This window comes from Streptomyces sp. NPDC091279, assembly GCF_044757465.1.
GTDB lineage: Bacteria > Actinomycetota > Actinomycetes > Streptomycetales > Streptomycetaceae > Streptomyces.
This window is the reverse complement of record NZ_JBIVVA010000003.1, coordinates 287,215-462,392: the sequence shown is the minus strand read 5'-3', so window position 1 is coordinate 462,392 and position 175,178 is coordinate 287,215. Positions and strand designations below refer to the sequence as shown.

Sequence of the window (175,178 nt, the reverse complement as noted above, 5' to 3'; positions counted from 1 at the left end):
CCCTGCGGGAACTGCCCTGCGGGTTGCCTCTCCACGCACCCCCAGCCGCTGGGGGTGCGTGATCCCTAGGGGGCGTTCCCTGCGGGGTAGCCCCTCCGGGTGCCCCCTCCAGGCGTCCCAGATGTCTCCCCCCTCTCCCCCTCTCCCCCTCGGCCCCTCGCCCTCTCCCCCCCCTCCCCCTCGGCCCCTCCCCCTTCTTCCTCCTCATCTCGCTCCCAGTATTTGCTGGACGGACACAGGATGTTCTTTTTAACTCTCAAGTTGTGATGACATACTCGCCGACGTGAAGCTCAGCGCGGCCGTGGACGGTGTAAGTGGGTGGCGTCGTGGGGCGGCCTGAGCGGCCGATCGATCCGGAGGCCGGGCCCGTTCAGCGGCTCGCCTGCGAGTTGCGGGCATTGCGCCGGTCGGCGGGCTCCCCCTCCTACCGGGCCATGTCGCAGCTCGCCGACGTCTCCGTGACCGCCCTCTCGCAGGCTGCTGCGGGCGAACGCCTCCCGTCGGCCGCCGTGGTCCGTGCCTACGCGCGGGCCTGCGGTGCCGAACCGGACGACTGGGAACGCCGGTTGAAGGCGGTGGCCGAGGAAGCCGCGCCGTATCGCGGGGCGGACAGTGAGTCGCCGTACCGGGGGACGGAACCGTTCCAGCCGGGTGACCGGGACCTGTTCTTCGGCCGGGACCGGGCCGCCGAGGACGCGATGCGGCTGGTGCGGGAGCACCGGTTCGCGGTGCTGCTCGGCGCGACCGGCAGCGGCACCTCCTCGCTGGTGCGGGCCGGTCTCATCCCCCGACTCGAAGACCTCGTACGGGAGTTGGACTGCGGGGCGCGGCTGCGGCTGATCACCCCGGGCGCGCGGCCCGCGACCACGCACGGCGCGCTGCTCGCGCCGCCCCGGACGGGGCCCGAACGGATCGTCGTGGTCGACCAGTTCGACGAGATCTTCACCAAGTGCCGTGACCGCGCCGACCGTTGGCTGTTCGTGGACCAACTCCTCGCCGCCCGGGAACCCGGCAGCCGACTGCGCGTGATCCTCGCGGCGGGCAGCCGTTTCGCCGACCGGTGCGCCGAACACCCCGGCCTCGCCGAGGCGTTGCGCTCCAGCACGCTGCGCATCGAGCCGCCGACCCGCACCGAACTGCGGGAGGTCATCGTCGGCCCGGCCACCGCGGCCGGCCTGCGGATCGAACGGGAGCTGACCGCCCGCCTCATCGAGGAGACCGTCGACGAACCCGGCGCCCTGCCGCTGCTCTCGCAGACCCTGCGCGAGACCTGGCGGCGTCGGCGCAGCGGCGTGCTGACGACGGCCGCGTACGAGGAGGCGGGCGGCGTGCGCGGCACCGTCGTCGCGGCGGCCGAAGAGGTGTACGCCCAGTTCGACCCGGCCCAGGCGCAGGCCGCCCGACGGCTGCTGCTCGCGCTGATCACCCCAGGTGACGGCACCCTCGACACCCGTCGCCCGCTGCCCCGCGCCGATCTGCGGGAGTGGCCCGACCCTGAGATACCCCTCGTACTCGAACGGCTGGCGCGGGCCCGCCTCGTCACCGTCGACGACACCCACGTCGAGGTCGCGCACTCGGTGCTGATCACCGGCTGGCCCCGGTTGCGCGGCTGGCGCGAGGAGAACTGCGAGCGGATGCGGCAGCACCGTCGCCTCGCTGAGGCCGCCCGGGTCTGGGAGGCGCACGGCCACGCCACCTGCACCCTGTACCGGGGCGCCCGACTCGCCACCGCCGACGCCCTGTTCGGGCGGGACCGGCACGACGACGACCTCTCCGGACTGCAACGGGCCTTCCTCAGCGCCTCCCGGGTGGCCGCGTCGATGGAGCACTGGCGGGCCGACCGCGCCAAGGAACGGCACCGCACCCTGCTCCTCGCGCTCTCCTTCGTCGTCCTCGGCGCCCTCGCCGTCGGCCAGATCGCCTGGGACGCCAACGACACCGCCGAGCGCGAACGCGACCGGACCGGCGCCCACCGGGCCGCCGTTCTCGCGGCGCAGGAACGCTTCACCGACCCGCGTCGCAGCGCCCTGCTCAGCGTCGCCGCCTGGCGGCTCGACCCGGAGCTGCCCGACAGCCGCGCCGCCCTCTTCGACTCCCTCGCCGGGCCCGAACGGGACGTCTTCAGCCACCCGCCGCAGGCCGCCGGCGCCCGCGCCTTCCTCGTCGACTCCGGCCGCACCCTCCTCGACGTGGGCGGCGGCACCTGGTCGAGCTGGGACGTGCGCAGCCATCGCCGCCTCGGCTCCGGGCGGCTGCCCGACGCGCCGGTCACCGCGGTCGCCCCCGACGGCCGCACCGTCGCCCTGACCGACACCAACGGCACCCGGCTGTGGCGCCTGCCCGGCGCGGGGCGGGACGGCGGCGCCGGGTTCGCCCGGTCGACGGCCGGTCCGGTGCTCGGGTTCGGCGCCGACGGGCGCAGTTACGCGGTGCGCGCGTCGACGTCGCAGCTGCGGTCGGTGGCGGACGGGCGGGTGCTGTTCGAAACGGCCGCCGGTGGCGCCGTCGTACCGAGCGCCGACGGCCGCCTCGTCGCCGTCTGTCCTCCGGGTCGTCCCCTAGGGGTCAGGACCACGGGACGTCCCCTAGGGGACGACCCGGAGCGGGGCCGGGTGGTGCACGGCGGCTGGGAGAGCACGGACTGCGCCCCCTCCGGCACCGTCCTGTTCAGCCCCGACGGGCGACGGCTCGCCGCGACCACCCCGACCGGCATCAGGGTCTGGGACACCCGCTCGGGGCACCGCCTCGCCGACCTCACCCATCCCGGCGACCGGCACCTCGCGTTCACGCCGGACGGGGCGTTCCTCGCGGCGGCCGGACAGGACGGCGTGACGGTGTGGCGGGTGCCCGGGTCCGAGGTGCCCAGCGTGCCGGTCTTCCGGCACACCGTGGCCGACGGCCCCGTCACCGCCCTCGCCTTCAACTCCGGCCGCCCGAGCCTGCGTTACCTCGCCGGGAACACCGTGCACACCCTCGACCTCACCACCCCGCTCACCTCGCCGTGGCTCGGCCGGGCCGCCGACCACGTCGTCCTCAGTCCCGACGGCGGCCTCGTCGCCGTTGCCCAACTGAGCGGAAACGGCTATGAGTTCGCCCTGCGTGCCACGGCGGACGGGCGTCTTGTCGCCCGGCTGCCCGCACCGGACGTCGCCCCGGGCGGGCGGCCCCTGATGGCCTTCAGCCCCGACGGCCAGCACGTCGCCTACGGCACCGGCGCCCCGGCCGGACGGAGCACCGGTGCCCGGTTCGACGTCTGGGACCTGCCCGCGCACCGCCGTTCGGCCGCCCTCGCGCCCACCGGAACCGCCGCCTACGCCGTCCGCGCCATCGCCCTCACCCCGGGCGGCGAGGGCCTGTTGCTCTGCTGGACCACCGCCGACGGGTCGGTCGCCGAGGAACTGTGGGACACCGCGATCGGCACCCGCGTCGAGGTGCCCGAGGTCGGCGCCGGTATCCAGGACGCCGTGTCGGTCGCCGGTTTCCGCGGCCCGACCGGCCTGGTCCCCTACGACCTGGAACCCAACCGCCCCGAGGACACGCAGGTCGTCGCGTTCAGCCGGGACGGCAGCCACCTCGCGACCGGCGGCGCCTTCGGCAGCGTCGACGTGTGGGACGGCATGAGCACCCGGCACCGCGCCGCCGTCATCCCGCCCACCGCCGCCACCCCCGGCTGTACCGCCTGCTCCGAGGTCACCGCCCTCGGCTTCAGCCCCGACGGCCTCACCCTCGCCGTCGGCTACGGCTCGGGCGCCCTGCGGCTGTGGGACGTCGGCGCCCAACAACCCCTAGGGGACAGCCTCAGCACCCCCGGCGACGCGATCCGTTCCGTCGCGTTCAGCAACGACGGCGCCTCCCTCTACGCGGGCAGTGGCCATGTCCCCATCCAGCACTACGGGATCGCCCCGGCCGGGATCGTCGACCGGCTCTGCGCCCGCGCGGGCGGCGATCTGACCCGCGCCGAGTGGCGGACCTACCTCCCGGACGTGCCCTACCGACGCCTGTGCCCCTGACCGGACCGGAGGGGCGGTCCGGTTCCGGCAGGTCGGGGGCGAGTAGCGCGGGTTGAGTTGTTCGCGGCTCTGACCTGCATTGCTGAACAACTCCGCGGCCTCAAAAGTGGTTCTCGACCGGCCCGCGACATCCCCCCGAGCGGGCCACGGTTTCGGGCGGCCCGGCACACCTGGGCCGCCCGGCTCCGTCAGATCCGTTCCGCCGCCGCCGGGCCCCCAGCCCGCCGGCGTCCCCTCCCGTGGAGAGAACGATGGAAACCTCGCGCCGCATGAGCCGTTCCCCGCTGCGCACGCTCCGGTCCGCCGGTGCCGCCTCCGCCCTCGCCCTGGGCGTCTCCCTGCTGGTCGCCCCCCAGGCGTCCGCCGCAGACACCCCCACCACCAAGGAACTCCTCGACGCCTGTAGCTGGGCCGACCTGTGCGAGTTCCACCCGCAGAGCTACTGGACGTACACCGGCCCCAACCACCAGGTCGGCTCCACCGCGTACAACTGCGCGAGCCAGACCAACCAGCACCGCATCGACTGGTCGGACACCACCTCCGCCGCCAACTCGGTCGGCGTCTCGATCAGCGTGAGCGCCAAGTTCTGGGTCGCCTTCGAGGCCGAGGTCACCGCCTCCTACGGCCACACCTGGACCACCTCGCACACCGACGCCCAGAGCGAGACCGTCAACATCCCCTCCGGGTACAAGGGTTGGATCGAGCGCGGCACCGCCAAGCAGCAGGCCAAGGGCTGGTACGAGATCCACTTCGGCAAGCGCTACTACGACCACTACATCTGGTACGTCAACGACTACGCGGCGTCCGGCTTCAACAAGGACAACCCCAACTCGGGCTACGTCAACTTCAAGGACGCCCCGATGTCCGCCGCGGACCGCTCCGCGCACTGCAACTGACCTTCCTCCACGCATGACTCGGGGTGCTCCGTGACCTCACCCACCCGTTCGCGCCGCGGTGCCGGGGCGGCCGTCCTGTGCGCGCTGCTCCTGCTGACCGGCTGTGCCGGCGGCGGCGCCACGAAGAACGAGTACGCCGACCGCCGGGGCGCGACGGTGATCGGCACCGACGGCTCCGCCGAGAGCCGGATCGTGGCGGCGCTCTACGGAGCCCTCCTGACCGGCGCCGGACAGCAGGTCCGGACGGTGACCTCCGGTTACACCTCACCGGCGGACACCGCACAGGCCGTGGTGGACGGCGAGTTGAGCCTCGCCCCCGCCTATGAGAGCACCCTGCTGCGGGCGTTGCCGGGCGGCCAGACGCTGCCCGGCAACATGGCGGCCACGCTCAGCATGGCGTTGCCGCCGGGCATCGTCGCGCTGCCCCCGGCCGCCGCCCAGCGCGGCATCGTCCTCGCGGTCACCCGGGCCACCGCCCGGCGCGACGGACTGCGCACCCTCGCCGACCTGAGCGAGACGGACGCCCGCCGCACCCTCGGCGGCGCCGCCTCCGGCGACCCGGACGCCCCCACCCCGGCCGCGTTGAAGAAGGCGTACGGCGTCACCCTCACCGCCGTCGGCACCTCGGCGAAGGCCGATGTCCGGGTCCTGCGCGGCACCGACCCGGCCCTCGCCGGAGAGGACTTGACCGTGCTGAGCGACCCCGAGGCCGTCGTCCCGCCCGAACACGTCTTCCCGCTCATCCAGGCCCCCTACGCGGACCTGTCCGCCCGGAAGGCCCTCGCACGTCTCAACTCAGCCTTGACCACAGCCCAGTTGGCCACCCTCGTCGCCTCCGTCGAAGCAGGCGGGACCCCCACCGGGGTGGCCCGTGACTGGCTGCGCGCGCACGGGCTGCGCAAGTGAACCCCACACGACAGAACGGCGGTAATGCCATGCGTCACCTCATCGGGAGAAGGATCGCCACTGCGGTCCTCGCCGCGAGCGCCGTCTTCGGCGGCCTGGCGATGCCCGGTACGGCCAGCGCCGACGAGGTCGGCTCCCAGGTCCGGATCTGCAACAACAACGACCGGCTGCTGACGTTCTTCCTGGTCGGCGCCAACCAGTACAACGACTGGGTCGGCTCCCGCTACTGGGAGGTCCCGGCGCACGCCTGCACCACGGCCGCCGACTACTGGTGGAAGACGAACTCCTCGGTCGAGTTCCACTCCGTGCGGGTCCCCGCGGCCTGGACCTTCCGCCAGCTCTACATCGCGAAGGCCAACCGCGGCGTCACCCAGGAGTTCACCATCAACTAGCCCCAACTCCCCTTCACCACAAGGGGGTTATGGCGCACACGAGCGCCCCGGGAAGCCACGTCCGGCTCCCCGGGGCGCTCGCGGGTTGTGTCAGCGACCTGACGACCGGTGTCTTTCAGGGGCGCGGGGAACCGCGCGACCACGTCACTCCGCGCCGACGGATGCCCTGGGGCCGTGCGTCGGGCGCAGCGGCGTCGCGGTCTCGAAGACGGAGACGCGGTCGGAGATGTCGGGGAGCGGCCTGCGCTGCCGGGGGCCCTCCGGAGACGTTCCGATGTCGAGGGAGCCCAACAGCCTTTCCCCTTCGGCCATATGGAGCAGGCCGCGGGGGCCGGGGCTGGTGCACAGTTCGCCGGTGCGCCAGATGCTGCCGTAGCCACGGGCGTGCAGCAGCATCATCAGCGCGTGCGTCATCGAGCAACTGGCTGCCAACTGCTCCCATTCGGGAATCCCGTGCCCCGCAGAAGGGGCGAACACCAGCAGCGCCCGCAGCGGCGGTTCCGGCAGGCTGCGCGGACGCTCCTCGGCGGCGGGAAACCCACTGAGATCCAACGGCGGTGTCGTCGGGGCCAGTTGGGATGCCACCGGGTCCTGCGGGGGCAGCGGCTCCAGGGCGCGGGTCAGTGCGGCGCGGGCCTCTCCGCGCACCAGTATCCAGCGCCAGGGCCGCAGTCGCCCGTGATCGGGGGCGGTGGCCGCGCCGCGCAGGAGGTAGCGGAACTCCTCGTCGTTCGGGGCGGGTTCGGTCAGAATCGTTTCGCTCCTGCGGGTGACGATCGCGGTCATGACGTCCATCGGGCCTCGGTTCCTTCCAGGTCGGGGGTGGAGCGGGCGGACTCAGGGACGGGCGATCGAGGCGTCCGCGACCGCGTTGTCCGCGAGGGAGAAACCCGGGCCGAGCGGTGTGCCGGTCACTGTGCCTCCATATCCGATGCCGGGGCGCGGGAGTGGGGGAAAGGCAAGCCGGAGCCATGTCGTCGCCTGCGTGACATACGGGCTCCTTTCGCCGACTCCCGGGGCGAGGAGCCGGGCGGATGCCGGGATCACCATAGGCCTCGTTGATTGTTTACGCGAGTGGTCGTGCGGAAGATCGGGAGAACCGGAATCGCAGGCCGAACGGCCTCTTGACGAGCCGTTCGACAATCCGGCCGACAGGGCGATCGGCGGGCCGATCATCGGGCCGATCAACGGGGCGTTCGGCGCGCTGATCGGTGGCCGATCACAGCCCCTCGGAATAACTTGATTGTCGAACGGTCGAGAGGGCGAATCGGCCGTCACGCGATTCACGCCACGTTCACTCGGCGAGGCCCGCGTGAACGCCCGCAAGATTCACCGAGGCGTATCGCGAACGCCCACCTGCCCCTCTCCCGACGGTCGATCACCACGCCTTTTCGGGATCGAAGTCCGTGACGCCCCTCGATCGGCCCGTATCGTGCGGGGAAATCGTCCCCAGGATCGACCTGAATTCGCCCCCGTGATCGATCCCGTGGTTGATCGGGGCCGGGACGCGAACTTACGGTCATGCCCGGCGTTTCAGCAGGCGCCGCCACTGAGCACCGCAGTCGATCCCCGCCTTCACCAGCCGGACATCGGAGAAACTTGTGAGCGGTAAAGGACTTGGCTCAAAGAACGTCTGCACCTCGCTCGACACCGGCGACATCCGCCGGATGACGCAGCAATACCACCGTTTCGGCATCGCCACCGTGACCGACCTGATCGAAGCGCCCACCCGCCAACTGGTGCGCGCCGAAGCGGAACGCCTCCTGGAGAAGCACGCCGAGCGGCGCGATCTGCGCCTGGAGACCACCGGCTTCACCCGCCGCTCCATGTCCGTCGTACCCAGCGAGATGATCGCCGCCAACAGCGAACTCGTGACCTCGATCTACGCCGACCCCGGGCTGCTCGGCGCCCTGGAGACCCTCGCCGGGGAGAAGCTGCACCCCTGCCCCAAGGCCGACGAGGAATTCCTCATCACGCGGCAGGAACAGCGCGGGGACACGCACGGCTGGCACTGGGGCGACTTCAGTTTCGCCCTCATCTGGGTCCTGGTCGCGCCGCCGATCGACGTCGGCGGACTGCTCCAGTGCGTCCCCCACACCACCTGGGACAAAGAGAACCCACGCATCAACAGCTACCTCGCCGAAAACCCCATCAACACCTATCACTTCTCTTCGGGAGACGTGTATTTCCTGCGGACCGACACCACGTTGCACCGCACGATCCCGCTGCGTGAAGACGCTACTCGCATCATCCTGAATATGACATGGGCAGGTGCCCGTGATCTGAGTCGTGAGTTCGACGCGGATGACCGGTGGTGGGACGACGCCAACGTCTCGGCTGCGTCCGCCCTCAAGAAGTGACCACCCCCGACGCCGATTCCCGTCCAGGAAGCGAGACGACCATGGCCGAACTGAACACCCCGGACTCCAGCACCGCGGTATGGGACCACTTCGACAACGTCGAACCGGGCATCCGGCGCCGGATAGCCGTCCAGGACCCGGCGATCAAGGAATACCTGGACGGCATGCTGGCCGATATCGCCGGACACCGCGGAGTCGAGCACCCGTATCTGAACGCCTACCGCGGCACGCGACTGACCGCCGAGCAAGAACGCCTCATGTACAGCGAGTGCTACTACTTCTTCCGCCATCTCCCCTTCTACATCACCGGGATGGCCATCAAGACCCGGGACGAGATGATCCTCCGGGAGATCATCCTGAACGTGGCCGACGAAGTCGGCGGGGAACGCACCCACAGCACGCTCTTCTCGGAATTCCTCGGCCGGCTGGGAATCGAGCAGGAACACCTCGACCGTTATGAGCCGCTTGAGGTCACCAAGCAGCTGAACGACGGAATCCGGGTCCTGTACACCGAGTCGCCGATCCACAAGGCCCTCGGCGCGCTGTACGCCGACGAGACCATGTCGTCCATCATGGTCTCCAAGATCAACGACGGCCTCGCCAACCAGGGGTACGGCAAGAACGTCCGCCACTTCTGGCAGCTCCACATCGACGTCGAGGTGGGGCACAGCAACTCCGTCTTCAACGCGATCGCCCCCTACGTGGGATCACCTACGGCCCGCGCGGAGTTCGAGGAGGGAGCCTTCGAGTTCCTCGGCCTGGTGGAGCGCTACTGGGACGGCGTACAGCGGCTGGTCGGTCTCGACACATGACGCTGGAGACCTTCGGGGGACCCGGGGACTCCGGGGACGTCGGGGCCGTCGGGGCGGGGCACGGGCTGCGGCACATCGCCGCAGGCCGGCCCGTCCCCGGCTCCGTGCACTCCGTGTCCGTCTCGATCCCCGACGTCGATTCCGTCATCGGCTACGAGTCGGGCGACGCGGCCACCCGCAGCCGTATCTCCTGGGGGTACCCGCGCTTCCGCACCCACCCGTACGTGACGCGGGTGGCGGAACTCCTCGTCCGGGAGGGCGTCCCGGACGGTGTCCCGGCCGACGTCCGAGGCGGCGGCGCGGGTGAGGGGCTGGTGCTGGTCCGGTCGGCGCGGGCCTCGCGGGCCGCCGTCGAGTATGCCGGGCTCTCGCCGGAGGCCGCGTTCGAACGGCGTGGCCTGCACGGGGTGCGGCTCCCGGCCGACGCCGTCTCCGCCGCCCGGGTCCGCGCGTACGTCCAGCACACCGGCAGCCACCTGTCCTCGCGGGAGGCGGAGGACGTGCTGCTGGACGCCGGTCTGATCGACGGCAGGCAGGCCGAGGCCACGATGGCGGACGCCCCCTCGGACGCCGTCAGAGCCGTCCTCGCCACCGCCTACGGTGTCCGCGAACCCGCCGATGTGTCACTGCACAACAGCGGGATGAACGCCGTGGCGGCGACCATCGCCGCGCTCTCCGCCATCCAACGGGAGAGCGGTCGCCGTCGGTGGCTCCAGCTCGGCTGGGTCTTCTTCGACACCGTGAGCCTGCTGGAGAAACGGGTCGTCGACGCCGAACTCACCACCGTGGCCGACCCGTTCGACCTCGCGGAGATCGCCCGTGTCGTCGACGCGCACGCCGGGGAACTCGCCGGGATCATCGCCGAGGTGCCGAGCAACCCGAGCCTGCGCACCCCGGACATCCCGGCGCTGCGGGAGATCGCCGACCGGGCCGGCTGCGCGCTGGTCGTCGACGCGACGATCGCCACCCCCTACAACGTCGACGTGCTGCCCCATGCCGACGTGGTCTGCGAGAGCCTCACCAAGTACGCCACCGGGTCGGCCGACGTCCTGATGGGAGCGGCCGTCATCAGCGCGGACTCCTCCTTCGCCGCCGACCTCCGCGCCGAGTTGCCGCGCCACGGTGACGAGCCCTACCACCGCGACACCGCCCGGGTGGCCGCCCGGATTCGTGACTACGCCCGGCGGATGGACCGGGTGAACGCCAACACCCTCGCCCTCGCCGCCTGTCTGGAACGGCACGCCCGTGTCGTCCGGCACGTCGGCTGGGCGTACGACGCCCGGTCCGCCGCCAACTACCGCAAGATAGAACGCCGTTCCGACGCACCCGGCGGCCTGCTCCTGGTCGACCTCAAAGTGCCGTTGGAGGAGGTGTACGACCGGCTCGCGGTCGCCAAGGGCCCCAGTTTCGGGGCCGAGTTCACGATGGCGTCGCCGCAGATCTTCATCGCGCACTACGACCTGCTCGCGACGGAGCAGGGCCGGGCCGCCCTGCGGGCCAGGGGGCTGCACCGGGACATGCTGCGGATCTCCGTCGGCACGGAGGAACCGGAGCGGATCGTCGAGGCCTTCGAGCGGGCACTGCGTCCCGCTTGAGGGAGGTGAACGGCCCTGGTGGACCAGGGCAGTTCAGTCCTCGGCGTCTCCAGGGGGCGGCTCCGCGAACCGGTGCCGCCCCCGCCCTCAAAGGCAGGCGTCTCCCGCCCTCAAGCGCAGGCGTCCCTCGCTCTCAGGCGCGGGCGGCGTCGCCCATCAGGGAGGCTTCCGCCGCCTTGATGTAGGCGTCGGCGGCCTCGAACGTCGGCGCCAGCGCGGTGAGTTCGACGAAACCGCAGGCCGTCAGGGCGCCGAGCACATGCAGGGCCACGCCCTCGCCCTTGTCCTCCCGGTACAGCAACCCTTCCGCGCGCAGCCGTTCGACGGCCGTCCTCGGGTCGAGCCTGCCGAGCGCCTCCGGCTCGTGCAGCCGCCCGTGCACGTAACACATCGGCTGGCCGTCGCCCCGCCGCAGCAGCCCGTCGTCCCCGACCTCCCGGCCGACGAGCGCCTCGGCGTACCGCAGGGCGTGACTGGGGCCGACCTTGCGGAGGTTGATCTCCACGGCGAGGGGACCCCGGTCGCCCGCGACCACGAAGTCGATGCCGAACGTGCCCCGGTGCCCGAGTCGGGCCAGCACCGCGCCGGTGCGGGAGACGGCGTCGCCGATGGCGGGCCGCCACCGCTCCTCGGCCGGGAACCGGCAGCCCCAGTACTGGCCGCCCGACAGCACCTGGTCATGGCTGGCGACGACCTTGACGGTGCCGTCCGCGCCGATGTGCCCGAGCCCGCTGGGGGACGAGGTGATGTTCTCCACGAACTCTTCCACGATCGCGCCGCCCTCGGCGAGTTCGCGGTAGAAGGCCTCGGCGGGCATCCGGATCACCTCGGCCGCCGCGAGGAGGTCCCCGGTGCCGGCGAACTTGTCGCAGTCGATCAGCACGTTGCCGATCGACGCGGCGTAGGTGCTGGCGCTCAGCTTCACCATGGCGTGCCGCGCCTGGAGCGGGCCGGTGGCGAGCCGCGCGACCTGCTGGATCACCGGTTCTTCGCTGTGCAGTTCCTCGAACGACCCGTCGGGGACCTCGACATGGGCGGTCACGAGGATCTGCTTGCCCCCGGACTTGCTGCCCCAGCGGTTGACGAACTCCTGGTGGCCCTCTTCGAGGCCGGCGCCGACCTCGCGGGCCAGTGTGTCGAGGGAGTCGGAGGCCATGAAGTGGACGATGGTCGTGTGCGCGCTGTCCTGCGCGGCGCTCCGCAGCGCCTCGACGAGCCGTCCGTCGCCGAGGACCTGGTCGTCGAGCGGGCCCGGCCGGTGCGCGTCGGGGGTGAGCAGGGTCAGCCGCTCACGGGCGCTCTCGATCATGCGGTCGTCGAACCGGAAGACGTCACGGAAGTGGTAGTCGAGCGTGTAGGGGTCCACGGGTTCCGACGTGATGGCGATCATCCGCACCGACGGGTCGCGGAGGTCCCACAGGAAACAGAGGCTGCGCTCGGCCGAGTACCGAAGGTACGACACCTCCTCCAGCAATTGTTCGGCGTAGCTGAACGCGTAGATCAGAATCCGAGTGGAATCGAAATCAGCCATGAGAAAGCGCTCTGCCTCACTTGTCTTCGTCGCGGCGGGCGGCCCGAACGCATGCACACGGGCCGGTTGCTCCAGCTGAGGCTAACGGCCGTGTCAGCCGAAATGACGCCAGAATCACCCGTTCCGACGACTTCCCGCAAAGAAGTACGGCGAATTCGACAGAGTGTGTGGCCGAAAGGCGGGGGTGCGTGGCGAGAAATAGGTGAACACCGCGCCCCGGATTTCCGCCCCGGGCGCCACCGACCCCCGTACACCCCAACGCCCCTCCCCGCACCCGGCGTTCGGGACCCGTTCAACACGGGCCCGGTGCGGGGGAGTTGGGGAGGGGCGTTTCAGGGTGGGGTCAGTTGTAGAGGGCTGTGCGGGGGTGGAGGGTGCCGGTGGCTGTGGGGGTCGTCGTCGTGATGCGGTACTGCTGGGTGAGGGTCTCGCCCGGGTGGAGGGTGCGCTCGGCGGAGGTGAGGTCGGTGAAGAGGGTGCCGGTCTGGCTGCCGACGGTCACCGGCGTGAGGGTGCCGTCCTGGCCGGCCTGCTCCAGCCGTATGTCCGACGGCGTCAGGAACGGGCCGGCGTCCGGGGACTCCACCAGGACCTGCGGGGCCACGGTCTGGTCGGCCGCCGTGTCGTTGCGGTAGGACACCGTGAACGTCTGCGACCGGCCGGCCGCCGGGAGGGGCTGCGTCGGCAGGTCGACGAAGCTCGTCGGGCTCGGCGCGGTGGACGACGTCCGGGCCGTCGAGGTGAGCGGGAGCGTGCTCGCCAGCGCCGGGGCGGCGCCCGCCGCGCCGACCAGCGCGGCCGCGAGCGTCAAGGATGCTGCCGCGAGACGGCAGGTGGTCAACGACACGTGAATTTCCCCTTGGCGTGAAGGTGCGGTGGTCGTGACGGCTTTATGGCCGTGTGGGCCCGATGGTATTCGGTCCGTCCGGTATTCGGTCGCCCGGGGTTCGAGGAGCCGCTCCCCTTCCCGGTGCTGGGCTCGTTCCCGGTTTCCCCGTTCTTACTCGGGGCGGGTGCGGGGCCGGTCGGCGGGGTCCTCGTGTGCGGTGTCGTGCCTGGTCCGGCGGGTGGGGGCGGGTGGGTCCGTGCGGCTTATTGTGGGGTGGCCGGGGTTGTTTGTCACTCCGGACCGGAGCGTGAACAATTCTTTCTCGAAGATAGGGGTAGGGGTTATTCTGACCATTACCTGACGGCTGATTTATTGAGCTTTATTTGAGTTTTCGGGAGGGATCGATTACCTAATGTGTGTCCCGGAAAACTTCTGCTCATCCCCCCACAGGAGATCCCCTATGCGCTTCTCACCCCCGAAGTCGACGCTTCGTAAGGCCGCGCTCGGCACCCTCGCCCTCGGCATGCTCGGCGTCGGCGTCGGAGTGGTCACGGCCGCTCCGGCCGAGGCCGTGTCGGGACGCCGGCTGTGCGTGTACACGGAGAACGAGTCCGGCTGGACCCAGCTCACGGACAACCGTCGCTACAGCGCCTACGTCGCCGTCAACTACAAGAAGGACGGCGCCTGCCCGACCGTCAACCCGTCGAAGTTCCGCTGGAAGGTCGGCGCGCAGCCGGTCCGGAAGATCACCTGCGAGCAGTGGCCGGCGGTCGCCAACCCGTGGCCCGGCACCGACGTCTGCACGCAGATACCCGCCGACGCGGTGTTCGAGGCCCGCGTCTACGAGGACGGCCGGGGCCCCGCAGGCTGGTCGATCGGCGCGTCCGTCTGGCAGTTCCAGTAGCACCCGTAGCCCTACCGGGCCGGTGAGCCCGAAGGTACAGGCGAGCCCCCTGTTCTGGTGCCCCCGGACTTCCCCCAGGGTCCGGGGGCACCGCCCGTTACCGGGTCAACCGGCGTGCGTCACACGGCCGTTCACGCGTCCGGCAGGGAACTCGCCAAGTCTTCCCACGCCCCGTGCACATCCGCCCCGACCATCCCGAACTGTGTGATCACCGCGACGCAACGGCCTTCCTCGTCGTCGAGTTCGAGGGCTGACGTCGGTCCGTGGGCCGCCGTGGAGCGGACCAGGTGGCAGGCGTGCACGGCGGTGAGGTCGAACTCCACGGAGCTGTGGGCCAGGGCGGCGAAGACGCGGCCGCCGAGGGTGCGGTCGGTGACATGGACCGGGCCGTAGCTCGCCTGCATCACCGACGGGGCGAACACCCCCACGCCGATCGGCAGGCCCACCGAGCAGACGTGGTCGAGGACGGCCGGGACGACGTCCAGCGCGATCTCCCGGTGCTCCGCGCGGTAGTTGTGGAACTCCGCGCGCCGCGCGAGGCCGCCGTCGGTGAGGATCGCGTCGAGCTGGGTGAGCTGGTCGCCGTTCTCCCACGGAGGGACGGCGGGCGGCGCGGGCGGCGCGGTCGGCGTCGTCCCCGCCTCGATCGTGTCGGTCAGGCCGGCCAGGAGGCGGTCGCCCTCCGAGAGCAGGCGGCCCCGGTGGATCGTTCGGCCCTGGTGGTCGAGGAGATGGACCGCGACCGTGTCCTCGGCGTCGCGCGTCACCACCGCCGCGTCGATCCCGGCGCCGTCCACCCGCAGCGTGATCTCACCCGGGTGCACGGTGAACGCCTCGCCGCGCAGGGTCGGGGGCGCGTAGCTGCCCGCCTGGTCGATATGGGCGACCCGGCCGCCGGTGACCGCCTGCACGTACTGGAAGAGGGTCAGGGAGCGGGCCAACTCCGGTACGCGCGGGTCGATGAGCCGGACCCGGGTGCTGCGGCGGGCGCAGCAGCCCGCGAACGCGCAGGCCACGTCAGGGGAGTTGGGGTCGTGGGCGCTCATCGTCAGTACACGTCCCGTACGTAGCGCTTGGCCCGGCGGAGGTCGGCGAGGTACTCCGCCGCGTCGTCGCCGCCCCGGCCGCGCTGCTCGGCGACGACGTCCAGGAGGGCCGTCTCGACGTCCTTGGCCATGCGGGAGGCGTCGCCGCAGACGTAGACGTGGGCGCCCTCCTCCAGCCACGCGTACAGCTCGCGGGAGCGTTCGCGCATCCGGGTCTGGACGTAGATCTTCTCGGCCTGGTCGCGGGAGAACGCGAGGTCCAGCTCGGTCAGGACGCCGCGTTCGCGCAGGTCGGTCAGCTCGTCCTGGTAGACGAAGTCGGTCGCGCGGTGCTGGTCGCCGTAGAACAGCCAGTTGCGGCCCCCGGCGCCCCGCGCGGCACGTTCGTGCAGGAAGCCGCGGAACGGGGCGACGCCGGTGCCGGGGCCGATCATGACCATCGGGGCGTCGTCGTCCGCCGGGACGCTGAAGGCGGCGTTGGGCTGCACGAACAGGCCGACGCTCGCGTCCTCGCCCACCCGGTCGGCGAGGTACGTCGACGCGACGCCGCCGTAGCCGCGCTGTGCCGTGGCGTACCTGACCGACGCGACGGTGAGGTGGACGCTGCCCGGGTGGGCGAGCGGGCTCGACGAGATGGAGTACTGGCGGGGCTGCAACGGCCGCAGGAACGGCAGGAGTTCGGCCCACCCGGGGGCCGCGTCGCCGGCGTCCCTGAGCAGGTCGAGGATGTCCCGGCCCCAGAGCCAGGACTCCAGGTCGGAGCGGTCGCCGTGGGCCACGACCGCGGCCAGCTCGCTCGCCGGGGAGCGTTCGACGAGGTCGGCGATCAGGTCCTTGGACGGGGTGCGGATCTCGCGGGCCGTGCGCAGCAGCTCGGTCAGCGGGCGGCCCTCGGCCTCCTCGTCGCCGGTCGTGCCCAGGTGCGCCAGCAGCTCTGTGACCAGCCGGTCGTCGTTCTCCGCAACGACGGCCAGCGCGTCGCCCGCCCCGTAGGTGATGCCGCTGTCGCCGAGGTCGAACTCGTAGTGCCGCACCTCCTTCGCGCTGTCCGGCGAGGTCAGCAGCCTGTTCGCCGTCAGCCGTGAGGGGTACGGGTTGCGCTTGTTCCAGGCGGAACGGGTGGGACCGGAGGCGGTGCCCGTAGTACCCCCAGTACCCGTAGGACCTGCGGCCGACCCGGCACCCGTACCGGCGCCCGCTCCCGTCTCCGCCGCCAACCGGTCGAGCACCGTCGCCGTCCAGGCCGCCGCCGGTTCCTCGAAGTCGACGTCGCAGTCGATGCGGTCCTGGAGGCGGGCCGCGCCCAGCTGTTCCAGACGGGTGTCGATGAGCTTCGCCGCCTGGCAGAAGTCGTCGTAGCCCCGGTCGCCGAGACCGAGCACCGCGTACCGCAGCTCTTCGAGGCGCGGCGCGGTGTCGGACTGCAACGCCTCCCAGAACAGGCCCGCGTTGTCCGGGAGTTCGCCCTCGCCGTAGGTGGAGGTGATGACGACGACGTGGGACATCGTGGCGAGCTGGTCCGGCGTGACCGAGTCGAGGGCGGCGACCTTCCCGGCCATGCCCCGGGCCCGCGCCCCCGCCGCGACCTCGTCCGCGAGGAACTCGGCGTTGCCGGTCTGGGTGCCGAACAGCACGTCGATCGTGGCCGTGGGCGCGTCGCCCGCGGCGGCGTCCCGGCGTCCGGCGGCGGCCACCCCGGCCAGGAACCCGGCGAGCCAGGCCTCCTGCTCGGCGGAGAACGGCGCGTCGGCCGGTATCAGGGAACCCGTAGGGGGTGTCAGGGTCACGGGGTCACCGCTTCGGTCGGGGCCTGCGGGGCGTGGCGGGCGGCGAGGTCGTCGAGGGCGGCACCGGCGAGCAGCTCGTCGAAACGGGCGGCGCGGGCGCGTCCGGCGTTCTTCGTGGTCTGGTGGATGATCCAGCCGTAGGTGCCGGGCGCGTCCACACTGAGGTTGTTGCGCTGGCGCAGGGCGCGCTTGTAGTCGTCGAGGCGCTTCATCGCGATCAGCGTCGCCAACTCGTCGTCGCCGAACCGCTCCAGCGTGCCGCGCAGGTACTTCACGACGCGCTGCTTGACGAAGAAGTCCTCGGTGAGGACGAGGTTGCGGACGGCGGCGGCGACGCGCGGATCGTCGGGGCCGCTCGCGCCCGGCACCCGTTCCAGGGCGAGGTCCTGCGCGGCGCCGAGCACCGTGTACGAGGACAGCAGCGAGAACATGTCGGCGTCGCCCCGGTCGCCGAGGGCCGGGGCCCGGCCGCCGAGCACGGTGCGCCGGTCGCGGTAGTCGACCTTGAACGAGCGGAGCTTGTCCGTCGCGACCGACGTCGCCAACTCGTCGAGGAGTTCGGCGCGGGTCGCCGCCGCGAGGATCTCGCCTGCGTCCTGGTAGAGGAGCAGGGCGCGCGGCATTCCGCCGTACACGTACTGCCGTTCGGCCTCCCAGTTCTCCAGCAGGCGGGCCGCGAGCGGGGAACCGGTGGCCTCCAGGTGCCAGGTCAGCAGCAGCCGGACGGCCTCCTCGTGGAAGGCGCCGTGCGCGGTGTCGGTCACCGGGAACACCAGCAGGGAGTCGGCGCTGACCCGGTCGCGGACCTCGCCGGTGGGGTCGTACTGGTAGAGGAACCCGCCGCTCATGCCGTTGCCGAGGCCCTTGCCGAACCCGCCGAGGTTGAGGACGGTGCCGCCGGTCATGTACTCGCAGCCGAAGTCGCCGAGACCCTCGACGACGGCGGTGGCGCCGGAGTTGCGCACGGCGAACCGGTCACCGGCCTCGCCCTGCACGAAGGTGCGGCCGCCGGTCGCGCCGAACAGCGCGAAGTTGCCGACCAGGACGTTGCCGCCGCGTTCGGTGCTGCCGCCGCCGGGGGCGCGGACGATGATCCGGCCGCCGCTCTGGCTCTTGCCGACGCCGTCGTTGGCGGTGCCGGTGTGTTCGAGGGTGATGCCGTCGTTGCAGAACACGCCGTAGGACTGACCGGCCGAGCCGGTGGTGCGGATGCGCACGGCGTCGTCGACCAGGCGGCTGCGGCCGCGCTCGTCGCGGGTGACGGCGGGGGCGGCGGCGAGGTCACCGTCGGTCAACTCGTCGTCGTTGCGCAGGTGGTTGAGGAGTCGCTCGATGTCGATGGAGAGCTGGCCGCCCACCGACTTGTCGCTGTTGCGCAGCGGGACGCCCTCGACGAGCAGGGACGGCTCGCGGCGCTCCAGGAGCGCGGTGCGGACGCGGCTGATGAGGGCGTCGTCGGTGGTGAAGTCCTTCTCCAGGTACTCCGGGTCGGCGACGGTCTTCTCGGGCACGCGGGCGAGCAGCCGGCGCACGTCGAGGCGGCCCACGCTGGCCGGGTGGTCGAGGAGCTGGAGCAGATCGGTGCGGCCGCGGGCCTCGCGCAGGGAGCGCAGGCCGAGGCGGGCGAGGATCTGGCGGACGTCGTGCGCGATGTTGAGCAGGTACTGCGCCAGCGCGCGCGGGTCGCCCTCGAACGCCTCGGGGTTGGTGGTCAGCCCCGCCGGGCACTTGACGTTGCAGTTCTTCGCCATGACGCAGCCCAGCATCATCAGCGCGGTCGTCCCGAACTCGAAGCTGTCGCCGCCGAGCAGCGCCGAGGTGACGACGTCGCCGCCGGTCTGGTGGGCGCCGGAGCAGCGCAGGACGACCTTCTGGCGCAGCCCGTTGGCGACCAGCGCCTGGTGCACCTCGGCGATGCCGATCTCCGCCGAACGGCCCGCGTACTTCAGGCTGGTGACCGCCGCCGCACCCGTACCGCCGGTGTTCCCGGCGACGTTGATGACGTCCGCGCCCGCCTTGGCGACGCCGACCGCGATGGTGCCGATGCCCTCCGAGGACACCAGCTTCACGATCACCCGCACCCGGGCGGCCTTGCAGTCGTGGATGAGCTGCGCCAAGTCCTCGATGGAGTACGTGTCGTGGTGCGGGGGCGGCGAGATGAGTTCGATGCCGGGGGTGCCGCCGCGCGCCGCCGCGATGTCGACGGTGACCTTCGGCGCGGGCAACTGGCCGCCCTCGCCCGGCTTCGCGCCCTGCCCGATCTTGATCTCCAGCTCCTGGAGCATCGGATCGGCGAGATAACCGGCCCAGATCCCGAACCGGCCCGACGCGAACTGCTTGATCCGCGAACCCCGCAACGTCCCGTAACGGGACCGGTGTTCACCGCCCTCGCCGCTGTTGGACATCGCGCCGACCATGTTCGCGCCGTGCGCGACGGCCTCGTGCGCGGTCGCCACCAGCGCGCCGTGGCTCATCGCGCCGGACGCCAGCGAGCGGGTGATCTCGTGCGCGGGCTGCACATCCACGAGCGGCACGCTGGCCGGCGCGTGGTCGAGCAGGGCGAGCAGCCGGGCGGCGGTGCCGGACGCGGTGACGGTGACGAAGTCGGCCCCCGTTTCCAGGAGTTCGACCTCGCCGGGGTGGGCGAGGGCGAGCCCGGCGGCCAGCGCCGCGTGCAACTCGGCGTCGGGCGAGGCGAGTTGCAGCCGGGCCGTCACCGACTCGGCCGTCTCCGCGGACTCCGCCGTCTCCCCGGCGCCCGGCGTGACGGTGGCGACGACGCCGCGCACGGTGACGCTGGCGTTGCCGGTGGTCGAGAAGCGGCCCAGCTCCCGCGCGAAGTCCTCCGGGGTGCGCAGCCCCGTGACGTCGGCGGGCAGCGCGAGCACGTCCCGCAGCGCGGACGGGCGGCGGGAACGTTCCTCCCGTGTCGTGCGCAGGAAGGCGCGGTATCCGGGGGTGATCCGGAACGCGTCGATCTCGGCGTCGCTGAGCGCGTCGTACCCGGTGTTGCGGTAGGCGGCGTCGCTGATGCCGAACGCGTCGTCGAGCTGGCCGAGGGTGAGCAGCCGCAGCGCCTCCGGGTCGCCGTCCCGGCCGAACTCCGGGCGTTCCTCGGTCATGTCGCCGAAGCCCCGGACGGCCGTGACGCCGAAGGTGTGCCCGGCGCCGTCCGAACGTTCCTTGAACAGGCCGAGCAGCGGCACCTGTTGCTCGTTCTCGACGGCGCGGGCCCGCTCGTGCCAGTCGGTCGTGGCCTGCGCGATGCGGGCGAACCCGACGCCGCCGACCGGGGCGTCCATGTGCGGGAAGGCCTGCGCGAAGACGTCGTCGCGGGTGTCGAGGTAGTTCGGCTCGAAGAACTCGCCGCCGATGTAGCTCTCGGCGGTGCACAGGCCGACCCGGCCCATGGTCTTGGCGAGCGACTTCTCGGCGGCCTTGCGGAACTTCGCCAACGCCCGGTCCGTCTCGGTGACTTCACCGGCGGGCGCGGGGGCGCTCGGGAACTTCTCCTCGGCGCGCAGCCGGGCGCTGAGGCTGTAGACGGCGGAGGCGCCGAAGCCGAGCGCGGTCGCCACGTGGTGCGACGAGAGCAGCTGGCCGCTCTCCGCGACCAGCGAGACCCGCAGCCGCAGCCCGGTCTCGATCAGCCGCTGGTTGACCAGCGCCACGGCGAGGATCACCGGCAGCGGCGCCCGCGTCGAGGAGATCGCCCGGTCGGTGAGCACGGCGATCCCGCCGCCCTCGGCCGCGAACTGCTCGACGTCGTCGCGGAGTTGCTCAAGGGCCGCCCGCAACGCGTCGGCGTTGGCCCGCTCGTCGCCCGCGACCGGGGTGTAGAGCATGTCGAAGCGCTTCAGCGGCACGATCCGCTGGTCCCGCAGCCGGACCATGTCGAGATGCCCGAGCACCGGCGAACTCACCACGAGCTGACGGCCGTTGGTGTTGCCGGTGCCGTCCGGCTTGGGGCCGAGCGCGACCCGCATGCTCATCCCGTCGGCCTCGCGGATGCTGTCCAGCGGTGGGTTGGTGACCTGGGCGAAGCGCTGCGAGAAGTACTTCGCCATGCCGCCCTCGGTGTCGCTGAGCGCGTTGATGGCGTTGCCGTACCCCATCGCGGAGATCCGCTCGGAGCCGGTGGCGAGCATCGGGTCGAGCATGAACCGGAAGCTCTCCTGGTTCAGCGAGTACGCCACGTACCGCCCGGCCAGGCTCAGGTCACCGTCGTACCCGAGGGTGGTCGTGCCCCGGTAGTAGTCGGGGGCGGGCAGGTCGTCGAGGTGGACGCGGGCCGCCGCGAGCAGCTCGGAGTAGGGCCGCCGGGCCGCGAGCACGTCCAGCACCTCGCGGGTGCGCAGCACGCGTGAGGTGCGGTGGTCGACGACGAGCATGCCGCCGGCCTCGATCCGGCCCCGGTGCACGACCTCGTCGTCGGGGAAGGCGACCTGCCCGGCCTCCGACGCCACCATCAGGTACTCGGCGGTCTCCACGGTGCGCAGCGGACGCAGGCCGAGCCGGTCGAGGCGGGCGCCGATGACATCGCCGTCGCTGAAGATGACGGCGGCCGGACCGTCGTTCTTCTCCTCGTACAGCGAGAAGTGTTCGAGCATGTCGCGCACGGCGACGGGCAGCGTGCGGTCGTTCTCCCAGGCCGGAGGCATGAGCGAGACGACCGCCTCGACGAGGTCGAGGCCGTCGTCGAACACCCGGCTCTGGAGCGTCTGGTCGAGGCGGCTGGAGTCGGACTGACCGGGGGGCCGCACGATGCTGCGGGTGCGGGCGCGCGCGAGGGCCTCGTCGGACAGCCGGTTCTTGCGGTCGGTGTTCAGCTCGCCGTTGTGCGCCATGAGCCGGAACGGCTGTGCCATCGTCGGGTGCGGCTCGGTGTTGGTGGAGAACCGGGTGTGGAAGTACAGCGACCGCACCGAGTGCCGCGGGTCGAGCAGGTCACGGAAGAACCGGATGATCTCGCCGGAGTTGAGCCGCCCCTTGAGCACCTGCGTCCGCGCGCTGAGCGACAGCGGGTACAGCCCGGCGTAGGCGTCGTCGGCGTAGGCGACGGCCTCGATCGCGAGCAGCGCGCGGTGCGCGGCGGCGTCGACCTCGGCCCGCTCCCAGCCCTCCGGCGCCCGGAAGATCCACTGCACGATGGGCAGCTGGTACGCCTCGGCGGCGGGGCGGGCGACGGAGTGGTCCACCGGCACGTCCCGCACGAGCAGCATCTCGAAGCCCTGCTCGACGATGCTCCGCGCGACCAGCCCGACGGCGGCGTCCTGCCCGACGGCGGCGTCCTGCCCGACGGCGGCGTCCTGCCCGGTGGTGACCGGCACGAAGCAGTTGGCGACGCCGAAGTGCCCGGCGCGCAGCTCCTCGCCGGTGAGCGCGCTGAAGAACTCCACGGAGAGGTCGACGCTCACCCCCGCGCCGTCGCCCACGCCCTCGGCGGAGGAACCGCCCCGGTGCGGGATGGCGTGCAGCGCCTCGTCGCCCTTGCGGATGACGTCGTGGCTCGGGGTGCCGTCGAGGCGGGTGAGGAAGCCGACGCCGCAGTCGCTGTGGTCGAGGGCAGGGTCGTAGAGACCGAGGGAGGAGTGATTCACGTGCCCGTCCTGTGAGCGGTTTCCGGCTGCGGGTGCCTCCCAGGCCCTTGAACGCGCTGGGGGAGGGGGAGGACGGCCAGGCTGCGTCGGTGGAGCGCTCGCCGCGGGCGGACCGGGTGACGGTCGGTGCCCTGTAGTGGTGCGACTGACTAGAGTAAGGCTGGCCTAACTATCGACGCAAGCCTCTGGCCTGGTCGAATGTACGGGAGCCGGGTGTACGGGGGTCGGGTGCGGGGTCGGGGGCCGGGTACCCCTAGGGGTACCCGGGGACCGCTTACCCGTTGTCGACTCCGTCACGCCCCCTTGCCGACCCCTCCTCCCGCCCCGCTTGCCTGTCCGCTTGCCCGCCGACTCCCACCCGGCCGCTCGATTAACGGGATTGCGGCAAATCGAGTCGGCGTCGCCGAGCCGCCGCGCCGCTTCCCGTCGGACGCCGAAGTACGGTTCACCGCACGGGAATTGACGGGCTGTCACAAATACCGGGAACTCGCGTCCGTCCACCGGTGATCTCTTGTGCAAGGCATGGAAAAGCGTGAGGCGAACAGTGGCGCAACATTCCCTGCCCGCCTGGCGATTCTTTCAGGAATGAGGAAGGATCACATGTAGGTGAGTATCGGGAAAATTCTGGCGCGGCCCATTCAAGCCATATTGGCGGGTTCGCACTGTTCCCATATGCCTGCGGAATGGGCTGTAATTGCGAACGCCGAGGACAACGGGGGGCGGCACGCAATCCGCACACCACAGACGGAGGCATGAGATGCCCGCCGACAACCAACGTTCTCCGGGATTCGCCGGGCGGAGAAACGAACTGGTCTCGCTGAAGAATTCGCTGCGACAGGACGCCGGGAACGGAACGACCGGACTGATTGTCTCCGGTGGATTCGGCGTCGGGCGCAGCGCGTTATTGCGTACATTTCAGGCGACGGCGCGTGAACATCAGTACACCGTCGTCGACTTGAAATCAAGCGGTATCGGGGGCCCGTGGGGAAAATGCGAGATAACCGACCCCGACGGTGTGACCGGGGCGAGACCGATCACCGAACCCGGCACCGACGTCCTCGACGTGATCGCGGAGACCGGCCGCCGGGGCCCGCTGCTGGTGACCGCGGACGATGTGTGCCGGGCCGACGCGGGCTCTCTGCGGGCCCTGCGCCGCGTGCTGGAGGAGAGTTCACGGCTCCCGGTGGTCGTGGCGGTCTCGGCGCAGCGCGGACGGCCCCCGCGCGCCCCCGCCGAGCTGGCCCAACTGATGCATGGCATGGAGCAGTTGGTCCTCGACGGACTGTCGGAGCAGGAGAGCGCCGACCTCGCCAGGGGCGCCCTGGGCCGCCGCGCCCGCCCCGAGAGCGTGGCCGTCTGCCACCGGCTCACCGCGGGCAACCCGCTGCTGCTGACCGAGCTGCTGCGCTGGGGCACCGGCGCGGGCCACCCGGCGTGGGAGGAGCTGACGCTCGCCGACGCGCCCGCGCTGCCCGCCGTCGCCGACGCCGCCGCCCGCTGCCTGAACCTCGTCGACCCGGCCCTGCTGAAGGTCGTCACCCTCATCGCCGTCACCGGCGAGAGCGACCCGGACGCCCTCCCGCTCCTGGCCGACCTCAGCGGTCTGACCCTGGAGGAGACCCTCGCCGCTGCCGACCGGCTGGTGCGGCTCGGGTTCATCGCCGACGACGGCACCCTCGCCCTGCGCCACCCGCTGCTGGCCCAGGCGCTGGCCGGCGGGACGACGGCGATGGCCCGCAGCGCCGCCCACCTCGGCACCGCCGCCTATCTGCACCGGCACGGCGCCCCCATCCAGCGCACCGCACGGCACCTGGTCGCCGCCAGCGTCCGGTCCGACGACACCTGGCCCGCCGACGTCCTGCTGGCGGCGGCCCGGGGCGCGGCACGGGCCGACGACCACGCCACCGCGCTGCACTTCACCGACCACACCCTGCGCACCGCGAACGGCGAATCGTATCTGCGGGCCGTCCTGCTGGCCTGCGACATCCGGCTCCTGACCGACTGGCGGGCGGGCGTCGACCTGGCCCTGGCGAACCTGCGCGAGCTGCGCACCGACGACGCCCGGGTCCCGTTGCTGCACCGGCTCGGCGGGGCGCTGCGCACCAGCGTGCCGGACCCCGCGACCACGGCCCGGGTGCTGGCCGTCGTCCGGGCCACGCTGGCCGGCTCGGGGCTCGCGCGCTGGGACCGGCTGCACCGGGTCGCCGACGGGATGTGTGCGACCACCGTCGACCGCAGCGTGGAGCTGCTGGACGCGGTGGTGGCGGGCGACGCCGTCGGCCCGGCCGGAGCGCCGCCCGCCGGGCCCGCGATCGTGCTGGCCGTCGACGCGTTCAAGGCGCTCTTCGCCGACCTGGCGGGCCGGGACAGCGGGGAGGCGGTGCGGCAGGCGCGGCGCGCGCTCGACGGGTTCGAGCGGACCCCGTCCCCGCACCCCATGACCGTTCCGCTCGCGCTGATCGTGCTGGTGCAGAACGGGCTGCACGAGGAGGCCGCCGCCCGCGCGCAGAGCCTGGGGCCCGGCGCCGAGGACCGGTTGCGGCCGGACGGCGCGGCGCTCCTCGTCGACGCGCTGATCGCGCTCGGCCAGGGCCGCCCGGACACCGCGCGCGTCGTCCTGGAACAGCTGCTGCGGGTGCTGCCCACGCCGGAGCAACGGCTCGCGGTGCCGTTGCGGATGACCGCCGTCGGCCTGCTGGCCGGGCTGCTCGCGGAGCTGGGCGATGGCGACGCGGCGTGGAAGCTCCTGGAGACGCAGCGCTGCACGGGCGAACTGGAGCCGGGCTGGCTCTGCCGGGACGTCCTGCTGGCGCGGGCCGGGCTGCGGGCCGCCGCCGGGGACCTGGACGGCGCCGCCGTCGACCTCAAGGACCTGCTGCGCAGGGCGAGTTCGGGGGGCGTCCGGCTCAGTTCGTTGCTGGCGTGGCGGCGGCACGGGGTGGCCCGGCTGTGGCAGTGCGGCCTGCTCGCGGAGGCCGACGCGGCGGCGGCCGAGCAGCTGCAACTGGCCGAGAAGTCGCACCTGCCGCTGGAGTTGGGCCGCGCCCTGCGCGCCCAGGCCCGGATCGACGACGGACCCCGCGCCGAACGGCTGCTGCGCGAGGCCATCGAGCTGCTCCAGAGCGGCGACGGCGCCGGCGACCTCGATCTGGCCCACGCCCAGGCCGACTTGGGGGCGCTGCTGATGCGCCACGGCGAGCCCGACCGGGCGGTGACCGCGCTGGTGGCGGCCGTCGGCCTGGCCCACCGGTGCGGGGCGCGGCCGGTCGCGGAGCAGGCGACGGCGCTGCTGGCCGCCGCCGACCGGCAGCCCGCCCCGCACACCCCGCTGCGCGGCGTCTTCACCCTCACCCAGCGCGAACGCCAGATCTTCCTGATGGCCACGCGCGGCACCTCCAACCGCCGGATCGCCGAGGTCCTGGAGATCACCCGCCGCACCGTCGAACTCCATCTCTCCAGCGCCTACCGCAAGTTGGGCATCTCCGGCCGCCGCGACTTCCCCGAGCTGCTCAGCGTGCCGGGCGTCGGCCCGATGCTGGAGGTCGGCGCGGACAGCGCCTGCCCCGCCGCCCCCAGCGGAGCCGCACACTGACCGCCGTTCCCCGGACCGCAGTTGAACCCAGGCCGGGCTGAACGACGTTCTTCTGCAACGGAGTTGAACGGCGGTGCCGTCGCCGGTGTCTCGGAGCCGGCGGCGGCGCCTCTCGGGTGCGGCCCCGGGGATCTTCGGCACCGTCCGAGATGTGCGGGGCGTGCCGGTCGGCCGATGCTGGTGGGGAGAGGGAGTTCCGCCCGCTACCGGCCCCACCGGAGGTTCCGCATGGAGGAGAACAGCAGTGTCGACCCGTTCACGGCAGTGGTGGTGCTGTCCGGAGGCATGGACTCCACCACGCTGATGGCGCACTACGCGGCCCTGCGGTACCGGCTGATCGCCGTCACGGTGGACTACGGGCAGCGGCACAGCAAGGAGATCGACTCGGCGCGGGCCGTCGCCGCGCACTACGACGCCCGCCATCATGTCGTCGACCTCAGCGGGTTCGGCGCCGTGCTCACCGGTTCCGCGCTCACCGACGACACCGTGAACGTCCCCGACGGCCACTACGCCGAGCAGTCGATGCGGGCCACGGTCGTGCCCAACCGCAACGCCGTGCTCGCCAACGTCGCGGTGTCGGTGGCGGTCGCGCAACGGGCCGGCACCCTCGCCCTCGGCATGCACGCCGGGGACCACTTCATCTACCCGGACTGCCGCCCGGCCTTCCTCACGGCACTGAGCGACCTGGTCACGGTCGCCAACGAGGGCTTCCCCACGCCGAACGTCGAGGCGCCGTTCATCACCTGGTCCAAGTCCGACATCGCCGCGCACGGCACCCGTCTCGGGGCCCCGTTGACCATCAGCTGGTCCTGCTACAAGGGCGGCGAACGGCACTGCGGCACCTGCGGCACCTGCTACGAACGCCGTGAGGCCTTCCGTGAGGCCGGCCTCGCCGACCCCACCGACTACCTCGACGCGACAACGGAGTTCGCGGCGCCGTGACCCGCGTCGGCCGGGCCTCTCTCGGACAACTCCGAGGGCCCGGCCGGTAGTTGGTGCCGACCGCCTGGCTACACGGCGGCGGTGCCGAGCAGCCCCGAGCGGGTGACCAGGGCGCGCAGTCCGTCCTCACCGAGATGAGCGGTGCCCTCGGGGCGGCGGGGGAGGACCATGTAACGGGCCTCGGCGGTCGCGTCCCACACCCGCACGGCGACGCCGGGCGGCACGTGGTGGCCGAACTCCTCCAGGACCCCGCGCGGGTCCCTGACCACCCGGGACCGGTAGGCATCACTGCGGTACCAACTGGGGGAGGGCCCCAGCAGGAGCAGCGGGTAACACGAACACAGCGTGCACACCACGACGTTGTGCACGTCGGCGGTGTTGGCCACGACGGTCAGATGCTCGTCCGGCGCGAGGAGCCCGCCCAGGCCCAGCTGCTCCAGGGCGGCGTCGGCATCGGCCAGCAGCAGCGCGCGAAAGGCGTCGTCGATCCAGGCGCGGGCCACGATCCGGGCCCCGTTGAAGGGAGTTGCCCGGTAGAGGTGCTGCTCCAGGATGGAGTCGAGCTGCTCGTCGGTCACCAGCCCGGCGGCGACGAGCCGAGCCTCCAGCTGCCGCACCCGCGCCGCCACCGGCACGTCGACGTGTTCACCGCTCACGGAACGTCTCCTCACTAGGCGCCAACTGCCGTTCTGTATAGGCAGGTTCGAGATAGCACTCCCACAGATCACACACCACCTCGTCCCGAGCCCCGCGCGCTTGCCCACCCCACAGCTCCCGGGCCCTGAACCCCACGCTGTACACCACCAGCACCCGAACAGGCCGCCCCCGCCGAGCCTCGTCATCAGGAACCGCACAGGCCCCCTGCACCCCCCGAACGACCCCCACATGCCCCCGTACATACCGGGGAGCCCGAGTGTGATGCGGCGGATCACCGGCCAACACCCGCACGGGGTCGCCTACTTGGTAGGCGGGGGCGGGGGAGGCGCCGGGGGCGGTGGGGGCGGTGGGGGTGGTGGGGGTGGCGAGGGCGGTGGGGGGTGCGGGATCGCCGGGCGGCGGGTCGGGGGCGGCGGGGGCTGTGGGTGTGGCTGGGGTCGCGGGTATCGCCGGGGCCGGGGCGGCGGGGGCCGTGGGTGTGGCCGGGGTCGCCGGGTCCGGGGCGGCCGGGTTCGTGGGGGTCATGCGTCGGGGAGGAGTCCGCGCTCCTTGAGCACCAACTCCATGCCGTTGAGGACGCGTTCGTAGTAGCTGGCGGCGAGGTAGGCGCCGGGTTCGGCGCGTTCCTCGGCGTCGCGCAGTTCGCTGGCGGGGCAGATGCCGTTCATGCCGAGCGCGATGACCATCGCCCAGACGCGGGCCTGCCAGTCAGCGGCCCAGGCGGTCCGCCCGTCAGGGCCATACGCGTCCACGATCGGAAACTCGGGCACCGGAACACCGGCGACCTTCCCGAACCCTTCAACACCGCCAACATCATTGGGCCTACTCATGGGGAACCTTTCGGTGGGGGGAAGGGGGAGGAGGGAGGGGGGAGCCCTTGGGGGCGGGGTTGCCCCAAGCCGACCCCCCGTCACCCCCGTCACCCCCCAAGACCAGCGAAGCCAACCCCGCAACGGACGGCAACAGAACATCCGGCCCCTCACCGCCTCCAACCCCCCGCACCGCACCCTCAAACATCCGCCCATTCCCCGTCCGCACCCCCACGACAACCGCCCCACCCCCCAGCCGCCGCCCCAACGCCACATCAGCCGCCGTATCCCCCACGACAAACAACCGCTCCCCACCCCGGTGCCCCACCTCCACCAACGCCCGTCCGGCCAGGGCGACTTTGACGTCGGCGTCCGACATACCCCCCGCCGCCCCAGCGAGGTCGTCCCGCGTCAATACCGCCCCGAAACACCCCGCGACCCCCTGCCCCCGCAACAACTCCCGCGTCTCGACCGTGCCGATCCACGAACTGACCAGCACCAACCGCACCCCGGTCGCCGCGAGGGCCGTCAACATCTCCACGGTCCCTGCGTAGAGCGTGCCGTGGGCCATGTACCGACGCACGACGTCATCCACCCGATCCCGAACCCGCACGGCACCGATATGCAGGTCACCGCTGGTGATCGAGGTCCAGTAGGGATAGCCCACGATCTCCTCACGAGGAGGCGGAGTGATGCCGGCGTCGGCATGGAGATCGAGGATGAACCGATGGAACATCTCGTAGAAGTCGAGCAGAGTGCCATCCCGATCAAGAACGACGGTGGCCGGAGCCACGGAACCACCACCCTCCAGGCAGGCCGCCCCACCACCCGGGGCCAACCCGCCCCCTAGGGGCACCCACGAACCGTCAGCCGACATCAACCCTCCGCCCCCTAGGGGCACGCCCGCCCCACCACTCGGCGTCGCCCCGCCCCCTAGGGGCACGCCCGCCCCACCACTCGGTGTCACTCCGCCCCCTAGGGGCACGCCCGCCCCACCACCCGGCGTCAACCCGCCCCCTAGGGGCACTCCGGCCCCACCACCCGGCATCGACCCGCCCCCTAGGGGCGCCCCCGGCGTCAACGCCCCGCCCCTCGCGGCACCCCCGCCCGGAGGGCCCCCGTAGTCCGCCCCTCATCGGGCTGTTCCTCCCATGGGAACACCGTCCAGTCATCGACCTCGACGGCGAAGAAGTCGGGAAGGGAACGCGAGCCGACGTTCCGGACGACGACCGCCGACCGCACCTCCGCCGCCCCCAGCCCCCGCACCGTCCGCTCGGCCAGAGCCATCGTGCCGCCGTCGCCCATGATGTCGTCGACGATCAACACCCGCTCCCCGGCGAGGGACCCCTCCGGCACCACATAGTCGAGCCGCGCCTCACCCCGTTCGCTGTAACGGCCGTTGCCCGAGTTGCGGGGGATGCCGAGGATGCGGAAGTCGGTGACGTCGAGCAGGTTGGACAGCGCGACCGCGGGAGGCAGCCCGCCACGGGCGATGCCCGCGATGACGGTGGGCGCGAACCCGGCCCCCCGCACCGCCGAGGCCAGCGCGTCGAGCATCAGCCCCGCGTCCTGCCAGCCGATGGTGAGGAGCTTGCTGCGCCGCCAGGTGGGGGTCGCGTTCACGGGGTGCCTCCCGGGGTGGTCCAACGGTCGATGACATGCTCGGTGTCGGGTCCGGTGCCGATCAGATCGACGGGACGCCCGAGCCCTTCCTCGACGGACTTGACGAACACCCGTGCCGCGTCCGGGAGTTCACCGTCGTTCAGCCCGGCCGCCGCCGGGTCGACCTGGTCGAGGAAGGTGAGGGCGATCCGGGACGGCCGGTTGACGCGCACCGCCTCGCGGGCCAGGTCCATGTCGAAACGGCCCACCCGGCGCCGTCGCCCGGTGACGGTGCCGTACTCGACGACGCCGAGGCGTTCGGCCTCCCGTTCGTCGATCTCGGTGGGGAAGGGGCCCGCCCCGACCCGGGTGGGCATGACCCGGAAGACGAGGACGACGTCCTGCACGGCGAGCGGCCCGAGCCCCGCGTCGACCAGCGTGGAGGACGCCGTCGAGTCCTTGCCCACGGTGTACGGGTAGGTGCCGTACAGGACGGACAGGCCGAACCCGTTGGTGCCCTCGACCAGAACGCCCGTCCCGGCGTCGACGGCGGCGTTCGCCTCGGCCGTGACGTCGGTCAGATAGGGCGCCAACTCCGGTACGTCCCGGGCCAGTCGGGCCGACCGCATGGCGCGCGCCGCCAACGCCGGACCGTGCCCGCTGCCGGTGGACCGCACGGTGTCGGTCAGCCCGGCGTCGGCGGCCTCCGCCTCGATGTGGCCGGGTTCGATGACGGTCGCCCGGAAGTCCACGCCGATCCGCTCCCCGGCACCGGTCGCCTCGATCTCGGCGAGCAGCACCTCGGGCCGGATCAGCACCCCGGCGCCGAGGAGCAGCCGGGTGCGGGGGTTGATGACGGCGCTGGGGATCTGCCGCAGTTTCATGGTCCGGCCCTGATACCGCACGGTGTGCCCGGCACCGGGCCCGAGCCCGGCCCGGACGGCCACGGCGGGGTCGTCGCGCAGCGCGAGGTAACTGGAGATCTTGCCCTTGGCCTCGTCCCCCCACTGCCCCCCGACCACCAGGGTCGCCCGCCGCCCCACCCCACCACGAGAGGCACCCCCACCCGTAAGGGTCTCCCTCCCCGTAGGGGCTGCCCTCCCCGTAGGGGCTGCCCTACCCGTAAGGGCTTCCCTACCCGTAAGGGCTTCCCTACCCGTAAGGGTCTCCCTACCCGTAGGGGCTGCCCTACCCGTAAGGGGCTCCGGCGCCGCCCCACTGCCCGTCCCACTCATCGGCTTCCCTCCTCGGAGTTCTCACGGTTCTCACGGTTCTCAGGGTTCTCGGCCTCATCGGACCCGGCCGCCTCGGCTGCCTCGGCCACCGCTCCCGGCACCGCCCCCGCTCCCGCCCGCAGCGCCCGCGCCGCATGCCGCAGGGTCTGTTCGGTCAGCGCCTCGCTGTCACCGGTGTCCGGCGGCCGGGCGGCGAACTTGGCGAGTTCCTCGGCCGGAATCAACGCGGTCACCTCCGGATCGTCGGCCAACGCCCGCAACACATCCCGCCCAACGGCGACTTGCGCACCGCCCGACGGCACGCCCCGCCCCGCAGCGTCCCGCCCCACAGCGCCCGGCGCCTCGACGCCCCGCGCCTCCCCGCCCCCGGCGGCCATCGCGCTGGCCCGCTGCACCATCCGGTACCCGGTGAGCCGGTCGGCCCCGGACTCGACCAGGGCCAGCAGCACCGCCTCGCTGATGGAGGCGGTCCTGGACAGCTCCAGGTTGGCCGCCATCCGCTCGGGGCGGACCTTCAGATCGGCGGCGACGGCCGTCATGACGGTCAGCATCTCGTCGAGGAGGATGCCGGCCTGCGGCAGCGTGAACCGTTCGTTGGCGGAGTTCGCCAGATCGCGTTCGTGCCACGTGACGACGTTCTCCAGCGCGGGCCCCACCAGGGACCGCAGCAACCGGGCGAGACTGCCCACCCGTTCACAGCGCACGGGGTTGCGTTTGTGCGGCATGGCGGAGCTGCCGATCTGGTCCCCCTCGGCGAACGACTCGGCCACCTCGCCGATCTCGGTGCGCTGGAGGTTGCGGATCTCGGTCGCCAGGTTGTCCAGGCAGGACGCGGTCAGCGCGACCCAGCAGAAGAACTCCGCGACCCGGTCCCGGGCCACCGCCTGGGCGCTGATGCGGGGTTCGGGCAGCCCCAGCAGGGCGAGGACGTCGTGCTGGACGCGCGGCCCGAGCGGCCCGAGCCCGGCGAGGGTGCCGACCGCCCCGGCCATCTTGCCCATCACCGCACGCGGCCGCAGCTCGTCGAGGCGTTCCAGGCACCGCGTCAACTGGTCGAGAAAGACGGCCAGTTTGAACCCGAACGTGATCGGCTGCGCGTGCTGGCCATGGGTGCGGCCGATCATCTCGTGGCCGCCGTCGACGCCGACCCGTTCGCTCAGGCCGGTCATCAGCGCCGTCAGCCGCTGCCTCAACAGCCGTATTGTCGCGTCGAGTTGGAGGGCGAGGGCGGTGTCGAGGATGTCGCTGCTGGTCGCGCCGAAGTGCACATACCGGCCGTGCTCACCGCACCGGGCGGCGAACTCCTGCACCACCGCGAAGACTTCGTGACGGCTGACCTCCTCGATGCGTGCCACCGCCGCCAAGTCCGGTGTGTACGCGGCGGCTTGCGCGGCGACGGCTCGGGCCGCCGCCGCGGGGATCACCCCGTGCCGGCCCTGGACCTCGGCCAACGCGCCCTCGACACGGATGAACGCCGCGTAGCGGGCGGGGTCCGTGAACAGGCCGCGCATCTCCGCGCTCCCGTAGCGCCCGGTGTCCAGGGGCGTGGTCATCCGGCCGCCTCCGCCGCGTAGTCCAGGGGCAGTTGCTCGGCCCGGTGCAGTGCGTGCGGGCGGCTCTCGGCCAGCCCGGCGGGCGTGACCTGGATGAACTCGGCCCGCTCGTGCAGCGCGGCGATGTCGTGCGCCCCGGAGTAACTCATCCCGGACCGCAGCCCGCCCAGGAACGGCCGCAGCGTCGACCGCAGACTCCCGGTGTGCGCGAAGGTCGCCTCCACCCCCTCGGGCGTGTATGCGTCCAGCTCGTCCCGGGTGACCGTCTCGCCCTGCGCCCGCTTGAGCGTCAGCCGCATGCCGAACGTCACGAAGCCCGTACTCACCTTGTAGGAACGGCCGTCCAGCTCGACCAACTGGGCCTCGCTCTCGTCGGCCCCGGCCAGCGCGCTGCCCAGCATCACCGCGTGCGCCCCGGCGGCCAGCGCCTTCACCACGTCACCGGGCGCCTTGATCCCGCCGTCCGCGATGACCGGGATGCCGCTGCGCCGCGCCTCTTCGGCGCAGTCCAGGACGGCCGTCAACTGCGGTACCCCGCTGCCCGCGACGATCCGCGTGGTGCAGATGCCGCCGGGCCCGATGCCGACCTTGACGACGTCCGCACCGGCGTCGATCAGGTCCCGGGTGGCGGCCGCGGTGGCGACGTTCCCGGCGATCAGCGGGGTGGCGGGGAAGAGGGCGCGCAGTTCGGCGACGGCCTTGACGACGTAGTCGGCGTGCCCGTGGGCGACGTCCACGACGAGCGCGTCCGCCCCGGCCCGCACCAGCAGCCCGGCCCGCTCCCGCCAGTCGTCGACGACGCCGACGGCGGCGGCCACCGACAGCCGCCCGGCGCCGTCCAGCGCGGGTCGCGGCGTGCCGTCCGCGTCGACGGGCGCGCTCTTGACAGCGGTGATCTCGGCGGCCTGGTCCTCGGCGCGTTGCATCCGGTGGACCACACCGAGCCCGCCGAGCCGTGCCATCGCCTCGGCCATCCGGGCGCCGGTGCACCACGGGGTGTTGGCGGACAGCACCGGAATCCCCAGGTCGAGCCCGCGCCCGAGCCCGGTGCCGAGCCGGGTGTCGGAGCGGCTGGTCACCGAGGTGCGCTGCGGCACCAGCAGCACATCGTCCAGGCTCAGCCCTTTACGGATCTCGCGTACGGCCATACGGCAACTCCTCGTGGGTCTCGTGGAGGGGGAGGAAGGTAGGGGAGAGAAGGGAAACGAAGCAGGGCGACGACCAGGTGGGGGAGCCCCGTAGGGGAAAGCCCCGTGAGGGAAAGTCCCCTAGGAGTTGTCGTCAAAGTGTCAGGCCCACATCAGGATCGATGCGAGGGTGACGGCTGCCTTGTAGGACTGAGCGGTCTTGTCGTAGCGGGTGGCGATGCCTCGCCACTGCTTGAGGCGGTTGAAGCACCGTTCCACGACGTTGCGGTGCTTGTAGATCTCCTTGTCGAAAGCTGGGGGGCGGCCGCCGAGGCTGCCCTTGCGGGCCCGGTTGCGGACCTGGTCGGCCCGCTCGGGGATGGTGTGCCTGATGCCGCGGCGCCGGAGCCAGGTGCGGATCGCCTTCGAGCTGTAGCCCTTGTCGCCGATGACGTGATCGGGCCTGGTCCGAGGCCGGCCCGGACCGAGGCGGGGCACCCGGACGGCGTCCATCATCGTGGTGAACTGCGTGCAGTCGTTGGTGTTCCCGCCGGTCAGGACGAACGCGAGGGGGCGGCCGACGGCGTCGCAGGCGAGGTGGATCTTGCTGGTCAGTCCGCCTCGGGACCGGCCGAGGGCCGGGCTGTGGTGCCCCCTTTTCGGGCCCCGGCAGCGTGCTGGTGGGCGCGGACGATGGTGGAGTCGACCGACACGAGCCAGTCGATGTCACCCGCGGCGTCCGCCTTCGCCTGCGCCGCCTGGAGCATTCGGTCGAACGTGCCGTCCGCCGCCCAGCGGCGGAAGCGGGTGTGGAGGCTGGTCCACGGGCCGTACCTTTCGGGCACATCCCGCCAGGGCACACCGGTGCGGAACTTCCACACGATCCCGTTGAGGACCGTGCGGTCGTCCAGCCGGGGCCGCCCCAGCACAGGCCGGGGCAGCAACGGGCCTATGAGGTCCCACTCGGCATCAGACAGTTCATGGCGACGTATCACCACCCCATGATCCACAATCCAAGATCACTTTGACGACAGGCCCTAGGGGAGAGCCCCGTGAGGGAGAGTCCCGTAGGGGATGTCCCCGAGCCCGGACTCACGCCCGGCCGCCCAGCAGCGTCTGGAAGACCTCCTGGCGGACCATGCCGGGCTCCTCGAACACACCCCGGAAGACGGACGACGTCATGAGGGCCTGGGTCCGGATGCCGCGCATGCTCATGCACAGGTGCTCGCCCTGCGCGGTGACGACGACGTCCGGCGACCCGGTCACCTTGCTGACCTCGTCGGCGATGTCCTGCACCAGCCGCTCCTGCACCTGGAGCCGGTGCGCGTGCCGCTGCGCGATGCGGGCGAACTTCGACAGGCCGAGGACGTCACCGCTGGGCCGGTAGGCGATCCCGATGGTGCAGGAGAACGGCAGCAGATGGTGTTCGCACAGCGACCAGAGCCGGATGTCGGAGACCATCACGGTCTGCCCGTCGGCCGGCAGCCGGAACAGCGTGCCCACCTCACCGGCGTCGTAGCTGCTGAACTCCCGCCACCAGCGCGCGAATCGGGCCGGGGTGTCCTTGAGGCCGTCCCGCTCCGGGTCCTCGCCGATCTCCAGGAGCAGCCGCCTGGCCACGTCCTCCAGCGGGTCGACGCCCGCCTCCAGCGGTTCGCGCGGAAGCTCTTCGACGGTTGACTGCGTCACCTCATACCCCTCTCTTGTCGCCCCACACGGCGACATGCATGCGGGTGGTCAGATTCCAGCCCCGCTCGACGACGGCGTCACCGAGCGCCGACAGATGCCGTTGCACGACGTCGGGCGTCTGGCCCTCGGGCATGATCCAGACGGGGGTGGTGCCGTAGCGGGCCACGACGTCGGCCACCTCGTCGAGATCGTCGTCGCAGCGGCAGACGAACTTGAAAGCGGTGCCAGGAACGGCGGCGAGCGCGGCCAACGACGCGGGCACCAGCCGCCGTTCCTCCGGGTCGCCGGAGTGGGCCAGCTTCGGCGACACGTTGAAGCGCACCCCGGTGGCGACGACCTCCGGCAACGGCGCGACGGTCCCGTTGGTCTCGATCTCGACGCGGCGCCCGTCCTCGGCGGCGGCCCGCAGCAACGGCAGCAGCCGGCGCTGCTGGGACAGCGGTTCCCCGCCGGAGACGACGATCAACGGCACGTCGTAGTCGCGCAGTTGGCGCCAGACCTCGCGCCAGGGCATCGGGTGCAGTTCCTCGCTCGCCCGGTAGGCCTGCCCGGAGTCGCCGACGCCGGTCCAGTCCCAGGTGTACGGGGTGTCGCACCAGCGGCACGACAGATTGCAGCCGCCGAGCCGCACGAACGCGCACCGCTGCCCGGCGGAGGGTCCTTCTCCCTGGACGGTCAGGTGGGGCCGAAGATCTCGTTCACGACGAGGTTCGGCTCCTGGGTGGCATCACCTCCCCGGGTCACGGCCGGTACTCCGCCCAGGTCTTGGGGGTCTCGCTCACCCGCACGCCGCTCAACTCCGGGTAGCGCGGCGCCCATTGCTCGAACAGCCAGCGCGCCATGTGCTCGGCGGTCGGATTGAGGCCGCTCATCACCTCGTTGAGGTGACGGTGGTCCACCTCGGTGTCCAACCACTTGCGGAAGTCGCCGAGTTCGCCGTAGTCCCGCACGAAACCGACGGCGTCGAGGGTGCCGTCGCGGGTCTCCAACTCCAGGACGACGATGTAGTTGTGCCCGTGCAGTCGCCCGCACGGATGCTCGGCCGACAGCCCGTCGAGGCGATGACTGGCGGAGAAATGGAACTCTTTACTGATGCGAAATCCCATGGTCTACCTCCTGACCCCAGGATGGTTCGCGCCCCGCGTCCGCCACATCACGGAGATCACCGTGAGACCGCCGACCACCCCACCGAGACGCCCCACCCCCGCTGCCGAGAGACACCACCCCTGAACGCGCACGCACCGGCCCCCGGCGCCCGAAAAGCCGCCGGGGACAGGTGAGTTGGAGCAGCAGTCGACCTGACTCACCGTCTACACGGTGGTGTTGAGGATGACCTCGATGTTGCCCCGGGTGGCGGGCTACACGCGGCTCGAACAGGGGCAGTCCCTCAACGCGTCCCCCGAGGTGCTGGACGCGCCGGCCCGCGCCCTCGGCCTGGACGAGGTGGAGCGCGCCCACCTGCACGCCCTGGCCCGCACCGGAACGCGTCGGCGACACCACCCGGCAACTCCTCGCCGCGTTCGGTGACGCGCCCGCGCTCGTGCTCGGGCGCCGCAGCGACGTCCTGGCCTGGAACCGCACCGCGCACGCCCTGTTCGCCGGACACCTGGACCCGCGCAGCCCCGACCAGAGCGACCGGCGCCCCAACACGGCCCGGCTGGTGTTCCTCGACGCGCACACCCGGGATCTGTACGTGGACTGGGAGCAGAAGGCCCGGCGGAGGGGCCGCGCCCGTCTCAGCTCGCGGGGACGGTGACGCGCGGGGTTCCGTGGAAGACCTGAGCGGTGTGCCAGGCGCGATGGGCCTCCGCGACCGGCGGATGACCCGGCTGCGGGCCGATCAACTGGCGCCCCGCGAGGGATATCACCTGCTCACGGGCGACCGTACTGGCGCCGACGAAGCTCTGTGAGACCACGACGCGGTGGCCGTCACCGATACCGAGGACGCCCTTGTCGAGCAGCTTGTGGTGCAACGAGCACAGGCACAGCCCGTTGTCGACGTCGTCCGGTCCCTCGAAGGCCCACCAGCGCACATGCGCCGCCTCCAGGCCGACCGGCAGCGCGCCGATCCGGCCGTCGTAGCCGCAGAACGCGCACCGGAACTCGTAGGCGGTCAGTACGACTTCGCGCATCCGCCGGTCCCGCTGCCGCCGTGCCGCCGAGAACCGTTCGAACTCCGTCGGCTCCAGATCCAGGCCGACCGCCTCGCACAACTCGCCGTGCAGGGAGGGCGGGAAGTGCAGGTCGAGCAGCAACCGTGCGATGCGGGCCAGCAGTTGGGGCTCGCGGCGCAGCGCCGCCCGCAGCTCGGGGGCGAGCCACCCGACGGCGCCCGTCTCCCGCAACTCCCGCAGGCCGGTGCCGGGACTGCCAGGGCCCCGGTCGGTCCGCACCTCCCACACCCCGTCGCTCACCAGATGATGGAACGGATATGCAGGCGACGTCCGACGCGGCGGACCGTACTCGGTGAGCAGCCGTCGCAGATCGGCCTCCACCGCGCTGTACCGCAACTCCCCCTCGGCGTCGGCCTGGTACCGGCCGAGGGCGTACAGGAGCAGCAGCGGCTTGTGCGGGGCACGCGCCCCGTCCCTGGCCCACTGTCTCAACGTCGCGGTGCGTTCCAGCCAGTCCATGCCCGCCGATCGTAGTGCGGTACCGGCCCCCTCGCGCCGGGCGGGTGTCACGTCGCCGGACGGGAGCGGGAGTGGACCGGCCCGTCGGCGGGCCGCCGATATCACCGTTCACGCGCCGCCGACCAGGGGTGCGGACCCTGCGTTCAGGTTGTGTTCAGGATCGGACGCCTCCGGGCAATTCGGGCGCCAGAAGCGTCAAAAGCTCTGGCAAAAGGGTCTGGGGCAACCGCCGGGCGCCGTGCCATCGTGCCTGCCATGACGACAGATCACCTCACACACGACCGGCCTCGGCGCCGCGCACGACCGGTGGCGAGCAAGGTGCCGGAGGTGACCGTCTGGTTCTGGATCATCAAGGTGCTGACGACGGGCATGGGCGAGACGGCCTCCGACCTCCTGGCCCATGTGCTCGGGCCGATCCCCGCGGTCGCCCTCGGTGCCGTCGCCCTGGCGGCCGCGCTGGCGGTACAGCTCGCCGTCCGCCGGTACGTGGCCTGGATCTACTGGACGGCGATCGTCATGGTCAGCGTGTTCGGCACGATGGCCGCCGACGTGCTGCACGTCGGCCTCGGGGTGCCGTACCTGCTCTCGACCCCGTGCTTCCTGGCCGCGCTGGCTGCCGTCCTCGTCCTCTGGCACCGCGCCGAAGGCACCCTGTCCATCCACAGCGTCCACACCCGGCGCCGCGAACTCTTCTACTGGGCCGCCGTGTTGGCCACCTTCGCGCTGGGCACCGCCGCCGGTGACCTCACGGCCACGGCCGGCCTCGGCTACCTGGGTTCCGCCGTCGGGTACGCCGCCGCCATCGCCGTTCCGGCCGTCGCGCACCGATGGGGCAACCTGAACGCGGTCGCCGCGTTCTGGGGCGCGTACGTCATCACCCGCCCGCTCGGCGCCTCCGTCGCCGACTGGATGGCCGTCGGCCACGCCCGGGGCGGCCTCGCCCTGGGCCTCGCCCCGGTCACCCTCTCCTGGACCCTGGCCATCCTCACCCTCATCGCCTACTTGACGCTCTCCCGCAGGGACACCCCGCACGCCGACCCCGCTTGACGGCCCTGCCGGGGCGCGCACGGCCTGCCGGGTGCCGGGTGCCGGGTGCCGGGTGCCGGGTGTCGGGTGCCGGGTGTCGGGCGGCGTCGGCCCGGACGGTCCGGCCACCCCTCCGCCACCGTCGCCGGACTGCCGTTCCCCGGCGGGCGGTTCGGCCACGGGGCGGGTCCTGGGCGGTCGGGGTGCGGGCGTCCGGTCGGGATGTACGGCATCGTCGCCGGGGCTGCCGTTTCCCGGCGTCGTCGCCCGGAGCCCCTCACCCGGCGGGCAGGCTGATCACGAAGCGGGCCCCGGGGCCGTACCCGGGGTCGAACGTCACCTCGCCGCCGGCCGCGCGGGCCAGGCGGCGGGCCAGCGGCAGCCCCAGGCCCGCTCCCCCGTGTCCGTCGCCGGGGTCGGCGCGCCGCCCGGGCTGGAAGAGCCGGTCGCGGAACGCGGGCGGTACGCCGGGCCCGTCGTCGATGACGTCGATGTGCACGCGCCCGGGTGCGCCGCCGGGCGCGCGGTAGGCGCGGACGGTGATGCGGGAGCGGGCGTAGCGGCGGGCGTTGGCGAGGAGCGGGCTGACGATGCGGGCGAGGAGGGCGGGCGGCACTCCGGCCGTCGGACCGGCGCCGTCCGCCGCGACCGTCAGATGGCCCGGCAGGTCCAGGGCGTGGATGAGGCCACGCACCGTGGGCAGCACCTCGGCCGTGCCCGAAGCGGTGCCCGCCGGGCTCGCGGCGGTGTCGGCGTCGTCGCGGGCGTCGTTCAGGAGGGTGTCGCAGATGGTGCGCATCGACTCGGCGGCCTCGGAGATGACCTGGTGGCTGGCGCGGGTCTGCTCGGCGGTGCGCGGGCGGGTCCGCCACCAGTCGAGTTCGGCGATGATCCGGCTCAGGGGTGTGCGCAACTCGTGCGACAGTTCCCCGGTGAGCTGCCGTTCGTGGCGCAGCAGGGTGCGGATGCGGTCCAGCAGGGAGTCCAACGACGTTCCCAGGCGGGCGAGTTCGGCGGGGTGCCGGGTGCTGCCGAAGCGCTCCCCGGAGGCGACGGCGCTTCCCTGGACGGCCTGCTCGGTCATCGTGCGGACAGGGCGCAGCGCGCGGCCGACGGCCAGCCGGGTCAGGGCGTAGGTGCAGGCGAGCATGACGGCGTCCAGGGCGAGCGAACCCACCAGCAGGGTGTCGGCCGAACTCCGGTAGGGGGAGAGGTCCAGCGCGGTGACCACCATCGCGTCGCCGTGGGGTCCGGGCACCGGCCGGGAGCACAGGCGCAGGGGGCCGTGGAGGTCGGCGGTGACGCACCGTTGCCCGCCGCGCCCGGCGAGCGCGTCGGCGACGCGGGTCAGGGAACCGGCGTTCGGCGGTGCCTCCAGCAGGCGCCGACCGGCGTAGATCCACACGTCGGCGTCGAGGACGTCGTCGTGGGAGGTCTCCAGGACGCGCACCGTCGTGCCGCCGGTGTCGACGGTCGTCGCGACGGCGGCGGCGCGGGTGCGCAACTCGTCGTCCGCCTGGTGCCACAGACGCTGCTGGGCAACGGCGTTGAAGGCGACGGTGAGGACCACCATCAGCAGCGTGGCCGTGGTGAGGGCGACCAGGGACAGTCGGCCGCGCAGGGTACGGGGCCCCAGCCGGTGGCGGAGGGCGGTCGTCGCGGACCGGGTCCTGGAGGCGAGGCCGTTCATGACAGGCGGTGGCCGATGCCCCGGGCCGTGCCGAGCACCTGGCCGCTGCCGGCCTCGCGCAACTTGCGGCGCAGCCGGGTCAGGTACTGGTCGACGGTGTTCTCGTGGACCTGGGCGCCCTCGGGCCAGCCCGCCCGGACCAGCTCGTGGCGGCTCACCAGTGCGCCACCGGCCGCCATGAGCGTGGCCAGCAACCGGAACTCGGTCGGGGTCAGGCAGACCTGGCTGCCCGCGACGCCGACCGTGTGCCGGGCGGCGTCCAGGACCAGGTCCCCCGCCGGGGCGGCGGGCGGTGGCCCGGCCCGCTTGAGGGCGGCGCGCAGCCGGGCCGCGAGTTCGGCGAGATGGAACGGCTTGGCCAGGTAGTCGTCGCCTCCGGCCGCGAACCCGGACAGCCGGTCGGGCAGCCGGTGATGGGCGGTCAGGAAGACGACGGGTGACTGGAACCCGTTCGCGCGCATCGCCTGGCACACGTCCCGCCCGTCCGCGTCGGGCAGCCCGATGTCGAGCACCACGGCGCAGACGCCGTCGCCCGCCAGCCGCAGGGCGGTGGCCCCGTCCGGCGCGGGCACGGTACCGAAGCCCTCGTCGCGCAGCCCACGGGTGATCACGTCCCGCAGCACATGATCATCCTCAACAACCAAAACCGTCCGCAACCCATCCCCACCTCCTCTCCCACCCAGAACCCGACCACCCCACCGCCGAGCAGCCGGGACCCGCGCCCGCCCACCCTGCTGTCCGCCACACGAGGCCCGCGCCCACCGGTCCTGCCGCCCGGCACGCGCCCACCGGTCCTGCCGCCCGGCACGCGGGACCCGGGCCCGGCGATCCCGCGAAGGCGCCCGCGCGGGCCCCCACGAGCCCCGCCCCCGCCCCGCCCCCGCCCCCCGCACATCGCCGCCGCCCCTCATCTCCCCGCCTCCACCAGTGGGCGGAGGCGGGTCGACGTGAGGTGGGTTGCCGTTGCCCCGGCTCGGCCGCGTGACGTTGTCATGACGAGCAGGGCGGTCAGCGCGCCCACCGCGACGCCCGCCAGCACGTCGTGGGGATAGTGCGCGCCCACCCAGACCCGCGAGGCGGCCATCGCGGCGGCGGCCACCGAGGCGAGCGCGCCGAGGCGGCGGGAGACGAACCACAGGGCGACGGCCGAGGCGGCGGCTATGGCCGCGTGGTTGCTGGGGAAGGACCAGTCACCGGGCGCCGGACACGCCTCCAGGGTGGTCACCCGCAGGCTCTGGCAGGGCCGGTCCTCGCGCACGAGCAGCTTCAGCACCGTATCCACTCCGAAGGCGGCGACCACCGCGAACGGCACGGCGAGCGCCGTCACCGACGTGGCCGCGTCCACCCGCCGGGCGCGCCACCAGCCGACGGCCATGAGCAGCGCGAACAGGGCGAGCCCGTACGTCGACCACGCCGACACCGTTCCGTTCAGCCAGGCGGGTGCATGCCGGGCGAGGCCGACCACGTCGGTGTAGACGGGGCCGTCGACCGATGAACCGTCGAGGGCGAGGATCATGCGCGGGCCTCCGTCGGCTCCGTGCCCCGGCCCAGGGGGTGGCCGCCCGGCGAGCCCACCGGCGCGGCCACCAGGGACGGGCCGAGCGGCGGTCCCGGCACTCCCAGGCCGCGGTGGGCCAGCGGCGCGCGGGCATCCGGCACCGCTGCGGCGAGCTGCGACGATAGGTGCGTGGCTGTGGTCATGGTCGAGGACCCTCCCGCCTTCTCCCGGTCCGCCGGGCGCGACGGAACGACGGCACCCGACGACTGACTACAATTGTGTAGACGGTCTACTGAACTGTAGACGACGGCGGAGTGAGGAAAGTTCCCATGACCGACGCGAAGGACGAGCGGCGGCCGGCCGGCGAGCTGGAAGCCGCCGTCATGGCCGCGCTGTGGGCCGCCGGGGTCCCGCTCACGGCAGGGCGGCTCCAGACCGAACTGGGCCTGGGCCTGGCCCGCACGACGGTGACGACGATACTGACCCGGCTGCACGAGAAGGGCGCGGTCAGCCGCGCACGCCAGGGGCGCGGCTACGCCTACGTGCCCGTGCAGGACGCCCCCGGCCTGACCGCCCGCCGCATGCACACCGAACTGGACCGGGACACCGACCGGGAGACCGTCCTGGCCCGCTTCGTCGCCCAGCTCAGCCCCGGCGACGAAGAACTGCTGCGCCGGCTCCTGGAGGACGACGAGGCATGACCGTCCTGCTGCTCGTGCCGCTGGTGCTGCCCTTCCTCGCGCCGACCCTGGCCCGCCGCACCCTCGAACGGCTGGCCCCCGCCCCCGCGCTGTGGGTCCTCACCGCCTCGGCCGTGGCCCTGGCGGGAGCCTGTGTCGTCGCCCTCGGCGCCCTGGTCCTGACCGGCCTGCTCAAGGTCCCCGCCTTCGCCGCCCTCGGTGAACTCGTCCACCCCCTGCGCACGCCCTCGGACCACCTCGTCGTGCCCGCTGCCGTGGCGGCCACCGGCGTGCTCACCCTCAGCGCCTGGACCCTCGCGCACGCGGCCCTCCGGCAGACCCGCGCCTTCCGCGCCGCCCGCACCCAGGCCGGCCACCGCACCGCCGCTGGGGACCTGTGCGTCGTCGACTCGCCCCACCCGGACGCGTACGCCCTGCCCGGACGGCCGCACCGCATCGTCGTCACCACGGCGATGCTGCGCAGCCTCGGCCCCGCCGAGCGCGAGGCCCTGTTCGCCCATGAACGCGCCCACAACCGGGGCGGCCACCACTACTTCCTGGCCGCCGCCGAACTCGCCGCCCACTGCCACCCGGCCCTGCGCGCCGCCCGCGACACCGTCCGGCTCGCCGCCGAGCGGGCCGCCGACGAGGCCGCCGCCACCGTCGTCGGCGACCGGCGTCTGGTCGCCACGGCCATCGCCCGCGCCGCCCTGGCAGGCCGCGCCGCCCCCGCCACCCGCCCGGACTTCGCGGCCGGGGCGACGGCAGGACCGGTTCCGCAGCGCGTCGCCGCGCTCCTGCGCCCCGCCGGGCAGCGGGTGCGGGCCAGGCGCGCTACCGCGTTCCTCCTGGTGGCCTGCACGGCGTTGTCCGTCGTCGCCGGAGCGAGGGGCGCCCTCGACGTCCACCACCAGGTCGAGGTCGCCCAGGGCGAGGAACGTCAGTAGCGGTCGCGGCGCACGATCCGGCTCGCGGCGGTCTTCTGCATCAGCCCGTAGGCCAGCACCGGCAGCAGCAGCTGCGGCTTGCCGGGCAGCGCGGCCGTGATCAGAACGGCGCTCGCGCTGCTGTTGTTCATCCCGCAGGCCAGTGTCAACGACGCGCCCACGCCCGGCTCCAGCCGCAGCGCGCGGGCGGCGACGCGGCCCAGGGCGAAGGAGAGCAGGCAGACCAGGACGGCCACGGCGAGGGCGGCGCCGATCAACAGCGGGCGGGGCCTGGCGAGCACGGAACCGAGGGCGCCACAGGCGTTGACGTAGGTCAGGACCAGCGAACCGGCCAGAGCCGACGGGGCCACCGCCCCCACGAGACGGCGAAGCACCCGCACCGGCAGCACCAGCGAGCCCAGCAGCCCCGCCGCGCAGGGCAGGACGACGGCGGTGAGGGCGAACCCGGCCCGGTCCGGGCGGCCGAGGGCGGTGAGCACGTCGGCGGCGCGGCCGTCGAGCAACGGCGCGAGGGCCGCCAGCAGCACGGGGGTGGTGAGCGGGCTGAGCAGCGTGGAGGCCAGCACGAGCCCCACCATCGTCGGCTGGTCCCCGTCCCCCTTGTCGGTCCATACGGTGGCCCCGGCCGCGACCGGCATCGCCACGACCAGGGTCATCGCGGTGAGCAGCCCCCTGCCGCCGTCGGCGTCGGGAGCCTGACGCAGCAGGAACCCGACGAACGGCAGCACCGCCAGCGGAATCGCGAGGTGCAGCACCAGCCCGGCGACCAGCGCCTTGGGCCGCCGCAGCAGACCGCCCAGCGCGCGCACGGGCACCTGGAGCCCGGCCGAGAACAGCACCAGGGCCAGCAGGAACGGCGCGGTGTGCAGGGTCAGTTGCGCGGGGGCCGGCTGGGTGAGGGTCAGGTGCTGGGGGCGCCGTAACCACAGCCCCGGTCCCGGCACCAGCAGGGCGGCGGCGTAGGAGAGGGCGACGGCACGGCCGAGCCGGCGTCGGAGCCAGGTGTGCATGGGCTTCATGGTGGGCGGGCGGCACGCGCCCAGGAGGCGTTGCCGCGCGGCAGTCAGGATGCGTTCAGGTACGCGCTGGCACCGTCGGCCCCATGACCCATGAGATCTCCGATCCCACGAAGCCCCCCAAAACCGCGCTCCGCGCGCGCTGGAACAAGGTCCCCGACGTCACCGTCTACTTCTGGATCATCAAGGTGCTCTGCACGACGGTCGGCGAGACCGCGGCCGACCTGCTCGACCAGAACGCCGGTCTGGGCCTGACCGGCGTGTCCCTGCTGATGAGCGGCCTCCTCGCGGTCGTCCTGGTCGTCCAGTTCCGCACGCGTGCGTACCGCGCGGGCGTGTACTGGCTCGCCGTCGCCCTGATCAGCGTCGTCGGCACCCTGATCAGCGACAACCTCACCGACAACATGGGGGTCCCGCTGGAGGTGAGCACCACGGTGTTCGCGCTGGCCCTCGCCGTCGTCTTCGTCGTCTGGTACCGGCGCGAGGGCACCTTGTCGATCCACCGCGTCGACACCACGAGCCGTGAGTCGTTCTACTGGCTGGCGGTCCTGTTCACCTTCGCTCTCGGCACGGCGGCCGGTGACCTGGTCTCCGAGCGGATGGACCTCGGTTACTGGTTCGCGGCGCTCCTGTTCGCCGTGGCCATCGCCGCCGTGGCCGTCGCCCACCGCGCGCTGGGCCTGGACGCGGTGTGGAGCTTCTGGATCGCCTATGTGCTCACCCGCCCCCTCGGCGCCTCGATCGGCGACTACCTCTCCCAGCCGACCGGCGACGGCGGCCTGGGCCTGGGAACGATCATCACCAGCGCCCTGTTCCTGACCGTCATCCTCGCCCTGGTCAGCCACCTCGCGACGACCCGGAAGGACACGGCAGCACGGGAAGTCCCGCCCGGACGACAGGGTGCCGGCCGCCCCTGAGCCGGGCCGCCGGCACCGTCGTTCACCCATCCGCCGCAGGCGACGGGGGCCGGGTCAGCGCACCGGGAAGCCGAAGGTGTGGCCCTGCTCCTTGAGCCGGGGGAGGATCTGGCGCAGGGCCTCGACGGTCTCGGTGCGGTCGCCGCCCGCGTCGTGGAAGAGGAGCGTCGGCCCGTTGGGCAACTCCCGCTCGACGGTGGCGACGATGGCGGCGGTGCCCGGGCGTTCGAAGTCCTTGGTGTCGACGTTCCAGCCCAGCGGGCGCATGCCGTGGGAGGCGGCGAGCTTGCGGCTGTACGGGGTGAACGCCCCGCCCGGCGCCCGGTAGTACATCGGCCGGACGCCCCCCGACGCCTTGATGATCATGCGTTCGGCGTCGAGGATCTGCTGCGACTGGTAGGCCTCGGACTTCTTGTCCATGGCGGTGTCGTGGGACACCGTGTGGTCGCACAGCCGGTGCCCCTCCGCGACCACCCGCTTCACGAGGTCCGGGTACGCCTGCGCCTGCGTCCCCACCATGCAGAACGTCGCCTTCACCCCGAACTCCCGCAGCAGGTCCAGCACTTGAGGCGTCCACTTGGGGTCGGGGCCGTCGTCGATGGTGAGGTTGACGCCGCGCGCCCCCTGGTCCGAGGCGTGCACGATGCTCACCGCGACCGGTTCGACGGCGGCGGACGACGCCGACGCGGACGCCTTCGGCGAGGAACCGTCCGTCGAACCGGCCTGCGCGGTCCACACCGACGCCCCGGCGGCGCACAGCGTCACCCCGAGCGCCGCGCCGAGCACCTTGCCGTACCAGCCCCGTCCGCCACCGTGCCGCGCCATGTCCGTCCCGCTTTCCCGCAGTTGATCGCCGATTCCGTGGTCGACCCACGACCACCTGGCAGGACGAGCGACGTCGACCGGGGGATGCGTCTGTTACGGACCGAGGACAAACCCGGGGGATTTCCGGCACGGCACTTTTCCGCCACGGCCTCCCGGGCGGCCCACCCCGCACCCCGCCAACGCCGGTCACGGCGCCGCGAGATGGGCACCCTGACCGGCGCCTACGAACCAGTCAGCCGGGGTTGGCGGTGCGGGCGGTGGTGGTGGCGGTGCCTGGGGTGGCTGGGGTGGCCGTGGTGCCTGGAGTGACCGGGGCGGCTGCGGGTCTGGTTCCGGCGTCCGCGCCCGCCCCTGCCCCCGTACTTGCCCCCCTGCCCGCCGCCGACGCCCCCACGGCTGCCCGTGCCATGGCGATGAACCGCGGTATCAACGGGTGTCCGCCGAGCCGGGGATAGACCAGGTTGAGCGGCACGCGCGGCGCGTCCGGAATAGCGATGAACGACACGAAGGAATGAATGTGCCGCCGCCCGATGAACTCGGGTGCCACGCCCACCCCTTTGTTGGAGGCGACGGCCTCCAGCCACTCGTCGAAATTGCGGCAGACGATGGCGACACCGGGCCGGCAGTCAGCGGGCCATTCGGTCAGATTCGTCGTGCCGCTCACTTCGTTGACGACGAGTTTCTGGTGGCCGATCTCCTGCCAGCGGATCTCTTCCCGCTCGGCGAGTTCGGAGAGCGTGGAGACGGCGGCGACCTGACGCTCGTGCAGCAGGGTGACGACCTCCATGCGGGGGGCGTCCGTTCGGCCGCGCAGGATGGCCAGGTCGGCGGCACCGCAGTCCACTCCCGCGAGCGTGGCGTCGTGCCGGTGCACATGGACCGCGAGGCCGGTCTCCTCCTCGAAACCCGCGATGACTTCCTGCGGCCACCCGGTGGGAAAGCCCCAGGCGAATGACAGCCGGAATGCGGCGCCGTCGGGTGCGGGATGCAGTGCTGACTCTAATTGGGGTATCAGAATGCGGAGTTGATCGTAAAGCCGACTACCCGTCGCGGTGAGGGCCACCTGGCGCGTGGTCCTTTCCAGCAGTCGTGTGCCGAGTAGCTCCTCCAGCCTTCGAATGTTGCGACTGAGTGTCGGCTGGGAGACGTTCATGCGTTTCGCCGCTCGGGTGAAGTGCTTCTCGTCTGCCAAAGCCAGGAATCCACGCAGATGGTGCAGTTTGATGTTCATGGACAGCAGGATAAGGAGTGCCGCGTAAACGCTCCTGGTGTCGTCGGATATCTCACCTTCCTGCGACGCGGGGGGCACCTGACCGCTCTCTCCTCGGTATCTCAGGGGGAGTATCCCGCAGACCCCGCGTCGATGACACAAGCGCTATCCGTGTCAGTCATCACAAGGGGAACTGGGGCTCGCGAATGTTTGCGCAGCGGCGCAGGCCGCATCTCGGCCAGGCCCGTGGGGAATTAGCCGCGCCCGGCCCTCCGCTATTCGGCCGGACCGGGCTGTCATCCGGCCGGGTCACCGCTATTCGGCCGGGCTGCCGATATCTGGCCGGGACATCGATATCTGGCCGGTCCCGCTGATATCCGGCCGGGTCGAGGCCATTTCGGCCGGGCCGTCGCCATCCGGCCGGGGCGCCCCCGACGCCCCGCCCGCAGAGGACGGGCCAACAGGCCCTCCGGAAAAGGCCTTTCAGCCCTTGTACTCGTCGTCCGTGACGCGTTCTTTCCATTCGGTCGGACCGTCGGTCACCGCGATGTGGGTCATGAAAGTGCCCGGCGCCGCACCGTGCCAGTGCTCCTCGCCGGGGTGGCAGATCACCGTGTCACCGGCCCTGATCTCCTGGCGTTCGCCGTCCCGGGACTGCACGACCCCCACGCCTTCCGTGATGTGCAGCACCTGCCCGGCGGGGTGCCGGTGCCAGGCGCTGCGGGCACCGGGAGTGAACAGCACATTGCGCACCTCGGCGTTGCTGGTCGCGCCGATCCGCGGCCACAGCCACACATCGCCGGAGAACCGGTCATCCGGTCCCTTGGTCGCGTCTCCGGGGTGACGATTCACGTCCATGACTCGAACTCCTTGGTGTCATTGATGACTTGGGGTGGTGATGCGCCGCCGGGGCGGGAAACGCGCGGTCGACGGCTGCACGGTTTCGTTCAACTACCGTGCTCTGTAAGGTCGTTGAGAAGACCTGAACTCCGTTTATCTGGCGAGCTGTTGCGGCGCCGCCAACGCCCGCCGCCGCAAGGCCCGTTACGGCAACGTCCGCCGCCGCAACGCCGGTTACCGCAACGCCCGCTCACTCGCAGCCCGTTCCGGATCAGCGCCGTTCACATTCCGAACCGGCCTTTCACGGAACGGTGTTCACAGCACGGCGTTTCACAACGCACCGTTCACACGGCACCGGTCTCCCGCCGTGCCGCTTCCGGCGTGGCCCGCTCGGCGTACAGGATCAGCGCGGCGGCGGCGGCCGACACGACGGCCAACGCGGCGCTGGTCATGCCGAACGCGTCCGCCGGGACCCTGCCCCGGGTGACGAGGTCCAGGTAGACGCTGCCGAAGACAGCGACCCCCAGCGTCCCGCCGACCTGCAACGTCGTGTTGAACAGACCGCTCACGTCCGGCGCGTACCGGGCGTCGACGGACTCCGTCAGATGGGCCAGCGTCCCGCTGAACGCCGCGCCGTAGCCGACGCCGCCGATGCCGAGGAGGACGATCAGCCAGCCGGTGCTGTGCGCCCCGGCCGCCATCGCGGCGAACGAGAGCGCCATCAACAGGCCGCCCACCGGGGCCGCGAGCATCCGGGCGCGCGCCCCGGCCCGCCCGAGCACCGGGCCGACCAGCGCGAACGTCGCCACCCACGCGATGGGCACCAGGCCGGAGTAGACCGCGCTTCGGCCGAGCCCCTGTTGCAGGAAGAGCGCGAGCACGAAGAGCAGCGCGAAGTAGCCCGCCCGGGTGGCCGCTTGGGAGACCAGCGCGAGGGCGACCTGCCTGCGGGCGAGCAGCGCGACGTTCATCAAGGGGTCGCCGGCCCGCCGCGCGACGGCACGTTCCACCCGGGCGAACAGCGCGAACACCGGCAGGGACAGCGCGAGACACAGCCACGTCCACACCGGCCAACCGGCGTCAGGCCCGAGCACCAGCGGCGTGACCAGCAGGAACAGCCCGAGCGACAGCAGCGCGACACCGGGCACGTCCAGCCTCTTGCGCTCCGGCGAGGCCTCGTCGTCCGGCAGGAACACATACGCGACGACCATCAGAACGACGCCGATCGGCACGTTGATCAGGAAGATGGGCCGCCATCCGGTCCCCATGATGTCGGCGGACACCAGCACCCCGCCGAGCGCCTGCCCGATCACCGAACTCGCCCCGAGGACACCGGTGTACGCGCCCAGCGCCCGGCGTCGCGCGGCGCCGTCGAAGTGCACCTGGATGCTGGTCAGGACCTGCGACACCATCAGCGCCGCACCGACGCCCTGCACCACCCGCGCGCCCACCAGGCAGGCGCTGTTGGGGGCCAGACCGCAGGCCAGCGAGGACACCGTGAAAACGGCGAGGCCGATCAGATACATCCCGCGCCGGCCGCGTATCTCGCCCAGCCGCGCGCCGGTGATCAGCAACATCGCGTACGCCAACGTGTATCCGGAGACGATCATCTCCAACTCGCCGCCGGACGCATGCAGTTGGTCGCGGATCGAGGGGATCGCGACGTTGACCACCGCGATGTCGACGTTGCCGAGGAACATGCCGCCGAGCAGGGCGGCCAGCATCATGCCCGGCCGCCGTCCGCGTAACCGGGACAGGCCGTGCCGCTCCCCGGCCGGGGCCGGATCGGTCACCACAGACATCTTCATGGAATCCACACCGTGACTGTAACTACTAGTATGTACACTCGCAACCAGGGCCGACGACAGGGGGGTTGGCCCCACAGGGTCGCCGGGGAGCGCCCGATCAGCCTCCCCGGCGACCTCCTGACCGGCGACCTTCTGTCCGGCGACTTTCTGACCGGCGCTAGACCGCGTCCCGTTGGACCAGCTGGAACTGGACGCCCCGGGACGTCTCCGGCCGGGTCCAGGCGTTGAGGTTCGGGCCGACGGGGACGGGCGCGTCGGTGGTGAGCGCGACGCCGAGCGCCTGGACGGCCCGCATGATCTCGGGGACGTCGTCGACCTCGACCCCGATGTGCTCGATCCGGGCCTGGTTGCCCTCGCCCAGCCGGGCCGCGCGGGCCTCCTCGGTGGTGGGCTCGATCAGCTCGATCCGCCCGTCCCCGCAGTGGTAGAAGGCGATGCGCACGTTCCGCTCGGGCACGTCCTGCGCCCGCTCAAGACGCATCCCCAGGCTCTCCAGGAACGCCCGCGCCTCGGTGATGTCGTCGACGATCACGCCGATGTGGTCGATCCGCTTGAACATTTAGGTCTCCCGCTCTGGGCCGATGTGGTTACGCGCGCTCTTCGGAGAAATTGATGTGCAGGCCCGCCAATTGCGGCAGATTCGACATGTTGAGCAGGAGCAGGTCCTTCTCACCGGCCTGATTCTCGAAGTGGTGCATGGCCCACGCCGGGATGAGCATGATGTCGCCCTCGCTCAGTTCGGCCGTTTCCAAGGTGTCGTCGAATATCACGGAGCCCGCTCCGGACCGCACGAAATACAGGTGCCACCAGGAGTGCGCGTGCGGGGTGGTCCGCTCACCAGGACGGACCGCCTGGAACGTCATGGACGTGCCCGGAACGATCTCGTGCCGCCCGTCGGGCGCGGCCAGGGTGAGCGTCCCGTACGGGGTGTGCTCGGCCGCCTCGATCTCCTTGGCGAGGTTTTTCCACTGCCACACGACGGGGTCCTGCTCTTCCCGCACATGGCGTTTTCGGAATTCAGGGTAGGGAAACTGACTTCCGGTCTGCACCGACATGTTCTTCCTCCCGAGGCAGGTCGTTCCGATCTCGGACATGCGCGAGCATGTCCCGCACCGAGACATCGGCATCCGTGATGAATTGCGACGGCATTCCGTGCCGGGGCAGGGCATGGGTGTAGAAGCGCGGCCCCTCGACCGGATAGCCCACCGCCCACGCGGTGCGCAGCGGCTCGCCGGTCACCGTGACGGGCCGGCCCCGCTCGTCGATGTCGATGCCGCCGGGCTTGAACGACCCGTTCGCGTACGGCCGGACCACACCGCGCGCCAGCAGGTTCGCGGTCAACGGCGACCGGTCGCGCTCCGGGTGGAAGGAGTCGAGCCGGGCGACGACCAGGGCGTCGGCGTGCCGCGTCTGCGTGCCGTCCGGGTAGTCGGTCCGCACCGCGAACCGCGCCGCCGCCCGATCGAGGTCCACCCGGCATCCCGGCCCACCGGCCAGGTCCACGACCCCCGCCCGCAGCAGCGCGAGGAGTTGATGGTTGCGGTGGCGCGGCGGACCGAACGAGATCCGGTTCATCACCGCGACGTACCGGCCGTGGAACGTCCGGTGCGAGGCGGGCGTGAGCCCCGCGAACTCGACGGCCTCCCGCAGGCTCGCCCGGGTGTCGCGGATGACGTCGGTGGCGGCCTTGACGGGGCTGGTCAGATTGCCGCGTCCCGCCTGCTCCAGATCCCTCTCGACCTGGTCGACGAAGAACGCCGTGAACGCGTCCTGGTTCGCGAACTCCCGCCCGCGCAACGGGTCGAGGATCTCCTCGATCGCCCTCCGGTCCTCCGGGGCGAACAAGTACTCCTCGGCGGGGAGGGGGAGTCGACCGTCCGCCGCCCGCTCGGCATTGCGGTGGGCGTACCCCATCTCCTTCAGCAGGAGCGGCAACACCTCGTCCTCGAAGTCGAGTTGAGGAGTGCCGCGCTCGCGCACCGCCTGCTCCTTGAGGCCGCGCACGGCTTCCTTGGTGAAGAAGCGCGCCCGGTGCTGCCCGGTGAGCCCCTTCTCGTTCACGCCGCGCGCGGCGAACGGCAGACACTGACGGGAGAACAGCAGTATCCGCGGCTCCCGTCCGGAGGGCCGGTACGCCAACTCGGTGCCGTCGCCGTGGAATCGGCCCCCGCGGCCGACGGTGAGTTCCGAGATGACGTCGTGCGCGGTCAGCCCGAACCCCTGCACCGCGACCGAGGAACCGGGGGCGATCTCCTGGAGCCGTTCGACCGGATAGGGCCCGGGACAGTGGACGAGCCGGGGATTGCGGCGGGCGTTCTCCCGCACGAACTCCCCATAGGCACGGTCCTCTTGGGTGGGAACCCGTTCACAGTGCCCGGTCGCGAGGAACAGATAGTCGCCGTCGAGGACGAACCCCTTCGCCAGGTGAACGGCGAAGCCCGCACCCGGGCGCGTCTCGATGTCCACGGCCCGGTCGCGGTGGTGCACGACCCGGACCCGCGACGGCAACGACCGCACCGTCTCGTCGAACACCCAGCTCAGATAGGACCCGAGCAACTGCCGTGGCAGATAGGCGTGTTCCCCGACGGCGTCGCCCGCGTCGCTCCCGGTCGGGTAGTACGCGGCGGCGAACTCCCGGTAGCCCTCGCTCCGCGCCCACTCGGTGAACGACGGCCCCCGGCCCTCACTGAACAGGGTCACCTGCCCGGCCAGGGTGTTGGTCAGCAGATGCGCCGGCTGACGCACGGGATGCGCACCCTGACCGCCGTCACCGGGGTCGACGAGATGGACGTCCAGCGCACATCCGTCGGGCAGTTGGTCGGCCAGCTCGGACAGCCGCCGCAGAATGCTCAGGCCACGAGGACCCATGCCGACGATGACCACCCGACGAGCCTGACGGTCCGTCATAACAGGCTCCCGTGTCCGACCTTGGCGGCGCTTTCCCGTTCCGAGGCGTCGAGGGCGTCCTCATGGAGGCAGACCCAGTCGTCGGTCCCGGCGAGCCGGGGGAAGCGCCGGGCGACCTGCGGGTCGTGGCCGGGGATGATGTGGTCGTCGCCGTCGGCCAACGCCTCCAGCGTGTCGTAGCCGTTGAGCATCGGCGTGAGCTGGTCGAGGATGGGGAACGGGCTGCGCAGCCGGATGTTGGCCCACAGATGGGTGGTGTCACCGGCCAGCACGACCCAGCCGCGCGCGGTGGGCACCCGGACCACCTGGGTGCCGGGGGTGTGGCCCGGCACGGGGTGCACGGTCACGCCGGGCAGGATCTCGAACTCACCCTGGTGCAGCACGAGTTGGCCGTCGTACAGACTCTGCACGGCGGACCGCACGTTGACGGGTTCGAACGGCTTGCGCACCACGTGGTGACGCATCGACGGCCCCGTGCAGAACCGGAGTTCCTCCTCCTGCATATGAATCCGGGCCCGCGGGAAACGGTCCACGTTGCCCGCGTGGTCGTAGTGCATGTGCGTGATCACGACGTCCGCGACGTCCTCGGCGGCGATGCCGAGATCGGCCAACGCGTCGACGGGGTCCCGGAACAGGGTCCGGCCCCGGCGCACCGCCATCTCCTCGGGGAACCCGGTGTCCACCAGCAGGAAGTGCCGCTCGTTGCGGACCACCCAGAGGTAGAAGTCCATGGGCATCTCGCTGCCCGGCGTGAACTGCCCTTCGTCCACAAGGAAGTTGTCGCGCGCGGGCCGCCCGGCATGGGTGCCGAACCGGAGCGCCAGGACCTCGTACGTCGGCTGCGTGTCCTCGGCCATGCGCCTCACGCCCCCACGAGGTCGAGCGGCCTGCCGAGGAAGGAACCGCCGCCGTCCGCCTCGTCCTCGAAGAAGAACTTCGGCTCCCCGAACGCCGGCACCAACTGGTCGAACCAGGTCGCCTCCGGGTCGAACTTCGCGTAGAAGGGCCGCCGGACCAGATCACCCTGACGCGCCTGGAGGAACTGGAGGGCGAACACCTTCTCGCCCCGGATCGTCGGCACCCCGTCGATGAGCACCTTGCCAGGGAACGCGCTCATCGACGGCCCCCGCACGGTGCGCGAGAGCCCGGACACCGACCCGTAGGCGGTACGGAAGATCTCGTACGCCTCCGCCAACGGCAGCTCGAAGTAGGACCGGGCACCGGTGTCCCGTTCGACGAACATGTAGTACGGAACGGCGCCCAGCTTCACGCCCTGCGTCCACAACTCCCGCCACGCCTCGGGGTCGTCGTTGATGTGCCGCAGCACCGGGGACTGCATCCGAACGACGGCACCGGTCCCGGTGATCCGCCGCAACGCCTGCTGCGCGATGGCGGGGCGCAGCTCGGCCGGGTGGTTGTAGTGGCCCATCAGAGCCAGGTGCTTCCCGGCGCCGACGACGCGCTCGAAGAGGCGCAGCAGCTCATCGGCGTCCACGTCGCTGACGAAACGGCGCGGCCAGTACCCGACCGCCTTGGTGCCGATGCGGATGTTCTGGACGTGGGCGAGTTCGGGCGCCAGCAGCGGTTCGAGGTACCGCGCCAGGGTGGCCGTCCGCATGATCAGCGGGTCGCCGCCGGTGATCAGAACGTCGGTGACCTCGGGGTGCTGCTTCAGATAGGCGGTGAGCCCCTCGGCGTCCCGCGCCGCGAAGTGCAGATCGTCCTCGCCGACGAACTGCGGCCAGCGGAAGCAGAACGTGCAATAGGCGTGACAGGTCTGCCCGGCGCTGGGGAAGAAGAGCACGGTCTCCCCGTACTTGTGCTGAATACCGGGAACCACCTCCCCGTCCAGCTGCGGCACATTGTGCGTCAACTGCCCCGCCGGGTGCGGATTCATCCGCCCCCGCACCACCTGCACCTGCTTGGCCAGCAGCTTCTTGTCCCCGTCCCGCAGCAGATCCCGCAGCGTGACGTAATCCTCCGGGTCCAGCATGTCGCGGTGCGGGAAGTTGAGCCTGAATATCGGATCGTCGGGTATCCGATCCCAGTCGATCAGTTCATCGAGCACAAACTGATTGGTCCGGAACGGCAGAACGTGCGTCACCACGTCGACCGCCTCACGGAGGTCGGCCGGCATGAGTTCCCACTGCGGAGCCCGCTTGATCGACGAGCGGTTGTACGGCTTGTACGTGACAGGGCTGGATTCGCCCATATGAATTCTCCATCCAAACACCGAAAAGAAAAGGCAGGCACAAATCCCCTGCACCCCAGAAACCACAACCCAACGGCCACCCCCACCAGCCACTCCAAAACCTACCCACCCCAGTAAAGCCTTGGCAAATAGCTACACTGTCCAATTAATTCGACGCGCACATGAATGACGTTCATGCGTCGCATGCATTAATGGTGCGAGACCTGAATCAACGAATTCCGCGACACCGGGGACCGGCAAGGGTGCCCCACCCACGAGGGCACGCTCTCCTGCCGAAAGGCTCCACGGACCCGCCCCGGCACGAGGCTGCGTCAGGCGCGGCACCACCTGGTGCCGTCGGCGGGGCGCTCGGCTGCGGAGGCGCCGGGAGGGTGCGGATGCGGCGCGCCTCCACAATGCGCACGATCCCCAACCTTCTTCCACGCAACGGCCGTTGTCCCAGCAGAAGATGTCATGTTCACTAATCCTCCTGCGCTGTGCCGATCACCCGTTCCAGGGCGAGGAGTCACCCGTGAGTGAGGATCTGGGGTTCGAAAAGCTCCTTGACGAGGTCGGTTTCTTCGCGCGCCTGCTCGGGCGGTCACCCTCGGGTCACGGCCGCGAGGCGCTGTACGGCCCCGACCTTCCCGTGGTGCTGCTCACCGGCGGCCCGGGCATGGGCAAGGGCCGACTGCTGTGTGTGGTGCGGGACCGTTTCGCCCCCAAGGTGCCGGTGATCCTGCTGGACTGCGCCTCGCCGGTGTACGAGGGCCGGGTGGGGCCGCAGACCAGCGCACGTTCGGCCACGACCGAGGCACTGGTCGAGGTCGCCCGGCGGCTGCGCACCTGGCAGGGGACAGGAGGGTCGTTCGTCTTCCCCCGGCTCTTCACGGGCCTGGCGGTCCTCGCGACCGGCGTCAAGAGCCTCACTCCCGGCACTCCCGCCACGCCCGCCGACGTCACCACGGAGATCGACCGGTACGAGGAGCTGCCGCAGCGGCACGGAATCGCCGGTCTGGGAACGGGCGACTTCTGGAGAGGCGTACTGCTCGGAGCCGGCCGCAACCTGCTGGCGACCTTTGCCGGGCAGGTGCTCGACCCGTATGCGGCCACCGTGGCCAACGCGTTGCTCGACGACCTGTTCGCGCGTCTGGCGCCACGGGGCCGGACGGAACTCGCGCGGATCTACGGCGCCTATCCCCACGCGGCCGGTAACCCCCAGCATGGGCTCCTCAACCTCGCCGCCGACTTCCAGGCGGGCGGCGAGCGACGGAAGGAGGCGGAGAACTTCCTCTTCCGGGCGCTCCGGGAGGACCTTGAGGCGGGGTACGCGGGGACGGCGGCCTGGCTGCGCCGCGTCGGCCGCCCGGGACTGCTGCTGGACCGCGCCGAGTCACCGCTGGGGGAGCAACTGCTGCGTGCCGTGCTCGACGACCGCCGGGGCGGCCGGCGCGACCGCGTGGTGATCGTGGGCACGGCGCGCAGGGCGGACGGCGGAGCCTTCCTGTACGAGGGGCTGGCGCCGCAGGAGGTGGGGCTCCCGGCGGTGTTCCGGCCCGTCGGCGACGTACTGCCCGAGTGGTCCCGGAGACCGGCCCCGAGCAGGGGCCCGGCGCCGCTGACCGACGGGGTGCTCCTCCTGAGCATGCCCCTGCTCACCACCGACCAGATGCACGGGCAGACCGCGCACCGACAGCACCGCCCGGAACCGGAGGACAGCGCGAACCGTCGCCGTATCGACGTCGCCGTGGTGAGGCTGAGCGGCGGACGGCCGCACACGGTGACCCGGCTGGCCGCCGCCGCCACCTCGTTCCGGATGCCGACGGACGCCAACGACCGGGACATTCTGGACGCCACGCTGCCCGGCCCGGACGGCGACACCGGCCCGCGCACGGTGGGGGACGCCCTGCTGCGGGAACTGATCCTGGACCAAATGCCGGTGGAACTGGCGCCCCAGCACCACGGCCGCTGGCTCGACCTGCTCACCCATCTGTCGGTGGCCCACGACGAGGAGTGCGCGGACGTCCTGCTCCGTCATCATCAGGCGGGCCGTGTGCACCGCCTGGCGGCCCACGAGGTCTCCCAACTGCTCACCGACACCGGGTGGCCCGGCTGCGGACGGCACTTCATCGGGGACTTCGGGCTGCGCCAGCAACTCGTGCACCGGCTGTACGGACTGCTCCCCGACGGCGCCGCCTGGTACGCCGACCACCACCTGCTGCGGGACCACTACGCCGGGCGTCCGGCGGACGAGGACGGCCCGCACGACGGGGCGTTCCACTCGGTCCTGGCGCACCGGATGAACCACCACCTGGTCTCCGGGGGCGTGGACGACGTGGTGCGCCACCTGACCGCCACGCTGCCGGGACGCCCGCAGGAATGGTGCGCGGAACTGCTGGAGATCGCCCAGGCGCCGTATCCGGGCGGGGCGGACACCCGACGGGACCGTGCCACGGGCGAGGTGACGGTGGCAGGACCGGCGCTGCGCCGCACGGTCGACCAGCTGCTGCACGCGGTGTGGCTGTGCGAGGAACGGACCAGACCGACCGGGAAGGAGACGGCCGACACGCTGGCCGAGCTGCTCAAGGATCTGTCGCGGATGGACGTCGAAGGCGCCGGTCAACTCGGCAGGACGGCCACCCAATGGCGTGAACTGGCCGGGAACGAAAGGCCGTTGCTGCGCTGTGCCTGCACCGATCGATTCGGCCAAGGGAGCTGACGGGGATGCCCAGATGGAAGAAGATCCTCTACATCGTGCTGGGCGTGCTGGGGGTGATAGCCCTGGGCTTGGCCATCTGCTACTGGCTGAACCGGCCCGACACCTGCCACCAGGGGGTCGAGCGGATCGACGACGAGTGCGTCGGCGTCAGCGGTGACGGCTACGACTTCGACACCCCGGAGATCCGCGACGTGGCCCGGGCCATCGCGCGGGAGAACAAGGCGATCGCGGGGCAGCCCCAGGTGACGGTGGCGATGATGCTGCCGCTCCAGTCGGGCAGTCCGGCACTGCGCCGGCAGATGCGCAGCGACCTGCAAGGCGCGTATCTGGGGCAGTTGGAGGCCAACGAGGGTGAGGGGGAGCCGCCGAAGATCCGCCTGGTGCTGGCCAACCCCGGACGCGACTACGGCCACCAGTCCACGGTCGTGGACACCTTGCTGCGCATGGCCGACTCGTCCGAGGACCGCCTGCGCGCCGTCACCGGCTTCAACCTCAGCCTCGATGCCACGCGAGAGGCCGTCGAGCGCTTGACGGCGCACCAGGTCCCCGTCCTCGCCTCCCGGATCACCGGGGACCAGATCGCGAACGACGACGGGACGGACGGGCTGACGAAACTCCGCTACCCCGGCCTGGCCAGGATCATCCCCACCAACTACGAAGCGGCCCAAGCGCTGGCCGACTTCAACGGCGAACGGGGCCGGGAGAATCGCAGGACGGTCCTCGTCTACGACACGCGTCCGGACAGCTACGACGAGTCGCTGGCGAAGGCGTTCTCCGGGATCAAGGAGAAGGGTCCTGCCGGTCCCGCCGCGATGCCCTTCGCGTCCCCGGGGATCGACACGGCGGGTTCGACCGGCAACCAGTTCACCCAGATCGCCAACAACATCTGCGACTCCGAGGCCGACACCGTCTACTTCGCGGGCCGCACGCTGCACCTGCGGATCTTCGCGCTCAAGCTGGCCGAGATGGGCTGCGAGAACCGGCACTACACCATCATCAGCGGCTCCGACGCCGCCTCCCTGCTGGAGGACATGTCCGCGAAGGACTGGGCGCAACTGCGCGGCGGCGCGGGCGGGCAGCCGAAGGTGACGGTGCAGTACGCCGCTCCCGGGCACCCCGCCGCCTGGAGCACCGAACTCGCCACCTGGCGCGAGAAGTGGGACGCGACCCACGACCGCGCGCCCACCGAGGCCGAGCTTCCCCAGTACCTCACCGAGCCCAAGGCGGCCCTGGACAGCCTGAACAAACTGATCAAGGCCACGCACGACAAGGGGATCGACCTCGGCTCCACCCCGAACCTGCTGGACTCCCGGACGATGCTCGTGCACGACGGCCTGGTCACCATCGGCACCGCGCTGCACCAGGTGCAGAGCGGCGGCGCCGAGAAGGTGCCGAGCCTGGCGGACGTCGGCCGGGAATGGCCCCAACTCCAGTCCCGCCACCGGGTGCGGGGCACCAGCGGCCTGATCTGCCTGACCAGCGGCGGGAACCCGTACGACAAGCCGGTCGCAGTCGTCGAACTGGAGCCGGGCCAAAAGGGCCTGGGCAAGTTGAGGTTCGTCGGCCTCGGCTGGCCCACCGGCCACGAACAGCCGAAGAACTGCGTGATCCCGAGCCACACCTGACAGCCCCCGAAAGCGGAACACCCCCGCCACACGGCCGACGATCAACGTTCTCGCCCCGAATCCGGCACACGAAGCCCGAAGAAGCAGACACAACAAAAAAACCCAGGTCGACGACCTGGGCCTTTGCTGTGGAGCGGGTGACGAGAATCGAACTCGCACTCTCAGCTTGGGAAGCTGATGTTCTACCACTAAACTACACCCGCGCGGGACGCCGCCTGGGGCGAGCGTCGGAACGCGTCGTCACTCTACCCCATCGCGGAGTCCCGGCGCTGAAGCGCGGCCTCGCAGGGTGCGCGCAAGGCGTGGACGCGCGTGCGGGCGACCGGAGTTGGGGCGTAGCGTGAGGGGCGGGAGAGGGAGCCGGGCGAGGCCGGAGTGCCGCCTGGAGGGCGCTCCTTTGATCCCGTAATGTGGCATTTTCCGTCGGGGAACCGACACCCCGGCGTGGCTCTTGGGAAAGGGACTCTGGGACTTGATGGATCGCACCGTCGTCCGATGTGCCGATGGGCACGTGTTCAACACCGCTTCGTTCCCGTTGCAGCAGGCCGAGCGGCTCGGCCCCGGACGACTCGTCCGGTGTCCACGGTGTGCCCGGCTCCGCAGTGTGGTGCCGGTCAGTCTTGAGCGGCAGCAGTGCTGAGGCAGCAGTGCTGAGGCGGCAGTATTAAGTCAGCGGTACTAGGGGGCAGCCCTAGGTACCCGCTCCCCGGCGACAGGCAGGCGTCGGGCGGAGTCGTGGAGAGCGCGGGGTCCCCCTGGGGGCTCCGCGCCTCTTGCGTATTCTGGGCCCGTGAATGACGCACCTGTTCGAGAGAATCTGACCTACGAGCGGTTCGGGGACGCCGTGCGCGAGCTGGCGCAGGTCATCGCCGACGACGGATACGAGCCGGACGTCGTGCTCTCCATCGCCCGCGGTGGCGTCTTCGTGGCCGGCGGGCTCGCCTACGCCCTCGACTGCAAGAACATCCACCTGGTGAACGTGGAGTTCTACACCGGCGTCGGCACGACCCTGGAGATGCCGGTCATGCTCGCGCCCGTCCCGAACGTGATCGACTTCTCCGACAAGAAGGTCCTGATCACCGACGACGTCGCCGACACCGGCAAGACGCTCAAGCTGGTGCGGGACTTCTGCCTCGACACCGTCGCCGAGGTCCGTTCCGCCGTCGTCTACGAGAAGTCGCAGTCGCTCGTGAAGTGCGAGTACGTCTGGAAGCGCACCGACGACTGGATCAACTTCCCGTGGTCCGTGCTGCCGCCGGTCGTGCGCCGGGACGGCCAGGTTCTCGACGCCTGAACCGTCCCCTACTCCTCAAGAGCGAGCCCTCAAGAGCGAGCCCTCAAGAGCCAGCCCTCAAGAGCCAGTCCTCAAGGGTCGGTCCGCAGAGGGCGACCCCCTTAGAACGTGCCCAGCTTCACGATCGACAGCAGAGCGATCAGCTGGATCGCGGACGCGCCCAGGGCCTTCGGCCACGGGAGATCGTGGGAACGGCTGACCATCACCGTCAGCAACGCCCCCGCCGCCACCCAGGTCGCCCAGCCGAGCAGCTGCACGAAGCTCGCGTCTCCGCCGAAGAACATGGCGACGACCAGACGCGGCGCGTCCGTGAGGGACATGATCAGCATGGAGAGCCCGACCGTCGGCTGCCAGGCGCCGTCGCCGCCCAGTTGGCGGGCCAGGGTGTGGGTCACCACGCCCAGCACGAACGACGACAGCACCATCGCGACCGCCGTGATCAGCACGATCGGCACCGCGTTGGCGAGCGTCGCGTTGATGGCGTCGGCGCGGGCGCCGTCGAAGCCGAACACGGCGAGCAGACCGTAGAGGAACGTCACGATCAGGGCCGGGCCCCACATCGCGTAGTCCCGCATCCGCAGGAAGGTCGGCGCCGGGGCGGTGAAGATGCCCTTCAGCAGTTCCTTCCAGTGCAGGCGCGGGCCGGTCGGGCCCGCCGGAGCCGCGCCGCCCGCCTGGTACGTACCGCTCTGGCGGTAGTCCTGCTGGTAGGCGGCCTCGTCCACGGAGAAGGCCTGGGTGCTGCCCGGGTTGTTCGCCGCGTACGGGTCCTGGCCGCGCTGCGGCGGGTAGCCGCCGTCGCCGAAGTACTCGGGTTCGCCGCCGCCCTGGCCGGCGTGACCGCCGTTGCCGAACTGCTGCTGCCCCTGGTACTGCTGCTGTCCCTGGTATTGCTGAGGTCCGGGGTACGGCTGTGGCGCCGGGGGATAGCCGTATGACGGTCCCTGCGGCGCCTGTTGTCCGTACGGAGGGTTCTGCGGTCGCGTATGCGGAGTGCCGTTGTCCCGGCCGCCCCGTCCGATCCTGAATCCAGCCACCCGTCGAACGTACCTGCTCCCGCCCCGTCCCGTGCCGGGCCCGCCCTTCCGGGCCCGCCTTTGCTGCCGACCTGTGACATCCCCTAGGGGTCCGATCAGGGTGTTTTAGGGGTTCTACGGGTATCACGGGGACCACTGGTGCCAGAGGTTCTACGGAGGCCACAGGTATTACGGGTATTACGGGTACTGCGGAGTCCACAGGTGTTACGGGTGCTCCGGGCTACCGGGCTACCGGGCCAGGAACTGGGACGTCGAGAAGGTGAGCGTGGGCTTGCTCGCCACCAAGCCCCTCCTCCTCCCCGGCTCGACGGTGACCGCGCCCGCGGTGGACAGCCCGCCGATCCGGCCCGGGAAGATCCGCAGCCCGGAGCCGCCGGGGACCGGCAGGGTGGCGCGGGCCGGGGCGGACAGCTCGTAGCGCAGGGCGACGGAGCCCACCGCGCCGACGATGGCGGCGGCGCTGAGCAACGTCCCGGCGGTGACCGGGCTCCCCACGGACCCGCCCCGCCCGCGCGCCGTTCACCTTGCCCGCACCCTCGGCAACGACCTCGCCCTGATGTACGTGGCCTCAACTCGCCGAATTTCAGGTCGAATTGATGGCACCCCCAGCTCCTCTCGCCCGCCCGCCCCAACTCCCGCTCCCGTAAGCTACATTCTGGACACTCTGTGTAAGTGCCGTTGAAATGAGGCGTCTTGGAGCTGGGCTCACGTGAACTGCCGGAGTTCTACCTGCCGTTTCCCGAGCAGGCCGGGCATCCCGAGGCCGCCGAGATCGAGGCGGCGGCCTGCGCGTGGGCACGGGAGCGCGGGCTCGTGGACGAGGCGGGATGGCGGCGGGTGACCGCGTCGCGGGTCGTGTCGGCGGGCACCGGCTGCTACGACCGTGCGGGGCGGGCGGAGATGGACATCCTGGCCCGCTGGTACGTGTGGTCCCTGGTGGTGGCCGACGACCTCGACGGCGGGCCGCGCGGGGAGAGCGCGCCGGAGTGGTCGCGCCGGAGCGCGGCGCTGGTGGCGGACCTGACGGCGGTGTTCCAGGGGCGCGCGGTGCCGGACGGCGCGCGGCACGGGCCGCTGTTCAGCGCGGTGGCCGACGACCTGTGGCCGCGCACGGCCGAGCGGATGTCCGCCGACTGGCAGCACCGGTTCGCGGACCACCACCACGCGTGTCTCGCCGCCTACCGCTGGCAGGCGGCCGTCCGCAACGGCATCCTCCCGGCGCCCACGCTGGCCGACTACATCACCCGGCGCCGCTTCTCCTACGGCGGCTACGTCTTCTTCGACCTGATCGACCTGGTGGAGGGCGTGCGGCTGACCGAGCGGTTCTACGCCGAGCGCACCTGGCACGACCTGACGGCCGCCGCCTCCGACGCCATGGCCTGGACGAACGACATCATCTCGCTGCCGAAGGACCTCCGCGACGGCGAACGCACCAACCTCCTCGTCCTCGCCCGCGGCCAACTCGGCGGCACCTGGCGGGAATGCGCGGACCAGGCCAACGCGATGGTCAGCGAACGGCTGCGGCAGTTCCTGTACGCCTACGCCGATCTCCCGTACACCGTCAGCAGGTTGGGCCTCGACGCGGAGGCCCTCACCCAGGCCCAGCAACTCGCCGCCAGGCTGGGCGCAAAAGTCCGCGCCTCCTTGAACTGGCATCTGCGCAGCGCCCGTTACACAGCGGAGAACGGCACCGCACCGGCGCCGACCGACGCGCCGCCGTCGCCCTGAGTCGCTCCGTCGGCCCCCGAGAACCCCAACGCCCCCTGCCCCGACCGGAGTCGGGGCAGGGGGCGTTCGGTTCGCTCGGGGAGCCGGGGCGGTGTTACTTCGCCGGCTCTGGTTCCGGGGCCGTTTCCTCGTCGTGTTCGTCCGTCGGGTCCAGGGGGGTTTTGACGGATTCCAGGAGGAGTTGGGAGACGTCGACGACCTGGATGGACTCCTTGGCCTTGCCGTCGTTCTTCTTGCCGTTGACCGAGTCGGTCAGCATGACCAGGCAGAACGGGCAGGCCGTGGAGACGATGTCCGGGTTCAGGGAGAGGGCCTCGTCGACGCGCTCGTTGTTGATGCGCTTGCCGATCCGCTCCTCCATCCACATCCGCGCGCCGCCCGCGCCGCAGCAGAAGCCGCGTTCCTTGTGGCGGTGCATCTCCTCGTTGCGCAGCCCGGGGACGCTGGCGATGATCTCGCGCGGCGGCGTGTAGATCTTGTTGTGGCGGCCCAGGTAGCACGGGTCGTGGTAGGTGATCAGACCCTCGACCGGCGTCACCGGGATCAACTTGCCCTCGTCGACGAGGTGTTGGAGCAGCTGCGTGTGGTGGATGACCTCGTAGTCGCCGCCGAGCTGCGGATACTCGTTGCCGATCGTGTTCAGGCAGTGCGGGCAGGTCGCGACGATTTTCTTCGCCGACCGGGGCTTCGCGGACTCGGGGACGACCTTGCCGTCGTCGTCCAACTCTTCGCCGAACGCCGTGTTCAGGGCCATGACGTTCTCCATGCCCAGTTCCTGGAACAGGGGTTCGTTGCCCAGGCGGCGGGCGGAGTCGCCCGTGCACTTCTCGTCGCCGCCCATGATCGCGAACTTCACGCCCGCGATGTGCAGCAGCTCGGCGAAGGCCTTCGTGGTCTTCTTCGCGCGGTCCTCCAGGGCGCCCGCGCAGCCGACCCAGTACAGGTACTCGACCTCGGTGAGGTCCTCGATGTCCTGGCCGACGACCGGGATCTCGAAGTCGACCTCCTTGGTCCACGCCAGCCGCTGCTTCTTGGCGAGACCCCAGGGGTTGCCCTTCTTCTCCAGGTTCTTGAGCATGGTCCCGGCCTCGGAGGGGAACGCGCTCTCGATCATCACCTGGTAGCGGCGCATGTCGACGATGTGGTCGATGTGCTCGATGTCCACCGGGCACTGCTCGACGCAGGCACCGCAGGTGGTGCAGGACCACAGGACGTCCGGGTCGATGACGCCGTTCTCCTCGGCGGTGCCGATCAGCGGGCGTTCGGCCTCGGCGAGCGCCGCCGCCGGAACGTCCTTCAGCTGCTCCTCGGACGCCTTCTCCTCGCCCTCCATCGTCTTGCCGCCACCCGCGAGCAGGTACGGCGCCTTCGCGTGCGCGTGGTCGCGCAGCGACATGATGAGGAGCTTCGGGGAGAGCGGCTTGCCGGTGTTCCAGGCCGGGCACTGCGACTGGCAGCGACCGCACTCGGTGCAGGTCGAGAAGTCCAGCAGGCCCTTCCAGGAGAACTGTTCGACCTGCGAGACGCCGAAGACGTCGTCGTCGCCCGGGTCGGTGAAGTCGATGGGCTGGCCGCCCGAGGTCATCGGCTGGAGCGCGCCCAGGGCCGTGCCGCCGTCCGCCTCGCGCTTGAACCAGATGTTCGGGAAGCCGAGGAAACGGTGCCAGGCGACACCCATGTTGGTGTTCAGCGAGACCACGATCATCCACACGAACGACGTGCCGATCTTGATCATCGCGGTGAGGTAGATCAGGTTCTGCAACGTGCCGGTGCCGAGCCCCTTGAACGCCAGGACCAGCGGGTACGACGCGAAGTACGACGCCTCGTAGCCGTCGACGTGGTGGATCGCGCCCTCCAGGCCGCGCAGCACGTAGATGGCGAGGCCGATGGTGAGGATGACGTACTCGACGAAGTACGCCTGGCCCGACTTCGAGCCCGCGAAACGGGACTTGCGGCCGGGCCGCGACGGCAGGCTCAGCAGCCGGATCACGATGAGAACGGCGATGCCGAGCACCGTCATCACGCCGATGAACTCGGTGTACATCTCGAACGGCGGGAAGTCGCCGATGACCGGCAGCACCCAGTCGGCCCGGAAGAGCTGCCCGAACGCCTGCGCGAGGGTCGGCGGCAGCGTGAGGAAACCGACCGCGACGAACCAGTGGGCGAATCCCACGATCCCCCAGCGGTTCATCCGGGTGTGGCCGAGGAACTCCTTCACCAGCGTCACACTGCGCTGGTAGGGGTTGTCGGTCCGGCTGCCGGCGGGGACCGGCTGGCCGAGTTTGAAGTACCGGACGAACTGGCCGATGGCGCGTGCGAGCAGCGCGACGCCGACCACGGTCAGAACCAGCGACACGATGATCGCGGCGAGTTGCATGGGGGCTCCTCGGGCCTGCGAGGGGGTCGTTACTAAGCGGTAACTTATGCGGTCGATCCGAGAGTACCCCCATACCGGGTCGCACTGTAGCGGGGTGCGGGGTGATCTGAGTCGCTGAGGGTTGCCTTAAGTGACGGATCAGGGGCAAGTCCGGGGGAGGGGTGAGGGAGCAGTCGGGGGCGGCTCGGGGACGGGTCGGGGTTTGTTCCGGAAGTCGGCCTTAACGGCGTCCGGAGCTGTCGAAGATCCGAAAAGATCTGAACGTGTTAAACGTGTTATTCACCCCCAATTACCCCAATCGCGCCTAATTTAGATCCGTGCTCTACGGGATCGTCGCCGCCACCACCGCCCTGTTCCTCGCCGCCGTCCTCACCGCTCTGCTCCGGCTGCCCGCCCGTCGGCTGGGCCTGCTCGACCGCAGGCGACAGCGCCCGGTGCCGCTGGCCGGCGGGACCGCCGTCGTGCTCGCCGCCTGCCTCGTGGCGGGCGCCGGGGAGTGGACCGGGACGGCGCCCCTCGGCGACGGGATCGCCCGGCTGCTGGTCGCGGGCGCCGCCGTCGCCGCGCTGGGGCTCATCGCCGACCTCCGCCGCGTCAAGGCCCGGCTGCTGATCGCCGGAACGGCGGTGGCGGCGGCCTGTGTGGTGCCGTACGCGGAGACCGGGTGGGCCGGCGGGGCGCTGGCCGTCGGGTGGATCGTCTTCGTGACCGTCTCCTTCCGGGCGCTCGACCACGCCGACGGACTCGCCGGGACCGTCGGGGTGCTCACCGCCTTCGCGATCGGCGCCTGTGCCGCCGCCGAGGTGATGGACGGGCTCGCCGTCCTGCTGAGCGTGCTGGCCGCCGCGCTGACCGGCTTCCTGATGCACAACTGGCATCCCGCGCGCGTGGCGCTCGGCGCGAGCGGCTCGCTGTTCACCGGGTTCGTGCTGGCGGCGGCCGCCGTGCACACCCGCGCGGGGCACTCGCTCGCCTCCAGCGCGGCCGTGCTGTTCTCGCTCACCGCGCTCGGCAGCGCCGACGTCCTGCTCGTGCTGGTCTCACGGCGGCTGGCCGGCCGGCCCCTGCTGCGCGGCGGCCCCGACCATCTCGCGCACCGGCTGCGCAGGCTCGGGCTGACCCCGCAGGGCGTCACCGTGCTGCTCGGGCTCGGCGGGTTCGCGGCGGTGCTCGTCGGGGTACTGGCGCACCTCGGGTGGGTGCCCGGGTCCGGTGGGCTCTGGGTGGCGGGGGTGGTCGTCGTCGCCGTTGGAGGGCTGCTTCGCGTTCCTGTTTACGGGGCGCGGCGGGCCGCGTCGCCGCAGGTCACAGGGCAGTTGCGTGTAAGGAACGGATAAGAGTTGAGCGGGGTTGACTCACCTCTGTTGACCGAGCGACGGACGTCGTGCACACTTGAGTCCGTTCCACTCAAGTCAGCTGGAGGAATTCACCATGGCACGTGCGGTCGGCATCGACCTGGGCACGACTAACTCCGTCGTCAGCGTTCTCGAAGGCGGCGAGCCCACCGTCATCACCAACGCCGAGGGCGCCAGGACCACGCCGTCCGTCGTCGCCTTCGCCAAGAACGGCGAGGTGCTCGTCGGCGAGGTCGCCAAGCGCCAGGCGGTCACGAACGTGGACCGGACCATCCGTTCCGTGAAGCGCCACATGGGCACGGACTGGAAGATCGAGCTGGACGGGAAGCACTTCAACCCGCAGCAGATGAGCGCGTTCATCCTTCAGAAGCTGAAGCGCGACGCGGAGGCGTACCTCGGCGAGAAGGTGGCCGACGCGGTCATCACCGTCCCGGCGTACTTCAACGACTCCGAGCGCCAGGCGACCAAGGAAGCCGGTGAGATCGCCGGCCTCAACGTCCTGCGCATCGTCAACGAACCGACGGCGGCGGCGCTCGCCTACGGCCTCGACAAGGACGACCAGACGATCCTCGTCTTCGACCTCGGTGGCGGCACCTTCGACGTGTCCCTCCTGGAGATCGGCGACGGCGTCGTCGAGGTGAAGGCCACCAACGGCGACAACCACCTCGGTGGTGACGACTGGGACCAGCGCGTCGTCGACTACCTGGTGCAGCAGTTCAAGGCCGGCCACGGTGTGGACCTCGCCAAGGACAAGATGGCGCTCCAGCGTCTGCGCGAGGCCGCCGAGAAGGCGAAGATCGAGCTGTCCTCGTCCACCGAGACCTCGATCAACCTCCCCTACATCACCGCCTCCGCCGAGGGCCCCCTGCACCTCGACGAGAAGCTCAGCCGCGCCCAGTTCCAGCAGCTGACCGCGGACCTCCTGGAGCGCTGCAAGACGCCGTTCCACAACGTCATCAAGGACGCGGGCATCGCGCTCAGCGAGATCGACCACGTCGTTCTCGTCGGTGGCTCCACCCGTATGCCGGCCGTCGCCGAGCTGGTCAAGGAACTGACCGGCGGCCGCGAGGCCAACAAGGGCGTCAACCCGGACGAGGTCGTCGCCATCGGCGCCTCGCTCCAGGCCGGTGTCCTCAAGGGCGAGGTCAAGGACGTCCTGCTCCTCGACGTCACCCCGCTGTCCCTCGGTATCGAGACCAAGGGCGGCATCATGACCAAGCTGATCGAGCGCAACACGACGATCCCGACGAAGCGTTCGGAGATCTTCACGACGGCCGAGGACAACCAGCCGTCGGTGCAGATCCAGGTCTACCAGGGCGAGCGCGAGATCGCGGCGTACAACAAGAAGCTCGGGATGTTCGAGCTGACCGGTCTGCCCCCGGCGCCGCGCGGCGTCCCGCAGATCGAGGTGTCCTTCGACATCGACGCCAACGGCATCATGCACGTGACCGCGAAGGACCTCGGCACGGGCAAGGAGCAGAAGATGACCGTCACCGGCGGCTCCTCGCTGCCGAAGGACGAGGTCGACCGGATGCGCCAGGAGGCCGAGCAGTACGCGGACGAGGACCACCGTCGCCGCGAGGCCGCCGAGACCCGCAACCAGGGCGAGCAGCTCGTCTACCAGACGGAGAAGTTCCTCAAGGACAACGAGGACAAGGTCCCCGGCGAGATCAAGACCGAGGTCGAGGCCTCGATCGTCGAGCTGAAGGACGCTCTCAAGGGCGAGGACACCGCTGAGATCCGTACGGCCACCGAGAAGGTGTCCGCGGTCTCGCAGAAGCTCGGCCAGGCCATGTACGCGGACGCCCAGGCGGCCCAGGGCGCGGCCGGTGCGGCCGGCGGCGCCGAGCAGCCCAAGGCCGACGACGACGTCGTGGACGCCGAGATCGTCGACGACGAGAAGCCCAAGGGTGGTGCCGCGTGACGGAGGAGACCCCGGGTTTCGAGGAGAAGCCTGACGTCCCCTCCGGCGCCACCCCTGACGACGCCGAGCCGGCCGCCGCCCCCACGGAGGGGGCGGCCCCGGCCGGGGACGCGAACGCTGAGCTGACCGGTATGACGGCCCAGCTGGACCAGGTACGCACGGCGCTCGGTGAGCGCACGGCGGACCTCCAGCGCCTCCAGGCCGAGTACCAGAACTACCGCCGCCGGGTCGAGCGGGACCGTGTCACGGTCAAGGAGATCGCCGTCGCGAGCCTCCTGACCGAGCTGCTTCCGGTTCTGGACGACATCGGCCGCGCCCGGGAACACGGCGAGCTGGTCGGCGGGTTCAAGTCCGTCGCCGAGTCGCTGGAGACCGTCGCGGCGAAGCTGGGACTCCAGCAGTTCGGCAAGGAGGGCGAGCCCTTCGACCCGACGATCCACGAGGCGCTGATGCACAGCTACGCGCCGGACGTCACCGAGACGACCTGCGTGGCGATCCTCCAGCCGGGGTATCGCCACGGCGAGCGCACCATCCGCCCCGCGCGGGTGGCGGTCGCCGAACCCCAGCCGGGGGCGCAGGCGGGCAAGGCCGAGGACGGTTCCGAGGCCGGGGACGACAAGGACGACAGCCCTGAGAAGGGCTGACGTCGACATCGAGCGGAAGAAGGAGGGGCGTCGAGGATGAGCACCAAGGACTTCATCGAGAAGGACTACTACAAGGTCCTCGGCGTCCCCAAGGACGCCACCGAGGCGGAGATCAAGAAGGCGTACCGGAAGCTCGCCCGCGAGTTCCACCCGGACGCCAACAAGGGAAACGCCCGGGCCGAGGAGCGCTTCAAGGAGATCTCCGAGGCGAACGACATCCTCGGCGACCCCAAGAAGCGCAAGGAGTACGACGAGGCCCGCACCCTCTTCGGCAACGGCGGCTACCGCGCGGGTCCCGGCGGCGCGAACGGCGGCAACTTCAACTTCGACCTGGGTGACCTCTTCGGAGGCGGCCCCCAGGGCGGCAGTGCGGGGGCCGGCGGTTTCGGCGGCGGGCTCGGGGACGTCTTCGGCGGCCTGTTCGGCGGCCGGGGCGGCACGGGTCAGCGCACCCAGCCCCGGCGCGGTCAGGACATCGAGTCCGAGGTCACCCTCAGCTTCACCGAGGCGATCGAGGGCGCGACGGTCCCGCTGCGGATGTCCTCCCAGGCGGCCTGCAAGGCCTGTTCGGGCACCGGCGACAAGAACGGCAACCCGCGGGTCTGCCCGACGTGTGTCGGCACCGGACAGGTGGCGCGCGGCTCGGGCGGCGGGTTCTCGCTCACCGACCCGTGCCCGGACTGCAAGGGCCGTGGCCTGATCGCCGAGGAACCCTGCGAGGTCTGCAAGGGCAGCGGCCGGGCCAAGTCCTCGCGCACCATGCAGGTCCGCATCCCGGCCGGGGTCTCCGACGGGCAGCGCATCCGGCTGCGCGGCAAGGGCGCGCCGGGTGAACGGGGCGGTCCCGGCGGCGACCTGTACGTCACCGTGCACGTCGGCGCGCACCCGGTGTTCGGCCGCAGGGACGACCACCTCACGGTGACCGTCCCGGTGACGTTCGCGGAAGCGGCGCTCGGCGGCGAGGTCAGGGTGCCCACCCTGGGCGGGCCGCCGGTGACGCTGAAGCTGCCGCCGGGCACGCCCAACGGCCGCACCATGCGGGCCCGTGGCAAGGGCGCGGTCCGCAAGGACGGCACCCGGGGCGACCTCCTGGTCACCGTCGAGGTGAGTGTTCCGACCGGCCTGACGGGGAAGGCTCGTGACGCGCTGGAGGCGTATCGCGAGGCGACCGAGGGTGAGGACCCGCGGGCCGAGCTGTTCCAGGCCGCGAAGGGAGCTTGATGAGATGGACGGGCGTCGACGCAATCCGTACGAACTGACGGAGGAGACACCGGTCTACGTCATCTCGGTGGCGGCCCAGCTCTCCGGACTGCATCCGCAGACCTTGCGTCAGTACGACCGTCTGGGCCTGGTGTCTCCCGACCGGACGCCGGGGCGTGGGCGGCGGTACTCCGCCCGGGACATCGAACTGCTGCGGCAGGTGCAGCAGTTGTCGCAGGACGACGGGGTGAATCTCGCCGGGATCAAGCGGATCATCGAGCTGGAGAATCAGGTCATAGCTCTTCAGCAGCGGGTTGCTGAGCTTGAGTCGACGGTGGATGGGGCGGCTGCGGCGATGCGGCAGCGGGAAGCGGCGGTGCACGCGTCGTACCGGCGGGACCTTGTCCCGTACCAGGAGGTTCATCAGTCCAGCGCGCTGGTGGTGTGGCGGCCCAAGCGGCAACAGTCCTCCGACTGAGGGTTGTTCGGCTCGGGCCGTTGCGCCTGCGGCGGGCTGGGTTGTTCGTCGGGTGCGGCGCCGTCGTGGCTTGTCGCGCTCGCGCGGCGGAGCCGCATATTGAATACAGCCCCGCGCCCCTTTAGGGCGTTGCTGGGCCGTCGGCTGCATGCTGGCGTTGGGTCCGGAGGTTCTTTTGAGCCTTCGGGCCCTTTTGTGTTGTTCGGGGGGGTTTCTTGGGTGGCTGGGATTGGTTGTTTTCTGGGTGAGGGGGTTGGCGTTGGTTTTGGTGATCTTGGCCGTTTGATGGGGCGTTGTTGTGTGGGGAAGAAGTAAGGGACTTTGGGAGGGGGTTACTTGGGGGCTTCATAAGTTCGCTGTGGGTGGTGTTGTGGACTCGTTAAGTCAGTTTGCTTGACGGGTGGGGCGGGGGCGCGTTGTCTTTTCAGACATCTGGGTCGCAGAGTCGCGACCGCGTCGAAGGCACCAGAAGTGAGCTCCCGCATGCGTCGTACCGTCATGGCCGTGGCCGCGTCCACGCTGACCCTCTCGCTGTCCGCCTGCGGGGCGCTCAACGTGTCGGGGAGCAGCGCCAGTTCGGCGAGCCCGAGCAAGGGGAACGACGTCACGGTCGGGCTGCTGCTGCCGGAGAAGGCCAACACCCGTTACGAGCAGTTCGACTACCCCATCATCAAGAAGAAGGTCGCCTCGCTCACCGACGGCCAGGGCCGGGTCGACTACGCCAACGCCGACCAGGACGCGGACCGGCAGGCGAGCCAGATGCAGCGGATGATCGACGACAAGGTCGACATCATCCTGCTGGACGCCGTCGACGCGCAGGCGATCGCCGCCCAGGTCACCAAGGCCAAGGCGGCCGGTATCCCGGTCATCGCCTACGACCGGCTCGCCGAGGGCCCCATCGACGCGTACGTCTCCTTCGACAACGAACTCGTCGGCGAGGTGCAGGGCCGTTCCCTCCTCGACGCGCTGGGCCAGGGCTCGCACACCTCCGCCAAGATCGTCATGATGAACGGCTCGCCGACCGACCCCAACGCCAAGCAGTTCAAGGCCGGTGCGCTGTCCGAGCTGTCCGGCAAGGTGACCATCGCCCGCTCCTACGACACCGCGGACTGGAAGCCGGGCAACGCCGAGGCCAACATGACGACCGCGATCGAGGCCCTCGGCAAGGACGGCATCGCCGGTGTCTACTCCGCCAACGACGGCATGGCCGGAGGCATCGTCAAGGCCCTGGAGAAGGCCGGCGTCACCGAACTCCCGCCGATCACCGGGCAGGACGCGGAACTGCCCGCCGTCCGCCGGATCGTCACCGGCGAGCAGTACATGAGCGTCTACAAGTCCTACCCGCAGGAGGCCGAGGCCGCCGCGCAGATGGCCGTCGCCAAGGTGCAGGGGCACGACATCCAGTTCGACGCCCTCACCCAGGACAGCGTCGACAGCCCCACCGCCAAGGACATCCCGGCCCAGCTGCTCACCGTCACCGCGCTGACGAAGAAGAACATCAAGTCCACGGTCGTCGCCGACGGCATCTACACGGTGTCCCAGATCTGCTCCGGCGCCTACAAGACGGACTGCGCGGCCATCGGTCTCGACTGACCCCGGGCAACGGCGAGTTCACGCCACGTCGGGCCACCTCCCGGGAGCCCTCGGCCGCCCGGCGCCGGATGCCGTCGTCGCCGTTCACGCCGTTGTCCGAACCGGGCGGCGGGGTGCCCGCGGCCGGGCGCCAACCACCGTCAGGTTGTTGCAAGTCGGCCGAGGGAGGCCCGTACAAACCCCTGCACAATGGCTGATTGTGCTGCCCGCCTCGGGCGGAGCCGTGTTGCGGAGCGGGGTGTGTCCGCGCATAGTTGCGCTGCGGAACACGCGGAAGCCGGGGGTGAAATGGGCGATGGCCGGGCACGGGACGGAGAAGCATCCGCACGGTGCCGACCGACTCTGCGCGGCCGGCGATCGCGTGTACTCCCGGGCCGTACGGCGGGGCCGGGTGCCGCGCCGGGACGCCGAGCCGGTGCCGTGTCTGCTCGATCTGGCGCTGCTGCATCCTGACCCCGACGACATGGACTGGCTGGTGCCGACCTCCCCGCAGGAGGTCATGACCCGGCTGCTGCGCGGGGTGCACGACGAGTTCAGCGCCAGTCAGCGGCGGATGGGCTCCGCGGTGGCCGCGTTCGAACGCTACGCGGGGCTCGGCCCCTCGGTGCCGCCCGCGGGCGGTGAGGGCGCCGCGATCCGGGTCCTGGACGGGCTCGCCCGCATCCAGGCCGCGATGGACGCGGCGACCGAGGCGTGCACCCGCGAGGTGCTCACCGTGCAGCCCGGCGGCATCCGCCCCGAGCACGAACTCACCGAGGGCCTGCACCGGGCGCTCGCGCTGCGCGCGCGGGGCGTGCGGATGCGCGACCTGTACACCCACGTCGCCCGGCACGGACAGGGCCTGCTCACCTACCTGGAGCTGATGGGGGACGCGGTGCAGGCCAGGAGCCTCGACGAGGTGAGCGACCGGCTCATCCTGTTCGACCGCACGGTGGCCTTCATCCCGGCCAACGCCGACCGCACGCTCGCCCTTGAGCTGCGGCACCCGGCGCTGGTGGGCTATCTGGCGACCACGTTCGACCGGCTGTGGCGGCTGGCGACGCCGTTGACCGTGCCGTTGCCCGACACCGGCATCGAGGGCATCTCGCACCGGGAGCAGTCCATCGCCGCGCTCCTCGCGGAGGGGCATCAGGACGCGGTCATCGCGGAACGGCTGGGGATCAGCGTGCGGACCTGCCGGGCGCACATCGCGCGGCTGTCGGAGACGCTCGGCGCGGCCAGCCGCACGCAGCTCGGGGTGCGCATCGCGCAGGCGGGGCTCGACGGCCCGCGCGCCCCGGCGGACTGCGTCAGTCTTCCTGGTCGAGAATCCCCGACCGCCCGATGAGATAACCGAGCTGCGCCCGGCTCTCGCTGCCCAGCGTCGCGGCGAGCTTGGCGATGTGGACGCGGACGGTACGGACGTTCATACCGAGGCGTTCGGCGATGACGGCGTCGGTGTGGCCCTCGATGAGGAGTGCCGCTATGGCGTGCTGGCGGTGTGTGACGCCGTTCTGCGACGGGTGGTGGGCGGCCACCGGGTGCATCGGCAGGGCGAGGCGCCAGAGGCGGTCGAAGGTGGTGGCGAAGTGGGACACCAGGGCCGGGTGGCGGATCTCCAGGGCGAGGGAGTAGTCGCTGTTCTCCGGATTCGCGGGCACGAAGGCGACGGCCCGGTCGACGATCAGCAGCCGTTCGGTCACCTCGTCCAGCGTGCGGGCCTCGACATCGCCGTTCAACTGCTCGTAGCGGGCCAGGATCGCCGGTGAGTGGCGCAGCGTGTGCTGGTAGAGGGTGCGGATTCGGCCGCCGCGTTCCAGCAGCGCCCGGTCGCGGTCGAGGGCCGACGCGAGGCGCTCGGCGGGGATACGGGTACCGGAGCGGGGCTGGACGGCGAGGAGTTCGCCGGAGGCCTCGGCCAGGGTCTGGCTGATGACCGCGTTGATCCGCTCGACCCCGCTGAGGACCCGCAGCGCGGGGGTGTCCGTCACGCCCGCACGGTGCTCGCCGAGCCGCAGCAGCGGTTCGAACGTCTCGGCCAGCAGCTCACCGCGGCGCCGTTCCGCCACGACCCGCTCCTCGGAGACCCGCAGCAGCCGGTGCAGGGCGATGGCGGGGCTGACCGGCTCCAGCCAGTCGAGATCCTCCACCACCGGGTGCAGCAGCCCGAACTCCACCAGGCAGGGGGTGGGTGCCGCGTCCGCGACCGGGACCCGGCCGTCCCGCACCGCGCGCTCGTAGAGCAGCACGCCGGGGGCGCACAGATCCTCGGCGCCGTGGGCGCGATGCTCGGCGCTCACCGGCTCCGCCCGCTCCGCTCCCGCGTACTCGGCCCGGGCAGCTCGTTCGTCATCAGCATGTTCTCTTCGCATCGTCGGCGTCTCAGTGCTCGCGCTCAAGGATGCCCGACTGGGCTATGAGAAAGCCCAGTTGTGCGCGACTGCCACTGCCCAGGGCCGTCGCCAGCTTGGCGATGTGAGCCCGGCAAGTGCGGACGTTCATGCCGAGCCGGCGGGCGATCGCCTCGTCCACGTGGCCCTCGATGAGCAGCTTGGCGATGGATCGCTGGACGCCGGTGATGCCCTCGGGGGTGGATTCGTAGGGCACTTCGTCCAGCAACGGCGTGGCCCGCTGCCAGAGTTGCTCGAAGACCTTGGTCAAGTACTGGACGAGGCCGGGGTGGCGCAGCTCCAGGGCGATGGTGCGGTCGTCCTGGGCCGGGATGAACGCCACCGACGAGTCGCAGATGATGAGCCGCTCGATGAGTTCTTCCAGGGTGCGGATCTCAACCTTCGCGCCCGCCATCTGGTCCATGTAGGCATAGGTGCTCTGGCTGTGCCGGACGGTGTGCTGGTAGAGGGTGCGCATGGAGATGCCGCGCTCGATCAGTGGTTTGCTGCGTTTGAGCGCCTGACTGAGGATGTGCTCCGGTCTGCTCCCCCCGGGCTGGACGGTCAGCACTTCCGTACGGGCCTCGGCGATCGCCCCGTCGAGCGCGGCGTGGATGCGGTCGATACCCTCCAGCACGGTGATCGCATGTGTGGCCGCCGGTTTCCGGGCACTGATGTCCAGGAACGGCTGGAAGGCGTCCGCCAGATCCAGGGTGTCCCGGCGTCGGTCCTGGATCTCGCGCTCCAGCGGCTGTAGTTGCTGCGCGAGCACGACCGACGGTGGAACGGGACGCAGCCAGCCGGCGTCGTCCGGATCGGGGTGGAGCAGCGCGAACTCCAGCAGGCAGGGAGCGTTCCCGATCTCCGTGCGGGACACCCGGCCCGAACGGAGAGCGCTCGCGTAGAGACGTGCCCCGTCGGCGCATAGGGCTGTGATGTCATGAGGATGTGTCGGTTTTGTGCTCTTAGATGGCAAATCTCCACCCCCCAGGGTCCTGAACGTGCAGGAACATGATGCATCTCTTCTGTGGCATTGACGTGCCTGAATGAGCCATCGTCTTGTTCCACGGGGGAGAGGAAGCCATCAAGTGAGGACGAAGCCGACCATGAAAAAGAGAATGCTTCGCTCGGTGCTTGCCACTGCCTTCGTAGTCGCGCTGGCCGGCGGTGCGGCTGGTCCTCTCGACGTCGGCTGGGTGAGCCCGACCGCGAACAACGAGCACGTCGCCGCCAGCGACGTCGGCTGGGACGTCACCGCTGCTGGATCGGGAGATGTCGGCTGGGTCGTCGTCGCCGCCGAGCGACCTTCGGACGTCGGGTGGTCGACCACGGCGGGCGCGGACGCATGACCACGCCCCCCGACGACCGGTCCTTCCGTCGCGAGATGGCCACGGCCTACCGCTCGGGATGGCACTTCATCGACCTGGTCACCGCGATCCCCCACTCCGGTGACTCGTTGATGGTGACCGTCTTCGGCGAGCCGGTGGTCGTGACGCGCGACGACGACGAGGACGTACGGGCCTACCGGTGCCTGCGACGGCCCCGGGGGGCGCCGCAGCCGGTGCGGTGTGCCGTCCGGTACGGAATGATTTTTGTGAACCTGGATCAACGAGACCACAGGCTGGTGGAGTCGGAGGCCCCCACCCCGCGAACCATCTCAGCCACCCCCCGCAGTGCCTGACGCGATTCCCCCGTCGTAACAGATCGCTCAGGCGCTTCCCCCCGCAGCGGCGTCACCGTGACCTGAACACGGTGACGCCGCTGTGTTTTGGGGCGGATTTCCGACCGTATCGGACGGATCATTCCCGGCCTGTGAGTGGCCGAAAACGATTCACAGCTCCCCTCTCCGTGGGCCTCAGCCGTGGCCCATCGCCCGGGTGAGGCGGATCTCGATGACCACCCGGGACGGGTTCGGCGACGGCGTCCGGTGATAGCGCTCGGCGTAACGCCGCTCGGCCTCCGCGACCGCCTCCGCTTCCTCCCGCACCACGGCCAGCCCCTCCAGCGTCGCCCACCGCCGCCCGTCCACCTGGCACACGGCCACCCGTGCCCCGCCCGGCCCTGCCGCGAGGACGTTGCGCACCTTGGTGCTCGTGCGGCTCGCGATGACCCGGGCCAGCCGCGCCTCCGGTTCGTAGGTGACCCCGACCGGGACGACGTGCGGGCTGCCGTCGCGGCGCGGGGTGGTCAGGGTGCACAGGTGCCGTTCGCGCCAGAAGTCGAGGTACGCGGGGTCGGGAGCGCCGGGGTCCAGCGCGGAGATCGCCATGGCCGGAACCTAGCCGAATCGCCCCCCTCCCTCGGCCCGCCGCCCTTCGCCCCCCCTCCCCCCCCTGCACCCCCCTTCACCCCCCTTCACCCCCCTTCACTCCCCTCGCCCCCTCGCTTCCCCTCGCGCTCCCCCGTTCGCACCCTTCTGGGAATCGGCCTCCGCATCCTTGAGTGGAATAGACTCAACTTTGTGTACGCTGACTGAGTCAGCAATGGGAGCAAGAGCCGGAGGAGAACGCGAACGTGGACGCCGAGCTGACCAACCGGAGCCGGGACGCGATCAACGCGGCCGGCAGCCGTGCCGTGACCGGGGGCAACCCCGACCTCACCCCCGCCCACCTGCTCCTGGCCCTGCTTCAGGGCCAGGACAACGAGAACGTCACCGACCTCCTCGCCGCCGTCGACGCCGACCAGGCGGCCGTGCGGGCGGGCGCGGAGCAGATCCTCGCCGGGCTGCCCAGCGTGACCGGGTCCACCGTCGCGCCCCCGCAGCCCAACCGGGAGCTGCTCGCCGTGCTCGCGGACGCGGGCGAGCGGGCCAGGGAGCTGGGCGACGAGTTCCTCTCCACCGAGCACCTCCTGATCGGCATCGCCGCGAAGGGCGGCGCCGCCGGGGACGTACTCTCCGCACAGGGGGCCGGGGCGAAGAAGCTGCTGGAGGCCTTCCAGAAGGCAAGGGGAGGGCGCCGGGTGACCACACCCGATCCGGAGGGTCAGTACAAGGCCCTGGAGAAGTTCGGCACCGACTTCACGGCCGCCGCGCGCGAGGGCCGGCTCGACCCGGTCATCGGCCGGGACCAGGAGATCCGCCGGGTCGTGCAGGTGCTGTCGCGCCGCACGAAGAACAACCCGGTGCTGATCGGTGAGCCCGGCGTCGGCAAGACCGCCGTCGTCGAGGGGCTCGCCCAGCGCATCGTCAAGGGGGACGTGCCCGAGTCCCTCAAGAACAAGCGGCTGGTCTCCCTCGACCTCGGGGCGATGGTCGCGGGCGCCAAGTACCGCGGCGAGTTCGAGGAACGGCTCAAGACCGTGCTGGCCGAGATCAAGGGCTCCGACGGCCAGATCATCACCTTCATCGACGAACTCCACACCGTCGTCGGCGCGGGCGCGGGCGGCGACTCCGCGATGGACGCCGGCAACATGCTCAAGCCGATGCTGGCCCGCGGTGAGCTGCGCATGGTCGGCGCGACGACCCTCGACGAGTACCGCGAGCGCATCGAGAAGGACCCGGCCCTGGAACGGCGTTTCCAGCAGGTGCTGGTGGCCGAGCCGACCGTCGAGGACACCATCGCGATCCTGCGCGGGCTCAAGGGACGGTACGAGGCCCACCACAAGGTCCAGATCGCCGACAGCGCGCTGGTCGCCGCGGCCACCCTCTCGGACCGTTACATCACCTCCCGCTTCCTGCCCGACAAGGCCATCGACCTGGTCGACGAGGCGGCCTCCCGGCTCCGCATGGAGATCGACTCCTCGCCGGTCGAGATCGACGAACTCCAGCGCTCCGTCGACCGGTTGAAGATGGAGGAGCTGGCCATCGGCAAGGAGACCGACCCGGCCTCCCGGGACCGTCTGGAGCGGCTGCGCCGTGATCTCGCCGACCGCGAGGAGGAGTTGCGGGGCCTGACCGCCCGCTGGGAGAAGGAGAAGGAGTCCCTCAACCGCGTCGGCGCGCTGAAGGAACGCCTCGACGACGTGCGCGGCCAGGCCGAACGGGCCCAGCGCGACGGCGACTTCGACACCGCCTCCAAGCTGCTCTACGGCGAGATCCCCACCCTGGAAAGGGAGTTGGCCGAGGCCAGCGAGGCCGAGCAGGAGGTCTCGCGGGACACCATGGTCAAGGACCAGGTCGGGCCCGACGACATCGCGGACGTCGTCGGCTCCTGGACCGGCATCCCGGCAGGGCGCCTCCTGGAGGGCGAGACGCACAAACTCCTGCGCATGGAGGAGGAGTTGGGGCGCCGTCTGATCGGCCAGCGCGAGGCCGTGCAGGCCGTCGCGGACGCCGTGCGGCGCACCCGGGCCGGTATCGCCGACCCGGACCGGCCCACCGGCTCGTTCCTCTTCCTCGGCCCGACCGGCGTCGGCAAGACCGAACTGGCCAAGGCGCTCGCCGACTTCCTCTTCGACGACGAGCGGGCCATGGTCCGCATCGACATGTCCGAGTACGGCGAGAAGCACAGCGTGGCCCGGCTGGTCGGCGCCCCGCCCGGCTACGTCGGCTACGAGGAGGGCGGCCAGCTCACGGAGGCGGTGCGCAGGCGCCCGTACTCGGTGGTGCTCCTCGACGAGGTGGAGAAGGCGCACCCCGAGGTCTTCGACGTGCTCCTCCAGGTCCTCGACGACGGCCGCCTCACCGACGGCCAGGGCCGCACCGTCGACTTCCGCAACACCATCCTGATCCTCACGTCCAACCTGGGCAGCCAGTTCCTGGTCGACCCGCTCACCGACGCGGAGGAGAAGAAGGCCCAGGTCATGAGCGTCGTCCGGGCGTCCTTCAAGCCGGAGTTCCTGAACCGGCTCGACGACCTGGTCGTCTTCTCCGCGCTGTCCACGGACGAGCTGGCCCGCATCGCCCGCCTCCAGATCGACCGGCTCGCCAAGCGCCTCGCGGAACGCCGCCTCACCCTGGACATCACCGACGAGGCCCTGGCCTGGCTGGCCCGCGAGGGCAACGACCCGGCCTACGGCGCCCGCCCCCTGCGCCGCCTGGTCCAGACCGCCATCGGCGACCGCCTGGCCAAGGAGATCCTCTCCGGCGAGGTGAAGGACGGCGACACGGTCCGGGTGGATACGGCGGGGGAGGGGCTGTCGGTGGGGAAGGCGGCCGGAAAGACGTTGTAGTCGAAGGTGGGATGGGCTCGTCACTCCGGTGGGTGGCGGGCCTGTTCTTTGTCGACGGACGTTACTAGCATGGAACCCAAGCTTGAATCCGTTGTTCACTTGTTCACAAAGCCTGGAAGCGGGGTGTAAGAGGTGCTGCTGAGCTTCCGAGTGGCCAACCACGGCTCACTGCGCGAACCGCAGGAGCTGAACCTCGTTCCGGTCTACGAGGACAACCGACCGGCCCTGACCGTCGCGGCGATCTACGGGGCGAACGCGTCCGGGAAGTCGACCGTGCTGGACGCGTACGATTTCTTTTGTCGTGCGGTCGAGGGGTCGCAGGCCCGCTGGCTGCCGGGCGCGCCCATCGAGCGCCGGCCGTTCCTGCTGGACCACGGGAGCAGGAACGAACCGTCGACATATGCCGCGGACGTGCTGATCGACGGGGTCCGCCATGTGTACGGCTTCGCGCTCTCCGACACGGAGATCGAGGAGGAGTGGCTGTACGTCTATCCCAAGGGCCGCAAGCGCATCCTCTTCGAGCGCCGGGGCATGGACGTGACGTTCGGGAACTCGCTCACCGGCGAACGGGCTGCGGCGGAGCGCGTGATGCGACCGAACAGCCTGTATCTGTCCGCTGCCGCACAGACGGCGCATGCGCAGTTGGGTGCGGTCTGGGAGACGCTAGGGATGGGCGCGGTCATCGACGACCGCACGCGGCATGGGCTGACCAACGACGGTGCGGTTCTCACCAGCCTGTATGAGACCTTCGAGCAGGTCGGGATCGCGCGTGGCGACAAGGTTCTGGCAGCGGCGGACCTCGGAGTGCATGGCGTTCGTCGAGGTGCCGAGGATGACCTGTTGGTCAAGAAGCTGGGGCTCGCGGAGAGGTGGCGGGAAGCGCCAGCCGACGTGAAAGCGGCCGCGTCGAAGTCCCTGTACTTCGCACATCAGGTGGGCGACGAGGAGTTTCTGCTGCCGGTCAAGGACGAGTCCGCCGGTACCAAGACCTGGCTCAACCTGGTCTCCTGGGCGCTGTTGGCCCTATGGTCGAAGAGGCAGCTCTGGATCGACGAGGTCGACGTCAGCCTTCACCCGCTCCTCACCGCCAAGCTGGTCAAGCTGTTCCAGAATCCGGAGCTGAACCCGCGCGGCGCCCAGCTGGTCTTCACCACGCACAGTGCCTCGCTGCTCGGCACGATGCTGGGGGAGGAAGTGCTGCGTCGCGATCAGATCTGGTTCGTGGAGAAGAAGCCGGAGACCGGGGCCTCCGAGCTGTTCCCGCTCAGCGACTTCAAGCCGCGCAAGGGGGAGAATTTCGAACGGCGGTACCTCGCGGGCAGCTACGGCGCGGTGCCGGTGCTGCCGGACACGACGCTTGAGGACGTGGTCAGGGAGTACTGGGGGGCGCATGCCAAGGCCGTTTCCGCGTGAGGGGTCGGGTCGGCGCCCGGCACCGACCCGCCGGTCCGCGCGGACCGTTCTCGTCGTCTGCGGCAGCAAGGAGACGGAGCGCCAGTACCTCCAGGGCCTGCGTGAGCACCTCCGCAACCCCGCCGTCTCCGTCGTCGTACGTGGCAAGGCCTGTTCACCGACCCAGCTCGTCGCCTATGCCAAGAAGCAGCGGAACGTCAGCAGGGGCAGCTTCGACGAGGTGTGGTGCGTCTTCGACGTCGACCAGTTCGTCGATGTCGACCAGGCCGTGATCGACGCGGGCCGGGCGGGCATCAAGGTGGCGATCTCCAACCCCTGCTTCGAACTGTGGCTGCTGCTCCACTTCACGCCGCAGACGGGACACGTTCCGACGTACAAGAAGCTGCTGCCGTTGCTGCGTAAGCACGTCCCTGGCTACGACAAGACGCGGGTCGACTTCGCCGTCTACCGTGACGGGCGGGCCGAGGCCGTGGTGCGCGCCCGGCAGCTCGACCCGACGGGTGAGGGCCATGCCCGCAATCCGTCCACCGGTGTGTGGCAGCTCGTGGAGCGGATGGAGGAGGGCTGAGCGGGCGATTCTGCCGCCGCAAGGGGCGAACGCCGCTGACGGGGTACCCGGCACCACGCCCGCCTGTCTCCCTCCGCTCCCGGGGCGACCCGGGGACCCAATGTCGGGGGCTTCCGCTCAGGGCTGACAGGGTTGGTGGGGCTTGCCACGGACCTCCCCGGATGGGGGAGGATGACGGCATCCGTATGAAGGGAAAAACACGGTGACCATCGACCCGTCCTCGATTCCTAATTTCGGGGGCCAGCCTGAGCCGCCCCAGGGGCCGGCGGGCCCCGTAGTCCCGGATCAGGACCTCGTGAAGCAGCTCCTCGACCAGATGGAGCTGAAGTACGTCGTCGACGACGAGGGCGACCTCGCGGCGCCGTGGGAACAGTTCCGCACGTACTTCATGTTCCGCGGCGAGGGCGAGCAGCAGGTCTTCTCGGTGCGGACGTTCTACGACCGGCCCCACCAGATCGACGAGAAGCCCGCGCTCCTTGAGGCCATCGACGACTGGAACCGGCGCACCCTGTGGCCGAAGGTCTACAGCCACACCCACGACGACGGCACCGTCCGCCTCATCGGTGAGGCGCAGATGCTGATCGGCACCGGCGTCAGCCTGGAGCACTTCGTGTCCTCCACGGTCAGCTGGGTGCGCGCGGCCATCGAGTTCGACAAGTGGCTCGTCGAGCAGCTCGGCCTGGAGCAGGAGGTCGACGAGACCGACGGGACCGACGGGACCGACGAGAAGCCCGACGGGGAGTAGTTCTCCCCGCGCGCCGCTACACGGGCTTGTGGGCCAGCACCACGAGGTACGCCCCGTAGCAGAACGAGAGCCCGGCCAGGGCGCCGACCACCACGGTCGCGTGCCAGGGCCGGGCTCTGGCCGTTCGCACCAGGGCCCGCGCCAGCGGCAGCAGCAGCGGGAACGCCGGCAGCAGAAACCGCGGCTTGCACTGGAAGAACCCCGAGCCGCCCAGCGCGATGAGCAGCAGAACGGCGCTGTAGACGACCAGCGGGAGCGGCGCGCGGTCGGCGATCAGCAGCGCGAACAGCAGCACCGCCGCCGCCACGATCACCATCGTCATCGCGAACACGAAACGGTCGCCGCGCAGCAGCAGATGGCGCACGACGTGCAGGGAGCCGCGGCCGAAGTCGAAGCGGGAGCCCCACAGGCGCTGCACCGCGAAGTAGCCGCCCAGCAGATCGCCCTCGCGTCGGCCCACCCAGAGCACGTACGCGGCCCAGCCGGTCGGTGCGAGCGCCGCACCCGTCCACAGCCTGTGGGTAACTTTTCCGCGCGCCCGCCACGCCTCCCACGCCGCCGCCGCGAGCACCGCCGCCGCGACGGCGAACCCGTTGGGCCGGGACAGCCCCGCGAGCGCGGCCAGCGACCCCGCCCACACCCACCGCCCGGTGAGCACGGCGTACAGCGACCAGGCGGCGAACGCCGTCAGCACCGGCTCCGTGTACGCCATCGACAGCACGATCGAGTGCGGCAGCAGCCCCCACACCAGCACCAGCGCCGTCGCCACCGCCCGCCCGTACAGCCGGTCGCCCAGCGCGAACAGCCCGCAGGCGGCGACGGCGGCGGCCAGCCAGGACACCAGCAGCCCCGCCGGTCCCTCCCCCACCAGGCCCGCCTCCGTCACCGTGCGCACCAGGGCCGGATAGAGCGGGAAGAACGCGAGGTCGCTGTGGACGGCGCCGGAGGGGTACTCCAGGGTGCGGACGTAGCCGTGCGCGGCGATGCCCAGGTACCACTGGGAGTCCCAGGAACGGCCGAGCAGCGCGAGCGGGCGCTGACCGGTCGCCCGGGCCGCGGCGGCCAGCGCGAGGACGCCGAGCAGCCGGGCGGCGGCGAACAGTCCGAGGGCCCGGACCGCGTCCGCCGCCAGGGGCAGCCGCGCCCGTCCGGCGGCGCCCGGCTGCTCCGCGCGGGACGGGGGAACGAGGGTGCTGGCATGGGTCACACCGGCACATTGCCGGTCGAACATGATCGGAACGGGTATTGACCGGCCCGGCGGGGGCGGATTCACCCCGCCCGGTGCGACCGCGCGCCGCAACGCTGTTCCCGACGGCCCCGCGCGGGCCGGTTCAGCGCGCCGCCGCCTTGAGCCGTGCCACCGCCTCCTCCAGAACGGAGACCTTCTTGCAGAAGGCGAAGCGGACGAACGGCGCGCCCTGTTCGCGGTGGTCGTAGAAGACGGCGTTCGGGATGGCGACCACGCCCGCGCGCTCCGGCAGGGCGCGGCAGAAGGCGAAGCCGTCGCTCTCGCCGAGGGGGCGGATGTCGGTGGTGACGAAGTAGGTGCCGGCCGGCACGAAGACCTCGAACCCCGCGTCCGCGAGACCGGCCGCGAGCAGATCACGCTTGGCCCGCATCTCGGCACGGAAGGTGTCGAAGTACGCGTCGGGCAGCGCGAGCGCCTCGGCCACCGCGTACTGGAACGGCCCCGACGCCACGTACGTCAGGAACTGCTTGGCCGACCGCACCGCCGTCACCAGCGCGGGCGGAGCCGTCACCCAGCCCACCTTCCAGCCGGTGAATGAAAATGTCTTCCCGCTCGACCCGATCGTCACCGTCCGCTCCCGCATCCCCGGGAACCCCGCCAGCGGCAGATGTTCGGCGCCGTCGAACACCAGGTGCTCGTACACCTCGTCCGTGACCACCAACAGGTCGCGTTCGACGGCGAGTTCGGCGATGGCGGTCAGTTCCGCGCGGGTGAGGACGGTGCCGGTCGGGTTGTGCGGGGTGTTGATCAGCAGCAGCCGCGTCCGGTCGGTGACGGCGGCCCGCAGCTCGTCCAGATCCAGCCGGAACGCCCCCTCGTGCGGGCGCAGCGTGACCGGCACGCGCGTGCCGCCCGCCATCGCCACGCACGCCGCGTAGGAGTCGTAGTACGGCTCGAACGCGATCACCTCGTCGCCCGGTTCCACCAGCGCGAGCAGCGCCGCCGCGATCGCCTCGGTGGCCCCCGCCGTCACCAGGACCTCGGTGTCGGGGTCGTAGGGGAGGCCGTAACGGCGCTGCTGGTGCGCGGCGATCGCGGTGCGCAGCTCGGGGACACCGGGACCTGGGGGGTACTGGTTGCCCCGGCCCTCGCGCAGCGCCCGTACGGCCGCCTCCCGGATCTCCTCGGGGCCGTCGGTGTCGGGGAAGCCCTGGCCCAGGTTGATCGCGCCGGTGCGGACGGCCAGCGCGGACATCTCCGCGAAGATCGTGGTCCCGAACTCGGCGAGGCGGCGGTTGAGCAGGGGGCGGGTGCTGGAGGTCATGCCGGTCATCCTGTGCCGAAGCTCTGGAGTTCCTCAACTCTGCTTTTGGCCGCCGAAGGACCGGGCATCTGCTGGGCACGCAAGGAACGAGGCACCCACGGGGGGCGCTTCGGGGGCTCGGAAGGACGTGGACGCCATGGGACCTTTTCTGTTGATCGGGGCCATCTGCATCGTGTTCGTGCTGGCGATCGTCAGGGCGGTCACCGGCGCGGCCCGCAGGAGCCGTCACCGTCACGGGTACGGGGGCGCCGGTGCCGTGGGCGGGGGCAGCGGGGCCAGCTGGTGGGCCGGGGACTCGGGCGGCTCGTCCCTGGACGGCGGCTCGTCCTCGGGCGGCGGCCACCACTCGGGCGGGCACTCCTGCGGGGGCGGCGGTCACTCGTCGTGCGGCGGCGGCTCGTCCTGCGGCGGTGGCGGCGGGTGCGGCGGCGGGGGCAACTGACGCCACGCGCAGTCGACTTGGCGCCCGCTCGGCAGCCCGCTCGGCAGTCCGGGGCGCATATGCCGGAGGCTCGTGTGAATCCCGTTGGGGCGCAAGGAAGTTGCGCTTACCGGCGGGATTTCGCACGCGCGCCCCGGCGTACGCCGCTACCGTCAAGGCGCACGCCTGGTTGAACAGTTGAGCTGTGCAGCCCTCTGGGGGATGGAAACCCCACGAAGTTGGGTAAAAACGCTGTGGCGGCGCCACAGTTCATGATTCCCTCTAAATCACCAAAGCGGCCGGATCGGACGTCTTGCGGACTCCCTCTCCGACGTACTCCGGCGTACTCCCACGTACCGACCGAGGGCGACCGGGCCGATCTCCCGGCGCCGATCCGGGTGCCGCCGGACCCCACCTCCCCCTTCTTTGCGTGCTAGCGGAGCCGATCCATGCTCACGACCCTGAACACCGCCTACACCGACACGCGCGCGGCCGACCTCGCCTGGGCCCTGGGGGGCGAGCCGCTCCCCGCGCTGGCCACGCTCGACCTCGAACTGTCCGGTGCCAAGCTTCAGTTGAGACTTCTCGGCGCGTCCCACCAGGTGCTCCTGGAGGAGGACCGGGGCAGCTGTTCGGAGACGGTGGCGTGCATCCCGGGCAGCAGCACCCCGCTGCCGCTGGGCGTCGCCAAGCGCGTCGGCGACTGGGAATACGAGTTCGCGGCGCGCGTCGAGGTGCTCACGCCGGGCGCGTTCGCGGGGCGCGCGCAGGAGCTGCTCGCGCTGGTCGCCGACCATCCGAACGGACTTGCGGGCGTCTTCCCCGGCAGCCCGCACGCCTTCACCGCCCTGCTGGCCCAGCGTCGTGAGGGTCAGGTGCACTGGCGGACCTGGCACGCCTACCCGCAGGACGGCCAACTCGTCGCCACCCGCACCCGGGTCGGCGTCCGCGTCCCGGCAACCATCCTCGGCCCGGCGAGCGCCCTCAGCCCGTCGGGCGTAGGTGCGAGATAAGTACCGGACGCCTCGTCAAACGTTCTACGGCCGCCTGGCCGATATTTCCACACGTGTGGGTGACGAAGCGTGACAACGTCGTGACGTAACGTCGCAGTCGTGATCGAACCGCACGCGCCGGCCCCGCCCGGCCCCTCACCCTTCTGGCCCGCACCGGCGCGGCTGCCGGTGCGGCCGGGCACGGGCCGGTTCCTGGTCCTCGCGTGCGTCTTCGTCTGCGCTGCCTGCGGACTCGTGTACGAACTGGAGCTGGTCGCCCTCGCCTCCTATCTGATCGGCGACTCCGTCACCCAGGCCTCGGTCGTCCTGTCCGTCATGGTCTTCGCCATGGGCATCGGCTCCCTCGCCGCGAAACGGCTGCGCTGGCGGGCCGCCGTCGCGTTCGGCGCCCTGGAGGCGGCCCTCGCCCTGGTCGGCGGGTGCAGCGCGATGGCCCTGTACGCCGTCTTCGCGTGGACCGGCGGCTGGGGCGGCCTGTGGGCGAGCGGCCCGCGCTGGCTGCTGGTGGCGTTCTCGCTGGCCATCGGGTTGCTGATCGGCGCCGAGGTGCCGTTGCTGATGGAGCTGATCCAGCGCATCCGGCGCCAGGACGCGGGCGGCGCGGTCGCCGACCTGTTCGCCGCGGACTACGTCGGCGCCCTGGTCGGCGGCCTCGCCTTCCCCTTCCTGCTGCTGCCGTTGCTCGGCCAGCTCACCGGCGCCCTCATCACCGGCACCGTCAACGCGGTGGCCGGCGGCGCCCTCGTCCTCGGCCTCTTCCACCGCGACCTCAGCCGCCGTTCCCGCTGGCTGCTGCTGCTCACCAACGTCACCGTCCTCGGCCTCCTCGCCTCCGCCGCCGTCCTCGTCGACGACTTCGAGCGCGCCGCCCGCCACGCCGTGTACGGCAACGACGTCCGGGTCGCCCTCCAGACCGGCGTCCAGGAGGTCGTCCTCACCGGCGGCACCCACGGCCGCCCCCTCGACCTCTTCCTCGACGGCCGCCTCCGGGTCGGCGGCCGGGACGAACTGCGCTACCACGAGGCCCTCGTCCACCCCGCGATGAACGGCCCCCACGCGCGCGTGCTCGTCCTCGGCGGCGGCGACGGGCTCGCCGTCCGCGAGGTGCTGCGCCACCCGGGCGTGCGGCGGATCGACGTCGTCGACGTGGACGCGGGCCTGGTCCGGCTGGCCCGCGAGGACCCGGCCCTGGCCCGGCTGAACGGCCACGCGTACGCCGACCCGCGCGTCGAGGTCAGCGCCGAGGACGCGTTCAGCTGGCTGCGCCAGGCGCCGCCGGCCTCGTTCGACGTGCTGGTCTGCGACCTGCCCGACCCGGGGATCACGGCCAGCACGAAGCTGTACTCCCAGGAGTTCTACGGCCTCGCCCGCCGCGCCCTCGCCCCCGGCGGCCGACTGGTGGTGCACGCGGGCCCGCTCGCCAGCCGGCCGCGCGTCTTCTGGACGGTCGACGCGACCCTGAAGGCCGCGGGGCTGCACACCGTTGCCTACCGGGTCGCCGGTCACGCCTCCGGGTTCGCGGGCGGCCCCGACCGCAGCACGGAAGCGACCCGCGCCCCTCGGGACTGGGGGTTCGTGCTCGCCGCGACGACGCCCCCGACGCTGGGTCTCGACCCGCACGCCCCGCGCCCGCGCACCCTGACCCCGGGCGCCCTGACGGCGGACGCCCGCGCGGCGGCCCACGCGCGCGTGCCCCGCCTGCCCCCTTCGACCCTGGTCCACCCGCGCTACACCGACTGACCCACTTTCGGCCAACGGGGGTGCAGTCCCCGGTGACCTGGGTAGGCTCGCCCGACATGGAGCATGAGGTGTTCGTCCCGGTGGTGGCCGCGCGACTGCGGGACGCGCTCGCCGACCCCGCGCGGGTGGCCCGGGCGATTCCCGGACTCCAGCAGGACGTGGGCGCCGAACCCGTCACCGGCCGACTGAAGATCCGCGTCGGCGGCCACTCCGTCACCTATCGCGGGACGGTGCGCGTCGGCGCCCGCCTGGACGGGGCGTACCTCCTGGAGGGCGACGCCGTGGAGGCCCGGGGCACCGGCGCCGTGCGGATCGCCCTCACGGTCCACCTCCGGGACGCCGAGGGCGGGGCGACGGTCACCTTCGAAGGAACGGCGACGGCGGACGGCCGCGTCACGGAACTCCCGGCGGATGCGGTGCGATCAGCGGCCACCCGCCTGCTGACCCGCTTCGCGGAGGGGCTGGCGGAACCTGCGGAACCGGAGAGCCCCGTAGACCCCGTAGACCCCGTAGGCCCCGTGGTGTCCGAGGGGGACGGTGAAGTGGGGGCGCCTGAAGGGGACGTCGGGCCGGACGTTGAACCCGGCGCGCCTGAAGGAGACGTTGAACCCGTAGTACCCGTAGCCCCAGACGAACCCGTGCCCCCCGTACCCCCCGTACCCCCCGTGCCGCCCGTGCTCCCCGGGGCCTCTCCGGCCGGGCCGCCCGCTGAGGCCGCGCATGCTCGGCGGACCATGATCGGGCGGAGTGCCGAGGAGGTCGATCACGCGCCGCCGCGCGGGCGTTACGCGCCGGTGCCCGCGCCGCAGACCATCGCGCCGGGCTCGTCGTTGAGGTGGGCGGCGCCCGCTGCCGCGTTCGCGCTGGCGTCGGCCATCGTCGTCACCCGGGCGCTGCGCAAACGCCGTTGACGATTCCCGTCCGCACGCGCGCGTGGTGGAGGCGGGCGCACCAGTAGGGTCGGGGCGTGAGTGACGAAGAGATCACGCTGACCGCGGGTGACGCGGAGGTGACCGTCCAGCCGGGCAACGGAGGACGGATCGGTGGACTGCGGGTCGCGGGAACGGAGTTGCTGCGGCAGGGGGAGCGGTTCGGCTGCTTCCCGATGGTGCCGTGGTGCGGACGGGTCAGGGACGGCCGTTTCCTGGACGGCGCGACCGTCCACCAACTGCCGCTCAACGCCCCGCCGCACGCCATCCACGGCACCGCCAGGGACGGGAAGTGGACCACCGCGCGCGTGAGTGCCGACGAGGCGGTCCTCACCTACGACCTCGTCGACCCGTGGCCCTACAGCGGCCGCGTCACCCAGCAGATCGCGCTGACCCCGGACGCGTTGACGCTGACGATGTCCGTGGAGACGTGGGAGTCGTCGTTCCCGGCGCAGATCGGGTGGCACCCGTGGTTCCACCGCAACCTCGGCGGCGAGGACGTGCGCGTGGACTTCACGCCGGCCTGGCAGGAGGAGCGCGGCGCCGACCATCTGCCGACCGGCGAGCGCATCGACCCGCTCCCCGGCCCCTGGGACGACTGCTTCGGGATGCCGGGCGGCGTCGACGTCACCCTCACCTGGCCCGGGCAGCTGGAACTGAACGTGGCCAGCCGGGAGGAGTGGGTGGTGGTCTACGACGAACAGGAGGCCGCCGTCTGCGTGGAACCGCAGACCGGGCCGCCCAATGGCCTGAACACCCTGCCTCGCCAGGTGACCCTGCTGGAGCCGCTGGAAGCCGCCACCACCTGGAGTTGGCGCCGCCTCTAAGCTGGCCGCATGAGTGACGTGCGCGCAGCGCTGCTTCAGCAGATCAAGGACAAGGCCGTGGTCCACGGCAAGGTGACCCTCTCCTCGGGCCTGGAGGCCGACTACTACGTCGACCTGCGCCGCGTCACCCTCGACGGCGAGGCGGCGCCGCTGGTCGGACAGGTGCTGCTGGACCTGGCGGCCGACCTGGAGTTCGACGCGGTGGGCGGTCTGACCATGGGCGCCGACCCCGTCGCGGGCGCGATCCTGCACGCCGCCCACGCGCGCGGGCAGCGCGTCGACGCCTTCGTCGTCCGCAAGACGGCCAAGGCGCACGGCATGCAGCGCCGGGTCGAGGGTCCGGACATCGCCGGGCGCCGGGTGCTGGTCGTCGAGGACACCTCCACCACCGGCGGTTCCCCGCTGGAGGCCGTCGCGGCGGTGCGCGAGGCGGGCGCCGAGGTGGTCGCCGTCGTCACGATCGTGGACCGGGCGACCGGGGCCGCCGAGAAGATCGAGGCGAGCGCCCAGGTGCCGTACCGGTACGCCTACTCCAAGGACGAACTCGGCCTCGACTGAGGCATCCGCCCAGCTCACAGCCGGTTCACCAGGCGCCGTCCGCCGAGTTATCCACAGGCTGGACGGGGGGAGACACAGAGCGGACCATGTCTGGAAAGATGGGGAAGACGACGATGTCGCCGCCGAGGTCCAGGTCGTCGCCCCCCAGGTCTAGGTCAGGGCCGTAGGACGCAGAACCCAACCCGCATACCAAGGAGCGGACAGATGCCCATCGCAACCCCCGAGGTCTACAACGAGATGCTCGACCGGGCGAAGGCAGGCAAGTTCGCCTACCCGGCCATCAACGTCACCTCGACGCAGACCCTGCACGCGGCGCTGCGCGGCTTCGCGGAGGCGGAGAGCGACGGCATCATCCAGATCTCCACGGGCGGCGCCGAGTTCCTGGGCGGCCAGTACCAGAAGGAGATGGTGACGGGCGCGGTCGCGCTGGCCGAGTTCGCGCACATCGTCGCCGAGAAGTACCCGGTCACCGTCGCGCTGCACACCGACCACTGCCCCAAGGACAAGCTCGACGGGTACGTGCGCCCGCTGCTGGCGATCTCCGAGGAGCGCGTCAAGGCCGGCGGCAACCCGCTGTTCCAGTCGCACATGTGGGACGGTTCGGCGGAGACCCTCGCCGACAACCTCTCCATCGCGCAGGAGCTGCTGGAGCGCGCCCGCGCCGCGAAGATCATCCTTGAGGTCGAGATCACCCCGACCGGCGGCGAGGAGGACGGCGTCTCGCACGAGATCAACGACTCGCTGTACACCACCGTCGACGACGCGATCCGCACCGTCGAGGCGCTCGGCCTGGGCGAGAAGGGCCGCTACCTGCTGGCCGCGTCCTTCGGCAACGTCCACGGCGTGTACAAGCCGGGCAACGTCGTCCTCCGCCCCGAGCTGCTCAAGGAGCTGAGCGACGGCGTGGCCGCGAAGTACGGCAAGGCGTCGCCGTTCGACTTCGTCTTCCACGGCGGCTCCGGCTCCACCGCCGAGGAGATCGCCACCGCGCTGGAGAACGGCGTCGTGAAGATGAACCTCGACACCGACACCCAGTACGCGTTCACCCGCCCGGTCGCGGACCACATGTTCCGCAACTACGACGGTGTCCTCAAGGTCGACGGCGAGGTCGGCTCCAAGAAGACCTACGACCCGCGCACCTGGGGCAAGCTGGCCGAGGGCGGCATGGCCCAGCGTGTGACCGAGGCCTGCGGCAACCTGCGCTCCACCGGCACGAAGATCAAGTAACGCCGTTCGCGGTGCGCCCGGCGCCTGTCAGCACTGTCTGCGGCGCCGGGTTCGCTGTATATGTGGGGCATGCCCGACGTCCGGTTGGCCTCGCCCCAGGGCAGATGGATCGTGCTCACGACCGTGCTCGGCTCCAGCATGGCGATGCTGGACTCGACGGTCGTCAACGTCGCCCTGCCCCGCATCGGCCGCGACCTCGACGCCGGCCTCGCCGCGCTCCAGTGGACCGTCAACGCGTACATGGTGACGCTGGCCGGTCTGATCCTCCTCGGCGGCTCCCTCGGTGACCGTTACGGGCGCCGGAAGGTCTTCGTCGTCGGCGTGATCTGGTTCGCGTCCGCGTCCCTGCTGTGCGGGATCGCCCCGAACGCCGGTGTCCTCGTCGCCTCCCGCGCCCTCCAGGGCATCGGCGGCGCCCTGCTCACCCCGGGCTCGCTCGCCCTCATCCAGGCGTCCTTCCATCCCGACGACCGGGCCAGGGCGGTCGGCCTGTGGTCGGGGTTCGGCGGGATCGGCGCGGCGGTCGGGCCGTTCCTGGGCGGCTGGCTGGTGGACGGGCCCGGCTGGCGGTGGGTGTTCCTGCTGAACGTCCCCCTCGCGCTGCTCTGTGTGCCGGTCGCCGTGCGCCATGTCCCCGAGTCGGCCGGGGGCGCCCGCACGTCCGGCCGGTTCGACGTCACCGGCGCCGCCCTCGGCGCCCTCGCGCTGGCCCTGGTGACCTACGCGCTGATCGAGGCCCGTCAGGGGTCGCTGGTCGTGGTGGTGACGGCGGTCGCGGGGGTGGCGGCGGGCGTCGCGTTCGTGGCGGTGGAGCGGCGCGGCGCCGAGCCGATGATGCCGCTGGACATCTTCAGGTCACGCCAGTTCACGGCCGTCAACCTGGTCACGCTGTGCGTGTACGCGGCGTTCGGCGGTTTCTTCTTCCTCACCGCGCTCCAACTCCAGGTCGCCGTCGGCTGGTCGCCGCTCGCCGCCGGAACGGCACTGCTGCCGACGACGGTCCTGATGCTGCTGTTCTCGGCCCGCTCGGGTGCCCTCGCCGCCCGGATCGGGCCGCGCGTCCCGCTCACCGTGGGCCCGCTGCTGTGCGCGGCGGGCATGCTGCTGATGCTGCGGGTCGGCCCCGGCGCCTCCTACGCCGCCGATGTGCTGCCCGCGCTGCTGGTGCTGGGCTGCGGCATGGTCACCCTGGTCGCGCCGCTCACCGCGACCGTCCTGGCCGCCGTCGACACCGCCCGGGCGGGCCTCGCCAGCGGCGTCAACAACGCGGCCGCCCGCGCCGCCGGCCTCATCGCGGTCGCCGCCCTGCCCCTGCTCGCCGGCATGGGCCCGGACGCCTATCGCACCCCGGACGCCTTCGACGGCGCCTTCCACCGGGCGATGCTGATGTGTGCCGGGGTGCTGGTGGTGGGCGCGGGGATCGCCTGCGCGACGGTCCGCTCCCCGGCGCCGGGCTGCGCCTGCCCCGAGTGCCACACCCACGGCTCGATCACGACGCCCCCGCTGGAGGGGCGGCTGGAGCAGGGGGACCCGTAGCCCTGGGGAGGGACTCGGGAGGGACTCGGGAGGGCGCTCGGGAGGGAGGGGCCGAGGGGCTTTCGGGGTCGGGCCGGTCGGCCCCGTCCGGGGCGCGGCGGCGATGGCGCAGACTTGGGGCATGACGATTCACGAGAACCTCCTCGGGGGGCCTGCCCCGACCCACCTGCCCGACGACCCGGAACCCCGCGAACTGCTCGCCGGGGGCGCCGACCCCGCCGATGTCGCCGCGAAGTACCCGAAGTCCTCGCTAGCCTGGGCCCGGCTGGCCGACGAGGCGTACGAGCGGGGCAGCGTCGTGGAGTCGTACGCCTATGCCCGCACCGGCTACCACCGAGGTCTCGACGCGCTGCGCCGCAGCGGCTGGAAGGGCCACGGCCCGGTGCCGTGGGAGCACGAGCCGAACCGCGGCTTCCTGCGCGCCCTGCACGGGCTGGCGCGGGCCGCCCAGTCGATCGGCGAGCAGGAGGAGTACCAGCGCTGCGCCCAGTTCCTCAAGGACTCGTCGCCGGTGGCGGCACAGACGCTGGGCTGACCGAACGACGGGGGCGACGGGGGCGCTGAGACGCGGGCCAGGGTGAGCGGTGGCGCGGGGTGCCGTACCTCCGCGCGCCGGCCGCCCGTCGGCGGCGTTCCTCCGTGTGGCCCGTCTGGCAGCAGGCGGGCCTTGCCGGAATCTGAGCGGTATTGAAGGATGCTGGTGGGGACCGGGGCCCCCGTGCCGGGATCGGCAGGGGCGGACCGCTACCCTGAGTTACACAGGAGACAGCGATGTCCCAGCAGGCTCGCCCCCTTCCGGAGGCCGAAGAGCCGTCGACTCCGCATCTCGACTTCGCCGGCACCACCCCGTACGAGGACTACGTCCGTGCGGATGTGCTCACCCACCTCCAGCACACCCTCTCCGACGACCCCGGAGAGATGGTCTTCCTGGTCACGACCCAGGTCATGGAGTTGTGGTTCACGGTGATCGTGCACGAGTGGGAGACCGCCGCACGCGCCCTGCGCGAGGACCGGCTGCCGGTCGCGGTCGACGCGTTGAAGCGCTCGGTGCGCGAACTGGACGCGTTGAACGCGTCCTGGAGGCCGCTCGCGCAGCTCACCCCGGCGCAGTTCAACGCGTACCGTTCCGCGCTCGGTGAGGGCTCCGGGTTCCAGTCGGCGATGTACCGGCGGATGGAGTTCCTGCTCGGCGAGAAGTCCGCGTCCATGCTCGTGCCGCACCGCGGAGCGCCGCGTGTGCACGCCGAGTTGGAGAAGGCACTGCACGAACCCAGCCTGTACGACGAGGTGGTGAGGGTGCTCGCCCGGCGCGGCCACCCGGTCCCCGACTCCGTGCTGCGCCGTGATGTCACCCGGCGCTACGAACCGTCGGACGCCGTCGAGCAGGCCTGGACGGCCATCTACTCGGGCGCCGGGAACGCCGAACTCGCCCGGCTGGGCGAGGCGTTGACCGATGTCGCCGAGTTGGTCTGGCGCTGGCGCAACGACCACCTGGTCGCCACCCGCCGCGCGATGGGCGCCAAGACGGGCACCGGCGGCTCCGCCGGGGTGGCCTGGCTGGAGAAACGCGCGCAGAAGAACGTCTTCCCCGAGCTGTGGACGGCACGGTCCCATGTCTGAACCCACCTCGACCGGCGAACTCGCCCTCCGCGCACAGGAGTTGGACGCCGCCGACGAACTGGCCGCGCTGCGCGACCGGTTCGTGCTCGACGACGTCGTCTACCTCGACGGCAACTCCCTCGGCGCGCTGCCCGACACCGTCCCCGGCCGACTGGACGACGTCGTACGCCGCCAGTGGGGCCAACTCCGCATCCGTTCCTGGGAGGAGAGCGGCTGGTGGACCGCGCCCGAGCGGATCGGCGACCGGATCGCACCGCTGCTCGGCGCGGCGGCCGGCCAGATCGTCGTCGGCGACTCGACAAGTGTCAACGTTTTCAAGGCACTTGTCGCGGCCGTGCGGATGGCGCGCGCCGCTGACGGCGGCGGGCAGGCGCGGGACGAGATCGTCGTCGACGCCACCACCTTCCCCACCGACGGCTATATCGCCGAGTCCGCGGCCCGGTTGACGGGGTGCCGCCTGCGCCCGGTCACCCCGGCCGAGGTGCCGGGGGTGCTCGGCGCCCGCACGGCGGCCGTGCTCCTCAACCACGTCGACTACCGCAGCGGACGCCTGCACGACCTGCCCGCGCTGACGGCCGCCGTGCACGCGGTGGGCGCGGTGGTGGTCTGGGACCTGTGCCACAGCGGGGGCGCCCTGCCGGTCGGCCTCGACGCGCACGGCGTGGACCTCGCCGTCGGCTGCACCTACAAGTACCTGAACGGCGGCCCCGGTTCACCCGCCTACCTGTACGTGCGCGCCGACCTCCAGGGCCGTTTCGACTCGCCGTTGCCCGGCTGGAACTCGCACGCCGAGCCGTTCGGGATGCGCGCCGGGTACGAACCGGCCGCCGGTGCGGTGCGCGGTCGCGTCGGCACCCCGGACATCCTCTCGATGCTCGCCCTGGAGGCGGCCCTCGACGTCTGGGACGGCGTCGGCATCGACGCCGTACGCGCCAAGTCCCTTGCCCTGACCGACTTTTTCCTGGCGTGCGTCGAGGCGTACACCGAGCCAGGCCGGGTCGCGTGCGTGACGCCCCGGCGGCCCGAGGAGCGCGGCAGCCAGATCGCGCTGCGCTGCGCGGACGCCGAGGACGTCATGAAACACCTGATCAGCCGAGGCGTGGTCGGGGACTTCCGGCATCCCGACATACTCCGGTTCGGTTTCACGCCGTTGTACGTCGGGTTCGCGGACACGGAACGGGCGGCACGGCTCCTGGCCGACGTGCTCGACGAGGTGTCGACGGAGCAACGGCCCTTGTAGACAAGGGAGTTGAGAGGCCGGGGCGCGACGGAGCCCCGGCCCGGTCGGCGGGGTGTCCGGTACGGGTGGCGGCGGCGTCGGCGGTGCGCCGTTTCCCCCCTTCTCGGCGATGCGATGACGGCATCGGTGCCCGGAGAGAACCGTTTATCCCTCACCGAGCGTGACATCCGCGTGTCGGCGCACGTCATGGGCCTGATACGGTCCCCGCCAACGATCGATTTCTCACCTGGTCCGTCAAACCCGTTTCATAGCTGAGAGGTTGGAGCATGCCGGACGACGCCGCAGCATCCCGCGCCGCCGCCGAAGAAGAGTCTGCCTTCTCGCATCCGGCGGTCGACGCCGACGTCACCGTCGCTTACGGCGACCACCCGGACCAGGTGATCGACCTCTACGCCCCGCACGGCGAGCACGTCCCCGGCATGCCCGTGCCGCTGGTCGTCGTCCTGCACGGCGGAGCCTGGCGCGCCCCCTACGACCGCCGCCATCTCTCGCCGTTCGCGGACTACTTGGCGCGCCGCGGCTTCGCGGTGGCGAACGTCGAGTACCGGCGCGGGGCGCTGCTCCCCGGGCAGACGGGCGACGCCGACGGCGACGCCGGGCCGGTCGCCGGACGCTGGCCGGACACCTTCGACGACGTCGCCGCCGCCCTCGACGCGCTGCCGGAGCTGGTGCGCGAGGCGCTGCCCGGGGCCGACGCCCGGCGCATGGTGATCACCGGGCACTCGGCCGGCGGCCACCTCGCCCTGTGGGCGGCGGCCCGCCATGTGCTGCCCGCCGGCTCGGCCTGGCGCACCCCCGCTCCGGTACCGCTGCGGGGCGTGGTCGCGCTGGCCCCGATCGCGGACTTCACGGTCGCCGAGAAGCTCGACGTCTGCGGCGGCGCCGCGCGCCAACTCCTGGGCGGGCAAGAGAAGTTCGAGGAACGACGGCCGTACGCCGACCCCGCGTTGCTGCTCCCGACCGGGATCGCGACGACCCTGGTGCAGGGCCGGTCGGACATCGAGGTCCCGCAGCAGGTCGCCGAGTCCTACGCGGACGCGGCGGCGAAGGCGGGCGAGGTCGTGGGACTGACCTTGCTGGAGGACGTCGGCCACTTCCCGCTCATCGACCCGGCGGCGGACGCGTGCGCGGTGGTCGCGGAGGAGATCGCCCAACTGGCTTGGTGAGGGGGCGGGGCGGGGGTGGCTGGGGCTCCCGGAGGGCCGAGGGGCGCCCGCCTCGTCGTCGCCGAGTCCACGATCAAGACCCATGTGAGCAGGGTGCTGGTGAAGCTGGGGCTCAGGGACCGGACGCAGGCGGCGGTGTTCGCCTACGAGGCACGGTTGGTCACCCCCGGGTGAGCGGGGTGTGGGGCGCCCGGCGGTACGACACCCCTGGTCAGACCGGGGGGTGCCGGGCTAGCGTCCGGGCATGGGAGCCTTCGATCCGTGGGACCCGGCGTTCGTCGCCGACCCGTACCCCGCCTATGCCGAGCTGCGCGCCCGAGGCCGGGTGGAGTACTACGAGCCGAGTGACCAGTGGCTGGTCCCGCACCACGCGGACGTCTCGGCGCTGCTGCGGGACCGGCGGCTGGGGCGGACGTACCAGCACCGCTATACGTACGAGGAGTTCGGGCGGACGGCGCCACCGGCGGAGCACGAGCCGTTCCATGTGCTCAACGACCACGGGATGCTCGACCTGGAGCCACCGGACCACACCCGGATACGGCGGCTGGTGTCGAAGGCGTTCACGCCCCGCACGGTGGAGCGGCTGCGACCGTATGTGCGGGAGCTGGCCGGGAAGCTGGTGGGCGACCTGGTCGAGGCGGGCGGCGGGGATCTGCTGACGGACGTGGCGGAGCCGTTGCCGGTCGCGGTGATCGCCGAGATGCTGGGGGTCCCGGAGGCGGACCGGGCGCCCCTGCGGCCCTGGTCGGCGGAGATCTGCGGGATGTACGAGCTGAACCCGCCGCAGGAGACGGCGCGGCGGGCGGTGCGGGCGTCGGTGGAGTTCTCGGAGTATCTGCGGGGGCTGATCGCCGAACGGCGCGAGAAACCCGGCGACGACCTGATCTCCGGGCTGATCGCGGCGTACGACGAGGGCGACCGGCTGACCGAGCAGGAGATGATCTCGACCTGCGTCCTGCTGCTGAACGCCGGCCACGAGGCCACGGTGAACGCGACGGTCAACGGCTGGTGGGCGCTGTTCCGCAACCCCGGCCAGCTGGCGGCGCTGCGGGCGGACCCCACGCTGGTGCCGGCGGCGGTGGAGGAGCTGATGCGGTACGACACCCCGTTGCAGATGTTCGAGCGCTGGGTCCTGGAGGACATCGAGATCGACGGCACGACGATCCCCCGGGGCGCGGAGGTCGCCCTCCTCTTCGGCTCCGCCAACCACGACCCGGCGGTCTTCGCGGCCCCCGACCGGCTGGACCTGACCAGGAAGGAGAACCCGCACATCAGTTTCTCGGCCGGCATCCACTACTGCATCGGCGCCCCGCTGGCCCGCATCGAACTGGCCGCCTCCATGCGGGCCCTCCTGGAGCGGGCCCCGGCCCTGACCCTGGCGGCGGAGCCCAAGCAGAAGCAGAACTTCGTGATCAGGGGGTTGCAGGGGCTCGACGTGCGAGTGGGGTGATCACCCGTTCGGATGGTCGTACGACGATTCCAGTCCGATGGCCACCGGTGGTTCGGCACACTGGCCCCGACCTGAAAGGGGGTGCACCATGACGGTCATGACAGAGCGTATGCCGCAGACGTCCCAGATGTCGGTGGAGGAATTCGAGAGGATCGCCGAGTTCGCGGCTCAGGAGACCGACGACGCCGTCAGGTTCGAGTTCATCGACGGACGGATCGGGGTCAAGAAGGTGCCGGACGGGGACCACGACACGATTGTCGTGTGGCTGACGAGGCTCTGTATGCGCGTGCGGCCAGACCTCGACATCTACCAGGGGCGAGGGTTGCGCGTCGAGAAGTACCGGGACGGCAGGGCCCGCCCCGACGCCGTTCTCGTACCGGAGGAACACTTCGCCGGGCACGGCGAATGGGCGGAGCCGAGCGGTGTGCTCCTCGCGGTCGAGGTCACGTCGCACGACTCCGACACCGACCGGCGTGACCGGCACGAGAAGCCGGTCGCGTACGGGGCGGCGGGCATCCCGCTCTATCTGCTGATCGACCGTGACGCGGGCACGGTGAAGCTGTACAGCGACCCGGACGAGGGGGTCGGATACCGCGACAGCCGCACGGTGCCCTTCGGAGCCGAACTGCTGCTCCCCGACCCGGTGGGCATCCTCCTCGACACCGAGAGGCTCAAGCAGTACGTCGACTGACACCCGCCGTCGTCTCGCTCACACCCCCACATCCCGGCGTCGCATCCCCGCCAGTCCCGCCGCTGTCAGGAGGGTGGCGAGGGCGAGGAGGGTGAGGACCGGGGGCCAGTCCATCGGGGCGCCGGGGAGCTTGGGGAGGTGGGCGAAGGGGGAGAGGCCGAGGACCGCGCGGGGCGCGTTCAGGGCCGGGCCGACCCAGCCGATGAGCAGCACCGCGACCGCCACCGCCCAGGCCGCGGGGGCGAGGCGGGGCAGCAGCCCGTGGAGCAGGACCGTCAGCCCGGCGACGACCCAGATCGCGGGGAGCTGGACGAGACAGGCGGCCAGGACCGCCAGGGGCCGGTGCCCGTAGCCGACGGCGATGCCCAGCCCGGCGAGGAGCATCAGCAGCGCCGACCCGGCGCACGCGATCGTCAGATGACCGGCGGCCCAGCGCAGACGGCCGACCGGGGCGGCGAGCAGCGGTTCGGCCCGCCCGGACGTCTCCTCACCGTGCAGCCGCAGCACCGACGCGACGACGTAGAGGGCGGCGACCATGCCGAGCATGCCGGTCATCGAGGCGAGGAACGCGTCGGTCAGCCCGCTGCGGCCGCCCATGCGCCGGAAGATCGCGCGGGCGCCCGCGTTGTCACCGACGAGCCCGGCCACGCCGCCCGTGAGTCCGCCGTAGACGACGCCGGCCACGAAGAAGCCGAGCGACCAGCCGAGGACACCGCCGCGTTGGAGGCGCCAGGCCAGCGCGCCCGCCGTGCCGAGGCGTCCGGTGGCGGGCCCCGGCCGGGTGGGCAGGAAGCTCATGCCGACGTCCCTCCGCCCGGCCAACTCGTAGGCCAGGAAGGCCTGGAGGGCGATGGCGGCGGCGAACACCCCGAGCATCCACCAGCGTTCGTGGGCGAAGGGGCGCAGGTTCTCCAGCCAGCCGAGCGGGGAGAGCCAGGTCAGCACCGAGGAACCGTCGGCCCGCGCCGAGTCGCCCGCCGCCCGCAGCACGAACGCGGCACCGAGCACCGCCGCCGTCAGCCCCCGCACCACCCGTGCGCTCTCGGTCAGTTGGGCGACGATCGCCGCCATCGTCGCGAAGACCAGGCCGACGGCGCCGAGGCCGACGCCGAACGCGAGCGCGCCGACCGCACCCTGGGCGGCGAGGCCCGCCGTGACGAGGAGCGCGAGGGCCGCGTCGGCGACAACGGCCGCCAGCAGCGCGGCCGTCAGCGCCGCCCGGCGACCCACCGCGCCGGACGCGATCAGCTCCTGCCGACCGCTCTCCTCCTCGTCCCTGGTGTGCCGCACGACGACGACAAGGCTGGTCACGGCGGCGACGGCACCCGCGTAGACGCCGACCCGCCAGGCGGTCAGCGCGCCGGTCGAGGTGTCGAAGAGGGGGCCGATCAGGGAGCGGAACGAGGCGTTGACGGCGACCTGGTGGCGGAGGTCGGTGCGGGCGGCGGCGGTGCCGTAGAGCTGGTCCAGCGTGCTCGGCATGGAGAGGATCATCAACGTGTTCACCGCGACCCAGGCCGGGATCAGCAGCCGGTCGCGCCGCAGGGCGAAACGCAACAGGGTTGCGGTGCCGGTGAGTTGGCCGGAGCGGGCGGGTGCGGGAACGGCGAGGGCGGTCACCGGGCGCCCCTCTCGGCCGAGTTGGCGACGCCGGTGCCGACGGGGCCCGTGCCGACGGGGTCCGTGCCGACGGGGCCCGTGCCGGACTCGCCCGCGCCGGGCGCCCCACTCCCGTGGGCTCCCTCTTCCCGGTAGTGGCGCAGGAAGAGTTCCTCCAGGGTCGGCGGTGTCGTCGTCAGCGAGCGGACGCCGATGGTGGCCAACGACCTGAGAACGGCGTCGAGTTCACCCGTGTCCGCCTGGAACCGCACCCGGCCGCCCCGGACGTCGAGATCGTGGACGCCGGGAAGAGCGGCCAACTCCCCGGGTGGACCGGCAAGTTCGGCGGTGACGCTGGTGCGGGTGAGGTGCCGCAGTTCGGCGAGCGAGCCGCTCTCGACGGTACGGCCGGCCCGGATGATGCTGACCCGGTCGCACAGCGACTCGACCTCGCTGAGAATGTGCGACGACAGCAACACCGTTCGCCCGCGCGCGCGTTCGTCCTCCACGCAGCGCCGGAAGACCTCCTCCATCAGGGGGTCGAGGCCCGAGGTCGGCTCGTCGAGGATGAGCAGGTCGACGTCGGAGGCGAAGGCGGCGACCAGGGCGACCTTCTGCCGGTTGCCCTTGGAGTAGGTGCGGCCCTTCTTGGTGAGGTCGAGTTCGAAGGCGGCGACGAGTTCGGCGCGGCGACGGGCGTCGAGGCCACCGCGCAGGCGGCCGTAGAGGTCGATGACCTCGCCGCCGGAGAGGTTGCGCCAGAGGGTGACGTCGCCGGGGACGTAGGCGATCCGGCGGTGCAGGGCGACCGCGTCGTGCCACGGGTCGCCGCCCAGCACCCGCGCGGCGCCGGAGTCGGCGCGCAGCAGGCCGAGCAGGACGCGGAGGGTGGTGGACTTGCCGGCGCCGTTGGGGCCGAGGAAGCCGTGCACCTCGCCGGTGCGGACGTCCAGGTCGAGGCCGTCCAGGGCGTGGGTGGGGCCGAAGGACTTGTGCAGTCCGGAGACGGTGATGGCCTTCGTCATGGCTCAGAACGTACGCTTGATTCAGAAATTTGTGAAGTTAAGGAACCGTATGAAGCCTGGATAGGATGAGGGCATGAGCGAATCAGCCGAGACCCCACCTGGAGTCGCCGGGGCTACGGGGGCCACAGGGGCTACGGGTGCCGCCGGGGGTGGGCGGGACGCGGAGGCGGTCTCGAAGTTCGTCGAGTCGTTCGCGGCGCAGTTGGTGGAGGCCGGGATGCAGCGGATGCCGTCGCGGGTCTTCGCCGCGCTGCTCTCCTCCGACGAGGGCGCGCTGACCTCGGCCGAACTGGGGGAGCGGCTGCGGATCAGCCCCGCCGCCGTCTCCGGCGCGGTGCGCTACCTGGCCCAGACGCACATGGTGGCGCGGGAGCGGGAGCCCGGTTCGCGCCGGGAGCGGTACCGGGTGCGCGGCGACCAGTGGTACGAGGCCCTCACCAGCCGCGAGGCCCTCATCAAGCGGTGGGAGGGCGCCCTGCGCGAGGGCGTCACCAGCCTCGGCCCCGAGACCCCGGCGGGCCGGAGGATGGCGGAGACGCTGGCGTTCTTCGAGTTCGTGGAGGGCGAGATCGCCGAGATGATGGAACGGTGGCGGGTGCACAGGGAGCGGACGTTCGGAACCCCGTAGCCCTCCGGGGCCGTTCCCACCCGAAGCCCTCCGGGGCCGGCCCCTAGGGGATGCCCCGGCAGGGTCTGCCCCGGAAGGGCTTACCCCTCCGGGGCCGTTCCTGCTCGTAGCTCTCCGGAGCGGGCCCCTAGGGGATGCCCCGGAAGGGTCTGCCCCGGAAGGGCTTACCCCTCCGGGGCCGTTCCCCTGCTCGTAGCTCTCCGGAGCCGCCCCCTAGGGGATGCCCCGGAAGGGCCGCCGTTCCTGTTCGTAGCCCTCCGGAGCCGCCCCTAGGGGATGCCCCGGCAGGGTCTGCCCCGGAAGGGTTTACCCCTCCGGGTGTCGTCAGGGTGACCTGGGAGGTACCCCTCCGTGTGTACCTCCCAGGTCACCGAACCCCGCCCCCGGTTTCAGCGCCGGCGTGCCCTACCGCTCCCGTGTCTCCTCCAGCACCGTGCGCCCCAGCAGGGCGTAGCGCTCGGGGGCGCGGCGCTTGAGGTACTGGGCGTAGCCGATGCCGAGGGCGGCGATCGCGGCGACCAGCCAGGGGGTGGCCCGCAGGACCAGGGAGCCGGACTCCGGGCCCGCCGCCGCCCCCATGTTGGAGACGAGCAGCACGACCACGCCGAGCATCGCGACGCCGCCGGTCAGCGGGGCGACGAAGGTGCGGAACCAGTGGCGGCTCTCCGGGTGGTGGTTGCGGAAATAGGCCAGCACCGCGAACGAGCACACCGCCTGCACGATCAGGATCGCCATCGTGCCGAGGATGGCGAGCAGTACGTAGGTACCGCTGTACGGGTCCTTCCCGGCGGCCCAGAACGCGAGCAGCAGCACCGCGGAGACGGCCGTCTGGACCAGGCCCGCGATGTGCGGGGAGCCGTGCCGGTCGTGGGTGCGGCCGACCGTGCGGCGCAGCGACGGCAGCACGCCCTCGCGGCCCAGCGCGTACATGTAACGGGCGGCGCAGTTGTGGAAGGCCATGCCGCAGGCGAGCGAGCCGGTGATCATCAGCCACTGCATGACGACGACCGCCCAGTGGCCGACGTAGTGCTCGGTGGGGTTGAAGAAGAGCGCGAGGGGGTTCGCGGACGAGGCCGCCTTCACGGCCTCCGCCTCGCCGTTGCCCGTAATGGCCATCCAGGAGACGAACACGTAGAAGACCCCGACGCCCAGGACGCTGATCAGGGTCGCCTTGGGGATGATCTTCTTGGGGTCGCGGGACTCCTCGCCGTACATCGCCGTCGACTCGAAGCCGACCCAGGACCAGAACGCGAAGAACAGGCCGAGGCCCGCGCTGGTGCCCTTGAAGGCGTTGACCGGGTTGACGGGGGCGAAGGTGAAGCCGTGCGGGCCGCCGCCGTGCGCGGCGACGGAGATGGCCATCGCCGCGAGCACGGTCACCTCGGTCGCGAGCAGCACGACCAGCAGTTTCTCGGCCACGCTCACGCCGAACCAGGTGCCGGTCGCGTTGATCGCCAGCATCAGGATCGCGAACGTCCACCACGGGATGTTCAACCCCGTCTGGTCCTTCAGGGTGGTGGTCGCGAACGTCGAGAAGATGCCGATCAACGCCGGTTCGAAGACGACGTACGCGAACGTCGCGAGGAGCCCGGAGGCGAGCCCCACCGTGCGGCCGAGGCCGTAGGAGATGAAGCCGTAGAAGGCGCCGGTGGACGTGATGTGCTTCGCCATCGAGGTGAACCCGACGGAAAAGATCGCCAGGACGACCATTGCGACGAGATAGCTCGCGGGCGCGCCGATGCCGTTGCCCGAGGAGACGATGAAGGGCACGTTGCCGGTCATCGCGGTGATCGGGGCGGCGGTGGCGACGGCCATGAAGACCACGCCGAGCAGGCCGATGGCGTTGGGCTTCAGCCGGTGGACGACCCCGTCGCCCCCGGTCTCGCCACTCTCGCCCGACTTCGCCGCCGGGGCGACTCCCTCATCCAGTGCCATCGGGGTGGTCCCTCTCGTGCCGGTTCGCTCGCGTACTGAACCGGGACTCTGTCGTCCGAATGAGTCGGGAGAGGCGTTCGCAACGTTAAATATGTGTCACCAGACCTTTAGGAACCCTGTCCGCCCCCACCCCCTACCGCCCCAGCCCCCTTCTCAGGAACCCTTTCTCTGCGAGGTTCCGCCTGCCGGGACGGTCAGCCCCCACGCCCCCTCCCACACCGTCCAGGTACGGGTGCGCACCGGGCCCGAGACCGTCGCGTCGGCCCGGTAGCGGAAGTCGGTGCCGGAGACGGAGACCGTACGACCCGTCGTACGCAAGGGGGACGCCGCCGCACCCACCGACGCCGGGTGGACCTCGATGTCGGCCCGACCCGTACGACCCGGAGTCACTCTCAGGGTCTCCACCGGCTGGTCGAGCCCGATGAGGGTCACGCCGTCGACCTCCACCCGCAGCCGGGCGGGACCGGCGACGGCCGGGGGTCTGGGCCGGGACGGCGTCAGGGTCCGCACCAGGGTCTGGCAGGTGCGCAGCCAGGGCCGGGCGACGCCGTCGAGCGCGTTCTCGTCCGTGTCCTCCGGTTCCTCCGGCTCCAACGGTGGTATCCGCAGCGCGCCCAGAACGACGCCGTCGCTGTCGTCGACGAGCAGGTCCAGGCGCCGTTCGACGCCGTCGAGGACCGCCCGGGCCGCCGCCACCGTGCCCGTCGGCACGCCCAGTGAGCCGGACACCGACAACAGGGCGCCCACCGGGACGACGGACAGTACACATTGAGCCAGTTCGCGCTGCCGGTGCAGCAGGGACACCGTGCGGGCCAGAGCCCGGTCGTCGCCGATCACGACGGGTCGCCGGGAGCCGCGCCGGGCCAGCGCCCGAGCGAATTCCTCGGGGTCGTCAGGGAGGCACACTTTTGTGGTCGCACCCGCGCTGAGCACGTCTTTCGCGATCCGTACGGACTCGCCGTCGGTCCTCCGGGCGACCGGGTCGATGACCACCAGCAGCTGGTCGGAAGTCGCCACCTCGGTCCTGCCTCGCTTCCTCGGGTAGCATCTTTGTGCAAGAGCCCCTTGCGCTATTGCGCCAGGGGCTTCGTCTATTCCGGGGCATCCGGTCCGAAGGTGTGCGGCCAACGACGGCCGCGGTGCACGCGGTGGCAGATCCTCCGCGTACGCCCCTGACCTTGGACATGCCCCGCCCGGAAGGGGTGTACGCGCGTGCCCGCACTTGTGCTGCTCGGTGCTCAGTGGGGTGACGAAGGCAAGGGGAAGGCGACGGACCTGCTCGGCGGCTCCGTCGACTATGTGGTCCGTTACCAGGGCGGTAACAACGCCGGCCACACGGTGGTGGTGGGCGATCAGAAGTACGCCCTGCACCTGCTCCCCTCCGGAATCCTCTCGCCCGGTTGTACTCCTGTCATCGGCAACGGCGTCGTCGTCGACCCGTCGGTCCTGCTCTCCGAGCTGAGCGGTCTGAACGAGCGCGGCGTCGACACGTCCAAGCTCCTGCTCAGCGGCAACGCCCACATCATCACGCCGTACAACGTCACGGTCGACAAGGTGACCGAGCGCTTCCTCGGCAAGCGGAAGATCGGCACGACCGGGCGCGGCATCGGACCGACCTACGCGGACAAGATCAACCGCGTGGGCATCCGGGTGCAGGACCTCTACGACGAGTCGATCCTGACGCAGAAGGTCGAAGCGGCCCTGGACGTCAAGAACCAGGTCCTCACCAAGTTGTACAACCGGCGGGCGATCGCCGTGGACCAGGTCGTCGAGGAGCTGCTCGGCTACGCCGACAAGCTCGCGCCGTTCGTCTCGGACACGGTCCTGGTGCTGAACCAGGCGCTGGAGGACGACAAGGTCGTGCTGTTCGAGGGCGGCCAGGGCACGCTGCTCGACATCGACCACGGCACGTACCCCTTCGTCACGTCGTCGAACCCCACCGCGGGCGGCGCGTGCACGGGCGCCGGCGTGGGCCCGACGAAGATCAGCCGGGTCATCGGCATCCTCAAGGCGTACACGACGCGCGTCGGCGCGGGACCGTTCCCGACGGAACTGTTCGACGCGGACGGCGAGGCGCTGCGGCGGATCGGCGGCGAACGGGGTGTCACGACCGGACGTGACCGGCGGTGCGGCTGGTTCGACGCGGTCATCGCCCGCTACGCGACCCGGGTCAACGGCCTGACCGACTTCTTCCTCACCAAGCTCGACGTCCTCACCGGCTGGGAGGAGATCCCGGTCTGCGTGGCGTACGAGATCGACGGCAAGCGCGTCGAGGAACTCCCGTACTCCCAGAGCGACTTCCACCACGCGAAGCCGATCTACGAGAACCTCCCGGGCTGGAGCGAGGACATCACGAAGGCCAAGACCTTCGCCGACCTCCCCAAGAACGCCCAGGCCTACGTGAAGGCCCTTGAGGACATGTCCGGCGCCCCGATCTCCGCGATCGGCGTGGGCCCGGGCCGCACGGAGACGATCGAAATCAACTCGTTCCTGTAGGGGGCGGGTTGGCGGAGCGCGGGACGAACGCCGTTCCACGGAACGCCAGTTGAAGATCATGTTGCACTGAGGCCGCTGGGGCCACCGAGGGCCGGGCAAGGACGAACACGAACATCCTTGCCCGGCCCTCGGAGTGAGGCGCAGTTGACACCCTGCGGCTCCTGAACGTGCCGAGCGGCATCGCCCGTTGAGTTCCGTCCGCCCTCCAACTCGCCCACTCCCTGGACCGGTTGACGCCGGTCGGCGTACGAGTCCAACCCCGCGCGCGCGGGGATCACCCGGGGAACGGCCGTCCCTCGGCAATCGCCTGGGGACCAACCCCGCGTGCGCGGGGATCACTCAACGGTTGCGTCCGGCACGGTCGCACACCAGGGACCAACCCCGCGTGCGCGGGGATCACTCGCTCACCTCCCCTTCGGGCACGTCGACCTCGGGACCAACCCCGCGTGCGCGGGGATCACGGCCCGCAGTTGCTCGAGTTCGTGGGTGCTGAGGGACCAACCCCGCGTGCGCGGGGATCACGCCCGGTGCAGTGCATAGGCGAGGAGTCCCGTGGGACCAACCCCGCGTGCGCGGGGATCACCGGTCTTGATCGCCGTCCAGGCGGCCGCCAGAGGGACCAACCCCGCGTGCGCGGGGATCACCCCTTGATCAGCTCGGTGACCTCGGCAGTGATGGGACCAACCCCGCGTGCGCGGGGATCACAGGCGCTGACCTTGGGGTCTATCCGGGCAGGGGCCTGTTTTTGCTTACTTCCTTAAATTCCGACATAAAGGACCTTGCTTCCTTCGAGGTCTCAGCACGCCGGCACACATCGTCGTCGTACGACTATGTGGCCAGACCTACCCCTCTGTGTCGTAGTAATGAACCACCACGGCGCGCCGGTCATCTCCATTCTCCCCCGGTCGACCGCCGGATGAGGCGTAGTAGAAGAAGAGCCCGCAGAAACGGGGGCCTAGAAGCGGGGCCCCGGAGCCTTGGCGCGATTGCGGCAGGAACATGCCCTGGACCTCGTCGGAGATGGTGAGTTGCGTGCCGTCAGTCTGAAGTGAGGCGAGGCAGGGGGGAGACCTCGACCCGTTGCCGCCGCTGTCAGATGCGTTTCGGGTGGTGAACGTCGATGAGCGTCGACGGCGCTGGTTCGCCGCCGACGGCCGCTACCCTTGCCGACCTCAACTCCCTATTCTCGACGTAAGACACTTGAGGAGTGAGTGCCCGTGGAGCCGATCGCCCCCGCCCTGCTGATGGCCCTCGCCGGAGGAACGCTGGGAGCGGCCGGCCAGCAGGCCTGGGCGTCCCTGTGGAGTCTTGTCCGGCGCCGCCCGACGGCCGGGGAGCCCTGCGGCGAGGACGAGTTGACGGCACTGGACTCGGCCCAGGATGAGGAGACCCGAGCCCGGGAACTTGCCGACGTGCTGGCCCTACGCGCCCGCCAAGACCCCGCTTTCGCAAGGGCGTTGAACGCATGGCACCGAGAGGCGGAAGCGGCACGCGCCAGCGCCGGAACCGGCTCGGGAGACGTCCACAACGAGATCTCCGGCGGCACGTTCCACGGCGTGGTGGTGCAGGGGCGGGATTTCAACGGGCCGTTGAACTTCGGAGGGTAGGGGACGGTTCCTGAACGGGTGTGCGTTGAGGGGCGGTTGGCTCGAACGCCGGGCGGGTGGCCTGGGGGGGGGTGACGTCTCGGTTCTGCTGAACGGGGCTAGGGGCGGCGCTGGTTGAGATGCTGGGAACGTCTAACCCGCGTGGCCCTTGGCCTGGTCGGTGCAGGTCGGCGGGGGAGGCGGCGGGTGTAGGGCTCCGGGGCTGTACTGGGGTGCGGGGAGTTGGGGCCACTGGGCGAGAGGGGTGCTGCTTGCTCTCCCGCTGGTGGGTTGCCCCGCGTGCGGGGACCACAACCTGTTCCTGTCCGCCATCGGCGTGAGCCTGGGACCAACCCCGCGTGCGCGGGGACCACCGTTCCTTGGCCTTCTCCGTCTTCGGACACCGGGGACCAACCCCGCGTGCGCGGGGACCACCGCGCCGCGGACGTACACCACGAGGTTGGCCCGGGACCAACCCCGCGTGCGCGGGGACCACGTGAAGACAGAACTCACCCGGCTGGAGGGCATGGGACCAACCCCGCGTGCGCGGGGACCACCGCATCGAGCAGGCGCCCGACGGCAGTGGCCTGACGATCGTGGAGCGGGGACCAACCCCGCGTGCGCGGGGACCACGGGCGTCAGGGACGATGCGTCGTCCTCACACTGGGACCAACCCCGCGTGCGCGGGGACCACGTCGAGATCATCGAGTGCACCGATCCTCTTAAGGGACCAACCCCGCGTGCGCGGGGACCACTGTCTGCGCCATGGCGACAAGCCGCCGTGCCCGGGACCAACCCCGCGTGCGCGGGGACCACCATTCTTTCGGGTGTTGTCCGGCGGTCCGGGAGGGACCAACCCCGCGTGCGCGGGGACCACAGGCGCTGACCTCGGGTTCTATCCGGGCAGGGGTCTGTTTTTGCTTACTTCCTCAAATTCCGACATAAAGGGCCTTGTTTCTTTCGAGGCCTCAGCGTATCCACCCCACCGTCGTTGCCGCACGGCCACGCGCTCCAGGGGTAAGTGGCCTCGCCGTAGTCGCCGTTCGCCTGGATCACCGCAGTACGCCAGACATTTCCAACCTCTCCCCGCTGGATGTCAGGTCGGGTAGGCGCAAGTGGGGGTGGCTGGCGGCCCGTTCGGCGGCGGTGCGTAGGGGGATCGGGCAGGTGCCCAGGGTGAGTCGGCGGGCGCTGTCCCGGACTGCGAGGCCGGACAGGCGGCTGCGGCTGGTGACGACGACGAGTGAACTCGCGCCGCCGGGCAGCAGCGGGCGGACCTGGGCCACGGTGGCCGCGTTGTCGAGGACGACCAGGGTCCGGCGGTCGGCGAGCAGCGAACGGTAGAGCGCCGAGGCGGCGTCGAGATCGCGCGGTACGGCGGACGCCGGGATGCCCAGGGAGGTCAGCAGGCGGTGCAGCGCCTCCTCGGCGGTGACCGGCCGACCCGGGTCGTACCCACGGAGATTGACGTACAACTGCCCGTCGGGGAAGCGGTCGCGGACCTGGTGGGCCCAGTGCAGGGCGAGTGAGGTCTTGCCGGCGCCGGCGGTTCCGGCGATCACGTACAAGGAGACGAGGAGCGGGTCGCCGTTGCCGTCCGTGAGGACCGCGTCGAGCTGGCCGAGTTCGTCGGTCCGGTTGACGAAACCCCTTACGTCGGCGGGTAGTTGGCGTGGTGTGAGGGCGCCGGGCGCGCTGTGGTCCGTTCCCGCCGGCCGCTCGTGGAAGTGGATGCCCCCGGTGATGTCCCTGGCTTGAACGACGTCGTGCGAGGTCGTCCCCGACAGTTCGGAGTGGGTGTTGCCCGGGTGCTTGTCGTCGGCGTCGGTCACGGGGTGGCCGGGGGTGGCAGGTGCGCGACCTCGCGCTCGAAGTAGGCCTGGATATCGTCCCCCTCAAGGGAGAGCCTTCTGATGTAGCTCTCCCAACTACCCACAAAATCAAGGTCGGTGTAACGGATCGCCCCCAACGAGGCGCCGGTGTCGGAATAGAGGACCTGGAACAGGGTCCGGCCACCGAGCACGACGAGTTCCGGCAGCCGACCGGCTCGCTCGGCCGGCGCGACCTGTCCGGCGTCGACGACGTGAACACGTTCTCCGTACTCCGCGCGCTGCCGTAGGGAGTGCAGTTCCCACTGCACATACGGGGTCAACGGCCGCTGCACGACCCGCACTCGATGGAAGCGGTACCCCTGGCGCGCGTCCTCCTCGGCACCGGCGCGCAGATCCTCCCGCCGGTCCTCCAGCAACCGCAACGCCGACTCCCAGTCACCCCGACGCAACGCGTCCCGGCTGGGGCTGCCCTGTTCCTCGAAGTGCTGAAGACGCTCCAACTTCCAGGAATCGACGTTGCGAAGCGCGGCACTCCGGGCCCGGAAGTCCTGTCGGTAGACGGCCCGGGTGAGCCGTTCTCCCTTTTCGGGGAGGAGAGTTGGGGGAAGCAGGTCACGCATCGGCGATGTCTCCCTTCGCCGCGCTGAGCATGTTGCCGGGGAGGACGACCAGCCGCTCGTCCGGGGCGAGACGCACGCCGTCGGGAAGGCGGGAGCGGTAGGCGTCGGTGAGATCCCGGCCGATGACGGCGATGTCGCCGTTGTCCAGCTGCCAGATGTCCGGACAGTCGTCCCGACCGTCCGAATTCCCCAACTCCGCCGCCGACTTCCCCAACCGTCGCTCGAACGACGCGGACGGGTCGGCTTCCCACGCACGGTTCATCTCCGCCTCCGATCGACGCGGCGCGGCGACCGCGCACGACGGTCACTGATTGTATCGACGCCGATACGGGAGCGAGGTGCACTTTGAGCCACCGTCGGATGCGTTCTGGTCGCGCCTGGCGAGGAGGGAGTCGACACCGGTGTGCCGACGGCCACGGCTGTGGCCGACATCAAACTCCCTGCCCTCGACGTACGGACACATGGGAGGTGGGTGCCTGTGGCCCCGATCGCCCCTCCGCTGTTGATGGCCTCGCCGGAGGACGTCGGGCGCGGGGCCGGCTAGCAGGTCTCGGGGTCCCTGCGGAGCCTGGTCCGGTGCGACCTGACGGCTGGGAGGCTTGCCACGAGGGCGACTTGGCAGCATGGGACGCGTCCCGCGCTGAGGAGACGCGGTCTCGGGAGCTTGCCGGGGTACTGGCTTTGTGTGCCGGTCAAGGCTCGGTGTTTACAAGGGTGTTGGGGGCACGGGCGCCGGGAGGGGGGAGGCGGTGCGTGCCGATGCCGGGACAGGGGCGGGGCGTGCACAACGAGGTCTCCGGCGGTGGCTTCCACGGTGCGGTGGTGCGGGCGCGGGGCGTGAACGGGGCGATGGTCTTCGGGAGTTAATCGACGGGCGGCTAGTGGGTGGGCGTTGTTGGGTAGTTGGCGAGGATGTCGGTCATGGGGCCGGGGGAGGAGTTGGTGGTTTGGGGTTGCTGAAAGGGGTTGGCGGCAGCGGCCGTTGAGAACCCTGCTAGTTCCAAGTCGCGTGGCTTCAGATCTGGTTGACGCCGATCTGCGTGGTGGGCGGCGGGCGTGCGACGCCGGTGTACGCGGGCGGGCGGGGTGTTGCCGGGAGCTTGCTTCCGGGAGGGGGCCGGGAGGTCTGCCGGGGTGGCTTGGTTCGGGGAGTTGGGCCAACCTCCTGCGCGGGGACCAGGTGCTGTACCCGGCCCCCGCTGCATTGCCCGAGGGGCCAAACCCGCATGCGCGGGGTCACGCGGCGTCCGGTGCCGGACACGCCGGTGACGGGGCCACCCTCGCGTGCGCGGGGACCACAATGCGCGACCGCTCAACGAGGTCGGGCCTCTGGGACCAACCCCGCGTCCGCGGGGACCACGACGCCGGCCGCCCCGCCTGCTGTTGCATGTGGGGACCAACCCCGCGTGCGCGGGGACCACTCACCTCACAGTGTGTCGCCGTCGCCCGCCAGGGGGCCAACCCCGCGTGCGCGGGGACCACCCAGACACGGTCAGGGGCTCCGCACCGGTCGAGGGGCCAACCCCGCGTGCGCGGGGACCACCGGCCCGCCGACTACTCCGGCCCGATCGTGCGGGGGCCAACCCCGCGTGCGCGGGGACCACACCGTGTTCGCGCCGATCAGGCGGTACGCCAGGGGGCCAACCCCGCGTGCGCGGGGACCACGACCACCACGTCGGCGGTGTAGCGGCTGGTGGGGGGCCAACCCCGCGTGCGCGGGGACCACGCCGCGAACATGTTGCCGAAGATCCGGCCCACGGGACCAACCCCGCGTGCGCGGGGACCACTGTCAACGCCTTCGCCTCCTTCGGGATTTCTGGGGGACCAACCCCGCGTGCGCGGGGACCACTTCTGGTGGCGCCACCGGTAGCAGGTGCGGGGGGGACCAACCCCGCGTGCGCGGGGACCACAGGCAGAAGGACGGGTCCGCGGCAACCGCGTCGGGACCAACCCCGCGTGCGCGGGGACCACACGAGGACCGACCTTCCAGACCAGGCCCCACGGGGACCAACCCCGCGTGCGCGGGGACCACAGGCGCTGACCTTGGGTTCTATCCGGGCAGGGGTCTGTTTTTGCTTACTTCCTCAAATTCCGACATAAAGGGCCTTGCTTCCTCCGGGGTCTCAGCGTACCCACCCCCACAGTCGTCGCCGCACGACCACGTGCCCCAGACGCAAGCCGCCGTGCCGAGTCGCCGTTCGCTTGAGTGACCGCAGCACGCCGGTCAAGCCCTCCTCACCCAACGGCCGCTGGCCGAGGCGCAGTAGAAGGTGATCTTCAGGACCGGGACCTCAGCTCGACCTGGCAGGAACGTGGCCCAAGCCGAGCCGGAGATGGTGAGTTGGGGGACATCGGTCCGCTTGGAGTCGTGGACGCGTACTGAGGTGGAGCAGGAGGCAACGCCGACGCACTCGTCGCCGCTGCCCTCGCTGTAGGGCGACTTGTGCCAGGTGCAGGCGGCTGCGATGCAGTTGCCGTCGCTGTTGTTAGGGAGACGGGTGCCGCTTTGAGTCGCCGTCGGAGGCGTCTCGGTTGTGGTGAACGTTGACGAGGGCGCCGGTGGTGGTGTGGCGGCTGTCGTTACCGTGCCCGACTCCAACTCCCTGATCTGCGTACGACGCTTGAGGATGTGAGCGCCTGTGTGGGGTCGATCGCCCTGCACTGTTGATGGCCCTCGCGGGAAGAACTCTGGGAGCGGTCGGCCTGTAGGCCTGGGCGTCCCTGTGTGACCTGGCCTGACGCCGCCCGACGCCTGGGGAGCCTTGTGGCGAGGGCGAGTTAGCGGGCACGGGACGCGTCCCGCGACAGGGAGGTGCGGCCCCGGAACTTGCCGAGGTGCTGGCCTTACGTGCCGGTGAAGACCCGCTTCGCGAGGGCGTTGGGCGCGTGGCGCCGGGAGGGTGAGGCGGTGCGTGCGGATGCTTGGAGGGGTTGGGGGAGGTGTGCAACGGGGTCTCCGGCAGTGGCTTCCATGGTGCCGTGGCGTAGGTGCGGGATATCAATGGGCCTACGAACTTCGGGAGTTAGGTGCTGGTCGCTGAACAGGCGAGCTTTGTAGGGTGGTTGAGGGAGCGTCGGTCAGGGGTCAGGTGTCCCAAGGGAGTTGGCGTTTTGGTGCTGCCGAACGAGGTTAGGCGTCGCCCGTTGAGGGCCTGGCGATCTCCAGGTCACGTGATGAGGCTGGTCAATGTGCGGGTCGGTAGGCGTACGGAGACGTTTGGCTCGGGTGGTTGCAGGAGACGTTGGTGAGGGAGCCGGGTCCACTGGGCCGAGTTCCCTTGGGGGAAGGGTTCTGCTTGCTCTTCCGCTGGTGGGTTGCCCTGCGGGCGTGGGGACAACAGTGGCCGGACGGGCCGCATGCGATGCCGATGGGACCAACCCCGCACGCGTGGGGACCACGACACTCCGCCGAGCCGGGCGGCGATCGTCTGGGGACCAACCCCGCACGCGCGGGGACCACCCACCACCAGCGGTGATGGCACCTCACGACGAGGGACCAACCCCGCACGCGCGGGGACCACGAGCAGCTGCACGAGCCGTGCGACGGAGCCGGGGGACCAACCCCGCACGCGCGGGGACCACCACAGGCGGAACCCGTGCTCTCGGGCATGCCTGGGACCAACCCCGCACGCGCGGGGACCACCCCGAGACCGGCAAGCCCAAGGGCGGCGGATCGGGACCAACCCTGCACGCGCGGGGACCACGTCAGACGGTTCTGCGCGGAAAGTATCCACAGGGGACCAACCCCGCACGCGCGGGGACCACCAGCGTGGTGTCGGTGACCGCTTGGAGGGTGCGGGACCAACCCCGCACGCGCGGGGACCACGGGAGAGGAAGAAGGCGTGAAATGCCTGGTCAGGGACCAACCCCGCACGCGCGGGGACCACACCAAGCCTCTTGGGGCTCAGGCTGGCTGGCCGGGACCAACCCCGCACGCGCGGGGACCACAGTCGCTGACCTCGGGTTCTATCCGAGCAGAGGCCTGTTTTTGCTCACTTCCTTAAATCCCGGCATAAAGGGCATCGCCTCCTTTAGGATCTCAACGCACCCACCCCCACCGCCGTCACCCCACGCCCACGCCCCCAACCCGAACCAGCAGCGCCGCAGTCACCCTTCAACCTGAACCACCCAGTACGCCGATCACGCCCATCCTCCCCAACCGCCCGCCGATCAAGGCGCAGCAGGAGAAGCCCCGCAGAACCGGAGCCCCAGCCCCGGAACCCGGGAGCCCCCACCGCGCCCCCGGAGCCCCAGACCCGGAACCCGGAACCCGCGAGCCCCCACCGCGACCCCCGGAGCCCCAGAACCGGAACCCGAGAGCCCCACCGGCACCCCAGACCCGGCAACCCCAGACCCGGCACCCCAGACCCGGCCCCCAGACCTCAACCCGCCCCCAGCAGTAACGCCCCCAAGCCCCTCCCAGAGATAGCGAGTTGGAGACCGTAGGTCTACTTGGAGTCGCGGGCGTCCACCGAGGTGGGACAGGAGGCAACCGCGACGCAGTCGCCGCTGCCACCGTCACTGTAGGCCGACTTGCCCCAAGCCCAGGCGGCCTCGACGCAATCGCCGCCACAGGTCGTTGCCATAGCTCGCTTGGACCCAGACGCAGGCGGCCTCGACGCACTGGCCCGCCACTCTCATTGCTGCAACTCGACGTGAACCACCGCAGGGTGCTGGTCGCATCCGCTCTTCCCCCGCCAACTTCCGGATGACACCCAGCGGCTCGTCCGAGTTGGCAGCCCACGTCCGGATCTCCCCATACCGGTGCATGAGGTGAGCCACCTTTGCCGGAGTGCACGGACCAGCATGCTCCCGCCCCGCGATTTCCAGGCAGACCACGCGGTAGTGCTCCTTGGCCACGACGAGCACCATGCCGCCCCGGACCTCGGTGGCCACGCCCCCAAACCACCTTCCACCGGCCCGACTTGGAAGCTGACGTTGCCCCGCTCGACGTCCCGGGCGGCAGAGCACAGTTGCCCATGGACAACCACCCAGGAGCCGAACGCCCTTCCCAGCAAGCCCCCTTCGAGGACCGGCCCGCTCATCGGAACCGGCGTCCCGTTCGAAGAGTGCCCGGTGCCCGAGCCGAACCCCGACCAGTTCGTCACGCCTCTGCGTGCGGACCGGAGTCAGCTCCCGTTGATCAACGCCCCCGCGTACTCCCAGCTCTGGAGCAGGCCGTCCGCCACCAGCCTCTCCTGCGAGGAAGTCGTGACCGCCCCGGCCTCCACCTCGGAGAGGCCCCGGAACCGTGCCCGGTACTTATCCAGCAGGACGTACCTCTTCGCCGCCGCGAAGCCCCCGAGCCCGAGCGAGCCCGCACCCAATCGCCGCCTCCAGCCTGCCCAGCCCGCCCAACCTCTCCTCACCCACAATCCGTACGCACGTCTCCACCCCCCCCTGATCGCCAACCCCGCGTAACCCAACCCGTCAGCCTGCCCACCCGAACCCGCACCCGGCCCTGTTACTCGCGCAACCCTCACGCCGGCGCGGCCACCAGACGGACCGTTTCGCTTGCCACCACCTCGTTCTCAGCCCAGAGCGCCGCGCCCACCCCGTGACTCAACCGAATCCTGACTCACCCGAACGCACCCGAACGCACCCGGCCCCAGCCCCCCCCGCATCGGTGCCCAACCGAAGCCGAGAGCCGACGCAGAGTTACGGAAAAGCCATCCGGAGCTGCCGAACTGCCCCTATAACCACGAAGCCACAAGGTGAACCTCGACCAGATTCCGGTATCCGGCGCCCAACTGCCCAAGCCAGGCGCTCTGTTCGACGCAGTTCGGCTCGATGGTGACTCGGGGCGCCAGTTGGCCGACCGCCTCGCGAGGCTCACCGGCGAGGAACCGACCCGGTCTTCGAGTTCCCCGACAGGAGCCGCTACGCCGACTTCCTGGTCGTCGCCACCACAACCGCACCGCACATCCGGCCCACCCGGTGACACGGCAGACGTCGGGCCCCGACCGTCAGCCGTTCCTCGTCGCTCCCGCGCTGAACGACAACACCTGTCCGCTGTACCGGCGTTACCCGCCAACCGCCCGGACACCTTGGCCCACGCGATGCTGTCGTGCGCGACGTTGGAGGCGCCGATGCCCCGACAGGGCGTCCCGCATGCGACCGGTCACCGGCGCCACCGGGGGCGTCTGTTGCGGCCCGCCGACCCCTTTCTCGCCGACCACCCCGGCCCTCCGTCTACGCGATGCCGCTGCGCGCGACGCTGGAGGCGGCGATGTCCTGAGAGGGCGCCCTGCATGTAGTCGGTCACCGGCGCCACCGGGGGGCGTCTGCTGCGGCCCGCCGGCCCCCTCCTCTCGCCGACCACCCCGACGCCCTCCTCCCGACCACCCCGCCCCCCTCCGCCCACGCAATACCGCTGCGCACAGCGCTGGTGACGCCGATGCCCCGAGAGAGCGCCCTGCACGAAACCGATCACCGGCGCCATAACCGGCGTCACCCGGGTCGCCTAGCCCAACTCCCCGCCCCCATTTCCCCGCCAACCGGCCAGGACAGCTCCGTCCACACCAAGCTGCTACGCGCCCGACCAGCACCACCCGACCACCGGGCTGACCCGGGTCACCGGGGGGCTCACCGGACCATCGGGCTGACCGGGACCACCCGGACCACCGGGCTCACCGGAACCACGGGGCTGACCCGGACCACCCGGATCACTGGGCTCACCGGAGGGGGCACCGGGTCCACCGGGGAGGGCTCACCGGGACCATCGTGCTCACCGGGCTCACCGGGGAGGGGCCACCGGGATCACCCGAACCACCGGGCTCACCGGGGAGGGGCCACCGGGATCACCCGACCCCTCCGCCCCCTCCAGTACTCCCGTCCCGCCCCCACCCGGGATCAGAATCACGAGGGTCCTGCGGGCGTCCCGGCGCCGGGTCTGGCCGCGTGCGAAGGTCGCCGTGAGGGCGAGGAGTGAGACCGTGCCTGCGTAGAACACGGAGATGATCGTGGAGACAAGCCCGACCGTCATCGGGCACGCACCCTTCTTCCCCCGTCCGGCCCGCCCGGTGCGTTACGCGCAACTCAGGGCAGGCGAAGATGCGTTACCTCTCCACCATACGGTTCTCGTCAACTCCCCCTGGCTGGACTCCCGTTCCCAGTCCCGCCCGGCGGGCATGAGAGCGGTCACCTCCTCAACCAGGCTCCAGAGAAGGCCCATTGAGTCATCGCCCGCACCCCTTCCCGCCCCGCCCGGCGCACATGCCAACGGGCGGCTCCCCAACCAGCCCTCGGGAAAGGGCCCTTGAGTCGCCGCCCGTTACGGTCGGAATCGTCAGGAGAAGATCACCGAGCGGAAGTGCAGCCGCGGGCCAAGCTTCTTACCCGGCTCCAGCGAGCGGAACGTCTCGCCGTCGCAGTGGCTGTCGAGGAAGAGCGTGACGGTGGAGCGGGTTTCGTTCTCCGGCGAGTGGGCCGGGTCGGAGCGCGTCGCCCCCGGGATCTCAAGGCAGTGGCGGCTCGCCGGGTGGTCGAGCACCCGGTGTTCGCCGCTCGCGGTCCTGTACTCGAACTTGCCGCTGGCCGCGCTCGCGGGGGTCGCCGTGGGGAGCACGAGCAGCAGGGTGCCGGCCACTGCGGTGACGGCGTGACGGAGACGCATGAAGAGCCCTCTCTCGAATGGGGACGAAGCACCCCCAAACTAGCTAGGGCAAATCGGGAGAAATGATTCTTCTCGACGCATGACACACAAGCGTGTCGCCCACCACGCCCCCGTGCCTCACGCCCCGTGCCCGCCCCCGGCACGAGGTCTCCGCCCCCGGCACGAGGTCTCCGCCCCCGCCCCGCGCGCCCGCGCCTGCCCCCCGTTCCACAGTCGCCGTGGCGATACCCGTCACGCCCCTGTACCCGGGCCGCGCCCCGTGCCCGCCACCGGCACGAGGTCCCCGCCCCGCGCGCCCGCGCTAGACCCTCGTTCCACAGTCGCCGTGGCGATACCCCCCCGCCCCTGTGCCCGGGCCCCGCCCCCGTACCCGCCCCCGGCATGGGACTCCCGCCCCGCCCCCGGCACGAGGTTCCCGCCCCCGCCCCCGGCACGAGACTCCCGCCCCCGCCCCCACTCCCCCTCCTGCTCTGGACGCCCCCCGCTAGCTGAAGACGATCATTGAGCCCTGGGCCAGGCTCCTCGTGGCCGCCGCGTGGAGGCCCAGCCAGACGTGGCGTTCTCGGGCGAAGGGGCTCGGGTCGTACGGTGGCGGAACTGCCGGTTCCTCCAGGCCCGTTGGGGAGGTGGGGGCCTGCGGGGGCGCCGGGGGGTTGGCCGGGTCGATGCCGATCGACGGGGCCACGTACTCCAGTTCCCGCAGGAGTGTCTGCGAGGAGCCCAACGGGCCGCCCCCGGCGAGGAGTTCGTCGTTGGCCAGCGGGTGCGGGAAGTCGACCGGGACGTATGCACCGGCGTGGTCGTAGTGCCAGACCAAGTGCGACTGTTGGGCCGTCGCCTCGAACATCTCCAGGAGCTGTTCGTAGTCGCCGCCGAGGTCGTCCACCGGCGTCACCGGCAGCCCGCACACCTGCAACAGGTAGGTCCGGCGCAGGAAATGCAGCGCGTCGTAGTCGAAACCGGCGACCGGCGCCACATCACCGGACAGGCCCGGCATGTACTGGTACACCGGAACCGGTGGCAGCCCGGCCTCGGCCAACGCCTTGTTGTATTGCGCGAGTTCCTCGGCGAACGGGTTGTCCGGGGTGTGGCACAACACGTCGACGAGCGGGACCAGCCACAGGTCACAGGCCAAAGGTCAACTCCTAGCGTGGGTCGAACGCCGGCCGCCCGGGTGAGGCGGTCAGGGAAGGTTAGTCCGTGAACGGGCACGGGCAGACCCCCCGTACCCGTTCTTCCCTTCCCCGTGACCGAAACGCCTTCTCCGCCCAGGGAAGCCACCGCAGGTAGTACGGGCACCTCCACGGGTTGGGGTTGTACCCGCACCTCCCCCCACCCCGCGTCAGCGGCCCCACCGGGGCCAGGCCCCGCCTCCGCCCTCCGCCCCCGCCCCGCGTCAGCGGCCCCACCGGGCCCAGGCCCCGCCACCGCCTCCGCCCCCACCCCGCGTCAGCGGGCCCCCGGGCCGGGCAGGGCCACCCCCTCCCGCCCCCAGTCCCCGCCTCAGCGGTCGGTGCGGCCCTCGATGAGGGTCAGGGAGTGGACGTTGTACTTCTCGACGAGCGCCCGGGCCGCCGGGGTGTCGTGCACGGCCAGCGCGTCGACCAGTTCGGTGTGGCCGGACCACAGCAGGCCGCGCAGGTCGCTGAGGTGGCGCAGGAGCTGCACCGCGCACACCCAGGACTGCACCCGCAGCCGGTTGAGGAAGTCAGCCAGATACCGGTTGCCGAACAGATGGCTCAACTCCCGCCAGAAGCGCAGGTCGTAGCCGATCAGCACGGTGAGATCCCCGGCGGCCGCCGCCCGTTGGGCCTCCTCGCCGCGTCGTCGCACCCCGGCGAGCACCGTCTTCCCGCACGCCCCCTCCGGCACCAGCGAACGCCCGGTCGCCTCCAGCAACTCGAACATCCCGTTGGTCACCAGACAGCGCGCCTCCACGATCCCCCGGTAGTCGGTGACCGAGTACTGGTGCACATGGAAACCGCGGTGGTGATCGGCGTCGAGCAGCCCCTGCGCGGCGAGGTCGACCAGCGCCTCGCGCACCGGCGTCGCGGAGACCCCGTACTGCTCGGCGATCTCCTTCACCGTGAACTCCTGGCCCGGTTGCAGCCGTCCCCCCAGCACTTCGTCACGGAGCGCGTCCGCGATCTGCTGTCGCAGGGTACTGCGGGTCACAGCGCCTCTGCCGGGCATCGTAGGGGCCCCCTCGTCGCGTAGGTTGGCGTGCTCGTACATGTCGGGTCGAGTCTGTGCGGCTCCCGAGCCGGTCAACGTCCTCGTACACATGTCTACGAACAGGTCACCTTACGCGTTCGAATTTTCACCGAAGTGGCTGAGGCTGTGGACGGCCGGTGTCGCCCCTGAGCGGCCGCCCACGCCTCCGACGTCACCCGGTGTGTTCGTCCGCGACGGTGAGTGCCGCGTCGAGGGCCGCGAGGCCTTCCTTCAGTTCGGCCTCCGTGACGTTGCACGGCGGCACCACATGGGTGCGGTTCATGTTCACGAACGGCCACAGCCCGTGCTTCTTCGCCTCGGCCGCGAACGCCGCCATCGGCGCGTTCGCCGCGCCGGCCGCGTTGTACGGCACCAGCGGCTCGCGCGTCTCCTGGTTCTTCACCAGTTCCAGCGCCCAGAACATGCCCGTCCCGCGCACCTCGCCGACGCTCGGGTGCCGCTCGGCCAACGTCCGCAGCGCGGGCCCGACGACCTCGGCACCGAGCCGCTTCGCGTTCTCGACGACGCCCTCCTCCGCCATGACGTTCAACGTCGCGACGGCGGCCGCGCAGGCCAGCGGGTGCCCCGAGTACGTCAGCCCGCCCGGGTAGGGCCGCTTCCCGAACGTCTCCGCGATCTTCCCCGAGATCGCGACACCCCCGAGCGGCACGTACCCCGAGTTCACGCCCTTCGCGAACGTCATGAGGTCCGGAACGACGTCGAAGAGATCCGCCGCGAACCACTCACCGGTCCGCCCGAACCCCGCCATCACCTCGTCCAGGATGAAGACGATCCCGTGCCGGTCGCAGATCTCGCGCACGCCCGCCAGATAGCCCGGCGGCGGCACCATGATCCCGGCCGTCCCCGGCACCGTCTCCAGGATGATCGCGGCGATCGTCGCGGGGCCCTCGAAGGCGATCGTCGTCTCCAGGTGCTCCAGCGCCCGCGCGCACTCCTGCTCCTGAGTCTCCGCGTAGAACCGCGAGCGGTACAGGAACGGCGCCCAGAAGTGCACGACCCCGGCCGCCGCCCCGTCGGAGGCCCAGCGGCGCGGGTCACCGGTCAGGTTGATCGCCTGCTGGGTGCCGCCGTGGTACGAGCGGTACGCGGCCAGCACCTTGGGCCGCCCGGTATGCAGCCGCGCCATCCGCGTCGCGTGCTCGACGGCGTCGGCGCCCGCGTTGGTGAAGAAGATCTTGTCCAGGTCACCGGGCGTCCGCTCGGCGATCAGCCGCGCCGCCTCCGAACGGGCCTCGACCGCGAACGCCGGCGCGAACGTCGTCATCCGCCCCGCCTGCTCCTGGATCGCGGCGACGACCTTGGGGTGCTGGTAGCCGATGTTGGTGAAGACGAGGCCACTGGTGAAGTCCAGGTACCGCTTGCCGTCGTAGTCCCAGAAGTAGGACCCCTCGGCGCCGGCGACGGCGAGCGGGTCGATGAGCTCCTGCGCGGACCAGGAGTGGAACACATGCGCGCGGTCCGCGGCCTTCACAGCGGCGCCGACCTCGGGAAGTGGCTGAGGAGTCATGTACCGAGAGTAGATGTCCGCATGCCGGAAACGGTATCGGCGTCCTGTCTGCACCTGGCACGCGAACGCGACAGGTTGTCTGGCATGAGTCGCCGCACCACCCCGCACCACCCTCGCCACCCGCCGTTACCCAACCGTAGACACGGGCCGGGCCGCCGCCCCGCGGGCCGCACTATCGTGGATCTGTTGTACGGGGCTGTGCGGGGGAGGGTGTGCGATGGACCAGCTGGGGGCCGGGGACGCATCCCGGATCGGCGGGTACCGGCTGCTGGCGCGGCTCGGTGCCGGTGGCATGGGGCGGGTCTACCTGGCCCGCAACGACCGCGGCCGCACGGTCGCCGTGAAACTGGTGCGGCCCGAACTCGCCGCCCAGGAGGAGTTCCGCGCCCGCTTCCGGCAGGAGGTGCGGGCCGCCCGGCAGGTCGGCGGCGACTGGACGGCGCCCGTCCTGGACGCCGACACGGAGGCGCCGGTGCCGTGGGTGGCCACCGGGTACGTCCCGGGACCGAGCCTCCAGCAGGTCGTCGGCCACGACCACGGGCCCCTCCCGGAGCACTCGGTGCGCGTCCTCGCCGCCGGGCTCGCCCGCGCCCTCCAGGACATCCACGCGGCCGGGATCGTCCACCGCGACCTCAAGCCGTCCAACGTCCTGGTCACCCTCGACGGCCCCCGCGTCATCGACTTCGGCCTCGCCCGCGCCCTGGAGACGGTGGCCGACAGCGGCCTCACCCGCACCGGCGCCCTCGTCGGCTCGCCCGGCTTCATGGCGCCGGAACAGGTGCGCGGCGACCGGATCACCCCCGCGTGCGACATCTTCTGCCTCGGCTCGGTGCTGGTCTACGCGGCGACCGGGCGGCTGCCGTTCGGCACGGTCAGCAGCGGCGTGCACGCCGTGATGTTCCGCATCGCCCAGGAGGAACCCGACCTCACCGGCGTCCCCGACGGCCTCGCCGACCTCATCCACGCCTGCCTCGACAAGGACCCGGCCACCCGGCCACCCCTCGACACCGTCCTCGACCTCGCAGGCGCCGACGACACCCAGCCCCTCCACGCCCCCTGGCTCCCCACCCCCCTCATCGCCCAACTGGGCCGCCACGCCATCGACTTACTCGCAACAGAAACCCCACCAACGCAGGAGCAGCAACAGGAGCAGGAGCAGGAGCAGCAGCAGGGGCAGAAGGGGCAGCAGGAGCAGGAGCGCCGACAGGAGCCGGGGGAGCCTGGCACCCCGGGGGAGGGCGCCACCCCGGGCGAGGCCGACATCCCGGAGGGGGCCGAGGCCTCAGCGGGGGCCCGGGCCTCAGAGGGCCGCGAGTTCTCAGCGGGCGGGGAGGCCGCAGCGGAGGGAGAGGGCAGCGGGGCACGTGGGCCGGGGGAGACACCGGCGACGAACGAGGTGCCGCCCGAGCACGGCCCCGCCGACGCCCACCCCGCCTACGGGTCCCCCCAGCAGCACCCCCAACAATCGCAACACCCTCTAACTTCCGCGAACGGCTCCAACCACCCCGCGGAGTACTCAAAACCGCGAGACCCTCTAACCCCCGCAACACCCACAAACGGCCACGGCGATACCCCGGAACAGCCGCGAGACCCTCTCACTCCCGCAACACCCGCAAACGGCCACGGCTACACCCCGCAACAACCGCAACACCCTCTAACCCCCGCCCCCGCCCCGGCCCCCGCCCCCGTGAACGGCTTCAGTTACCCCCCAGAACAACCGCAAGACCCTCTCACCCCCGCGAACACCTTTGGCTACGGTTACGGCTACCCGCACGGCTTCGGCCCGCCCGGCACCGCCCCGCCCTACGACTCCCCGTACACCGGCCCCACCCCCCTCGGCGCCCCGCCCGACCCCCCGAGGCGCGACGGGCGTTCCACCGCCGCGCTGCTCGCCGTCGCCCTCGTCGTCGTGGTCGGCGCCGGTGGCTCGGTGTACGCCCTGCTCAACGGCGGTGGCGGGACAGCCGGCGGCAGGCCCACCGCGTCCACCTCCACCCACGCCCCCGCAGGGTCCGGCGGTGCCGTGCCCTCCGGGTACCTCGGGACCTGGCGGACGACGCTCACCAACGCGTTCGGCAAGAGCACCCGGACGCTCACGTTGAAGCAGGGGAAGGTGGGCGACGCCGTTCTCTCGCTCGTCGCGGAGGGGCCCGGGAACGGGGGTGCGTACCGGTGCGTGTTCAAGGCGGTGCTCACCCAACGGCCGCAGGCGCGGCGCCCGTTGACCATCGGCCCGTCCACCGTGACGTCGGGGACGAAGGGCGCCTGCTCGCCGGGTGACCCCACCTATCTCCAGCTGCTGCCGGACGGCGCCCTGGAGCGAGTGAACCCCGCCACCGGCGAGTCGCTCACCTACACCCGGCGCTGACGTCAACTCGCCGGTGCCGTACAGCCGTTGGGGTCAGGCGCCCTTGCCGGGCGGGCGCGGGTCGATGACCATGGCGGGGTCGGCGTGTCGGCGGCCCCGGGAGGACACATGCGGCCCAGCAGGAGAACGGTCCTTTCCGCGACGGCGGCCGGCGCGGCCCTCGGCGCCACCGCGACCGGCACGGCCCACGCGGCGCCCGCGTCCGGTGACCGGCCCCCGGCCACCGCGCAGCGTCCGTCGCGTGAACTCCGTTCCCTGCTACGGGAGATCGACCCCGCGCGGATCGAGGCGACGGTCCGCACCCTCGTCTCCTTCGGGACCCGGCACACCCTCTCCGCGCAGGACGACCCGGCGCGGGGCATCGGCGCCGCCCGCGACTGGCTCCTGGCCGAACTGCGGTCGTACGCGCAGGCGTCCGGCGGGCGGATGACGGCCGCGTCGCAGTCCTACGTCCAGGAGCCCGCGAGCCGGGTCCCGACGGCCACCCGGATCACCAACGTCGTTGCCACGCTGCGGGGTTCGGTCACGCCGGAGCGGGTCTACGTCGTCTCCGGGCACTACGACTCCCGCGCCTCGGACGTCATGGACGCCACCTCCGACGCGCCCGGCGCCGACGACGACGCCTCCGGGGTCGCCGTCGTCCTGGAACTCGCCCGGGTCATGGCCCGGCGCCGCCCGGCGGCGACGATCGTGTTCGCGGCGGTCGCGGGGGAGGAACAGGGACTGTACGGATCGGCTTATCTGGCCCAGCAGTTGAAGGATGCCGGGGCCGATGTGCAGGGGATGTTCACCAACGACATCGTCGGCAGCTCCACCGCCGACGACGGCACGAAGGACCCGTTCACGATCCGGCTCTTCGCGGAGGGCGTGCCGACCTCGGAGACCCCCGAACAGGCCGCCGTACGCCGGTCGGTGGGCGGCGAGAACGACTCCGTCACCCGCCAACTGGCCCGCTTCGTCAGGGACGTCGCCGACAACGACGCCACCGGCATGCACGTCCGGGTCGTTCACCGGCGCGACCGGTATCTGCGCGGCGGCGACCACATCCCGTTCCTCGAACGCGCCTACCCGGCCGCCCGGTTCACCGAGCCCGCCGAGGACTTCGCCCACCAGCACCAGGACGTGCGCGTCGACGCGGAGGGCAAGCAGTACGGGGACCTGCCGGAGTTCTGCGACTTCGGCTTCGTCACCCGGGTCGCCCGGGTCAACGCGGCCGCCCTGTGGACCCTCGCCCAGGCCCCCGGCACCCCGCGCGCCGCCACCATCGTCACCTCCGGCCTCACCAACGCCACCCGCCTCACTTGGACCCGGGGCACCGAACCCGACCTCGCGGGCTACGAGGTCGTCTGGCGCGAGACCACCGCCCCGGAGTGGACGCATGTCGTCGACGCCGGAGATGTCACGGCGTACGAGGCCGACCTGTCGAAGGACAACGTCTTCTTCGGGGTGCGGGCGGTCAACCGGGCCGGCCTGCGCAGCCCCGTCGCCTTCCCCGCACCGCAGGCCTGACGGCCGGGCCGGGAGGGGTCAGCGGGGTTCGGGCGGGCGTTGGCGGGGCATGTTCGGGCGGGCCGGCGGGGGCATCGGGAAGCGGTGGTGGGCGCCGTTGACCTCCTGGCCCCGGGGTCCCGGGGCCAGCGCCAGCTGGATGCCCATGGGCGCCGGGCCGGTGCGGAACTCCACCATCCAGTCGGCGGTCTCCGTGCGCACCAGCTCCGTCACGTCGTCGGAGAAACGGCGCAGCACCGCGAGGCACCGTTCGGCCGCCTCGCTCGCCGTGCCGTCGGTCGGCCCCAGCACCTCCCGCACGCTCTCCGAGGCCCAGTCGAACTGGAGCACCTGCAACCGGCGCTGCACCGCCTGCGCCGTCGCCACGTCCCGCATCCAGCCCGACGTCACCCCGAAGCACCGGTCCACGGCCACGCACGTCACCGACGCGAGCAGCGCCAGATAGCCCCAGGGGGCGGCGCCGTCGAGCAGCCCGGTCAGGTCGAGGAGCGGCAGCGCGGCCCCCGCCGCCGCACCCGCCGCCGCCCCGGCCCGCAGCGCCCGCGCACCGCGCCGTTTCCACACCCGGTCCGCCAGGTACCAGGACGCCGTCTCCAGCGCGCCGTGCTCCACCCACCGGTACAGCTCGTGCAGCCGGTCGGCCGGCTCGCCCCAGTCACCGAGCGGGAACGCCCGCCCGGCCAGATCGCCCGGTCGCGGTCCGGCCGCGCCCTCGTCCCGTCCGCCCTGGTGTGGCGGTCCCTCGGGCTGCATCTCCGGCTGGCCCACCCGGCACTCCCTACTGAACTGATCGACCTGATCGACCGCCCCTGATCGGTCACCGTCGGTGACACATAATCTCGCTGTGCCGGAACCTTCCTACCGCCGGGAGAGTGGCGCACGGGTCACTTTGGCGGCCTTTCCGCCCGGAAGAGGGCCTTGATCAGGTATAGGCGCGAGCCCCGGCTCACTCGAAAGAGTGCCGGGGCGATGCCCGCGCGGAGCACGTAGGCTCGTGGCGAGCGGCGAAGACGTACCGACTCGTACCGACCAAGGAGCCGAGATCGTGATCCCCGGTGGTGGCCAGCCCAACATGCAGCAGCTGTTGCAGCAGGCTCAGAAGATGCAGCAGGACCTGGCGCGCGCGCAGGACGAACTGGCGCAGACCGAGGTCGACGGACAGGCCGGCGGCGGCCTGGTCACGGCGACCGTCAACGGCTCCGGTGAGCTGCGCGCCCTGAAGATCGACCCGAAGGCGGTCGACCCGGACGACACCGAGACCCTCGCCGACCTGGTCGTCGCGGCGGTCCAGGCGGCCAACGACAACGCCCACGCCCTCCAGCAGGAGAAGCTCGGCCCGCTCGCGCAGGGGCTCGGCGGCGGCAGCGGAATCCCCGGCCTGCCCTTCTGAGGGCGGGGCCTGCCCCGGGTGGCAGCGCGGGAGAGCGAGCGTGAGGGGCCGTCTTTCTGAGAAAGGCGGCCTTTCTTCTCAGCCCGCTCTGCTTTCTAGTCGGGCCGCGGGCAACTACCGTACGTACCGTAAGGAACCCCCAGGAAGGGCGGCAGTCCGTTGTACGAAGGCGTGGTCCAGGACCTCATCGACGAACTGGGGCGGCTGCCCGGCGTCGGTCCCAAGAGCGCGCAGCGGATCGCCTTCCACATCCTCCAGGCCGAGCCCACCGACGTCCGGCGGCTCGCGCACGCCCTGACCGAGGTCAAGGCGAAGGTCCGGTTCTGCGCGACCTGCGGCAACGTCGCGCAGGAGGAGCACTGCGCCATCTGCCGCGACCCGCGCCGCGACCGTACGGTGATCTGTGTGGTCGAGGAGCCGAAGGACGTCGTCGCGATCGAGCGGACGCGTGAGTTCCGGGGCCGGTACCACGTGCTCGGCGGCGCGATCAGCCCCATCGACGGCGTCGGCCCCGACGACCTGCGGATACGAGAACTTCTCGCGCGGTTGGCCGACGGTTCGGTCACGGAGCTGATCCTGGCCACGGACCCGAATCTGGAGGGCGAGGCGACAGCGACGTACCTCGCCCGCATGATCAAGCCCATGGGCCTCAGGGTCACCCGCCTGGCCAGCGGCCTCCCGGTGGGTGGCGACCTGGAATACGCGGACGAGGTGACCCTCGGCCGCGCCTTCGAGGGGAGACGACTCCTAGATGTCTGACGCCACGCTGCACGCCACGACGCGGGACCCGGACGACTTCGCGGTCCAGATCGCCGACCAGGTCGAGAGTTTCCTGGTGGCGGTGACGGAGGTCGCCAAGGGCGACGAGCCCGGTTCCGCGGTGCCCTTCCTCCTCCTGGAGGTCTCCCAGCTGCTGCTGGCCGGAGGCCGCCTCGGCGCCCACGAGGACATCCTCCCCGACGAGCGCTACGAACCCGATCTGGGCCCCGAGCAGGACGTCGACGAGCTGCGCGAGAACCTCGCGCGGCTGCTGGAGCCCATCGACGTCTACAGCGAGGTCTTCGACCCCTACGAGCCGCGCCGGGCGCCCGTGCCGGCCCGGATCTCCGACGACCTCGCCGACGTCATCGCCGACCTGCGGCACGGCATGGCCCACTACCGCGCGGGCCGGGTCACCGAGGCGCTGTGGTGGTGGCAGTTCTCCTACTTCTCCAACTGGGGCTCCACCGCGTCCGCGAGCCTGCGCGCCCTGCACTCGATCCTGGCCCACATCCGGCTCGACCAGCCGCTCGCGGAGCTGGACGGCCTGGACACCGACCAGAGCATCACCGACGAGACCCTGGAGGACGAGGCCGGCCAGGTCATGGCCCAGGAGATCGCGGGACCGCTCGGGCTGCGCCCGGTGAAGTAGCGGTCAGCAGGGGCCGGCCACCCGGGGCCGGTCAGCAGGGCCGGTCGGCGGAGTCCGTGGCGGTCGGGGGCGGCCGGAGTGAGGTGGCCCACTTTTCGGAGTGGTGGCGTTCGTGTCGGGCAGGTTTCACGGCGAGCGGGCCGGGTCTCACCATGTGGCAGCACAGAGGGTGATTCCGGGCGCTCGGTAAACTGAGCCGACATAAACGGGACTGAGCGAGGAGCGCACGTGGGCCTTGTCGTGCAGAAGTACGGAGGCTCCTCCGTAGCCGATGCCGAGGGCATCAAGCGGGTCGCCAAGCGGATCGTGGAAGCGAAGAAGAACGGCAACCAGGTGGTTGTCATCGTTTCCGCGATGGGCGACACGACGGACGAGCTGATCGATCTCGCCGAGCAGGTGTCACCGATGCCTGCCGGGCGTGAGTTCGACATGCTGCTGACCGCCGGGGAGCGGATCTCCATGGCCCTGCTGGCGATGGCGATCAAGAACCTGGGCCACGAGGCCCAGTCGTTCACCGGCAGCCAGGCGGGCGTGATCACCGACTCGGTCCACAACAAAGCCCGCATCATCGACGTCACGCCGGGGCGCATCCGCACCGCGCTCGACGAGGGCAACATCGCGATCGTCGCCGGGTTCCAGGGCGTCAGCCAGGACAAGAAGGACATCACCACCCTCGGCCGCGGCGGCAGCGACACCACCGCCGTCGCCCTGGCCGCCGCCCTCGACGCCGAGGTCTGCGAGATCTACACCGACGTCGACGGCGTGTTCACCGCCGACCCGCGCGTGGTGAAGAAGGCGCGGAAGATCGACTGGATCTCCTTCGAGGACATGCTGGAGCTGGCCAGTTCCGGCTCCAAGGTGCTGCTCCACCGGTGTGTGGAGTACGCCCGCCGCTACAACATCCCGATCCACGTCCGCTCCTCGTTCAGCGGGTTGCAGGGCACGTGGGTCAGCAGCCAGTCCGACCAGCAAGGGGACCAGAAGGTGGAGCAGGCCATCATCTCCGGTGTCGCGCACGACACCTCCGAGGCCAAGATCACGGTCGTCGGCGTGCCCGACAAGCCGGGCGAGGCCGCCGCGATCTTCCGGACCATCGCCAACGCCGAGATCAACCTCGACATGGTCGTCCAGAACGTCTCGGCCGCGTCCACCGGGCTGACCGACATCTCGTTCACGCTGCCCAAGACCGAGGGCCGCAAGGCCATCGACGCCCTGGAGCGCAACCGCTCGGGCATCGGCTTCACCTCGCTGCGCTACGACGACCAGATCGGCAAGATCTCCCTGGTCGGCGCGGGCATGAAGACCAACCCGGGCGTCACCGCGACCTTCTTCGAGGCGCTCAGCAAGGCCGGCGTGAACATCGAGCTGATCTCGACCTCCGAGATCCGCATCTCGGTCGTCACCCGCGCCGACGACGTCACCGAGGCCGTCCGCGCCGTCCACACCGCCTTCGGGCTCGACTCCGACTCCGACGAGGCCGTCGTCTACGGAGGCACCGGACGCTGATGCCGGGAACGCCAGGGAGGTCGGCGCCGACCACCCGGCCGACGCTCGCGGTCGTGGGCTCGACCGGGGCCGTGGGCACGGTCCTGCTCGGGATTCTGTCCCAGCACGCCGACATCTGGGGCGAGATCAGGCTCCTCGCCGCACCGCGCTCGGCCGGCCGCAAGCTGGCCCTGCGCGGTGAGCAGGTCGAGGTGCTGCCCCTGACGGAGGCCGCGTTCGACGGCGTCGACGTCGCCCTCTTCGCCGTTCCCGACGAGATCGCCGCCGTGTGGGCGCCGGTCGCCGCCGCGCTCGGCGCGGTCGTGATCGACAGCTCCGGCGCCTTCCGGGCGGACCCGGACGTTCCGCTGGTCGTCCCCGAGGTCAATCCGCACGCGGTGCGGCGCCGCCCGCGCGGCATCATCGCGAGCCCGCACTGCACGACCCTGTCGATGATCGTCGCGCTGGGCGCGCTGCACGCCGAGTTCGGGGTGCGGGAGCTGGTCGTCTCCTCCTACCAGGCGGTGAGCGGGGCGGGCCGGGACGGCGTCGACACCCTGCGCCGGCAACTGTCCCTGGTCGCCGGCACCGACCTCGGCACCTGCCCGGGTGACGTGCGGCGGGCCGTCGGCGCGGACACCGGGCCCTTTCCGGAACCGGTCGCCCTCAACGTCGTTCCGTGGGCCGGGTCGTTGCGGGCGGACGGGTGGTCGTCGGAGGAGATGGCGCTGCGGGACGAGACCCGCAAGATCCTCGGCCGGCCGCAGCTGCCCGTCGCCGTCACCTGCGTGCGGGTCCCGGTCGTCACCACGCACTCCCTGACCGTGCACGCCCGCTTCGAGGGCGAGGTCACCGTCGTCGCGGCCCGCGAGATCCTCGCCACCGCCCCCGGCGTCGTGCTCTTCGACAACCCGGCCGCCGGGGAGTTCCCCACCCCCGCCGACGTGGTCGGCACCGACCCCACCTGGGTCGGCCGGGTCCGCCGCGCCCTCGACGACCCCACCGCGCTCGACCTGTTCGTCTGCGGCGACAACCTCCGCAAGGGCGCCGCCCTCAACACCGCCCAGATCGCGGAGCTGGTGGCGGCCGAGTCCGCCTGAGCGGCCGACCGGCACCCGGCGGCGACCGGAGCGGACCCGGCGGAGAAGCATCGAGGCCCGCCGATATTGCCCTGGTCGTACATGCGATCATTTGTAGGATCTATGTGAAGTGGGCGATCCACTGATCCATTGCGGGGGCGGGTCCGTGGTACGGGCGGACACCGGGGAGCCGTTCGCCGTGCCGGACCACGGGTGAGGGTCTCCCGGGTGGCCGAAAATTTCCGTTCCCGTCCGCCGCAACCGCGCGGAGGACGAGGAGCGTCCTTGCGAACACCCTTCACGGGGGGTGCGGGGATGTGCGGTACGAGGCGTGGGGACGCCTCGGGTCTCATACACAGGGGAAGAACGGGTGGGGCATGAGGGCGTTCGACGCACGGTCGGTGGTGCTGCCCGACGGAAGACGGCGGCACCGCACACACGGAGCAAAGGTGACGCGTGGCACGTACAACCCTCATGGGGGGAAGCGTGTCCAACTGGCGTGGCTGAGGTTCTCGATTTTCCAGCGGGCACACGCGGCACGGCCCTGCGGCCGCCGCGGCTGCCCCTCCGGTCCCGCGTGCCCGGTCCGCCCGGCGGCATGCCGGTGATCGCGCCCATGCCCGCAGCGCGGCCCGCCCGCATCCCCGGCCAGCGTGACGGCGCCGACGAGACCGTCGCGGTCGGCACCACCGTCGACCACCTCACCGAGACCTACCGCGCGCACTACCGCTCGCTGCTCGGTCTCGCCGCGCTCCTCCTCGACGACACCGCGTCCTGCGAGGACGTCGTCCAAGAGGCGTTCATCCGCGTGCATTCGGCGCGTAAACGCGTCCGCGACCCGGAGAAGACCCTGGCTTATCTGCGCCAGACGGTCGTCAACCTCTCCCGCAGCGCGCTGCGCCGCCGCATTCTCGGCCTGAAGCTGCTGTCCAAGCCGATGCCGGACATGGCGAGCGCCGAGGAAGGCGCCTACGACCTGCTGGAACGGGACTCCCTGATCCAGGCGATGAAGGGGCTGCAACGCCGCCAGCGCGAGGTCCTCGTGCTGCGCTACTTCGCGGACATGACGGAGGCCCAGGTCGCCGAGACCCTCGGCGTCTCGCTGGGCTCGGTCAAGGCGTACGGTTCCCGGGGCATAGCCGCCCTGCGGATAGCCATGGAGGCCCCGGCATGAGCCGGACCCCCAGGCCCGCCGACGGCAGCCAGGACGGCGACCCCGGCGACAGCCACGACCACCACGACGCCCCATCGCACGCTGGGAACGGAACTGTGAACGACGGCCAGGGCGAACAGCGCCCCGAAGGGCTCGACTCGGACGAGCTGGCCCTGCGCAGGATGCTGCACCAGGCGGTCCGCACGGTCGAGCCCGCCGACGGCACCCTCGACCACCTGCGCCGCGCGGTGCCCGCCCGCCGGGCCCGCAAGCGGCACGCCGCCGTCGGCATGGCCGCCGCCGCGCTCTTCGTCGGCACCGCGATCCCGGCCCTCGTGCACGTCTCGAACGCCACCGGCTCCGACGTCAACCCGTCGGTCGCGGGCCAGGCCTCGCAGGCCCAGGGCGGCGCGGGGGCCAGCAAGGACGACAGCGGCGCCACCGGCTCCGACGGCTCGGCCTCCGGCAAGGTCCAGGACAAGGGCGACACCGGCGGCGACAGCGGAGACAAGGGCAAGACGAGCGGCGCGGGCCAGGGCAGCAGCGCGGGCGGCGACCCCTCGGCCAGCGCGGCGAGCGCCGGCCTGTGCACCGCCGCCCAGCTCGGCTCGGCCACCGAGAACACCGACCAGCCCGACGCGACCGGCGCCGTCTACGGCACGTTCCGCGTCTACAACGTCTCCGGCACCCCGTGCGGTGTCGACGCGGCGGGCGGCATCGGCGCCCTCGCCCAGGGCGCGGCCGACGCCACCAAGATCACCACCGCCCGCCATGTCGCCGGGGACGCCGCGAGCGCCCTGCCCGACCCGGCGGCCGACGTGGCGAGCGTGGTCCTGCGGCCGGGTGACGCGTACGCCGTCAGGTTCGCGTGGGTGCCCTCGGAGACCTGCCCGACCACAGGGGGCGGCGACGGCGGCACCGACACCGGCGGCGCCACGGCCACCCCGACCCCGACGGAGGCCGCGAGCAGCAGCTCGGGTTCGGCCACGGGAAGCACCGACAGCAGCGGCGTGACCAGCCAACTCCTCACCGAGGAAGGCACGGCTGATGGCAGCGTTGTCATCACCCACACGGCCGTGACGGGCTCCCCGACGGTATCGGCGACGGTGTCCAACGCCTGCGCCGGAACGGTGTACTACACGGGCCTGCTGACGGGAACCTGAGCACGCGGCCACCTATAGGCGGCGGTTCAGCTCCTCAAACACCCCGAACGGGTCCTGAACGAGGACGCGCCTAGACGGAGCGACCGGCCGGAACGTCGGCATCCGCACCGGAACCTGCACCGGAGTCCGCCGCCCGCCCCCCAGGCCCATGAGGCCCATGAGGCCCGTCGGTCTCCCCCGTGAGCCCCAACTCGGCGTCCTTGATGAACTCGACCTCGCGGCGGAGCAGCCGGAACCACATGAAGACCACGAACCCGGCGAACACGAACCACTCGCCGGTGTAACCGAGGTTCTGGAACGCCTTGAGGTCGAGCCCGGTGTTCTGCGGGGCCTTCGCGGGAACGGCGGTCATGCCGGAGTCGGCCTTGTCGAGGGTGATCCAGGCGTCGTACACGCGGTACGGCACGAGGTTGACCAGCGAACCCGAACTGATCGCCGCCGTCTGCCCGGCCGGGAGGCCACCGGCCGCGCTCACCCCGTCGTCGCCGGGTGTCTCGGAGGCCTGGAGGGCGCCGGTGACGGTGACCTCGCCGGTCGGGGCGGCCGGGGCCTTCGCGGCATCGGCGGTACCGGGCAGCCAGCCGCGCACGACGGGCAGCGCGCGGCCGCTGCCGGTCCGCAGCAGGGTCAGGACGTAGAAGCCCTTGCGCCCGTCCAGTTCCCGGCCGGGGACGAGGAGTTGCCTGCCGTAGCGGCCGGAGGCGGTGGCGTTCTGTCCGGAGGTGGCCTGGTCGACGGGGAGCAGGTCGTGCAACGGCCGGGCGGGTTCCTTCCCGGCCTCGGCGGCGCGGGTGTCCTGGACCTCGTGGGCCTGCACCCGGTCCTCGAACCGGCTCAGCTGCCAGGACCCCATGAAGACGCAGACGGGGATGGCGAGCAGCACGAAGACGTTGATACCCCACCAGCGCGGTGTCAGCAGAAACCGGTACACGCCCCCCAAGGTACGGGGCGCGGGGAAGCCGGACCCTGGCGGGGTGGGCGAGGAGGCCCGCCCCGACAGGCTCCGGGGCGGGCGAAATTCGAACTGCCGACCGATCCGGTAAGGGTCGGGTAGAAGTTATCCACAGGCTGAGGACCTGGCCCGCGCATTGTCGGTGCGGAGGGGCAAGATGGCTCCATGACTGAGAGCAACGGCCCGGCCGCATCGGAGCACGACCAGCAGGGACAGCGGGACCGGCAGGGCGAGGCGGTACCGGACTGGGAGCGCCGGTTCAGGGCGCCCAGGGTGTCGCTGCCGGACTGGGCGCAGGACGCGCCGGACCACGCCCTGTTCGTGTCGAACGCGACGGGCACCTATGAGCTGTACGCCTGGGACCGGGCGACGGGTGAGCAGCGCCAGGTGACCGACCGGCCCAACGGCACGACGGACGGCCTGCTGTCCCCGGACGGCGCGTGGATCTGGTGGTTCGACGACAAGGACGGCGACGAGTTCGGCGTCTGGCGCCGCCAGCCGTTCACCGGCGGCGCGGACACGCTCGCGGCACCGGGGCTTGAGGCCTCCTACCCGGCGGGCGTGGCGCTCGGCAGGGACGGCCGCACCGCGGTCGTCGGCCGTTCCACGGACGAGGACGGAACGACGATCCATCTCGCGCGGGAGGGCGAGGAGCCGGTGGAGATCTACCGGCACCGCGAGTCGGCGGGCGTCGGCGACCTCTCCCACGACGGCACGCTGATCGCCATCGAGCACACCGAGCACGGCGACGCGATGCACTCGGCGCTGCGCGTCCTGCGTCCCGACGGCACCGCGGTCGCCGACCTGGACGACACCGCGGGCGGCACGGAGGAGCTGGGCCTGGAGGTCCTCGGCTTCGCGCCGGTCGACGGGGACACCCGGCTGCTCATCGGGCATCAGCGCCGGGGGCGTTGGGAGCCGCTGGTGTGGGACGTGGCGACGGGGGAGCAGACGGACCTGGCGCTGGAGCTGCCGGGTGACGTGAGCGCGGAGTGGTACCCGGACGGCTCGGGCCTGCTGATCGTGCACGGCTTCGAGGCCCGCAGCGAGATGTTCCGCTACGACCTGAAGAACGGCCGCCCGGAGCGGATCGTGACCCCGCCGGGCACGGTGTCCGGCGCGACGGCCCGCCCCGACGGCAGCGTCGAGTACCTCTGGTCGTCGTCGGCCGAGCCGTCGGCGGTGCGCTCGACGACGGGTGAGGTGGTCCTCGATCCGCCGGGGATGAAGTCGCCGGGTTCGGTGCCGGTGGAGGACGTGTGGGTTCAGGGTCCCGGCGGCCGCATCCACGCCCTGGTCCAGAAACCGGCGGGCGCCACGGGCCCCCTGCCGACGGTGTTCGACATCCACGGCGGCCCGACCTGGCACGACAGCGACTCCTTCGCGGCCGGCCCGGCGGCCTGGGTCGACCACGGCTACGCGGTCGTCCGCGTCAACTACCGGGGCTCCACGGGCTACGGCCGCGCCTGGACCGACGCCCTGAAGCACCGGGTCGGCCTGATCGAGCTGGAGGACATCGAGGCGGTCCGGGCATGGGCGGTCACCTCGGGCCTCGCGGACCCCGAGCGCCTCATCCTCACGGGCGGCTCCTGGGGCGGCTACCTCACCCTCCTCGGCATCGGCGTCCAGCCGGACGCGTGGGCGCTGGGCATCGCGGTGGTCCCGGTCGCGGACTACGTCACGGCGTACCACGACGAGATGGAGGCCCTGAAGGCCATGGACCGCACCCTCCTGGGCGGCACCCCGGAAGAAGTCCCGGACCGCTTCAAGGCCTCCTCCCCCCTCACCTACGTCGACCAGGTCAAGGCCCCCGTCTACATCTCCGCCGGCGTCAACGACCCCCGCTGCCCCATCCGCCAGATCGAGAACTACGTAGACCGCCTCCAGGCCAGAGACGCCATCCACGAGGTCTACCGCTACGACGCGGGCCACGGCTCCCTGGTGGTCGACGAGCGCATCAAGCAGGTCCGATTGGAGATCGAGTTCGCGGAGAGGTTCTTGGGGTGAGGTGAGGATTTTCGTCTCTCTGGGCGAGGCAGCAGGGTCTTGTGCGTCGGCGGGTGACGCGGGCCGGCTACATCCAGCCCGTCCGAGGGGAGGACATAGGGCGGGTCCGGCCACAACCAGCCCGTCCGGCGTTTGAGGACGAGGCCGTTCAGGCCGATGGGGGGGGGCTGGGGGCGGAGCCCCCAGGGGCTTGTGCCTAGGTGGGGAACGCCGGGCACCGTCGGCCGGCCAGGCCAAGGTCAGGGCTGGCGTGGGGGTCGGGGGGCGACGCCCCCTGGGGAGGCCAACTCCGCCAACCCCCACCGAGTGGCGGCGAGAACCACCCGGTCCGTGTCCCGCAGGACATACGTATCGGGCAGATCCCACACCCACCTCCCCCCGGAGGGCGCCTCCCCGCCCACCCCCTCACCGGGGTCCCGGGAGGACCCGTCCTCCCCATCCCTCCGCCCCCCGACGGAACCCCCGGTGTCAAGGGCAAGCACACGCCACGCCCCCGCCCGGAACGCCTCCCCGACGGTCTTCCCCTCCAACTGCGGATGCCCACCCACCCGCACCGCGGCGAACAGCAGCACCCGCCGCTCGACAGGAATCGCCCCGAGGATCTGCCGCCCGGTCATCGCCCCGGCGAACGCGGGCGCCGCGAGGTGCGTGACGCTGCGGCTACGGGTGACGGCGAGGGGGTGGGCAGCCCGCAGGGTCCGGTAGACGGCGGTGGCGAAGTCGTCGTCGTACAGCCGCAGGACGACCCGCAGGTCGGGCCGGACGGACCGCCCGTAGAGCACGGCCTCCAGGTTCGTGGTGTCGGAACTGGTCACCGCGAGCAGCGCGTGCGCCCGATGGATCTTCGCGGCCTCCAGGACGCCTTCCTGGGTGACGTCGCCGAGGACGACGGGCACCCGCAGCCGCCGTGCGGTGGCGAGTCCGCGCGCCTCGGGGTCGGACTCGACGCACACGACGGGGATGTGGAGTTCGCGCAGCCGGGTCAGGACGCGGGTGCCGATCTTCCCGAGCCCGAGCAGCACGACGTGCCCCCCGAGCCCGCGGGGCGGCTTGCGCAGGGCGGACGCGGTCCGGAAGGTGCCGAGCGCCTCCAGGACCGCCGCGAGCAGCACCGGCAGCAGCAGCAACCCCATGAGCCCGGAGAGGAGTTGGAGGATCTGGCGGCCGAGGGAGTCACCGATGGCGGGGTCGTCGATCCCGAAGAGGTCGAGCAGGGTCAGATAGAAGGCGCTCAGTGGCCCCATCTCCGTGACCAGCGACAGCGAGACGGCGAGCGCGACGACGCACCCCACGACCCCGGCCAGCGACCACCGCAGCCGCCGCGAGAACAGCGAGGCGAACGGCGGCACCGAGGCCACCCGGGGCGACGGCAACGCGGGCCCGGCGTAGGAGACCTGCTCCAGTACGACGGCCCCCCGGCCGACCGCGTCCCGCACGGTCGCCGCGTCGGGCAGCAGCGTCGGCGCCTGGTCGGCGTTGGGATCGGCACCGTCGGCGGGGGCCAGCAGCGCCAGGATGCCCCGGCCGGGGTCGACGACACCGCCGGGCTCCGACGGCTGCCGTTCGACGGCACGCAGCAGCAGCCCGTCGGTCTGCACGACCTTGCTGGTCCCGGCGACGGCGGTGGCGGCCAGCGCGGGCGCGGCGGTGTCGGCGTCGGACAGGACGGTGGTGAAGACGTCGTCGGCGTTGTTCGTCGAAGCGCCGGTGGCCAACTGGGCTGCCTGGTTGAGGAGTTCCTCGATGTGCTGGCCCAACCGGCGGTTGTAGAGCCGCAGGACGAGGCGCAGCCGTGGGTTGAGGCGGCGGGCGGTGAGGGCGGCGCGGATGGTGGTCTCGTCGTCCTCGTAGACGAGGGCGAGTGCGGCGGCCCGCTCGACGCCCGCTTCGGAGAGGACGCCCTCGGTCAACTCGGACGCCTCCAGCACCCGTTCCCCATGGGCACCGGTCAACTCACCCGGAGAAACGGCGCCGTTGCCGCCGTTGCCCCCAGATCCGCCGTTCGCGGCGGCCCGGTTGACGGCGGCGCTGACGACCCGGTCGAGCAGCGCGGCGGTGGTCGCGCGGGCGCGGCCGACGACCGGGGTCCGGACGGCGCGTTCGGCGGGTGGGACGACGAGGGTGACCTGTTCGCGGTAGACGGTGCGCAGTTCGGTGGCGAGCCGGTGGGCCAGCCCGTCGTCGCCGCACACGACCATGTGCCCGGACGGGTCGCCGTCGGGCGCGATCTGATTCGGAAGGGTCACCACGAGGGGAAAGACTGCCGCACGGGCGGGGGCGGTTCCACCCCGGAGCGGTCGCGATGAGACGAGCCCGCGGCAACGACGTACTGGAGGCAAGCCAGACGAACCGCGAGAAAGCCCACCCGGAGGTGCCCCGCCCCGTGCCCCCCACCCCGACGACGAAGCAGCCACTCCACCAAGAGCCCCCCGAAGCCCTCGAACCCCCCGAAGCCCCTGACTCCCCGCATCCACAAGCGAGTTCGGGCGCGGAGTCACGATCCCCCTTGATCCTGACGGTGCTGCTGCTCTCCCTCGTGCTGCTCCAGGGCCCGATCCGCGGGGCGTTGTCCGCGCCGGTGATGCAGAGCTGGATGACGGTGTTCGTGGCGGTGCTGGTGCAGGCGCTGCCGTTCCTGGTGCTGGGGGTGCTGCTGTCGGCGGCGATCGCGGTGTTCGTACCGGCGTCGTTCTTCGCGCGGGCGCTGCCGAGCCGTCCGGCGCTCGCGGTGCCGGTGGCGGGGCTCGCGGGCGCGGTGCTGCCGGGCTGCGAGTGCGCGTCGGTGCCGGTGGCCGGGGCGCTGGTGCGCCGGGGCGTGACCCCGGCGGCGGCGTTGGCGTTCCTGCTGTCCGCACCGGCGATCAACCCGGTCGTCCTGACGGCGACGGCGGTGGCGTTCCCGCGCGACCCGGAGATGGTGGTGGCCCGGTTCGCGGCGAGCCTCCTGGTGGCGTGCGCGATGGGCTGGCTGTGGCACCGCCTCGGCCGCACCGACTGGCTGCGCGCACCACGCCGTTCACCGCACGAGGGCGCGGGCAGGGGCGCGGCGTTCTGGGGTTCGGTGCGGCACGACGTGATGCACGCGGGCGGTTTCCTGGTCGTCGGGGCGATGGCGGCGGCGACGTTGAAGGCGGTGGTCCCGGCGACTTGGCTGCGGACGGCCGCCGAGAACCCGGCGGTCGCGGTGCTCGCGCTGGCCGTGCTCGCGGTGGTGCTGTCGATCTGCTCGGAGGCGGACGCGTTCGTGGCGGCGTCGCTGACGGAGTTCTCGCCGACGGCGAAGCTGGCGTTCCTGGTGGTGGGGCCGATGATCGACCTGAAACTGTTCGCGATGCAGGCGGGGACGTTCGGCCGGGGTTTCGCGCTGCGGTTCGCGCCGGCGACGTTCGCGGTGGCGATCGCGGGCGCGGTCCTGACCGGAAGGCTCCTGCTGTGAACCGTCAGGCCCAGGCGGCCGTCCTGTTCCTCACCGGCGCGGCCCTGCTGCACGCGGGCGTCACGGATCTGTACCTCCGCTATGTGAAGGCGGGCCTGCGCCCGTTGCTCCTGCTGTCCGGAACGGTCCTGATCGCGACGGCGCTGGCCACGGCCTGGTACGAACACCGCGCCGCGAGGGCGGCCGACCCGGCGCACGACGACGTTCGCCATCGGGAACCCCGCGTCTCCTGGCTCCTGACCCTCCCCCTCTTCGCGCTGATCCTGGTGGCGCCCCCGGCCCTCGGCTCCTACAGCGCGATGCGCACGGGAACGGCCCTGCAACAGCCGTACGGCTACGACACGCTCCCGGCGAAGGGCCCGTTGCGCCTCTCGCTGGTCGACTACGCGACCCGGGCGGTCTACGGGCACGGCCGGGCGATCGAGGGCCGCCCGCTGAAGATCACCGGGTTCGTGGCCCTGGACCACACGGGCCGGCCGTACCTGGTCCGCATGGCCCTGAACTGCTGCGCCGCCGACGCCCAGCCGGTGAAGATCGCGCTGACCGGCAAGATCCCGCCGGTACTGCGGACGGACACCTGGCTGGAGGTGTCGGGCAGGTACACGCCGCGCACCACGAAGGACCCGGTGAACGGCGGCCCGATCCCGTACGTCGAGGTCACCGGCGCCCGCCCGATCCCGACACCGACGGACCCGTACGACGAGACCTGGAACAACTGAACGCCGACCCGCCGACCGACCCAACAGACGACCCGGCGGCCGACGCAACAGACGCCCCCCGAGCAACGGATACAGACGAACCGGCGACCGACGGAACAGACGAAAGATCGAACAGCTGAACAACTGACACCGTTCCGGATCAGGTGAATTCTTCCGTCGGACCAGGGTGACCTGCCAGGCTCTGACCTGTGACGTACGTAGTGACCGTGGACATCTGCCTGCCGGAGGGCGCGCAGGAGATGGACCCGCTTCAGCGCGCCGGTGCCGTGGCGCTCATCGAGGACGGCTTCGAGGCGGTCGAGGTCGTCGAGGGCCCCGACGGCCTCGAAGCCGACCTGTTCGATTCGATCGTGGCCGTGCATCCGGCCGGCGCGCTCCTGAAGGTGTTCGTGGACGCGCCGCGCCTGGAGTCCGCGGAGGAGGCGGTGCGCTCGGTGGTGACGGAACTCCTCGACCGTTCCCAACTGCTCACCGACTGGCGCGTCGCCCGCTGCGAGGTCGAGCTGCACTCGAAGCAGGTCCAGGAGAGCCTGGACGCGGCCGACGGCCCGGGCGCCCCGCCCACCGACCCGGCCGCCCGCAAGGCCCACCACGCCAGACGCCCCACCGGCGACCCCGAAGGCCCCCTGGACAACCCGGAGTTGAAGGCGAAGGCGACCGAGGCGCACATGCTGTCGCTGGCCGACGAGCTACGGGCGTTCCCGGCGGAGACCTTCGGGGCGGCGGACACCCCGGCCTCCCAGCAGGACGCGAGACTCGCGGCGGGCGCCCTGGTGTTCGCGACCAACATCCTCCTGGAGGAGCTGTTCCAGGACGTCCACACCCTGACCCAGGAGAACGCCACCGCCGCCGACTGCGACGGCCCCCTCTGGCACTTCGAGGACCTGCCGGAACGTTATGCCCTCCAGTACGACGCCCGCTTCGCCCGCCGTTTCCTCGTCACGGTGATCGCCCTGACCACCCGTTTCACCGACGGCAGCTTCCAGCACCTGAGCTGCGTCGCCGAAGAACTCGCCCTGCGCCTCCTCCTCACCGAGACCCAGGTCACCCTGGAAACCCTGGGCCTGCTGAGCCCGGGCGTCGCGGGCGCCCTGGAGAAGTTCACGGACACGGTCTACGAGGACAAGAACACCGACTGGCTCTACACCGGAGCCATGGACGCACCCCCCGTCCCCCCAGCCGACCTCCCCATGGCCTACCACGCCTGGTTCACCCCCTTCACAGCCACCAGCTACACCCACCCGACGACCAGACCGGGCCCGGAGGGGGTGGGGTAGGGGAGGGGGGTTGGGTTCCCGCGCCGGAGGGCGAGGATCAGGACCCTCCCTTTCCGATCAGGGCGAGGGTCGTGGTGGCCCCGGTAGAGATCAGCGAAACGATGCCTCCGAGGCTGGCGAGACCCGTCACGGGGTTGGCGAAGAGTTGCGCCGCGCAACTGCGAAGACTCGGGCGCACGAAGAACGTCCGCATGCGCTGCCACTTGTGTTGCTGGAAGCGGCAGCCGCGCAGGATGCCTTTGGCGTTGTTGCGGCAGGTCCCGCCCGCCGCTCGGATCGGGGCACCGCACGGATTGGGCGCCTGGAAGAGGAACCACAGCAGGCTCAACGCGAAGAGCGTCGCGATCCCGCTGAATCCGAAGTCCGAGGTCAGCCAGCCTGTCAGCGCCAGGACGAACGCGATCAGGCCCCAGTAGGGCAGGATCTTCTTCCACATGGTCGTGGACCGTATATTCGCCGATTTCCTGGTGCAAGAGGGCATGTGAGGCGCCGCGTGCACGCCGGTCCGCTTCGAGAGTTGCCCCGACCTGGCACGCCGATCGGCGGCGGCGCGATGATTCCGGCCAGCCGTTGGCCTGAACCTTACCTGTCATGTCGTTCACGCTGCGTTTTATGATCGCCACTCCGTGTACCAGGGGGGCGTTATGGGGGCTGGTGGATCGGCGTCGCGTCGGGCGCAGGACGCACGGCGGCAGGAGAGGCTGCTGCGGGAGCAGTGGCAGGCGGCGCTGCGCGAGACACGCCGCTGGGAGGCGGCCGACGAGGGCGAACGCCGGGTCGCCGCCCAGCTGTTGGTCCTCACCGAACGCGGCTGGCGCCTCCTGGTGGACCGACGCTGGCCCCGCGCGGCCGACGCCGACATGCTCCTGATCGGCCCCGGCGGCGTCTACGTCCTGGACGTCAAGAACCGGCACACGGCACCCCGGACGTCGGACGGCCGACTCAGCGCGGGGGGCGAGGACGGCGACGGCCACACGCGCAAGCTGCTGGCGATGACCAGGGCCGCCGAAGGAGCCGTCGCCTCCCTGGGGCTGTCGCCGGTGGCCGTACAGCCGTTGATCGTCTTCGCGGGGCATCGCGTGGACGCCTCACTCGGCCTGATACGCCTGCTCGGCGAGCACGAGGTCGGCCCGGCGCTGCTGAAGGAGCCCCGGCGGCTGCGGCCGGAAGCGGTCCGGGCCGTCGGCGACCTGCTGGAACGCGCGTTCCCCGCGTACGAGACGTCGACGGTGACCAGGCCGGCGGAGCCGATGCCTCCCGTGGCGCAGACCGCCGGGGACGACGGGCTGTTCGACGTCGAAGGGCTGCGGGACGCGGCGCTGGCGGAGGCGATGAAGGCGCCGATCGAACAGTGGATGACCTTCCTGGACCCCGACCAGGTGCCGCTGGTGCGGCGCAACTGGTCGGGCCCGGCCCGCATCAGCGGCCCGGCGGGCACCGGCAAGACGGTGGTCGGCCTGCACCGCGCGGCGTACCTGGCCCAGCGCACCACGGGACGCGTCCTCTACGTCACGTTCGCGAAGAACCTGCCTCGCGTGCAGAGCACGTTCCTGAACACGATGTCCCCCGCCGTGGCCGACCGCGTGGACTTCCGGAGCCTGCACCAGTGGGCGCAGGAATTCCTCCGTGCCCGCGGCGTCGCCCTGCGCCTGCACGGCGAGAAGGCGGAAACCGCCTTCAGCCTTGCCTGGCGGCACCTCGGCCGGGGCAGCCTGCTCGAAGAGATCGACCCCGCCCCCGGCTACTGGCACGACGAGATCGACCACGTCATCAAGGGGCGCGGCCTCGCCACCTTCGAGGAGTACGCCGCGGTGAGCAGGTTGCGGCGCGGAACCCCGTTGCGGCGCGTCCACCGCCAAGCGGTCTGGGTCCTCTACGAGAGCTACGAGAGGCTCCGAATCCAGCGCGAGGTGCACGACTTCAACGACGTCCTGGCGCTGGCCCTCGCGGAGATGTGGCGGGAGGACCGGGACCGGCCCGCCTACGCGGCCGTGATCGTCGACGAGGTCCAGGACCTGTCCCTGGTCGGCCTGCGTCTGCTGCACGCCCTGGTCGGCGACGCCGCCAACGGGCTGCTCCTCATCGGCGACGGCCAGCAGGCCGTCTACCCCGGCGGCTTCCGGCTGACCGAGGCGGGCATCGACATCCGCGGCGACCGGGGGCAGGTGCTGCGCACCAACTACCGCAACGCTCAGCAGATCCTGGACACGGCCCTCGCCGTCGTCGCCGAGGACGCCTTCGAGGACATCGACGGCATCCGTACACCGGGACGCCGCGACGTGGACCCGACCTACCGCGACGGCCAGGTCGTCCGGTGCGTGCGTCCGACACCCGCGGAACACGACCAGGCCCTCCTGGACGCCCTCCTCGCCCTGTCGCCGGACGAGTTGGGCGACGCGGCGGTGCTGTGCCCCTCGAAACGAGGGATCAGCGACTGGCAACGGCTGCTCGCGCGCGCGGACATCCCGGTCTGCCTCCTGGAGCACTACGACGGCCACGCCGTACCGGCCGTGAAACTGGGAACCTACCGCCGCGCCAAGGGCCTTGAGTTCAAGCGCGTCTACCTCCCCCGCCACGACGAGATCATCCCCGACGCCCACGCCGAAACGGCCCCCGAACGCCGCCAACTGGCCCGGAGTCAACTCTTCGTAGCCATGACCCGAGCCCGCGACACGCTGTGGCTGGGGAGTGTCCACCCGAACTGACCTGTGGGGAAGGCGAGTTGCTCCGGCGGAACACTGCCATGGGCGACGGTGGCCTGCTCGCGTCCGACATCACCTGTACTTGGAGTAGACGGTGCCCAAGAAGAAGACCAGAAGGAAGAACACTCAGAAGAGCCCGGCCAAGGCCAAGGGCATAGCGCTCTGGCATGACATGGCGGTTTATGAGAACTTCGAGCGCTGCGCCCCACGCATCTTCGAGATCATTCACAAAGCGCAGAGCATGAGACCCGGTGCTCCACGCTTCCTCCACTTCGATGTTCAGGGTCATCGAAACAGCGAGAACGGCTATGACCGGGACTCCTGGGAGATGATCAACAACTTCCTGCCCAAGGAGGCACTCCCCTATCTGACGGAGTTGAGCACTCCGATGTACACCGCGAAAAATCCCCGACGGCAGGACAACAGAGTTCCCGAGGAGATGCGGGTCGGTTATCCGGAAGGCGAGGAGAAGTCCTTCTGGTACGACATCGAGTCGCTCCCGCTGCGCACGAGGGAAGCCGAAGCGGGCAGCAGAAAGACGTACCCGACCAAGCGATCGATCATGGACTACCTCGGTATCGCCGAGGAGTGCCTGATCTGCTGGGGCTCGCCGGTGGAACGTGCCCACGTCGTACCCGCCTCGCTGGGAGGCTCCATGGACGTCCGCAACTTTGCCCTCCTCTGCGTGGATCACCACAAACAGGCACCGGACATAGCGGACGCGGAAGCGTTCTGGGCCTGGGTCGACTACGCGGAACTGCGGGACTCCGGCAGTAAATGGTCACGAGCGCCGGAAGAGCTGAAGCTCTGGATACAGAAGAGCGGCGGCAGAACCGAACCGGTCGACCGGGGCGAGATGGAATTCCTCGCCGCCGTACAGTTCGAGCTACGCCACCTGTACAACTGGTCGGACGAAGACTTCGCTGCGGTCTCCTGGGAGTTCATGGAGGAATACCACCGCGTGCTGGACGCGGCGACGGGACGCCATTTCGCCGTCGAGAAAAAGGTGTCCACCCACGCATGGGCCTACCACGTAGCCCGCCTACGCCTACTGTCCCGAAACCCGAAGCAACCGACGCCGAGCGACATCACCCGAAGCTGACATCGACGCCGACAGCCCCCGCCGACTGACGCGACCCGCCCCTGGCCCACAGCAGCCCAGACCAACGGTGACTGGGTTGGGGCGGGGCGCGCAGGGGCGCCGACCACCTGCTCGCCTCTGAGACACGACAGAGGGCCCGGTGCAACTTGCACACCAGGCCCTCTGACACTGTCGGGGTGGCGGGATTTGAACCCACGACCTCTTCGTCCCGAAGCAGCTTGGACGGAGGCTCTGCCTTGGGCTGCCTCGTTCCTCAGCAGCGCTGATGGTCCGCGGGCGTCCGGGCTTGTTCGCCGGCGTCCGTCGGCGTTGTCACGCAGTTAGACACTCACGGACGGCAGAGGTTGAGCAGCCCATGCGCGCTTTTTATGCAGGGGCCGCGACGTCTCACTGTCACAACAGTCCGTTTCGGCGAAGGTCGCGCTGGTGTCGGAGCGCGTCGCCATGATCGCCCCTCTGTCGATGCTCCTCCGCACGAGCCTCGACCTCCTCTGGGTCCAACTCGTCATCGTCGTAGTACGAGGGATTGGCGGGGTCTCCGCCGTTCAGGTTGTAAGCAACGATCCACTCGCTCATGGCTGCCCCCCCGGTGTGCATCCTTGTCCAACGGTGGCTCCTCCGGCCCGCGCTGGCTCTGAGCGGCACGTGAAGAGCACTTCTAACAGTCTGAGACTGGAAGGTTCGCACCAGGGCAGAAACGCGGAATCCCGTCAGTTCCTCTCACACTTGAGCGACGGACAGACGCCACAACAACGGCTCCGGAGGGCCCTTGAATCCTAGACGAAGCAGCAGGTCAGGGACTCGGCATTTGGCAGATCGGGCGGGGCGAGTCCACGGATAGGCCACGGCTGGCTGAGAGGATGCGGGGGAGTCTTCAGCTTGCCCCGCCGAGCCGGAAGTTTGGAGTGACCGCCCCGTCTCAGTCGGTAGGAAGCCTGTCTGTGCCCATGTCGAGACGCATCGCTGCACGCACAGCGGTCAGGGCTTCCATCACTTCCTGGAATGCGATCTCGTACCCCTCGTCACCGTTCGACATCCCCCTGATGGTTGCCTCCCGCGCCCGACGGACGCTACGAAAGTAGTCCAGCGCCGGCTCAACAACGGCTCGTGGTGCGAAGACCTCCAGTTGGTAGCGAATCTCGTAGCACCTTGCGAAGCTTTGCCTGGCTGCGATCTTGCGCTCAGCTTCTGACATACCGCGATCCAAGATGATGAGCTGAAGTTCGCTCCGTACCTGGGACAGCACCCCGAGATAGGCGCCATACAACTCTCGCTTGCTCCGCCTCCACTCCGTCGCTGCTTCACGCCGATCCTTGCGAAGCTCAACTAGCAGGGCGGAGCCCGTAGCGATCGCGGCACCAAGGAGCGTGGCCAGAAGCGGTGTCCAATCCATGTCGGCAAGGTACGAGAGTGCGGTCCCCGTGGGCAGGGCGCTCGTAGCCCGTCGCTATCGGGCGTCGGCAAGGACAGCAAGCCTGAGTTGGGACTCCCGCTTACCTCGGTTGGTTGGCCGACCTCATTTACCGCCCTTTTGATGGCCGTGAAGCAAGCACCGCTTTAGGAGAGAGGCGGGGGAGCGGGGCCGCTGACCTGCGGCTTCGATACCTGATGTGGCGGCCGGAAACTCGACCGCCAGACACCCCTGTTGACCCTGGCTGACCCCTGCATCTGGCACGGCAGTGGCACGAACCTCAGCCGACGACAGTCAGCCACGATGGTGGGTGCGTCGACCGAGCACGCACGCGTGTGCCTCGTTGCACCCCCACCGGCCTCGGCCACGCTACTGGCTTGTGTCGTCGACGAGAGCTAGTCACAACGACGGGACCGTGGCGGCGAGACATTGGGCAGCGACTGCTGCAGGAAGCTGGCTCAACCGTCGATGATTTCGGCGCCACCTTCGGTCCCCCTATCGGCGATTCCATTCTTAGCCAGAACTTTTCGCCACTCTTCTTCAGGCCCCATCATGTCGTATTTAACGCCGACGATATTCCAATCTAGGCGATTTGGTGGTTCCAACTTACGATCTTCCCAAAGGTGAGCCACATAGTCGGCTGCTTCGGGAGTCAGGATGTCCAACCCTGTCATGATCATCGAATATGGGTCTAGCTCAAGAAAAAACTCGAAGTTCTCTTTGGCGGAATAATGGACTGGGCAATAAGATCCACCCTCGCATTGATAGATGTCGTGGTGCCGTACTCGATCTTCCATGCATCTATCGCGCTCGTCGCCGATTACTGCCAGATCGAAAATATTCTCGTATGCTGCAAGTTTTCTAAAGTCCGGCTGGACGACCCATTTAATGAGGCATAGGTCGGGATATTGCACGAACTTCACCGCCACTAGGTCACGCCGCAGCCATCGCCGCATTCGGGTTTCCAGGGCGGGTAGGGCGTCTATTTCTACCGCCTCAACTACTTCGTTCACTGGATAGCGAGCACAGACATTCTGTACGTGTCGAATTGCCTCGCGGGTTGGGATTTTGAAGAACTCGCGTTGAGCGTTCACGCGGTGAATGCGAAGCAGTGAGTGTAGTTCTTTTTCTGCGGCGCTGGCGTCGCTTACGACCTGATCGTAGATCACTTCATACTCGGTCGGCACTCCGGTTGCCCGGGAGATCTCTCTAGCGCGCTCTGTGGACTCTCTGTGTGTGCGGCCGATCTTCAATACTCCAGGGATGAGGGAATTTGCGAGAATGTAAATTACCCCACGGGTACTCTCGGTCAAGTGCTCTCCTGGCGATTACGGGTCACCCTTCTGGCTCTGCTTGGTCAGGTTACTGCCAGCCACTGACAGCAGGAATCACCTAGCGCGGAGCCGACTGCCCCCCCGCCAGGACGTACCTCTTCTCTGGCATCAGGCGGCGGATTGCTGTGTGCGCGGCGCGGGCGCCGGCCGGGCTGGAGCGGGGCGGAGACAGGAGCGCAGGCCCGGCCGGGGGCCGGGCCGCGTGCGGTGAGCGGAGCGAGCCGCCTTGAACCAGTAGAGAAAGTTGTAACTCAGTCGGTCTGTTGGGGCGTGTGGGGCTTGAAGTCGTATGCGCATGTGGGGAGTTCTGCCGCCTGACGGTGTGCCAGCGGCAGGAAGGTCACGGGGCTTACAGTCCAGGTGATGAGCGTGCGGGCGTGGATGACGGACACCGTCCAGGGCACGCGGCGCAACAGGGCCCGTCGGGTGTTGACGCGGTGGTCGTAGAGCCGTTCCCATGCCTCCTGGGAGGCGTCGGAGTCCAGTGCCGGTGAGATGGGTGCGCAGGATCTCGGAAACCCAGTTGTTCGCCTCGGTCTCTGTGCACGCGTCGTAGGAGCCGAAGAGTGTTGGCGGCTGGCTGTCGTCCAGGTGCCGGGTCCAGCATTCGCATCAAAAGCCTGGGCCGATCGTCGTGCTCAGCATGGGTGCCCTCCTCGTCGTACATCCATGAAGAGATCTGCGGTGACCGTGTGACCGCCGTCGCTGTCGTGGACCACAACCCGGTGCGCAATCGCGCTGACCATCCCCAGCCCCCGGCCGTGCTCCGCCTCCTGGCCCCGGTGCTCGACCTTCGGAGCCGTCCCCGCGCCCCCGCCATCCGTCACCGACAGGGCAACCACCTGCGACGACACCGCGAGCGCCAGATGAAAACTGCCGGCCTCCCGCCCACTGGCGGTGTGGAGGATGGCGTTCGCGCTCAGCTCACTCACGATCAGTTCCGCATCGTCGGCCAACAGCGACCCGCGCAGGATGTCCCGCGTCCAGCGCCGTGCCCGGCTGACCTCTTCCGGGAATCCTGGGCAAGTGAGTCCCCAGACCCGCGCAGTACTCGTATACTCGTGCATACAAGTTCCTTCGTGCTGGTAGGCCGCCATGTGCAGCGGGTTCGGGCTAGACGAGTTTCACGCCGTCGTGGGCGCGGACGGCCGGCGGAGACGCCGCGTCGAGTGCGTCGAGGACGCGGATCGCGTAGGCCTCGTCGGCGAGTTCGGATACTTCTTCGCGGGTGGCCCAGCGCAGTGCGCGGGTCTCGTCCCCGGTGGTGGGTGTGCCGTCGGCGGCCTGGCAGCGGAAGACCAGGGAGACGATCAGCCCGGTCATGTTCTTGTAGACGCCGGTGAGGGTCGCAGGGAGTGCGATCTTGATGCCGGTTTCTTCGAGGACTTCGCGCTGGAGGGCCTCGGGGAGGGTTTCGTCTCGCTCGACGACGCCACCCGGGGGTTCCCACTTGCCGTTGTCGCGGCGCTTGATCAGGAGGGCGCGGCCGTGGTCGTCGACGATGACTCCGGCGACGCTCACGGAGTGCGGACGGTCAGTGCTCACGTTCCTCGGCCCTCCCGGCTGGCTAGGCTCTCCACCGTAGCAACAACACTTGCCCACTCGTCTAGATACCTAAAGGAGTACTCACTGTGAGCCCTCTCCGTTCCGGCCTGCTCGGCGATCTCGACCCCACGAGTGATCGTGCGGTCTTCCGGCAGATCGCCGACCAGCTGCGCGAGGCCATCGACCGTGGGCGGTTCAAGGAGGGCGAAAAGCTGCCCTCCGAAGCTGACCTCGTCGAGCACTACGGGGTTTCCCGGATGACCGTCCGCAACTCCTTCTCCGTCCTCCAGGGCGAAGGCCTGGTGCACGCCGAGCACGGAAAGGGCGTCTTCGTCCGGCCCCGGCCGCCCGTGCGGCGTCTCGCCTCCGACCGCTTCGCGCGACGGCACCGTGAACAAGGGAAGTCCGCGTTCATCGTCGAGGCCGACGCTGCCGGCAGTCATCCCCAGGTCGACAGTCTGGAGGTGAAGGAGGAAAAGGCGAGCCAGGACATCTCCACCCGGCTCGGTTCCGTACGGCGTGTGCTCGCCCGCCGGCGCCGCTACCTCCTCGACGGGAAGCCGGTCGAGTTCGCCACCTCCTACCTCCCCCTCGACATCGCGCGCGGCACGCAGATCGCCGAACCCAACCCGGGCCCCGGCGGCATCTACGCCCGCCTCGAAGAACTCGGCCACCACCTCGACCACTTCGAGGAGGAGATCCGCGCCCGGATGCCCTCGCCCACCGAGGTCAAGACGCTCCGGCTGGCCTCCGGCGTGCCCGTGATCCACCTCGTCCGCACTGCGTACGACACGGAAGGGCGGGCGGTGGAGGTCTGCGACACGGTCATGGCGGCGGACGCGTACGTGCTGTCGTACCAGCTCCCGGCGACCTGATCGCGTGATGGGCGGTGGTGCGCGGGGGACGCTTCCCGAACTCGTACACCCCAACCTGCATACTCGTATAGATGAGTGGGCAAGTTGTGTGGCAGGGTGGTCCGCACGAACCCGGAGATCGGGTTCTCGGATTGCTGCATGTATAGACGAGTAGATAGGGAAACTTCCTTGCGTACCATCCGTGTTGAGACCGCCGCCGCGACGATCCTGCTGACCGAGGCCCCGGAGCCGAAGGTCCGCGACCGTCAGACCGGCGAGATCGCCAAGGACGCCGTCAGCGGCGAGGCGCTGATGACGCTCGGCGTCGTCTACATCGAGGAGGGCGAGTCCTCCCTCATCAAGGTCACCGTCCCCGAGGGCGGTGTCTCCGAGGGGCTGGCGCTCGGAGCTCCGGTCTCGCTCCCGGGGCTGGTCGCCCGTCCGTGGGAGAGCGTGTTCAACGGGCAGCAGCGCCACGGCATCGCCTTCCGGGCCGCCGCCGTGACTCCGGCCGCGTTCCCGGTCGGTGCCGGGGTCGCCGCCTGATGACTGGCCTGACGACGCTTCTGGAGGTGGGTGGTCCCCTCGCCGCGATCGGTGGCGGGGCCGCCTACACCCGGGCCAAGCACCCTGCCGCGTACTGGTCCACGATCGGCCTGCCGATATCCACCACCCGCCTGCTCAGCTCGTACGGCTCGATCATGGAGGCATGCGGCCTGACCGTCGCCCCGTCCCGGCTGCGCATCCTCGCCGTCAAAGCAACCACCCGCCGCGAAGTCCGGCCCGTACCGCCCCGCCGGGGCATCATCCGACCCACCACGACCGGCCTGCGGATACGTCTCCGTCTGGCTCCCGGACAGGAACCCGCCGACGTCGCCGCCTCCGCCGAACGGCTGCGGCACGCCTGGGGAGTTCACGCCGTCTACGTCACCACCCTCAAGCCCGGCGTCGTTGAACTCCGGCTCGTCGGCTACGACGTTTTACGGCGGGTCCGCATGCCCCGCAAGCTTCCGTCCGCCCTCCTCAAGGTGCCGGTGGCCCTGCGCGAGGACGCCACCCCATTCGTACGGGACTACCGCGTTGTCCCGCACCAACTCACCCTTGGCGCAACGCTGTCGGGCAAGTCCATGTATCTGCGCCACCTGGTCGCCGGACTCGCCCGACAGTCGGTCGCCCTGGTCGGCATCGTCTGCAAACGCGGCGTGGAACTCTCCCCGTTCGCTGCCCGCCTCTCAGCCCTGGCCACCGACCCCGACCAGGCCGCCGACCTGCTGCCCGCACTCATCGACGAAATGGAGGACCGCTACGACCTGATCAAGTCCCGGCAGGGCATCGCCTTCAACACCTCCGACGAGGAGATCACTTCAGACATCTGGGGCCTGCCCGAGAACGAACGCCCGGTCCCGATCGTGCTGTTCGTCGACGAGGTGGCCGAACTCTTCCTCGTCGCCACCCGCAAGGACGAGGAACGCCGCGACGAGATGGTCACCCAGCTCATCCGTCTCGCCCAACTCGGCCGCGCCGCCGGCATCTACCTCGAAGTCTGCGGACAGCGCTTCGGCGCCGAACTCGGAAAGGGCGCCACCATGCTTCGCGCCCAGCTCACCGGCCGCGTCTGCCACCGCGTCAACGACGAAGCCTCCGCCAAGATGGCTTTGGGCGACATCGCCCCCGAAGCCGTCGGCACCGCCTGCGCCATCGCCCCCGAACGCCCCGGCCTGGCCGTAGCGGGGGACACCTCCGGCGGCTGGTCCCGCATCCGCACCCCCTACCTCTCCCTCGGCGACGCCGCTGAAATCTGCCGCGACTCCGCGCACCTGGTGCCCGACCTGCCCGCACTCAAGCGCTTCCAGCCGTACGCACCCGCGCAACCGGTCAAGGCCCCGGGCCCCAATGTCCAGCCGCGCCCGGCAACCAACTGACCTTCTCCCACCCCTGGTTCGGCGTGACCGCCTCGCGCCAGGTCCCTACCCCTCCCATGCCCGAACCCGGAAGGAGCCGCATCATGCGCGCCCAACTGGCCCGCGTCGACGCGGTACTCGTCCAAGCCCTCATCGCCGCCGCCCTCTCCTTCGCCCACCTGCACGACATCGCCTCGGCGGCCGGACAGGACGGATGGAAAGCGTGGGCCTTACCCCATCAGCGTCGACCTGCTCCTCGTCGCCGCCTGGCGCCGACTGCGGACCGGCGACGCGAAGGCCTCCGGCTGGTGCTGGTTCGTCATCGCCCTGACCGCGTCCCTCGGCGCGAACGTCGCCACCGCCGGCCTGCTCGACCTCGGCGACGTCCCCGCCTGGCTGCGCATCCTCGTCGCGGGCTGGCCCGCCGTCGCTTTTCTCGGCGGAACCCTCCTCGCCCACACCACAACGACCCCGGCAACCAAGGACATTGAGACCGCCGACGTCCAGGAGGACGCGCCCGCACCTCCGCCTGAGATGCCCGCGCAACCGGCCATGGAAGCACCACCCGAGCGCCCTGCCGTGCCTGTCCCGGCCGCCCTGATCGAGCACGCCCGCAAGGTCGCCGCCGAGCATCACACCCGAACTGGAACCCCCATCGACACCCCGACCCTCCGCGCCCGCCTCGGTGTCCCGGCACCCATGGCCGAAGCCGTGGCCGCGCAGCTCTGAAGGCGGACTTCGGCACGCGGCGTCATCTCTTCCGCCGCACTTGCTGAATTCCTGCGGTGGCCAGGGGGATCGCCACGAAGAAGCAGCACATCGCGATCACGGAGGTCCAGGACTGGCCCGCCCACCACCGTCCCGCTGCGGACGTGAGCCCAAGCACCAATGCGAATCCGCCGAGGGCGATCAGCCTCCGTGTACCTCGTGACATGTCGCCTGTCTACACGCCCTCGCACGTCTTGGGCGAGCGATCAACGAAAAGGAGATCACCCGTGCCCGCCAACCGCCGCTTCCGCAACGTCATCCGCATCGGCCCCGTCCAGGTCGCCACGTCCTACGACGACCGGGGCCAGGAGAAGCACACCGCCGCCTGCACCGCCCCACGCTGCGGTGCCTCGCACGACTACGACAGCCGCGCCGCCGCCGAACTGGCCGCGCACACCCACCGCTGCCCCGTCCGCTGAAAGGGAGTTCCACCCCGTGACCGTCAGCCTGCCGCTCGTCGTCGTTCTCGGCTTCTTCGCCTGGGGAGCGGTCAAGTTCCTCGGCGTCCGTACCTGGATCGTTGTGCTGATCGCCCTGTTCGGCTTCTGGCTCTCGCACACCTTCCTCGCCCCCGCCATCGAGTCCGGCACGCGTTCCGGCGTGGGTGTCGTAAACGGCTCACATGACTAGACGAGTAGATGAGAAAGGGTTCTCCGTGTTCCTGCCCAAGTACCCCGACAACCCGACCCCGCCGCCCTCACACACCCACACCCCGGCCGACCCGATGCCCGTACGGCGTTCGCTCCCGCCGGTCGCCATCGACCGCAACACGGTCGCCGCTCTGGTCGTCGGCGGAGTCGTCCTCACCGCGCTCCTGGCCGCCGTCGCCGTAACGGCCATCTCCGTAGCCATCGCCGCCGTGGTCCTGCGCTCGATGCTCCGCGACCACCGCCGCTGAACGACCCCCGGAACGACCCCTGACCTCCGGGGCGGCGGCACACGACCAAGCATTTCGCCGCCCCGGGACCCGTCTCTCCTGACCGAGCCAGCCAGAGGGAGCAAGCATCTTCACCCGCCCCACCCCGGCCCCACTCCCCGAACTAGCGAACCTGGCCGCGCAAGGCACCCTCCCGGGTATCCTCCGCCAACTCTCCGGCCTCGGCGGCTGCACCAACCCCATCCGCCTCGACGGCCACCGCACCGAATACGACGTCGACATCAAAACCGGCGAGATCGGCGGCATCCTCCACCACCTCAACTCCTCGACGCTCCCGGTCGGCCAACTCCTCGTCCGCTGCAACAACCGCCGCACCACCCGCTGCGCGGCCTGCTCCGAGGTCTACCGCCGCGACACCTTCCACCTGATCACCGCAGGATTGCGCGGAGACAAGGGCACCCCCGAACACGTCGCCACCCACCCCCGCGTCTTCGCCACCTTCACCGCCCCCGGCTTCGGCCCAGTCCGCAACCGGCCCTCCAGCGGCCGTACTTGCCGCTGTGGCGTCCACCACGACCAGGACGACGAGCGACTCGGCACCCCACTCAACCCGGACACCTACGACTACGAAGCGGCCGTCCTCTGGAACGCCCACACCGGTCCCCTCTGGCGCCGCTTCTCCACCTACCTGCGCCGAGAGGTCGCCAAGCGAGCGGGCCTCTCCCAGCGCCGGTTCCGCGACCACGCGCGCGTGTCCTTCGCCAAGGTCGCCGAGTACCAGAAGCGCGGAGCCGTCCACTTCCACGCCGTCATCCGCATCGACGGCCCCACCGGCGGCGACACTCCGCCCCCGCCCTGGGCGACCGCTGACCTGCTCACCGACGCCATCCACGCCGCGGCACCCAAGGTCCAGGTCGACGGCGCAACCATCGACGACCGCACCCACACCTTCACCTTCGGCCGCCAACTCGACGTCCGCACCATCCGATCCGCCGACTTCAACGACGGCCAGGAACTCACCGAACGAGCCGTCGCCGCCTACATCGCCAAGTACGCCACCAAGGGCGCCGAAACAACGACGGGAGCTCTCGACCACCCCCTCAAGTTCGCCGCCGAACTCACCCACCTCGACATCAGCGACCACGCCCGCCGCCTCATCCGAACCGCCTGGACCCTCGGCGCCCGCAAGGACCTCGAACACCTCCGCCTACGCGCCTGGGCCCACATGCTCGGCTTCCGCGGCCACTTCTCCACCAAATCCCGCCGCTACTCCACCACCCTCGGCGCCCTCCGCGACGCCCGAGCCGAATGGCGCCGAGCGCAAGCCGCACCCGCCAACGGCCCCACCACCAACACCACGTACGTACTCGCGCACTGGGTCTTCGCCGGAACCGGCCTCTCCTCCGCCGAAGCCTGGCTCTCCGAGTCGCTCGAACCCGCCCCCCGGAACGGAAGGAGAACCAACACATGCGTGACGACGAGCTGTTGACCGTGGTCGACGTCATGGCTCGCCTAAAGGTCGGACGGTCCACGGTCTACGACCTGATCCGTACCCGGCGTCTACCTTCCGTCGCCATCGGCCGGTGCCGACGTATCCGTGCTTCGGCTCTCCACGACTTCATCTCCGGGCAGTTGGGGCGTGCTGCCTGATGACCAAGCGTCGTAGTCGCGGTGACGGCGGTCTCCACTGGGACGAGAGGAGACAGCGTTGGATCGCCACGGCGAACCTCGGTTTCGACCCGAGCGGGAAACGGATCGTCAAGCGGGGGAGTGACAAGACCAAGACGGAGGCCAAGAACAAGCTCAAAGAGGTGCTGCGGGACCACGAAGACGGTCTCGCCATCGCGCCCACCAACTACACGGTCAAGGACGCGGTCACGGACTGGCTCGCCTACGGCCTGGCCGGCCTCGACCCCAGCACCGTCGAAACGGCCACGCTCCTGAGCGAGAAGCACGTCATCCCATCCCTCGGCGCCCGCAAGCTCCGCGACCTCAGCGCGGAGGACGTGGACCGCTGGCTGGCCAGCAAGTCGAAGACGCTCAGCACGCGCACACTCCAGGGCCTCCACTCCTGCCTGAACCGTGCGGTAAAGCGGGCCATGGCGCGGGACAAGGTAAAGCGCAACGTCGTCGAACTGTGCTCGGTGCCGCAGGGACAGGCGGGGCGGCCGTCCAAGGCACTCACCTTCGTCCAGGCCGAGGCCGTACTGAAGGGGGCCGCGGACTTCGACCCGCCACAGCCTCCGCACATCGCCGTCTGGCGGTCGGTCCGGCGGAGTGGGGACACCAAGACCCGGAAGTCCCGGCGCACTCTCGCCCTGCCGTCGCGCTGCGTGGAAGCGCTGTGGCAGCAGTTCGAGGAGCAGGGGTGGGACCGGCTCGCCGCTGACGAGGAGTGGGAGGAACACGGGCTCGTCTTCTCCTCGGCCGTGGGCAAGCCACTCGATGCAGCCAACGTCCGCCGCGCCTTCCGCTAGGCGCTCAAAGACGTTGACGGTGTCGACGGTGCCGAGTGGACGCCCCGGGAGCTCCGGCACAGCTTTGTGTCGCTGCTCTCTGACCGGGGCGTCCCTCTGGAGGAGATCTCCCGGCTCGTCGGGCACTCGGGTACTGCCGTGACCGAGGAGGTCTACCGGAAGCAGATCCGGCCCGTGATCCAGACCGGTGCGGTCGTCATGGACGGCATCTTCGGAGCCGATCCGCGGAAGTCGTAGACGCTAAAGCACTCAGGAATCGGTAGTCACGCAGTTAGACACGCAGCAACGTCAGAGGGCCCTCACCGATTCGGTGAGGGCCCTCTGAACTGCTATTTAGCTGTCGGGGTGGCGGGATTTGAACCCACGACCTCTTCGTCCCGAATGAGGGTCGGGCAAGATCGACACCGGAAGGTTTGATGTTTCGCCTGGCCAGGGCGTTGGGGTGGGATGCTCTCGGGTGGTGTGGGAGGGGCTCGGGGAGCGGGTCGGCTCCCGGATGGCTCCCAGCAGGGCATCAGTCGGCGGCTGCCGAGCCGAGTCCGTCTGACCGCCGTTCTGACCGGCCTACGAAACTGCCCGAATCGCTCGGCCGCGCCGATCAGCCACAAGGCATCCAGGCCGGTGGGATCTGGAAGACCACACCGCTCGGCGGAACCATACTGTCGTGATGAGCTGCGGCAAAGAGGACCTGTTCCCCGGTACGTCGCGTAGCACACTTGTGCAGCCAACCGGTAGGGAATCACAGGATTCTGAGGGGGTGTCACCCCTGCTGCTAGCGTTTTTCGGGCAGTCACATCAGCGGACTCAAGCTCCTCACCTTCGCCATGTTGGCGGTGGGCGGCAACGCCGGCAGTCGAAGCCGGTACGTCTCGGAAGTGCGGTCGAGCGTGCTGATGCCGTCTCGGACACATCGGGTCTTGGCCCGGGCGGGCCGAGGGGGAGAACGGGAAACAGCGTGACCGATTTCCTTGGACGACCACGGCGTCCAGGTGCGTGCCTGGATGGACACCGGGACGAAGATCGGAGAACACCTGATGGATCCGTCATCCGGCGCGGGCGAGACCGTGCTGCCCCGCCCTGTCGAAGCGCTGCCCCTGCCTGCATTGGCGGCCGCAGGACGGAAGCTTGCCGACAAACTCATCGAACACTTCGCCATGGGCGAGCCTGCTGCATTGGCCCTCGCGCAGGCTGTCGTCGACCCATCTGCCGCCCGCCGGGCGGCAGAGTCCCCGGAGCGGTTGCGGGTGCCCGGCGGCGTGATCCTGGCCATCCGGGCTGACGTATGGGCGCGTTATATCATCCCAGACCCGCGAAACCCGCGGATCGGTCCGTCGCGCCGGCATCCGGCCTCGAACCTGATCGGTACTGGCGAGAGCACGCGCTTCCGTCCGTTGGCGGAGCCCATCGCGGCGTCAGGGAGTCGCCCGGAACTCGTGCAGAGGCTCGCGAACCAGGAACACCTCGCGTGGGCGGCACAACTGTCCAAGGAGTACGTGCTCGACCACAACGACTGGCGAGAGTCCCTCCGTCACCAGGGAGTGATGACAGAGGTGTGGCTGGCCGCGACGGCCTTTCAGCACGAGGACAGCACACCAGGGGTAACGGTTCCGGTCACGGTCGAGGGATCGAGCCGCGTGACGTGCGCCCACGACCTGCTCGACCTCAGGTCCGCCGACGTTCCCTACCTCCGGGACACGGCGAAGCTGCGGTCTCACATCCGCAAGCTCAACGAGGCGATCAAGACCGCGGGCGATCCGGCACAGGTTGACCCGGGGGTGGCAGTCACCGTGCGCTGCGAACGGCTTCCGGCGCTGCTACTCGTCGGGTTCGAGCCGCATGATGGCACCACCGCTGATTTCGGCGTCGCCGTGAAGTCGTTGGTCGCACTCCGGCACGTCGACTCTCCCAAGCCGTGGGGTGAAGCCGCGGAGAACGAGGCTCTCGCCGACGCCGTGGTGGACGAGATCGAGCGGCGAAAACTCATCACTCCCGCCAAGGCCGACTGGCTACGCGGTGCTCTCACCCCCGAGCAGGCGAAGGCCGCCGGATTCAACGACGACCCGTCCGTGCGGGCGGCGGCGATCGTCAGGCTCTTCGCCGAGCGTGATCAGCCGATCCATGCTGCTGTGCGGGTTGCCATCACCGGACAGAGCACCCGCAAGAACATCACCACGAAACTGCTGCTCGACGTGGCTTCCTCTCTGGTTATGCGCTCGGTTTCGGAAGAGGACTCCCGTAGGCGGGAACGGATGCGGAAGTACCTGAAGTCGGCGTTCCCGGGCGAGCTGGCCAAGGACTGGGAGGCCACGTTCCGTGGGACGGAGGAGCTGGCCCGGGCTGCGCTTGCGGAGGTGGCAAAGGGGGAACCAGGCGCGGCGACCCGGGAACTTGCGGCCCGAAGCGCCTATCCCCTGGTTATCAATGGCCAGCTCACGGGGGACCGTGGCACGAAGAACAACGATCAACCCGACCGTCGGCACCCAGGCGAGGTCATCGACCGCATGCGTAGTACCCAGCACGGTGTGCACCAGCTGAAGCAGACGCTCCTCGACTCTTCGGCGGGTCGTAGGACCCGCAAGGTAGATGAGACAGGACGGGTCACTCAGAACGACGACGGCCGCGACATCCTCGTCACCGACGCGGACCTCCGCCGCACCTTCCCACCCGCTGGCGAAGGCCCATCACCTACACCAGCTCCCCGGAACGCGGCTGAGATTCTCGGGAATGCCCTGCATGACCTGGCCACTTCGATCCAGGCGGTCGAAGGTGCGGTCAAGGTCGTGGAAGCGGTCAGGGCCGACGACGGGACCCGTGCCATCGATTCACTGGGCGCCGACCGAGCCGACTGTGAGGCATGGCGGCACGTCCTGCAGGACGTCCTATTCAAGCTGCCCGTCTGGCAACAGCGGAGTGTCCAGCGACACGGGATTATCGCCGAGGACCCGTACGGCCTCGACGCGGACCCTGACGACGAGGAAGGCGAGGAATCGGACGACGAGTTCGACGGTCAGTCGACCGACGAGGACACGCCGCCTCAGGACGAGGTCGCTTGAATCGCTCGTGCCCCCGGGGTTCACCGGATAGGCATGGAAGCCCGGCCGCGCGCCGGGAATCGCGACGCGGATAAACAGTGAGGCCCACCCACCCGACCAGGGCGAGGGCGGCAACGCCGGCTTTCCGGGCTTCTGCTCGGGAAGCCGGTACACCTTGGGGCCGAACCCACGATCCGCTACCGCTTGCCGTCACACCGGGCGTGACCCGGAAGACATCAAGTGGGTGCGCCGGGCAGTTCCCAGCTCACCCTGGCAATTCACTGTGGACCGGACATGGCCACGAGCTGGAGTACTCGATGGACAGCCTGCACTTTCTCGTCGGCCGCGAAGAGGAGCTTCGCGATCTGATCCAGTCGTCTCAGCACCGGGACTCAGTTCGGGCGGCTTGCAGGGGCGTGGACGTGAGTCTCTACCATCCCGAGGACGGGGAGCGTCCCGCCGAGGGGCCCTTGGCCGTATGCGTCGGCTGCAGGGGCCGCTTGGAGTGCCTAGCCCTGGCGCTGCGGGCGGAGGACCCCGAAGCCCGTCACGGTTGGTACGGCGGCTTCGGCCCCGCAGAGCGCGACCGCATCGCGGCAATGCTCTTGCTTGCCAAGAGTGCAACGCCCCTGCCGGACCGAGCTCGCACGGCCATCCGTCTGGGCAAAGGCGGATGGCGGATCAACGACATCGCACAAGTGCTTGGTTGCTCCAGACGAACCGTGCAGCGCTACCTCCGTTCCGTGCGCTGATACCAAGTCCTACGTCTGGCGGGACAGGTCGTCCACCAGGAGTTCGAGGGTCGCCTCCTCGTGGAGCGCGACGCCGAGGGCGGTCATTGCGGGGGCGAGATCCGGGTCCCAGTCCGCGTTGACTGGCTGGCCGTCGAGCGCCAGTTGAGGGATGCCCTCCGCCTGGCTGCGAGCGGCCAGATGCTCGTAATCCGCAGCGCCCATCCGCCACGGTCGGGCTTCATAGCGGCGGATGACCCGGTTGGCCAGAGCGATCCCCGGCCAGTCGAAGTCGCCGTGGTAGGCGAAGCAGCACCCCGTGGCGGCGAGGGCGTCGAGAAGCGTGAAGACTACGGTGGCGGCGCTGCCGGAGGTACACACGAGGGGTTGGACGCAGGCCGCGTCCGCCGCAGCTTCCACCACCCGCGGATTCTCACAGATGTGGATGAGCGTTCCGGTGGGGAGTCGCAGCCGGAGATCATGCAGGTCGTGTGGGGTGACGTGAACCTCGGCGTGATGGTCGGCCCGCTCCCGCAGGGCACGTTCCCGCCAGCCCTCGCCGTTGGGCCGCAGCCCGTAGGTGAGCACCGTGCTGGAGACCTCGTCCGGCGTGACGGACACCAGCCGCCAGAGAGCGCGTCGACCGGCCGCGTCGTCGGGGAACTCGGTGCCATGGGCGAGGGCGACCCCGCGTTGGACGAGGCGTGCGAGCCAGGTGCCGTCGTCCAGGCCGTGCGCGGAGCCGGTCGTCATGGCGGCGAGTTCTCCTCGGCCGCGTGTGCCGTTGCGTTCAGGTCCTTCGGGTCCGAGGAGAGCGGTGAGGACTTGGACCGCCTGCTGGAGTGTCCATGTCGCCGCTTCGGGCGTCACTCCTCTCGGAACACCGGCACGGCGCAGCAGGCCGTACCACTGCCGGGGCCATTCCTGGTCGGCGAGTGGGGAGGCGTCCAGTGACGAAGCAAGGAACGACCACACCTGCTCCCGCCGTGCCGCCACGCCCGCGCGGACGGCGCAGCGGTCGGTGAGTGGCGGGCCGAGTTCCTCCAGGGTCTGTCTGAGTCCGAGTCCCGCAGCCGAGGAGCGTAGCCGTGCGTCGAGCACGTCGAGCCGTATGGTCACGGCGGCACCTGTGAGGGGTTTACCCAGCAGGAGAGACAGGTCGTTGCGTTCCTGGGCGTTCATCGCGGTCAGCCGGAGCGAACCCGTGGCCTGTACGCCGTTGCTCTCCAGGCGTTTACGTGCCCCCTGCCAGAGCCGGGTGAGTCCAGGTCCCGTCAGCCAGTCGCGCGTTGCGGCGTGCAGCCCGCTCATACGGACACCAGACGCCGGTGCCGACCATTCCAGGTGCAGTGCAGGGTGGCCACCCCGCGTACGTGGGGATCACGGAGGCACTCGTAGATGTGCAGGGACGGAACCTCGGGCCAGTTGCCCATGAGCCGCTCGCTGGTGAGGACAAAGTCGAGATCGAGGTCGACGAGAATACGGCCCAGCCGACCGTGGGTTGGTTCGTCGACCTTGGCGAAGGCGTCGTCCAGGAGGATCAGGCGTGGCGCGTGCGGTGCCGACTCGGCGAGGCTGGTGAAGTGGGCGGCTGCTGCGGCGAAGAGCACGAGGTAGGAGAGCACGCGTTGTTCGCCCTGGCTGAGCCCGGTCCGGCCGGTCAGTTTCCGACGGCGGCCCGGAGCCGCGTCCTCGACCACGAAGGTGTGGAAACGGAACCAGTCGCGGTAGTCCAGAGCGGTCCGCAGATGGGCGGCGTAACCGGCTGACGGGTCGGCACGGCGGGCGTCCTCGATTCGGCGTTGCAGCACCTCGCGCAGCTGCTCGGTCTGATCGCGCGTCCTGAGGCTCGACGGACTGCGCAGCAGCTCGACGGCCGCGCGCACATCCGCGTCCACGTCCTCGTCCAGCTTCCACAGCAGCTCGACGCCGAGGCCGTGGGAGGTGCGCACGGTCCGCAGGGTGTCGTTGAGAGCTGCGACCAGGTTCGCCGCGGTGATGACCTGTGCCGATAGGTGGTCGCCGAGCTCGCCGGTCAGGAACCGCTGGAAGACCTCACGTTCGCGCTCGGTGAGTCGCCCCCGGGCCTCCGCGGCCTGAACCGCGATCCGCTCGCCCACGACCGCGACGTCATGGGACCCGTGGTCGTCGACCAAGCGGCACACCTTGATCCCGTCGCGCTCCTCCAGCTGCGCGTCGAATCCGCCGGCCAGTTGGTCGCGCAGATCGGTGTGACGGTTGAGCAGGGTGCTGTCCGACACCTCGCCCTTCGGGCGGCCGAGGGCCTGTTCCACGGCCTCGGCGAGGGTCTGCAGTGCTCGCAGACGGCTGCGCACATCCGCGCTGGGATCGTCCGACACGTACTCGGGCAGCGAGGACCGGTCGAGGCCGGCGCCGAGCACCACCTCCGGTCGGCTGAGAGCACCGCGAAGAGCGCTGCCGGTGTCGATGACCGTCGTTTCCTGGTCCGCCAGGGTCCCGCGCAGGCGCTTCTCGTCCTCTTCCGCGCGCACGCGTAGGTCGTGGAGGTCGTCGCGGGCTCGTTGCGCCCCGGGCAGGGCGCGGACGGCGTTCGAGATGCGCTGTTTGGCCTCCTGCTCGCGGGAGAGGATCTCCTCCTCGGACGATCCGATGGCCTCCTCGCGGGTGCGCAGGTCCTGCTCAGCGGTGCGCAGCCCGGCGAGGTGGAGCCGGTAGCTCTCGTCTGCGGCCAGGCGATCCTCTCGGGCGCGTCCGTACCGGTCGGCATCGGCCTGGTTCGTACCGAGCCGCTCGCCCGTGCCGCTGACGGCCCTGCGCAGATGCCCGACACCGCTGAGCAGACCGGCCAGTGCGGTACGCACACGGTCCAGGGCGGCCGGGTCGCCGGGCAGGTCGTGGGCGGTCGCGGTGGCATCCGCCTCGGTCCGTGCCGATACCGCCAGAGCGCGTGCCTCCTCGGCCAGCCGCGCCGCCTTGGCGGTCAGGTCGCGCAGGATCCGCTCGGCTGATTCTGTCCTGCTCCATGCGTCCGCGAGACTCCGCGCCCTGGGGAAATCCCGTTCCGCGAGCGTGAGCGCCCGACGCATGGCATCGGCTACGGCGAGCTCCTCGCGGACATCGGTCAGCCGCTGTTCCGTATGCGTGATCCGCTCCTCCAACTCGGCGAGGATGCGTCGCCTGGTCTCGGCGCGTACGGCGGCTCCCACGTACTCGGTGTCGCCCTTGTCGTGACGACCGTTGAGTACGCCCAGGCGCCAACTGCCGTCGTAGAAGACCGCGTTGTGCGCGAAGGTCGCCTGTGCCGGTGCGAGTGCGATGGTGGCCAGGAGACCCTCCACCTGCTCGGAGGTGACGCCGCAATCCGGTTCAGGGCCTGGGCGCAGGGCCGAGGCGAGAGTGCGCCCGTCGGACAGCACGGGACCCGGCTGGAGAAGGATGTCCCGGGTGCGTGGATCGAGAAGGACGCCGGCCGCGCTCACCCACGCGTCCAGGATTCCGCTCGCCTCCAGTGCCCCTTCCAGACCGGCTCGGTCGGCCGGAGCCAGGTCTTCCACGAAGTCCACGAGCCGATAGAAAGGGGCTCCACTGCCCGGCGTCCTCGCGGTGGCGCGATGGTGCGGGGCCGGCGGCTCGGGGTCGGTACGTTGCTCCCAGTCCCGCTTCTGCTCCGCCAGGTGGTCGAGTTCCTCGCCGAGCCGGTTGACGCCGAGTGCCAGGGCGTCCCGGCGGCCGGTGAGTTCCTCGCCGTACGGCTCCAACGCGGCCTGAGCTGTCCGCCACGCCTGGCTGTCGATGTCGGGTGGCAGCGTGCGGTCCGCGAACGGCGCGTCGGAAGAGAACTCGTGGCCGACGGTGGCGTGGACGGCGTCCAGTGGTGGGCAGTCGGGACCCAGCGCAGTCCGCGTACGCGCCGCCCACTCGGCGACTTGACGGGAGTAGGCGTCGCTCTCCTCGGCGACTTTCTGACGGCTGCCGTCGAGATGGCCGGCGGCCTCTTCCGCCTCGCCTTCCAGCCGTTCCCGCTCGGCATCGGCCTGAGCCGCCGCGGCCCGGGCCTCGTCCGCCCGTGAGATGAGGCGGGTCACCTCCTGAACCATCCGGGCCCGGTTTCTCGCGACGGCCTCGGCATCCTCCAGCTGGTTCTGCCAGGACCGCAGCCCTTCCCGTGCCGTGACCGTGTCCACACGGGCCACCGACCGGTGCGGTACGGTACGTGTCTCCCCGCCTGGAGTCGTCAGCTCGGTCTCGGTGGCCTGGGCAAGAACCGTGCGCGGCAGAGCCACCGCCTCGCCGAGATGGCCGGTGGGAAGCCCGGCCTTCTCCGCCTGCGTCAGCAGCTCCCGGTGTTCGGTTCCCAGCTCGGCCAGCCGACTTCCGAGGTGTTCGACACCTTCGGCCAGCCGCTCCGCCGAGCCCTCCTCCGCGTCGTGGGCGTTGCGCAGGGTGGTGAAAGCGGCCGCGGCGGCGGTGTGCAGTGCCTCCACCGTGCCGCGGCGCTCGGACAGTTCGCGCAGGCTGCCGTAGGCGTGACTGGCGTGCAGGGCAGCCAGATCGGTCCGGGCGTCCTGTTCCTCCTCGCGCAGGGTCTCCAGTCGGCCCTCCGACTCCTTCTCCTGCGTCCTCAGGTCGCTCGTCCGCTGGGCGGCGTCTCCGGCCGCCCGGCGCCGCTGAGCGAGGACGCCCAGCTCGTGGCTCACTCTCTGGGCGGAGGTGCGCAGGACGCCGGCCAGGTAGCCGCGGTAACTGGTGAGGAACGTGCGCAAGGCCGTGTCGGTGCGTTCCAGGCGGCCGAGTTCGTCCCGTACGGCGTCGAGGTCGTGGAGGTTGCGCGCCACCTTTTCAACCACGTCCTCGTCGAGCCCCGGCAGGGTCTCGCTCAGCAGAGAGACCAGGCCCCCGTGTTCGATCCGGTCGCCGACCGTCGGGCGCCGCAGCCGGTGGAGGAGCTGGGTGAGGTTGCGGTAGCGCGTCGCGTCGGTGATGCCGAACAGTTCCCGGGCCACACGCGCACGGTGCTGGACCGCGCGGTCGGTCGTGTTGTCGGAGCCGACGATCTCCTTGAGCCGGTCGACCGGCAGCGGCTTACCGGCCTCGACCAGGTGCAGGTCCTCACCGATCCGCAGCGGGGTGACGAAGAACGTCGGCAGCGCCTTCTGCGTCGACTTCGAGGCCCGGATGGCGGCACCGAGCGTCAGGTGGCGGTGACCGCCGTCGACGTCCGCGCCCCGGAACTCCACCCACAGATACCCGAGACGGTTGGTCTGCTCGAACCCGTCCAGCATCAGCCAGGCGAGCGAGGTGCGCCCGGTGCCTGTCGCGTCCAGTGCCCGGGAGTCGCCGTCCAGAAGATACGGGAGCAGCATCTCCAGGGCCTTGGACTTACCCGCGCCGTTCTTGCCGCGCAGCAGCAGCCGTCCGTCGCCGAAGGAGAACTCCTGCTCGTCGTACTGCCAGACGTTCTGGATGCCCGCCCGGTGCAGCCGGAATCGGGTGCTGCTGTTCGTTGCGGGGCCGGCGGTTGCCGCGACGCCGGAACGCGGAAGCGGAACGAGGCCACGCGCATCGGTGGTCATAGCGGCAACTCCTCTTGCACGTCCGTGCCTTTGCCGGCGCCGGTGGCCGGGCGCACCGTGACGTGAGTGGCGTAGCGGGCCGCTGCGGCCAGCAGCACCCAGCCGTCGCCCCCGGGCCGTACGCCATGGACATCGGTCACCGTGCGTCCTTCCGACGCCTCTTCGACGTACCCCTCCGGCAGTCCTTCGCCCTCGGCGCGCAGCGGGCCCGCGCGGGCCATCAGCCGCATGCGGACCAGCAGGTCCAGTACGGCCTCTCGCAGTGAGGGAAGGTCCTCCAGGTAGCCGCGTTGCCAGTTGCTGCGCTGCCCGTACTCCGCGATCAGCCCGGCCAGCACCTCATCCACCAGGTTGTCCGGGACAGCCACCCCGATGACGAGCGTCCCGCCGGTCGCCGGATGCCCTGGCTCCTGCGGCAGAAGCCGTTCCACGAGCCGTTCCGTCAGCAGCAGCGCGGCCTGTGCGACGGTCCCGGTGCCTGGCAGGTGCAGATCCGTCAGCTCCTCCTCGGGGTCCACCAGCGCCGCGCCCTCGGCACGGATCTCCATCTCCAGACCGAGGAGTTCGGAGAAAGCCTGGGCTTCACGGCGCTGCCGGGTGCGCAGCCAGTCACGCTCGGCGTCGGTCAGCTCGTCGAGGTGGACGACGGGTGTCTCGACGAGCATCCGGCGCACGTAGGTGCGTGGTCCGCCGAAGCCCGGGTCCGCTGCCCGCCGGACCAGGTCGGCGCCGTCCCGTGCCTGGGAGAGCGGACCGGCGACGACCACGCGTGCCAGCTTCCGATCTATCGTGATCAGGGCTTCTCCGCCCGCCTCCTGCGCAAGCGCGGCCACATGTCCCTCGGTCTCGATGAGTACCCCCCAGTCGACGAGCTGGCGCAGAGCCGCGACCAGGGTCCGCTTCCCGGCCGCCCGGCCCGGTTCCTCCAGCTCGATCCCGGCGTCGGCCGCGGCAGCCCTGATATCGGCGACCAGGTGTGACAGCAGCATCTGCTCGGGCGCGGTCACCAGCACGGACAGGGCCAGCGCGAGGCAGGCGTACGTGTGCGGGGTGAACGGGGTGCCGGTGGAGCGCTCCAGCCGATGCCCCGAACCCGCCCCCAGCCCCGCCTTGAACAGCCGGGCGTAGGAGCTGTCGACCAGCAGGCGGTAGCCGAGCACCTGCTGGAACCGTTTGCCCAGCCAGTCGGCGTGCCTGCGGATCAGAGGGAAGAGGTCGGCGTGGGGGCCGTCCGACGCGATCAGCGGGTGAGCGAGCAGCAACCGGGCGGCGGTGCGGCGCTCCGCTGCCAGGGCTACGTCGTGAGTCGAGGGAAGGGTCATGACACGCTCGCCTCCGCTTCGCCGTCGACCGCGGCGGAGGTGCGAACGATGTCCAGCTCCAGGTCGTCCAGCAGCAGGTCGCCGTCGGCCGAGTACAGCACCGTTCGCGTGCCTGCCGTCCGGTGCACGGTGAGGCGGATACGCAGTTCGGCGTCTTCACTGCTGGCCGAGTCGAGGTCGAACCCCGCCCTCCGCTCCCCGTCCGTGCTGACGGGCCTGCTGAGCTGTGCGTTTCCGAGCGCTGTGGCCAGCAGCTCCAGGAGCAGGCCGAGCGCCGCCGACGTGAGACGTACCTCGGCGAACCGGCCGGACGCGCTGCGCAGTTCGTCGGCCGCCGCGGCCCTGGCCGCTGCCCGCTGACGGGCTGCCTCCCTCAACAGCTGCTTCTGCGCGGAGTGGTCCTCCACCGCTGAGGCCCGGCCCCGCTGGGCTCGGCTGCCTCTTTCACGCAGGGCCACCGGCACCTCGACCACCGGACCGGTCCACCAACTCGTGTAGGCGGGCACCACCTCGTCGGGGGCCGGAGGTATGCCCAGATGCCGCGCGCCGTACAGCCCGAAGGCGGCGACGGCGATGTCGTGTGCGTCCCGCGGCGCCGCTTCGTCGAACCAGCGGGCCAGTCGCAGCAGATCCTTGCGCCGGGACATCTCCCCGGTGGCCGACCGCAGCATCCGTTTGGCATTGGCGAGCAACGACTGCAACGCGCGCAGGGTGGCGTCGCGCAGCTGGTCGACCTGGCTGCCCTGGCCGTCGATATTGCTGAACCAGCCGCGCAGGCCCTCCCAGTCCGCGAATTCGCGGCCCCGGCTGCGCTGGATGCGGATCTCCGGGCGGCTTTCGCCCTGAGCCTGCGCCTGCGCCGAGAGCCCGGTGAGCCCCTGGGCGTGGGAGTCCAGCCGGTCCAGCAGAGCCGGGATGTGCGGCCACAGGGTGTCCAACGCCGCCGAGATCCGGGGCGCGCGAAACGCCACGTCCTCCGTGATCGCCTCGACGTAGTCCAGGAGCAGCTCCTTGAAGCCCTGGTACTCGGCGCTGTCCAGGTCGTAGCGGGACAGCACCTGACCGAGGTAGGCGTAGAAGTCGCGTATGGAGTCCGCGAACTCGGTGAACTGCACGAACAGCGTGCTGATCCGCTCCAGCCCGTCCTGCGGCTCGACGCCGCCCGGCGCGGTCACGAGGTCGGCCAACTCCCGTAGTCCGCGCTCGACCAGTGCCAGCAGTTCGTTGCTCACCTCGCGGGCGGCGTCGGCTTCGGTGAGGACTTCGTCGGCATCCCGCTGGATACGTTCGCCCAGTTTCGACAGCTGGTAGCGCGAGCGGGAACGCTGGTACTCGCTGATGCTGGACGCGTTCACCGTGTGGCTGCTGCGGAGCAGGTTTCCCCACTGGACCAGCTGTTCCAGTCGGACCGTGAGAGTGTCGGCGTCGAGTCCTGCAGCGGAAGCACCGGCCTGGCGCAGTTTCGCCATGATGTCCGGGACAGCGAGATCCGCCAGCAACGTTCCGCAGAAGACCCGCATGATCGCGACGTGCTCCAGCCGCTCGGGCGCGCTGAGGTACGTGTACGCGTTCAGCCGCCGCCGCGCCTCCTCGTCGGCGTCCTGACCTGCACCGGATGCTGATGCCCCCATGCCCGTGAGGTTACGCGGCGCATACGGGCGGCGCCGGTGGGTGGCCGAAAATCCCGCGGACGTGTGCCGGCCTGTGGCGATTCCCATGGCAGCGGCCTGTGGGGCAAGGGGGCGTCCCAGGCTCACCCTGAATGGCCCCTTCGTTTTCTGTGCTGGGTGGCCTCCAGGAGAATGGGGTACGTTCAGGCCGATATCGATGGGGGCGGAAGACGGAAGGAGGCACGCGGTGTCGTACGAACCCAAACTCGCCGCGGCTCTTTCCGGCGCGACGCTGCGCCAGCTGTCCCACTGGCGCCGAGCCTCCGGGCCCAAGGGCGCCGTGCTCGTGCCCGAGATCTCCAGCGAGAGGCCGATCCTCTACTCGTTCCGAGACGTTGTCGCACTCCGCATCTGTGTGCAGCTGCGCGAAGAGGCTTCCTTGCAGAAGATCCGCCGCGCGCTGAACACACTTCGAGAAGACCTCGGCGAGTGGGAGCACCTCTCCTCGTACAAACTCGTCGCAGGTCCGGACACGATCTATCTGGCTGAACCCGACCACGCCGTAGACCTGATCAAGGGAGGCAACGTGGTCATCCACCAGATGGTGGATGTTCTCGCGCCCTTCTATAAGGACGGCCGCAGCATTCCCGCTCTGCTCACCCCCCGTGAGCACGTCGCGGTCGACGAGTCGGTCCGCGGCGGAGAACCGGTCATCCAAGGCACCAGGATCCCGGCGTCAGATGTCGCTGCCCTCGTGAGAGACGGCATCCCGCCGGACCAGATCGGTGAGTTCTACCCAGGAGTGACGGCCGAGGCCGCCCGGGACGCGGCCGACTTCAGCGAGTACGTCGACAGCTATGGCAGCAGCGAGCCCCGGCAGGTCGTCGCTTGAAACTGCTGCTCGACGAGAACGTGCCCCGCCCCATGGCCGAGATCGTGCGCATCCTGCTGAAGGCACATGAAGTCGTCCACGTCCACGAGCTCAAGGGCTGGACGGGCACGAAGGACATCGAGCTGTACGCCAAGGCCAAGGCCGACGGCTTCGAGGTCGTCATCACCAACGACACCAAGCAGCTCAGCCGGCCACTCGAAGTGGCGGCCATCGCGCAGTCGGGCCTGCATCGCATCGAGTACCGCCAGAACAACAAGCACGGTGGCTTGGTGGGTCTGGGCACGGCGATCGCCACTGTCTGCGCGGCCCTTCCTCACGCCCTGTCCGAACTCGAAGCAGCTGACGGCCAGCGTCTTGTAGCCCTGACATCGATCGACCCGACCAGGCAGAACCGCCTCCAGATCACGGACCCGGCTGTCGCCCCGCCTAAGCACTGGCCGGGGCGTGATTCGGCCTCTGGGGCCTAACGTCTCGATACACGAGGGCTCCCGGTCGGCAACCCATTGCAAGCGAGGCCGGGACGACCCGGTGTCGCTGACTGCGCTTCGTCTCATCAGGGCTCACTGCCGAGCTCTTTCTGGAGCTCGGCGATGTGTCGTTGGGTTGCCGCCGCGTTCTTCTGCTGACGGGTCAGCTTCGCCTCGGCGGCTGCCAGTTCCCGAGCGAGCCGCTCTCGATCAGCTGCCACCCGCTCACGGATGGTCCCGTCATCGCGGTACGCCGGCCCTACCCGCTCACTGCTCACTACGCCGCGACGCTCTCCGCACTCTGGGCAGTCGACGACACGGGTGGAGACGCGGGTGTTCTCGCGATGCTGAATATGAGGCACCACGTGGTCGCAACGGAGAGTGAGAGCCCAACTATCGAGGTCCTTCTTGCGTTCCTCCCGTGAGGGCCAGGAAGCGAACAGCCTTGCGAGCTTCTCCACCTGCTTCGGCCCCATCGGCGGTGGCGGGCAGCAGAAACAGCAGTGCCTTACCCGAGAACCGCTGACGGCCCACCGGGCGTCCCGGCAGTCGGCGTGTCGCTCCCGGAACTTCTGGTCGGCTTCCTCGTATTCGCGCTTCTCCGCCGCGGACAACTTCATGAGGGGTGGCCAGCTCCCCAGCTCATCCGTCATGGGCAGTCCGCAACCGCGGCAGGGTTCCCCAGCTACGTACTCCGCCCAGCTGAGGCGTGTACCTTCTCGCTCCCACTGCTCATCCCGCTCGCGGCGCCGCCGGTCATGCGCTTCGGCTTCGAGGGCCGAGTGCAGAGCACGCTTGGCGGCTCGTTGCCGCTTCTGCTCCTCTGTGAGTTTGGCCATGGCTTCACCCTCCGCTCGCCGGGGTCCTGTGCACGACCGTGGAATCCATGCTGGCGTGGCCGCCCCGTATGCCGACTGCCTGTGTGGTGGATGACAACTTGCGACCGGACTCGGATCGCAAGCGGCCTTCAGGCGACTGATGTCGTCTGGTGCGGGCAGTCGGAGGTTGCTGATTTGATATGCCGTCAGCGAGCCCTGTACAGAGGGCATGAACAGCAGGGCACATGACGCAAGGGGCAATCTTGCCAGCCCGGCACCTGCCCTGAACGGGGGTTTGCGTGATGTCTGTGACTCAGCGCTACGACTGGTCACGCTTCTAGGTGTAGGTGTCACGGGAAGTGATGCCCCCGGCTGTTTCAGCACCTGGCTGGTCCGTGAGGCCCTGGCCGAGTCCCGCCCTACCTGGGGATCGTCCGGTCTGATGCCATGGACGAAGTGCAGGTTGGAGCACCATCGTTGGGGGCGATGTGGGGACATCCACGCGATGGAAGGGGCCGAACGGCGATCCGTGGAGCTCCGCCGGGAGGCGGCTGGCGCGCTGGCGGGATGACTCGCGCAACGCGGATCAGCGGCTGGAGGAGATCGCGGCGGACCACCTGAGCGCCCTGCACGAGACACTCCGTGCCGATCGATCGGCCTTTGGGTTGTACGACACGGCCTGTGCGGCCGGCGAACGGCTTGCCGGGGCTCTGGGATCGCTAGCCACGGAGGGCGCTGAGTCGGAGGACGCGCTCGTCGCGCGTCTCGTGTCGGAGGTCGGAGGGGACGGCGGCACACTTGCCGACGCCGCGGTGCGCAGGGGGATGGCCGCGGCGGTCCGCGATGTCCGGAGCAGACATCCCGAGCTGGACGATGCCATGGGCGGAGGCGCCGCCGGCAGTGGGTTCACCTGGGACATCCTGTGCGACCTCTACCAGGTGTTCTTCGCCGACATGGTGGGGGAGTTCCTTAGGTCCGTTGTCGCCGAGCACGTCAAGCTGGCGGTCCCGGTGCTCATCGCGGCAGATCCGGAAGGCAGGATCGCCGACTGGGTCGCGGAGAAGGTAGTGGACCTGGTGCCGAATCCTTGCGCGGAGTCCGCCGAAGCGACGGACCTTGCACAGGCTGTGGAAACCGCGCAGTCGGTGGTGGGCGCTGTGCAGGATCCGGCGGGTGCACTTCCTAAGATCGCCGAGTTGTTGGTACCACGGGCGGTCGGGAAGGTGCTTGGCCTGATCACTGAGGAGATCATCGGAGAAGAGGGGGCTGCGGCGTGACCGATTCCGACCACTTCCTGTGGTGGCGCGGCCCCCGAGGTGACCGACCAGACGGCGACCGCTGGACGGAGATCGGCGTGGAAGCCTTCCAGGAAATGGAACGCCGCATCACCGACCGGCACCACCTCCCCGGTTCCGTCCCCGACTGGGCCGAGGATCTGCTCCGCGTCGCTAGGGCTGCCTTCATCGCCGACAAGTACGTACGCCGGACCGGAGTGCGGGACCGGTGGACTCGCCGCATCAACCTTGCTGTGCCTGTCATGGAACACGAGCGGTGGGGAAGCGCAGCTGTCCGAACTCAC

The 175,178-nt window shown here is 70.8% G+C and carries 147 protein-coding genes, 1 tRNA gene, 5 pseudogenes and 4 CRISPR repeat arrays (1 of these 157 running past the window's edge); of the genes and pseudogenes, 81 read left to right on the top strand and 72 right to left on the bottom strand.

Translation table 11 applies throughout. From position 1 onward, the window contains the following. The first annotated feature begins 326 nt into the window (after positions 1 to 326). The 4 genes from ACIQOU_RS08995 (at position 327) to ACIQOU_RS08980 (ending at position 6,204) form a co-directional block, all read left to right on the top strand. Positions 327 to 4,010, top strand: coding sequence for a helix-turn-helix domain-containing protein (locus ACIQOU_RS08995; RefSeq protein WP_401535375.1), 3,684 nt, complete (start codon positions 327 to 329; stop codon positions 4,008 to 4,010). A 251-nt stretch (positions 4,011 to 4,261) separates the two neighbouring features. Then, the gene (locus ACIQOU_RS08990; RefSeq protein ID WP_401535373.1) at positions 4,262 to 4,906 is read left to right on the top strand and encodes a hypothetical protein; all 645 of its coding nucleotides are present in this window, start codon (positions 4,262 to 4,264) and stop codon (positions 4,904 to 4,906) included. Between the two features lie 30 nt (positions 4,907 to 4,936). Beyond that, complete coding sequence (locus tag ACIQOU_RS08985; RefSeq protein ID WP_401535371.1) at positions 4,937 to 5,812, top strand: glycine betaine ABC transporter substrate-binding protein; 876 nt, start codon at positions 4,937 to 4,939, stop codon at positions 5,810 to 5,812. Between the two features lie 29 nt (positions 5,813 to 5,841). Further along, positions 5,842 to 6,204, top strand: coding sequence for a hypothetical protein (locus ACIQOU_RS08980; protein ID WP_401535369.1), 363 nt, complete (start codon positions 5,842 to 5,844; stop codon positions 6,202 to 6,204). Positions 6,205 to 6,348: 144 nt separating this feature from the next. Here ACIQOU_RS08980 and ACIQOU_RS08975 read toward each other — a convergent pair whose 3' ends face one another. Beyond that, positions 6,349 to 6,999 (bottom strand): nitroreductase family protein, encoded by a 651-nt coding sequence (locus tag ACIQOU_RS08975; protein WP_401535367.1) that lies wholly within the window; start codon positions 6,997 to 6,999, stop codon positions 6,349 to 6,351. Positions 7,000 to 7,871: 872 nt separating this feature from the next. Between ACIQOU_RS08975 and besD the strand changes: the two genes are divergently transcribed. Genes besD through besB form a run of 3 tightly spaced genes read left to right on the top strand, consistent with a single transcriptional unit; the run spans position 7,872 to position 10,971 of the window. Further along, positions 7,872 to 8,564 carry an L-lysine 4-chlorinase BesD gene (gene besD / locus ACIQOU_RS08970; RefSeq protein WP_401535364.1) on the top strand — a complete coding sequence of 231 codons (693 nt, stop codon included), beginning with the start codon at positions 7,872 to 7,874 and terminating at the stop codon, positions 8,562 to 8,564. Positions 8,565 to 8,605: 41 nt separating this feature from the next. Continuing rightward, positions 8,606 to 9,376 carry a 4-chloro-allylglycine synthase BesC gene (gene besC, locus ACIQOU_RS08965; RefSeq protein WP_401535362.1) on the top strand — a complete coding sequence of 257 codons (771 nt, stop codon included), beginning with the start codon at positions 8,606 to 8,608 and terminating at the stop codon, positions 9,374 to 9,376. Next, positions 9,373 to 10,971, top strand: a complete 1,599-nt coding sequence (gene besB, locus ACIQOU_RS08960) for an L-2-amino-4-chloropent-4-enoate dechlorinase/desaturase BesB (protein WP_401535360.1) — start codon at positions 9,373 to 9,375, stop codon at positions 10,969 to 10,971. Before besC ends, besB begins: the two co-directional genes overlap by 4 nt. A gap of 133 nt (positions 10,972 to 11,104) precedes the next feature. Here besB and besA read toward each other — a convergent pair whose 3' ends face one another. Beyond that, entirely contained in the window at positions 11,105 to 12,502 is a 1,398-nt protein-coding gene (gene besA / locus ACIQOU_RS08955) for an L-propargylglycine--L-glutamate ligase BesA (RefSeq protein WP_401535358.1), read from the bottom strand. A gap of 343 nt (positions 12,503 to 12,845) precedes the next feature. Beyond that, a complete protein-coding gene (locus tag ACIQOU_RS08950) occupies positions 12,846 to 13,349 on the bottom strand; it encodes a signal peptide protein (protein ID WP_401535355.1) in 504 nt (167 codons plus the stop codon). A gap of 442 nt (positions 13,350 to 13,791) precedes the next feature. On the opposite strand from ACIQOU_RS08950, the gene ACIQOU_RS08945 reads away from it, so the two are divergent. Further along, positions 13,792 to 14,235 carry a hypothetical protein gene (locus ACIQOU_RS08945; protein ID WP_401535353.1) on the top strand — a complete coding sequence of 148 codons (444 nt, stop codon included), beginning with the start codon at positions 13,792 to 13,794 and terminating at the stop codon, positions 14,233 to 14,235. 131 nt (positions 14,236 to 14,366) lie between these two features. Here ACIQOU_RS08945 and ACIQOU_RS08940 read toward each other — a convergent pair whose 3' ends face one another. From ACIQOU_RS08940 to ACIQOU_RS08930, 3 genes are read right to left on the bottom strand one after another with little or no spacing between them, the layout of a single operon-like run. After that, positions 14,367 to 15,281, bottom strand: a complete 915-nt coding sequence (locus tag ACIQOU_RS08940; protein WP_401535351.1) for a hypothetical protein — start codon at positions 15,279 to 15,281, stop codon at positions 14,367 to 14,369. Between the two features lie 2 nt (positions 15,282 to 15,283). After that, on the bottom strand, positions 15,284 to 17,068 hold the full coding sequence (locus tag ACIQOU_RS08935) for a sulfite reductase subunit alpha (protein WP_401535349.1): 1,785 nt from the start codon (positions 17,066 to 17,068) through the stop codon (positions 15,284 to 15,286). Next, on the bottom strand, positions 17,065 to 22,668 hold the full coding sequence (locus ACIQOU_RS08930) for a glutamate synthase-related protein (RefSeq protein WP_401535344.1): 5,604 nt from the start codon (positions 22,666 to 22,668) through the stop codon (positions 17,065 to 17,067). Before ACIQOU_RS08930 ends, ACIQOU_RS08935 begins: the two co-directional genes overlap by 4 nt. 1,015 nt (positions 22,669 to 23,683) lie before the next feature. Between ACIQOU_RS08930 and ACIQOU_RS08925 the strand changes: the two genes are divergently transcribed. Both ACIQOU_RS08925 and queC read left to right on the top strand, forming a co-directional pair. Further along, the gene (locus tag ACIQOU_RS08925) at positions 23,684 to 26,260 is read left to right on the top strand and encodes a LuxR C-terminal-related transcriptional regulator (RefSeq protein WP_401535341.1); all 2,577 of its coding nucleotides are present in this window, start codon (positions 23,684 to 23,686) and stop codon (positions 26,258 to 26,260) included. A gap of 228 nt (positions 26,261 to 26,488) precedes the next feature. Beyond that, positions 26,489 to 27,202 carry a 7-cyano-7-deazaguanine synthase QueC gene (gene queC / locus ACIQOU_RS08920; protein WP_401535339.1) on the top strand — a complete coding sequence of 238 codons (714 nt, stop codon included), beginning with the start codon at positions 26,489 to 26,491 and terminating at the stop codon, positions 27,200 to 27,202. Positions 27,203 to 27,270: 68 nt separating this feature from the next. Here the strand turns inward: queC and ACIQOU_RS08915 are convergent, their stop codons facing one another. The 12 genes from ACIQOU_RS08915 to ACIQOU_RS08860 all read right to left on the bottom strand — a co-directional run bounded on the left by ACIQOU_RS08915 (position 27,271) and on the right by ACIQOU_RS08860 (position 36,980). Further along, positions 27,271 to 27,858, bottom strand: coding sequence for a nitrile hydratase subunit alpha (locus ACIQOU_RS08915; RefSeq protein ID WP_401535336.1), 588 nt, complete (start codon positions 27,856 to 27,858; stop codon positions 27,271 to 27,273). Further along, a complete protein-coding gene (locus tag ACIQOU_RS08910) occupies positions 27,848 to 28,384 on the bottom strand; it encodes an SH3-like domain-containing protein (protein ID WP_401535333.1) in 537 nt (178 codons plus the stop codon). Before ACIQOU_RS08910 ends, ACIQOU_RS08915 begins: the two co-directional genes overlap by 11 nt. Continuing rightward, positions 28,381 to 28,629 (bottom strand): hypothetical protein, encoded by a 249-nt coding sequence (locus tag ACIQOU_RS08905; RefSeq protein ID WP_401535331.1) that lies wholly within the window; start codon positions 28,627 to 28,629, stop codon positions 28,381 to 28,383. The genes ACIQOU_RS08910 and ACIQOU_RS08905 overlap by 4 nt, the downstream gene beginning before the upstream one ends. A gap of 52 nt (positions 28,630 to 28,681) precedes the next feature. After that, positions 28,682 to 29,461, bottom strand: a complete 780-nt coding sequence (locus ACIQOU_RS08900; protein ID WP_401535329.1) for an HAD family hydrolase — start codon at positions 29,459 to 29,461, stop codon at positions 28,682 to 28,684. Positions 29,462 to 29,745: 284 nt separating this feature from the next. Further along, positions 29,746 to 30,291 carry a phosphoribosyltransferase gene (locus ACIQOU_RS08895; RefSeq protein WP_401535327.1) on the bottom strand — a complete coding sequence of 182 codons (546 nt, stop codon included), beginning with the start codon at positions 30,289 to 30,291 and terminating at the stop codon, positions 29,746 to 29,748. Then, positions 30,288 to 31,313 (bottom strand): adenylosuccinate synthetase, encoded by a 1,026-nt coding sequence (locus tag ACIQOU_RS08890; protein WP_401535324.1) that lies wholly within the window; start codon positions 31,311 to 31,313, stop codon positions 30,288 to 30,290. Before ACIQOU_RS08890 ends, ACIQOU_RS08895 begins: the two co-directional genes overlap by 4 nt. A gap of 188 nt (positions 31,314 to 31,501) precedes the next feature. Beyond that, positions 31,502 to 33,058, bottom strand: coding sequence for an adenylosuccinate lyase (gene purB, locus ACIQOU_RS08885; protein WP_401535321.1), 1,557 nt, complete (start codon positions 33,056 to 33,058; stop codon positions 31,502 to 31,504). Continuing rightward, positions 33,055 to 34,206 carry an IMP dehydrogenase gene (locus ACIQOU_RS08880; protein ID WP_401535318.1) on the bottom strand — a complete coding sequence of 384 codons (1,152 nt, stop codon included), beginning with the start codon at positions 34,204 to 34,206 and terminating at the stop codon, positions 33,055 to 33,057. The genes purB and ACIQOU_RS08880 overlap by 4 nt, the downstream gene beginning before the upstream one ends. 141 nt (positions 34,207 to 34,347) lie before the next feature. Further along, a protein-coding gene (locus ACIQOU_RS08875) for an IS5 family transposase (protein WP_401535813.1) occupies positions 34,348 to 35,177 on the bottom strand; the annotation gives its coding sequence in 2 pieces (ribosomal slippage) (positions 34,348 to 34,841 and positions 34,841 to 35,177; 831 coding nt in all). Positions 35,178 to 35,277: 100 nt separating this feature from the next. Beyond that, positions 35,278 to 35,874 (bottom strand): GTP cyclohydrolase I, encoded by a 597-nt coding sequence (gene folE, locus ACIQOU_RS08870; RefSeq protein WP_401535316.1) that lies wholly within the window; start codon positions 35,872 to 35,874, stop codon positions 35,278 to 35,280. A 1-nt stretch (position 35,875) separates the two neighbouring features. Then, the gene (locus tag ACIQOU_RS08865) at positions 35,876 to 36,505 is read right to left on the bottom strand and encodes a 7-carboxy-7-deazaguanine synthase QueE (protein WP_401535313.1); all 630 of its coding nucleotides are present in this window, start codon (positions 36,503 to 36,505) and stop codon (positions 35,876 to 35,878) included. A 109-nt stretch (positions 36,506 to 36,614) separates the two neighbouring features. Next, the gene (locus ACIQOU_RS08860) at positions 36,615 to 36,980 is read right to left on the bottom strand and encodes a 6-pyruvoyl trahydropterin synthase family protein (RefSeq protein WP_401535310.1); all 366 of its coding nucleotides are present in this window, start codon (positions 36,978 to 36,980) and stop codon (positions 36,615 to 36,617) included. Between the two features lie 223 nt (positions 36,981 to 37,203). On the opposite strand from ACIQOU_RS08860, the pseudogene ACIQOU_RS08855 reads away from it, so the two are divergent. Further along, positions 37,204 to 37,591, top strand: a pseudogene (locus ACIQOU_RS08855) (transcriptional regulator); the annotation flags it as partial. Between the two features lie 19 nt (positions 37,592 to 37,610). On the opposite strand, the gene ACIQOU_RS08850 reads toward ACIQOU_RS08855, so the two are convergent. Further along, complete coding sequence (locus tag ACIQOU_RS08850; RefSeq protein WP_401535308.1) at positions 37,611 to 38,507, bottom strand: phosphorothioated DNA-binding restriction endonuclease; 897 nt, start codon at positions 38,505 to 38,507, stop codon at positions 37,611 to 37,613. A 255-nt stretch (positions 38,508 to 38,762) separates the two neighbouring features. Between ACIQOU_RS08850 and ACIQOU_RS08845 the strand changes: the two genes are divergently transcribed. Beyond that, a complete protein-coding gene (locus tag ACIQOU_RS08845) occupies positions 38,763 to 39,554 on the top strand; it encodes a hypothetical protein (protein WP_401535306.1) in 792 nt (263 codons plus the stop codon). 256 nt (positions 39,555 to 39,810) lie between these two features. Here the strand turns inward: ACIQOU_RS08845 and ACIQOU_RS08840 are convergent, their stop codons facing one another. The 4 genes from ACIQOU_RS08840 to ACIQOU_RS08825 form a co-directional block, all read right to left on the bottom strand. Further along, positions 39,811 to 41,223, bottom strand: coding sequence for a sensor histidine kinase (locus tag ACIQOU_RS08840; protein ID WP_401535304.1), 1,413 nt, complete (start codon positions 41,221 to 41,223; stop codon positions 39,811 to 39,813). Beyond that, positions 41,220 to 41,879, bottom strand: a complete 660-nt coding sequence (locus ACIQOU_RS08835; protein ID WP_401535302.1) for a response regulator transcription factor — start codon at positions 41,877 to 41,879, stop codon at positions 41,220 to 41,222. Before ACIQOU_RS08835 ends, ACIQOU_RS08840 begins: the two co-directional genes overlap by 4 nt. Positions 41,880 to 42,130: 251 nt before the next feature. Beyond that, complete coding sequence (locus ACIQOU_RS08830) at positions 42,131 to 42,739, bottom strand: phosphatase PAP2 family protein (protein WP_401535299.1); 609 nt, start codon at positions 42,737 to 42,739, stop codon at positions 42,131 to 42,133. Then, positions 42,736 to 42,924, bottom strand: a complete 189-nt coding sequence (locus ACIQOU_RS08825; RefSeq protein WP_401535296.1) for a hypothetical protein — start codon at positions 42,922 to 42,924, stop codon at positions 42,736 to 42,738. The genes ACIQOU_RS08830 and ACIQOU_RS08825 overlap by 4 nt, the downstream gene beginning before the upstream one ends. A gap of 126 nt (positions 42,925 to 43,050) precedes the next feature. Here ACIQOU_RS08825 and ACIQOU_RS08820 point away from each other — a divergent pair, with 126 nt between their 5' ends. Together ACIQOU_RS08820 and ACIQOU_RS08815 are read left to right on the top strand one after the other, a co-directional pair. Continuing rightward, a complete protein-coding gene (locus ACIQOU_RS08820) occupies positions 43,051 to 43,422 on the top strand; it encodes a BlaI/MecI/CopY family transcriptional regulator (RefSeq protein ID WP_401535293.1) in 372 nt (123 codons plus the stop codon). Beyond that, positions 43,419 to 44,348: a M48 family metalloprotease gene (locus ACIQOU_RS08815; protein WP_401535290.1), complete on the top strand. Its 930-nt coding sequence runs from the start codon at positions 43,419 to 43,421 to the stop codon at positions 44,346 to 44,348. The genes ACIQOU_RS08820 and ACIQOU_RS08815 overlap by 4 nt, the downstream gene beginning before the upstream one ends. Here the strand turns inward: ACIQOU_RS08815 and ACIQOU_RS08810 are convergent. Further along, positions 44,342 to 45,358 carry a sodium-dependent transporter gene (locus ACIQOU_RS08810; protein ID WP_401535288.1) on the bottom strand — a complete coding sequence of 339 codons (1,017 nt, stop codon included), beginning with the start codon at positions 45,356 to 45,358 and terminating at the stop codon, positions 44,342 to 44,344. The genes ACIQOU_RS08815 and ACIQOU_RS08810 overlap by 7 nt on opposite strands. Before the next feature lie 92 nt (positions 45,359 to 45,450). On the opposite strand from ACIQOU_RS08810, the gene ACIQOU_RS08805 reads away from it, so the two are divergent. Next, on the top strand, positions 45,451 to 46,281 hold the full coding sequence (locus tag ACIQOU_RS08805) for a hypothetical protein (protein WP_401535287.1): 831 nt from the start codon (positions 45,451 to 45,453) through the stop codon (positions 46,279 to 46,281). A gap of 54 nt (positions 46,282 to 46,335) precedes the next feature. On the opposite strand, the gene ACIQOU_RS08800 is transcribed toward ACIQOU_RS08805, so the two are convergent. From ACIQOU_RS08800 to ACIQOU_RS08760, 9 genes are all read right to left on the bottom strand, one after another. Beyond that, positions 46,336 to 47,106, bottom strand: coding sequence for a polysaccharide deacetylase family protein (locus ACIQOU_RS08800; RefSeq protein ID WP_401535285.1), 771 nt, complete (start codon positions 47,104 to 47,106; stop codon positions 46,336 to 46,338). A gap of 232 nt (positions 47,107 to 47,338) precedes the next feature. Next, positions 47,339 to 48,337, bottom strand: coding sequence for a LysR family transcriptional regulator (locus ACIQOU_RS08795; protein WP_401535283.1), 999 nt, complete (start codon positions 48,335 to 48,337; stop codon positions 47,339 to 47,341). Positions 48,338 to 48,799: 462 nt separating this feature from the next. After that, positions 48,800 to 49,174, bottom strand: coding sequence for a cupin domain-containing protein (locus ACIQOU_RS08790; protein WP_401535280.1), 375 nt, complete (start codon positions 49,172 to 49,174; stop codon positions 48,800 to 48,802). Between the two features lie 326 nt (positions 49,175 to 49,500). After that, on the bottom strand, positions 49,501 to 50,964 hold the full coding sequence (locus ACIQOU_RS08785; RefSeq protein WP_401535278.1) for an MFS transporter: 1,464 nt from the start codon (positions 50,962 to 50,964) through the stop codon (positions 49,501 to 49,503). 157 nt (positions 50,965 to 51,121) lie between these two features. Next, the gene (locus ACIQOU_RS08780; RefSeq protein WP_401535277.1) at positions 51,122 to 51,523 is read right to left on the bottom strand and encodes a VOC family protein; all 402 of its coding nucleotides are present in this window, start codon (positions 51,521 to 51,523) and stop codon (positions 51,122 to 51,124) included. 28 nt (positions 51,524 to 51,551) lie between these two features. After that, on the bottom strand, positions 51,552 to 52,019 hold the full coding sequence (locus ACIQOU_RS08775; protein ID WP_401535275.1) for a cupin domain-containing protein: 468 nt from the start codon (positions 52,017 to 52,019) through the stop codon (positions 51,552 to 51,554). Beyond that, positions 51,982 to 53,871, bottom strand: coding sequence for an FAD/NAD(P)-binding protein (locus ACIQOU_RS08770; RefSeq protein WP_401535273.1), 1,890 nt, complete (start codon positions 53,869 to 53,871; stop codon positions 51,982 to 51,984). The genes ACIQOU_RS08775 and ACIQOU_RS08770 overlap by 38 nt, the downstream gene beginning before the upstream one ends. After that, positions 53,868 to 54,728: an N-acyl homoserine lactonase family protein gene (locus ACIQOU_RS08765; RefSeq protein WP_401535272.1), complete on the bottom strand. Its 861-nt coding sequence runs from the start codon at positions 54,726 to 54,728 to the stop codon at positions 53,868 to 53,870. Before ACIQOU_RS08765 ends, ACIQOU_RS08770 begins: the two co-directional genes overlap by 4 nt. Positions 54,729 to 54,733: 5 nt before the next feature. Next, positions 54,734 to 56,083 carry a KamA family radical SAM protein gene (locus ACIQOU_RS08760; protein ID WP_401535269.1) on the bottom strand — a complete coding sequence of 450 codons (1,350 nt, stop codon included), beginning with the start codon at positions 56,081 to 56,083 and terminating at the stop codon, positions 54,734 to 54,736. A 511-nt stretch (positions 56,084 to 56,594) separates the two neighbouring features. Between ACIQOU_RS08760 and ACIQOU_RS08755 the strand changes: the two genes are divergently transcribed. Both ACIQOU_RS08755 and ACIQOU_RS08750 read left to right on the top strand, forming a co-directional pair. Further along, complete coding sequence (locus tag ACIQOU_RS08755; protein WP_401535267.1) at positions 56,595 to 58,781, top strand: hypothetical protein; 2,187 nt, start codon at positions 56,595 to 56,597, stop codon at positions 58,779 to 58,781. 5 nt (positions 58,782 to 58,786) lie between these two features. Then, on the top strand, positions 58,787 to 60,406 hold the full coding sequence (locus ACIQOU_RS08750; RefSeq protein WP_401535264.1) for an ABC transporter substrate-binding protein: 1,620 nt from the start codon (positions 58,787 to 58,789) through the stop codon (positions 60,404 to 60,406). 129 nt (positions 60,407 to 60,535) lie between these two features. Here the strand turns inward: ACIQOU_RS08750 and ACIQOU_RS08745 are convergent. Then, positions 60,536 to 60,609 (bottom strand) — tRNA-Gly (locus ACIQOU_RS08745). A gap of 587 nt (positions 60,610 to 61,196) precedes the next feature. On the opposite strand from ACIQOU_RS08745, the gene ACIQOU_RS08740 reads away from it, so the two are divergent. Next, on the top strand, positions 61,197 to 61,700 hold the full coding sequence (locus ACIQOU_RS08740; protein WP_401535262.1) for a phosphoribosyltransferase: 504 nt from the start codon (positions 61,197 to 61,199) through the stop codon (positions 61,698 to 61,700). Between the two features lie 101 nt (positions 61,701 to 61,801). Here the strand turns inward: ACIQOU_RS08740 and ACIQOU_RS08735 are convergent, their stop codons facing one another. Both ACIQOU_RS08735 and ACIQOU_RS08730 read right to left on the bottom strand, forming a co-directional pair. Continuing rightward, entirely contained in the window at positions 61,802 to 62,737 is a 936-nt protein-coding gene (locus ACIQOU_RS08735) for a Yip1 family protein (RefSeq protein WP_401535260.1), read from the bottom strand. A gap of 228 nt (positions 62,738 to 62,965) precedes the next feature. Beyond that, on the bottom strand, positions 62,966 to 63,232 hold the full coding sequence (locus ACIQOU_RS08730) for a hypothetical protein (protein WP_401535258.1): 267 nt from the start codon (positions 63,230 to 63,232) through the stop codon (positions 62,966 to 62,968). 198 nt (positions 63,233 to 63,430) lie between these two features. Here ACIQOU_RS08730 and ACIQOU_RS08725 point away from each other — a divergent pair, with 198 nt between their 5' ends. Beyond that, on the top strand, positions 63,431 to 64,465 hold the full coding sequence (locus ACIQOU_RS08725) for a terpene synthase family protein (protein ID WP_401535256.1): 1,035 nt from the start codon (positions 63,431 to 63,433) through the stop codon (positions 64,463 to 64,465). A 94-nt stretch (positions 64,466 to 64,559) separates the two neighbouring features. On the opposite strand, the gene ACIQOU_RS08720 is transcribed toward ACIQOU_RS08725, so the two are convergent. Then, complete coding sequence (locus ACIQOU_RS08720) at positions 64,560 to 66,842, bottom strand: (Fe-S)-binding protein (RefSeq protein ID WP_401535254.1); 2,283 nt, start codon at positions 66,840 to 66,842, stop codon at positions 64,560 to 64,562. 317 nt (positions 66,843 to 67,159) lie between these two features. On the opposite strand from ACIQOU_RS08720, the gene ACIQOU_RS08715 reads away from it, so the two are divergent. The 7 genes from ACIQOU_RS08715 to ACIQOU_RS08685 all read left to right on the top strand — a co-directional run bounded on the left by ACIQOU_RS08715 (position 67,160) and on the right by ACIQOU_RS08685 (position 75,363). Further along, positions 67,160 to 68,179, top strand: coding sequence for an MraY family glycosyltransferase (locus ACIQOU_RS08715; RefSeq protein ID WP_401535252.1), 1,020 nt, complete (start codon positions 67,160 to 67,162; stop codon positions 68,177 to 68,179). A 94-nt stretch (positions 68,180 to 68,273) separates the two neighbouring features. Further along, the gene (gene dnaK, locus ACIQOU_RS08710) at positions 68,274 to 70,121 is read left to right on the top strand and encodes a molecular chaperone DnaK (protein ID WP_401535250.1); all 1,848 of its coding nucleotides are present in this window, start codon (positions 68,274 to 68,276) and stop codon (positions 70,119 to 70,121) included. Beyond that, the gene (gene grpE, locus ACIQOU_RS08705) at positions 70,118 to 70,765 is read left to right on the top strand and encodes a nucleotide exchange factor GrpE (protein ID WP_401535247.1); all 648 of its coding nucleotides are present in this window, start codon (positions 70,118 to 70,120) and stop codon (positions 70,763 to 70,765) included. The genes dnaK and grpE overlap by 4 nt, the downstream gene beginning before the upstream one ends. A 36-nt stretch (positions 70,766 to 70,801) precedes the next feature. Continuing rightward, positions 70,802 to 71,986: a molecular chaperone DnaJ gene (dnaJ, locus tag ACIQOU_RS08700; protein WP_401535245.1), complete on the top strand. Its 1,185-nt coding sequence runs from the start codon at positions 70,802 to 70,804 to the stop codon at positions 71,984 to 71,986. Between the two features lie 4 nt (positions 71,987 to 71,990). After that, positions 71,991 to 72,443, top strand: a complete 453-nt coding sequence (locus tag ACIQOU_RS08695; protein WP_401535243.1) for a heat shock protein transcriptional repressor HspR — start codon at positions 71,991 to 71,993, stop codon at positions 72,441 to 72,443. 483 nt (positions 72,444 to 72,926) lie between these two features. Then, entirely contained in the window at positions 72,927 to 74,036 is a 1,110-nt protein-coding gene (locus ACIQOU_RS08690) for a sugar ABC transporter substrate-binding protein (protein ID WP_401535241.1), read from the top strand. Between the two features lie 295 nt (positions 74,037 to 74,331). Next, positions 74,332 to 75,363, top strand: coding sequence for a response regulator transcription factor (locus ACIQOU_RS08685; RefSeq protein WP_401535239.1), 1,032 nt, complete (start codon positions 74,332 to 74,334; stop codon positions 75,361 to 75,363). Here ACIQOU_RS08685 and ACIQOU_RS08680 read toward each other — a convergent pair. Both ACIQOU_RS08680 and ACIQOU_RS08675 read right to left on the bottom strand, forming a co-directional pair. Then, positions 75,326 to 76,315: a LuxR C-terminal-related transcriptional regulator gene (locus ACIQOU_RS08680; protein WP_401535237.1), complete on the bottom strand. Its 990-nt coding sequence runs from the start codon at positions 76,313 to 76,315 to the stop codon at positions 75,326 to 75,328. The genes ACIQOU_RS08685 and ACIQOU_RS08680 overlap by 38 nt on opposite strands. Before the next feature lie 82 nt (positions 76,316 to 76,397). Continuing rightward, positions 76,398 to 77,381, bottom strand: a complete 984-nt coding sequence (locus ACIQOU_RS08675; RefSeq protein WP_401535235.1) for a helix-turn-helix transcriptional regulator — start codon at positions 77,379 to 77,381, stop codon at positions 76,398 to 76,400. A gap of 154 nt (positions 77,382 to 77,535) precedes the next feature. Here ACIQOU_RS08675 and ACIQOU_RS08670 point away from each other — a divergent pair, with 154 nt between their 5' ends. After that, a complete protein-coding gene (locus ACIQOU_RS08670) occupies positions 77,536 to 77,754 on the top strand; it encodes a hypothetical protein (protein ID WP_401535233.1) in 219 nt (72 codons plus the stop codon). Continuing rightward, positions 77,751 to 78,086: a hypothetical protein gene (locus ACIQOU_RS08665; protein ID WP_401535231.1), complete on the top strand. Its 336-nt coding sequence runs from the start codon at positions 77,751 to 77,753 to the stop codon at positions 78,084 to 78,086. The genes ACIQOU_RS08670 and ACIQOU_RS08665 overlap by 4 nt, the downstream gene beginning before the upstream one ends. A 174-nt stretch (positions 78,087 to 78,260) precedes the next feature. Here the strand turns inward: ACIQOU_RS08665 and ACIQOU_RS08660 are convergent, their stop codons facing one another. Next, positions 78,261 to 78,674, bottom strand: coding sequence for a TIGR03618 family F420-dependent PPOX class oxidoreductase (locus tag ACIQOU_RS08660; RefSeq protein ID WP_401535229.1), 414 nt, complete (start codon positions 78,672 to 78,674; stop codon positions 78,261 to 78,263). Between the two features lie 245 nt (positions 78,675 to 78,919). On the opposite strand from ACIQOU_RS08660, the gene clpB reads away from it, so the two are divergent. The 4 genes from clpB to ACIQOU_RS08640 all read left to right on the top strand — a co-directional run bounded on the left by clpB (position 78,920) and on the right by ACIQOU_RS08640 (position 84,243). Continuing rightward, positions 78,920 to 81,517 (top strand): ATP-dependent chaperone ClpB, encoded by a 2,598-nt coding sequence (gene clpB, locus ACIQOU_RS08655; RefSeq protein WP_401535227.1) that lies wholly within the window; start codon positions 78,920 to 78,922, stop codon positions 81,515 to 81,517. Between the two features lie 132 nt (positions 81,518 to 81,649). Beyond that, complete coding sequence (locus ACIQOU_RS08650; protein ID WP_401535225.1) at positions 81,650 to 82,930, top strand: ATP/GTP-binding protein; 1,281 nt, start codon at positions 81,650 to 81,652, stop codon at positions 82,928 to 82,930. Beyond that, positions 82,908 to 83,498, top strand: coding sequence for an RloB family protein (locus ACIQOU_RS08645; RefSeq protein WP_401535223.1), 591 nt, complete (start codon positions 82,908 to 82,910; stop codon positions 83,496 to 83,498). Before ACIQOU_RS08650 ends, ACIQOU_RS08645 begins: the two co-directional genes overlap by 23 nt. A 202-nt stretch (positions 83,499 to 83,700) precedes the next feature. Beyond that, positions 83,701 to 84,243, top strand: a complete 543-nt coding sequence (locus ACIQOU_RS08640; protein WP_401535221.1) for a YbjN domain-containing protein — start codon at positions 83,701 to 83,703, stop codon at positions 84,241 to 84,243. Between the two features lie 16 nt (positions 84,244 to 84,259). Here ACIQOU_RS08640 and ACIQOU_RS08635 read toward each other — a convergent pair whose 3' ends face one another. Then, positions 84,260 to 85,450, bottom strand: a complete 1,191-nt coding sequence (locus ACIQOU_RS08635; RefSeq protein WP_401535219.1) for a hypothetical protein — start codon at positions 85,448 to 85,450, stop codon at positions 84,260 to 84,262. Positions 85,451 to 85,574: 124 nt separating this feature from the next. Continuing rightward, entirely contained in the window at positions 85,575 to 86,765 is a 1,191-nt protein-coding gene (locus ACIQOU_RS08630) for a pyridoxal phosphate-dependent aminotransferase (RefSeq protein WP_401535216.1), read from the bottom strand. 127 nt (positions 86,766 to 86,892) lie between these two features. On the opposite strand from ACIQOU_RS08630, the gene ACIQOU_RS08625 reads away from it, so the two are divergent. The 15 genes and pseudogenes from ACIQOU_RS08625 to ACIQOU_RS08555 all read left to right on the top strand — a co-directional run bounded on the left by ACIQOU_RS08625 (position 86,893) and on the right by ACIQOU_RS08555 (position 101,174). After that, on the top strand, positions 86,893 to 87,198 hold the full coding sequence (locus tag ACIQOU_RS08625; RefSeq protein ID WP_401535214.1) for a hypothetical protein: 306 nt from the start codon (positions 86,893 to 86,895) through the stop codon (positions 87,196 to 87,198). Positions 87,199 to 87,626: 428 nt separating this feature from the next. Next, positions 87,627 to 88,190: a DUF2617 family protein gene (locus tag ACIQOU_RS08620; RefSeq protein WP_401535211.1), complete on the top strand. Its 564-nt coding sequence runs from the start codon at positions 87,627 to 87,629 to the stop codon at positions 88,188 to 88,190. Between the two features lie 99 nt (positions 88,191 to 88,289). Continuing rightward, positions 88,290 to 89,930, top strand: a complete 1,641-nt coding sequence (locus tag ACIQOU_RS08615) for a polyamine aminopropyltransferase (protein WP_401535208.1) — start codon at positions 88,290 to 88,292, stop codon at positions 89,928 to 89,930. 56 nt (positions 89,931 to 89,986) lie between these two features. Beyond that, positions 89,987 to 90,841: an SRPBCC domain-containing protein gene (locus ACIQOU_RS08610; protein ID WP_401535205.1), complete on the top strand. Its 855-nt coding sequence runs from the start codon at positions 89,987 to 89,989 to the stop codon at positions 90,839 to 90,841. A 56-nt stretch (positions 90,842 to 90,897) separates the two neighbouring features. Beyond that, positions 90,898 to 91,686 (top strand): aldose 1-epimerase, encoded by a 789-nt coding sequence (locus tag ACIQOU_RS08605; RefSeq protein WP_401535203.1) that lies wholly within the window; start codon positions 90,898 to 90,900, stop codon positions 91,684 to 91,686. A gap of 9 nt (positions 91,687 to 91,695) precedes the next feature. Then, positions 91,696 to 92,244, top strand: coding sequence for an orotate phosphoribosyltransferase (gene pyrE, locus ACIQOU_RS08600; protein ID WP_401535200.1), 549 nt, complete (start codon positions 91,696 to 91,698; stop codon positions 92,242 to 92,244). 204 nt (positions 92,245 to 92,448) lie between these two features. Next, a complete protein-coding gene (gene fbaA, locus ACIQOU_RS08595; RefSeq protein WP_401535198.1) occupies positions 92,449 to 93,471 on the top strand; it encodes a class II fructose-bisphosphate aldolase in 1,023 nt (340 codons plus the stop codon). 69 nt (positions 93,472 to 93,540) lie between these two features. Then, the gene (locus ACIQOU_RS08590; protein WP_401535196.1) at positions 93,541 to 95,007 is read left to right on the top strand and encodes an MFS transporter; all 1,467 of its coding nucleotides are present in this window, start codon (positions 93,541 to 93,543) and stop codon (positions 95,005 to 95,007) included. A gap of 121 nt (positions 95,008 to 95,128) precedes the next feature. Then, entirely contained in the window at positions 95,129 to 95,542 is a 414-nt protein-coding gene (locus tag ACIQOU_RS08585) for a DUF3151 domain-containing protein (RefSeq protein ID WP_401535193.1), read from the top strand. Positions 95,543 to 95,778: 236 nt separating this feature from the next. Then, complete coding sequence (locus tag ACIQOU_RS08580) at positions 95,779 to 96,627, top strand: tryptophan 2,3-dioxygenase family protein (protein WP_401535191.1); 849 nt, start codon at positions 95,779 to 95,781, stop codon at positions 96,625 to 96,627. Next, a complete protein-coding gene (gene kynU / locus ACIQOU_RS08575; RefSeq protein WP_401535189.1) occupies positions 96,620 to 97,867 on the top strand; it encodes a kynureninase in 1,248 nt (415 codons plus the stop codon). Before ACIQOU_RS08580 ends, kynU begins: the two co-directional genes overlap by 8 nt. 266 nt (positions 97,868 to 98,133) lie before the next feature. Next, on the top strand, positions 98,134 to 99,033 hold the full coding sequence (locus ACIQOU_RS08570) for an alpha/beta hydrolase (RefSeq protein ID WP_401535187.1): 900 nt from the start codon (positions 98,134 to 98,136) through the stop codon (positions 99,031 to 99,033). A gap of 48 nt (positions 99,034 to 99,081) precedes the next feature. Next, positions 99,082 to 99,207 (top strand): annotated as a pseudogene (locus tag ACIQOU_RS08565) (LuxR C-terminal-related transcriptional regulator); the annotation flags it as partial. A 70-nt stretch (positions 99,208 to 99,277) separates the two neighbouring features. Continuing rightward, positions 99,278 to 100,483 (top strand): cytochrome P450, encoded by a 1,206-nt coding sequence (locus ACIQOU_RS08560; protein WP_401535184.1) that lies wholly within the window; start codon positions 99,278 to 99,280, stop codon positions 100,481 to 100,483. An 88-nt stretch (positions 100,484 to 100,571) separates the two neighbouring features. Further along, positions 100,572 to 101,174: a Uma2 family endonuclease gene (locus ACIQOU_RS08555; protein ID WP_401535182.1), complete on the top strand. Its 603-nt coding sequence runs from the start codon at positions 100,572 to 100,574 to the stop codon at positions 101,172 to 101,174. Between the two features lie 18 nt (positions 101,175 to 101,192). Here ACIQOU_RS08555 and ACIQOU_RS08550 read toward each other — a convergent pair whose 3' ends face one another. Both ACIQOU_RS08550 and ACIQOU_RS08545 read right to left on the bottom strand, forming a co-directional pair. Continuing rightward, complete coding sequence (locus tag ACIQOU_RS08550) at positions 101,193 to 102,794, bottom strand: ABC transporter permease (protein ID WP_401535180.1); 1,602 nt, start codon at positions 102,792 to 102,794, stop codon at positions 101,193 to 101,195. After that, entirely contained in the window at positions 102,791 to 103,798 is a 1,008-nt protein-coding gene (locus ACIQOU_RS08545; RefSeq protein ID WP_401535178.1) for an ATP-binding cassette domain-containing protein, read from the bottom strand. The genes ACIQOU_RS08550 and ACIQOU_RS08545 overlap by 4 nt, the downstream gene beginning before the upstream one ends. A 73-nt stretch (positions 103,799 to 103,871) precedes the next feature. Between ACIQOU_RS08545 and ACIQOU_RS08540 the strand changes: the two genes are divergently transcribed. Continuing rightward, positions 103,872 to 104,426 carry a GbsR/MarR family transcriptional regulator gene (locus ACIQOU_RS08540; RefSeq protein ID WP_401535176.1) on the top strand — a complete coding sequence of 185 codons (555 nt, stop codon included), beginning with the start codon at positions 103,872 to 103,874 and terminating at the stop codon, positions 104,424 to 104,426. Between the two features lie 405 nt (positions 104,427 to 104,831). Here the strand turns inward: ACIQOU_RS08540 and ACIQOU_RS08535 are convergent, their stop codons facing one another. Both ACIQOU_RS08535 and ACIQOU_RS08530 read right to left on the bottom strand, forming a co-directional pair. Next, a complete protein-coding gene (locus ACIQOU_RS08535; protein WP_401535173.1) occupies positions 104,832 to 106,361 on the bottom strand; it encodes an APC family permease in 1,530 nt (509 codons plus the stop codon). A gap of 153 nt (positions 106,362 to 106,514) precedes the next feature. Next, the gene (locus ACIQOU_RS08530; RefSeq protein WP_401535171.1) at positions 106,515 to 107,378 is read right to left on the bottom strand and encodes a diacylglycerol kinase; all 864 of its coding nucleotides are present in this window, start codon (positions 107,376 to 107,378) and stop codon (positions 106,515 to 106,517) included. Between the two features lie 195 nt (positions 107,379 to 107,573). Between ACIQOU_RS08530 and ACIQOU_RS08525 the strand changes: the two genes are divergently transcribed. Continuing rightward, positions 107,574 to 108,857 (top strand): adenylosuccinate synthase, encoded by a 1,284-nt coding sequence (locus ACIQOU_RS08525; RefSeq protein WP_401535169.1) that lies wholly within the window; start codon positions 107,574 to 107,576, stop codon positions 108,855 to 108,857. A 249-nt stretch (positions 108,858 to 109,106) separates the two neighbouring features. Then, positions 109,107 to 109,562: a CRISPR direct-repeat array (repeat unit 29 nt; unit sequence GGGACCAACCCCGCGTGCGCGGGGATCAC). Positions 109,563 to 110,074: 512 nt separating this feature from the next. Beyond that, positions 110,075 to 110,464 (top strand): hypothetical protein, encoded by a 390-nt coding sequence (locus ACIQOU_RS08520; protein ID WP_401535168.1) that lies wholly within the window; start codon positions 110,075 to 110,077, stop codon positions 110,462 to 110,464. Positions 110,465 to 110,727: 263 nt separating this feature from the next. Further along, a CRISPR array of direct repeats spans positions 110,728 to 111,320; the repeat unit is 29 nt; unit sequence GGGACCAACCCCGCGTGCGCGGGGACCAC. A gap of 175 nt (positions 111,321 to 111,495) precedes the next feature. Here ACIQOU_RS08520 and ACIQOU_RS08515 read toward each other — a convergent pair. The 11 genes from ACIQOU_RS08515 to ACIQOU_RS08465 all read right to left on the bottom strand — a co-directional run bounded on the left by ACIQOU_RS08515 (position 111,496) and on the right by ACIQOU_RS08465 (position 124,252). Beyond that, complete coding sequence (locus ACIQOU_RS08515; protein ID WP_401535166.1) at positions 111,496 to 112,275, bottom strand: hypothetical protein; 780 nt, start codon at positions 112,273 to 112,275, stop codon at positions 111,496 to 111,498. Continuing rightward, complete coding sequence (locus ACIQOU_RS08510; protein ID WP_401535164.1) at positions 112,272 to 112,895, bottom strand: DUF6879 family protein; 624 nt, start codon at positions 112,893 to 112,895, stop codon at positions 112,272 to 112,274. Before ACIQOU_RS08510 ends, ACIQOU_RS08515 begins: the two co-directional genes overlap by 4 nt. Further along, positions 112,888 to 113,157 carry a hypothetical protein gene (locus ACIQOU_RS08505; RefSeq protein WP_401535162.1) on the bottom strand — a complete coding sequence of 90 codons (270 nt, stop codon included), beginning with the start codon at positions 113,155 to 113,157 and terminating at the stop codon, positions 112,888 to 112,890. Before ACIQOU_RS08505 ends, ACIQOU_RS08510 begins: the two co-directional genes overlap by 8 nt. Positions 113,158 to 114,111: 954 nt before the next feature. Continuing rightward, positions 114,112 to 114,927: direct repeats of the CRISPR family, unit length 25 nt; unit sequence CCAACCCCGCGTGCGCGGGGACCAC. Between the two features lie 192 nt (positions 114,928 to 115,119). After that, on the bottom strand, positions 115,120 to 115,557 hold the full coding sequence (locus tag ACIQOU_RS08500) for a DUF397 domain-containing protein (RefSeq protein ID WP_401535160.1): 438 nt from the start codon (positions 115,555 to 115,557) through the stop codon (positions 115,120 to 115,122). A 708-nt stretch (positions 115,558 to 116,265) separates the two neighbouring features. After that, a CRISPR array of direct repeats spans positions 116,266 to 116,843; the repeat unit is 29 nt; unit sequence GGGACCAACCCCGCACGCGCGGGGACCAC. 500 nt (positions 116,844 to 117,343) lie between these two features. After that, the gene (locus ACIQOU_RS08495; RefSeq protein WP_401535158.1) at positions 117,344 to 117,481 is read right to left on the bottom strand and encodes a DUF397 domain-containing protein; all 138 of its coding nucleotides are present in this window, start codon (positions 117,479 to 117,481) and stop codon (positions 117,344 to 117,346) included. A 543-nt stretch (positions 117,482 to 118,024) separates the two neighbouring features. After that, entirely contained in the window at positions 118,025 to 118,222 is a 198-nt protein-coding gene (locus tag ACIQOU_RS08490) for a hypothetical protein (RefSeq protein ID WP_401535156.1), read from the bottom strand. 1,409 nt (positions 118,223 to 119,631) lie between these two features. Continuing rightward, positions 119,632 to 119,880, bottom strand: coding sequence for a hypothetical protein (locus ACIQOU_RS08485; RefSeq protein ID WP_401535154.1), 249 nt, complete (start codon positions 119,878 to 119,880; stop codon positions 119,632 to 119,634). A 303-nt stretch (positions 119,881 to 120,183) separates the two neighbouring features. Beyond that, complete coding sequence (locus ACIQOU_RS08480; RefSeq protein ID WP_401535152.1) at positions 120,184 to 120,510, bottom strand: hypothetical protein; 327 nt, start codon at positions 120,508 to 120,510, stop codon at positions 120,184 to 120,186. Positions 120,511 to 120,994: 484 nt separating this feature from the next. Beyond that, a complete protein-coding gene (locus tag ACIQOU_RS08475; RefSeq protein ID WP_401535150.1) occupies positions 120,995 to 121,645 on the bottom strand; it encodes a hypothetical protein in 651 nt (216 codons plus the stop codon). 368 nt (positions 121,646 to 122,013) lie between these two features. Further along, the gene (locus ACIQOU_RS08470; protein WP_401535148.1) at positions 122,014 to 122,703 is read right to left on the bottom strand and encodes a GntR family transcriptional regulator; all 690 of its coding nucleotides are present in this window, start codon (positions 122,701 to 122,703) and stop codon (positions 122,014 to 122,016) included. A gap of 193 nt (positions 122,704 to 122,896) precedes the next feature. After that, positions 122,897 to 124,252, bottom strand: a complete 1,356-nt coding sequence (locus ACIQOU_RS08465) for an aspartate aminotransferase family protein (RefSeq protein ID WP_401535146.1) — start codon at positions 124,250 to 124,252, stop codon at positions 122,897 to 122,899. Positions 124,253 to 124,469: 217 nt separating this feature from the next. Between ACIQOU_RS08465 and ACIQOU_RS08460 the strand changes: the two genes are divergently transcribed. After that, positions 124,470 to 126,620: a protein kinase gene (locus ACIQOU_RS08460; RefSeq protein WP_401535144.1), complete on the top strand. Its 2,151-nt coding sequence runs from the start codon at positions 124,470 to 124,472 to the stop codon at positions 126,618 to 126,620. A gap of 108 nt (positions 126,621 to 126,728) precedes the next feature. Next, positions 126,729 to 128,129 (top strand): M20/M25/M40 family metallo-hydrolase, encoded by a 1,401-nt coding sequence (locus ACIQOU_RS08455; RefSeq protein WP_401535142.1) that lies wholly within the window; start codon positions 126,729 to 126,731, stop codon positions 128,127 to 128,129. Between the two features lie 18 nt (positions 128,130 to 128,147). Here the strand turns inward: ACIQOU_RS08455 and ACIQOU_RS08450 are convergent, their stop codons facing one another. After that, positions 128,148 to 128,897, bottom strand: a complete 750-nt coding sequence (locus tag ACIQOU_RS08450; RefSeq protein ID WP_401535140.1) for an SLATT domain-containing protein — start codon at positions 128,895 to 128,897, stop codon at positions 128,148 to 128,150. Positions 128,898 to 129,174: 277 nt separating this feature from the next. Between ACIQOU_RS08450 and ACIQOU_RS08445 the strand changes: the two genes are divergently transcribed. The 7 genes from ACIQOU_RS08445 to ACIQOU_RS08415 all read left to right on the top strand — a co-directional run bounded on the left by ACIQOU_RS08445 (position 129,175) and on the right by ACIQOU_RS08415 (position 135,810). Then, entirely contained in the window at positions 129,175 to 129,519 is a 345-nt protein-coding gene (locus ACIQOU_RS08445; protein WP_401535138.1) for a YbaB/EbfC family nucleoid-associated protein, read from the top strand. 159 nt (positions 129,520 to 129,678) lie between these two features. Continuing rightward, positions 129,679 to 130,278: a recombination mediator RecR gene (recR, locus tag ACIQOU_RS08440; RefSeq protein WP_401535136.1), complete on the top strand. Its 600-nt coding sequence runs from the start codon at positions 129,679 to 129,681 to the stop codon at positions 130,276 to 130,278. Then, positions 130,271 to 130,930 carry a DUF5063 domain-containing protein gene (locus ACIQOU_RS08435; protein ID WP_401535134.1) on the top strand — a complete coding sequence of 220 codons (660 nt, stop codon included), beginning with the start codon at positions 130,271 to 130,273 and terminating at the stop codon, positions 130,928 to 130,930. Before recR ends, ACIQOU_RS08435 begins: the two co-directional genes overlap by 8 nt. Positions 130,931 to 131,158: 228 nt before the next feature. After that, complete coding sequence (locus ACIQOU_RS08430; protein WP_401535131.1) at positions 131,159 to 132,436, top strand: aspartate kinase; 1,278 nt, start codon at positions 131,159 to 131,161, stop codon at positions 132,434 to 132,436. Beyond that, positions 132,436 to 133,515 (top strand): aspartate-semialdehyde dehydrogenase, encoded by a 1,080-nt coding sequence (locus ACIQOU_RS08425; protein ID WP_401535129.1) that lies wholly within the window; start codon positions 132,436 to 132,438, stop codon positions 133,513 to 133,515. The genes ACIQOU_RS08430 and ACIQOU_RS08425 overlap by 1 nt, the downstream gene beginning before the upstream one ends. A gap of 577 nt (positions 133,516 to 134,092) precedes the next feature. Then, positions 134,093 to 134,668, top strand: a complete 576-nt coding sequence (locus ACIQOU_RS08420; protein ID WP_401535811.1) for a SigE family RNA polymerase sigma factor — start codon at positions 134,093 to 134,095, stop codon at positions 134,666 to 134,668. Next, positions 134,665 to 135,810, top strand: coding sequence for a hypothetical protein (locus tag ACIQOU_RS08415; RefSeq protein WP_401535126.1), 1,146 nt, complete (start codon positions 134,665 to 134,667; stop codon positions 135,808 to 135,810). Before ACIQOU_RS08420 ends, ACIQOU_RS08415 begins: the two co-directional genes overlap by 4 nt. A gap of 70 nt (positions 135,811 to 135,880) precedes the next feature. On the opposite strand, the gene ACIQOU_RS08410 is transcribed toward ACIQOU_RS08415, so the two are convergent. Continuing rightward, positions 135,881 to 136,741 (bottom strand): SURF1 family protein, encoded by an 861-nt coding sequence (locus ACIQOU_RS08410; RefSeq protein WP_401535123.1) that lies wholly within the window; start codon positions 136,739 to 136,741, stop codon positions 135,881 to 135,883. Positions 136,742 to 136,927: 186 nt separating this feature from the next. Between ACIQOU_RS08410 and ACIQOU_RS08405 the strand changes: the two genes are divergently transcribed. Then, a complete protein-coding gene (locus tag ACIQOU_RS08405; protein ID WP_401535120.1) occupies positions 136,928 to 138,769 on the top strand; it encodes a prolyl oligopeptidase family serine peptidase in 1,842 nt (613 codons plus the stop codon). A 239-nt stretch (positions 138,770 to 139,008) separates the two neighbouring features. Here the strand turns inward: ACIQOU_RS08405 and ACIQOU_RS08400 are convergent, their stop codons facing one another. Next, a complete protein-coding gene (locus tag ACIQOU_RS08400; protein ID WP_401535810.1) occupies positions 139,009 to 140,967 on the bottom strand; it encodes an NAD-binding protein in 1,959 nt (652 codons plus the stop codon). Between the two features lie 173 nt (positions 140,968 to 141,140). Between ACIQOU_RS08400 and ACIQOU_RS08395 the strand changes: the two genes are divergently transcribed. From ACIQOU_RS08395 to ACIQOU_RS08385, 3 genes are all read left to right on the top strand, one after another. After that, positions 141,141 to 142,205 (top strand): permease, encoded by a 1,065-nt coding sequence (locus ACIQOU_RS08395; RefSeq protein ID WP_401535809.1) that lies wholly within the window; start codon positions 141,141 to 141,143, stop codon positions 142,203 to 142,205. Beyond that, positions 142,202 to 142,924: a TIGR03943 family putative permease subunit gene (locus ACIQOU_RS08390; protein WP_401535118.1), complete on the top strand. Its 723-nt coding sequence runs from the start codon at positions 142,202 to 142,204 to the stop codon at positions 142,922 to 142,924. The genes ACIQOU_RS08395 and ACIQOU_RS08390 overlap by 4 nt, the downstream gene beginning before the upstream one ends. Positions 142,925 to 143,112: 188 nt before the next feature. Then, positions 143,113 to 144,201 (top strand): hypothetical protein, encoded by a 1,089-nt coding sequence (locus ACIQOU_RS08385; RefSeq protein WP_401535116.1) that lies wholly within the window; start codon positions 143,113 to 143,115, stop codon positions 144,199 to 144,201. Between the two features lie 37 nt (positions 144,202 to 144,238). Here the strand turns inward: ACIQOU_RS08385 and ACIQOU_RS08380 are convergent, their stop codons facing one another. Beyond that, positions 144,239 to 144,637, bottom strand: coding sequence for a hypothetical protein (locus ACIQOU_RS08380; protein WP_401535114.1), 399 nt, complete (start codon positions 144,635 to 144,637; stop codon positions 144,239 to 144,241). A gap of 208 nt (positions 144,638 to 144,845) precedes the next feature. On the opposite strand from ACIQOU_RS08380, the gene ACIQOU_RS08375 reads away from it, so the two are divergent. Next, a complete protein-coding gene (locus tag ACIQOU_RS08375) occupies positions 144,846 to 146,906 on the top strand; it encodes a UvrD-helicase domain-containing protein (RefSeq protein ID WP_401535112.1) in 2,061 nt (686 codons plus the stop codon). A 91-nt stretch (positions 146,907 to 146,997) separates the two neighbouring features. Then, complete coding sequence (locus ACIQOU_RS08370) at positions 146,998 to 148,005, top strand: hypothetical protein (RefSeq protein ID WP_401535110.1); 1,008 nt, start codon at positions 146,998 to 147,000, stop codon at positions 148,003 to 148,005. 393 nt (positions 148,006 to 148,398) lie between these two features. On the opposite strand, the gene ACIQOU_RS08365 is transcribed toward ACIQOU_RS08370, so the two are convergent. From ACIQOU_RS08365 to ACIQOU_RS08345, 5 genes are all read right to left on the bottom strand, one after another. Beyond that, positions 148,399 to 148,581, bottom strand: a complete 183-nt coding sequence (locus ACIQOU_RS08365; protein WP_054213942.1) for a hypothetical protein — start codon at positions 148,579 to 148,581, stop codon at positions 148,399 to 148,401. 343 nt (positions 148,582 to 148,924) lie between these two features. Beyond that, positions 148,925 to 149,398, bottom strand: coding sequence for a hypothetical protein (locus tag ACIQOU_RS08360; protein WP_054213941.1), 474 nt, complete (start codon positions 149,396 to 149,398; stop codon positions 148,925 to 148,927). Positions 149,399 to 149,874: 476 nt separating this feature from the next. Further along, complete coding sequence (locus ACIQOU_RS08355; protein ID WP_401535108.1) at positions 149,875 to 150,729, bottom strand: GIY-YIG nuclease family protein; 855 nt, start codon at positions 150,727 to 150,729, stop codon at positions 149,875 to 149,877. A gap of 659 nt (positions 150,730 to 151,388) precedes the next feature. Continuing rightward, the gene (locus ACIQOU_RS08350; RefSeq protein ID WP_401535106.1) at positions 151,389 to 151,817 is read right to left on the bottom strand and encodes an ATP-binding protein; all 429 of its coding nucleotides are present in this window, start codon (positions 151,815 to 151,817) and stop codon (positions 151,389 to 151,391) included. Positions 151,818 to 151,863: 46 nt separating this feature from the next. After that, on the bottom strand, positions 151,864 to 152,271 hold the full coding sequence (locus ACIQOU_RS08345; RefSeq protein WP_401535807.1) for an NUDIX hydrolase: 408 nt from the start codon (positions 152,269 to 152,271) through the stop codon (positions 151,864 to 151,866). A 110-nt stretch (positions 152,272 to 152,381) separates the two neighbouring features. Here ACIQOU_RS08345 and ACIQOU_RS08340 point away from each other — a divergent pair, with 110 nt between their 5' ends. The 7 genes and pseudogenes from ACIQOU_RS08340 (at position 152,382) to ACIQOU_RS08310 (ending at position 156,716) form a co-directional block, all read left to right on the top strand. Next, positions 152,382 to 153,170, top strand: a complete 789-nt coding sequence (locus tag ACIQOU_RS08340) for a GntR family transcriptional regulator (protein ID WP_362985588.1) — start codon at positions 152,382 to 152,384, stop codon at positions 153,168 to 153,170. Positions 153,171 to 153,338: 168 nt separating this feature from the next. Further along, positions 153,339 to 153,695 carry a hypothetical protein gene (locus tag ACIQOU_RS08335; RefSeq protein ID WP_093627640.1) on the top strand — a complete coding sequence of 119 codons (357 nt, stop codon included), beginning with the start codon at positions 153,339 to 153,341 and terminating at the stop codon, positions 153,693 to 153,695. After that, positions 153,695 to 155,071, top strand: a complete 1,377-nt coding sequence (locus ACIQOU_RS08330) for an FtsK/SpoIIIE domain-containing protein (RefSeq protein ID WP_401535103.1) — start codon at positions 153,695 to 153,697, stop codon at positions 155,069 to 155,071. Before ACIQOU_RS08335 ends, ACIQOU_RS08330 begins: the two co-directional genes overlap by 1 nt. 83 nt (positions 155,072 to 155,154) lie before the next feature. Further along, positions 155,155 to 155,779: pseudogene (locus ACIQOU_RS08325) on the top strand (DUF2637 domain-containing protein). 266 nt (positions 155,780 to 156,045) lie between these two features. Next, positions 156,046 to 156,237: a mobile element transfer protein gene (locus ACIQOU_RS08320; RefSeq protein ID WP_093628273.1), complete on the top strand. Its 192-nt coding sequence runs from the start codon at positions 156,046 to 156,048 to the stop codon at positions 156,235 to 156,237. A gap of 16 nt (positions 156,238 to 156,253) precedes the next feature. Further along, positions 156,254 to 156,448, top strand: a complete 195-nt coding sequence (locus ACIQOU_RS08315) for a hypothetical protein (protein ID WP_019075277.1) — start codon at positions 156,254 to 156,256, stop codon at positions 156,446 to 156,448. A gap of 25 nt (positions 156,449 to 156,473) precedes the next feature. Beyond that, positions 156,474 to 156,716: a SpdD protein gene (locus ACIQOU_RS08310; RefSeq protein ID WP_401535805.1), complete on the top strand. Its 243-nt coding sequence runs from the start codon at positions 156,474 to 156,476 to the stop codon at positions 156,714 to 156,716. 142 nt (positions 156,717 to 156,858) lie between these two features. Here ACIQOU_RS08310 and ACIQOU_RS08305 read toward each other — a convergent pair whose 3' ends face one another. Continuing rightward, the gene (locus tag ACIQOU_RS08305) at positions 156,859 to 157,011 is read right to left on the bottom strand and encodes a hypothetical protein (RefSeq protein WP_401535100.1); all 153 of its coding nucleotides are present in this window, start codon (positions 157,009 to 157,011) and stop codon (positions 156,859 to 156,861) included. Here ACIQOU_RS08305 and ACIQOU_RS08300 point away from each other — a divergent pair. The 5 genes and pseudogenes from ACIQOU_RS08300 to ACIQOU_RS08280 all read left to right on the top strand — a co-directional run bounded on the left by ACIQOU_RS08300 (position 156,937) and on the right by ACIQOU_RS08280 (position 162,956). Then, positions 156,937 to 158,170, top strand: a pseudogene (locus ACIQOU_RS08300) (replication initiator). The gene ACIQOU_RS08305 and the pseudogene ACIQOU_RS08300 sit on opposite strands and share 75 nt — an antisense overlap. Further along, entirely contained in the window at positions 158,163 to 158,345 is a 183-nt protein-coding gene (locus tag ACIQOU_RS08295) for a helix-turn-helix domain-containing protein (RefSeq protein ID WP_401535098.1), read from the top strand. Before ACIQOU_RS08300 ends, ACIQOU_RS08295 begins: the two are co-directional and overlap by 8 nt. Continuing rightward, a pseudogene (xerC, locus tag ACIQOU_RS08290) lies at positions 158,345 to 159,409 on the top strand (tyrosine recombinase XerC). The gene ACIQOU_RS08295 and the pseudogene xerC overlap by 1 nt, the downstream one beginning before the upstream one ends. Before the next feature lie 764 nt (positions 159,410 to 160,173). Continuing rightward, on the top strand, positions 160,174 to 162,225 hold the full coding sequence (locus ACIQOU_RS08285; protein WP_401535096.1) for a hypothetical protein: 2,052 nt from the start codon (positions 160,174 to 160,176) through the stop codon (positions 162,223 to 162,225). Between the two features lie 296 nt (positions 162,226 to 162,521). Beyond that, positions 162,522 to 162,956, top strand: a complete 435-nt coding sequence (locus ACIQOU_RS08280; protein ID WP_401535094.1) for a WhiB family transcriptional regulator — start codon at positions 162,522 to 162,524, stop codon at positions 162,954 to 162,956. 9 nt (positions 162,957 to 162,965) lie between these two features. Here ACIQOU_RS08280 and ACIQOU_RS08275 read toward each other — a convergent pair whose 3' ends face one another. Genes ACIQOU_RS08275 through ACIQOU_RS08260 form a run of 4 tightly spaced genes read right to left on the bottom strand, consistent with a single transcriptional unit; the run spans position 162,966 to position 171,443 of the window. Continuing rightward, complete coding sequence (locus tag ACIQOU_RS08275; RefSeq protein ID WP_401535092.1) at positions 162,966 to 164,246, bottom strand: TIGR02679 family protein; 1,281 nt, start codon at positions 164,244 to 164,246, stop codon at positions 162,966 to 162,968. Next, a complete protein-coding gene (locus tag ACIQOU_RS08270; RefSeq protein WP_401535090.1) occupies positions 164,243 to 168,490 on the bottom strand; it encodes a TIGR02680 family protein in 4,248 nt (1,415 codons plus the stop codon). Before ACIQOU_RS08270 ends, ACIQOU_RS08275 begins: the two co-directional genes overlap by 4 nt. Next, positions 168,487 to 169,812 carry a TIGR02678 family protein gene (locus ACIQOU_RS08265; protein ID WP_401535088.1) on the bottom strand — a complete coding sequence of 442 codons (1,326 nt, stop codon included), beginning with the start codon at positions 169,810 to 169,812 and terminating at the stop codon, positions 168,487 to 168,489. Before ACIQOU_RS08265 ends, ACIQOU_RS08270 begins: the two co-directional genes overlap by 4 nt. Beyond that, complete coding sequence (locus tag ACIQOU_RS08260; protein ID WP_401535086.1) at positions 169,809 to 171,443, bottom strand: TIGR02677 family protein; 1,635 nt, start codon at positions 171,441 to 171,443, stop codon at positions 169,809 to 169,811. Before ACIQOU_RS08260 ends, ACIQOU_RS08265 begins: the two co-directional genes overlap by 4 nt. Positions 171,444 to 171,669: 226 nt before the next feature. On the opposite strand from ACIQOU_RS08260, the gene ACIQOU_RS08255 reads away from it, so the two are divergent. Both ACIQOU_RS08255 and ACIQOU_RS08250 read left to right on the top strand, forming a co-directional pair. Next, positions 171,670 to 172,314 carry a DUF433 domain-containing protein gene (locus ACIQOU_RS08255; protein WP_097251353.1) on the top strand — a complete coding sequence of 215 codons (645 nt, stop codon included), beginning with the start codon at positions 171,670 to 171,672 and terminating at the stop codon, positions 172,312 to 172,314. Continuing rightward, a complete protein-coding gene (locus ACIQOU_RS08250) occupies positions 172,311 to 172,781 on the top strand; it encodes a DUF5615 family PIN-like protein (RefSeq protein WP_401535084.1) in 471 nt (156 codons plus the stop codon). Before ACIQOU_RS08255 ends, ACIQOU_RS08250 begins: the two co-directional genes overlap by 4 nt. Positions 172,782 to 172,867: 86 nt before the next feature. Here the strand turns inward: ACIQOU_RS08250 and ACIQOU_RS08245 are convergent, their stop codons facing one another. Beyond that, positions 172,868 to 173,434 (bottom strand): hypothetical protein, encoded by a 567-nt coding sequence (locus ACIQOU_RS08245; RefSeq protein ID WP_401535082.1) that lies wholly within the window; start codon positions 173,432 to 173,434, stop codon positions 172,868 to 172,870. A gap of 653 nt (positions 173,435 to 174,087) precedes the next feature. On the opposite strand from ACIQOU_RS08245, the gene ACIQOU_RS08240 reads away from it, so the two are divergent. Further along, entirely contained in the window at positions 174,088 to 174,876 is a 789-nt protein-coding gene (locus ACIQOU_RS08240) for a hypothetical protein (RefSeq protein ID WP_401535080.1), read from the top strand. Beyond that, positions 174,873 to 175,178 carry the 5' end (the start) of a 7-cyano-7-deazaguanine synthase gene (locus ACIQOU_RS08235; RefSeq protein ID WP_401535077.1) on the top strand. Its footprint extends 1,017 nt past the window's final position, so only the first 306 of its 1,323 coding nucleotides appear in the window; it begins with the start codon at positions 174,873 to 174,875; its stop codon lies off the right edge, out of view. The genes ACIQOU_RS08240 and ACIQOU_RS08235 overlap by 4 nt, the downstream gene beginning before the upstream one ends.

Coding starts and splice junctions, on each gene's coding strand:
- ACIQOU_RS08990 (WP_401535373.1), top strand. CDS start 4,262: ATGGAAACCTCGCGCCGCATGAGCCGTTCCCCGCTGCGCACGCTCCGG.
- ACIQOU_RS08980 (WP_401535369.1), top strand. CDS start 5,842: ATGCGTCACCTCATCGGGAGAAGGATCGCCACTGCGGTCCTCGCCGCG.
- ACIQOU_RS08975 (WP_401535367.1), bottom strand. CDS start 6,999: ATGGACGTCATGACCGCGATCGTCACCCGCAGGAGCGAAACGATTCTG.
- besD (WP_401535364.1), top strand. CDS start 7,872: ATGACGCAGCAATACCACCGTTTCGGCATCGCCACCGTGACCGACCTG.
- besC (WP_401535362.1), top strand. CDS start 8,606: ATGGCCGAACTGAACACCCCGGACTCCAGCACCGCGGTATGGGACCAC.
- besB (WP_401535360.1), top strand. CDS start 9,373: ATGACGCTGGAGACCTTCGGGGGACCCGGGGACTCCGGGGACGTCGGG.
- besA (WP_401535358.1), bottom strand. CDS start 12,502: ATGGCTGATTTCGATTCCACTCGGATTCTGATCTACGCGTTCAGCTAC.
- ACIQOU_RS08945 (WP_401535353.1), top strand. CDS start 13,792: ATGCGCTTCTCACCCCCGAAGTCGACGCTTCGTAAGGCCGCGCTCGGC.
- ACIQOU_RS08940 (WP_401535351.1), bottom strand. CDS start 15,281: ATGAGCGCCCACGACCCCAACTCCCCTGACGTGGCCTGCGCGTTCGCG.
- queC (WP_401535339.1), top strand. CDS start 26,489: ATGGAGGAGAACAGCAGTGTCGACCCGTTCACGGCAGTGGTGGTGCTG.
- ACIQOU_RS08910 (WP_401535333.1), bottom strand. CDS start 28,384: ATGACCCCCACGAACCCGGCCGCCCCGGACCCGGCGACCCCGGCCACA.
- purB (WP_401535321.1), bottom strand. CDS start 33,058: ATGACCACGCCCCTGGACACCGGGCGCTACGGGAGCGCGGAGATGCGC.
- ACIQOU_RS08880 (WP_401535318.1), bottom strand. CDS start 34,206: ATGGCCGTACGCGAGATCCGTAAAGGGCTGAGCCTGGACGATGTGCTG.
- ACIQOU_RS08860 (WP_401535310.1), bottom strand. CDS start 36,980: ATGGGATTTCGCATCAGTAAAGAGTTCCATTTCTCCGCCAGTCATCGC.
- ACIQOU_RS08850 (WP_401535308.1), bottom strand. CDS start 38,507: ATGGACTGGCTGGAACGCACCGCGACGTTGAGACAGTGGGCCAGGGAC.
- ACIQOU_RS08845 (WP_401535306.1), top strand. CDS start 38,763: ATGACGACAGATCACCTCACACACGACCGGCCTCGGCGCCGCGCACGA.
- ACIQOU_RS08840 (WP_401535304.1), bottom strand. CDS start 41,223: ATGAACGGCCTCGCCTCCAGGACCCGGTCCGCGACGACCGCCCTCCGC.
- ACIQOU_RS08830 (WP_401535299.1), bottom strand. CDS start 42,739: ATGATCCTCGCCCTCGACGGTTCATCGGTCGACGGCCCCGTCTACACC.
- ACIQOU_RS08825 (WP_401535296.1), bottom strand. CDS start 42,924: ATGACCACAGCCACGCACCTATCGTCGCAGCTCGCCGCAGCGGTGCCG.
- ACIQOU_RS08820 (WP_401535293.1), top strand. CDS start 43,051: ATGACCGACGCGAAGGACGAGCGGCGGCCGGCCGGCGAGCTGGAAGCC.
- ACIQOU_RS08815 (WP_401535290.1), top strand. CDS start 43,419: ATGACCGTCCTGCTGCTCGTGCCGCTGGTGCTGCCCTTCCTCGCGCCG.
- ACIQOU_RS08810 (WP_401535288.1), bottom strand. CDS start 45,358: ATGCACACCTGGCTCCGACGCCGGCTCGGCCGTGCCGTCGCCCTCTCC.
- ACIQOU_RS08805 (WP_401535287.1), top strand. CDS start 45,451: ATGACCCATGAGATCTCCGATCCCACGAAGCCCCCCAAAACCGCGCTC.
- ACIQOU_RS08800 (WP_401535285.1), bottom strand. CDS start 47,106: ATGGCGCGGCACGGTGGCGGACGGGGCTGGTACGGCAAGGTGCTCGGC.
- ACIQOU_RS08795 (WP_401535283.1), bottom strand. CDS start 48,337: ATGAACATCAAACTGCACCATCTGCGTGGATTCCTGGCTTTGGCAGAC.
- ACIQOU_RS08790 (WP_401535280.1), bottom strand. CDS start 49,174: ATGGACGTGAATCGTCACCCCGGAGACGCGACCAAGGGACCGGATGAC.
- ACIQOU_RS08785 (WP_401535278.1), bottom strand. CDS start 50,964: ATGAAGATGTCTGTGGTGACCGATCCGGCCCCGGCCGGGGAGCGGCAC.
- ACIQOU_RS08780 (WP_401535277.1), bottom strand. CDS start 51,523: ATGTTCAAGCGGATCGACCACATCGGCGTGATCGTCGACGACATCACC.
- ACIQOU_RS08775 (WP_401535275.1), bottom strand. CDS start 52,019: ATGTCGGTGCAGACCGGAAGTCAGTTTCCCTACCCTGAATTCCGAAAA.
- ACIQOU_RS08770 (WP_401535273.1), bottom strand. CDS start 53,871: ATGACGGACCGTCAGGCTCGTCGGGTGGTCATCGTCGGCATGGGTCCT.
- ACIQOU_RS08765 (WP_401535272.1), bottom strand. CDS start 54,728: ATGGCCGAGGACACGCAGCCGACGTACGAGGTCCTGGCGCTCCGGTTC.
- ACIQOU_RS08760 (WP_401535269.1), bottom strand. CDS start 56,083: ATGGGCGAATCCAGCCCTGTCACGTACAAGCCGTACAACCGCTCGTCG.
- ACIQOU_RS08750 (WP_401535264.1), top strand. CDS start 58,787: ATGCCCAGATGGAAGAAGATCCTCTACATCGTGCTGGGCGTGCTGGGG.
- ACIQOU_RS08720 (WP_401535254.1), bottom strand. CDS start 66,842: ATGCAACTCGCCGCGATCATCGTGTCGCTGGTTCTGACCGTGGTCGGC.
- dnaK (WP_401535250.1), top strand. CDS start 68,274: ATGGCACGTGCGGTCGGCATCGACCTGGGCACGACTAACTCCGTCGTC.
- dnaJ (WP_401535245.1), top strand. CDS start 70,802: ATGAGCACCAAGGACTTCATCGAGAAGGACTACTACAAGGTCCTCGGC.
- ACIQOU_RS08695 (WP_401535243.1), top strand. CDS start 71,991: ATGGACGGGCGTCGACGCAATCCGTACGAACTGACGGAGGAGACACCG.
- ACIQOU_RS08690 (WP_401535241.1), top strand. CDS start 72,927: ATGCGTCGTACCGTCATGGCCGTGGCCGCGTCCACGCTGACCCTCTCG.
- ACIQOU_RS08685 (WP_401535239.1), top strand. CDS start 74,332: ATGGCCGGGCACGGGACGGAGAAGCATCCGCACGGTGCCGACCGACTC.
- ACIQOU_RS08665 (WP_401535231.1), top strand. CDS start 77,751: ATGACCACGCCCCCCGACGACCGGTCCTTCCGTCGCGAGATGGCCACG.
- ACIQOU_RS08660 (WP_401535229.1), bottom strand. CDS start 78,674: ATGGCGATCTCCGCGCTGGACCCCGGCGCTCCCGACCCCGCGTACCTC.
- ACIQOU_RS08645 (WP_401535223.1), top strand. CDS start 82,908: ATGCCAAGGCCGTTTCCGCGTGAGGGGTCGGGTCGGCGCCCGGCACCG.
- ACIQOU_RS08630 (WP_401535216.1), bottom strand. CDS start 86,765: ATGACCGGCATGACCTCCAGCACCCGCCCCCTGCTCAACCGCCGCCTC.
- ACIQOU_RS08625 (WP_401535214.1), top strand. CDS start 86,893: ATGGGACCTTTTCTGTTGATCGGGGCCATCTGCATCGTGTTCGTGCTG.
- ACIQOU_RS08620 (WP_401535211.1), top strand. CDS start 87,627: ATGCTCACGACCCTGAACACCGCCTACACCGACACGCGCGCGGCCGAC.
- ACIQOU_RS08610 (WP_401535205.1), top strand. CDS start 89,987: ATGGAGCATGAGGTGTTCGTCCCGGTGGTGGCCGCGCGACTGCGGGAC.
- pyrE (WP_401535200.1), top strand. CDS start 91,696: ATGAGTGACGTGCGCGCAGCGCTGCTTCAGCAGATCAAGGACAAGGCC.
- fbaA (WP_401535198.1), top strand. CDS start 92,449: ATGCCCATCGCAACCCCCGAGGTCTACAACGAGATGCTCGACCGGGCG.
- ACIQOU_RS08590 (WP_401535196.1), top strand. CDS start 93,541: ATGCCCGACGTCCGGTTGGCCTCGCCCCAGGGCAGATGGATCGTGCTC.
- ACIQOU_RS08585 (WP_401535193.1), top strand. CDS start 95,129: ATGACGATTCACGAGAACCTCCTCGGGGGGCCTGCCCCGACCCACCTG.
- ACIQOU_RS08580 (WP_401535191.1), top strand. CDS start 95,779: ATGTCCCAGCAGGCTCGCCCCCTTCCGGAGGCCGAAGAGCCGTCGACT.
- kynU (WP_401535189.1), top strand. CDS start 96,620: ATGTCTGAACCCACCTCGACCGGCGAACTCGCCCTCCGCGCACAGGAG.
- ACIQOU_RS08570 (WP_401535187.1), top strand. CDS start 98,134: ATGCCGGACGACGCCGCAGCATCCCGCGCCGCCGCCGAAGAAGAGTCT.
- ACIQOU_RS08560 (WP_401535184.1), top strand. CDS start 99,278: ATGGGAGCCTTCGATCCGTGGGACCCGGCGTTCGTCGCCGACCCGTAC.
- ACIQOU_RS08555 (WP_401535182.1), top strand. CDS start 100,572: ATGACGGTCATGACAGAGCGTATGCCGCAGACGTCCCAGATGTCGGTG.
- ACIQOU_RS08545 (WP_401535178.1), bottom strand. CDS start 103,798: ATGACGAAGGCCATCACCGTCTCCGGACTGCACAAGTCCTTCGGCCCC.
- ACIQOU_RS08540 (WP_401535176.1), top strand. CDS start 103,872: ATGAGCGAATCAGCCGAGACCCCACCTGGAGTCGCCGGGGCTACGGGG.
- ACIQOU_RS08535 (WP_401535173.1), bottom strand. CDS start 106,361: ATGGCACTGGATGAGGGAGTCGCCCCGGCGGCGAAGTCGGGCGAGAGT.
- ACIQOU_RS08510 (WP_401535164.1), bottom strand. CDS start 112,895: ATGCGTGACCTGCTTCCCCCAACTCTCCTCCCCGAAAAGGGAGAACGG.
- ACIQOU_RS08505 (WP_401535162.1), bottom strand. CDS start 113,157: ATGAACCGTGCGTGGGAAGCCGACCCGTCCGCGTCGTTCGAGCGACGG.
- ACIQOU_RS08495 (WP_401535158.1), bottom strand. CDS start 117,481: ATGGCAACGACCTGTGGCGGCGATTGCGTCGAGGCCGCCTGGGCTTGG.
- ACIQOU_RS08485 (WP_401535154.1), bottom strand. CDS start 119,880: ATGACGGTCGGGCTTGTCTCCACGATCATCTCCGTGTTCTACGCAGGC.
- ACIQOU_RS08480 (WP_401535152.1), bottom strand. CDS start 120,510: ATGCGTCTCCGTCACGCCGTCACCGCAGTGGCCGGCACCCTGCTGCTC.
- ACIQOU_RS08470 (WP_401535148.1), bottom strand. CDS start 122,703: ATGCCCGGCAGAGGCGCTGTGACCCGCAGTACCCTGCGACAGCAGATC.
- ACIQOU_RS08465 (WP_401535146.1), bottom strand. CDS start 124,252: ATGACTCCTCAGCCACTTCCCGAGGTCGGCGCCGCTGTGAAGGCCGCG.
- ACIQOU_RS08460 (WP_401535144.1), top strand. CDS start 124,470: ATGGACCAGCTGGGGGCCGGGGACGCATCCCGGATCGGCGGGTACCGG.
- ACIQOU_RS08455 (WP_401535142.1), top strand. CDS start 126,729: ATGCGGCCCAGCAGGAGAACGGTCCTTTCCGCGACGGCGGCCGGCGCG.
- ACIQOU_RS08435 (WP_401535134.1), top strand. CDS start 130,271: ATGTCTGACGCCACGCTGCACGCCACGACGCGGGACCCGGACGACTTC.
- ACIQOU_RS08425 (WP_401535129.1), top strand. CDS start 132,436: ATGCCGGGAACGCCAGGGAGGTCGGCGCCGACCACCCGGCCGACGCTC.
- ACIQOU_RS08420 (WP_401535811.1), top strand. CDS start 134,093: ATGCCGGTGATCGCGCCCATGCCCGCAGCGCGGCCCGCCCGCATCCCC.
- ACIQOU_RS08415 (WP_401535126.1), top strand. CDS start 134,665: ATGAGCCGGACCCCCAGGCCCGCCGACGGCAGCCAGGACGGCGACCCC.
- ACIQOU_RS08405 (WP_401535120.1), top strand. CDS start 136,928: ATGACTGAGAGCAACGGCCCGGCCGCATCGGAGCACGACCAGCAGGGA.
- ACIQOU_RS08400 (WP_401535810.1), bottom strand. CDS start 140,967: ATGGTCGTGTGCGGCGACGACGGGCTGGCCCACCGGCTCGCCACCGAA.
- ACIQOU_RS08380 (WP_401535114.1), bottom strand. CDS start 144,637: ATGTGGAAGAAGATCCTGCCCTACTGGGGCCTGATCGCGTTCGTCCTG.
- ACIQOU_RS08375 (WP_401535112.1), top strand. CDS start 144,846: ATGGGGGCTGGTGGATCGGCGTCGCGTCGGGCGCAGGACGCACGGCGG.
- ACIQOU_RS08365 (WP_054213942.1), bottom strand. CDS start 148,581: ATGAGCGAGTGGATCGTTGCTTACAACCTGAACGGCGGAGACCCCGCC.
- ACIQOU_RS08360 (WP_054213941.1), bottom strand. CDS start 149,398: ATGGATTGGACACCGCTTCTGGCCACGCTCCTTGGTGCCGCGATCGCT.
- ACIQOU_RS08350 (WP_401535106.1), bottom strand. CDS start 151,817: ATGCACGAGTATACGAGTACTGCGCGGGTCTGGGGACTCACTTGCCCA.
- ACIQOU_RS08330 (WP_401535103.1), top strand. CDS start 153,695: ATGACTGGCCTGACGACGCTTCTGGAGGTGGGTGGTCCCCTCGCCGCG.
- ACIQOU_RS08295 (WP_401535098.1), top strand. CDS start 158,163: ATGCGTGACGACGAGCTGTTGACCGTGGTCGACGTCATGGCTCGCCTA.
- ACIQOU_RS08285 (WP_401535096.1), top strand. CDS start 160,174: ATGGACACCGGGACGAAGATCGGAGAACACCTGATGGATCCGTCATCC.
- ACIQOU_RS08280 (WP_401535094.1), top strand. CDS start 162,522: ATGGACAGCCTGCACTTTCTCGTCGGCCGCGAAGAGGAGCTTCGCGAT.
- ACIQOU_RS08275 (WP_401535092.1), bottom strand. CDS start 164,246: ATGAGCGGGCTGCACGCCGCAACGCGCGACTGGCTGACGGGACCTGGA.
- ACIQOU_RS08270 (WP_401535090.1), bottom strand. CDS start 168,490: ATGACCACCGATGCGCGTGGCCTCGTTCCGCTTCCGCGTTCCGGCGTC.
- ACIQOU_RS08265 (WP_401535088.1), bottom strand. CDS start 169,812: ATGACCCTTCCCTCGACTCACGACGTAGCCCTGGCAGCGGAGCGCCGC.
- ACIQOU_RS08260 (WP_401535086.1), bottom strand. CDS start 171,443: ATGGGGGCATCAGCATCCGGTGCAGGTCAGGACGCCGACGAGGAGGCG.
- ACIQOU_RS08245 (WP_401535082.1), bottom strand. CDS start 173,434: ATGACGGATGAGCTGGGGAGCTGGCCACCCCTCATGAAGTTGTCCGCG.